We start from the raw sequence: 230686 nt of genomic DNA, 5'->3' as shown, positions 1-230686 counted from the left end.
AATCTGGGGATCATAGACCTTCGCAACCTGTCCGCCCAGTCCGAGACGACGCGCGCCAAGGGGCTGGGGCATTTCAATGTCGATGTCCTGCAGGATGGCGCCGATGCCTTTCTCGCGCAGGGGCTGATCTCGTCGGCGCTCGATATGCGCCGCGTGGTCGTCACGGACCTCATCCCGGAGTGATCGCATGGATTTTGCTGGCAAAACCGTCCTTGTCACCGGCGCCAGTCGCGGGATCGGAGCGGCAATCGCAAAGGCGTTTGCAGCCGAAAATGCCTCTGTTGTGGTCAATTATCTGCAGAATGCGCAAGCCGCCGATGCCACCGTCGCCGCCTGCAACGCTCTGGGCGGCGACGCTCTGGCGCTGCAGGCCGACGTGACCGATCAAACGGGCGCCCGCAGGCTGGTTGCGGACGCGCTCGACGCCTTCGGCAAGGTCGATATTCTGGTGCACAACGCTTTCGCGCCCTTCATGTTCTCTCCGGAAAAGCGCAAGCTTTTCTGGGAGTTGGACTGGAGCGATTTTCAGGCTCAGATCGATGGCTCGGTCAAGGCGGCCCATGGCATGATACAGGCGGTCCTGCCCGGCATGCTCGAGCGGGCCGATGGCACGATCATCACGATCGCCTCCAATCTGATCGCGCATCCCGTGGTGCCGTATCACGACTATACCACCGCGAAATCCGCTTTGGTCGGCTTTGGCCGCAACCTTGCGATGGAGCTGGGGCCTTTGGGTATCCGGGTCAACACCGTGTGCCCCGGGCTGGTCTATCCGACGGATGCAAGCCGCGCGGTCAAGGAAGACCTCAAACAGTCCCTTATCGCGCAGACACCGCTACGACGGATCGCAACCCCCGAGGATGTCGCCGGCCCGGTGCTTTTCCTCGCCTCCCCTTGGGCGCGTTTCATGACCGGTCAGACACTTTACGTGGATGGCGGCGCGATGATGCGCTGAGCACGATTGTCAGGCTCTGCCACTCGCGCGGCTGGCAGGCAGCCCAGCCGTTTGGCATCGCAAACCGTCATCCCATGCGTCCGGCACTGCCCAAGATCCCGATTGCGCCGCCGGTTTCAGGCCCTCATGGCACGTCATGCAGCGGCAGACTGCCGCCCAGTTCGTCCTCGATATGGGCGGCGATGATCTCGTCGAAACTTGTCTCGGCGGTGAAGCCCATCGACAGCGCGCGATCCGGCGCGAAGGCGCGCGGCCAGGCCGAGACGATGTCGCGCACCAGCGGGTCGGGTTCTGGCCGGATCAGCGCCACGGCACGGGGGCCGGCCACGCGTTCGAGGGCGGCGATCTGATCGGCGACCGTGGCCGAGATCCCCGGCAGGTTCAGCGCGCGCCGATGCCTGAGCGGGGCTGTGTCCACGACCGCAGCGTGCAGCAGAAGGCCCACCGCCCCGCGCGGACCGGCGAACCAGTGGCGCGTCTCGGGATCGACGGGCAGGGCGGCGGGCAGCCCCGCGAGCGGCTCGCGCAGAATGCCCGAGAAGAACCCCGACGCCGCGGCGTTCGGCGCCCCGGGCCTGATGCAGATCGTGGGCAGCCGTAGCGATATCCCGTCGAGCAGACCCCTGCGGGAAAAATCCGACACTAGTATCTCGCCGATGAGTTTCTGCGCGCCATAGCTGGTGCGCGGGTTGGGCGCGAAATCGTCGGGGATCACATCGGGCAGCGGCGTGCCGAACACCGCCAGCGACGAGGTAAAGACAAAGCGCGGACAATAGCCCTCACCCGTCAGGTGAATGGCGTCCAATATGTTGCGCGTGCCATCCAGATTGACGGTAAGCCCCAGGTCAAGATCGGTTTCGGCCTGTCCCGAGACCACGGCGGCAAGGTGAAAGATAACCTCCGGGCGCGACACGGTCAGGGCGCGCGCCGCGGCGGGATCTGTCAGATCGGTCGTGCTGGTGGTGATCGCGACGCTGTCAGACGCGGGCGGCACGGGGGCGATCACGTCAGCCAGATGCAGCGCCTCGACGCGGCGATCTCCGATGGCCTGATCCCGCAGGATCGCATCCGTCAGCTTGCGCCCGATCATGCCCGCCGCGCCGATGATCAATACCTTCATCTGTGGTCTCTCCGTTCAACTATCCAAAGGATCAACGCAGTGTGGTCAGCCAGCCCAGACTGTCGTCGGTGCCGGCAAGCGGCCGGTATTCGGCACCCAAGGGGCTGGTCCAGCCAAGACGCTCGATCGCGGCGAAGACATGCGCGAAATTCACCTCGCCTGTGTCGGGCGGTCCACGATCCGGCACCGAGGCGAACTGGATATGCCCGATCACGGGCCGCATCCGCTCCAGCCGCCGCGTCAGATCGCCCTCCATGATCTGCACATGGTAGCAGTCGAACATCAGCTTGAGATTTGGAGCGCCAAGACTGTCGATCAGCCGCGCGGCCTGTGTGGTGGTGGTCAGGAAATAGCCCGGCGCGTCATAGTGGTTCAGCGGCTCGATCAGGATCGTGATGCCGTACGACGCAGCTGCATCGGTCGCATAGCGGAGATTGGCCAGAAAGGCCGCCTCGGCCTCGGGTCCGGTTGCGAAACCGGCCATCACATGCACGCATCCGGCGCCGATCTGCGCGGCATAGGCCAGCGCCTCGTCGATGGCCGCGCGGGCCTCTTGGTCCCGTCCCGTGAGGGCCGAAAGCCCGTTTTCACCGGGCGCGCCTCGCCTTGTGTTCAGCCCCAGCATCGGCAAACCGGTTTCGGCCAGTGCCTCGGCCACGTCGGGCGCGGGCGTGTCATAGGGCCAATGGCATTCGACCGCGTCGAAGCTTGCGGCGGCGGCGGCGCGGATCGCATCGGGCAGGGGGCGATCTGTCCAAAGAAACCCCAGATTGGCGGAAAAGCGCATCAGTCCCAGTCCACGTTGAAGCGCGTGACGACGGCGCGCACCTGCTCGGGCGTCAACATGCGCGGGTTGCAGCCGCGCAGCAAAATGGCAAGCCGCGCGGTGTCCTCGAGTTCCTCGATCGCATTGCAGGCCGCCTCGACATCCTTGCCCGCGACGACCGGGCCGTGATTGGCCAGCATCACGGCGCTGCGCCGGCCCGCCAGCCCGCGCACCGCGTCGCCCATGGCCGGGTCGCCCGGCAAAAAGAACGGCAGAAGCTTCACCCGGCCCAGCTTCATGATCGCGTAAGGCGTGAGGGGCGGCAGGAAATCATCCTCGTTCGCATCGGGCATCATCGACAGCGCGACCGAATGGCAACTATGCAGGTGCACCACCGCGCCGGTCCCGGACCTTGTGTCGTAAAACGCGCTGTGCAGGGGCATTTCCTTGGTCGGCTGGTCGCCACCGATCAGCTGTCCCGCCGCATCGAACCGCGACAGGCGTTCAGGGTCGAGCCGCCCGAAACAGGTGCCTGTCGGCGTCACCAGTAAACCTCCATCCTCGGTCCGGGCCGAGATGTTGCCGGTCGAGCCGCCCGTCAAACCACGGTCGAACATCGACTTGGCCAGCGTGCAGATCTGATCGCGCAAGTGCGTTTCGGCAGTCATGTCCGCTCCAGTTGGTCGAGGGCATCGCGAAAGAATGTCTCGGCGCCGAAATTGCCCGATTTCAACGTCAGGGCGGCAGCATGTCCGCCGATATCGCAATGGCACCATGGCACGCCCGGCGCTATCTCGGGGCCGATATCAAGCCGTGTCACCCCAAGCGCCTGCGTCACGGCGCCGGATGTTTCGCCACCCGCCACGACGAAGCGCCGCGCGCCCATCTCGAACGCCTTGCGGGTGCAGGCGGCGAGCGTCTGCTCGACGATCTCACCGGCCTCAGCTGCGCCAAGCGCCGCTTGTGCGGCCCGCACGGCGTCCGGTTGGCTGGTGGCATAGATCAGCGGCGCTTGCGCAAGATCCTGGCTCTGGAGCCAGTCCAACGCCGATTGCGCCCCCTCCCGGGCCAGGATGAGCGGATCGAGGCGCAGACCGGGGCGGCCTTGGGCCAGATAGGCCGCGACCTGCCGGTTGCTCATCTCCGAACAACTGCCCGAAAGAACGATGGTTTCGGGGCGCAGATCGGGGGCTGGCAGGGCGCGGGCCGTGTCGCCCAGCCTCCCGTCCTTGCGCAACAGCGCGGGCACCGGCATGGCCAGCGCCGAGCCACCGGTCATCAGCGCATGCTCAGCACAGGCCGAGGCGATGGTGGTCAGATCGGCGTCGGCCACGGCATCGACGATCACATGCGCGACGCCATCCTCGGCGAGTTTGCGCAATTCTGCGCGTACCGCGTCACTCCCCTGTGCCACGCAAAGCCTGTCGATCAGCCCGACGGGGCCGGTCACCTGCGGTGCCAGCAGCCGGACCAGATTGCTGTCGCGCATCGGGGTCAGGGGATGGTCGCGCATCGGGCTTTCGGCCAGCAGCGTCCGGCCAACGAACAGATGCCCCATATAGACGCTGCGCCCGTTTTCGGGAAAGGCCGGGCAATACACCGTCTGTCTGGCGCCAAGCCTGTCCATCAGGGTTTCGGCCACCGGGCCGATATTGCCTTGCGGGGTGGAATCGAAGGTCGAACAGTATTTCCAGAAAAACCGCTGAGCCCCTGCGGCCTGCAACCAATCGAGCGCCGCAAGCGCCTCGGTCTTGGCGGTGGCGACAGGCGCGGTGCGTATTTTCAGCGCGATGACCTCGAAAGGGGCAGGGTCCTCCGGCGGTGCCTGCGGCACCCCGATGCGCAAAGAGACCCTCGCGCCCGACCGGGCCAGCAATCCGGCAAGGTCTGTGGCGCCGGTGAAGTCATCGGCGATGGCCCCAAGCAGGCAGGTCATGGCGTGTCATCGCCCGGCAGCGTCAGCCCGGCATTGCGGGCATAGACCTTGGCCACGGCGGCATCGTCTTCGGCGCCATATCCCATGCCTGAGGCGGCCAGAAATTGCTGCAATGCCGCCGCGGTCAGCGGGGCCGAGAACCGGGCGTCGCGCGCGATGTCCAGAGCGATCCCAAGGTCTTTTGGCCAGATCTCGACTGAACTTCGGGCGTCATAATCGCCTGCGACCACCCGAGGCAAGCGGCTTTCGAGCATCCAGCTGGTTCCGGCGCTGCGCGAGATCACCTCGAGAAACGTCTCCGGAGAGATCCCTTGGGTCATCCCGAAAGTCAGCGCCTCGCCCATCGCGGCGATATGAATGCCCGCCAGCATCTGATTGACGGATTTCATCGCCGAACCGGGGCCGGCCTGATCGCCAAGCGTAAAAACCTGACCGGCCATCGCGTCAAGCGCCGGGCGCGCGGCGTCAAAGGCCGTGGGACGCCCGGAGGCCATGATCGTCAATTGGCCGTCCGCGGCTTTCACTGTGCCACCCGAGATCGGCGCGTCGAGATAGAGCAGACCATGCTGTTCGGCCTCGGCCTCCATCTCTCGGGCAAAGGCGGGCGATACCGTCGCACAGGATATGATGACCGCGCCGGGCCGCATCCGCGCCATGAGACCATCCGGGCCGCAAAGCACCGTCCGGGTCTGGGCAGCGTTCAGCACCACGACAACAAGAACGTCCAGCGATGGGAGCGCATCATGCAACGTGCCGGGTTGGCCCCCTTCCGCTTGAAACCCCGCGATCGCATCCGGATTGACGTCATGGCCCCAGGTTTCAAGCCCGGCCCGCACGAGCGAACAGGCCATGCCAAACCCCATCGACCCCAAGCCCACAATGCCGATTTTCGTCACGCCGCGTCCTCCTCCGAAACTGCCAACCGAAACGTTGATTCTGGTGTCAGGTCAATAAGCCAGTATCCTCGCGCTTTCCAGCAGGATTGCCTTGCCGGTTGATGAGGAATGTCCCGAACGCTTCAAGGCGCGGACCCTCCCCGATCCAAATTAAAAGACCTGCCTTCCCCCCCCTCCACCCCTCGGGGCAATCCGGTCAGAACTGGTGGTGCCATCGACCCGGATTGTCACACGACCTATCGCAATCTCGATGGGTTTACAGGACAACCCGTCAGGCTTTGTGGGCTGCCCGGCGACAGCCGGCACATCCGCACCGCCGCCACCATCCGACACGACGATCGGTGCAAAACAGAAGCTGTCATCTTCAACCACAGGCAAAACCAACCGGCCATCACGTGCCCGACTACGCCATTCCGATAAATGGTTCGCCCGAAGACCATACCGCGCCGCAACTGCATTCACGCTCACACCTGGCTGCAAACTCTCAGCAACGATCCGAGCCTTTATCTCATCCGGCCAGCGTCGCTGTCCGTTGGTCCTTATGTCCACCCCGTAATCCCGGAGAAACTCCAACGTAGTCGCCATCGCGAAACTCCTGCACCGATCTCCATCGGACATGGCATCGCAGGTCAGACAAGCGGGTAAAAGGTGAGGGCCAGCGACCGCTTACGCTTGGGGCGGGCATCGATCCAACGCTTCCGCAATTTGAGGATGTTGCAGCGAGCGGCGATGATCTACCGGCATTTCTGAAAAACACTGTCTCGAATTTGGCGAAAATATGTCGAAATAAAGGCGAAGGATTGCTCCTGACATATTTCCCGGCAGTCTCATTGCCTTGCTTCAAAATTAAGTAAGATAATGAAAAAAAGTAATTTTTCGCTTTATTTCGAAAGTAAAAAACGTTTTCAAACCAGCCTGCCGGCTTAAAAAATTCAATGCCCAGAACTGTGCTAACGCCAGTAGCGCAAACTTTGCGAGGCTCTTATTTTCAAGTAGCCTAGACTTATTCATAGCAACAATGCGCCTCTAGCTAAAAAATTGTTTCGATTTATGACGTAATTTTAGGGATGCCGTAGACATGCATTTCTCAAAGTGTTGCGCCAATTAAGACGATGAACTCCTTACGGGATAAGATTCATCATCAGCGCACAGAACACTAAAAAAATCAGAAATAATTGGGTTTTTTTGTATGACTCCATCCTGCGAAAGTGTGCGGCCCTGAGGCGCTGAAAATCAAATGCGGGACTCAATGTTTCATGTGTGTGAATGCTCAAATCACAATTCGCTGTCATTGCATTGGTCGTCGCCTGACCTTGAATACGAGGCCGGTTGTAATCGACAACGCACGCAAGACGCGGCACGCGCCTATGAACTTTTTCTGCTTGTTCGACCGTGCGATTACTTCTTCTGGATCGCGACATGGGCGGCATGGTCCCGGCCGCATTGGCTCCTGACATACAAGAAAAGCTGACGGGGTTGGCTGCCTCTTCACGTTGACCGTTCATGCAATTGGTTTCAGCTATTTGATCAACGGATTGTTCAAAAATAGCCTTTATGGACGGTGTCAAATGCACCTTCTTATCGGCTATGTATGTGATGGCTGCCGTTCTTATCCTGTCTGCTTCCTCGTTGCTCTGCGCCCGAACTTGAACAATCGACAAGACATAAAGCGCAAAATCTTGGGGAGAGAACTCCCCCAATGATCGCACCATTTTCTGATAAGCCAACGCGAGTTGCAGGTCGGTTATAAGGCCGGCTGAACCAGTAACCTCGATGCCGCAATAATGCGAAAGCGCAATTATTGCCTCCGAAATGCATGCAGTTTCCTGCGTGTCTTTTTGAATTTGGCTTGGCAAAATTGCATGAAGCGAAATTGCAGCGTCTTCTGCCTTGGCTTTTTTTCTTGTCTGGAAAAAATCAAGCATAAATGAGCCTAAAAATATATAGCCATCTACATAGAGTAGCTCATCGGCAAGTTTGGCTCAATATATTGATGAATTGAAAAAGTCAGTGTTATTAAGTGGAGTTGGTTCATGTGACGCTCGATACGGCGTGTCGGAAGGCTAGCGGTTGTATGACCTTTGTTATTTTTAGGTCTTGATTGGCCATTTTGGCGACAAGGTCCTTGCGGGCAGTATTCGAGGCCAAGAAACCGTTTTGGGATCCAATCGACTACCATAAATAGAGGTGGTGAGTACGGGTAACGTTCAACGTCAAGATATTGTGCACAACACTATGTAGTGGTCGAAAAAGTATTATGTTGCCTTCCATTTTTCAAAGCTCTATCCTGAAGACGTGGTGAACAAGGCGCAATATTTAGTGATCCCTCATCGCATGTCAGTTCAGGCCGTTTAGTCGTGAGCAAACTGGCACAGACATTCAAATCGGCGCTGTAAATCCTTTCGGGGGAGGCCACTCGTTTTCCCCAGGGAGATACGCAGGCACGTTCATGCAGACCTGCATGATGCTCTGCGTTGCCATCGTCGACTTGATTTCCCCAAGTTCCAGAACACGGAAACATGCACGATGCCAAAAGATTCCACCTTAAGCACACTGAGCGCCTTCGGCTCGATTTCATGGGCAGCCGAACGCCTTGGCATGTCCAAGAACATGTTCATGAAAAAACGAGATACCTTGGAAGCCGAGGGTTTCCCGGAGCCCGATCCCCTGACCAAACTCTACCTCAAGGCCGATGTCGACGCCTGGATCGACCATAGACGGCGCGTGCCTGATGCGCCCGCCAACACTGGCACACTCAATCGGACCCGGAGCGAGGTGAATTTCGATGCCGTTTAAACCCGCCCTCTGGGATGGCTCTGACCCGCTCTACGCTCCCTGCCTGTCTTGGTCTGGCCGGGACAGTGTGACACGACAGGCCCGCTGGAAATGCCCCCAAAAATATCGCAAAGCCGGCTACAAGGTTCCGGCCATAAAGGTCGGTCCTCCGGGCCATCCGCGGGATGAACATCAACTGGATCGCGCCCTGCGCTGCCGGCAACTGACGCAAGAGATGATCCGCTGGTGGGACAGTCTGGATCAGCCGAAAATACGCTTCGGCACGTGGCATTATCTGATCGCCCGCTACAGGCACGATGAGTATTCGCCGATCCATGAGGTAAAGGCCAACACCAAGCACGGCTATATACAGCAACTGGCGAAACTCGAAGCCGTCATCGGTCACATGCCGATCCAGGATCTGACTTACGAACAGATCAAGCGCCTCCAGAAAGTGATGGAGCAAAAGGGCAGGTCGGTTTCCTATATCCACCGGTTTTTCAATACGCTCCGGCGGGTTGCGCGATATGGCAAAGCGTTGCAGATCCCCGAAGCCGCAGCCGTTGCCGGAACCCTAACTGAAATGCGCTTCCAGACGCCCGCCGCACGGCAAGTGGCACCCACTCGGGATCAGGTCTACCAGATCGTGGCGGCCGCCGATGCGGCGGGCCTGCCGGACTTTGCCGTTGGAATCCTGATCCAGTACGAATTCACCCTGCGCGCTGTCGATGTGCGGGGCCAGTGGCTGCCTGCGAACCCGCAGGAAGGGGGCATCATCCGGGAGGGTAAGCGGTGGCAGGACGGTTTGACATGGGACATGTTCGACGAGGACCTGACCTGTTTTTCCAAGGTGATTTCCAAGACCGCCAAAAGCCTGCCGGAGCCCTATCACTTCGATCTGACCCCCTTGCCGGAAATCCGCAGCCGGCTTCGTCTGCTGCGCCCGGCAGAGCCTGTCGGGCCTGTCCTGCTGTCCATGCGCTCAGGCGGTCTGCCCTATACCGCCAGCGGATGGGTGCAGGCTTGGCGTCGTCTTCGTGAGGCGGCGGGTTTGCCGCAAGAGCTCTGGATGATGGATGTCCGGGCCGGTGCCGTGACCGAAGCCAAGACCCTTGGGGTGGATCCCTACGCCCTCAGGGACGCAGCCCAACACGCCAGCATCTCGACGACCAATCGCTACTCGCGCAACCGCAGCGACGGCGCCAATCAGATCGTCAAGCTGCGCCGCCAACGGTGATCGCATGCAGCCCGGCGCGATCCAGACATCTTCCAGAGGCCAGGCATGGCCTCTGGAACGCGGAGAAAAGCCCGAATTCATTGTTCGCGATCGTTTCTCCAAGGACCATGACGCTCGGGAAGGAATCACAGGTTGGATCAAATCCGGAACATGCCCGATCCAACACGATCCAACATCACGGGCCTGCATCGTCCATGTCCTTGATTTACTGGCGATCCCGCGAGGACTCGAACCCCGAACCTGCTGATTAGAAGTTATCTGCTACATTGTAGAACTGCGTTGTATATCGGGTCACATTTCCCTATATTTTATTGTGTTATTAGCCGTCAAGCGTCGCATAGCGTTGCACTTGATATCACTCCATTGCCCCAGTTTTGGCACCCATATGGCACCCAAAAATGCCCAAGACATCCTCAGTTAGACTAACCGACACTTCTGTCAAAAACCTGAAACCGCAGAATAAAAGGTTCGAGGTTTTCGATGCCCAAGTTCCGGGGTTCGGGGTCCGCGTAGCGCCTAGTGGACGCAAAACGTGGATTGCCTTTGGGCGCCAGCATGGGCGGCGTGCTCGAGCGACGCTTGGTACATACCCAGCGATGTCTTTGGCAGAGGCCCGCGTGGCAGCTACCGAGGCCCTTAAAGCGATGCGTGACGGTGTGTTCTCGAGCGATAAGGCATCCCGACTTTTTGAGGACGTCCTCTCGGATTGGTACGACCGGGAACAGCGTAATCGCAAAAGCTTCAGGCAGGTTGAGAACGCTATGAAGCTTCACGCGTTGCCGCATCTTAAAGGCCGAGAAATTCAGGATATCCGCAAGGCGGATCTGGTCCGCATAATCGATCGTGTGGCGGACAGCGGTGCGCGGACACAGGCCAATCGAGTGCGGGCGTTTATTAAGCGCTATTTTGCTTGGGCGTGCGAAAGAGACTTGCTCGATTTTTCGCCAGCTGCGTCCTTACCCAAGGTCGGCGGAGAACAATCCCGCGACCGTGTGTTGACCGAGTCTGAGCTACGGTCGGTGTGGTATGCGGCTGACGCTATCGGCTACCCGTTCGGGCCGATCGTGAAGCTTCTGATCCTCACCGCGCAGAGGCGTGATGAGGTGGCTGGGATGACGTGGAGCGAGCTGGACTTGGATCGGGGAACTTGGACCATCGGAGCAGAACGCGCAAAGAACGGTCAGACGCACACCGTTCATCTATCACCTGCGGCGCAGGCCATCTTGGAACAGATACCGCAGCGTTCGGACAGCGATTTTGTTTTTACGACAACGGGAACGAGCGCTGTCTCAGGCTTTTCGAAGGCGAAAGCCCGGCTGGACCAACTCTCCGCTGTCAACGAATGGCGGCTGCACGATCTGCGGCGCACAGCGGCGACAATGATGGCAGAACGGCTCGAGGTTGGCCACGCGGTGGTCGATAAAGTTCTGAATCACCGCAGTGGTGCGATTCGTGGCGTTGCAGCAGTTTATTTACGTGGCCAATTTCTGAAAGAACGCCAGTCTGCTTTGTTTCGTTGGGGCACGTTTGTGCATGAGCTGGTTAATCTGGACAACTAGAAAACAATAATTATACAATAAAAGCAGATACTTGGTGCTTTATAGCCCCTTGTGACGGCACGCGCCTCTATGCTACGTTACGCATGGAAATAGCGCACCGCGCCCGGGACATGCCGCCGGCAATGGCATGCAGAGGTCTTAACGCCAGCCGCTCAATTGGCGTTCCGGGAACGTACCGCCGGCATTCGGGCACGCGGAGGTCTGACGCATACCCCTCCCCCCAATCTCAGCGTCTCCATGAAAACTGAATTCTGGAGGTGACAGATGTCCCCGTTTGTACCCCGGTACATTGGCCGTCCCGAGTTACTCAAACAGCTTGGTATTTCCAAGTACACGCTTCTGCGCTGGTGTAAGCAACGTGGCTTTCCTGCGGCGCTGCCTGCGTCGGGAAAGACGCCGATTTACGACCTTCAGGAAGTAGACGCGTGGCTGCGGAATTCTCCGAACACGTAAATCCCATTCGCCGGGCTGCGCGGACGGGTAAAACGTGAGTTCACCGAATGGCCGGTTTACAGAGACGTCGCTGCGCGCCTTGGGCAAACACCTGAGGAATGAAAATGGCTAACCTAACGATAGTAACCGCGACCAAGCCCACGCGTTTATCAAAAGGCTTTCAGCTTGATGACAATGGTCTTCTGAAAACGTTACCCGGAGGCAATCTTGTCACGGGTGCTGCCGAGGTGAAAGAAATCGCATCTCTGCAAGACTTGGCGGCGATACTAAAACAGCTGACGTCAGCAAATGCCCTGATTTATGGGGTGCCAATCAACGAGGCTGCGCGGGTTGTGACCCGCAAAATGTTTGCTGATGCTGGAAGTCCCGCTGGGGTGACTACACGGACGAACGATGCTTTTCGGTGGCCGGAGGGTCCCGGTGTGTTGATGTTGGATTATGATCCCCCTAACGGGGGTGACCCGCTGGCTTGTGATGAACTCGTTGGGGAAATAAGGGCTGCTGCACCCGGTTTGGCGGATGCTGCTATGCTGTGGTGGTCTTCCGCTTCGTCATGCATATGGGCTGGTGACAAAGAGTTGCGCGGCGTCCGGGGTCAGCGTCTCTACATACTGTCGAAAGATGCGAAGGATATCCCTCGCGCAGGCCAAGCGCTTTTTGACCGTCTTTGGTTGGCGGGTCGGGGATATATCAAGATTAGCAAATGCGGCTCGCTTTTGCCGCGGACGGACGTTGACTCAGCAGTGTGGCAGCCTTCCCGTTTCGATTTTGCGGGCGGTGCGGCATGTGCTGCAGGGCTTGATCAACGGCGAGGCGCCCCTGTCATCATTCCCGGCGCGGCGCAGATCATCGATACAGCAATCGCCTTGCCACCCCTGACACCAGATGAGCGGGAAAAGGTTTCGTCGCTCAAAGCAGCTGCGAAGAGTGAGGTAGAACAAGAGGCTGCTAGTGTGCGAGACGCGTGGGTCTTGGCGCGTGTGCACGAGATGCTCACAAGTGTGGACCGTGAAGACCCTGAAAAATTTGCAGAAGCCGAGCGCATCGCACGTCAAGCTCTTGAAGCAAGTGTGTTGGCGGGTGATTTCGTGGTACCGGTCGAAGTCAACTCAAAGATTGAAATGGTCTCGGTTGCCAAGCTGCTGAAGCATCGCGATCGCTATCACGGCGCTTTGACCTTGGATCCTTTGGAGCCTGCGTATGATGGCGGCCGGCTCGTAGGTCGGCTTTATCTGAAGCAAGCTCGCCCCGTTCTGCATTCGTTTGCGCGTGGGGGGAGGACCTTCAACCTTCAGCGCGCCCCCGTTCGGGTTCAACTGGTGAAGGGTCGTACTGCTGAGGCTGCAACAGAGACATTGGATCTTTTACGCAATGATCCCGTCGTCTTTGATTTCGGTGGCCAGCTCGTCTTGGTCGATAAAGGGCGTCCCCAACCCTTGTGTGAACACACGTTAGCTCACCATTTGGGTAGTGTAGCGCAGTACTGGCGCGCCACAAAAAAGGGTGATGTCGAGCGTCAGAATGATGAGGACCCACCTGCTACGCTATTGAAAATGATTATCTCTTTAGGCGAGCGCCGCGGCCTCAAACAGCTTGAGGGCGTGATTACTGCTCCAACGATCCGGCTGGACGGTAGCGTTTTGGATACACCCGGCTACGACAGCAAAACAAAGCTTCTCTACGATCCGGGAGAGGACGATGGGCCCAAGATTCCAGTAGCTCCCACCATCGCCGAGGCGCACGAGGCACTTGCCATACTGCTGGAGCCGTTCAAGGAATTTCCATTTGTAACGCCGCAGGCAAAAGGCGCGTTGCTCGGAGCGCTCCTAACCGCAGCGGTGCGGCCTGTGCTCCCGACTTCCCCGGCATTTGGGTTTGATGCGCCAATTCAAGGCAGTGGGAAGACTTTGCTTGCGTCTTGCATCGGTGCGCTGACCGAAGGCAGGAGCCCCGAAGTGTGGCCGCATACGCAGGGCCGTGACGACGAAGAAACCCGGAAACGTTTGTTCACAGCCCTGCGCGGTGGCAAACGAGTTCTTGTCTGGGACAATGTCGTGGGCACACTGGATAGTGCCAGCATGGCATCGTTCATTACCAGCGAAGCGATGGCGGATCGAGTGTTGGGGAAGTCGGAGAGTATTCGCATCCCGAACAGGGCTATGCTTATCCTCACTGGAAACAATTTATGTCTGGCTGGCGACCTGCCGCGCCGCGTCATCATTTCGCGGATTGACCCCGAGACAGATCAACCGTTCGCCCGTGAATTCGCGTGTGATCCATTGGAGTACGTCCTCCAAAACCGGGTGAAGATGTTGGCGGCGGCCTGTACCCTGATCCGGGCAAGATACGCAAACGCGAAAGAGCGCGCACCCGGACGGCTTGCATCCTTTGAAGGTTGGGATGATCTGGTTCGGCAGACCGTCGTTTGGGTGGATACTACGCTTGAGCCTATGGCTTTCGGAGATCCGATGGACCTGATCCGTGCTGCGCAGGCAGAAGATCCAGTAGCAGACGCTTTGTTCGCGTTACTGGACGCTTTGAAAGCCAAGTTTGATGACAGTGAATTCAACGCGAAGGACGTTCAGGCCGCATCGGAGTTTCTGGGTTTTGAGACTGACCTTGCTTCTGCGTTGCGAGATATTGGTGGTGATCGGGCGAGGGTGTCGGTTAAAAGTATTGGGAAAATTCTAAAATATCGCGAGGGCCGTATCATTCACGGTCTGCGTCTGACCGGACGCCACGATCCCCGTACCAACACCCGTGTTTATCGGGTCATCAGTGATCGCCCTGATTTGGATGCTGAGCGAGCGTGCAGGCATGATGATGATGGCTGTGAGATGGAGCAGCAGAACGAAAAAAAAGGCGTGCGGCCGTGGAATATGTTTGAAGGGCTCGAATGAGCGGGTGCTGGCATGTTCGGTGGATCGGAGATGTCCGGGCCGCGTGGCGCGACGCTGCCGGGAATACTGGGTTTACCGGGTTTATTTCCAGTCACACGGAGATCAATTTTAAACGGATGCGCATATAGCCACGGAAGCGCTGGATATAAACCCGACAAACCCGGCATTCCCGGCAAAACCATGCAGACGAGACCGTTGGAGCGGCGCCTTCACGTCTCCTCACCGAACCACTGCCGCCACCCCGGCCTCAGCCAACCGCGAGCCAAGGCCAGTCCTTCAATGTCGCGCAGCTCCGCCCTGATCTCCCGACCAATTTCGGCCCGCCGCTTGGCCTCCTCGCGCTTCTCTTTCGTCAGCCGCCCGTGCTTGAGCTGAGCCGCCGCGATCCTTGCGCGTCCGGCCTCGGTCCGTGGTCCGGTTGCGCACCCTCCGTGATTACGGCAGCGCGCCCGGCCTTTCAGGGCGGCTTTTTTGCACGGTGTGCCCGACCGGGTTGTGGCCCCGCAGCGCTGGCCGGGCCAGTCGGGGCCAAAGCGCGTGGGTTTGCCGATTTCTGCGATGTTCAAGTGCTGCTCCCAAGATGCCATTCTTGAAGTGTTATAATATCACACATCATAGCTCCATCACAGCGCTTTGATTTCCAAGATCCATGAACCGAGGGCCAAAGACCAAAGGGCACCCGTCGCCGTCAACGGACAAAGGTCCACGGATCAATGGGCATGAACACGGAACCGCGGGCCGCGGACCAAGTGCGGTGGGTGTGCGCCAAAATGCAAAGAATAAGGTACGGGGACCTGGGTTGTGGATAGTTAGGCCTTGATGTCCGCATTCGTGACTTTGGCAACAGAGCCTTGCCTGCAAGCTTGAGCATCACTACCAATTAATGTGTTAAAGTCAGACGTATCGCTATTGTCTGCAGACCACATTGTAACGCGCTATACGCGCTGGTCTGGCGCTCATTTTCATTACCAAAGCCAATTAAGGCAGATCACGGCCCTCTCAGTGCTTGACCTCAAGCTTGCGCTTTACCTTCCACTCAACGTCCTCATCCAAAAGCGCTTTGGCCTCGATCGGCCCCAGATCGGCCAGCGCAGTCCGCATCACAGGCTGCATTTCATCGGGCAGCAGTGCTTCCAGCTTGTTGGTGACTGCCATGTAGTTTTGCAAAAGCTCGCGCAGCATGATGGCAGGACGCACCTCTTCGCCATGCTCAAAGTCCACCAAATGCCATTTGTCATCGTCGACCTTTTCCAGAATGCCCAGCTCCTGCAGCTTGGCCATCTTGCGTCGCACTGTCGCACGGTTGATGTCGGTGTATTGGTGGATCTCATTCAGGGATGTGTAAAAACCGCGTTCGCTGGCGATTTCTGCAATGGTATCTTCGTTCATGCCATCACGCTCAACGAGCTGAAACAAGTCGCGCCGCGTGCGCATGACAACGGCAAAGCCAATCATTGCCAATTCCAAGTCATTGCCCAAGTGGCGCCTTAAAATCCTGAGTGCGCCATAGGTCACCTTGGCCATGCCAAGGGCCACGAGGTTCATAGTGCGGGGATCGGCTGTCAACATGCTGCTGGTCCTGCTGTGTGGTTTCTACTCATCGTTGGTCAAGAACATAGCGGGCATTCACTGCGCCGAACATGTTCACTTTGACCGTGCGCAAACCTGCCAATTTTTTTCGCCACAGAATCCCTGCAGAAAACTCCAGAAAAAACGGCACAGCTTCTTAGCAAATGGCCTCTCCTCCTTCTGCGCGCCGGTCTGCGGCGCGAAGTTGTGGTGACGGGTCTGCGCGCATGAAAGACAGGTAGGACTATGACAAACACCACAAGCCCCACGCAAGCACCTCTCACCGCGCCCTTGGCCCAGCCCAAGCGCCCGCGCAAAGCCAGCGCCCTTCTGCTCGGCACCGCCCTCGGGGCCATCGTCGGGCTGGGCTATGGGCGCGGGGCTTATGCGCAGACGATCCTGTCGGGGACCAACACGGTCACTCTCGACCTTGATGGTCCCGGCGAGTTCGTAACAGACGACACGTTTTCAGTGGATACGTCGGGAGATGGCAACGCTGACGGGATCTCCATCACGACGGAGTTTGGTGATACAGCTGAGACGGTTTTTACCGATAACAACGCCAGCCCCATTACAGGTGGCGAGGACGGTATCGACGCAAAGACCAACAATATTGGTCAAGGTGCTATTCGGATTACTACGTCAGGCGTTGTAATTGGTGACCAAAAGGGCATCTTAGCGGAGAGTGATGAGGCATCTTTGTATATCAGTGCCTCGAGAAGAGTGCAGGGGACCAATGATGATGGAATTGTCGCCTCTGTAGAGAGAGATGACGCGAGCGCTTCCTTGTACATTGAAGTCAGTGAAGTCTATGGCTTCCTTTATGGCATTGACGCACGCAACTACGCGAGCGGCGTTCTGCAAATAACAGCCAATGGCCACGTTGAGGGCAAAGATGACAGTGGTATTCTGGCTAAGAGCCAGAAAGAAACGGACGTAGTCATAGATGTCCAAAGCGTCACTGGGAAAAACGCTGGGATTTACGCCTACACAAGAGGTTCTGGCGATATCATCATCAAAGCGACTGGCGATGTCACGTCGTACGGGGGGAATTTTTCCAATAATGAAGGCATAAGAGCCGTAAGCGGTGGAGCGTTGAGTATTACCACCGATGGCACCGTCAAATCACAGGACGGCTATGCCGCGAGCGAGGGCATCTACGCCCGCGCCTCCGGCGTCGGCGCAGCCGGTGCCGAAGACCTCGCCGGCAACAGCCTCGATGGCTTGAGCCTCGCAATCACCACCAACAACGTCACAGGCGAGACGGATGGTATCTACGCTGTTAATGACGGCACCGGCGCGCTCAGCATCACCACCACGGGGGCTGTGACCGGTAATGGGGTATATGGCGCGGGAATACGTGCAGACAACAGCGGCACGAACCTCACTATTGAAGCCGCAAATGTCTATGGAAATTACGATGGTATAATCGCTGACAATTCTGGGTCTGGGGAATTGCAAATCGAAGTTACAGGGAAAGTTACGGCCACAAATAATTATGGGATTACCGCATTTAACCGAAGTACTGGAACCAACGCTACAATCGAGGTTAACGATATTACCAGCTTCGATTTCGGTATATATGCCAAAAACTATGGCAGCGGAGCCATAGACATCACAGCAACTGGCGATGTGGAGAATAGTGGAAGCACATCAGCTGTTTATGCCTACAATAGTGACAACGGCACTTCACTTGACGTAAAGGTCAATAATGTCCGGTCACCCGACAACGACGGTATACGGGCATACAATAAAGGCAGTGGCGACCTAGTAATTTCGGCAACGGGATCCGTGGAGGCTGGTGATACGCCAGGCGATGATGGTATTTTTGCCAACAATTACAACACGACAACTGGCGATATCGAAATTACCGCTAACAACGTGACGGCAACTTCCGAAGCCATAAAGGTTGAAAACAATGGCTCTGGATCGATCCGCGTCGAGACGACAGGGCGGATCGAGGGTGGATATCACAGCGCGATCAGTTTATTGAACTTTTCTAATACTTCGAAGGACCTCGTGGTTTCAGCGAATAACGTGTACCGGACTGGCAGAGATGGCAGCACGTCGGGATCGGGTGCTGCGATAGAAGCAAAGCAATATGGCTCAGGTGCTTTGAGCATCACCAGCACTGGCAACATTGTCGATGATTTCTACTCCGGCATCTACGCCCGCGCCTACGGCGTCGGCGCTGCAGACACCACCGACCTTGCAGGAAACAGCCTCGAGGGCGTGAGCCTCGCGATCGATGCGAACAACGTCACCGGCGGGACGGATGGTATCAATGCGTTGAACGAAGGCAGCGGCTCGCTGAGCATCACCACCACGGGGACCGTGACCGGGACGGCAAACGACGGCATCTATGCGAACAATTCCAGCAACTCGACCGGGGACCTGACGATCACGGCCAACGAGGTCGTGAGTGATAGCGTCGGCATTTACGCAGATAACGATGGTAGCGGTGCGCTTAAAATCGAGGTCAGTGGAACAATTAACACCAGCAGTGGAGGTGCTTCTAACGAAACCAACAGATCGGGCGCAAGAGCAGCCGCTGGTATCTATGCTAATAATGCCGCTATAGGCACAGATTTGATTATTGAAGCTGCCGACATATCAGGTGAAAGCTATGGGATATACGCAAGAAACTTTGGGACGGGTGATCTGCATGTCACGGCCACGGGAGTTGTGCAGAACGAGTCCACCTCATATGGGATATCGGCAACCATCGAAGCGGACACATCGACGTCAGATGTAATTCTGGATGTAAACAGCGTCATTGGCAATGAGGTGGGTAGCGGAGGTGGTGGTATCATCGCAACTAACGAAGGGGCCGGCGATATCCATATCACAACGTCTGGAATAGTAAGTAACGCGAATTATACCGGCATAATGATGGCACCCACATCTGGAAATGTATACGCAGAGATCAATGGGGATATCGAAGCTGGTTATAATGGTATTTGGACATGGGTCTACGGCGAAAAAACAGTTATCAATGTTTCCGGACATATAAGGCAGACAGGCGCCTCAACGTATCAGAATGGCTCCAGTTATTATGCGGTCGGCGGCATTTCCGTGTACGGTGGGAGCAACGAGAAAGGAGTGGCCGAGGAAATTACCATCACAACAAATGACATAACGGCCAACGGTCACGGCATAAGGCCACGCCACTACGGTAACGGACCTTTGACAGTCACGAGTAATGGCGATGTCAATAGTCAAGGCGGGAGAGGAATCACTGCCTATCATGGCGGTGCTGGCTCAGTAACTATCACGGCGAACGGTGCAGTGTCAGGCGGAAACGTAATTGAAAACGCTTTGTGCTGTTATAACGGCACTGGCATCTACGCCAAGCACACTGGCACCGGTACAATCGACATCACCGCCAACGGCGCTGTAACGGGAGGTACTGGCGATGGCATCTACGCCTCCAACGCCAGCGCAGACGACACGACCATCACCATCAACGAGACGGGCAGCGTCTCCACCTCCGGCACGGATGCGGACGACTGGGCCATTGAAGCCAACGCCCCCAACGGCGCAATCATCGTCAACAACTCCGGCACGGTGACGGGGCGCGTGAACCTGACGAACTCGAACAGCTTCACGAACAGCGGCACGTGGGATCTGGCCGGTACGACCAGCGACTTCAACGCGAACGGCAGCAGCCTTGTGGTTAACGAGGGCCTGATCATGGCGGCTTTGCCTAATCCTGCGGAAACCACAACGCGGAGCATCTTGAGTAACCTAGATAACTTCCGAAGTGACGTTGGTGGCATAATTCGGCTGTCGAACGGGGTTGCCGGTGACATCTTCGAAATAAGCGGTGGGACCGGTACAGGCAACTTCGTCGCAAACGGCGGCACTGTCGAACTTGACGTTGTTCTTGGTGGTGACAATTCGGCAGCGGACAAGTTGGTGGTGAGCGGTGACGTGATCTTGGACAGCGCGCCAACTGCACTGGACATTAAATCTGTCGGCGGCGGCACAGGCGCTGATACGACGAATGGCATTGAAGTGGTGAGTGTTGGTGGCACGTCAGATGAGGGCGCATTTGTCTTGGCAAGAATCGTGGAAATCGGTGCCTTTGCCTATGAATTGGCTAAAGGCACCTGTGGAGGCGAGGCGAATGAAAACTGGTACCTTTGCTCTGGGCCAAGGCGGGAGCCGCCAGCTGAACCGGAGCCGGAGACAGAAACTGACCCGACGCCGGAGCCGCCAGCTGAACCAGAGCCGGAGACCGAAACTGGGCCGACGCCAACGTCTCAAGGCACGATTGGGACGACCGGTGCAGTTTTTGAAGCGATGCCTGGTATTATCCTCGCGACGTTCGCTCGCTCTGATGCAATGCAACAGCGTCTCGGGGCGCGGGTCACAGGCGTGCGCGGTACGATCAGCACGCGAGGAGCCGGCGACTTGCCCGTCGATAAAGCGGTTGGTCCGTGGATGCGCGTATGGGGTGATTTTGCAGATATTACACCTGAAACGTCCACAGCGCGCTCGTCTTGGGAGGTTAATAGCTGGGGCCTGGAAGCAGGCATAGGGGCGAAACTTGGTGAACACGTCGGCGGTGATTTGGTCGGCGGCGTTAATCTGCGCTATGGAGCCAGCTCCGCGAATCTCCGCAATCCAGTGGGAACTGGCTCATTTGACTCCGAAGGTTTTGGTTTGGGAACGTCGCTGACTTGGTTCGGTAATAACGGTTTCTATTTGGACGCCGTCGGGTCTGTGGACTTTGTTTCAATCGACGCCACGTCTCAAGGCGGTGGTGAGCTGCTCAACGGCTACGATGACGTCGTCTACTCTGCAAGCGCCGAGATCGGAAAGCGCATAGAGCTGCAAGGCGGTACGGCGCTGATACCACAGGCTCAGCTATCCTGGGGCAAGATGCGTGACGGCCAGCTTACGGACAACCTGGGCAACGTGATCAGCTTCGCCGACCGCGAGACTGTGACCTCCCGCTTCGGCCTGACCGTCGAACAAGACGTAACCGACACGGCGTTTGGATCGGGTAAGATCTACGGCTTTGGCAATGTGCTGAATGATCTGTCGGGCAGCCGGACGCAGACCGTGGCTGGCACCAATGTGACCCAAAGCGGAACCGGGGACTGGGTTGAGCTGGGCGGTGGCTTTTCGCTGCGGCCGAGCGAGGGAACCAACCTCTTCGGGCAGGTCTCCTACCGTGAAGCCTTTGACGGAGTGAGCGGTGAGGCGATTGCGGTCTCAGCGGGCTGGAAGATGCAGTGGTAACGTACAAGCACCACGGATCATAGAAAGACGCTTCGCAAGGCGGCGGTCTTCGCCGTCTTGCGTTGTTAGGAGCCGCATTTATGACAGATCATGGGAGCATTTTGGTCGTTGATGACGATGAGACCAATAGAATGGTCGTCCGTGTGCTTCTGGAGCGTCGCGGATATCAAGTTCTTGAAGCTTCAAGCGGCAGCGAGGCGCTCGAGCTGTTCGCTGCACACTCTTTCAAATTGATCCTCATGGATCTCGCCATGCCCGGAATGGACGGGCTGGAAACAACCCAGTATATCAGACGTCACGACAAAGGCGCATACGTGTCAGTCGCCGCACTCACGGCCAACACGACCCTATCAGATCAAGAAAAGTGCCATGATGCAGGGATGAACGCTGTCTTATCAAAACCCTTTGATCCGCAGCAATTTGATCGTCTGATGTTCTTGCTGAACGGTGAAGAGGCCGGCAAGGACGATTAAGAAACAGACTGCGCCAACCGCCAGCCATGATGCACCGTAAGGCCTGACCGGCCCCACAGCCCGCCGCGAAGAAAGAATGACGATGAGCAAAAAGACGACACCGGCCAAGACGGCCAAAGGTAAAGCGAACGGCGCGGATAAAGCGCAGGCGCAAACTACAGCACCCACACAGCAGCCTGAAGCGGGACAAGCAGCTGTTTCGTACAGCATGTCGCCGGGGCTTGTGCCACGCATGGCCAAGGAACAGTTCTCGATTGCCTTTTCGTCCTATCAGTCGGGTCTGCTCTACATGCTGGGCGTCCAGCCGGGGGGCGGCGCGCACCTACACCAATCGGCCCAACCCAAGCCCATGGGGTTGAGCTTCAATACCAACGGTCAGCTGACCATGACCGGCGCATACCATGTGCTGCGCTTCGAGAACGTGCTGGCCCCGCATGAGCGGGCCAACAACATGTTCGACGCCTGCTTTGTCCCGCGCCGCACGCATTTTACCGGCGCGCTGGACGCCCATGACATCGGCCTTGATGCCGAAGGTGAGCCGGTCTTCGTAAACACGCGTTTTAACTGCTTGTCCCGCCCGCATCCCCGCCACAGCTTTGAGCCTGTGTGGCAGCCGCCCTTTATCTCGGCGCTGGTCAACGAGGACCGTTGCCACCTGAACGGGCTTGCCATGGACGGAAGCGATCCGGCCTACGCCACGGCGATCAGCCGGTCGGATACGATTGACGGCTGGCGCGACCGGCGTGCCGATGGTGGTGTGGTGATCGATATCCGCAAGAATGAGATCGTTTGTGAAGGGCTGTCGATGCCCCACTCCCCACGCCTGCACAATGGCGAGCTGTGGCTGCTGAACTCCGGCACGGGCGAGCTGGGGGTGGTCACGGGGCTGGACACGGGCAAGGGGACATTCGAGCCTCGCGCCTTCTGCCCGGGCTTCCTGCGGGGCCTGTCTTTCTTTGGCAACCTCGCCTTCGTGGGCCTGTCCAAGCCGCGCTACAAGCGGTTCGAAGGGCTTGAGCTGGACGAGCGGCTCAGGAAGGCCGACAGCGAGCCGTGGTGCGGGGTACAGATCATTGACCTCACAAACGGGAGCTGCGTGGACTGGTTCCGCATAGATGGGGCTGTGGCTGAGCTGTACGACGTGGAAGTGCTGCCCGGTGCCACCTGCCCAATGTCGCTCAGCCTGACCTCCCCGGAACTGGCCGACCTCATTACCTACGAGGGTATGAACCCCACGCCGGAGGCGTAAACGCCACCGATCAGCTCGACCAGTACCCAGAGATCACACCAACCCGACGAGAGAGCCAATGCCCCACAGACTGCCCGCCCTTGCCCTGACCGCCATACTGGCCTCCACCGGTACGCCGTCACTGACACAGGATGCGGGCGGCTTTGTGGTGCGCGGTATGGGGTCGCTTGGATGTGAACAGCTGGTCAGCGCGCTGCAAAGCGAGCAAAGCGATGATGCGGCTGCACGACTGGTGGCTTGGCTGTCGGGCTATGTCAGCCACGCGAACCGCGCAGACGCTGAGATTAACGACGTGCTGCCCTACGCCAATCTGAACGGGCTTGGGACGGTTGTGGCGCGGCTTTGCGCTGGTAACAGAGACGCACAGGTGGAGGCTGTCACGGCCTCTGCACTGGCCACGCTGGCCCCTCTGGCTGTCAGCGCACCGGAAGAGGCGGTCGAGCTGCGTAGAGCTGAGGCTGCTGTACGGATGCGCCCTTCGGTTTTGCAGGGCGTCCAAGAACGCTTGATCACGCGTGAGCTATTGCCAGAGGAAAGCGCCGACGGCGTTTACGGCGAGCAAACCGCCAAGGCTTTGGCCAGATTCCAAGAGGACACTGGCCTTGAACCAACAGGGCTGCCAGATGCGTGGACGGTGTTTGTGCTGCAGGTGAGCCAGCCAAGTGTCCAGTGAGGCGATTCGATAACGCTAACGCGTTGCCATTTCATGTTGACGAATGGCATTCGGTTTTGACCTCGCCCCGTAGCCCACCCACCAACATCCAAGCTCCCCGTCCCTCGATCCCCGCACCGCGGCCCACGCACATCGGTCCACGGACCGTGGACCTTGGATCGTAAGCACCCCAGACCCAAATGAAATTACTACCGATTTTTTCTGTGCTCCCATCAACCAAGGCCCATGCTCAGAGCGCAGGGGGCCGATTTAGGGGGAATGGGGGTCGCCCATTGGTCCGTGGCTCAAGGGAGAAAGGCTCAAGTAACCCCACAACCTGCGACTCATGCGACGGACACGACGGAAGAACCCAATTCCAAGGCCCAAGATCCGAGGGGCTCGCTGCATGCGCCTCGGGCCACGGATCGCAGTTCTTGGGCATTGGTGAATGACGTCAGGCGCTTGGACCACGGACCGTGGATCAGGGTATTTGTTACGCGGACCTTGGAACTTGGGCCGCAGGAGAAGCTCAGCATCCGCCACTCAAGACCCAAACAAAACTAGCCGTCGTAAAATCTGCCGTTCCATCAACCAAGGGCGTTCTCAGAGCGCAGTGGGCAGTTTTGGGGGGTATGGGGGGGGCTCTCGGTCCGTGGGCAAGGTGTCAAAAGGCTCGAGTAACCCCCGACAGGCTTTCGAGAGCAGCAAGCTGTACGGAGCCTAACCCGAGGGGACTAAACTGCGAGAGAAATACATAGATTCGCCCAATGCTTACTGAGCTTGGAAAAATAATTTTTGGCACCCATATGGCACCCATGTGGGGAGTCGCACAGACAAAATATCACCTAAGTCATTGATTTAATTGGCGATCCCGGAAGGACTCGAACCCTCAACCTGCTGATTAGAAGTCAGCTGCTCTATCCAGTTGAGCTACGGGACCGCGCGTTGTCCGTTTACCGTCGGTCTGCGCCAAGATCAAAGCCAAATGTGCCTGCCACCCTGTCAGGCGACATTCCCCAGCCCAAGCGCGTCTTGGCAGTCGCTCAGCGCTTTGCCGATTTTCTCACGCTGCCTGTTCAAAGCCTCCAAGTCGCCCCGGTCAGCAGCGCGTTCGGCCTCCAGAAGGTGACTCGACAATTCGTTCAGACCGACCACCGCGGTTGAACCTGCTGCCTTGTGCAGCGCATCGACCAACGCTTCGGTCACCTGGTGCAACGGGTCTGATTGGATGATCTCGGGTGGGATATCAGCCAGCGCCGCGGTCATGAGCTCTCGTGCTTTGGCTTCGCCAAACATCGGCTCCAGCGCATCCAGAACGCCGGCATAATGCGACGCCGACATGACCGGTTGATGATGGTCAGACGGTTGCTTGGTGGCCGTGGCGACCGCCAGAAGATTGGCGATATCGGCGCGCTTTGTGGGTTTGGTCAAAACCGCGTCCATTCCCGCCTCGTGCAGGTCCAGGGTGCGCTCCGGATCGGACACGGCCGTCACAGCCGCGATGAAGGCGCGGCGCGACAGGCCGGCTTTCCTGATCCTGCGGGTGGCTTCATCGCCCCGCATCACCGGCATGCTCACATCCATAAGGATCACATCGAACGCGGTCTGATTGGCAACGTCTATGGCTTCCTGTCCATTGCGGGCCATCGCGGGCCGGTGTCCCAGACGACGAACGATTTCGCACATCAACCCGAGGTTCACCTCGGAATCGTCCACCACGAGTACATCCAGGGCTGTTTGCGTGCTGGTGACATCATCGCTGAACAGCGGCTCGGCGGGACGGGTTTGGTCCGTGTGCTGTTCCTTTGGGGCAGGGCGCAGCGGGATCTTGAACGAAAACCGGCTGCCCTTGCCCGGCGCACTCTCCAGTCCAAGGGTGCCGCCAAGATGCTGTACGGCGATCCGCACGATCGGCAGGCCAAGTCCCGTGCCCTGTGGCCCGAACAATTCGCCCGGACGCCCTGTTTCGAATTCCCGGAAGATGCGTTCGTGATCCTCAGGCGCGATACCCGGCCCGTTGTCGATCACCTCGACGGTCAGTTTGCCATCGCCGCTGTGCCCATCGTCAAAGGTCAGGTGCAGATCGACCCGTCCCTCTCGGGTGAATTTCAGCGCATTGCCGACAAGGTTATAGAGCGCCCGGGAAAATGCGCCCGGTGACCCGATATAGCACTCTTCAACGCCAACGCCGGTGATCTGCAAATCAAGCAGGTTTCCGTTTTCCTTCGCCAGCGGTGACAACTCGCTGGCAATCTCGCGTGCAATCACGGCTGGTCTGAACGTTTCGCCATCATCGCGGCGCTCGCCGAGGCGGGTGATGTCCAGCACGTTGTTGATCTGCTCCAGCGCCCGGTCGCTGCAATCCTGTGCAGTGCGAAGCAATTGCCGATCTTCTTCAGTCAGACGATCCGCGTCGATCAAGTCCAACGAAGCGGTGACACCATGAAGTGGCGTGCGCATCTCGTGGCTCATCGTGGCGAGGAACATCGTCTTGGCATCGGCGTGCCGCTCTGCTTCGTCGCGTGCCTCACGCAGCTTGTTTTCGGCCGCCACAATATCCGAGATATCGCGGATAAATCCGATCAGGATGGGATTACCGTCAAGATCGGTGTCCGTGGCGATCGACAGTTCGGCCTGAAAATCCGAGCCGTCCGGACGCCGCGCATCCAGCCGCACAGGTCCTGCGCCGACAATCTTCTTCTTCCCCGTGGTCCTGAAGCGGTGCATCCCGGCTTCGTGCTTGGCACGCATATGATCGGGCACCATCAGGTCACCGATGTTCTCGCCAAGCATCGCTTCGGCGGGCACCCGGAAAATGTCGCTTGCCGCTGCGTTGGCCAGCAGAATGCGCCCATCGAGATCGGTCACGATCACCGCGTTCAGTGTTGCCTGTATCACCTTCGAAATCGTGCCCGATGCCCGGTGCATCCACGCGGTGTGCCTCTCAAGCTCACGCCACAACCGCGCCGCCAGCAGCGAGGCGCTGATCATCACGACCAACAGGAAAATGCTTTGCAACCAAAACCGCTGCAAATGCGCCTTCTCAAGCGTGCGTGCCGCTTTTGTCTGTCCCACCTGGTATTGCAGAGAGAAGACCGTGACATCCCTTATCAGCTCCGCGCTCTGTTGCAGCTCTGTGGTGAAGGCCAGAACCTTGTCCCGATCTGGTGTCGTGATCGCGTCGATCGTTGTGGTCAGGCTGGCCCGCGCCTCGCGCAGTTGATCCAGGGCCTTCGCCAGCTCGGCGGGCAGATCATAGCGCGTCATCGCTGCCAGCACCGTGTCCACGCGACTGTAGAAGATATCGAATTTGAACCTGACGTCGTCAAAGTCGTCAGCGCTGGTGATCTCATTCAGGGAAGGGTCACGCGTGGCGATCACATAGCCTTTTGCCGCCAGCAGAATGGCTTTGTAGTCCACGTCCAATTGCGAGATCAGCCAGCCCATGTTGTCGGAATCGGCGGCCCTTACGGCGTCGATCCGGCCGCGCAGCGACTGCGCGCTAACCACCAGCGCGATGCATGTCAGGACCAGAAACACCAGAAGCACGATCGCGACTGCGCGTTTGGGGCTGCGATAAGGAGTGGCAAGACCCTTTTGCATCAGTGCTGCTTCACTCCTCCATTACTTCGATTTGGGTCAACTGCCAGATGCTGTAGGAATATATCAGTTCGGACTGGAATCGCGGCTCCACATCGTAGGGAAACACCACCCAAAGCGGCCCCTTGTCCCGGATGCCGAAGGCTTTGCCGTCGATCCGGTTGGCGATAATCGGATAGTCATCCTCGATCACGTCCCTCGGCAGCGAAACCTTATAGTCATTCGCCGCCACCAGCAGAAGATCGCCGCGACCCGCACCCGCCGCTTCCAGTACGGATTTGAGCGAGGGACCACTGAACGTGCTGACCCCTTCGGTCCAGATCGTGCCGGTCACGAATTCCACCGACGGCAAAGCAGTCAGGTCCGCGTCTGAAAATGAAACAGGTGCAGTGCCGTCGATCGCGCCCGAAAGTCTCAGGAGCGTCTCTTGCGCTTGCGCCGCCGCACCCAAAGTCAGCAGGACGGCGAGGGCACTTCTAAAAAAAATATGTCTTACAGGCATAATGGAGTCCTTCCTAATCAATTGTTAATAATTTTCTCAAGTTGCGCCCCGATATAGCAGGCAGTCAAAAGATGTCACAATATTATCAAGTGATATCTATGCGTGTCTTTCGTTATAAGATAAGTTTGCTCTTGCGAAGGAACACCCGCAAACGGTTATTAGGCACGTACGATATCTACCGCGCGTTTTGCCGTTGGTCCGCCCATCGGGTGAGGTATCCAGTTTGTTCTGTAAAGGTATTTGGAGGTTTGAAAAAGCGTTATAGCCGAAGGAAATAGTGTGCATTATTCCCAAGCACTAGACCAAACGAATTCAGAGACGATCCGCATTCTGCTTGCAGACGATCATACCCTGATTGCGCAGGCAGTCGCCAGTGTTTTGATGGAAAATGGGCTGTTTACCGTCGATACTGTGGAAAACCTGCCCGATGCGATCTCCGCCATGACGGACGGCCCGCGTTATGACCTGGTGATGCTGGACCTTCGCATGCCCGGCGTCAAAGGGCTCGACAGCTTGAAGCGTGTCATCGACTTGGGCACGGTCGCGCGGATTACCCTGTTTACGGCAAATGCCGACCGCCATATCGTCAAGCGCGCAATAGAGTTGGGCGTGCATGGCGTCATCCAGAAGACGATGCCTCTCAACTCCCTTGAGAGTGTATTGCGCCTGATCCTGTCGGGTCAGACCTTCCTGCCGTCTTCGGTGATCGAAGCGCCCGTGAACGGCTCGGATGGCGATGAGCTCACGGAAATCGAGCTTCTGATCCTCAAATTCGCCGCCGAGGGCATGACCAACAAGAGCATCGCCAGTCAGGTTGGTCTGAACGAAACAACCGTAAAGATGCATATGCGGGCAATCTGCCGCAAGCTCAGGGCATCGAACCGGGTGCAGGCCGTCGTCATTGCTCGAAACAACGCCTTGATCGACTTCTGACAAGCGCGCTGCGGCGCCGTATGTCCGAAGGCCGGCCCAGACAGGGGCGATGCGCCTGCCGGTCAGTCCCTGTCGATGTCATTCCGCCGCTCTGTCATTCGATTTGGCGGGGGCGTTCCCTCAGGCGTCCGGCCCTTTGGCGCTATGGTCCAGAAGCCCCAAAAGCCTGTCCACCTGTTCAGAATCAAACGGTTTGCGCAACACGGCGTTCATGCCTGCTTCCAGACACATCTGCTGTTCCTTGTGGCTGGTATGCGCGGTCAGTGCCACCACAGGCAATTGGCTGCCTGCGGCATCGCTGCGGATGTGGCGCGTCGTCTCAAGACCGTCCATGCCCGGCATGCTCAGGTCCATCAGAACAACGTCGAAAGCTTCTTCCTTGACCAGATCCAGTGCCTCAGGCCCGCTTGCGGCCTCGACCACACGGTAGTTCCTGCGCTCCATGAGAACGCGAACAACCATACGGTTGATCTCGTCGTCATCGACAACAAGGATATTTCGCCGATCGCTCACGGGCGCCAGACGCCTTCCAGGCGTCTCACCCAGAGGATTATGCCAGCTCGATGGGTGTCCATATCTCAAACCGCGTTCCTTCGTGAACTTTGCTTGCGCAGGTGATGTGGCCTCCGAATTTAGTCGCAATGGCCTGCGCAACGGACAGTCCAATGCCCATTCCGCGATACGATCTCGTAAAGGATGATTCAACCTGTTCGAACGGCATGAAAATACGCTCCAGCTGCGTCTCATCGATCCCGATCCCGGTATCGCTGATCGTCACCTTAAGCCATTTGCGATCATCCTGCTGTAAAATTTCTGAATGCAGCGTGATGCTGCCTTCTTTTGTGAACTTGATCGCGTTCTCCATGACCTTCGAATCATCTGCGATATGCGCGCGGGGTCCGATACGATCTGCGTGCTGCCATCGCCAAGCCCGGCGCGTCGGAACTCCAGCCCTGCAGTTTGGGCAAGGTTTCCGTAAAGCGCCTCGATCTCACGGATCCGCGCTTCGATATCGAACGTCACCGGGTCAAGCCGGATCGACCCGGTTGTGCCCTCGGCGAAATCCACCATGTGATCGACAGCGCGTCACTCTTTTGCCGACGACACGCACATCAGAAATCGGTCGCGGTCCGCATCGTCCGTTGCTCGCGGCAGATCGTCAACATGCCCACACGCCGCTCAGCGTGTGCGCAGCTCATGGCCGGCGATCACCAGAAAGTCGCTCTGCGCTTGTTCTCTTCCTCTTCCAGCCTGAGCGCCTCGCGCAGCTTTTGTCCGAGCTGCGCACGTGACGGATCATCGTCTTGAGGGCCTCGTTGAGTTGCCACATCTCGGTAGATGAGCGTTCTTCGTCGGGCAGGGTGATGGTGTAATCCCCGTCGCTTATCTTGCTGCTGATCTCGGTGAAATGCCGAACCGGTCGCGCAAGGCGGCGTGACATGGCCCAGCCCGCAGCGCCCAGAAGGGCGGCCACCACCACCGCCAGAAGATAGGATTTCGACAGACTGCCGTTCACCGCGTCGGAAAGTTCATAGATCGGCTGTGGAACCATGACAGGCCAGCCCGTCTCGGGCACAAAGGTGATCCCCGCGATCATGTCCATTTGCATGGGCGGCGAAAAGAACATCTCGACCCCGGTCTCGCGGTTCAGCATCCGCCGCACCGCCGAGATGCCGGAAGCATCCACCATGTTTTCCTCGACCTTGGGCGACGGGTGCGCGATGGCGCGCCCGAACTGGTCGAAGATCGCCGAATGCCCGAACTCACCAAAGGCGATGGCACTCTGCACCGCCTTGATGTAGTCGGTCCTCATATAGCCGATCGCAAGCCTCTGATCGGGAAGCTCGTATCCCAGAACAAAATATTTGCCGTCCCCGATGCGTTGCAGACCTGAAATCTGAACGCCGCCGAGGGCCGCATTCGTGCCCGCGCGCAGATCATCCAATACCGCTTGCTCTGGTAGGGGCAAATTTTGGCCCAACCAATTGGGCGGGGGCTGGTCCGCTGAGAAGGTTGGCAACAAGGCCATGCTCTCCACGTTCAGCGATTCCAGCAATGACATATGGGCAACCCGCGTCTCTTGGCTATTGTTGTTGCTGACTTCGGTCGCCGCATGGGCAAACACACGCGCCACATCCGTGACATAGCGTGACAGCGACAACGACACGTTCTGTGCGATCACAAGATGCTTTTCCTGCGTTCGCTCGATCTCGGTGTTCATGAACGTGCGATAGTTCCATAGCTGGATCACCAACGCGAACACCAGGATCGCAGCCAGAACCATAAGGGCAATCTGTTGTTGCAGGGGCCAGACCCATCCCTTGATACGGGTCTGCTTTGCCGCGCTGCCAGACAGTCTTGGCAGCGTTCGCTCGGGTGTATTTGCGTGCGCGCTCACGACACCTCCTGAGGTTACCTGCGCCGACTATACACTCAAGGGTTTATCGAACCAGTCCCGTTGGTCTGATGCTGTATCAGACCAAAGTCCGATATGCCGGGTCGCATCGCCGCGCTGCGGTCGCTCGATGCTCGGGTGATGCGGGGTCGATGGTCCGGGTGCCGCCACGGACGAAGGTCTGATTTTTGATCCGACATAGCGTGGAGTGCCGATCTGCGGCTTTGCGTCATAAGCCTTGGGACACGTTTGACCCAAAGGAGCACATGACATGGCCCGATCCTCTTCAAGACAGTCTGATAAGGATGCACGCCTTGCCCGCCTGACTGCTGGGCTACGGCCGGTGTTCCTGTATATCTTCGGCTTGTCCGGGATCATCAACATCCTGGCACTGACCGGCGCGTTCTACATGATGCAGATCTACGACCGCGCCCTGATGAGTGGCAGCATCCCGACGCTCGCCCTGATCTCGGCGCTGGCTCTGGGTCTCTACATGTTTCAGGGCGGGCTTGATGTCATCCGCTCGCAGATCCTTCACCGGGTCGGCGCGCGCTTCGATGCCCGCGTTGCCCCCGATATCCATCGCATGAGCATCGACATGCCGCGCTATGGCTTTTCCGTTGCCGAAGCGATGGAGAGGGGCCGCACCGTCGACACCCTGCGCAACTTCTTCGGCGGACCGGCGCTTGTGTCGCTGTTCGATCTGCCCTGGATGCCGATCTTTCTGGCCTTCGTGTTCGTGCTGCATCCCTATCTGGGCGCTCTGGCCATCGGCGGTGCCGTGGTCCTGACGCTGATGACCGTTCTGACCGAGCTGATGACCCGCAAGGCGAACGCCCAGGTCAGCCGCGCCGCCGTTCAGCGCAGCTCGGTGGCCGAGGCCAATGCCCGCAACGCGGATGTCATCAAGGCGATGGGGTTCTCGTCGCAGGCTCTGGCCCAGTTCCAGCAGGCCAACGACGCGCACCTGACCCTGCAATCCGGGTCCAGCGACGTGACCCGCACCGTCGGCGCCTTGTCCAAGGTGCTGCGCATGATGCTGCAATCGGCGGTTCTGGGCCTTGGCGCCTATCTCACCATCATGGGCGAGATGACCGCTGGCGCGATCATCGCCGCCTCCGTGGCCTCGGCCCGTGCCCTTGCACCGATCGACTCGACCATCGCCAACTGGAAGAACCTGATCGCGGCCCGCAACGCCATGGCCACCATCCGTCAGACGATGGCCGCCCTGCCCGAACAGGCACGCCCCCTGCAGATGCCCGATCCCAAGCAGTCGTTCTCGGCCGAAGGGATCACCGTTGTGGCCCCCGGATCCGGTCGTGTGCTCCTGTCGGATGTGACCATTCAGCTCGAAGCCGGGCAGGCACTTGGCCTGATCGGTCCCAGTGGTGGCGGTAAATCCTCGCTGATGCGGGCGATGGCCGGGGTCTGGCCCGTGCTGCGCGGCCATGTCCGCCTGGATGGCGCCGATCTGGTGCAATGGGGCGAAGACACGATTTCGCGCAGCTTCGGCTATCTGCCGCAGGACTACACCCTGTTCGACACCACGATTGCCCGCAACATTTCGCGCCTTGCCGATCCTGATCCCGAAAAGGTCATCGCGGCGGCGCGTGCGGCGGGCGTTCATGAAATGATCCTCGCCATGCCCGACGGCTACGAGACCGAACTGGGCGCCAGCGCCACCAGCCTGTCGGGCGGTCAACGTCAGCGCATCGCTCTGGCACGGGCGCTCTATGGGGATCCGTTCGTTGTCCTGCTGGACGAGCCGAATTCGAACCTTGACGCAGAAGGCGAACGCGCCGTGAGCCATGCCATCCAGAGCATCCGTGATCGTGGCGGCATCGTGATCGTCGTTGCCCATCGCCCAAGCGCACTCGAGCATGTCGATCTGGTCGGTGTCGTCCAGGATGGTGCCCTCAGCCGCTTTGGTCCCAAATCCGAGATCATGCGCGTCAAGGCCGCACCGGTGTCGCCCGCCAAGCCCCTCCGCGAAGCAGGCGCCGCCACGCAGGCCGCCTCGGCACCAGAGGAAACAGGCACATGATCGAGGTAAAATCAGCCAAGAAGGTCCAGACACCCGGCAAGGAGCGTCTGGCCGCGATGGACGGCTTGCGCCAGACGGTGACAGCCATCCCCAAGCGCAAGATCGGTATGGCGATGATGGCCCTGTTCGGTCTGGTCGCCTATATCAAGACCCTGCTCGGCGGCTCCGAGGTTGCAGCGCAAGCCGCCCCTGACGCACCCATCGCGGGTGACGACGGTGCCGCGCCCATCTGCGAGACGGACAATTCGTCGGCAGACAACAGCGGTCGCATGTCCTACGGCAACGCCGCGCTGTTCCAGGCCTCCGCGCGCGACGATGAAAATGGGGCGACCCTGACGTCGCCGCAATCCTCTCCCTCTTCGGTGCTGTCGCCCGCCAATTCGGGTTTGCAGCCCGAGCGGTTCGATGCGTCCGGCCTTCAACCCGCGCCCCTTAACTTCCAGCCCTTGGCATTTGCAACAGGCACGGAGCCCGGGCTCGAGCCGGGCCCCGGGACCGATCCCGGCACCCCGCCGTCCGGTGGAGGAGGCCCCGGTACCGGTACGGGTGGTGGAGGCCCCGGTGGTGGCGACGGAACACCTCCGCCCGCCGGTCCTGATCCCGAAGATGAGATCGAGAACGAGGACGGTCCGCAAGACCCGCCCCCATCCGGCAATCCTCCAGTGGAAGACGGCCCGAACGATGAGGACGCTGGCGGGAATGACGACAAGGACGACGCGCCCTGCGAAGACGACGCACCCTGCGAGGACAAGGCGCCTGGCGATGACAATGCACCCTGCGATGACGACGCGCCCTGCGATGACGACTCTGCCGAAGGCGACTCCTGTGATGACGCCTCGTCCGACTGCGCCTCAGACCTCGATTGCGATACAGCTTCGGACTGCGACGCAACCACGGAGTGCGATGCCGATCACAGCTGCGATCCGATTGCGGGCACCGACGCGGACTGCTTTGAAGATCCGATGCAAGCCGCCCGTGACATCACCTTCGGCCTGTCCACTGACGACGACCTGTCGGGCACCGACGCCCACGATCTCATCCATGCGGGCGACGGGGCCGACACCGTTCTGGGCGGCGCAGGCGATGATCTGCTGATCGGAGCGGCAGGCGACGACATCCTGACCGGCGGCAGCGGCAACGACCGTCTTGCCGGCGAGCAGGGTAACGATACGCTCGATGGCGGCATGGGCGATGACATCCTGACCGGCGGCGCGGGCGATGACATCCTGTGGGACGGCACCGGCGCGGACCTTCTGTTTGGCGATGCCGGGAACGACACGATCCACCTCGCAGCCGACGACGCCGCCGATACGGTACATGGCGGCGACGGGATTGATACGCTGGACCTGTCCACCACCGGCCAACAGGCTCATATCGACATCGCCGCAGGCACGATCACCCGCCCCGGCGTTCCGCAGGACAGTTTCACTGGCATCGAAGTCTTCGCTGCAGGCGCCGGCAAGGAAGTGTTCGACCTGTCGGGCTTTTTCAGCCCCGGAGCTGGCGCAATCCCTCGAACCACGTTCCAGATCACGGATTTTGACTACGACGATACTCTGGTGTTGACCGACGATATCCATCTTGCGCTGTCCGATCTGCACGCGGTGACCGACACGCGCGACATCCGCAAGGACAGCTCGGATTTCGAGGCCCGGATCTCGGTCTTTGATCCCGAAACCGTGGCCGAAACCCATGGCCGCCCCGGGTTCCGTCAGGATGATGAAGACGCCCTGATGATCCGCCGCATCGAACTTCGCCAGGAAAACGAAACCGGCGAAATCGAATTCGACCTCTGGATCAGCGGTCCCGACCGCGAGTCCGATCCCTCTCAAGACTTCACTTCCTGAACAGGAGCCACACCATGATACGCAACAGCAAAACCCCCAACGCACCGCAGGATGCCGTCTATGCCATTCGCGGGCGGGTGATCGCCGGCCTGGTGATGGCAACCCTTCTGGTCGCTGCGATCTTTGGCTGGGCGGCGAATGCCAACCTTGCCAGCGCGGTCGTCGTCAGCGGCGAAGTGTCGGTCAACCGCGATCTGCGGGTCGTCCAGCACCGCGACGGCGGCATCGTCAAAGAGATCCCGGCAAGTGCTGGTGACTATGTGCGCGAGGGTGACATCCTGCTCCGGCTTGACGACACATCTGCCCGCACCGAACGCGCGATCCTGCACGGCAAAATCGCCGAGCTGGCCATTCGCAAAAGCCGTCTCGAAGCGCAGCGCGACCTGATGGCGGAATTCCCCATGCCCGCCGGTCTTGATGAATTGATCGTGACGCCCGCCGCACTGCAGGCCATCTATGTCGGCGAGCGCCGCATTTTCCAGGGCAACATCTCGTCCTTCGTCAGCCGCAAGGAACAGATCGATCTCGGAATCGAACAGGTCCGCACTGAAATCGATGGCCTCGAAGCCCGCCTTGACGCCAAGCAGGATGAAATCCTGCTGGTGCAGGCCGAAAGCGCCCGCGTCGAAGACCTCTCCGAGCGTCGCCTGACCGTGCGCAATGTCGCCTTCTCGATCGAGCGCGAGAATGTCCGCCTGCGCGGCGAACGCGGCGAGATCCTATCGGCACTGGGCCGCGCCCGCAGCCGCGTCAGCGAGCTGGAGCTGGAAATCCTCTCGATGCAGGAAACACTGCGCACCGATGCGCAGCGCGAACTGCGCGAGATCGAAACCCAGCTGTCGGAACTCACCGAAAAGCGTTTCGTCATCGAAGACACCCTGTCGCGCACCGAAATCCGCGCGCCGATCTCGGGGCTGATCAACGACCTGAATGTCAACTCTGTGGGCGGCGTCATCAGCCCGGCTGAAATTCTGGCGACGATTGTGCCTGAAGAGGCGGAGCTGGTCTTTACAGCCCGCGTTCCGGCGGTGTCGATCGAACAGGTCGACACAGGATATGCCGCCCGGATGCGCTTTGTCGCCTTTGACCAGAACGAAACCCCCGAGATCGAGGGCACCGTGTCCTACGTGGCCGCCGCCGCGACAAGCGATCCGCAAATGCCGGGTGATTTCTACTCCATCAAGGTGGATGTCTCCGGCGATCAGCTGGCCCGCCTCGGTGGCAAGGAACTGCGCCCCGGCATGCCGGTCGAAGTCTATGTCACCACGGCCGAACGCACGGCGCTCTCCTATCTCGTCAAGCCCTTCAGCGATCAGTTCGCGCGGGCCTTCAAGGAAAGGTAACACCATGCTGCGCACTGTTATTCCGACTCTGATGGTTCTGGCAGCCTCGTCTGCTACAGCTCAAGAGAAGAACATGACTTGGAAGGCGCTTGAAGGTGACAGGCTGAATTTGAACGGCAGGATCATGCAGGTCCATGGCATCTCTTGCCCGTCTCCCAGGATTGCCTCTGGCATGAGTGCCAAGCGACTCGCCAACACGTTCTTGCGCGGAGGTATCGTGGTCTGTGCCACATCATTGCTCGAGGATGGAAGCGAGCTCGTGGATTGCGCGAAACGGGGTAATAATGGGCTGACGCTTAGCCAGATGTTGGTGTTCAGCGACCTGTGCAGACCGCGGCGTGACCAAGAGTGCCTAGCGCCACGTTTCGATGCTATGCCGACTTATGCGACGCCACCACCAGGTCCGCGTGACGTTTGATCAGTATTTTGACAGGAAAACTGTCTCGCAATGTTTATAGCTAAGCTGTGCGTGCCGGACAAATGGCTGCAATGAGAAACGCGACAAGAGGGCTCCGGCTATGGGCTGTAAAAAACGAGACAGGGATATCGAGAGGGACAGCATGTCGGACGACAGGTTTCAGATCAGTTTCACCCAAGATGGTGAGACACGTGTGATCACGCTTGAAGGTCGTCGCGAGGACTACGACTTCGAGTATGAAGATGGCGAGCTTGAAATCGAAGCACGTGAGGGCGATTTCGAATGGGAATTCGAGGATGTGGAGAGCTTCGAATTCTTGTCTTTCGATTCTGAAAAAGATCCGGTGGATCAGGGTGAAAGCAGCCCCGAACCTGGTCGGGTCGCGACACTGTCCGGCCCCCTGCATGTCAGTTTCACCCAAGATGGTGAGACACGTGTGATTACGCTTGAAGGCCGTCGCGAGGACTACGACTTCGAGTATGAAGATGGCGAGCTTGAAATCGAAGCACGTGAGGGCGATTTCGAATGGGAATTCGAGGATGTGGAGAGCTTCGAATTCTTGTCTTTCGATTCTGAAAAAGATCCGGTGGATCCGGGTGAAAGCAGCCCCGAACCTGGTCGGGTCGCGACACTGTCTGGCCCTCTGCATGATTTCGATTTTCTGCTGCAGGATGGTGCGCTGGCGGTTCGTAATCGGTTTGATGGTGAGGTTGAATCGCTTTCGGAATTTGACAGCTTCATTGCCGGTGCGGAAACCTTCCGGACGGCCGACATCTTGGCACAACTTGAACAGCCTGGCCCCGACCTTTTGGCCGAAGGCGGTCCGCGTCTGATGATGGTCAATACGCCAGAGGCGACTCCGAGCGTCATCTGGGACCAGATCCTGCAATCGATTATTGTCGAAAGCGGCGGGGGACCGACCAACGCGGCGCGGTCCCTCTCAATCATGCATACAGCCATCTATGATGCGCAGGCCAGTTATGACCCGGTCGCGCAACGCGTATCGATCGATCTGGAAGGTGACAACCTCGATATCGCCAGCCTTTCTGATTCCTCCAGCGCCGAGATCGAGACCGCCATGCATGTTGCGGCCCACCATGTGCTGTCGGAACTTTACCCGCAATATCAGGAGAAATTCGATCAGGTGCTGTCACAGCGTCTTGGGCTAGATGTCTCTGATGACTCGCGGGCTTACGAGGTGGGGATTGATGCCGCCCAGGATGGTCTGACCCCGCGTCAGGCGGAAGCGGCACAACTTGCCGCGCAGTCTGACGGGCTCTATACGCCTGTCAATTCTGATCCTGCGCCAGAAACCCGTAAGGACATCGCGCGCTGGACACCCGAAAAACAGGGTATTTTGTCGCCTACACCAGAGGCGCTGCAGACCTTCCTGACCCCTGAGCTTAGCCTGGCTGAAGGGTTCGCGCTGCCTGAAACGCCCACCGGTGATACTGACACGGCGCTGACCCGTCCGGACGGCCCTGAGCCGTTTTTTACGCCGGAGCATGTGGATACGGTGCTTGATTTCCATGCCAGGACCATCACGCTTGCGGCTCCGGCAGAGATAAATGGCGTAGCGGTGGAGGCCGGTACTACGATATCTGTGGACAAGTCCCTGATCGGTCCGGTCATCAGCCCGGCCTTCATCGCTCAGGCCGAAGCCATCGTGCAGACCAGTGCGACGCTGACCGAGGATCAGAAGATGGTCGCTGAATTCTGGGAAGATGGGCCTGGCACTAGCTTCCCCCCTGGCGCTTGGATGACGCTAACGCAATATGTCTCTCAGCGTGATGAGCATGACGCAGCAACTGACGCGCTTTTGTTCATGACGATGGGCAATGCCATGTTTGATGCCGCGATTGCGACCTGGGATGCCAAGGTGTTTTTTGATTATGCACGCCCTGTCACAGCAATCCGTGACCTGGGTCATCTGGGCCTGATCGGCGAGCCCGGCGTGGACGATTTGACCGGCGAGCCCGGATATGTAATCCAGGCGTTCGGCGGCATCGACCCCAACACCGGCACTAGCCTTGGCACCCGCACGATCCCGGCCGAGAACTTCATCACCTACCAGCTGCCTGGCGGTGAACAGTCTCCCCCCTTCGCAGAATATACCTCGGGACACAGTACGTTTTCGGCGGCGGGTGCGGCCGTGCTTCAGGCGTTCACCGGGTCGGACAATCTGGATGCACATATCACCGTGCCTCCTCAGACCAGCGCCTTTGATGTAGCCCTGCCGGGCGATGTTTACCAGTTTCAATGGGATACGTTTTCCGAGGCAGCCATCGATGGTGGTGCGTCGCGGATCTATGGCGGGATTCACTTTAGCGACGGTAACGTTGATGGGCTCAGCGCCGGCGCCACCATCGGCGCGGATGCCTACGCACTTGCGGTAGACTTTGCCAATGGCACGGCACAGCCAGAACAACAGCCGTTCTTTGATGAGTTTTTCATCGCTTGAGTGTGGCGCATCGTTGTGCCGTGGCCCCAAGTGGATCTAAAGGTCTGATGGCTTGATCGTCATGATCAGGCTTTGCGAACAGTCGCTTTTGGCCTGGTAGTCGCAGCCGGCGCGCGACGCCATATGCTCGAGTATGTCACGGGCCAGCTTGATGCGTTCAAATGGCCCGAGGATAGCGCCGGTGCTTGTGTTGCAAGGCGCTGTCTTCCCCTCGTGCACGGCGCTGATATGGATCTTCCCCGCGTCTTCATCTGAGGTTCGAATGGTGATGTTGGTTGCGGCATCGCCTGCGGACATACGGGCGATTTCCAGCATCGAGAATATCAATTGCATGAGAATCTCGCTTTGTGCAGGTCCGATGGACAAAGGCGGTCCCTCGCAGCGAATATCCAACCTGTTTCCACTGGCTTTGAACATGAACTCGAAGCGCTTTTGCAGCTCTGCGGCCAATCCCTGCAGATCGGTGGGCAGGCCTGTTGGGAGCGAGGCCTCCGCTTCAAGGGCACTGAACGCGACCACGCGTTCGACGCGCAATTGCATCCATTGCAGGGCCTCCTGACGTGCGGGCTCCAATCCGGGGCTGAGAGATGGATCCTCGCGCGATGCCATGGCAATGCCCTGCAGGGCATTCAGCGGATTTCTCAGATCATCGCTCACCATGTCGAGAAAGCGCAGCTTTATGGCATTTGATCGCTGCAGTGGTCTTATCAAAAGCCAATAAAAGACTGGCGCCATAATGCAGAACAGCAATAGGGCATCCAAAATGGCTTCGCCCCAGACGTACTCTGTCAGCCAAGGCACCTGTTTTGCGACTTCGGCCAACGCAAGCATGATGCATAGCTCGGCCCCAACGAGCGTGACCAAAACAACAAAGACTTTGCTGAGCGAAATATCACGAGACATGGTCAGTCTGGATGTTCGGAAGGGACAGGACCGGTTGGCCAAGCGTTTTGCCCTGCGGGGAGCGTGCTTTGTGCTGTCGCGATGACCGTGGAGATGATCCCGAGAATTTGCGTTCATGGGCATCGCCCCGGTTCTTGAGGCGCATATGGAGCGCGGTTCTACGGCTTCATAATCGCTACCATGTTCCGAATCGCACATCCATGATTTTTGGCATGTCGGGAGCGGCAGAACAGCACATGGCTGCGGAGTCAGACTAAAGTCCAAGGTCTTGCCGGACCATGGGCTGCGAGCGTGTCACATGATTAAAGGCGCTTTGAACACAATTATAACGCGCCGCCGCAGCTGTGCCTTGATTTGGATCAATTTTGGACATGTGGCGCTACATTTAAAGTTGTTTAATATCAGAGGCATAGGTATATTTTTGCCATAAGAAATGTGATGGTCTCACGTGGTGTTCCTACTTACGGGTAAGACGAATCGCGACTTTCGCCTGGTCGCCTGCGCTACAAAAGTCTCCCAATTCTCCAAAGATAGCTCGGAATCAATGGGGTGGAATGGGACAAAGGCTGCGACGTTGTCGTTTTGGGAAAGACGGAAACCTTAACTGACTTGGGAAACAGTGCCGACACCGCTTCTGCTGCGGGCGCGCCGAACTTTGGGGAAGATTGATGTTTAAAACGATGGTGATTTGCGATCACGCATTCACGCGTGCCGGCTTCCAACACCTTATCGAGCCGTGTGCAGGTTTTGATTTGCAGGCGGCTGCTGCCTACAGCCCTGAACTCGTCGAGACGTGCGCCCGCGATGGATATGAGGTGGTGATCGTCGATCTTGGATCCCTTGACCAGCCGATGAAGGTGCTCCGCGCCGTTCGCAAGTCGTGCGACATGGTCCGTATTTTGGCCTTCTGTTCTGAGAAGGGTATAGACATGGCGGTTGACGCGTTGGATGCGGGAGCATCGGGTATCCTGACCTATAATAGTGAAATGTCTGATCTGCGTGTCGCGGCACGCCGTGTCATGAATGGCGACAACTATGTGCAGCCCGACATGGCAATGGATATCTTCGCCAAGCTGCGTCAGGCCGAAGCCAAGCGCAAAGAGGCCGAGCGCCTGCGCCTGACCGCCCGCGAAAGCCAGGTAGTCCGCCATCTGATGCAGGGCATGACCAACGGTCAGATCTCGGTCGAACTCAACATCAGCGAGAAAACCGTCAAGCACTATGTCGGCTCTCTCAAGGACAAGTTTGGTGCCGCCAACCGCCTCGAGGTGGTTCTGGAAGCACAGCGTCTCGGGGTCTGATCCCGGTTTTCGGGGGTGGCCGCCCGGCGCCCCCGTCTCTGAATGGTCTGGTCATGGTTCCCTAAAGCCCGACCATTTAGCGGCGCGTTTGTAATGGCGTCTCAGGCATTCGCGAACGCGCCGCACCCCTCTATCCCAAAGCCATATGCTCCGGCTCTCCGGTTTCCCGGCCCTGACGCTCCGCGGCTCAGGGTCGTTTGCCGTTGCGCGCCCCGATGGTCCGCATGGTCGTCAGTCATAGTGCGGACCTCGCCTTGGACCTTGGTATGAGTTTCGCTTGGACCTTCTCATCTGTGGTCCGGCCCGCATCGCCGTTAGCTTTCCTGCACATCAATGGATCAGTTTAAGTTTCGCAGGAAGGCCAGCATGTCACAGCAAAAGATCATATCCCGACCAAGCTGCTCAGGGTGCCTTGGCTGTCACCGCGGCCGCGACTTTCACCTCGATGCGGCCCTTGATCGTCTGCACCAGGAGGGCCGTTACCGGACCTTCATCGACATCGAACGCCGCAATGGCCAGTTTCCGCATGCCACATGGCGCCGCCCCGACGGCACCGAGCAGCCGATCACCGTCTGGTGCGGCAACGACTATCTGGGCATGGGCCAGCACCCCGAGGTCCTGTCGGCGATGCACGAGGCGCTGGATGCCACTGGCGCGGGCTCGGGCGGCACGCGCAACATTTCCGGCACCACGGTCTATCACAAGCGGCTCGAGGCAGAGCTGGCCGACCTGCACGGCAAGGAAGCGGCGCTGCTGTTCACCTCGGCCTATATCGCGAATGACGCGACATTGAGCACGCTGCCCAAATTGTTCCCGGGGCTCATCATCTATTCGGACGCGCTCAACCACGCCTCGATGATCGAGGGCGTGCGCCGCAATGGCGGGGCCAAGCGCATCTTCCGCCACAACGACATGGCGCATCTGCGCGAGCTGCTGGCGGCGGACGATCCCGCCGCGCCCAAGCTCATCGCCTTCGAATCGGTCTACTCGATGGATGGCGATTTCGGCCCGATCGAGGAGATCTGCGATCTGGCCGACGAGTTTGGCGCGCTGACCTATATCGACGAGGTGCACGCGGTGGGCATGTATGGCCCGCGCGGCGCCGGCGTGGCTGAGCGCGACCGCCTGATGCACCGCATCGACATCATCAACGGCACGCTGGCCAAGGCCTATGGCGTGATGGGCGGCTATATCGCGGCAAGTGCGAAAATGTGTGACGCCGTGCGCAGTTACGCGCCGGGCTTCATCTTCACCACCTCGCTGCCGCCCGCGGTGGCCGCGGGGGCTGCGGCCAGTGTTGCGCATCTCAAGCGCGACGGGTCGCTGCGCGAGGCGCACCAGACGCAGGCGAAGATCCTCAAGACCCGTCTCAAGGGCATGGGCCTGCCGCTGATCGATCACGGCAGCCATATCGTGCCGGTGATCGTGGGCGATCCGGTGCATACCAAGAAGCTGAGCGACATGCTGCTCGAGGGCTATGGCATCTATGTCCAGCCGATCAACTTCCCGACCGTGCCGCGGGGCACCGAGCGCCTGCGCTTCACCCCCTCGCCGGTCCACGGCCCGCGCGAAATGGATGCGCTGGTCAACGCCATGGACGCCCTCTGGAGCCATTGCGCGCTCAACCGCATCGACCTCGCCGGCTGATATCACCACCAGGAAGGAGCCTGACCGATGCGCTGGATCACGCGAGGCGCCGTTGTCGCCACCGTCGCCATTCTGTGCCCCTTGGGGATTTCGCGGCTGACCGCGACGGAAATGGCCGGGCCCATCGACGCGCCGGCCCCGGTCACGGCCTCGGTGCGGCGTGCGGATCCTCTTCGGGTCGAAGACGTGCTGCATGCCTTCGGTCATGTCGTCCCTGCGGATATCATCCGCGTGTCGATGCCGCGCCATGCGGCCCCGGTGACGGACATTCTGGTGAACGAAGGCGATTGGGTCGACGCCGGGCAGCTCCTCGTCCGCATCGACCGGACCGATATCCAGCGCGATCTTCTGCAGGCTCAGGCCACGCTCTCGGCCACCCGCGCCGATATCCGCATCGCCCGGTCCAGTCTGCAGGTCGCGGCCACCGACATCGCGCAGCGCCGCGCCGAACTCGACCGGCTCGAACGTCTGGCCAAAACCGGCGCCTCCTCCGAGGTGCAGCGGCAGGACGCCACCCGCGCGCTGCAACAGGCGATGTCCGAACACGAGGCCGCCAAGGCCCGTCTTGCCGGAGCGCAGACCAGTGAAACCCTCGCCCGGCTCGAGGTCGAGCGCGTCAGCACTCTGACCGATCAGATGGATATTCGCGCACCGGTCGCGGGCCGCGTGACAAAGATCATGGTCGATCCCGGTGACACCCCGGTCATGGGCGGCCCTGTCCTCGGTCTTGCCGCCGCCGACCGGATGGAGGCGGTGCTGGCCGTCCCCCCGCATGTCCTTGCCCGCGTCTCTGTCGGTGATCCGGTCCGCCTCTGGGCGCCGGATGGCGGGATGATCGCCGCCGATGTCACGCGGATCACCCCGTCTACCGGCCCCGATGCCGGTCTGGCGCGCGTCGCGGTGGACCTGCCCGATGGGCACTCCCATCTTGCCGGGGCCAGCCTGCGTGGCGAAATCATCGTGGATCAGCGCGTTGCGATCATCGTGCCCACATCCGCCCTCGTGGCGCTCGAGACCGGCCCCGGCGTCTTGCGCGTGGTCGATCGGCGCACGGTCGCGACACCGGTCGATCTGTCCATGCGTCCCGGCGGCGCCGACGCCGAGATCGTCTCGGGCCTGCCCCAAGGCGCGGTCTATGTCGCTGTCGCCTCGCTCCTCCTGCGGGATGGCGAGACGCTGATAGACATGGATGCGCTGACCGAAATCGGCGTGAAACAGACAGCGGCGCTGCATCTCGGGCTGGCCCGGCGATGACCTTCACGGACGGCATCCTGCGCCATGCGGTCTTGGCGGTCATCGTCATCACCGTTCTGGCGCTTCTGGGCTTGCGCGCGGGTCTGACCCTGCCGCTCACCCATCTGCCCGATATCGGTGACAACCGGATCGTGCTGCGCCTGACGGCGCCCGATGCCTCGCTCACCGCGACCGATCACGATCTGGCCCAGCCGGTCTATCGCGCGCTGTCGTCCTTGCCCGACGTCACCTCGATCCGCGCGCAGATCACGTCCGGACAACTGGTCATGACCCTCAGCCTGCGCAACTCCCGTACGGCCCAGGACAGTCTCGCCAAGGTGCAGGACCGGCTTCAGGCGCTCAGACCCGATCTTGATCTGGCGGTCTCCATCGACGAGATCCGCGCCACCTCCTCGCGCCGTCAGGCCGCGTTGGAGCTGGCCATTCTGCCCCGCGACGGCGACATCGTCACCGCCAGCGATGCGCTGCGCGATACCATCCTGCCCACCTTGCGCAAGATCGACGGCATCGCCGAGATCGAGGTTCAGGGCACCGCCCGCGCCGAACTGGTGATCCAGACAACCGACCCTCAGCTTGCCTCGGTCGGGCTGACCTTCGCCGCGCTGAACCGCCAGATCACGCAGGCGCTGTCGCAGCAGGTGGCGGCACAAGTGGCGGTGTCCTCTGTCCCGACCGCGGGCACCATCCTGTTCTCGCTGCCGCAGAACATGCTGGCCGCAGAGGCGGCGCAAACACTCTCCGCCCTGTCGCTGACCACCGCCTCGGGCCAGAAGATCCCGCTTGCGGCCGTGGCGCGTGTGTCGACTGCGCCCGCCCCGCGCGACTGGCTCACCCGGCACAATGGAACCCCCGCGATCCTGGCACAGATCCATGCCGCGACCGGCGCCGACCTCGTGACGCTCAGCCGGGATATGGACCGTGTTCTGACCGATCTCCGGCACAGCCGCCCCGATCTGGCGCTCGACGTTGTCGCGCGCCCGGCCAAGCAGGCGATCCGCTCGCTTGGCGCCACCCGGCAGGCGCTGCTGGAAGGCTGCCTGCTGGTCATCGCGGTGATCGCGCTTGCGCTGAAATCCTGGCGCGCGACGGCCCTTGCCGCGTTGGCCATTCCGCTCTCTGTTCTGCCCACGCTCTATGTGATGCAGGTGCTTGGCCTCAGCCTGAACATCGTCAGCTTGCTGGCCCTTACCCTTGCCTCGGGACTCGTCGTGGACGACGCGATCGTCGAAATCGAGAATATCCACACTCATCAGCACCACAGCCGCGACTCCCGCAAGGCCGTGGCGCGCGCGGTCGATGAAATGGCCCGCCCCGTGATTGCCACAAGCCTTGCCCTTCTGGCGGTGTTCCTGCCCGTCGCGACCATGCCGGGCGAGGCCGGTCTCTATTTTCAGGCGTTCGGCTACACGTTGTGCATCGCGACGGTGTTTTCCCTGCTGGTCTCGCGGCTCGTGATCCCGGGCCTTGCCCTGCGCTTCGCGGGCAGCCCCGTGGCCCGTCCCGCAGCTCCCTCGGCCCGGCGACTGGCCCGGCGCTACCGTGCGGTGGTCATCCGCGCGCTGCGCTTACGGTGGCTCTGTCAGGCAGGGGCCTGGGCTTGTGGCGTGGCTCTCTGTGGTCTCGGCGCTCAATCATCCCGGGGCGTTCATTCCTCTGGACCGCGACGCGCTGTTGCGCTTTGACATGGCGCTGCCACCCACAATGCCCCCCAAGGCGCGTCTGGACCATCTTGCCGCGCTCGAACGCGATCTTCTGGCGGACAAGGGCGTGCGCGGCCTGACGGTGATCGCCTCGGATCAACCCGACGATACACTCCGCCTGCTGATCCAAACCGACGGCACCGCCCCGATCGCGGCCCGGGTGCGCGACGCGCTCCGCCAGACTGCCGATGCGCGGGCCTTGCCGCTCACCAGTGCCGGGCGTCCGGCGCTGGTGCTCGATCTGGCGGCCCCGGACCGCCAGAGCCTTGAAATCGCGGCGCCTGCGATTCTGGCCGCCATCGCGCAACTCCCCGAGGATATTCCCATCCTGTCGCCAATGGCCGCCCGACAGGCGCAGGTGCGTTTCCTGCCCGATCAAGGGCTCTTGCGACAGCTTGACCTCAGCGCGGCGGATCTTGTCGCCGCCCTTCAGGGCCATGCACACCCCGACGATCACCTGATCGCGAGGATCGAGGGCGATGACCAACAGCCGCTCGGCCTGCGCAGTCGGCTGGTGGCATCCAGCCCCGACGCCCCCGCGCCGAATGACCTGAGCTTCGCACCCGTGGCCTTGCCGGGGGGCGGCACCATGCCGCTTGCCGCGCTTGGACGGTTCGATCTGGAGTTCGCGCATCTGCGGCTCGACCGCCGCGATGGTCTTTATGTGCTGCCTCTTCTGGCCGCGCCCCCTTCGGCGGCCAGTGCGCGCCGCGTCACCGAAATCGCCGAGGCCGAGGTTGCCCGCCTGTCCTCCGATCTGCCCGGTCTGGCCCTGCTGCCTGCAGGCGACACCGCCTCCCGGCGCGCGATGATGTCCGACCTTGGCCGCGCCTTGGGCAGCATGCTCTTGCTGCTTATCGCGGTGCTCTATGCGCTCTTCCGCTCGATGGCGCAGGTCGGGGTGATTCTCGTCTCGCTGGTCTTTGCGTTGAGTGGCGGAATGCTGGTCCTGTCGGTGACCGGCCTGCCGGTGTCCCTGCCGGTGCTGATCGGTCTGATCCTGCTGCTCGGCATCGTCGCCAAGAACGCGATTCTTCTGATCGACCGGGCGCAAACCCTGGTCGCGCGGCACGGCAACATGGCGCAGGCGGTGATCGCCGCCGCCTCGGACCGCGCGCGCCCGATCATCATGACCAGCGTTGCGATGATTGCCGGGATGCTGCCTGCGGCCCTTCCGTGGCTCGAGGGATCGGCCTTCCGTCAACCGCTGGCGCTGACCGTGATCGGCGGCGTCGCGGTCTCGACCCTGCTCAGCCTGGTGGTCACGCCGGTCCTGTGCCTCATGGCCCACGGCGCCGCGTGCCGGATCATGCGCATTGCTCCCAAATCCAAGGCCCTGCGTATCGCGCACGCCTGACGCAGTTTGTTAACGCCATTGAGCTAGCCTGACGAATCCGATTCGGCTATGGGCTATACGAAGGTCTTGCGCCAGCGTCGCATGTTCTGGTGCTTTGGACCCAAGGTTCGGGTTTTGCGCCAGCCCTGCCCGTTCCCTGTCGTTTTACAGCCTGTTTATGCGCTTTAGCGCCGCAAAAACGCCCCAAACTCCGACTTTGGTCTGACGACCATCCTACCTTCGTAGGGTTTTTGGCGCGACCTTGAGCGCCTCCGGCAAACGGTCCTCCTTGGTATCAATGCATCATGACACACCGCCCGAATTTTGTCGGGTGACCAGACCTTATAGCCAGGAGAGACCAAGATGGTTTTCGTGAACACAAACGACCTGAAGCACATCCTCGACCAGATCCGCATCGCAGAACAGCATGCGGCTGGCACGCCGCTGACTGATCTGGTTGCAAACCCCTTGCTGCCTTATGGCCTGCGTCTTGTTGACGGCACGTTGAACAATTTGACTCCTGGCCGTGAGGAGTGGGGTTCGGCGGATCAGGTCATGCCGCGCCTGCTTGAGTCGACCTTCCTGACGCAGCCTGATGCGGCACATCTGGCCGATCCGAGCCCGCGTGGTGCGCCGGGTGCCGAGCCCACGTCCTATTTGCAGACTTCCGGCTCGGTTTATGACGCCGAGCCTCGTGTGATCTCGAACCTGATCGCCGATCAGACCCTGTCCAACCCCGCCGTCATCGCGGCGGCGCTCAGCCATGCCGGCATGACTGGACAGGCGATGCTGACCACGGCCAATGAAATCGTTCAGGCCTATCAGCGCGTCATCGATGCGCAGGCTGCTGCCGGCAACGTCGATCAGGCGCTCGAGCTGCAGCGCCAGGAACTGCAGACAGCGCTGGACACTGCCACTGCTGAACTGACCGCCGCACAAGGCGATGTCGCGGCCAAGACAACTGCCAAGAATGAGGCCGATCAGGCCGTGACGCAGGCTCAGGACACGCTCGACAATGCAGCCGCCACGATGGTCACGCTGCAAGGTCAGGGCCAGGTTGCCGAAATGCAGGTTGCGTTGAATGCCGCTGTCGCGGCGCATACGCAGGCCGAAGCTGATCTCAAGGCGGCGCAGGATGAGCTGTTGCAAGCCGAAAGCGCGGCCGCATCCATGCTGACCATGCACAATGCGAAACAGACCACCGTCACCAACCTGCAGGGGCAAAAGGCAACGGCTGATCAGGAGCTGGCCACCGCCGAGGGTTTGCTGTCCGACGCCCGGGCCGCATTGGCGCTGGAGACCGACGCAGCTGGTGCGGTCACCGAGGCCCAGACGGCGGTTGAAAACGCCACCACCGCGGTTAGCAATGCGCAGACGCGGGTCAACGAGCTTGACGCACAGCTCACGCAGGCTGAGGCGGATCTCGCTGATCTGAACACGCAACTTCAGGCCGCAGAGCAGACCCGCGATGCGGCTCAGACACGTGTTACGGCCGCTCAGGAGGCCGCCGCGGCAACCCAGGCGGACCGCGAGGACGCTCAGGCTCTCTTTGACACAGAGGTGAGCGAGCTTGCCACCGCACAGGCCGAGATGCTCAGCGCCCTCACGAATTATATCACCGGTGGATCGCTGGCCGATTTCTCGGTTGCGTCCGCGGCCTATTCTGCTGCCCGCGAAGAAAAACTGGCCGCCGAAACGGCGCTGAATGATGCAATCGACGCGGATGACGAGGCCGATCAGGCGGTCATCGACGAAACCGCCGCTCTCACCACGGCGCAATCTCGGGTCAGCACCCTGACCACGCAGCGCGATAACGATATGACCACGCGTGACGGCTTGAGCACCCAGTTGGACGAGGCAAACGGCCTCTTGACCAGCGCGCAAAACACTCTGACAGCCGCCGAGCAGACACTCCAGACGGCCCAGGACGACAATCAGGCTATGTCGATGCGCAGAACGCCGTTGATCTGGCCCAGGCCGATGTCGATGCGGCTCAAGGGATCGTCGATGGCCTCGTGGCACAGTTGGGGGTTGCTGAAGGCGAACTTGCAACGCTGAACACCAATCTCGGCAACGCCGACGCCGAAGTCACCCGTCTCGAAGGCGTGGTTCAGACCGAAACCACCGATCTGGAAACGGCTGCAGGTGGTGTGACCACGGCTCAGCAGAATCTTGCGGCGGCGCAGATGGCCGATGCCGCCATCCTCGCGCAGCTCGACGTGATTGCAGATGCCACCGTTACGCTCACTGAGGCGACAGCGACGGCCGCTCAGGCAGCCCTGGATCTGACCGCGGCCGAAGGCGTGGAAGCCACAAAGCAGGTCGCGGTCGACACCGCCACAAGTGATCTCAATGCCCTGACGGCACCTGGTGCGGCTGAAGCCGCCCTGGCCGCCGCTCAGGCCACCGCCGCCGAGGCGCAGACCACGCTCGACACGCTGCTGACCACCCATAACATCACGATGGACGGCAACAACGTTCTGCTGCCCGACGTGACCCCCGATGAAGGTCTGTCCGCACCCTACAACTCGTGGATGACGCTGTTTGGTCAGTTCTTCGATCACGGCCTCGACCTGGTCGGCAAAGGGGGGAGCGGCACCGTCTACATTCCGCTGCAGCCCGATGATCCGCTTTACGATGCGAACTCGCCCACCAACTTCATGGTGCTGACCCGCGCCACCAACCAGCCTGGCCCGGATGGTATCCTGGGCACCGCGGACGACATCCGCGAGCATTTCAACAAGACCACGCCTTGGGTCGACCAGAACCAGACCTACACCTCGCACCCCTCGCATCAGGTGTTCCTGCGCGAATACGATATCGACGCCAACGGAAACCCTGTCTCCAACGGCTACCTGCTGCACGGCCAGACCGGCGGCATGGCCACCTGGGGCGATGTCAAGGCGCAGGCTGCGACCAAGCTGGGCATTCAGCTCAATGACAGCGACGTGCTCGATGGCCCGCTGCTGGCCACCGACCCCTACGGCAACTTCATCCCCGGCGCCAACGGCCTGCCGCAGCTTGTCGTGCCGAACCCTGCCTATGTCGAAGGCGGCACCGAGCCTTTGAATATCCTGATCGAAGGCGATCTGGCCAACCCCGTCGATGCCAGCCAGGCGCTTCGCAACGGCCATGCCTTCCTCGAGGATATTTCCCACACCGCGTTCCCCAAGGGCATGATCGACCACGATCGCAACCCGATGACGCCTGAAATCGAAGTGTTGCCCGATGCCGATACCGACACCGGCAACGCGATCATGCCGAACATCTTCGGCATGAACGAAACCTACGACAACGAACTGCTGGACCGCCACTTCATCGCCGGTGATGGCCGTGGCAACGAAAACTTCGGTCTGACGGCGGTGCACCATGTGTTCCACACCGAACACAACCGCCAGGCAGCCGAGATGAAGCAGACCATCCTGGACAGTGGCGAGTTGGCCTTCATCAACGAATGGCTGGCCACCCCGATCACCGAGGCTGACCTGGCCACCGCGACCGTCGACACCGTCGAATGGGATGGCGGGCGTCTGTTCCAGGCCGCCAAGTTCACCACCGAGATGCAGTATCAGCACCTCGCCTTCGAAGAGTTCGGCCGCACCGTGCAGCCCCAGATCGCGGCCTTCGGCGTCAATGGCAGTGCCGAGATCGACTGCGCAGTCATGGCCGATTCGCCCATGTGGTGTACCGCTTCGCCACTCGATGCTGACCGAGACGTTCACACGATGGACCCCAACGGCGTGAACACCTCGAACGGTCTGATCGAAGCCTTCCTGAACCCGGTCGCCTTCGACCTCGACCAGACCCTGACCTCGGATCAGGCGGCAGGTGCCGTGGCCCGTGGCATGTCCCGCGAAACCGGCGCCAATATCGACGAGTTCATCACCAGCGCCCTGCGCGACAACCTTGTGGGCCTGCCTCTGGACCTTGCCGCGCTGAACATCGCGCGGGGTCGGGAAACCGGTGTGCCCTCACTCAATGCCGCCCGCGAGCAGTTCTACTCCGCCACCGGCAGCGAGTTCCTCAAGCCCTATGAAGGCTGGTCGGAATTTGCCGCGAACCTCAAGAACCCGGCTTCCATCATCAACTTCATCGCGTCCTACGGCACCCACGAGACCATCGTGAACGCCACGACCGTGGTGGAAAAGCGCGCTGCGGCCACCGATCTGGTTCTGGGCGGTGATAACGCCCCGGCGGACCGTCTGGACTTCGTCAACGGCACCGGCGCTTGGGCCGACGCGGAAACCGGCATCAACGATGTGGAATTCTGGATCGGCGGTCTGGCCGAGGACATTATGCCCTTCGGCGGGATGCTCGGTTCCAGCTTCGGATTCGTGTTCCAGCAGCAGATGGAGGCGCTTCAGAACGGCGACCGTTTCTACTATCTGGCACGGACCGCCGGCATGAACATGATTGCCGAGTTGGAAAACAACTCCTTTGCGTCGATGATCGTGCGCAACACCGACATCAAGGACGGCGGCGCGCATATCCCGGCCAACATCTTCTCGTCGATGGATGTCATCCTCGAGGTGGATCAGGCCGTGCAGTCCATGCCCGACCCGGTGTCCACCGATGTCGATCCGTTCCTTGCCGCCATGGGCACCACCATGGTCGAGCGGGCTACGGCCACGGTGGATGCGCCACTGATCGACGGGGTGCGCGAATACGACAACTTCCTCAAGTTCAACGGCGGCGAACACGCGGTGCTCGGCGGCACGGATCAGCGCGATATCCTCAACGGCGGCCTCGGTGACGATGCGCTCTGGGGCGGCGCGGGCGATGACCTGCTGATCGGTGACGCGGGCGTGAACACCCTGCGCGGCGGGGCCGGCAACGACATCCTCAAGGATGGCGACGATGTCAGCTTCTTGCATGGCGAAGATGGCGATGACGTGATCTCGGCCGGCGGCGGTATCGGCGAACTGATGTTCGGTGGCAAGGGCAACGACGCCATCCTCATGGGGTCAGACGATGCGGCCACGGCGTTCGGCATGGACGGCAACGACTTCATCTATGGCGGTGCCGGTGGCGAGTTCATGTTCGGTGGCGAAGGCGATGACTGGATCGAAGGCGGCGACGGCTTCGACATGGTCATGGGTGACAACGGCGATCCCTTTGGTGGGTCGCGGGTTGTGGGCCATGACGTTCTGGATGGCGGCGCCAACGACAACGACCTGCTCGGGGAAGGTGGCGACGATATCCTGATCCAGCGCGAGGGCGTGCATGTCAACGAAGGCGATCTCGGCTTCGACTGGGTGGCGCATAAAGACGCCATGACCGGCGCCGATATCGACCTCAGCCGTCGTCTGGAAACCAACGAGACGCAGGCCGCACTCCGCGATCGCTACGACCTGGTCGAGGCGGCATCGGGCACGCAGTTCGACGATTTCCTCTACGGCGATGACCGCGAAGGCGCGGCGCTGCCGGACGGGATTGATCTGCTGGCCAATGACGCGACGCTCTTCGCCAACGAACTGACCCAGGCTGGTGTTGACCGGATTGCAGGTCTGCGCGAGTTGCTGGCCGACATGATGGGGGTCGATCCCGCTGATACCTTCACCGGCGGCAACATCCTGCTCGGTGGTGGCGGCAGCGACGTGATCCAGGGCCGCGGCGGCGATGACGTTATCGACGGCGACAAGGCGCTCAACGTGCGCATCTCGGTCCGCGATCCCCAGGATCCGACCGTGGAACTGCGCTCCATCAACAGCCTGTTCGAAATCTCGAACGAACTGCTTGATGGCTCGATCAGCCCCGGCCAGCTGCAGATCGTTCGGGAAATCCTCGATGCCGGTCAGGAAGGCGATGTGGACACGGCTGTCTACTTCGATGTGCGGGCCAACTACAACATCCGCACCAACGCCGATGGCAGCGTCACGGTCGATCATATCGCACCGCCCATCGAAGGCGCGTTCATTGACCCGATCAACGGTCAGCCCAACGTGGAAGGTGGTGACGGCACCGACCGCCTGACCAATGTCGAAATCCTGCGCTTCGCGGATATGGAGATTGATCTGCGCACTGATCCGGCCAGCAACGGGTTGATCCAGGGCACCGATGGCGATGATGTGCTCAATGGCAGCAACGGTCGCGACGCGATCTTCGCAGGCGCTGGAAATGACGTGATCAACGGCCTTGCCGGAAATGACGTGATCTTTGGCGAAGGTGGCTCCGACACCATCACATGGAACGCGCCCAACGGCGGCTACGACGTGGTCGTGGGTCATGGCATCGTCAATGACGGCGGCACCGACATGCTGGTGATCAACGGCGATGGCACTGAGGACGGCTTCACGATGTACACCGTGGCAGCTTGGACCGGTCAGGCCCCTGTCGATCCGTCTTCCGAGATCATCATCACCCGGACAGTGGCCGGTGTGGAGACCGCGATCATGGAAGTGCGCGGCATCGAAGAGGTCGCAATCAACGGGGTGCAGGGGATCGAAACGATCAACGCGGTTGGTGACTTCGCAGGCACCTCGCTGGCGCCCAACACGATCTACGTGAACGGCACGGCAGGCAGAGAAGTGATCGACTTCTCTGGCTTCACCTCGACCCAGCGTCTTGTGGTGGATGCAGGTGACGGTCGCGACGTCATCACCGGTGGCGCAGGCAATGATATCCTGAACGCTGGTGCGGGAGACGACGAAATCACCTGGAGTGTCGGCGGCGGCAGCGATGTGGTCGATGGCGGGGCAGGTGAAGACACCTACACCATCAACGGCGATGCGTCTGATGAAACCTTCCGCGTCTACGCGGCGGACTCCTGGACAGGGGCACCCCTGGCCACCGGAACCGACATCGTCATCACCCGCGACGCGGGTGCCGGCGAACAGGTGATCGGTCAGCTTCAGAACATCGAGGAAATCCAGATCAACACAGCCGGTGGTGTCGACAACGTCGAGGTGATCGGTGACTTCAACCCGACAGCTCTCAACTTCAACACCATCGCGGTGACGGGTGATGATGTCAGCGTCGATGTCACGCAGCGTCTGTCCACGCACCGCGTGTTCGTTGATGTGGGTGGCAACACACAGGATGTGCCCAAGTCGCTGAATGTGGCGGGTGTTGTAACCGAAGGCGATGTCTTCCTGATCCCGGTCGATCCGACAACCCTGACCCGGACGGTCGATGTCTCACGGTGACCCAGAAGTCGGACAACTTCGTCATGACTACACGGTCGATGACGTGGACACGATCCCGGTTCTGGTCCAGTCCGGCACGCTGATGGCGACGCTCTGCGGGGTGTGGCCACTGTCAACGAACAGACCGGCTTGCCGGAAGAAGGGTTCGGGTTCGGTGTGCTGACGCGCGGTGCCACCCTTGTGACGGCAGATGATATCGCCGCCCTCAAGTACATGGTCGGTGCATCCAACGTCGCGCCGATCTTGCCGCCCGAAGCGGGTGAGCCTGCCGACAACGAGCCAGCAGATCTCTTGCAAGAGGTGCGCGATCTTGAAGGTCTGACCAACAATCTCCAGAACGCGGAGATTTCGGGAGGCGCAACCTTGCCCTTCATGCGTGTCACTGAAGCCCGCTATGCTGGCATCGGCGAAGACGGTGCAGGCATCATCAACCCCGTCTTTGATAGGCTTGATACCCGGGATATCTCGAACACCTTGGGCGCTCAGGATCTTGACGCGGCCAAGGCGGCCTCGGCCAACATGTTCATGATGTCCTTTGGTCAGTACTTCGACCACGGCCTGACCTTCATTCCGAAGGGCAGCGGTCCGATGGGTCAAACGCTTGGTCAAATCGAAATCGGTGGGCCTAGCATGGATCGTGGGCCGATGGCCGACAACCCGGCCGACCTGACCCGCGGTAGCGTGATCGGTTATGATGAGGATGGCACGCCGCTGCAGGAAAACATCACCTCGCCGGTGGTTGACCAGAACCAGGTCTATGGCTCGTCCAGCCTGATCGGTCAGTTGCTGCGTGAAAGCGATGGCGAAATGGGTGTCGGCGCACGCATCTTGATGGGTGGCGATGATCCTTCGGCAGCACCGGGCTTCAAGATCTTGTCCACGCTGCGTGAAACGCTCGATCACCACATCGATGCGGGCACCGTGTTCAAGGGTGCGGGTCTTGGTGAAAACGGCATGACGCTGCTCGACTACTACCCGGGCTTGCGTGACGCCGATCGCAACTACGATGCCGCACTGGTGAAAGAGCTTTCTGGCGACTTCATGGATGAGGGCTGGCCGCTTCTGATCGACACCAACCCGTTCATGAACCTGCTCGACCACTTTGTGGGCGGCGATGGGCGCGCGAACGAGAACGTGGGCCTCACCTCGATGCACACGGTTTGGGCACGTAACCACAACTACCACGTGGACCAGATCAACAAACAGGCAGGCCCGGATTTCACCCCCGAACAGCTGTTCCAAGCTGCGCGGATCCTGAACATCGGTGAATATCAGCAGGTTGTGTTCAACGACTTTGCCGATGCCTTGATCGGTGGCTTGCAGGGCTCTGGCCGTCATGGGCACAACGAGTATAACCCGAACGCTGATGCCCGCATCAGCCACGAGTTTGCCGCCGCCGCCTACCGCTTCGGCCATTCCCAGATCGGCGAAACGATGCTGGTCGAAAAGGATGGACAGATGGTTGAGCTGCCCCTGATCGACCTGTTCCTGAACCCGACCAGTGATCCGAATGCCTTCCAGTATGTCGATCGCGAAACAGGTGAATTGGTGACCGGCGAGGCCGCCTTGGCTGCCTTGGCTCAAATGGACTACGTGCCGCAGGATGGGTACGCTCAATACGGCGTGAACAGCATCCTCGGCGGTTTGGTTGCACAGCCCTCGGAAGAGGTTGATCTGCAAGTGGTGGATGCGGTCCGCGACAATCTTGTCCGGGTCAGTGCCGACCTCTTTGCCTTCAACGCTGCACGGGGCCGCGATTTGGGTCTTGGAACCCTCAACCAGGTCAAGGCCGATCTGGCGGCGTCCACCGACCCCTACATCGTGGAAGCGATCGAACAGTCGAACATGAACATGGACCCCTATGCTTCGTGGGATGACTTCCAGTGGCGCAACAACCTGTCGGAAACAGAGATCACCAAGTTCAAGACAGCCTACCCGGATCTGGTTCTGGAAGGTGACGCGATCGCAGCATTCCAGCAGGTCAACCCCGATATCACGCTGATCCCGGGTGAAAACGGTGCGATGATCGTTCAGGGCATCGACCGGGTCGACATGTGGGTCGGCGGTTTGGCAGAACCCCATATCGAGGGTGGCGTCGTGGGTCATACCTTCTGGGTGCTGATCCATGAACAGCTGGACCGTCTGCAGGAAGGCGACCGGTTCTACTACATCGACCGGATCGGCGATCTGCCCGTCTACAACAACTTCATCTCCAACCTCACCTTCGGGGATATCGTGACCCGCAACACCGGGATGACCGATCTGCCGCTGGATGTGTTCAGCTATGTTCCAGAAGTGCCTGAGGGCGCAGCTGCAGATGCTGGAAATCAGCAGATCCAGACCGATCAGAACGCAAATCGGACAGATGATCCTGCGATCGACACAGCGGATACTGAAGGTGGTGGAACCACGACAGATACCGACGTCACAGGCGGCGCGGATGATGAGACCGAGGCCGCAGCTACAGAAGGCAACGCTGAGCCAGATCCCCTGGAGACTGAGGCGAACGCCCTGTCCGAAGGAGCTGTTGAAGGAGGAGTTGACGAAACTGAACAACCCGATGCCGATGTGACAGGTTCAACGCTAGAGCAGTCGGCCGAAGAGGAAGAAACCGAGGAGGATGACGCCACTCAAAACGCTACGGGTGCAGCATCCGGCGGAGAAGACCTGGAGGCCACGTCTTCTGAAACCAATGAGGAAATGCCTGAAGACAATACTTCCATGTCTCCTGACGATGCTGGAGGTGCCGATACAGGCGGCGCGGATGATGAGACCGAAGCCGCAGCTACAGAAGGCGATAATGAGCCAGATCCCCTGGAGACTGAGGTGAACGCCCTGTCCGAAGGAGCTGGCGAAGGTGAAGGCGGCGAGGCTGAACAACCTGATGCCGATGTGACAGGTTCAACGCTAGAGCAGTCGGCCGAAGAGGAAGAAACCGAGGAGGATGACGCCACTCAAAACGCTACGGGTGCAGCATCCGGTGGAGCAGCCCTGGAGGCCGAAGAGGAAGAAACCGAGGAGGATGACGCCACTCAAAACGCTATGGGTGCAGCATCCGGCGGAGCAGACCTGGAGGCCGAAGAGGAAGAAACCGAGGAGGAAATGCCTGAAGACAACACTTCCATGTCTCCTGACACAGACACCTCGGCCGAGGGGATAGTCGAAAGCGACACCGATATGGGCGCCCCCCTGGTCGGCGCGGCAGGCGACGACATCCTCAGCGGGATGGCTGGCGACGACATGCTGGTGGGCAATGCCGGTGACGACATGCTCTTCGGTGGCGAGGGCCGTGACGACATGCTCGGTGGCGATGGCGCCGACATGCTCTCGGGCGGTGCCGGCAGCGACCATATCCTCGGCGGCGACGGCGATGACATGATCATCGGCGGAACCGGCTCGGATATCCTGATGGGCAATGCAGGCGACGACACGTTCCTTGGAACGAATGGCGACTGCAACGACCTCATCTACGGTGGCGAAGGGACGGACACGATCGATATGGCGTCGGTCACCTCCGACCTCACGGTGCGCCTCGGCAATACCGGGACGGATCGTGGCTCGGTCACCACGGAAGAAGGCGGTCGCGACACGATCTGGAGCATCGAGAACTTCGTCGGTGGTGCGGGTGACGACACCATCTTCGCCAGCGACGCGGCCAACGTGCTCGATGGCGGGGATGGCAACGACACCTTTGTGTTCGAAACCGCGGCCAGCGCGCAGGGCGATCACATCAACGGCCTCAACGCCGGCGATGTCCTGCAGTTCGGCACAGGGGCCGACATGTTCGAGCTCACTTGGGGTGACACTGACATGCAGGACGGCTTGTCTTTCTCCGGAGGAGAAGAAGCCGGTACGACCAAGATCAGTGGAACCATCGAGGATGACCAATTCGAACTGACCGTCAGTGGCCGCTTCGACTACGATCAGATCACCTGATCCTCACTCGGATGAAAACACCATCGGCAGCCGGATACCCTCCGGCTGCCGATCTCGTTTTGCGGTTTGCCTTTTGAATGATCCGGGCGCCCCGCCACCTGCCACCCGGCGCGCGTCAGCCTTCAGCCCCCAAGCCCTCAGCTGAACGGATCTTGCGGATAGCCCACGCCCGCCAGATACAAGCCCTGCGGCGGACAGACCGGGCCACAGGCCGCGCGGTCCTTCGCCTCGAGCGCGGTTTTCACATCCTCGGGCGCCCAGCTTCCCGCGCCCACGCGCTCCAGCGTGCCCACGATGCTGCGCACCTGATTGTGCAGAAACGACCTCGCGCTCAGATGAAACCTCAGCTCCGGTCCCCCCAGCCCCTCGGCCTCCTCGATCTCCAGCGCATCCAGCGTCTTGACCGGGCTTTTCGCCTGACAGATCGACGATCGGAACGTGGTGAAATCATGCTTGCCCAGCAGATGCCGTGCCCCCTCTCGCATCGCTGCCACATCTAGGCTCTGGGGGACACGCCAGACGCGCCCCGCCTCCAGCGTCTCTGGCGGACGCCGCATCAGCAACCGGAACAGATAGCGCCGCTCCAGCGCTGAAAATCTGGCGTGCCAATCCTCTGCGACCTGGGCGCAGGCCACCACCGCCACCGGCGCGGGCTTGAGATGATAATTCACCGCCCCCATCAGCTTGAACGGCTCCCAGTCCTTGACCAGATCGCAATGCGCCACCTGCGCCAGCCCATGCACGCCCGCATCCGTGCGCCCGGCCGCCGCGATCTTGTGCGGGCCGGGTTCCAGACGCGCCAGCGCCGCCTCGATCGCGCCTTGCACCGAGGGCTGTTCCGCCTGTCGCTGCCACCCTGCAAAGGGGGCGCCGTCATATTCCACTTTCAACGCATATCTTGGCATGGCCGCCACTTACCCTGCAGATGCTTGCCGAACAATCCCCCCAAACCTGCCCTCTGGCAACCGTCGCGCCTCGCGCCTATCTTGGACGGGCCAGCGACAGGCCAGCGACGGGCCAGCGACGGGCCAGCGACGGGCCAGCAGGCAAGGGGGACCGGGCCTTTGATTATAAACGATATCGCCGAGGGGCTGACGCGCCGGGTCGAGACGGTGACCGACACGCTCTCGGAATCCCTGTTCGAGCCGGTGATCCGTCTTGGCGTCACGGGCCTGTCGCGGGCGGGCAAGACGGTGTTCATCACGTCGCTTGTGGCCAACCTGATGGACCGCGCGCGCATGCCGGGGCTGGTGGCCGCCGCCGATGGCCGGATCTCGGCGGCCTTCCTGCAGCCCCAGCCCGACGACACCGTGCCGCGCTTCGACTACGAGACGCATCTCGCCGCCCTCACCGGCCCCGAGCCGAGCTGGCCAGCCAGCACTCGGGCCGTCTCGGAACTGCGCCTGTCGCTCCGCGTGCGTCCCACCGGGCTTCTGGCCGGGCTGTCGGGGCCGCGCACCGTGCATCTCGACATCGTGGATTATCCCGGAGAATGGCTTCTGGACCTGGCGCTTCTGGACAAGACATATGCCCAATGGTCCGCCGATGTGCTGGACCGCATCGCACCGCGCGCGCAAGCCGCCGACTACCTGCCACTGGCCCAGGCCACCGATGCCGCCGCCCCTTTGGACGAGCCTGTGGCCCAAGCGCTGGCCCGCGCCTTCACCGCCTATCTGACCGCGGCCCGCGCCGCGGGAATCTCGGATTGCACGCCGGGCCGCTTTTTGCTGCCGGGCGATCTGGCCGGCTCTCCGGTGCTCACCTTCGCGCCGCTGCCCAAGCCGGCGGCGCCCGGTCGCAAATCCCTCTGGCACGAGATGGAGCGCCGCTTCGAGGCCTATAAATCCCGTGTCGTCAAACCCTTCTTCCGCGATCATTTCGCCCGGATCGACCGGCAGGTGGTGCTGGTGGATGCCCTCAGCGCGATCCATGATGGCCCCGCCGCCATCGACGACATGCGCCGCGCGATGTCCGACATCCTCTCGGCCTTCCGCCCCGGTCGCAACGCCTTTCTCACCCGCCTGCTGATGGGCCGCCGGGTCGAGCGTATCCTCTTCGCCGCCACCAAGGCCGATCACCTGCACCACTCCCAGCACAAGCGCCTGACCGGGATCATGTCGGCGCTGACCCGCGATGCCCGCGACCGCGCCGATTTCGCCGGCGCCGAGACGCAGTCCATGGCCCTCGCCGCCCTGCGCGCCACCACCGAAGAGACGATCTCGCATCAGGGCGCACCGCTCGATTGCGTGCGCGGCACCCTGCTGAACCCCGATGGCAGCCGCGGCCGACAGGCCGCCTTCCATGCCGGTGATCTGCCCGACGATCCCGCCCGCCTTCTGGCGCCCGCCCGCGAGGGCGCGCAGAAATGGCTCGATGCCGAGTACCGGATCATGCGCTTCGCGCCCGTGCCCCTGTCGCTCAAGCCCGGCGAAGGCCCGCCGCATATCCGGCTCGACCGTGCCGCCCAATTCCTGATCGGCGACCGGCTATGAGACAGGCCGCGCCTCTCGCCTCCCGCCCCGGCCCACCATCCGCCCCTAGCCCTGATCCGCAGGCCGACCCGGCGCCCAATCCGCCATCCGCCCCCCGCCCTGATCCGCAGGCCGACCTGGCGCCCAATCCACCATCCGCCCCCCGCCTTTGTCCGCAGGCCGACCCGACGCCCAGTCCGTCATCCGCCCCGGCGCCCAATCCGCGATCCGCACTGCACACCGGCCAGTCATCCGCGCCGCCGCCCGGTCCACGCGCCGACCCGCCATCTCCCCTGTCTCCCGCTGCCCGGATCAGCCCTCAAATTCAAACCAGCCACCCCCCGAAACCCGCCCATATCGGCCATGCCCCGCATCTTCTGGCGATCCTCTGGGCCTTCACCCGGCACACCCCTTGGCTTCCCCTTGTCCGCTCGCGGCTCACCGATCTGCGGATGATGCTGCAGGTGATCCGCCGGGGCTGGGTGCATGTGGCCTTCGATGAGCAGGGCCCCGCAGGCTTCATTGCCCGCGACGGGCAGTGCATCCATGCGCTCTACATCCATCCGCGCGCCCGTGGCACCGGGCTTGGCCGCACGCTTCTCGATCAGGCCAAGTGCGATCAGCCGCGCCTCATCCTCTGGGTGCTGGCCGCCAACCGCCCCGCGCGTGGCTTTTACGCGCGCCAGGGCTTTGTCGAGGCCGGGCAGGGCAGGGGGCAGGGCAATGACGAAAACCTGCCCGACATCCGCATGGTCTGGCACACCCGCGCCGACACCGGCCGTCAAGGAGACCCGGCATGACCAAACCCAAAGGCCCCATCCTGATCGAGCTCGAGCAGGCCGACACCGCCCCCGGCCCCGACACCGCGCCCCCCGTGCCCGATCCCGACACGCCCGCTCCCGACACGCCGCAGGGCCGCGCCATGCAGACCGCCGCCACCTTGGCCGCGCGCCGCCCCTCGCGCCTGTCGCGGCTCTTCTGGGGGCTGGTGCTGGCGCTCCTCGGGGCGGTCCTGTCGATCACCGCATGGGATTTCGCCACCGGCCTCGTCGCCCGCGCGCCGATCCTCGGCTACGGCGTCACCGCGCTCATCGCCGCTCTCCTTCTCGTGCTTCTCGTCATCGCCCTGCGCGAGCTGGCCGCCTTCTCCCGCCTTGCCCGCATCGACAGCCTGCACCGCGCCTCCCAATCCGCCCTGGCCGAGGATGACCTGACCGCCGCCCGCGCCGTCGTCGCCGATCTCACCCGGCTTTACGCTGCCCGCGATGACACCCGTTGGGGTCGCAACCGCCTGGCCGAGCGTCAGGCCGATCAATTCGACGCCGCAGGCCTTCTGGGCCTGGCCGAGATCGAGCTTCTGGTCCCCCTCGACCGCGCCGCCACCCGCGAGATCGAGGCCGCCGCCCGGCAGGTCGCCACCGTCACGGCACTGGTGCCGCTGGCGATGGCCGATGTGGTGGCGGCGCTCACTGCCAATATCCGCATGATCCGCCGGATCGCCGAGATTTACGGTGGCCGCTCGGGCGTTCTGGGGGGCTGGCGTCTGGCTCGGGCGGTGATGGCTCATCTGGTGGCAACCGGGGCTGTGGCGGTGGGCGACGATCTGATCGGCTCCGTGGCGGGAGGAGGACTGCTCTCCAAAGTATCACGCCGATTCGGTGAAGGTCTGGTTAACGGCGCGCTCACCGCCCGTGTCGGCGTCGCCGCGATGGAGGTCTGCCGCCCCCTCCCCTTCACCCGCGCCCGCCGCCCCTCGGTCTCGGGTCTCGTCAAACGCGCCCTCACGGGTCTCTTCGGCGGGCAGGCCCCCCTCTGACCCATCCCTCTCGTCTCAGGCGCGGCGGGGCGAGGATGGTGGCCGGTCCTGCCACGGCTCGCAAGATGGCCAGCCTTGCGGGCCGCGCCGTGACGCAGCGCACCCCGCCTCGTCGGGCCGCGCTGCGGCGACCCACGGGTTGGCCTATGGCCCTTTATCCCCGCCAAATCCGAATATTCGATTAACGGAGCACCCGGCCTCGCCAAATCGCCGTGCCGGGGGGCGGCCCGGCGATGCGCGGCGGCCTTCGGCCTTTATTCCGCGCTGGGGCCTCTCGACCACCTCTCCGCCACGGCCACTGACCTCGTCACGTTTTGCTCACCGGTGCGTTCGGCGGGCAGGCGGCACCCTGAGTCCTCACTGGCATTCCTTATGTGGAGCGGGGCGCGGTGGTGGGATCGGGTGGGAAGCAGGCTTTCGCTGCGTGATCCGCAAACGGCGACTATACGCAGAAAGCCAAAAGTGCGCATCACAATGGAGATGCATGGAAGGCCACCTCCGATGCAATTGCAGCACAGGTTTCGGCAGGATGTTGATGAAGTGCAAAGGTTGCGCTTAACTACCGTTGGATGATTTGTGGAGTGCCTACGTGTCAAGTAAGACGATACGACAAGCCTTGCTTTCAAAGGGATATTTCCCGAAAGAACTGCCTCCCGTTTTCACTACAGAAGATTTCGGCAGCCTGTCGGAAGATGTATTGACTAGATGGAAATCCGACGGCGTTTTTAAAATTGATGTAAAATCACTCGGCAAGACGCCATGCAAAAAGAAACGTCGAGACGCATACACCTATTTCCTCGAAAGCGCTGAGGCTGAAATTCTCTCAAAGCCCAAGAGGGGATACGAGCGCAGAAATTTGCATATAACGCATCCTATACCTCAAGCTCTCCTGGTTAAGGAAATTTCCGATAATTGGAAAGCAATTCAAAAATGGTTATCCAAACAGGCCTTTTCTTTAGATGAAATAAAGGCCTCCAAGGAATACGAGCGCGGAATAAAAGAGATAAACTTCGGTGCCCACCGGGAAAAATCGTTCTACCTCGAGGCAACAGCGGACTGGCTTGTAAAGACTGATATCACCAGATTTTACCCTTCAATATACACGCATTCCATCCCTTGGGCTGCCTACGGCAAGGAAAGAGTGAAAAGTCGACTGGGCTACTACAAGGGATCATTCGCCGATCGCATCGATGTGTTGGTTCGTGCATGCAACCGAAATCAAACTGTAGGCATACCGATTGGCCCTGAAACTTCCAGAATTATTGCGGAAGTTATCTCCTCTCGCATTGATGCAGATTTTCAAGATCACGAACTCGATCTCGCCGCTCATAGCGTCGATCGGCTGCAAGATGACTGGAGTGTTGGGGCGAAGACCCTTGAAGAAGCCGAAGATGTCATAACATGCATAAGCTCAATATACCGAAGCTACGGCCTTGAAATAAATGGCAGCAAGACCTCTGTTGATCATATTGTTGGATCGAGACGCAAGACATGGATTTCTGAGATAGGAGCCTTCCTCTCACATCGAAGCGGCTCTCTCCGCGGCGCAAGGCTGAGAGAATTCATTGTTCTATCACTCAGGCTACAGTCGGAGTTCCAATCCGAACCAGTCATAAGCTACGCACTTTCGGTGATTGAGCGGACTGGTCTTTTGAATCCGGATATTCGTGAAATCGAAAGCTTTCTCCTGAAAGCGGCGGTCGTCGCACCGAGTTCTATGGACAAAATCTGCAGGATTATTCTCAATCTTGATCACAATTCAGGTGTGTCAGCGGAAAGGATCGGGCAACGTTTCGTGCTGTTGGCTGAGCGAAACCTTGAAAAGGGTCATCACTTTGAGGCTATATGGCTTCTCTATACCTTGCGGGGTCTGAAAAGGCCGTTCAAGTCGGAAAGGCTCTGTGAGCTTTCAGAGACAGCATGTTCCAGCGCCTTGTCTTTGCTTTTACTTGATATGAAGCGAATGAGAATGGGGATCGGCACGCTGCCCAGAAATGAATGGGAATCGCAAATCTCTTCCGATAGTGTCCTTCGAGATTGGTCGTGGCTTCTTGCCTACGAGGCTTTCCGTAAAGGCTGGCTGAACGACAAACACGGGCTTCTGAAAGAGCCCTTCTTTGCCGCCATGGATGTCAATAATATCGTATTCTACGATCCAAAGCGGAATATTTCTACTTCTCGCAGCGCTGTTCGCAAAGCTATCAGCTTGAGGAAGAGACAGTCCTACGAAATGAGGGCCTTCTTCGCGGCAGTCAGAGGCGAAAACTTCGAAGAATATTGATTGAAATATCCCGACTGAGCGCGGCCATGCAGCTCTGTCACTGCGCTGTGTGGGGGGTGGATTTTCGGGCCGGGCTTGAGTGGTTCATCCTGACGATCAAAAGGGTAATTGCCTTGGAGAATGCTTTGCATCGCAAGATGTATTCCGGAGAAGCGGCAGAAAAGAGGTCGTTCAAGACGCACGGGTCGGATGGCATCTCTGGGCCGTAAGCCTATCCCACGAACGACCCCCCAACCCCATCCATCGGGGAAACAAGATCTCCAAAAATCCTGCCCACGCGATGTCTAAATCGCGCCGCCGGGTTGCGACCGTCTCACCTCCAACCCACCGATTTGCGTACGGGATGGACACAAATCCCGGGATCGGACCCGGGGTTCGTCCCAAACGCGCGTAGGGTTCGTACGGATTGTACTCACCTGAGCTTGGGGATTCCGCCGGACAGGGTCCCGCGTTCCACCACGCTCGCGCGCATCGAGCGGCCGATCCGGTGTGCCAGATGCGACCATGCGGCGGCCTTCTCGGGCGTCAATTCGGCCTTCAGGATCGTGTCGAACAGGTCCAGCCAGGTCGAGAACATCCCCGGCTTGACGTTCCCCGCCCGGACATGCACCGCCACCGGATTGCCTGTGTAGCTGCGCTCGTGCAGGATGGAATTTGCCCAGAAATCAACGACTTTCGCCTCATGCGCTGGCCAGTCATCGACATGCGCGGCGAACACCGGCCCCAGTCCGGGATGGGTCCGGGCGGCCGCGTAGAACGCTCTCACGACCCGGTCTATCTCGGGCCGCGTGATCTCGAAGCGCGGAGGCAGGGCGGTGTTCATCCCCCCTATGTGGCCCGCCTGTCGCCGTCGTGCAAGCACCCACTGGACCATTCCCGCCCCCATCCCTATAACCCCACCATGTTGAAAATACCGGCGATCATCTCCCGAATTACCGGCCCGGCGCTCTGACCGATCGGAGTTGCCGGGACTATTGGTGTAAGCCATTGCACCACATACGCTTTTCAGACATCGCTGTGACAGAGGACGCCCCCGATGAGCGCCGAAATGCCCGACTACAAAGACACTTTGAACCTGCCGCAGACCGACTTCCCGATGCGCGCCGGCCTGCCCAAACGCGAACCCGAATGGCTGGAGCGGTGGGAAACCCTCGCCATCTACGACCGCCTCCGCGACCGCGCCGAGGGCCGCGCGCCCTTCACCCTGCATGACGGCCCCCCCTATGCCAACGGCCACCTGCATATCGGCCACGCGCTGAACAAGATCCTCAAGGACATGGTCGTGCGCAGCCAGCAGATGATGGGTCGCGACGCGCGCTACATCCCCGGCTGGGACTGCCACGGCCTGCCGATCGAATGGAAGATCGAGGAGCAGTATCGCGCGAAGGGTAAGAACAAGGACGAGGTCGACGTGGTCGATTTCCGTCAGGAGTGCCGCAAGTTCGCAGAAGGCTGGATCGGTATCCAGCGCGACGAGTTCAAGCGCCTCGGGATCACGGGAAAGTGGGAAAAACCCTATCTTACCATGGACTTCCGTGCCGAACGGATCATCGCCGAGGAGTTCCAGAAATTCCTCATGACAGGGACGCTCTACCAAGGGTCCAAGCCGGTGATGTGGTCGCCCGTGGAAAAGACCGCGCTCGCCGAGGCCGAGGTCGAGTATCATGACAAGGAAAGCTTTACCATCTGGGTGAAGTTCAAGGTGCTGACCAAAGGTGATCTGCAAGGTGCCAATGTCGTCATCTGGACGACGACGCCCTGGACGATCCCGTCCAACAAGGCGGTCGTCTATGGCGACGGTTTTGCCTATGGTCTCTACGAGGTCACCGGCACGCCTGAGGAATGCTGGGCCAATGTGGGCGATCGTTTCATCCTGGCCGACAAGCTGGCCACCGACGTGATGGCCCGCGCCCGGCTGGAAGATGGTATGTGGACCCGTGTCCGTGACGTGACCGCCGATGAGCTGTCGACCCTGTCGCTCGCCCACCCCCTCGCGGGTGCCGATGGCGCCAACGGCGAATGGGACGATCCGCGCGATTTTCGCGCCGCTGATTTCGTGACCGACGAGGAAGGCACCGGCTTTGTCCATTGCGCCCCGTCCCACGGGATGGAGGAGTTTGAGCTTTATCGCGATCTGGGAATGCTGGAACAGGTCATCACCTATAACGTGATGGATGACGGCGGCTTCCGGGCTGACTTGCCGTTTTTCGGCGGCAAATTCATCCTTGACCGCAAGGGCAAGGAAGGAAACGCCAACAAGGCCATCATCGACAAGCTGATCGAGGTGGGAGGCCTTCTGGCACGCGGCAAGATCAAGCATTCCTACCCGCATTCATGGCGCTCCAAAGCGCCGGTGATTTATCGTAACACGCCACAATGGTTCGCCGCCATCGACCGCCCCGTGGGCGACGGGCAGGACACCTACGGCAAGACGATCCGCGAACGCGCGTTGACCTCTATCGACCAGCTGGTGACATGGACGCCGCGGACCGGGCGCAACCGGCTCTATTCGATGATCGAGGCGCGCCCTGACTGGGTTCTCAGCCGCCAGCGTGCCTGGGGTGTGCCGCTGACATGCTTCACCAAAACCGGCGCCATGCCCAATGACCCCGATTATCTGCTGCGTGACGAAAAGGTGAATGCCCGTATCCTCGAGGCGTTTGAGGCCGAAGGTGCGGACGCATGGTACAAGCCCGGCGCCAAGGAGCGGTTCCTAGGCAATGATTACGATCCTGCAGAATGGAGCAAGGTGGATGACATTCTGGATGTCTGGTTCGACAGCGGATCGACCCACGCCTTTGTTCTGCGCGACCGCGAGGACGGGTCCGAGGATGGTCTGGCCGATCTTTATCTTGAAGGCACCGACCAGCATCGCGGCTGGTTCCATTCCTCGATGCTGCAGGCCTGTGGCACCATCGGCCGGGCGCCCTATCGCGGTGTGCTGACCCACGGTTTCACGCTGGACGAGAAGGGCAACAAGATGTCCAAATCGCTCGGCAACACCGTCGCGCCTGAAGAGGTGGTCAAGCAATATGGCGCCGATATCCTTCGGCTTTGGGTGGCGCAGTCGGACTATACGGCAGATCTGCGCATCGGTCCCGAGATCCTCAAGGGGGTTGCCGACGGGTATCGCCGCCTGCGTAATACGATGCGGTTCATGCTGGGCGCCCTGGCGCATTTCGACGAGGCGGACCGCACGGATCTTCAGGACATGCCCGAGCTGGAACGGTGGGTGCTGCACCGCCTGGCCGAATTGGATGAGGTGGTGCGCAAGGGCTATGACGCCTATGATTTCCAGGGCGTGTTCCAGCAGCTTTTCAACTTCGCGACGGTCGAGCTGAGCGCCTTCTATTTCGACATCCGCAAGGACGCGCTCTATTGCGATGGCGACACCGCGCGCCGCCGCGCCGCGCGCACCGTGCTGGATATCCTGTTCCACCGGCTGACCACCTGGCTTGCGCCGGTGCTGGTCTTCACAATGGAAGAGGTCTGGCTGGAACGCTATCCGGGCAACGAGTCCTCGGTGCATTTGACCGATATTCCCGAAACCCCTTCCGAGTGGCGCGATGACGCGCTGGCTGCGAAATGGACCCGTGTCCGTCAGGCCCGCCGCGTGGTGACCGCCGCACTGGAAATCCAGCGGACCGACAAGGTGATCGGTGCCAGCCTGGAAGCGGCACCGGTGGTGCATGTGGACAACCCCGAGATGCTGGCCGCGCTGAAGGCGGTCAACTTCGAGGATGTCTGCATCACCTCGGATATCGTGCTGACCGGTGATCCCGCACCCAACGAGGCGTTCCGCATGCCCGAAGTGGCAGGGCTTGGCGTGGTCTTCGAGCGGGCAATGGGCGAAAAATGCCAGCGCTGCTGGAAAATACTGCCAGATGTGGGCACACACGCCCATACCGGCACCTGCAAGCGCTGCAACGAGGCCTTGGGCTGAGACAAACCGCGCTGCGGGCGTCATCCAAGGCGCCCGCAGCGTGCCTGAACCCGCGAAACGCAGCTTCGTACCGAGCGTCTTGGCGATGCTTTCGCGGTGTGAGAACGGTCAACATCGCGCTGCCGCACGCATCGCTCATTCCGTCGACATCGCGATGCAGTCGCGCCACCACCTCACAATAAACAGGATTGAACATATTCCGGCTCTGTCAGAGGGCATCCGCCTTCTGGCGACTACTGATCAATCGCTGGAATAAAGCGCGCTTGTCGGCGCGATGGCTCTGTCGCCTTCCAAGCGGCGGATCACGTTGGATGTTTCCATACTTGCGGATGGCCGCAATTTTACGTTAAAATTTGTATAATTTCCGGAAAAAGCGGATCGGGAGGTAAATTTGCAGGATTTCAGCGAGGCATTTCGACTGGCTTTGTCGCTTGTTTTCTCAGGCGATTCTGACCTTGTCGAAATCGTTGCGCTTTCCTTGCAGGTGAGCCTGACCGCCACGGCGCTGGCCTGCATCATCGGCCTGCCCCTTGGAGCGCTTGTCGCGATCACCCGGTTTCCGGGGCGCAATGCCGTATTGATCCTGTTCAACGCGCTGATGGGGCTGCCGCCTGTTGTCGTCGGTCTCTTCGTTTATCTGCACCTGTCACGCGCCGGACCTTTGGGCTTTCTTGGGCTGCTTTACACGCCGACGGCCATGATCATCGCGCAGACGATCCTGATCACGCCGATTGTCATGGCGCTGTCGCGGCAGGTGCTCGAAGATCTCAATGCCGAATATTCCGAGCAGTTCCGCTCGCTGGTTCTGTCGCGCTGGCAGCAGGTCAGGGCGCTGATCTGGGATGCGAGGTTTTCGCTCATGACCGTGGGGCTTGCAGGCTTTGGTCGCGCCGTGGCCGAAGTCGGCGCGGTCATGATCGTCGGAGGCAATATCGATCATCTGACCCGGGTCATGACCACGGCGATCGCGCTGGAGACATCCAAAGGTGATCTGGCCTTGGCACTGGCGCTTGGTCTGGTGCTTATGGTGATCGCGCTTGGCGTGAATGCAATGGTCCAATCCCTGCGCATGACGGCTGTGCGCCATGCCTATGCGTGATGTTGCTTTGCATACCGAGATGAGCCGCGAGGCATCCGATGCCGCTGCTTCGCAGATGGTGCCGGACATCCGCGCCTTGACCACGAGCGATCTGAGTTTGACGATCGACCAGAAGCCTTTGATCCGAGACGTGACCCTGTCCTTGTCGCCGGACGGGATCACCATGGTTATGGGGCCGAACGGGGCGGGGAAATCCCTGTTGCTCAGGCTGATCCATGGATTGATCCCGCCAAGTTCGGGGCGTGTTCACTGGGGCGGGCGGACCCTTTCGGATGATCTCAGGCGCGATCAGTCGATGGTGTTTCAGAAACCCGTTGTTCTGCGCAGGTCCGTTGCGGCCAACGTGGATTTTGCGCTGAAGGCACGCGGCGTCCGGGATCCGGCGCGCCGGGATGCGCTTTTGGAACATGTCGGTCTTCTGGATCATGCCCGTCAGCCCGCACGCCTGTTGTCGGGGGGCGAACAGCAAAGGCTTGCGCTGGCGCGTGCCCTGGCGACCGAGCCGAAGGTCATGCTGATGGATGAGCCCACGGCAAGCCTTGATCCTGCATCCGTTCTGAAGATCGAACAGATCGTTCAGGAGGCACGCGCCAAAGGCACCAAGATCATCTTCGTGACCCATGATCTTGGTCAGGCCGGGCGTCTGGCGGACGATGTCATCTTCATGAATCGGGGCCGACTGCACGAATATGGCCCCGCGGACCTGTTCCTGTCCCGACCCGTGACGCAGGAGGCGCGTGACTTCCTGCAGGGCCGGATTGTCGTCTGATCACCACTCAATACCAAAGGGAGACTTATCTCATGACGTTCAAGACACGTATCCTCGCAACCACGGCACTCGTGGCCGGTATCGCCGCTTCAGGCGTGGCGGCGCAGGAGCAGTCGATCATCGTGCAATCCACGACCTCGACGGCAAATTCCGGCCTTTATGATCACTTGCTTCCGGTCTTCACGCAAGAAACGGGCATTGCGGTCAATGTGGTCGCTGTCGGCACGGGACAAGCGATCAAGAACGCAGCAAATTGCGACGGGGATGTCTTGCTGGTCCACGCCAAGTCCGCCGAGGAGAAATTCGTCTCTGACGGTTTCGGGGTGGAACGCTTTGACCTGATGTACAACGATTTCGTCATTGTCGGCCCCGATGAGGATCCGGCCGGCGTGGGCGGGATGCAGGATGTTCAGGCAAGTCTCGAGAAGATCGCGTCCAGCGGTGCGGTCTTTGCCTCGCGCGGCGACGATTCAGGTACACACAAGAAGGAAATGAGCCTCTGGGCCTCTACAGGCGTCGATCCGACGTCGGGATCGGGTGCATGGTATCGGGAAACCGGATCGGGCATGGGGGCCACGCTCAACGTCGCTGTGGGCATGGATGCCTATGCGATGACGGATCGCGCCACCTGGATCAGTTTCGAGAACAAGTCCGACTTCGAGATCCAGGTCGAAGGCGATGAGGATCTCTTCAATCAGTACGGTGTGATCCTGGTCAATCCAGCGAAATGCGAGAACGTGAATGCCGAGGCTGGTCAGGCCTTTGTCGACTGGGTGATCTCGGATGCCGGTCAGACCGCAATCGCGTCGTATCAATTGAATGGTCAGCAGCTCTTTTTCCCCAACGCGGATTAACCGCGAAGACTGACCATTTGGTCTGCGCCGGCACTTGTCGGCGCGGCCATCCTGAGGGATGATCGCACCGGAGATGCCGATGAACGATCACCCCGAGCTGACACAACATGAATTTCTGACCGTGCGCGAACTCGCCGAGTTGCTGCGCATCAAGGAGCGCAAGGTCTATGATCTTGCGGCATCGGGCGATGTGCCGGTGTCGCGTGCGACGGGCAAGCTGCTGTTTCCCCGCCGAGAGATCGAAGCATGGATCGCAAATGCCAGCAGCGGCGGCGCGACCAAAGGCTCCGGACCCAGACCGGCGATCTGTCTTGGCAGTCACGACCCGCTGCTGGAATGGGCGATCCGACAATCGCGCTGTGGGCTGGCGTCCTTCTTCGAAGGAAGTCTGGACGGTCTGAACCGGTTCTGTGCCGACGAGGGTGTTATGGCAGGGCTTCACCTTCATGACGAAGCCAGCGGCGAATGGAACCTGCCACATGTCGCCAACCGCTGTTCGGGCGAGAACGCGGTGCTGGTGTCATGGGCGCGACGATCCAGAGGGCTGGTCCTGCGCCCCGATTTGGATGGGGACGTGACGGGGCTGTTCGATCTGGCGGGGCGTATTTTTATCCCGCGTCAGAAAGATACCGGCACGCAAAGGCTGTTCGAGGCACTTGCGGCAGACGCGGGATTGTCCTTGCAGGATTTGCGCGTCACCGACACGGCGCCAAGTGAAACCGATTCCGTGATCGCCGTGGCCGAAGGGCTTGCAGACGCGACCTTCGGGCTCGAGGCGCTGGCGCGGCAGTACAACCTGCCTTTCGTTCCGGTCATCGAGGAACGCTTTGATCTGCTGGTGGACCGTCGCTCGTGGTTCGAGCCGCAAATGCAACGGCTGCTTGCATTCTGCCGCAGTGACAGTTTCCAGTCCCACGCCGGTCATATGGCGGGATACCGGCTTGAGGATTTGGGTGCGGTGCTCTGGAACGCCTGACCGGGGTGCGCGGATCTGACTGCCGGATCAGCTTTTCACGCGTATCGATGTCAATTTCTGCAGAAGATGATCCCGCATCAACCGGCTGGTGGTTTCTGCGTCGCGGGCGGCGAGGGCCTTTGCGATGGCTTCATGCTCTTCGACCGCGGCGCGCCAGCGCTGTGGGGTGAGGTTCGCCTGGTACCGCGCCCGTTGAACCCGGTGGGCCAGAAGCTCGTGTGACTTGACCAGAGTTTCATTGCCTGAAGCGGCAAGAATTTCCTGATGTATGGCCTGATTGATACGGAAATACCTTGGCCGGTCGGTTTGAGTATAGGATTGGCGCAACTCTTCCGTCATCGCGGTGATCTGCGCCAGTTCGGCATCGCTGGCCACCTGTGCAGTCAGTTCTCCGGCCAAACCCTCAAGTGCCGCGAGAACATGGAAGACTTCGGCAATCTCGGCCTCGCTTTGACGGGTGATGACCGCTCCGCGATGCGGGATCAGTTCCAGCAAGCCTTCGGCGGCCAGCACCTTGAGCGCCTCGCGCAATGGCGTGCGAGAGACGCCAAACTGCGTGGTGAGAGCCTTTTCGTTGATCTTTTCGCCGGGCTGCATGACCCCTTCAAGGATCATCTGCCGCAGCCTGTTGGTGATTTCTACGGCCAGCGCGGTGCGCCCGATCGGATCTGGTTTCAACTGGCTCATTTCGGGCTCTTGCTGGTTGCTACTCACCTCATCCCCCATCTTTTACCGCATTTTGCGACGCCCTGTCGAAAACTTCCGCGATATGCAGGGGATGACGTCCCGTGCCATCGCAAATCTGGTGACGACACGAGGTGCCATTGGCCACGATCAGGTCATCTGCTGCCGCCTCGCGCACGGCGGGTAGCAATGACAGCTCCCCCATGCGGATCGAAACGTCATAGGTGTCCGCTCCATAGCCAAAGGCACCGGCCATGCCGCAGCAGCTGCTTTCGATCGTCTGCGAGTCGAGACCGGGAACAAGCGCAAGGGCCGCATCCATGTCCGACATCACGCCTGCGGCCTTCTGGTGGCAATGGCCATGCACGCGTGCGGATATGCCGGGAGATGTCATCGGCAGATCGAAACGGCCAGCCTTGGCCTCGCGGGCGATGAATTCCTCGAACAGAAAGGCGTTTTCGGACAGGGCCTTGGCCTCTTCACCCGGCAACAGGGTCAGGAACTCATCGCGAAGGGTCAGCAGGCAGGACGGCTCCAGCCCGACGATGGGCACACCTGCGTGGACATGCGGCATCAGCGCTTGAAGTGTCCTGCGCGCTTCGGCGCGGGCCTTGTCGATCATGCCAGCGGCAAGATAGGTGCGCCCGCAACACAAGGGACGGCCCGGCGCATCGGCGGCGATCACGTCGTATCCCGCGCGTGTCAGGACATTCAGGGCAGCGCGGGGAATTCCCGGCTCCATCCAGCGATTGAAGGTGTCCGTGAACAGAAGAACCTTCCCCTTGGAAGCTTGGCCGGCCGTTTTGCCGATCTCGGCGTCGCGAAAGAAATCGCCGCGAAATTCGGGCAGGCTCCGCTGGCGGGCCAACCCGAACAGCTTCTCCCCAAGGGCTGCCAATGCAGGCACTTTATTTCGCAGGCGGATGAACCCCCGCAGCGCTACGGCCAACCGCGCATATCGCGGCATCTCGGCGATCAGGCGCTCGCGGCGGCCATAGCCCAGTTTCTGCCCGCGCTGATACAGCACCTCAGTCTTCATCTTGGCCATGTCGACCCCGGTCGGGCATTCGCGTTTGCAAGCCTTGCAGCCGACACAAAGCTTCATCGTCTCGGCCATCTCGTCCGAGAAGAGCGCATCCTTGCCAAGCCGTCCAGACAGCGCCAGCCGCAGGGTATTGGCACGGCCACGTGTCACGTCGCGTTCATCGCGCGTCACTCTGTAGCTGGGGCACATTGCGCCACCCTTGAGCTTGCGGCATGCGCCATTGTTGTTGCACATCTCGACGGCGCCCTGAAATCCGCCGCCCTTCCCGGGCCATGCCGACCAGTCATGCCCGGTCTTGACGTCGTCAAAGCTGTAATCGGGCGGGTACCGCATCAGGCTGCGATCATCCATCTTGGGCGCATTCACGATCTTGCCGGGGTTCAGGCGGCTTTCCGGGTCGAAAGCGGCCTTGACCTCTTCGAAGGCAGAAAGAATGCGCGGTCCGAACATCTTGCCGTGAAACTCCGAGCGCACGATCCCGTCGCCATGTTCCCCCGAATGCGAGCCCTTGTAGGCGCTGACCATGTCGAATGCGGCTTCGGCGATCTCGCGCATGGCGCGAACGTCCTTTTCCAGCTTGAGGTTCAGCACGGGCCGCACATGCAGACAGCCTTCCGAGGCATGCGCATACCATGTGCCCTCGGTGCCGTGACTGTGGAACACCTCGGTCAGCCGGTCAGTGTAATCTGCCAGATGCTCAAGCGGGACGGCGCAATCCTCGACGAAGGAGACGGGTTTGCCCTCGTCCTTCATCGACATCATGATGTTGAGTCCCGCCTTGCGCAATTCGCCAATATCGGCGGCAAGGTTCATGTCCCAAACCTCGACCACGCCGCCTTCGCGCTCTGCGCCCTTGCCGAAGCCGTATCCCAGATCCGACATCGTATCCTGCAGGCGGCGCATGTTTTCTTCGTTCTCGGCCTGGCTGTCGGCAAACTCGACGAACAGCATTGCGGCAGGCGTGCCGCGAACGAATTCTTCCAGCGTCTTTGCGTAGATCGGGATCGACCGTGCCAGCCCGATCATCGTGCTGTCCACAAGTTCGACCGAGGTGGGCGCAAGCCCGACCAGAGGCTTGGCCGCCTCCATCGCGGCGCGGAACGTCGGGAAGTGGCAGACGCCGAGAACGCGTGTTTTGGAAGGCAGCGGCGAGAGTTTGATCTCGATTGCGGTGGACAGGGCGAGCGTCCCTTCCGACCCGATCAGCAGATGCGCAAGGTTGATCGGCCGTTCGCCGGGCACCAATGCGTCGATGTTGTAGCCACCGACACGGCGCTGCACCTTCGGGAAGCGTTCGGCGATTTCAAGCGCTTCCCTTGTGCCCAAATCCAGCATTTGCCGTAGCAGGATTTCGGGCACGCGGTTGCCGCTTCCGGGGCCGAAATCGAACGGTGTTCCGTCTGCCAGAAGCCCTTCGATCCGGTCGACATTGTCCCGCGTCGTACCATAGCGAAGCGAACGTGAGCCACAGGAGTTGTTGCCGACCATACCACCGATCGTCGCGCGCGACGCGGTCGAGACATCCACCGGAAACCAGAGTCCGTGGGATTTGAGCTGACGGTTGAGATCATCCAGAACGATCCCTGGCTCCACAACGGCGCGCCGTCCCTCGACATTGAGTTCGAGTATGCGGTTGAGGTGTTTCGAACAGTCGACAACCAGCCCGGCATTGACCGTCTGTCCGCATTGCGACGTGCCGCCGCCGCGCATGGTGATGGGAATGCCCGCGCCGCGTGCCGCATCAAGTGCGGCGGCCACATCATCCGCAGATTTGGGAATCACCACGCCGGCCGGCATGATCTGATAGATGGACGCGTCCGTGGCATAGCGCCCACGGGAAAAGGAATCGACCAAAACCTCGCCCTGAACTTCACGCGCCAAATGAGCCAAGGTCTTTTCTTTCAACATTCCATTCATTCCCGCAAAAATATTTCGTGACGTCTTGACATAATATTGAATTCATAATTCACTTCAACACAATTCACGAGCCTGCAATGCTAGGCTCTGACGTTATTCGGGAGAACGACCACATGACTGCCGGCCGCCATTTTCTTCAAATCCCTGGCCCATCCAATGTCCCTGACCGCATTTTGCGCGCCATGGATTATCCGACAATGGATCATCGTGGTCCTGCCTTTGCAGATGTAGGCCGCAAGGCCCTTGAAGGTATGAAGTCGATTTTCAAGACCGAGTCCCGCGTCGTGATTTACCCGTCCTCTGGAACCGGCGCTTGGGAGGCAGCCTTGGTGAACACGCTGTCGCCGGGCGATACCGTGCTGATGTATGAGACCGGTCATTTCGCGACCCTGTGGAAGAAGCTGGCGGAAAAGCTGGGTCTCAACCCGGTGTTCATCGAAGGCGACTGGCGCGGGGGCGCCGATGCCGATGCGATCGAAGCCCGCCTGCGGGATGACAAGACCCATGAGATCAAGGCGGTTTGCGTCGTGCACAATGAAACCTCGACCGGTGCGGTGACGCCGGTTGCAAGGGTGCGCAAGGCAATCGACGCTGCAGGACATCCCGCGCTGTTGATGGCGGACACGATTTCATCGCTGGCGTCGGTTGATTTCCGCCATGACGAATGGGGCGTGGACGTCACTGTGTCGGGCTCGCAAAAGGGTCTGATGTTGCCGCCGGGCCTGTCGTTCAACGCCATCAGCGAGAAGGCTCTGAAGGTGGCGGAAACAGCCGGTCTCAAGCATTCCTATTGGAGCTGGGATGAAATGGCCGGTCCAAACGAGACGGGCTACTTCCCGTATACCCCGGCGACCAACCTGCTCTATGGCTTAAATGAAGCCATCGACATGCTGCACGAAGAGGGGCTGGACAACGTCTTTGCCCGCCACAAGCGCCACGCCGAGGCGACACGCGCGGCTGTTGAGGCTTGGGGTCTTGAGGTGCTGTGCAAAGTGCCCGAGCATCGCTCGCCGGTTCTGACCGCTGTGATGGTGCCCGAAGGCCACTCTGCTGATCGGTTCCGTTCGGTGACCTTGCAGAATTACGACATGTCGCTCGGCAATGGTCTGTCCAAGGTCGCTGACCGGGTGTTCCGTATCGGTCATCTGGGTGATTTCAACGACCTGATGCTGTGCGGCACCCTTTCGGGTGTGGAAATGGGCCTGCGCGATGCTGGTGTCCCGCACAGGGCAGGGGGCGTTCAGGCGGCGCTTGATGTGCTCGGGCGTAAATTTGGCGCCGAACGCGCCGCGGCGTGATATAGACTGACGACGGTCGCGGGCGGAGGGAGGGCCGCCCGCGATAACCCCGCGACTAGTCAAGGGGATGAGCAAGAAAGAGAACCGCGCAAAACCGGGCGACGAAACAGCCCTCGGGCATCGCACCGGTCGCTGCGCAAAATCGAAACCTATGGGAGGATCAAATGAAAAAAACATTGCTTGCAACGGCACTTGCTTCGCTGATGGCCGTACCGGCCGCTGCGGCGGACCTGACATTAAAGTTCGGCCATGTCGGCGCGCCGGGCTCTTTGTTCGAAGCCACGGTAAATCATTACGCGGCCTGCGTCGGTGAAAAATCCAGCGGCTCCGTAGAGGTGCAGACCTTCGGCTCGTCCCAGCTGGGCAAGGACAAGGAACTGCTTCAGAAGCTGAAGCTGGGTCAGGTCGATTTCGCTCTGCCGTCTTCGATCATGTCGTCGGTTAGCGACGTCTTTGGCATCTTTGAAATGCCCTATATCATCAAGGACCGCGATCATATGCGCCGTGTCCAGGATGCCATGATGGGCAAGTTGCAGGGCGAGGCTCAGGCAAACGGCTACTACATCGTCGGTCTGGCAGAAAATGGCTTCCGCCACATCACCAACAACGTGCGCCCGATCACTGTTCCGGCTGATCTCGATGGGATCAAGCTGCGCACACCGAATGGCGCCTGGCGTGTGAAGATGTTCCAGCAGTATGGTGCAAACCCGACCCCGATGGCCTTCTCGGACGTGTTCACAGCGCTGCAGACGGGTGTGATCGACGGTCAGGAGAACCCCTATGCACAGATCGCTTCCGCCAAGTTTCAGGAAGTCCAGAAATACCTGTCGATCACCGGTCACGTCTATACGCCGGCTTACATCCTGGCGTCCGACAAGACATTCTCGGGCTACTCGGATGAGGTGAAGCAGGTCCTGACGGATTGCGCCGCTGACACCCAGACCTTCACCTATGAGAAGGCCGCTACGCTTGAGACCGAACTTCTTCAGGTTATCAAGGATGCAGGCGTCGAGGTGAACGAAGCCGACAAGGATGCCTTCATCGAAGCTTCCCAGCCGATCTACGAGGGCTTCGCAGCAGAAGTCGAAGGCGCTCAGGAAATGATCGACCAGGTTCTTGCCCTCGGTCAGTCAAGCTGATCCCTGAATAGATCGCCGGCGGCCTGAAAAGGCCGCCGGTATGGCCCTTACTCTCTCTGCCATTGTCCGACACGCATCTGCCCGTCAGCGGGTGGGATGGTTGAGGTCGGGACTTATGCGAAAAGAAAGCAAACATGACAGGTCTGAATCGCATCCACCAGTTTCTCAGCAGGATCCTGGAGGGCGTGACCATACTTCTGATGGTCATGCTCACAGTCATGGTCATCGTTGCGGTGATCGCACGCCTGATGGGACAAAGCTTTTCTTGGTATGACGAAGTTGCCGCGATCATGCTGGCATGGATCACCTATTACGGCTCGGCCCTTGCGGCATTGCATCGCCGCCATATCGGATTCGACTCGGTTTTGCTGGCTTTGCCGCCGCAGTATCGCATGGGCGCGGTTCTGCTGGGCGAGTTGCTTGTCCTGACATTCTTCGTCCTTATGGCGCGTGCCGGGTTCCAGGTCCTCGAGGTTCTGGCCGGAGACAGGCTTGTTTCGCTGACTTGGGTGCCTATCCAATTCACCCAATCGGTCATTCCGATCGGGGCGATCCTGTTCATCATCTGTCAGATCGTCAGCCTGCCCGATTACTGGATGAAGACCAAACGCGGGATCTCGTTTGAGCATGCAGAGATCGAGGAAGAGGTCGAAACCGAACTCCAAAAGAACAAGGATCGCGCCTGATGCTTATGCTTGCCATTTTCCTGGCCCTTGTGGCGATGATCTGCATCAACGTGCCGATCGCCGTGGCACTGGCGCTCGCCGGTGTCCTTGGGCTGCTGGTGTCCGAAGGGCCTTCGAGCCTCGTGACCATCGCTCTCGATATGTATGACGGATCGACCAAGTTTTCGCTGATTGCGATCCCGATGTTTGTGCTGGCGGGTGCCATTATGAACGCGGGTGGTATCACCGACCGTCTCATCAACTTCGTCTCCGCGCTGATCGGGTTCATCCGTGGCGGTCTGGCGATGGTCAACATCGGCGTGTCGCTGTTCTTCGCCGAAATCTCCGGCTCTGCTGTGGCCGACGTTGCTGCAATGGGCTCGATCCTGATCCCGCAGATGAAAAAGCGCGGCTATTCCAAGGAATTGTCGGCTGCGGTCACATCGTCATCGGCCTCGCTTGCGATCATCATTCCACCGTCCATCCCGATGATCCTCTATGCGGCCTCGGCAAACACCTCGGTTGAGCAGCTGTTCGTGGCGGGCATTGTCCCGGGGCTTCTGGGTGCGGGTGGTCTGATGCTGGTGGCCTATATCTTCGCGCGCCGCTACAACCTGCCCACCGAAGATGCGTTCAACATCCCCCGCCTTCGGGAAACCTTTGTCGATGCGCTGCCGGCCTTCACGCTGCCGATCATCATCCTCGGCGGCATCTTCGGCGGTTTCGTGACCGCCACGGAAGCGGCCGGTCTTGCCGTTCTCGGTGCGATTGTCGTGTCCGGCTGGTACAACCAGATCGATCTCAAGCACCTGCGCCGCGCTATGTTGGATGGTGGCATTCAAACCGCTGTCGTGATGCTTCTGGTGGCGGCGTCTGTCCTGATGGGCGGCTTCCTGACCCGGGCCCAGATTCCTCAGCAGCTTGCCGAAGGCATTCTTGCCATCACGTCCGAGCAGTGGATGATTCTGCTGATCCTGAACTTCTTCTTCCTGATCATCGGATTCTTCCTGCATTCGGCAGCGGCCATCATCCTGGTGGTTCCCATCGTCATTCCGCTGATTACCGCAGCTGGCATCGACCCCGTGCATTTCGGTCTGGTCGTGACCCTGAACCTAGCGATCGGACAGCAGACCCCGCCTGTGGCATCGGTACTTATCACCGCCTGCGCGGTGGCGCGTGCCAACATCTGGGAGGTGTCCAAGGTCAACATCTGGTTCATTCTGGTTCTGCTGGCTGTCCTCATGTTGTGCACCTATGTGCCGTCGGTTCCTCTGTTCCTTGTCGAATATTTCTACAGGTAAGGGATTGGCATGACCGAACTGACCCACGAGATCCGCGGGCATACCCTGTGGATCTCATTCAACCGACCCCAGGCGCGCAACGCCCTGACCTTCGAGATGTATGAGGGGCTTGCAGAGCTGTGCCGGTCTGTTCCGACAGATGGCAGCTTGCGGGCAGTGGTGCTTTCGGGTGCGGGTGGCAAGGCGTTTGCCGCCGGCACCGACATGACCCAGTTCCGCGCCTTCGACAAAGCGCAGGATGCCCTGTATTACGAGGCTCGGATCGATGCGGTGCTGGATGCCGTGGAGCGCTGTCCTCTGCCCACGGTCGCTGCCATCAATGGGGCTTGTACAGGAGGCGGAGCGGCCATCGCCGCGGCCTGCGACCTGCGGATCGCGGCGTCGAACCTCAAGTTCGGGTTCCCGATCGCACGCACGCTTGGAAATTGCCTCGCTGCGGCGAATCTGGCGCGGCTCTCGTCGTTGATGGGGGCGGGCCGCGTTCGCGAAATGATCTTCACGGCCCGGCTGATCGGGGCCGAGGAAGCCCATGGCTGTGGCCTGATCTCGGAGATCCTGCCGGATGAGTCCGCCTTGATGGAGCGCGCCGTCGCCTTGGCAGACCATCTTGCCGGCATGGCGCCCCTGACCCTGCGCGCCACCAAGGAGGCGATGCGCCGCACGCAGGCTGCCGCCCGCGCGGAGGATGCCGACCTGATTGAACTATGCTACATGAGCAACGATTTCCGGCACGGGCTCGAGGCCTTTCTTGCCAAGCAGAAACCGGAATGGACAGGGACATGACCAAAGGATCCGAAAACGGCCCTCTGGCTGGAATGAAAGTCGTCGAACTGGCTCATATCATGGCCGGCCCCGTTTGTGGGCTGATGCTTGCCGATATGGGGGCCGATGTCATCAAGGTGGAAAAACCGGATGGTGATGACAGCCGCAGATTTGTGCCGCCCGCGATCAACGGTGAATCCGCCGCCTACATGATGATGAACCGCAACAAGCGCGGCATCGCTCTGAACCTCAAAGAGCCCGAAGCGGTCACGGCGCTGCGGCGTCTGCTGGAAGAAGCCGATGTGGTGATCGAAAATTACCGCATGGGCACCATGGAACGTCTGGGTCTGGGATATGACGAGCTGCGCGCCCTCAATCCACGTTTGATCTACTGTGAAATCTCGGGTTTTGGCCGCACCGGTCCTTATGCGCAACGTGGGGGCTTTGATCTGATCGCGCAGGGCATGTCGGGGCTGATGTCGATCACCGGCGAAGGTCCGGGACGCCCGCCTGTCAAGCCCGGTGCCCCGATTTCCGACATCACCGCCGGTATCATCGCCGCCATGGGCGTCTCGGCGGCCTACGCCCGAATGCTGCAGACCGGCCAGGGGCAAAAGGTCGACACGTCGCTGTTCGAGGCGGCGATCACCCAGACCTATTGGCAATCCGCCATCGCCTTTGCCACCGGGTTAGCGCCCGGTCCGCTTGGGTCCGCCCATCCGCTCAACGCGCCTTACCAATCCTTCCGCACGGCGGATGGCTGGATCAACGTGGGTGCTGCCAATCAACGCAACTGGCTGCGCTTTCTCGAGGTGATCGGTGCGCCGGAATTGGGGGAAGACCCCAGATTCGCCAACAATCACGACCGCATGCAGCACCTTGCCGAGCTCGAGGGCATCCTGAACGAAAAGCTGGCCACCCAGACGACAGCCACCTGGCTTGACCGGATGGAACAAGCGGGGCTGCCTGCTGGTCCAGTACTCGACATTCTGGAAATGCAGGCCGATCCGCAGGCCTTGGCGCGCGACATGATCGTCGAGTTGGAACATCCGAGTGCGGGTCCGGTGAAAACACTCGGCCATCCGGTGAAATTCAGCGAGACACCTGCTTCGATCCGCAGTGCCGCACCTGTCCTGGGCCAGCACAGCCGTGAGGTTTTGTCCGAAGCCGGCTATGACGGCGAGACCATCGATGCGATGATCTCAGCCGGTGCCGTCATCGCGCCCTGAGTGCCGTGACCCGCCCGGAGCCCTCGAAAGTAGAGCAGCTGGCCGACTTGCTGGCCGTGGCACGGCGTGGTGGCCCAAAGGTCCCCTTGGCGGCGGGCACGGGCCTTGCGCGCGAGCAGGCCTTTGACGTCCAGTCGCGTCTGATCGCCGAGTTTGGGCCAGTGGGTGGGTTCAAAGTGGCCTGCCCACCGGATGCCCCGATCGTGATTGCCCCGATTTTTGCAAAGAATATCGTGCAAAGCCCGGGGCTGTTTGCGGTCCCGCCCGGTGAACGCGTGGGCATCGAGCTGGAATATGCCTATCGTCTGACGTCACCACTGCCGTCCGCGACAGCGCCTGATTTCAAGGACCATCTGCGCTCATCGGTCGAATTGCTTCCCGTGATCGAGCTGGTTCAGTCCCGGCTGGAAGACCCTGCAAGTGCGGATCCGACCTTGAAAATGGCGGATAATCAACTCAACGGCGCGCTTGTTCTTGGGACGCCTCTTCCAGCGGGGGCACCGTTCGATACATCCCGCGCCAGCGGCCATTTGAAAGCCGGTGACGAGGTGCTGTTGGATGGCGTCGCGAAAGTCCCCGGCGGAGATGCTTTTGAGACGCTTTACAAACTTGCCCTTGCCATAGGACAGCATTGCGGCGGCTTGCAGGTTGGACAGGTGGTCATCACAGGCTCGCTTAACGGCTTGCCGTGGGTCCTGGCTGAAAAACAGGTCCATGGCCACATAGACGGACTTGGTGACGTCAGCCTGCTGTTGACAGCGGAATAACGTCCCTGACCAGACAAACAGCCCTGCCAACGCCCGATCATTGCGGAGAACCACATGAATTATTTTTTGCGATAGTGGTGAGCCGTGCAGGATTCGAACCTGCGACCCACTGATTAAAAGTCAGTTGCTCTACCAACTGAGCTAACGGCCCACTAGGCGGCCTATCTAGAAAGAGCAGAGCAGGGGGTCAACCCCGAAATTGCGCGATTTGGATGCGGGTGCTGGATTCGTTTCGGCGCCGGGTTTATATGCCACGCATGAGCATGCAAAAAGACACCGGTTTGCCTTTCATGAAGATGCACGGGCTTGGCAACGATTTTGTCGTGCTGGATGCGCGTGCGCGCTCGCTCGAGGTCACGCCTGCCCTCGCGATTGCCCTTGCAGACAGGCATAAAGGCGTCGGGTTCGACCAGCTTGCCGTCATCAGCCAGGGCCAGCGAGACGCGCATCTTACATTTTATAATGCAGATGGGTCGACCTCGGCTGCTTGCGGGAATGCGACGCGCTGCATCGCGCGTTTTCTGATGGACGAATCAGGACAAGGCGAACTCTGCCTGACTACTGATCGCGGCGATCTGTATGCGCTGGATCGGGGAGAGGGTATGACTGCGGTCAATATGGGCCAGCCGCAGTTGGAATGGCAGGATATTCCCCTTGCCGAAGCCATGGATACTGTCGAACTTCCGATCGAAGGAGGGCCTTCAGCGACTGGGATGGGCAACCCGCATTGCACGTTCTTTGTCGAGGATGCCGAGGCGATTCCCCTTGAGCAGTTTGGCCCGCGATATGAGCATCACCCGCTTTATCCTGAACGCACGAATGTGCAGGTCGTCAGCGTGACTGGCCCCGATCACTTGCGGATGCGCGTGTGGGAGCGTGGGGTTGGGCATACGCTTGCGTCGGGGTCGTCTTCCTGTGCGGCGGCGGTCGCGGCGGCCCGCAGGGGGCTCACAGGCCGCAAGGTGCGGATAGATCTGGACGGCGGCACACTATATATAGACTGGCGCGAGGACGGTGTCTGGATGACGGGGCCGACGGCGCATGTGTTCGACGGGGTTTTGACGCAAGAGTTTCTGGAGGGGCTGGGATGACCGGCGCGCCTAAATTCACCACGCTTGGGTGCCGCCTGAATGCCTATGAAACCGAGGCGATGAAGGAACTGAGCCAGCAGGCGGGGCTGGAAAATGCAGTTATTGTAAACACTTGCGCGGTTACGGCTGAGGCGGTGCGCAAGGCACGACAGGAGATCAGAAGGCTGCGGCGGGAAAACCCGACCGCCCGGCTGATCGTCACCGGATGCGCAGCACAGACCGAGCCTGAAACCTTCACCGCCATGCCCGAAGTGGACGCCGTCATCGGCAATACCGAGAAGATGCAGCCTTCGACTTGGGCTGGGCTTGCCGCAGATTTCATAGGAGAAACAGAGGCTTGCCAGGTCGACGACATCATGTCGGTGACCGAAACGGCGGGTCATCTGATCGACGGGTTCGGGACGCGGAGCCGGGCGTATGTGCAGGTGCAGAACGGGTGCGATCATCGGTGCACGTTTTGCATCATTCCGTTCGGGCGCGGGAATTCGCGGTCGGTGCCGGCGGGGGTTGTGGTGGATCAGATCAAGCGATTGGTCGACCGGGGCTTTAACGAAGTGGTGCTCACGGGCGTGGATCTGACCAGCTGGGGGGCCGATCTGCCCGCCGAACCGAGGCTTGGAGATCTGGTCATGCGCATCCTGAAACTGGTTCCCGATCTTCCGCGCCTGCGGATTTCCTCTATTGATTCCATAGAGGTAGATGACAACCTGATGCAGGCGATCGCCACCGAGAAACGCCTCATGCCGCATCTGCATCTGAGCTTGCAGCATGGCGATGACCTGATTCTCAAAAGAATGAAGAGACGGCACCTCAGGGATGATGCGATCCGGTTCGTGGAGGAGGCGCGGGGGCTGCGGCCGGAGATGACATTCGGGGCGGATATCATTGCGGGCTTTCCCACCGAGACCGAGGCGGCTTTTGCCAACTCATTGAAATTAGTGGAAGAATGTGACCTGACATGGCTGCATGTCTTTCCCTATAGCCCAAGGCCGGGCACGCCGGCGGCACGGATGCCGCAAGTGAACGGGCGCGACATCAAGGAGCGCGCGGCGCGGCTGAGGGCGGCGGGTGAGCGGCAGGTGACACGACATCTGGCAGAGCAGCAGGGGCGCACCCACTATATATTGATGGAAAGCGCGCGCATGGGCCGGACGGAACAGTTCACCGAAGTGACCTTCGACGCCGATCAGAGCGAGGGACATATCGTGACCGCCACCATCGCAGGCACCCGCGGCCATCAGCTTGTCGCTGCCTGAAGATCGTACGATCCGTACGAAACCTACACGCGTTTGGGACCAAACGACGAGGCAACCCCCGGATTTGTGTCCATCCCGTACACAACGGCGTCTAAACCCGCGCTCCAGCCCCCGAAAGGACAGCCCGAAACAGGGCGCATCGAGAGGGCTGGCAAAGGCGGCGGAGCACCCCTAAGGTCAGGTGTCGGATCGTGCGATCATCCGACCCTCAGGAGGCTCCAATGAAACTCATGTCGTCCCCGACCTCGCCTTTCGTGCGCAAGGTGCATGTGCTGCTGCACGAAACCGGACAGTACGAAGCGATCGACATCTACGCCAAACCGACCAGCCCCTTCGACACCGCCCCCGAAGTGGCGACAGCCAACCCGTTGGGAAAGATCCCGGCGCTGATCCGCGAGGATGGGCCGACGCTTTATGACAGTCGGGTGATCTGCCGGTTTCTGGACGATCACGCCAAGGCGGGGCTTTATCCCGACGGGCGCATCTGGGAGACGCTGACGCTGGAGGCGACGGCGGACGGGATCATGGAGGCAGCGGTGCTGATGCTTTACGAGCACAAGCTGCGCCCGGCGGAAGCGGTTTTGGACAGCTGGGTGGATGCGCAATGGTCCAAGATCGAGCGCGCGGTCTCGGCGCTGAATGCGCGCTGGATAAGCCATCTGCGCGGGCCGCTGGACATGGGCCAGATCGCGGTCGGCTGTGCCTTGGGATATCTGGATTTCCGCCATGACGCGCGCGGCTGGCGCAAGGGCAATGACGCGCTGGACGATTGGTACGCGGTCTTTTCGCAGCGCGAGAGCATGAAGCTCACGGCGCCGGCGGATGCGGCCTAACCCCGCTTGCATCGGCTTGCCGGGCGGACCGGTCTTGGAAAAGACCGGTCCGGACTGTCAGGATTTGGCCTGTCAGAATCTGGCCTGTCAGAAATTGTAGCTGATACCGAAATTCACCGCATGGGTGACAAGCTCGACACTGGCCTTGCCGGCGAGCTGTCCGGGGGCCGGGTCGATGGTGATGTCGTTGTCGGACCACGTGACCTGGTATTCGCTGAACAGCGCCCAGTTTTCGTTGAGCTCGTATTTCAGACCCGCCAGACCGCGCAGCGCGAGGCCGGTGGTTTCGTAGCCGAAAGTACGCACCGGCGAGCCGATGACCTGCGCATCCACATGCGGGATCGCCACACCGACACCGCCGCCCACGTAAGGCGTGAAGCGCGGGGTCTTGGCGAAGGCGCCGGGCCAGCGCTTCATCACGTTGGCGGTGATGATGTTGTGACCGTCGGACAATTCGAACCGGCTGAGACCCAGGGCGGCAAGATCGCCGGACGAGGCATAGGCCTTGGCATGGGTGCCTTCGAGGCCGAAGCCGATATTGTTGTCCATCCACCAGATGGCGCGGCCGCCATAGTAGAAGGGGTTGTCCAGGGGCTTGCCGGCCCAGTCGACGGACTGGCTGATCGGGGCGCCGCCGGGCAGGGTGCCGCTGAGGGTGCTGTTATCGACGCTTTGGATGCCCACATAGAGGCTGAGTTCCATTTCGGCGGCGGCGGGCGTGGCCAGCGCTGCGGCGGCCACCAGGCCCAATGAGGTGAGACTGTTTTTCATGCTGAAGTCTTTCAAATCCGCAATATATGCCAGAAGGTCCTAAACCTTTAATGACAAGGTCTCAAGCGCGACACTTCCGCGCCCCGTTCAAATCGGCGGCATTGCGCACTGGACGACCCCCGCACACCCGGCTAAATAGCGTTCCAAACATGCCCCGGATCTCCGGCCGTGGATTCCGTGGATCGGGTCGGGGCACGTGTTCGGCTTTGAAAATGGAGTAGACCCTGTGTCCCACGTAGAAGACCACGAAGGCACCCGCAGAGACTTCCTCTACTACGCTACCGCAGGCGCGGGGGCAGTGACCGCCGGGGCCGCGATCTGGCCCCTGGTCGACCAGATGAATCCCTCGGCGGATGTGCAGGCCCTGAGCTCGATCCAAGTGGATGTCTCGGGCATTGCGGAAGGTTCGCAAATCACCGTCAAATGGCTTGGCAAACCGGTGTTCATCCGCCGCCGCACCCCGGCGGAAATCGAGGATGCGCGCTCGGTCGATGTGGCTGATCTGCCTGACGGGATCGCGCGCAACAACAATATCAGCGGCGACGTGCCGGCGACGGACGAGAACCGCGCGATGGATGAAAGCGGTGAATGGCTGGTGCAGATGGGTGTGTGCACGCATCTGGGCTGCGTGCCGATGGGCAATGCCGGCGACTTTGCGCTGGAAGGTGGCGTCGGCGGCTGGTTCTGTCCCTGCCACGGCTCACATTACGATACATCGGGCCGTATTCGCAAAGGCCCCGCGCCGGAAAACCTTCCGGTGCCCGTCGCAGAATTCGTCGACGAGTCGACGATCAAACTGGGATAAGGAAACGCGCTCATGTCCGGAATTCCGCACGATCATTACGAACCGCAATCAAATGGTGCCAAGTGGCTGCATCGGCGTCTGCCGATCGTCGGCCTCATGTATGACACCCTGATGCTGCCGACCCCCAAGAACCTCAACTGGATGTGGATCTGGGGTATCGTCCTTACCTTCTGTCTCGTGCTGCAGATCGTGACCGGCATCGTGCTGGTGATGCATTACACGCCGCATGTCGACATGGCCTTCGCGTCGGTCGAGCATATCATGCGCAACGTGAATGGCGGCCACATGATCCGCTATCTGCATATGAATGGCGCATCGCTGTTCTTCTTCGCGGTCTATCTGCATATCTTCCGCGGGCTTTACTACGGCTCGTACAAGGCGCCGCGCGAGGTGACGTGGATCATCGGCATGCTGATCTACCTGCTGATGATGGGCACGGCCTTCATGGGCTACGTTCTGCCCTGGGGTCAGATGTCGTTCTGGGGCGCCACGGTGATTACCGGCCTCTTCGGCGCGATTCCCTTCATCGGTGAGCCGATCCAGACCTGGCTTCTGGGCGGACCGGCGGTGGACAACGCGACGCTGACGCGCTTCTTCTCGCTGCATTACCTGCTGCCCTTCGTGATCGCGGCGCTGGTCGCGGTGCATATCTGGGCCTTCCACACCACGGGCAACAACAACCCGACCGGTGTCGAGGTGCGGCGCGGATCGAAGGCCGAGGCCGAGAAGGACACGGTGCCGTTCTGGCCCTATTTCGTGATCAAGGACCTGTTCGCGCTGGCCCTGATCATGGTGGTCTTCTTCGCTGTCGTCGGCTTCATGCCCAACTATCTCGGCCACCCCGACAACTATGTCGAGGCGAACCCGCTGGTCACCCCGTCGCATATCGTGCCCGAATGGTACTTCCTGCCGTTCTACGCGATCCTGCGCGCCTTCGACGACACGGTGTGGATCGTGCAGCTGGCGGGCTTCCTGACCGGTGGCATCATCGACGCGAAGTTCTTCGGTGTTCTGGCGATGTTCGGTGCAATCGTGGTGATGGCGCTGGCGCCGTGGCTCGATACGTCGAGCGTGCGCTCGGGCCGGTATCGTCCGATGTTCAAGTGGTGGTTCGCCCTGCTGATCGTCGACTTCATGGTGCTGATGTGGGTCGGTGCGATGCCTGCCGAAGGTATCTATCCGGTGATCGCGCTGATCGGCTCGGCCTATTGGTTCGCCTACTTCCTGATCATCCTGCCGCTGCTGGGCGTGATCGAGAAGCCGCTGGCGCAGCCTGACACGATCGAGGCCGATTTCGACGCCCATTACCCCAAGAAAGCGGGCGATGCGGGCCAAGCTGCCGCTGCGCCGGCTGAATAAGAAAGGATACGGGATCATGTTCAAGAAACTCGCGATTTCCGCAGTTGCCGCCCTGACCCTTTCCGCCGGGGGCGCAATGGCTGCCGGCGCTGCGGGCTATGTCGAGGATGTGGACTTTTCGTTCGAAGGACCGTTCGGCAAGTTCGATCAGAACCAGCTGCAGCGCGGACTGAAAGTCTATACCCAGGTCTGCGCGGCCTGCCACGGCATGCAGTACGTTCCGTTCCGCACGCTGGCGGATGAGGGTGGGCCGCAGCTTCCTGCGGACCAGATGCGTGCCTATGCCGAGCAGTTCGAGGTCTACGATGCGGAGATCGACGATTTCCGCGCCGCGCGCCCGACGGATCACTTTCCGATGTCGGCACTGGAAAATGCGCCTGACCTCAGCATGATGGCGAAGGCGCGCGCCGGTTTCCACGGGCCGTATGGCACCGGGATGGCGCAGCTGTTCAAAGGTATGGGCGGCCCGGAATACATCTATTCGCTGCTGGTCGGTTATACCGGTGAGACCAAAGAAGAAGCCGGGACGACCCTCTATGAGAACAAGGCGTTCCCCGGTGGCTGGATCGCCATGGCGCCGCCGCTTTACGGTGAGGATGTCGAGTTCGACGACGGGCATATCAATACCATCGAAAGCCAGTCCGAGGATGTGTCGGCCTTCCTGATGTGGGCCGCGGAGCCGAAGATGATGGCGCGCAAGCAGGCGGGCCTGACCGGTGTGATCTTCCTGACGGTGCTGACGGTGTTGCTGTATCTGACGAACAAGCGCATCTGGGCGCCGATCAAGCGCAAGGACGTTGCCTGATCCGGGCTATCCGACAGAATGAAACAGCGAAAAACCCCGTCCTCTGGACGGGGTTTTTTGTTGGGCTGGTCAGAGGGCACTACCGCTGGTCAGGGGGCAAGGCCGTTCGAACGGCCTTGGGCACGCAATGTCGAAATTGCATGCGTCCCGCCTTGTGACGAGGGGCCTGCGCCAAGGCGTTTCGAAACGCCTTGCGCTGACGGCCCGGTTGGTCAGTCGCGGCGCAGGGTGTCGCCTTCGGTGATCGTCGGTTCCAGCGCGACGCGCACCGGCGCGCTGTTGGTCGGGTCATCGACCCGCGCCGCGATGATCTGGGCGGCGCGGCGGCCGATGTCCTGACGGCAGGCATCCATCGTCGCCAGCTCGCGCGGCAATCCCTTGAGCAGGTTGAGCCCGTTGAACCCGGCCAGCCCGATCTGACCCGGGATATCGACGCCCTGTCCGATCAGGTGCATCAGCCCGCCCGCGCCGATCATGTCGTTCGAGTAATAGATGAAATCCAGATCGGGCGTCCGCGTAAGCAGTGCCTCGGTCAATTCGCGGCCTTTCACAAGCGCCGAGCCGCCGGAATAGAATTCCTGATCGGCCATCTCGATCCCGGCCTTGGCCAGAGCCTCGGTGAAGCCTTCGAAGCGTTTGCGGGCGCGATGATCGAGCGGCATCTTGGTGCCGACAAAGCCGATCCGCTTGTATCCGGCGCGGATGATTTCCTGCGCCATCTGCTGACCGGCGCGGCGATGCGAAATGCCGACCACCGAATCCACGGGCGTGCCGTCGACATCCATGATCTCGACCACCGGGATCCCCGAGGCGCGCAACATGGCGCGGCTTGCGTCGGAATGTTCCAGCCCGGCGATGATGACGCCCGAAGGCCGCCAGGACAGCATCTCGTAGAGGACTTTCTCTTCTTTCTCGGGAAGATAATCGGTCAGGCCCACGACGGGCTGCAGGTCGGTTTCCTCGAGGACCTTGCTGATGCCGGTCATCACTTCGGGAAACACCATGTTGGACATCGACGGGATGATGACCGCCACGAGGTTGACCCGCTGGCTGGCCAATGCGCCCGCGATCTTGTTGGGCACATACCCAAGCCGTTTGGCCGCTTCGAGCACACGTTGGCGGGTGGCATCGGACACGTCGCCGCGATTGCGCAACACGCGGCTCACGGTCATTTCCGACACGCCGGATGCTTCGGATACATCACGCAAGGTCAGGGGGCGATGATCGGGCTTGGTCACGTGTCTTTTCCTGAGGGTCTTTTACCTAGTGTTACCGCGAACACGGAGACGGGATCAAGCGCGACGCGTAGGCGCAATCTGACGATGACAAAGCTGCACAGGCGCGTTAAACGAGGCCCCGACGGCCCCGTGGCTCAACTGGATAGAGCAGCCCCCTCCTAAGGGGCAGGTTGCAGGTTCGAATCCTGCCGGGGTCACCAAGGGCCAAATCATCCTATCCAAAAGCATCGCGGGGGCGGGCGCGCTTTGATGGCGCGGGCGCCAGATTTATACCAGGTGATAAAAGGTGAGGTGGTTTGATCAAAAAAGCTTGCATCCGCAAGGCATTCAACTACGCCCGCGAAACCGCCCGTATCAGTGACATGTTGTAAGAGGATCGATCAGAGCCGCCTGAGGGGACATTACATGGCGCGACTGTTTCATGACCTGATTTGGGTCTTTCGTTGCGACCTGCAGTCAAGCGCAAATGATTTGCGTCTGACGCTGCTTCCAGCCTTGGTCGCCATGCTTGTTCTGGTCCTGGGCGGGGGCGCTTTGCTTCTGGCGTTTGAAGATGAATTCGTTCGAGGATACGCGTTTGTTCATGGACAGGACGACGACGAGGCCCTGGCAACCATCGAATTGAGATATTACAGGGCGTTGGTGGGCTTGGGCGCTCTTGCGGTCTGCCTTGTCGTGAACAGGTATTATTTCACGGTTCTCAGCCTGTTGGCCTTGCTCGTGACGATCAGTGTGATGTCGGATTATTTTTCTTCCGTTCAGGTTCAGTACAGCGAAAGTCGCTTTGAAGAATATCTCCAGCGATACGGTGTCGAGCTTTGGGCTATATCGGTTATTCTCCGACTGTCGTTTCTGGGGTTGTTGCTGTGGGCGGCCAAGGATGTGCGGGCCTATCACCTGTCCCGCCCTCGCTGGTGACTGCCTGCCCCCCGCAGTCGTGAGGCGGATGGCCGGTCAAGGTCACCGGGGCCGGGGTGGTCCGGGCGGGGAGATCGCCGGACGCGGGCGCGTCATCCCTTGCTGGCCATGGCTTCGGCGGTTTGTTCCGCAAGGTTGATCCCGGCCTGATTCATCGTGAGATAGGTGTAATCGGCACCGGCCTCGCGGATCTGCTCCAAATGGGCCTCGTGAAGGGCATGGGCCACGATCGGGCCGGTGAAGCCGCGTTGCCGCAGCGAGCGGGCGGCGATCAGTTTCGCCTCGAGATCGTCCATGGCAAGGATCGCGGCCTTGATCTGACCCAGAGAGCAGCTGCGCCAGAAATTGCTGTCTTCGGCATCGGCGAACATCACGTTGCGCCCGGCGTCGCGATGGGCCTGCGCCTTGTAGGTGTCGGCATCCAGCCCGAGCGGTTTGTAGCCCTGTTCCGTCATCTCACGGTAGGCGGCGCTGCCGGTGCGGCCCATTCCGAAGATCAGAACATCCGCGTCGCCCATGTTCTTGGGCTGCTCGTCGGGGTGGATCGTGTCCCGCTCATAGCGGCGCAGCCGGGTTTCGTAGCGTTCATAAAGCGGATGCGCATAGCGGTTGAGGGGGGCCGAGATCACGAAGGAGATCGACACGGCGATGGCCAGAGGCACGAGGTATTCGGGCAGCACGCCCGCCGCGACGATCAGGCCGAATTCGGAATAGGCGGTCAGGCTGAGGGCGCTAAGAAAGGCGCTGCGCGCCCGCAGCTTGAAGGCCACCAGCAGGGCGAAGAACAGCGCGCCCTTGAGCGCCAGCGCAATGCCGGCGGCAATGGCGAACACCATCGCGCCCCAGTCGGGCAGGCCGGTCAGGCCGATCTGCAGGAAGAAGCCGACGAGAAAGATCTCCTTGAGCGACCAGAGCGAGGCGCCCAATTCCTTGGCGCGGGGATGGGTGGACAAGAGCACGCCCATCACCAGAGCGCCGATTTCCGACGAGAGGCCCATCGCTTGAAAGCCCATGCCGCCGATCACCAGCGACAGCAGCATCCCCATCAGCACCAGCAATTCGTCATGCCCGGCGATGTCCAGAAGTCGGTGGAGAACGGGGCGCAACAGCGGCAGGCCGAACAGCATGAGCGCCCAGATATTGGGGGTCTGCCCCGACCAGATCGCCAGCACCGCTAGCGCGATGATGTCCTGCACGATCAGGATGCCGATGGCGGTGCGGCCATGAAACGCGCCCAGTTCCCGCTTGGTTTCAAGGAGTTTCGCGGCCAGCACGGTGGAGGAAAACGACAAGGCGATGGCCATGAGAAGGGCGGTATTCCAGTCCAGCCCCATGAGAAATTTCAGCCCCGGCATGAACAAAAGGACCGACAGGGCGAAATGGACCAGCGCGCCGCCCACGACCTGTGGTTGGGCGATCTGGCCGATCTTGAGCTTCAGGCCGACGGTGAAGAGCAGCATCAGCACGCCGAGATGGGCGACATGCTCGAGCGTCTTGCCGGTATAGGTCGGCACGCCCAGAAGTGGCGAGCACAGGTTGATGGCGAAACCCGCCGCCAGAAAGCCGACAAGCGGTGGCAAGCCGATCTGGCGCACGGCGAGACCGAACACGAATGCAAAGCTGATAGTAATGACTTCGAACATGACGCAGACACCCTTTGGGCCGATATGGCCTTGATCTTATCCATTTTTCCCATCGCCCGTCACTGGTTTTGGGACAGATGAGTCTGAGTGCTTAACGGAAAAATGGTGGGCGGTGTTAGAGGGGTGGCATCAGGTGAGCGCGCCGGATGTGGCGGGGTCAGGGCCGGGACAGAAGGCTGCGGGCGGTGGTCTGACCGGAGAGGATCGCGCCATGTGCCGTGCCGAAATAGGTGTCCGAGCACGCCTCGCCCGCAAACCACAGCTGCCCGTCCCAATCGGGGCCGGCAAGCGCACGGCGGGTCGAAGGACCGGTGCCCACGGCATTGAAGCTGTAGCTGCCGAGCGCATGGCGATCCTGTCCCCAGCGGGTGATCTGCGCGGCTTGCGGTGCGGGAAAGCGGTTGCCGAACATGGCGCGCAGCGCCTCATGCGCGGCGGCGATGGTGTCACGGTCGCTCAAGCGTTCCACCGTCTGTGCAGCGTCGGCGGCGTTGAAGCCCAGAAGAACGGGCGCACGAAGCGCACGCGCCAGAGAGACCCATTCGCCCCAATAGCCCGCGCGCGGACCAAGCCAGCCGATCCAGTCCACATCCTCGGGCCAGTGGATGCGGTCGAAGCGCAACCAGCATTTGTTCAACAGCCCCATGCGCAGCGTGTCGATCGCTTTTTGACGGCTCGAGGCGAGCGGAGTTGCAAAGCGCAGGCGGCCCGATTGCAGAACGCCAAGCGGCAGGGTGCAGATCACGTGATCGGCGGTGAGACTGTTGCCGTCGGCCAGCTCTACTGCGCCGGGCGCGATGCGGGTCACCTCGGCGGAGAGGCGGATATCGAGGCCCTGCGCCAGATGGGCGGTGATCTGGTCGAACCCGTCGGGAAAGAGCATGTCCGCGCCGCCGAATTCCTCGGCTTCTTGCCCATACCATGCCGAAAGCTGCTGCGCGGGGCTGCCGTATTCCTGTTCCAGCGTGCTGTTGACCAGATAGGTGACCAGCCGCCGCAGGCTGGCATCGGCGCGCTGCCAGTCGGGGGAGGCTTCGAGCGCCTGAGCCAACGAGAGATCGCGCGGCTGATTTTCGGCGGCGGCGAGGGCGCGGCGCAGAAGGGTTTCGGCGGGCCGCAGATCGTGGTCGATGGGCGCGCCATCGGGGCCGAGCAGGAGGCTGGCGTCGTAGCTGGTGGCGACAAGGCGCGCGCCCGCGTCACGGGCCAGTTGGGTCAGGGGATTTCCGCGTTGGCCGTGACTCCAGCTGGCGCCCAGATCCATCGGCAAATCGGGCCAGAGGCGGGAGGTATGGATGCGCCCGCCGATGCGGGAGCGGGCTTCGAGCACGGTCACGGACTGGCCTGCGTCGTGGAGGGCGCGGGCCGCCGACAGCCCCGACAGGCCCGCGCCGATCACGAGACTGCGGCGGGGTGTCCGCGCATGGGTGTGGCCAATGGCGCTGCCGCCGAGCACCATAGCCCCTATGCCGGTCAACAACTGCCGTCTGGTCGGGGGCGCGTCTGCAGCCTGCAACGCCTGCGCGTGTCGTTTGAGCCAGCCCGCCATGGCAATCACCCTTTTCACACTCGTCTGGAAGGCTAAAGAAATCGAAACGGGCGTGAATGCAACCGGATCTGTCAGGCTCAGGCGTCTTTCAGGGTCTCGACCATGAGGTTCTGGGTCTTGCCGTCCTTGGTTTCGGCAAAGAGGATCGTCTGATGCGGGAATGGGATCTCGATATTGCGGGCGTCGAACACCTGCTTGAGCAGGCCGTTATAGGCGCGACCCACGCCCCATTGCCGACCCGGCACGCATTTGATCCGGGCGCGCAGCATCACCGCGCTGTCGCCGAAGCTGTTGACGCCGAACCACTCGATATCGTCGAGGATGCCGCTGGCCTGTTCGGGATCGGAGCGCAATTCGTCGAAGGCGTCGAGCATGGCCTGTTTCACCTCGTCGACATTCTCGCGGTAGGCCACGCCCATGTCGCAGACGAAATAGCCGTAATCCTTGACGTAGTTCGACACCATGTCGACCGAGGAAAACGGGATGATGTGATAGACGCCCTGCACATCCCGCAGGCTGACCGAGCGGATGGTGAGCCGCTCCACCGTGCCGGTGGTGCCGCCGACGGTGACCACATCGCCCACGTTCATCGCATTCTCGAACTGAATGAAGATGCCGGTGATGATGTCCTGCACCATCTTCTGGGCGCCGAAACCGATGGCGAGGCCCAGCACCCCGGCGGAGGCCAGCAAGGGGGCAATATCAAGCCCGATCTCGGCCAGAACGAACATCAGGGTGATGATGACCAGCGCGATGGTCGCGGCATTGCGCAGAAGCGTGAGCAAGGTGCGTTCGCGCGCGGTGGGCACCGAGCCGAATTCGGGATTGAGCCGGTAATCCACCCAGGAGGTCAGCGCCAGCCAAAGGCCGAAGGACACCAGCAGCACCAGCGAGACCGACAGGACCATGCCCGTCAGGCGCAGGCCCAGTTGGCTGACCATCCAGCCACGCAGGTCGATGAGGCCGATGGCGTTGAGCGCCATCAGCACGACGATCGCGAAGATCAGCCCGCGAAGGACGAAAAGCGCCTTGGGCAAGAAGCTATTCAGGCGGGTTTGCAGCAGCGGCACACGGCCAGAAAGACCGGGCGGTAGCATCACCCCGCGCAGCATCAGGCGGCTGAGAAAGCCCGAGGCGACAAAGCCAAGAAGCCCGACCACCAGAACCTGCCCGGAGGCGAGGAAGGTTTGGAACATGGCGTTTCCGGGCCGGATGAGCACGATCACGAACATCGCCAGTAAATAGGCCAGAGCCGGCCAGTGCCAGTGCTGGGCAAGGTAAACCAGAGCGCCGCGCGGCCCCTGACGGGGCGTCTCGGGGGTGCTGGGGGCGGGGGCTTGGTCGGTATCCAGCATCCAGTCGGTCACGGGTTTGCGGTTGCGCAGCACGAGCCAGATCGCAAAGGCCAGAACGGCGAAGGCGATCAGCGCCGATACGGCGCGACCGGCCGCGAAGGACACGTTGCTGTTGATGATCGGCACCACCAGAAGCTGGCCGTATCCCACGACGCCGACAATCAGGTTGATCCGCGACGACAGGTAAGAGGCGGCCCGGTCCCCGATGGGCAGGGCGCGAAGCGAGGGGGCAGAGGGCGAGAGCACCAGACGCACCGCGACCTTGGCCATTTCGACCAGCAGGAAGGCGTTGAGATAGAGGGTCTGGCGGATGCCGATCTGACCGAAATCGCCCAAGGCGAGGATCGCCAGAACATAGCCCGCCGCCCATGCGAGGATCACGATCAGCGCGTCGATCCCGGCAGAGGCGCCGAAGAGCGTGATCGTGCGGGCGATCCCGCCATCCCGCGCCGAGGCGCTCATGCGGGCATAGAGCGATTTTCCGAACCAGCGCAGCAGCAGGAACACGAAGACGGTGCCGGCGATCACCACCGCCAGATCCTTGAGCGCGTCCAGCAGGACACCCGCCTCGCCGCCGCTGAGCCCGTCGAACACTTGCGGCGAACGGGAGAGTTGTGCCCAGAACCCCGTGGCCCAGTCGGCGATATTCTCGGCGGCTTCCTGTGTGACGAGTGCGATGCGGCGACCGAAGGACTGATCCGGCGAGGGGCCAGCAGTGGTGGTTGCGGCCTCGTCGGTCAGGGTCGCGGGATCGACAGCGCCTGAGGCGCGCAGTCGGTCGATCAGCTCGGTGCGGGCGGCGTCATCCTCGATCACATCGATCAGCAGATCCACGCTGGAGCGCGGGTCGCCGGAACTGGACGGCTCTGCCTGTGCCATGGCGAGCGTCGATGTCATCAAGAGAGAAACAAGCAAAGCCGATAGCAGCCGCAGCATACCCCGAAACCTCCATATTTGATTTTCAATCCGGGTGCAGCGGTGCACCGACCACAAGCCTGCAAGGCCGGACGGGCGAAGGTATGTCTGGCCCGTTCATTCGAGCCTTACGTATCTGGTTCACGACTGAGGTCAAGCAAGTGGCCTTTTGCTCGGGGTCAGGCCGGGGGCGCTGGGCCACATGTCGGGCGGTGGCATCAGGGCAGGAAAGGCCATGCAGCAAAGGGGGGGAAGGGCCGGGGAACCGGCAATTTTCGCCCAATGGAGGCTTGAAAGTGTTCACGGCTGTTGACGGGTCACAAATTCGTCAGGACTATCGTGATGTTGAAACTTGAAAGGATCTGTTCAATGAAAAGCAAATTTGTATTGGCTGCCGCCCTTGCTGCAATCGCCGGTCTGTCGGCCTGCGCGCAGCAGGAAGAACCCGCGGAACCGGTTGTGATTGCCGAACCTGTATATGACAAATACGGCAACGTGGTCGAATAAGGGACCGCGCTGCAGCGGCGGGGGCATGACGGCTTGACAGCGCCGTGTCGAGCGCAGGCCCGCCCGCCAGATACGCGACGGCCGCCGGTGCATGCAGATGCCCGGCGGCCGTTTCATGCCTGACAGGTGCACGAGGCGCGCGGTGCCGCACCAAAGCGCTTCGTGAAATGCAGTGCTCTGTTCACCGGTTGCACGCGGTCCGCCTTTAGTTGATGCCTCAGGGTGAAGGCGAAATGCCTCAGGGCGAACGCGCCGCGCGGGGACCGGCGAGCAGCCACATGATGAAGCCCAGCAAGGGCAGCAGCAGGACCAGCACGACCCAGATCACCTTGCGCCCGGTGGTGGCGCGCGAGCCGATGATCGACACGATCGCCCAGATATTCAGAATGAGCAGGATAAGGCCGCCCAGCCCTGAAATCTCCATCATGGGACATCTCCTTTCGCATGGCCGTTGGGCCGTGTGACCGGTGCCGTGGCGATGGATCAGACGCGACAGCGCCAGTCCTCGACCTCGGTTTCGGCGTCTTTCTTGGGCATGTTATAGGTACGCTCTACCAAGGCCACCAGCTTTTCGCGTTGGCCTTGGGTGGCAAGGGCGTCCTCTTCCGAGATATCGGGCCATCGGATTCGGGCGCTGCCCTTGATCTGGTCCCATTTTGCGGCGATCTGATCCCATTGCATTGTGGTTGTCCTTCGGTTTGCTGCGGTCCGGGCTGTGCCCTGCAGGCCGCGGTCAATTGGCCGAGTTGCTGCCCTCGTCATCTGTCCAGACCCCGGCAAAGGCATCCCATGCCCCGGCGAACCCGGCTTTGAGTTCATCCCATGCGCTGCTTGTCCCGGCCGTGAGCGCGCCATAGCGTTCGCTCAGGGCATTGCGGGCCTCGCGCAGATCGGCCATGCGGTTGCTGGCCTCTTCGCGGGCGGCCTCGGTCATGTTGGCCCAGTCGTTGCGCAGCGCCTGTTCGCGGCGTTCGATCTCGGCGTCGAGGCGGGTCATCGCCTCGCGGGCGGTGGTGAGCGCCTGATCGCGTTCCTGTTCGGAATAGTCGGCGACGGCGTCCATCGCTTCGGAAATTTCGGCCTTGAGTTCCTTGGTGGTCATCAGGCCATCATCGCTTTGCGCAAGGGCCGGGGTGCAGGCCAAGGCAAGGGCGGCGGCGGAAAGAATGCCGCGATATCCGGTGATTGGTGTCATGGTGTCCTCCTTTTTCTGCGGCGCCGGGACAAGGCGAAAGGGCCTTGGCTCCATGGTCCAGCGCCAAGGTCAGCGTGCCATTTGACTGCACCGCCTGCGTTGATGATTGTCAGTCGGGCGATATCCCGCCGAAAGGAAACGGCAGGGCCTACGCCTCGGAGTTGTCGCCGCTCATGTAGATCGACATGAAGGCCGGCTCGCCCATGCGGTCCAGCGTGCCAAGCTGCCGGTCAAGCCAGTCCCAATGGCCCTCTTCGTCCAGAACGATGGTCTCGAACAGGGTGCGGGTGCCGATATCGTTGCTGTCCGAGGCGTCGCGCGCGGCCTTGCTGTAGAAGTCGATCGCGCCTTTTTCCTCGGCTTTGTCGGCCTCGAACACCTCTTTGAGGTTGGTGGCCATCTTTGGGGTCTTGGTGGGCTTCAGTTCAGGCGTGCCGCCAAGAAACATGATGCGTTCGATGAACTGCCCGGCATGGCCCAGCTCTTCGTGCATTTCGTCGCGCATCCGGTGGGCCAGCTTGTCCAGCCCCCAGTCTTCCAGCGTATGCGCGTGCAGAAGATACTGGTTCACGGCGGTCAGCTCCATCGCGAGGGCGGTTTGCAGGTTCTCGATGCTTGTGCTGCGATCGGTCATCTTTTTCGCTCCTTTTTCATCGTCGCGCGTTGGCAAGGATGTATGCAGTCAGATGCCGAACGCACCCGCACCCCCCGTGTGACACTCTGTCCCACGGGGGGTGCGTGATGCGCGGATATGTTGGAATTGTGTTTTTTTGTCAGTGGTTTGAGGTAGCTGACGGGATCAGGGAGACAGGTCCAGAAAGCTGATCCCGGCCAGCACCAGCCCTGCCAAAAACAAGGTTTCGGCCACGATCAGGGCGATGGCCCCACCGCCCACCTTGATGATGTTGCGCAGGTCGGTCTTCATGCCGACCGCCGCGATGGCAGCGAGCAGCGCCCATGACGACAACTGGGCCAGAAGCGCGCCGATGGGTGCGGGAATGAGGCCGAGGGAATTGAGCGTGGCGAGGCACAAAAAGCCCAGCACGAAGGCCGGAACGATGGGTGGGCGCTTGCCTTCGGTCTGAGGTTCGGCGTGCTGCCACCAGATCGTGATGATAATCACGACAGGGGCCAGAAACGACACGCGGATCAGCTTGACCAGGGTGGAGGTTTCGCCCGCCGTGTCGGAGATCGAAAAGCCCGCGCCGACCACCTGTGCGACGTCATGCACGGTCGCGCCGATGAAGGCGCCTGCGGTCACGTCATCGAAGCCAAGCGCATCGGTCAGGATCGGATAGAGGATCATCGCCACGGTCGACAGAACGGTGACGCCCAGGACGGTGAACAGAAGGTTGCGTTCCGAGCGGTCGTCCTTGGGAAGCACCGCGGCGATGGCCATGGCGGCCGAGGCGCCGCAGATCGCCACCGATCCGGCGGTCAGGATCGCAAAGCGCGGCCCCTGTCCGATCAGCCGCGCAAGGCCCACGCCAAAGAGGATGGTGGCGACCACACCCGCGACCAGAAGCCCGATCATGCCCCAGCCGAGCGAGGTCAGCATCTCGACGCTGATCCGCGCGCCAAGGATCGCCACGCCGAAGCGCAGCACGCTGCGGGCGGTGAAGCCGATGCCGGCGGCGGTCGGTCCCGGCTCGCCCAGAAAGTTCAGCGCGATGCCGAAGAGAAGCGCCATGAGCATGGCGGGCGCGCCGTGATGTTCGGCCACGAATTGCGCGGCAAGCGCCACCAGCACGGCGACCATGACGCCGGGGAAATAGGATTTCGCGCGCCCGGCCATGTTCTGGCCGGACGCGAGGACGCGGGGAGGAAGGATCATGTCCCGGTCAGACCGTCTGCGGGATCAGGTCATCGCGGCTGATTCCTGCGACGGCGACGGGTTTTTTCATGGCGTCGCGGCGGAAGGGTTCGCCGAGTTCCTGGTTGATCATGGCTTCGATGAGGGTTGTGGTGCCGTTCTCCATCTGGTCCTTGATCGCCTGGTTCAGCGCGTCGGTGAGCTCGTCCATGGTGCGCGCGACGACGCCCTTGAGGCCGCAGGCCTTGGCGATGCCGGCGTAGCTCACGTCGTCGTCAAGCTCGGTGCCCACGAAATTGTCGTCGAACCACAGGGTCGAGTTGCGCTTTTCCGCGCCCCACTGGTAGTTGCGGAACACGATCTGGGTGATGCCGGGCCATTCGCTGCGCCCGATCGCCGTCAGTTCGTTGACCGCGATGCCGAAGGCGCCGTCGCCGGCAAAGCCCACCACCGGCACGTCGGGGCGGCCGATCTTGGCGCCGACGATCGCCGGAAGGCCATAGCCGCAGGGACCAAAGAGGCCCGGTGCGAGGTATTTGCGGCCCTCTTCGAAGGACGGATAAGCGTTGCCGATGGCGCAGTTGTTGCCGATATCCGAGCTGATGATCGCCTCGCGCGGCAGGGCGGACTGGATCGCGCGCCAGGCCATGCGCGGGCTCATCCAGTCGGGCTTGGCCTCACGGGCGCGCTCGTTCCAGCTGGTGCCGGGATCGTCGTCCTCGTGGTCCATGCTGCTGAGCTGCTGCGCCCATTTGCTCTTGGTTTCGGCGATCCGGGCGCGGCGTGCGTCACGGCCCTCGTCCCCGGCGCTGTCCGACAGCTGCCCCAGAATGCCGCGGGCCACCTTGGCGGCGTCGCCGATGATGCCGACGCTGACCTTCTTGGTCAGACCGATCCGGTCGGGGTTGATGTCGACCTGGATGATCTTGGCGTCCTTGGGCCAGTAATCCATGCCATAGCCCGGCAGGGTCGAGAACGGGTTGAGGCGCGTGCCGAGGCAGAGCACCACATCGGCGTCCTTGATCAGCTCCATCGCCGCCTTCGAGCCGTTATAGCCAAGCGGGCCGGCAAAGAGCGGATGCGAGCCGGGGAAGGCGTCATTGTGCTGGTAGCCGACGCAGACCGGCGCATCGAGCCGCTCGGCCAGCGCCTGGGAGGCGGCGATGCCGCCCTCCGAGAGCACCACGCCGGCGCCGTTGAGGATGACGGGGTTGCGCGCCTCGGAGATCAGGCGCGCGGCCTCGGCCACCGAGTTCTCGCCGCCCGGCGAGCGCTCGAACTCGATCGGGTCGGGCAGCTCGATATCGATCACCTGGGTCCAGTAGTCGCGCGGGATGTTGATCTGCGCGGGCCCCGAGAGGTTCTTGGCCTTCGAGATGACGCGGGCCAGCACTTCGGCCATGCGCGAGGGATCGCGGACCTCTTCCTGGTAGGCGACCATGTCCTCGAACAGCTTCATCTGCTCGACTTCCTGGAAGCCGCCCTGACCGATGGTCTTGTTGGCGGCCTGCGGTGTGACCAGCAGGAGCGGCGTGTGGTTCCAATAGGCGGTCTTGACGGCGGTGACGAAGTTGGTGATGCCCGGGCCGTTCTGGGCGATCATCATGCTCATCTTGCCGGTGGCGCGGGTGTAGCCATCCGACATCATCCCGGCGCTGCCTTCATGGGCGCAATCCCAGAACGTGATCCCGGCCTGCGGAAACAGATCCGATATCGGCATCATCGCCGACCCGATGATCCCGAACGCATGCTCGATCCCGTGGCGTTGAAGGGTTTTGACAAAGGCCTCTTCGGTCGTCATCTTCATGGTTTTCAGTCCTTTTGCGCGTTTTCTGAAATGGTCAGGCGGTGCCTTGCAGCGCGCCTTGCTTGCGATCTTCGAGGATCATGTCCGAGGCTTTCTCGCCGATCATGATCGCGGGGGCGTTGGTGTTGCCCGAGACGATCTCGGGCATGATGGAGCAATCGGCCACCCGCAGCCCGGCAATGCCGTGCACGCGCAGCCGCGCATCCACGACGGCATCCCCCGATGGACCCATCTTGCAGGTGCCGGTCGGGTGATAGATCGTGGTCGAGTAGTTGCGCGCCCAGTCCAGCATCCCGTCGTAATCGTCCAGATCCAGCGAGCTGTCGGGGCGGAACTCTTCGGAGATCTTGTGGCTGAGCGGTTCGTGCCGGGCGATCTTGCGGGCGATCCTCATGCCTTCGACGACGGTGCGGCAATCGGTTTCGGTGGACAGGTAGTTGGGGTGGATCCGGGGGTAGACGGCGGCATCCGACGAGGCCAGCCGGATTTCCCCACGGCTTTCGGGGCGCAGCTGACAGACCGACATGGTGAAGGCCGAGAACGGGTGGACGCCTTCGCCGGGGCTGTCGGCGGACCACGGCTGAACATGGAACTGGATGTCGGGGGTGTCCACATGGTCGCCAGTGCGCATGAACCCGGTGGCAAGGCTGGCGGCCATCGCCATGGGACCGGCGCGGAACATCGCGTATTTGAGGGCGATGCGCGCCTGATTGTAGAGGCTGCGCACCTCGTCGTTCAGCGTCGGTTCGTTGCATTTGAAGACCAGACGCGCCTGCAGGTGGTCCTGCATGTTCTTGCCCACGGCGGGCATGTCGCGCAGCACCTCGATGCCGTGCTCTTGCAGCTGCGCCGCTTCGCCCAGACCGGAGACCATCAGCAGTTGCGGAGAGCCGATCGCGCCGGAGGAGAGGATCACCTCGGCCCCCGCCTTGACGACATGCTCGGCGCCCGACCGGTCGCGATAGGCGACGCCGGTTGCGCGGCGCCCCTCGAAGGTGATGCGGCTGGCCTGCGCATGGGTCACAATCGTCAGGTTGGGCCGGGACCGCGCCGGATTGAGGAAGGCCACGGCGCTGGAGCAGCGCCGGCCGTTGCGCGCGGTTAGCTGGAAATACCCCACGCCTTCCTGGCTGGCGCCGTTGTAATCGGGGTTGAACGGGTAGCCTGCATCTTGTGCGGCGGCGACCCATGCATCGCAGATCGGACGTTGCAAGCGCATGTTGGAGACCGAAAGCGGGCCGTCTTCGCCATGGAACTCGTCGGCGCCGCGTTCCTGATTTTCGGAGCGTTTGAAGAGCGGGAGCACATCGTCCCAGCCCCAGCCGGGATTGCCCATCTGCTGCCAGCGGTCATAGTCCTGTGGCTGGCCGCGCACATAGAGCAGGCCATTGAGCGAGGACGAGCCACCCAGCACCTTGCCGCGCGGCCAATCGAGCTGTCGGCCATTGAGGCCGGGATCGGGTTCGGTGCGATAGCACCAGTCGACCGACGGGTTGTGCATGGTCTTGAAGTAGCCGACGGGGATGTGGATCCACGGGTTCCAGTCGCGGCCACCGGCCTCGAGAAGGACAACCTTGATCGAGGGGTCGGCCGACAAACGATTCGCCAGAACGCATCCGGCAGAGCCTGCTCCGACGATGACGTAATCCGCTGAAATCTCCGACATTTCCGCTCCCCCTCCTCCAAGTCGCGTACTGAGGAAAAATTTTCCTTGCCAGATCGAACATAAATCTATCAATATTGAGACTGCAAGTATCAAAATTGCAAAACTCTGGGAGGAGATCATGAAAGTATCCAAAGCCCTGAGCGGGATTTCCCGTCGGGATCTGTTTCGTCTGTCGGGTCAATTCGGCCTGTCATCCGTTCTTCTGGGCGCGGGCGCACTGACCGGCACGGTCAGCCTGACGTCGCTCGCCCGGGCGGCAGAAAGCTCGTATGAGAAGCGCTTCGCCAAAGAGCCCAAGCACACGCTGAAGCTGGGCGCGTCCGGCTTCAACGCACGCAACCTGTTGATCGAGCGCGCCGGCGTTCTGGAATTCGCCCGCGATCTGGAAGAGCGGACCGAAGGTGAGATCCGCGTCGAGTTCATCGGCGACAACCAGATCTGCGGTCAGTTGAACTGCGTCGAGAAAACCCAGCTGGGCGTGGTGGACATGTACTCCGCATCGACCCAGAACTCGGCCGGTGGCGCGCCTTATCTGAACGTGCTGGACTATGCCTATATGTTCCCGAGCCGGGCGGCGCAGTATTACTTCCTCTACAGCCCGGAATCGATGGCGCTGCTGCGCGAGCCGCTGGAAAAGCGGCACGGTCTGAAGTTCCTGTTCAGCCATTGCGAATTGCGCGGCATCCAGCTGGGCCAGTCCTTTGCCGACAAGCCCACGGTGACCAAGCTGGAAGAGCTGTTCGGCACCAAGAACCGGGTGACGGGCACGCAGCTTGGCCGGATCGCCATGCAGCTTCTGAACCTCAACCCGGTGCCGGTGGCATGGGAAGAGACGCTCGACGGTCTGAAGCAGGGTCTGATCGACGGGGCCGAGACATGGGCATCGGCGGTGGCCTATGCCAACATGGCGCCGGTCGTGAGCCAGTCGGTGGATCTGAAGTTCTTCTGCGGCACCGAGCACACGTCGATGTCGGCCAAGGTGTTCGACGCGATGGAGCCGCATCTGCAGGATGCGATCATGGAATCGGCCTATCTGGCGCAGGTGCATGTGCAGGCCGCCAACGAGGCCGCGCTGGTCAAGACCGTGGGCTTCAGCGATCCGCAGCTGCCCGGCACGATCTTTGCCGAGAACAACGTGCGTCCGGCCTTCCTTGCCGAGGATCAGATCCGCATGGCCGAGGAAATGTGCTCGCCCGAGTTCAACCCCGAGCCGTGGGCACAGTGGCGCGAGCGTCTGAACAACTGGTCGGGCGGTCTGGACACCTATCAGGGCATCTATGACGTCGCACGGCAGATCCCGGTCGACACGCTGCCGGAAAATGTCGAGCCGCGCCGCTGGTGGCGGTCGGCCTGATCCGGAGCTGACAAGACACCGGGCCGCGCAGGACGCGGCCCGGACACCCGACCGAGGCTGCAAGAGGCCACGGTCGGTCAAGATCAGATACGGGCGACCCAAAGGGAGGAATGGGGAATGACCGGTGTGTTCCAGGGCACGGGAGAGATCCTGAGTGCCGTTGCTTCAGGCGATTCATGGATGTTGAGCAGCGCGATGCAGCAACCTGCGGTCTGGCCGCTGGGGTTGATCGCGATGCTGGCCGTGTCGATCCTGTTCCTTGTGCTTTACAGGGTCAGCGACTGGTTCGAGCGCAATTTTGAAACCACGATCATGGTGGTCTCGTATCTGGCGATCGGGGGCATCATCTTTGTCGAGGTGTTCCGGCGCTTCGTGCTGTCCGAGCAGGCGCCGTGGTCGACGACGATCCCGCCTTTCCTTTTTCTCATCATGACGTGGTTCGGGTGCAGCTATAACGTCAAGCTGCGCACGCATCTGGCCTTTGCCGAGTTCCGAAACGCCATGCCGCGCGCGGGGCAAATGGCCTGTCTGGTCATGGATGCGCTGCTGTGGATCGGCTTTTCATGGGTGGTGGTGGTCACCTCGACCCGGGTGGTGGCCAATTCAGCGTCGAATTTCCAGATCATGCTGGGCACCGACAATGTGATGCAGTGGTGGTTCCTGATTTCGGTGCCGCTGGCCTTCACGGTGCTGGTGGCCCGTGTGCTTGAAAACCTGCTGACCGACATCGCCAATTTCCGGTCCGGCGAGACCCTGATCCAGCAAGCCGTCATCGGAGGCGACTGACATGACCGACGGAACCATCATCACGCTCATTTCAGTCGGTGTGACGCTTTTGTTCATGCTGGGCGTCCCGGTCTTTCTGGTGATCGGCTACTGGGTGCTGGGCATGTCCTTTCTTCTGGCGATGCCGCTGGACAATATCGGCGCCGCGCTGGCGGATGTGTTCACCGACGGCTTCGCGCTGCTGGCGATGCCGCTGTTCATTCTGACGGGCGATCTTATCAACCGGTCGGGGATTGCCCGACGGCTGAGCGATTTCGCGTATTCCTGCCTTGGCTGGATCCGGGGCGGTCTGGCGATGGCATCCTTGGGCGCATGTGGTCTCTTTGCCGCGATCTCGGGGTCGAATTCAGCGACCACGGCGACGATCGGCTCGATGCTGCATCCCGAAATGGTCAAGGGAGGCTATGACGAACGCTTCTCGGCCGCAACGGCCGCCGCCGGCGGCACGGTGGGCATCATCATCCCGCCTTCCATCATCTTCATCGTCTACGGGTTCCTGCTCAACCTCCCGATCTCGGACCTGTTCGTTGCGGGGATCATTCCCGGCGCCATGATGGTCGGCGGGATGATGTTTGCCTGTTTCCTCGTCTGCTGGAAGAACGGCTGGGGGTTCCTGATCAAGTTGAGCCCGATGCGGGTCATCAAGACGGCGGTGGGCGCATGGCTGGGCTTTTTCGCCATCGGCCTTGTGCTGTGGGGCATCTATACCGGCAAGTTTTCCCCGACCGAGGCCGCGGGCGTCACCGTGGGCTTTTGTGTGATCGTTGGCTTCCTGTGTCTTCCGTTGCACAAGGTGATGGGCGGGCGCAAGGACGCGGATATCTCGGAGAAATCCATCGGGTCCATGTTGGTGGTGCAGGGGTTCAGCCCGCTTGAATTGCCGTCGATCACCATGCGCTCGGCGCAGATCACCGGCATCCTTGCGCCGCTGATCGCGGTGTCGGTGGTGATGCAGCAGATGCTGTCGGTGCTGGGCGCACAGGAGATCATCGGCAATTTCGTCACCTCGATGGGGGGGTATTACGCGGTTCTCTTCACCTCGATGGCGATTGTCTTTGTCGCGGGGATGGTTCTGGAAAGCCTGCCGGTGACGATCATTCTGGCCCCCATTCTGGCGCCGATCGCGCATTCGGTGGGGATCGAGCCGGTGCAATTCGCGGTCGTCTTCCTTGTGGGCGCGTCCATCGGATTCATCACGCCGCCCTATGGTCTGAACCTCTATGTGGCGTCAGGTGTCACCGGCGTTCCCTATTTCCGGCTTTTGCGCTACACCCTGCTTTATCTGGTCGCTCTGATTGCGGTCTGGATGGTGGTGGCGATGGTGCCGGTTCTTTCGACGGCGCTGATCCCGCATAGATGAGGATGCTGCGTAGATGGATGGTGACGACGGCAAATCGGAGACGATCCCGACGAACCTGAGGTTGTTGATGGTGATCGAACAGATCGCGAAAGCCGGGGTTCCGGTGACACCGACGGATGTGAACCACGAGATCGGATTGCCGAAGCCGACCATCCATCGCCTGTTCCATACGCTGGAAGAGGAGGGGTTCCTGCAACGTGACATGGACGGGCGGACCTATTCGCCCGGACCAAGGCTGCGCATCATGGCGGGGGGCATCCTGTCCTCGCTGCGCATCCGGACGGCACGGCAGGCGATCCTGACCCGGCTGAGCCGGGAGATCGGCGAGACCTGCAACATCGCGCTGCCGGAGCGGGACGCGATGACCTATCTGGAGCGGATCGAGACCGAATGGCCGCTGCGCATCCAGTTACCCATCGGCACGAGGGTGCCGTTCTATTGCACGGCCAGCGGCAAGATGTATCTGAGCTCGCTGGCGGGCAACCATCTTAGGAAATACCTTGCTGCCACGGATCTGCTCGGGCGCACGCCGAACACCATGACCGATCCCGAGACGCTGATCGACGAGATCCGGCAGGTGCGCCGCAATGGCTATGCTCTCGACCGCGAGGAGTTCATGGAGGATATGATCGCGCTTGCGGTGCCGATCCTCGATGTGAATGGACGGCTGATGGCGACGCTGTCGTTTCACGCGCCGACGCAGCGCTTCGATATCGAGCGGGCGCTTGGCTTTCTGGAGCCGATGCGCGAGGCTGCGGCGGATCTGTCGCAGCTGGTGAGTGACAGCGACGGGGTCTGACGGGGCAGGTTGACGCCCGGTGCGAATGACGAGTTGACGGCCCTTGGTCAGGGCGATCTTCGGGCAGGTGGACGACACTCATGGAACTGATTGCGGCAAGCGCCATCGTGATGCTGGCGGCCATCCTTCACGCCTGCACGGGGTTCGGCTTTTCTGTCTTGGCGACGCCGTTCCTGTTGCTGGTCTATGACACGGCGGACGCGATCCAGATCAACATCGCGCTGTCGATCCTGATTTCGCTGGTGCTGATGCCCAAGCTGGTGGCCGATGTGGACCGGCCGCTGCTGGGGCGGTTGATACTGGGCAGCCTGATGGGGGCGCCTGTGGGCATCGCGATCTATGTCTATGCCAATCCCGATCAGTTGCGCGCAGCGATCGGGGTGCTGCTGCTGGTGTTCAGCGTGCTGGTGCTGCGAAAGCTGCGCTTTACCCGAACCCGCCGTCGCGACCTTATGACAGGTGGCTTTTCCGGAGCGCTGACCGCCGGGCTGGGAATGCCGGGGCCACCCTTGATGGTGTATTTCGCGGGCACCACCCTGACGCCGAGCGTTCTGCGCAGCACGACGCTTGTGTGTTTTCTGGTGACCTATTCGATCAGCCTGATCTTGCAGATCGTGGTGGGGTCTTCGTCGCTCGAGGTGCTCAAGGCGGCGCTGTTCCTGTCACCGGCAACGGGGGCGGGGGTGGTGATCGGACAGCTGCTGTTTCGCAGGCTCAATCCTGCGGGCTTCATGAAACTGATCCACGGATTGCTGATCGTGACGGGGGCGTATCTGGTGATCGGCGCGGTTTTGGCAGGCTGAAAGGTGGCTGGCTGTCAAAGCGTTCCGCCTTTACTCTGAGGCATCAGCGACAGGCGGACCGCGTACAACGCATGAACGGAGCACTGCATTTCGCGAAAATCTGTGAGTCAGGTTTTTCGCGAAACGCTTTAGAACTGGTCCCAGATCATCTGACCCATCTTGTCCAGTCGTTCGGGCGAGCAGAAGAGCGAAATGGTCATCGTCGCCGTCCAGTCGCGCCCGCCCATGCGGACCAGATCGCCACTGTCCAACTCGGAGCGGATCGAGAATTCGGGCAGCCAAGCGACACCGGCCCCGGCCAGGGTGCGGCGCTTGAGCGCCTCGGCCAGAGCATCCATGTAGCGCACATCGAGCGCAGTCTTGCGGTTGCCAATGGTCTGATCCACGACGGTGCCCAGAAAGGTGTTGGGATCATAGCTGAGATAGGGCACGGCGCGGCCCGGCGTGCCAGGCAAGGCCCAGCCGAACCGAGAGGCGGCGGCGTGCTGGGCCACGGGGATCAGGCGCTCGTCGCAGATGTCCTTGCGCACGAAGCGGGTCTCGTCGAGGATCGGTGAGACGTCCTGATGACGGTAATAGAGCAGAAACTCGCAGCCACCCTCGTTGAGAAGCTGGCAACAGGCGGTCAGGCTGTCGGAAATCACACGGGTCCGAAGCTCGGGATACTGGCGCTCGAATTCGGCCATGCGGGGTTGCAGGAAATTGACGGAAATGGCGTGCAGGGCCGCGAATCGCTGAAACGTGGCATTGCCGCGCGCCTGTTCGCGGATCGCCTGTCGGGCGTCGGTGATCTCGGCCACGGTGGCCTGCGCCACGGGCAGGAATTGCTGCCCGGCCTCGGACAGGCGCACGGGATAGGTGGCCCGGTCGATCAGCGGCACGCCGATCCAGTTTTCGAGCGATTTGATCCGGCGGCTGAACGCGGATTGGGTGATGTTGCGTTCCTCGGCGGCGCGGGTGAAGTTGAGCGTGCGGCCAAGACAGACGAAATCCCGCAACCAGTTGATATCCATGACACTTTCCCAGAAATTTCCGACAAGGATGCGCCATGGGGCCGAATTATGCAAGATTGGAATGGTTTGATGATATGTTTGAATTGGCCAATCCGTGCCACCCTGACCTAGCATTCAAGCCATAATTCCCTGCTGCCGAGGCATTGCACCAGCATGAGGATAAAACGACGAGGACCGCATGAACGGTTCCGCATCGCACACAACAAGGAGAACGACATGACACTTACCTGGAAATGCCTTGCATCGGCCACGGCCCTGAGCGTTGCGGCGACGGTGCCCGCACTGGCCGAGACAACGATACGCCTGTCCACCTATGTGAACGAGGCCGATATCCGCTATGACGGCTTTGTCCATTTCGCCAAGCTGGTCGAGGAAAAGACCGGCGGCAGCGTCGAGGTGCAGATTTTCCCGTCGGCCACCCTGCATGGCTGGTCCGAGGGCGTTGACGCCGTACAGGGCGGCGTGTCGGACATGAGCTGGATTCCGGCTGATGACCGTCTGCCCTGCTATCGCGTGACCTCGCTTTATCCGGTGGCTGTGGATCTGGAAAAGCAGATCGAGATGGATGCGGCCTATGCCGATCTGGTCCGTGACGAGGCGGCGAACGTCAATCTGGTGCCGGTGTTCAACTCGAATTATTCCTACGATCAGGAATGGTGGTTCGAAGAGGCGATCGCTGATCTGGGCGATCTGCAGGGCAAGCAGGTGCGCTCGATCGGACCGCTGGTCAGCCTGATGATCGAGAGCTGGGGCGGCGCGCCGGTTTTCGTGGCGCCCAAGGAAGTGTTCCAATCCGCCGAGCGCGGCGTCGTGGACGGGATCAACATGGGGGTTGCTACCTATTCCAGCTGGAAGCTGTGGGACGTGATGCCCTACATGGTCAACGCCAACCTGTTCTATGGCAATATCCAGTACATGATGAACAAGGAAAAGTTCGACTCGATGACCGCCGACGAGCAGGCCGCCGTCATGGCCGCCGCCAAGGAAACCGAGGAATGGCTGAAGCCGCGCTATGAGGACTGGGTTGACCAGCGCGTGGGCAATGCCGTGATGAAAGGCGGTGGTGCTGCCGTGTCCATCAGTCAGGACAAGCGGATGGAGCTGATCGCCAGCGTTCAGGGAAAATGGAACGAAACCGTGGACGAAGCCTGTGGCCCCGAGCTTGCCGGCCAGATCCGCGATCTGTTCGCCCAGCACGCCCCTTGAGTTGACGCGCTCATGCCGTCGGGCGGGCAGAGGTCCGGCCGACGGCGCTTGCGTCATCCCCCGGAAATATGGAGGTCGTCATGCAGACCGGACTGGATCGGTTGATCGCACGGTTCGAGCACGCTGTCGTCTGGCTGGCGGCTGGCGGCGCGATCGTGGTTCTCGTGCAGATGCTGTGGATCAGCTATGGTGTCTTTACCCGTTATGCGCTGAATGCTCCGGACCGGATGGTGACCGAAGCCACCGCGCTGTTGCTGTTTCCGGTGGCCTTTGCAGGTCTGGCCTATGCGATGCGCGAGGATGCCTATCCCAAGGTGACCATGCTGACCGACCGATTGCCCGCGGCGGGGCGCAAGGTGGTGGCGATCCTCAATCTTGCGATCATGCTGGGGGTGGGGCTGTTCTTTTCGCTGGCGGGCGTCAACGCGACGATCCGATCGTTCAATTCCGGCGCATCCTCCGAGATCCTGCTGTGGCCACGCTATGCCTTCTGGGCGCCGGGGGCGTTGGCGCTGGTGGTGTTCTCGATCTACGCGACATTGCGGCTCATCAAGCTGATCCGCACCCCGGCCGAGGAGGTCTGAGCGATGGAATGGTATGAAGTCGGACTTGGCCTTCTGGGGCTGTTGATGCTGCTGATCGGGCTTGGCCTGCCGATCCCGTTCGCACTGGCGGCCGCATCGCTGCCCTTCCTGTGGCAAATCCAGAGTTTCGACACCTCGATCGTGTCGGCGGAGCTGAAGCTGTGGGGGGTGTGGATCGATTATATCCTGCTTGCGGTGCCGCTTTTCGTGTTCCTGGGCGAGTTGATCGGCCGGTCGCGGATCGGGCCGAACCTCTATCAATTCCTGCATCAGGGAGTGCGGATCCGGGGATCGGCGGCCTATGGCTCAATCGGGGCCTGCGCAGGCTTCGGCGCGGTGTGCGGCTCATCGATGGTGGGGTCGTTGACCATCGGGGGCGTGGCGCTGCCCGAGATGCTGCGGCTTGGCTATGGAAAGCAACTGTCTTCCGGCGTTCTGGCGGCGGGTGGCACGCTGAGTGTGCTGCTGCCCCCAAGCCTGATCCTGCTGTTCTATGGCATTGTGACCGATCAGAGCATCGGTGATCTGTTCATTGCCGGCGTGATCCCCGGCCTGATCCTTGTCACGGCGTTCTGCGTGGTCGTGCTGATCTGGGGGATCGTGCGGCCCGAGGACATTCCGGGCAACGAAATTTCGGCCAAGATGAGCCTGATCCAGATCGCTGCCACGATCGGGCCGATCGCGGCCATCGGGCTGGTGATCACCGTTGCGATCTATGCCGGTATCGCCACCCCGACCGAAGCGGCGGCCGTTGCGGCCCTGCTGACGGTGATCCTTGCCTTCGGTGTCGGCGGTCTGACGTGGCAGGGCTTCAAGGATGCGCTGTTCGCGACGATGCGGACGATGGGCTATCTGGGGTTATTGCTGTCGGCGGGGGTGCTGTTTGGTTTCGTGCTGACCTATTACCGCGTACCGCACCAGTTCACCGAGCTGTTCATGAGCTTCGATCTGTCGCCTTACGTGGTGCTGATGATCGTGCTGGCCTTCTATATCCTGCTGGGCATGTTCCTCGAGCCGGTGTCGATGACCTTCATCACGCTGCCGACGATCTATCCGCTGATGGCGGCCGCCGGGTTCGACCTGATCTGGTTCGGGGTGGTCTATACGATCACCATGGAGATCGCGGTTCTGACGCCGCCTGTGGGGTTGAACCTCTATGTGATCCAGGGGATCGGGCGCGGCAAGGTGAGCATCGGGGACGTGATCTCGGGGTGTTTGCCGTTCATCGCGGCGCTGGTGCTGCTGATCGTGATCCTTATCCTATTTCCGGAGACTGCGCTGTGGCTGCCCGAACAGATGCGCTGACCAGCCGCCGGGGTCTGACCTATCGGCGGGCCGGGTCCGGCACGCCGCTGGTGCTGGTGCACGGTTATCTTGGCGGATCGCGCCAATGGCAGGCCGAGATCGCCCGGTTCTCGAAGCGCTTCGACGTGATCGCGCCCGATTTGCCGGGCTTCGCGGGTGCCGCCCATCTGCCGGCGGCGGACCGGATCGGCACCTTTGCCGAGGCGATCATCGATCTGATGGATGATCTGGGGCTTGGGCGGATCCTGCTGCTGGGACATTCCATGGGCGGCATGATCGTGCAGGAGCTGGCCGCGCGTCATCCGCAGCGGATCGAGAGGCTGGTGCTCTATGGAACCGGGCCCTTGGGTCTGATGCCGGACAGGTTCGAGCCGATCGAAACCTCGCGCGAGCGTATCCGCGCGGAGGGGGTGGGGCACACTGTCCGTCGGATCGGGGCGACATGGTTCCGCGAGGGCGAACATGCCCAGGGCTTCGAAGTGGTCTCGAGCCTCGGGGCGCAGGCCAGCGAAGCGGCGGCGCTTGCGGGGCTGGATGCGATGGCCCATTGGGACGGACGCCAGCAGATGCAGCGCCTGACCATGCCGACGCTGATCCTGTGGGGGGATGGCGACAGGTCCTATCGCTGGCCGCAGATCGAGACGCTGTGGAAGGGTCTGCCCGACGCGGCGCTGGCGGTGATCCCCGGCACGGCCCATGCGGTGCATCTGGAAAAACCGGGGCTGTTTCACGCAATGCTGGAGGATTTCCTGATGGCGGATCAGGCTGCAATGGCCTGAGCGGGATCAGCTGTGGATGAAGCGCACATAGCCCGGTTCGATGATCGCGGCGGTCAGGCGCCCGGTTTGAAAGGCGCCCGTATCGATGCCGATCCGGCCTGCTTTCATTACGGGGGCATCGAGGATGAAATGACCGTGCACCATCCATAGCCCGTCCTTGCGGGGTGTGTCGAACAGATGAGGATGCCCCCACAGAAGGCCATGGCCACGGCGCGGCTCAATGGGCAGGTTCGGATCGCCGCCCGCATGGCTGACCACGACATTGCCGCTTTGCCAGATCAACGGGCGCTGCGATAGCCAATCCAGCAGGGCGTCGCCCGCCGCGGCGCGGAGCCTGTCGCGCAGCGTCTCGAAGGGGTGATCCTCGGGGTCGGCGATGCCGAAGCTGCGAAGCGTTTCCGCGCCGCCATTGGCCATCCACAGGCGGCCGGCGCTGTCGGGCGTGTCGAGAAATTCGAGCATCATCGCTTCGTGATTGCCCAGAAGACAGCCGCCGCCGGTGGCATCGGGGTCCAGCTCCATCAGGCGGCGCAGCACGCCGGCGCTGTCGGGGCCGCGATCGACATAGTCGCCGACAAAGACCAGCGGCAGGTCCGGCGCCTCGGTCGCGAGCTTGGCGATGAGCGCGTCGAGCAGGTCGTGCATGCCATGGATATCGCCCACCGCCACGAAGGCGCGGTCAGGGGCAAGGGCCGCATCAAAGCCGGGTCGGCCAAGGCCAAGGCGGTGCAAAAGGCTGCTCAAACCAGTCATTCCCATCTGTCTCGGTCACATCGCGCGCAAAATCAAGCCATGCTCCGCCCAAAGGGCTGCGGCATATGGTTAATGGTGGCGCGCCGCGGCGTAATCGCGTAAATGAAAACAAACATAGCGTATATTTAGAAACTGTTTCCATTTTTCCGGCAAAGAATAGCATGACGATACTCATTCGACCCTGGAGCAGTGCAGGATCATGACAGGACAGGCCAAGCCCGGTTTTCCGGAAATGCGTGCTGCGCGCCGCAAGGGACTGGTTCTGTTTTTCTGGGCCTTCGTGTTTTCCATCTTCGTCAACCTCCTGATGCTGACCGGGCCTTTGTACATGCTGCAGGTCTATGACCGGGTGCTGGCGTCGCGGTCGGTCGAGACGCTTGTGGCGCTGTCGGTTCTGGTTCTGGGGCTGTACGCGCTGATGGCGGTTCTGGATTATGCAAGGGGCCGGGTGATGGCGCGGGTGGGCGCGCGGTTTCAGTCGGCGCTCGATGGGCGATTGTTCGAGGCGACGTTGTATCGGTCTTCGGACCCGCGCGAGCATGCGGCGTCGGGTGCGGCGCTGCGCGATCTGGATTCTGTGCAGGCGCTTTTCGTGTCGCCGGTTCTTCTGGCGCTGTTCGACATGCCGTGGACGCCGGTTTTCATCGCAGCGATCTTCATCTTTCACCCGGTTCTTGGCTGGATGGCCGTGGCGGGCGGGCTGATCATCGTGGTGGTGGCGCTGCTCAACCAGTATCTGACCGGATACCGGGTGCGCAAATCGCAGGCGGCCAGCCAGCAGGCGCATACATTCGCCGATCACGCCCGCGCAGGCAGCGAAGTGGTGCTGTCGCAGGGGCTTGCGGGCAATATGCGCAAACGGTTCATGCGGCTGCGCAACATCGCGCTGGATCAGACGGTGCATTCCAATGACTGGACGGGAAGCTTTACCGCCTTTACCAAATCGTTCCGGCTGTTGCTGCAATCGGCGATGCTTGGCGCCGGCGCCTATTTCGTGATCCAGGGCGAGCTGACGCCGGGCTCGATGATCGCGGGGTCGATCCTTCTGGGCCGGGCGCTGGCGCCGGTGGAGCAGGCGATGGGCAACTGGCCGATCTTGCAAAGGGCGCGTTCGGGCTGGCAATCGCTTGGCCGGTATCTGCAGACCGTGCCACCCCGGCCCAAGCTGATCGAACTACCCAAACCCGAAGCGCATCTGGTGGCCAAGGCGATGACGGTGGTGCCGCCGGGGCAGCGCAAGCCGACCCTGCGCAACATCACCTTCGAGATCAAGCCGGGGCAGGCGCTGGGCGTGATCGGGCGCAGCGGGTCTGGCAAATCCACGCTGGCGCGCGCGCTGGCGGGATACTGGCCGCTGGCCGCTGGTGAGGCGCGTCTTGGCGGGGCCACGCTGGACCAATACAATCCCGACCGGCTGGGGCAGCATATCGGTTATCTGCCGCAGACCGTGTCGCTGTTTCAGGGCACAGTCGCCGAGAATATCGCGCGCATGGAAAGCGATCCGTCATCGGAAGCCGTGGTCAAGGCGGCCAAACAGGCCAATGCGCATGACATGATCATGCAGCTGCCAAAGGGCTATGACACCTTCCTTGATGGCAACGAGAACCAGCTTTCGGGCGGTCAGCGCCAGCGCATCGCGCTGGCCAGGGCGCTTTATGGCGATCCGGTGCTGCTGATCCTGGATGAGCCGAATTCGATGCTGGATGCCGAAGGCTCGGAGGCGCTCAACAGGACGGTAAGCGGGTTCAAGCACTCGGGGCGGTCCGTCATCGTGATGACGCACAGGCCCGCGGCGATCGCGGAATGCGATCTGCTGATGGTGGTGGAAAAGGGCATGGCGACGGCCTTTGGTCCGCGCGACGAGGTCATGCAGAAAACGCTGAAAAATGTGGAGCCTGTGCGCACATCGCTGCAAGGCAAGAACAAGGTGGCGTTTTGACCGACGACAGGCAGGACAGCATCCCCAAATGGGGTGCGACCAAGCCGGTTCTGGCCGGCGTGCTGGCGTTGGTCGTGCTGGTCGGGGGGCTTGGCGTCTGGAGTGTGATGGCCCGGATCTCGGGTGCGGTCGTGACTTCGGGCACGGTAACCGTGGAATCCAACCGGCAGGTCGTGCAACATCCCGATGGCGGTGTGGTGGGCGAAATCCTTGTCGATGAAAGCGACACCGTGGCGAAGGGCGAGGTGCTGATCCGCCTCGATGGGCGCAAACAGCGCTCGGAACTGGCGATTGTCGAGGGACAGCTGCGCGAGATCGCGGCCCGCAAGGCGCGTCTTGTGGCCGAGCGCGACGGTGCGGACACCATAAATTACAGTGACCAGCTGCTGACCGATGCCGCCACCAGCCCCGAGGTCGCTGCGATGGTCAAGGGCGAACGGACCCTGTTCGAGGCCCGGCGCGACTCGCTTCGGCAGGAGGCCCGTTTGCTGCGCGAGCAGAACAAGCAGATCGATCAGCGGATCACCGGCATCGATGCGCAATTGCGGGCGCTGGAGACCCAGGCCGATCTGGTAGGAGAGGAATTGCGCGATCAGCAAAGACTGCTGGCCAACCAGTTGACGCAGGTGGCGCGCGTCAACGAACTCAAGCGCGAAGAGGCCAACCTGCTGGGGCAGATCGGGCGGCTTGAGGCACAGATGGCCGAGCTGCGCGGGCAGGCGGCGAGCAACGACATTTCCCTGCTGCAGCTTGAGACCCGTCGCAGGGAAGAGGCGGTCAGCACCCTGCGCGATCTGCAATTCCGGGAGATCGAACTGGCCGAGCGCAAGCTGGATCTGGAGGATACCTTGTCGCGGCTGGACATCCGGGCGCCGGTCAGCGGTCTGGTCTACAACCTGCAGGTATTCGCTGAACAATCCGTCGTGCGCCCCGCCGATCCGCTTCTTTATATCATTCCGCAGGATCAGGCGCTTGTCGTGGCGGCGCGTGTCGAGTCGCTGAATGTGAACGACATCTACGTCGGGCAGCAGGCTGCCTTGCGCTTTCCCGGCTTTGATCAGAAGAAAACGCCCGAACTTTTCGGTCAGGTGACCAAGGTTTCGGCCGATGTGGTGCAGGATGAAGCCACCGGCATGAACTATTACGCGGCCGAGATCATGCCCTATGAGACGGAACTGGCCAAGCTGGGCGATGAAAGGCTGCTGCCCGGCATGCCGGTCGAGGCGTTCATCCAGACCGGGGAACGCTCGCCCATCGCGTATCTGGCTGAGCCGATGCTGGGCTTTTTCAACCGCGCCTTCCGGGAATGACGTTGCTCTCACTTGGCAGAAAAGCCACATATCAGACAAGATTGCAACAAAGTGGCTGCAATATGGAAATGCGCGGCGATCCATGTTAGTTTGACTTAATAAGAACGGTCACAAGCCACCGTCAGATGTGGCAAGGCCGATCAAGAGGCAGTCGAGAGCAGTGCTCAACATGCGGATTATCATGATGATCCCGCTCGGGATCCTATTGGCAGGCTGTGCCGAGATCGGTATGGCGCATCGCCCGCTCGAGGCGGATTTGCCCGACAGGTATTCCGTGTTGGCCCCCGTCAAGGCACCGACCCGTGAAGACACGGAATGGTGGCGCAATTTCAACGACCCGGTTCTGGATCAGCTTGTCGTGCGCGGCATGAGCGACAATCTGAGCGTCGCGGAGGCCCGCGCCCGCTTGCGCGAGGCCGAGGCCAACGCACGCGGTGCGAATGTGCCGGTGAGCGGAAACGCGAATGCCAGCGTCAGGGCGCCGTCGAATGTCTCGGAAACCAGTGAATTCTCGATCAACGGCCAGATCAATCTTGCAGGCGAGACGGGCTTTCGGAGCCGTGCCGCGCAGGCCCGGCTCGAGGCGGCGGAGTTCAACACGATCGAGGCCCGCCGCACGGTGCTTTCGGAAGTGGCGCAAGCCTATGCCGATCTGCGGTTCTTCCAGAGCAGTCGCGCCTTCCGGGCGCGGGATCTGCGCTCGCGGCAGCGCACGCTGACGGATATCGAAACCCAGCTTGGGGCCGGGGCTGCAACGCGGCTTGATCTGTTGCGGGCGCAGTCCCTGCTGGCCGAGACGCGCGCCGAAATTCCCCAGCTCGATGCCCGGATCATCCAGATGCGGAACCGTCTGTCGACATTGCTGGGCGTGCCTGTGGGCAGCCTTGGCATAGATCTGGGATATCGCGGGCAGCAACCGATGCCGAAGGGCACGATCGATGCGGGCGTGCCTGCCGATCTTCTGCGTGCGCGCCCGGACATTCGGCGCGCCGAGCAATTATATGCGGCGGCGGTGTCAGATGTGGGCGCGGCAGACGCGGCCCGCTATCCCAGTCTGAACCTCTCGGGGCTGATATCGGCGCCCACGAATGGCGGATCGCGGACCGAAACGCTGCTGGCCGGGCTTGTTATGCCGGTGTTCAATCAGCCGGCCCTTTTGGCCGAAAAAGATGCCGCAGCGGCACGGGTCGAACAGACATATCTGCAGTGGCGGATCGCCGTTCTGGACGCGGTCGAGGAGGTCGAGAACGCCCAGACCCTTCTGACATCGGCCCGCAAGTCGGTTGCGGCGGCGCGCGAAGCGGTGACCCTGAACCGTCAGGCGCTTGATCTGTCGCGCGAGTTGCTGAGCAGCGGCGGGAACATCACCGTGCTGGATGTGCTGGACCGCGAACGCGCGCTGTCCTCGTCGCGCACGGCGCTGGCGCAGAACACCCGCGATGTCGCTTCGGCCTTCATTCAGCTTTATGTCGCACTTGGCCGGGGCCATCCGTTGACGGTTGACCGGATGCCGATCAACCAAGATGCCGCGACCGTGTCGAGCCGGGATGAACTGTCGGTGGACCTGCTGTCGTTCCAATAAGTGTTTTAGTGCGGCACGGTCAGTCGCGCGCGGCATGGAGCGCAAGCGTGTCGATCCGGGCTTCGATGGCGTCCAGAACGGCGGCATATTCGGCGCTGTCTACCGATCCGTAGCGGCTGTCGAATTCGGCTTGGGACATGATCTGCGGGATATCGTCAAAAGGCACGATCACGTCATTCTCACTCTGAAGGCGGGCCAGAAGAGCGGGCCAATCCTGCGGCGGCGCGGTCATCAGGCGGTTGGACATTCGTATGCCGGAATTGTTGGCGGCAAGATCGGTAAAGTCGAACCCGCCTGATTGCAGGGTGTCGTAAAGCTCCTTGAATTCACCGACCGACACCGCGAACCCGCGGTTCGAGGCCGCCTGCAACGCGGCGGCGGTTGTGAAGTGCCGGCGACTGTCGATCCGGCCATTCAGCGTGACCTCGTCGCAATCGCTGCGCCAGTCGCGGTCGGCCACCAGATCTCCACCGATCAGCCGTCCGACGATCAGCGGAAAGTCCCGCGCGCCGCAGACCCGGGTGAGCGCGAACATGGCGGCGGTATAGGCATTGGGCAGGGTTTCGGGCGTGCTGCCGTCAAGTGCGGCCTGCAGGGTGAAGTGCAGATAGGGCAGGTAGCTGCCGGTCGCGGGCAGGTCGCCCCGCTCCATTGCCTCACGGATCATCAGGTAATAGCGGTCGATTTGCGAGGCCATCGGCATGTCGGCGCCGCGCATCGTGCCGAACAGGCCGCGCATGATCCCGTTCTTGCCCATGTCGTCCATGGCAAGATCGAAAGAGAGGTTCTGGTCGTCAATCGTCATCCGGGTGACGGCGCCGAGCACTGTGTCGCCGACCCCGTTCCCGATGGCGGTATTCGCGCCGACACGTGCGATTTCAAGCGCAAGGCCGGGCGGGATCGGGACCGGCCCCACGCGGATATCGGTGGGCATGACCTGCCCTTCGAACTCGGGGATACGGGCCGAGATATTCAGGAATTTCACCGCAGGTGTGTAAGGCACGGGGATCGAGGCGCGCAGAACGGCGCTGTCCCCGGCAATGCGCAGATCGCTCCGGAAGCCCGGCACGAACCGCGCACCGAGGCGCAGCAGGCTGTTGAGCTCGGTGTCGGACATGACCAGCGGTTCGGTCGGTGTCGCGCCGTTTCCGGCGGCGCTGCGGATGCTGTGCACAAAGCTGCGGGCGACCACCACATCCTGCGGCTTGGGGGCGCTGCTTTCGGCGATCAGCGGACGATCGTCAAGCACCATGACATAGATCGCCGACCCAGCCAGAACGCCTGCAACCAGCACAAAGACAACAAGTCGACCGATCAGCCGGAGCATTGCGGGTGGCCTCTGGATCGGGGGGAAGGGAACGCGTGGGGCAATGAAATGTGCTTTTGGGTTATCTGCAAGCGATAGGGGCAAGCATAGCGCAAGCTGCACCCGCGTGCATTACCGATTATGCCGCGTGGCGGGTGGACGCCGGGTTCAGGCCTGATTTCGCCGACGGTCGAGAAACGGTGCGGCAAGCGCACCTGCGATGAACCCGCCCAGATGGGTTTCCCACGCAAGATGTCCCGAGGTGGCCCAGAACATCAGCAGGTTCAGAACGACCAGCAGCGTGACCGGCCACAGGATTGCATAGGCCAGCGACGTGATACCCGGCCGCGCGCGCAGCGTGTCGGAGATGTCCCAGATCACCCAGGCGCCAACCAGTCCGAAGAGCGCACCCGAGGCCCCGACCATGGGTTGCAGCTTGTCGCTGAGCAGGGCAAAGCCCGCGGCCCCGCCAAGAACCGACAGCGCATAGATCGTGGCAAAGCGCCAGGCGCCGACCCGGTCAAGCTCGGCATGGGCGACTGAGACAAGCGTGACCATGTTGACCAACAGATGCCCCGGCCCGGCATGAAGACCGGCATAGGTGACGAACATGAGCCAGGGCTGCAGCGGATAGTTCGGTGTCCAGCCCCGCAGAAGCCCCGTCCAGAAGGCGAAATGTTCATAGGTGAAACGGCGCCAGCGCGGGCTGCCCCAGATGCCCCAATCGGCACCAAGCAAGATTGCCTCGGGAAGCACCGAGACCGCAAGCAGCGCAAGGAGCACAAGGCGCGCCCGGCGCTCGGAGGGCAAGAACGCGTTCATCACATGCCCAAAAGCAGCTTCAACGCGGCTTGGCAAGATGCATGTATTTCGAATGTAATGTTGCGGTTTGAAATACGCGTTTGAACGCCGGAACATCTTTTCGAATCTTTTTCGTCTGCCATCAAGACTGCAGATGTGGTCCGCAATCGACTCACGATGGTCTTTTGAAAATCAGCCATCACTCAGTTGAGATAACCTGCCAATAGGAGCTACCCAAAAGGGGAATTGGCTTGTACGATATCGACGGATTTTCGGTCAACTCGCTGCGTTTTTAAAATGAATTCAAGGATTTAGTTCATTCTCTAGGTAAGGAAAAGGATTGCAAAAAGTTGAATTACATCAAATATTCTACGATGCAGAATCTGCTGCTCTTTTAGCGCCCGAAGCAAGGCCGTTGGACAACACGGATGGCCCGCCGGATTGGTTCGAATTCTGGCCAATCCTTTGTTATCTGCGTCAAAACGATCTGCGGGACGACACGCTTTACGGGTTCGTGTCGCCTCAGTTTGTGCGAAAAACCGGCGTCACGGTCCGCGAGGCTATAAGTTTTGCCCAGCAACAAGAAGATGCTCAGGTCCTTCTGTATTCTTCGCAGTGGATGATGCGGCATTTCTTTCTGAACCCGTGGCTCCAAGGCGAGTACCATCACCCGGGCCTGATCGAACGCGCCTCGGAGTTCTTTGATGCGATTGGTCAATCTGTTGATCTTTCGCATTATGTCAGTGACAACTCGACATCGGTTACTTCGAATTACATGATTGCAGACCGGTCATTCTGGCTTTCCTGGAGGGAATTGGCGGAAGAATATTTCGACTTTGTCCAAAATTCTTCCGCAGGTAAACGACATGAAGACGCCACGAGTTATCTGGATAAATCGGGCTATCCCTTCAAAGTTTTCATCCAAGAACGCCTTGCTTGTCATGTGCTGCGACAGGGCTTCAGGACCGTGGTCCCACCAATGCCTGTGCTTCCCGGATACCGGTCTCTAGATCAAGGGGATTTGAGTCGGCATCTAGCACGACTTGAAGAAACAAAGTTGGCGTACGGAGCGTCACGAAGCAGCATCGACTCCATAAGATACAGGGTCGCCCGCATCGCTTTTTCAAGCTTTTTGAGTTCCGAGCCACTGCTGAAAAGAGTCTTGAGAAGAATGATCTCCTCGAAACGATCCTTTTGAGGATTGGTCAGGGTTAGCTTGCAAGGTCGCAGTTATGCGTGAAGTGCCTTAAGGCAAGAGGTCGAAACTGCGGCTCAGGCTCACGAAAACCGAGGTCGAGTCAGCATTCCCGAGACGCTCTTCGTCGCGGATGCGGTGGCTGACGCCCGTGCTGAGCGTCCAGTCGCGGGTGAGCGACCGGTTGTAGCTGAGCGAGATGCCTGCGCGTTCGGTTTCATTGGTGGTGCCGGTGCCGTCGGTCAGACCGTAATCCATGCTGAGGCCAAGGCTGGACAGGGTGTTGATGTCGTAGCTGTAATTGACCACGGCGCTGGTTGCCAGACGCTCTTCGTCTTCGTCGTTGGTGCTGACGGTCCGGTTCAGGCGGACGCTGAGGGCGCTTCTGGCCAACTGGTATTGCCAGTTGAGCGACCCGACAAGATCGGGGCTGCCGCCTTCGAAGCTGGTGGCGCCAAGGCTGGCCGAGAGCGACCCGTTGGGCAATTGCAGGTTGCGGCCAAAGCGCAGGGTCACACGGTCCCCGGCCTGATCCACCGTTGTGGCAAGGCTTGCGGTGATCTCGCCGTTGGTCATCGGGCGTTGAAGCCCGATCTGACCGATCACACCCGATCTCGTTGTCGATCCGATGGTTTCGCGCGTGTCGATTTCGGTATAGCCGAGAGAGGCATCCACGACGGTGCCATCGAAGAGCTGGTTCTCGACGCCAAAATTCACCGAGTAGGTGTCGCGCTTGGTCTGGAGTGTGTCGTCGGAGTCGTACCGGTCGTAATTCAGGGCCACGCGACCGGTGGTCACCGGCGAAAACCGAAGCAGTGCGGTCACACCTACGCGGCTGCGCTCGGAGTCGGTCAGGCCGGCGCGGGCGTTGTCGGTGTAGTACAGTCCACTGACGCCCGCATCGAAGACAAAGCCGATCGGCGCGTTGCGCCCGGTTTGCAGCTGGGTGGACAGATTGTAATTGTTGCGCTTGCCGCGGCCATCGAGCTCGTCGAAATCGTCGGGCAGGACGATCTCGCCATCCTGATCGATGAAGTCCTCGATCGACCGCACAAAGCCCACATCCGACTGGCTGAAGCGCCCATCGATGCTGAACAATGCATTGGCGCCTCCCCGGCTGTAGGACAGGCGAATGTCGGGATCCGCGAACCCGGTCGAGATCTCGGAGCGGGATGGCACATTGCCTTCACGGAACACGCCGCCAAGCGACAGCGAAAGGCTTTGGGTGCGCGTTTCGGAATTCAGATTGAAGCGCAGCGATGTGGTCGCAAGCTGCGTGCTGCCGGAGGATGGGATGTCCAGCGCGATATTGTCGCCCGCCTCGAATCTCTGGCTGACCGAGAGTGATGCGTTGAGCGCACTCTCGTCCTGTTCCTGAGCAAACAGCGGATACACCGCAAGGGCCGAAGCCCCTGCCAAGGTGATCGGTATGAAATGCCTGCTTTTCAAAACTGCTCTCTCGCCTATCAATAGAGTTTTTTGTTATTCGAACAGGCGGCGCTCCGGAACAATGATGACGTCGCCGGGTGCCATGACTGTCATCCCGATGCCGGATTTGCCGGCAAGGATGTCTTTGTAATTGACGTTGTAGACACGCTCCTTGCCGTCCTTGCCGACACGCCGCAATTGAACCCGCTGCGTGGCCGCGAAGCGCGAGAATCCGCCGATTTCGGCAAGAAGCTGCAGCATCGTCGTGCCTTCCGCCACCTCGACCTTGCCGGGATTGGCAACTTCCCCCATCACGTAGATCGGCACCGTGTCTTCATCCGCCTGAGCGAGCATTTGCAGGTCATCCTGCGCCAGCCGCGCCATGGACATAAACACGGTCGGCCCGCTGGAGAAATTCGGCGCAAGCGCCTGTGTTACGTTCTCGCGAACCTGTGTCAAAGTACGTCCGGCTGCGGCCACTGTCCCTGCGAGAGGAACAGAGATCCGCCCGTCAGGCAGAACAAGCGTATCACGGTTGATGCTGCTGTCCTCGAGAACCTCGATGCGAAGAACGTCCCCGGGTTTGATCCGGTAGCTTTCCTGGGCCGAGGTCTGCACGGCCATGAACGGCACGATAACCAGGGCGGAAAGCAGTGCAATAATGCGTTTCATGTCAAATTCTCTTCCCGTTTCCGTCTTATTACCCCCAGTCCTCAAAATACCTGCGTGGACCGGACAACCCAAGACATATCACAATTTGGTAAAGGCTTGGAGCCACTGTTAAAACACGCGTGCCATTGATGCAACAATTTCGAGGGTTTTCACGCGAACGCGTAGGGGCAAGCCATCACGTCAAGCTTTTTGGCGAAAATGGGGCAATAATGAGGGACATTTAACATCTGTCGGCCTTACTGCTGCCTTAAAGGCCCGAAAAGATGACCATGACACAGGATACGCCAGCCGCTGCAGGCGGCCCGGCACAAGCCAGGAGGTAGCGCTCATGATGATCGGATTTGTCGTCCTCGCCGTTATGACGGGATTGGTGACCGGGGCCGGTGCAATGGTCATGGGCCATGGTGTGCTGGCGGCCATGGGCATTTACGCCGGAACGGGTGTTCTGGTCCTCATGGGGCTTATTGCGCAGGCGATGCTCGAAACCCTGCAAGACGGCCGCGAAACCGCTATGGAAGGCGGCGTGACCGCGTCCAGCCGCGCCGGCAGACGCCCCTGACATCTGGGTGCGTCCGGCCCTGACGCCGATTCGCGTCATTTCTGACAGATTTATATCCACGAATTGGAAACAATGAGACGATTTGGCCCGTATTTTATACGGCCTGACGTCTTATCCCGCGCGGCTTGCGGCGCCCATGGGCATGCGCTCCCGCTAATTTTCATGAAAAATGGCGTAATTAAGGCTTTTCTCGGCCAAAACGGCCCAATTCTTCTTTGAATAAGGCAATTCTGTGTGTACCCTTGGGTGTGAAATTTATTTTTGTTCGTATTGACCTTTGAAGGGGGAATTGAAATGGGAATTAAATCAACTTTGTTGGGTGCGGCTGTGGCAGCTTTTGCACTGACTGGCGCGGCGAGTGCTGCGACCTTTGTGGTGGTTGGAGCAAACGCACCTGAATCGTGGTCTGAAGTGGACCTCAACAACACGACAACGCTTAGCCCGGGTGCGGCTTGGATGGCGGCTCCGTCGACTGAGACTAACTCGTTCGGTGGGCAGTACAAGTCGCCTTTCGATCCGAGAAGCGCCGATAACGGGGTCGATGTGCCTGCAGCGGATCAAATTGCCAACTGGCAGCAGATCGAGTATTTCACCGTGGGTTCGCCAAATCTGGTTCAATCCCCGGCGGTGATGACCGTCGCGCCGAATTCGGCGTTTCTTTCGCTGCTCTGGGGGTCCGTCGACCTTTACAACGCTATCGAGTTCTACGCCGGTGGCAGCTTGGTAGAAACGGTGTCTGGTGCGGATATCTTTGCGTCTGGTGGAGAGCCGGCTGCAAGTGGCGCGGCCTTTGTGAAGATCTCGGGCTTTAACTTCGATGAGGTTAAGTTCTATTCGAACTTCGGACTGAGCGGCGGTACGGATCAACCCGCATTCGAGTTCTCGAATGTTGTTGCAGCGGTTCCGCTTCCTGCGGGAGGTCTGCTTCTGCTGACGGCTCTCGGCGGGTTGGGCGTTGCCTCGCGCAAGCGCAAGAAAGCAGCCTGACAGGCGCCGCACTTCACCGGCTGAAGCCCTGAATGAAGGCCCTTCCACTTGGAGTGGGAGGGCCTATTTCTTTGCAGCCGGAGGAGTGAATTTGGTGATTTTGGGTCTGCGGTCGTGAACCGTAAATGTGCGTTGGCGAAACATACCGCCAACGCTGCTGGTCGCCCGGGACTATATATCCCAGACATCCACAGTTATGGTCGCCGCTGACCTGTACCCGTATTCGTCGGTTGCCCAATATGTGAAGGTTTCATTGCCGGTAAAATCGTGGTCCGGCGTGTATTCGAGCAGTCCGTTGTCCAGAATGATCGCCCGCCCGTTTGCCGGATTTTCGAAGCTGTCGATCATCAGCATGTCGCCATCGAGATCCATGTCGTTTGCGAGCACATCGATGAGTACGCTGGTATTGGCAGAGGTCGAGGCCTGGTCATCACCGGACGTAGGCGCCTGATTGTCGGAAGGCAGAATGCCGTTGCTGAAAGAGGCGAGGTTGTTGTCCAGCACACTTCTGCTGTTGGAAATTTCAACCACATGCTGGATTTTCAGAATTTCGCCCGTGGCACGGTCTGTAATCGCATCAGGAACAAGCAGCACGGTGCGACCGTCTTCGGTCTCCCAGTAGCCGTTTTCCCGGACAAAGTTTTTCAGGTCCCAGAAAAACACGGTGTGCTTGTCAGCGCCCGTACCGCGTTCCGTCGTTCCAATCGAGTCCGTCTTCAAGCCCGCCAGTTGCAGATGGTCGGGATATATGCTGATCGGGCCCGAATGTGCGAGGTCGAAGGAAAGACGGCCTTCGACAAGGTCATCGGACGACATCAGGGTGTGCCGCGCGGGGTCGTAATGTGCGAAATCATTCGTGTTGTTTACAAGCGTCAGATCAATCAACACATGCCCCACATCTTTGTCTTCCACGGGCATTGTAAAATGATCCGAGAAGTTGATCGCTGTCTCAAATCCTTCAATGGATATTCTGTTCGCGACCAAATCGATCGTGTTCGTGCCCAATATGAACCCGGTCTGCGGACGCCCAAACCATTCATCGGTTTGGGTCGCAAGAATATCGATGTCTTTGAGCGTATAGTGACTGGTGTAGGTCAGGTTTATGCCATTGCGGGTTTCCCAGTTCACGAAATCCTCGAGAATTGTGCGGAAATCATGCCCCTGATTTGGAGAGGACTTGACGACGATCAACCCGTGCTCCGTCCCGAAGGCCTCATTCCCGGAAAATTCCTGAATTGGTGCAGCACTCGGCGATATGCTGTTCTCGCCAATGGCCATCTCACCATGCTCAAGGGTTTCGGCCTCGTTGTCGGTCCGGGGGCCACGGGTGAGCCAGACAAAGCCATGGGTGGTATTCGCCGCAACATTGTCCATGCTCTCTACAAGACGACCAGCAAAGAAAAAGCCATCACCAGTGCGCCCGTTGTCATCCATCTCTACATCTGGGCTTTGTTTGACCGCTGCATCGCCAGCCCCAATTCCCACCGACCGAATAGCCAAATTCTCGCGCCAGATGCCCGTCTCGTCGCCATCCTCGGCCGCAAAGGCGGCGCCGAAGACGTCGAAGGCGACGTTGCTAACGAAATCCGCATGGCTTGAATGGTGCACGAAGCCCCAGCCGGGCGAGCCGCTCACAGTGTTGCCAATGGCATAGGCCGGGTCGTTGTCGATTTCGGTGCCGGTCTTGTGGAAATGGAAGGAATACCGGCTCTTGATATTCGTATCCGCCTCGATCGTGTCGAAGAAGTCCAGATCCCCGGCGGGGCGCGACTTGTCTGTGCGTCCCAGATCGTCGAAGGCGGCATAGCGAACGTCGACATCGTCATTATGCATGAACATCACGTGACCGCGGTGATGCAGGGCCGAGGCCTCGCCATCTTCGCTGGTGAAGGTGATGTTGCGCGTCATGTTGGCGACATAAGCGGCCAGATCGGCGCGCGGTGTGTCGTGGTCGAATTGCAGAGGCTCGCCGATCGTGATCGTGTTGCCGTCGATCGCGGTGATCGTCACCTCTTCGTCCTGGCTTTCGAAATGCGCCATCTTCGCGCCGTCCCAACGCCAGCCTTCCTTGTGCGTGCCGGTGATGACGATGGTATCGCCGACGGACCAGTTTTCGGGGATCTCGGACAGGACGATCTGCGTATCGCCAGCCATCGGGGCATCGGCGACCTTGAGGAACTCGGTCTTTTCCTCGCCGTGGATGTCCACCTGACCATGCGAGATCAGGCCGCGCGACAGGAGTGTGGGATCCCAGCCGACATCGATATCGCCGTTATTGGCGAAAATGATCTTCGTGTCGAAACCGCTTTGAACGGGATTGTCCTTGGTGCCGATTTCCAGCCGCCCGCTGCTATCGACCACGAAGGTGTCGATCAGCATCTTGGTGTTCATATCGGTCGCAAAGCTCAGATCGCCATCGACGCGCAGGGTAAAGAGAGACGCGTCGCTTTCGCCATTGTAGCGGATGGAGATGTCCTTCGGGATCAGCACCTTGGCATCTTCGCCGGGGATCAGGCCATTGTGCCATGTGGCCGAATCGAACCAGTCGCCATTGCGGATCGCGATATGGGTCGCCTCGGCACGGGGCACGAGATCGAGCAATTCGCTATGCTCCATCATCTTGCCCATGTCATCCATATGCATGGAGTGATCCATATCCGGCGCCGTGATGACCGTTTGCACGAAGGCGTCTATCTCGGCCTGTGTCGCACCATGGGGCAGGCCGCCACCGGTCTGTGCCATGTCGCCGTGATCATGCTGGCCGTCCATGTCGTGGCCCGAATGATCGGTCATGTCGCCGCCCATGTCGGTGGAGGGTTGATCGGTTGTCCCATCTCCCATGTCATGACCGGAATGATCGGTGCCGTCACCGCTCATGTCATGGGATCCATGATCGGTCATGTCGCCGCCCATATCGGTGGAGGGTTGATCGGTTGTCCCGTCTCCCATGTCATGGTCAGAATGATCAGTGTAGTCATCGCTCATGTCGTGAGAGCCATGATCGGTTGTGTCGCCGCCCGACATATGGTCGCCCGTATCGTCGCCCATTGTCGGCATATCCGGAGAAGGATTGACATCCGTTTGCGTATCATCCTGCGCCGGGGCCTCGGGGGCGGGGGGCTCTTCCTCGGCTGCGGGCGGGGAGGAGGGCTGACTGACCGGGGTTTCCTTGGGCGTTGCGGGGCGTGCCGTATTCCCGAAGATCCCGTTCCAGAAATCAAAGGCGTAGAATGGCTGGTAAAGGCTTGCGAAAATCCCCTGATTTGCGCCGGTCTCAACCCCACCGCGTGTGCTCGTGTCCGAGGATGAGGTGGAAGCCCCGCTCCAGGAGCCTGACGAGGAGGTTCCGTAGAGGGCGCTTCCCGACATGTATGGATCGGTGGCAGAGGTATTGACGCTGGTCCAGGGGTTGCTCCAGGAATAGGCTGCGGGGCTGACACTGACATTGACAACCGGAACTGCGGCAGGGGCCATTACAGGCCACGAGAACCACGACATGCTGAAGACTGGCATTGTCCAGGCGACTGGAGCGATATCCTGAAACGGGCCGACCTCTTCATGAGTTTCGGTGACACTGGCGTCCCATGAGTTGCCATTGCTTGTCGTCAGCCGTGAAGAAGCCATTATTTGAAAAATCGACATCTCTGCAATCTCCAACAGTCTAAAATATGAACTGTCGGCATAGAATGCGTTCGTGGTGTCAGTTTGGCTTGATTGTGGCAGAATAACAGGGGCTTGCCCGGTTTTGGCCACAGATGGGAAAAACTCGCCGAGAGTGAATTGCGTGCCTGCGTTCATGCCTTTTTCCAATATTTTTTGGGTCATTGCGTGACCATTGGACGGCAGGGCAAACAACAATATCAAAACGAGCAAAACTTCAAAAAGAAGCCTCGGTCTCATGACGCGTTCGGCCTTTATTAATTGTGAGCCTGCACTCACCCTGCCTAGCTTCACATTATCAGAAGGCGCAGACCTGTAGAATCCCCGTCAGGCGGCATCGGCGACAATGTGCCAGTGTCTCACGCCCGCAGGCGTGCGCCGTGCGGATAGGGGCAACCGGGTCAGGGTGTCAGTACCCGTAATATCCATAGCTGTCGCTGCGATCCATGTAGCGGCATTTGTTCAAAACGACGCCAAGAACATTGGTCCGCGCGGCAAGCTCCTGCTCGCATTTGTCGACTTCTGCGGGGCGCGTGCGCTCGGCCTCGGCCACGAGAAGTGCGCAGTCGATCTGATCGAGAAACGCCAGCGTATCGTCGCTGACCAGCAGCGGTGGCGTGTCGAAGATCATCACATCGGGCGCATAAGCGGCTTCGAGCCGGTCCAGCACACCAGCCGCACTGCTGCCCTGCAGGAGTTCCGCCGAATGACGTTTCGAAGATTGGTTCACCGCGAAGATCAGGTTGGTGCCATAGCGCAAAAGGTGATCCTCGGGCGGCTCCTTTTCGGCGAGGGCTTCGGAGAATTGCACAGGCTCCTTCAGGCCCAGAACCCTGGCGATCGAGGGGCGGCGCATGTCGAGCTCGACCACCATGATCTTGAGATCGCTTTGCCGCGCAAGGCTGAAGGCCAGGTTGAGGCATGTCATCGTCTTGCCGCTGCCCGCGCCCGGTGAAGTGAACCCGACCCGCCGCCAGCCCTGCTTGCGCATCTTCTGCATCAGCTTGGTGCGCATCATGTCATAGGGCGCCGCCTCGGGGCAGGCCTGATAGGCCAGAATGCGGTTATGCGTCAGCTTTGCGGGTTTCGGCTGAAATGTCCGGACGGTTTTCCAAAGCGCATCACGCTTTGGGTCTGCTTCCTTTTCAACGACCGAGACTTGCGGCGCGGTCACGGTTGTGTCGCGCGGCGCTGCCGATGGTGCCTGCTGTGGCTCGGGGCGTGTGCCTTGCTGGCGGGCTTGACGTGCCTTTTCGATGGCGGATTGGATTCGTTCCATGATCAGCGTCCCTTCTTCACAAGGACAGGCCAAGCTGTTCGAGAAGGCCGGACAAGCCTGTTTTGTCCAGCGCACGTTCGATCAGCAGGTCCATCGGGAGGTAATAGGTGTGCAACAGATACAGAGTGAGCGGAATGCCTATGGCGACAAGCGCAATCGCAAGGCCAATCAGCGTTCGGCGCGCGACCCTCTGACGTTTCGTGCGGATATAGGGGATGGTCATGAACGGTGTGATACCGAGCCGGTTGGTCAGATCGGCGGGCCTGCGGATCGAGCTGTTCAACAGTTCCAGCAGTGCCACGAGCCCTGCGCCCATGATGATCCCGCCGCCGATGCCCATGATCGCGATCTTGCGGCGATCGGGGGCAGTAGGCTCGCGCGGGGCCACGGCTTGTTCGATCACCGTGATACGCTGTCCGCGCGATTGCGCCTCGATCTGATCGCCTGTGCGCGCGGTGGACAGATCGGCCGTGGCCTGATTGTACTGTATGCGCAGGTTCTCGTAGTCGCGTTCCAGCGTGCCAAGGGTGATGGCATTTGCCGGGGTCGCTTCGAGAGACGCGTTGAGTTCGGTCAGATCCTCTTCGATCGTGGTGCGCTGTTCGATCAGGAACTCCATCTGACCTTCGATATCGGCAATCTGGATTTCATAAGGCGACAGGTCTTCGCTGCCCTGGCCCTCGGCGGCGCGCTGTTCAGCGACCTTGTTCTCAAGCACTTCGACGCGCCGTTGCAGGTTCTGGATGCGGGGGTTTTGCTCGGAATAGACCGTCAGTGCCGTGGTCAGATCGTCCTGAAGCTGGATCAGCCGGCGTTCTTCCGGCGTCATCTCCTCTTCGGACATGGTGATGCTGCCCGTGCGCTCGTACATTTCCGTCAGCCGGTCGCGGCGGTCTCGCAAGCTGCTCAGATCGCGTTCGATCTGCAGGATGCGTTCCTGCAAGGAAGCCTGACGGTTGCGACGGAAATCGACGCTTTCGGGCAGGGCATTCTGGTTTCTGAGCTTGAATTCCAGAATGCGCTGGCCCTGATCGGCCAATTCCTGATCCAATCGCGCGACTTCCTGAACGAAGAATTCCAGCGTCTGGCCCGATGCGGCCTTGCGCATCGACACGTTCTCTTCGAGCACGCGGGTCACAAGCTCGTTGGTGACACGCGCCGAAAGCGCGCCGTTTGACGCTTTGAAGGACAGCGACACGAACGCAGCGGCGTCGCGGCTGCGCGGCAGGCCCATGGATATCCGTTTGCGCATGTCTTCCACGATGGCATCGGGCGACATGCCGGGCCGGTCCGCATGGACGCTGAATTCGCGCGAGATATCCAGAAGATTGGCGCGCGTCAGCAGGCGCTGGCGGATGATCTGCAGAATTTCGGGGGCCGAAACCTCGACCGTCGATGCCGCGAGATTTCCGGGAATCTGCGGCGATTCCACCAGCAATTGGGCCTCGGCCTCGTAAACCGGGGGCAGCGTATAGGCGGTGGTCAGGCCAACGCCCGCGACCGCGACGAACACCAGAAGAAAATAGTGAATACGTCTCATGAACAGAGACAGGAAGAACTTCATATCATCAAGCATCAATCAAAATCATCCGTTTGCTCGAAAGCGCCCGCACCGAAAAAGGTGCCATCATCCAGAACCTGTTGGACCGTTCGATCCGTGACGGTTCTTTGGTTGTTTGTAAAAGCATAGACCATGGAAAGGTCGGCCAACTGGTTGACCAGCCTTGGCACGCCGCCGGTCTGTTCGTGGACCAGCTCGCAGGCGCGGCGGGTGAACAGGTTCTTGCGCGCGCCGGCCTTGATTAGACGATGCCCGATATAGGCCTGAACGGTGTCCACATCCATCGGCCCCAGATGAAAGCTCGAGGCCACGCGCTGGGCGAATTGCCTCAGGTCCGGTTTGCGGATGATGTCGCGCAACTCGGGCTGACCGACAAGGACCAGCTGCAACAGCTCGTCCTTGTTGGAATTGATGTTGGTGAACATCCGCAATTCTTCAAGCGACTCGCGGCTGAGGTTCTGGGCCTCGTCGAAGATCACCACCACCCGGTTGCCGCGGGCATATTCGGTGATCAGGTATTTTTGGAACGCATCGAACAGATCCACATAGGTCGCGTTCGGGCCGGCCGGTTGATCGAGAGACATCAACACCCACCGCAGCAATTCGCCGCGCGTGCCATGGGCGTTGGAGACAAGGCCGACCTTGGTAAACCTGTCGAGCGACTTCAGAAGGTGGTGCAGAAGCGTGGTCTTGCCCGACCCCACCTCGCCGGTGATCAGCGTGATCGGGGCGCGGGTCAGCAGGCCGTATTCCAGCATCGTGTAGGCCCGCCGGTGAGCGGGGGACCAGAAAATGAAATCAGGGTCCGGCACAAGGGAAAACGGGCGCGAGTGCAGGCCGAAATGCTCGGTGTAAATATCGAACGTAGTATCGGAATTGCTCATATGAACATCGGCTCCACCTTCACCCTTGTCTCTAGAAGACGCCTCATGCTGTCCAACGTACCGATCAATGCGGCTCGAAATATGTCCGGCGTTTGCCGTTTTGCCTGTCTGCGCCGTGTCCGTGGCCTGGGTTTCGCTCTGCGCTTCAGGCGGAACAATCGGGTTGTCGAGAACCAGGACATTGCCTGTTGCCCCCGAGACATCGTCGGCGTCGCTGCGCGCACCGCGAGGGTCGGCCGGTGCTGACGCCGCGCCGAACAATCTGAATCGGGGTGATTGGTTCATCCTGTCGAAACTCATTCATTCGCCCCCCGGGTCCGTGCCGGGATATCCTCCCCACACACGATCACAAAGGCTCTGTTACTTTAACCAAACGTACCGGCACTAAAATTCAAACAATCTTGGCAAATGCGTACCCATTCATGGCAGGCCCGTTAATACTTTGTAAACATCCACCTCACGACATTAGACAATTCGATTATGGCGTCGATTCGCCCGGATTGCGCAACCTTAGTGGCCGCAAGTTGGTCCGATTTGGAAACAATCGGCAAAATGAGACAATATTCACCTCACAATGAAACACAATGTAGCAGCCTACGCTACGTTTTACAGCAGAGCTCTCTCCCGAGGGTTGTTAACGCTTTATTTACTGTTGTTGAAAAGCGGGCTTGGAGTTAAGCTTCCGATACAGGCACCAGTAATTTTGATAGCTGGACAATATAAAGTTTCGGAACGTTATTACCGGACAATAATCTCATCGGAGCAGTCTGTTATTCTGGCCCGTGTTTTTAAGGGTCGTGTTAAAGTTTTTAATTTGGAGATATTTAAAGTGACTGTTCAAAATGAGAATTTTCTCCGTCGTGAAAGCGCGCCAATTGATTTACTCCGCTCCAGAGTTGGCACTCGCAAACACGGTCTCTATCGCAAAATAGGCAAGCGCGTTCTGGACGTGGTTCTTGTCATGTTGGCCGCGCCGATCGTGCTGCCGACCGTTCTGATCCTCGCGGCTTTTGTGGCCAGCGATGGATGCAATCCGTTTTTCCGGCAAAAGCGCGTTGGCCGCAATGGCCGCATCTTCACCATGTGGAAGCTGCGGACAATGGTGCCGAACGCGGATCAAAAACTGCAAGATCACCTCGATGCCTGTGAAAAGGCCCGCGAGGAATGGGAGGTCAAGCAGAAGCTGACCGAAGACCCGCGCATCACCACCTTTGGCCATGCCATTCGGAAAACGTCGATGGACGAGCTTCCGCAGCTTTGGAATGTCCTGAAGGGCGACATGAGCCTTGTCGGCCCCCGGCCGATGATGCCGGAACAGGCGACGCTGTATCCCGGCCGCGCGTATTTCTATCTGCGTCCCGGCGTGTCGGGCTTCTGGCAGATCTCGGACCGTAACAACAGCTCCTTTGCGGCACGCGCCGATTACGACGAGATGTACAACAGACGGCTGTCTTTTTCGACGGATGCCTGGGTGATCCTCAAGACCCTGTCGGTCGTGATGCGAGGGACAGGTTGCTGATCGCAGCAGAAAACGAAGTTCCAAGGGATCAAAGTCCGGGACACAAGGACAAGTTATGATACGATGAAATCATGCGATGACATTGTTCGTAAAAATTTGCCGAAAATGGTTTTGAAGGAACTGAAATGAAGTTGTCCCAGAAGTCTGGCCGACTGGCCGCTTTGATGTTGTCTGCCACGCTTGTCCTTGCCGCCTGCCAAACCTCGGAAGAGAGGGCGCAGGAGCATTTCGAATCCGGTATGGCCCTTCTGGAACAGGGCGATGTGGCCCGCGCGCTGGTGGAATTCCGCAACGTCTTCAAGTTGGACCCGCTTCACAAGGAAGCGCGCCTGACCTATGCGCGCACCCAGCTTGAAAACGAGGCATATGGCGACGCCTATTCACAATATCTCAGGGTGGTCGAACAGTTCCCCGACACGTTCGAGGCCCGGATCGAGCTGGCCGAGATGGCCATCAACGCCCGCAATTGGGAAGAGGCCGAACGCCATGGCCGCGCCGCTGCCGAGCTGGATGCAGACAATCCTAGAACTCGGATCGTCATCACCGCTCTGGACTATGCCAAGGCGTTTCGGGACGACAACCCCGTGGCCGCCGCGGATGAGGCGCTCAAGGCGCGCGACCTTCTGGAGGAAAATCCCGAAAGCCTGATCGCGCGTCAGCTGGTCATCGATCAATACCTGCGCAGCGGAGATCTGGATGCGGCCATGGCGGCCGTGGAAACCGGGCTGGAGATGCACCCCGACGTGTTCGAGCTTCATTCCACCAAGCTTCAGATCCAGGCCAACCGCCAGGACATGGATGCCATCGGTGGCACGTTGCGGACGATGGTGGATCGCTTCCCGGCCAATGAAAATACCCGCCGGATGCTGATCACCTATTACATCGAGCGCGATGATCTGGACAGCGCCGAGGCGTATCTGCGCGAACTCGCCGCTGCGGAAAGTGCCGGCAAGGACGAAAAGCTGACCGTGGTGCGTTTCCTGCGTGAGACAAAGGGGCTTGTGGCCGCCCGGACGGAACTCGAGCGGCTTGTCGACACCGAAGAAGACGACATTGCCTATCGTGCCTTGCTGGCCTCGATCGCATTCGAAGAGGGTGACCGGGCAAAAGCGATTTCCGACATGGAAGCGTTGCTTGACGCGACAGCAGCCGCCGACGAGGCCGAGGCCGAAGACGCTGCCGAAAGCGAGACCAAACAGGATCGCCTCAGGGCGAGGGTGGTTCTTGCGCGTATGTTGCTGGAAACCGGCAACACGGTGGGCGCACGTGCTCAGGTCGAGGAAATTCTTCAGGATGACCCGACCAATGTCGATGCGCTCAAGATGCGTGCCGCGTGGCTGATCGATGAAGACAAGCCCGACGATGCGATCCTCGATCTGCGCGCCGCGCTGGCTGAACAGCCGCGCGATGCCGATATCATGACCCTGATGGCCAGCGCGCATGAGCGGGCGGGATCGCGTGATCTGGCGGGCGAGCGCTATGCCATGGCGGTCGAGGTGTCGATGCAGGCCCCCGCCGAGTCGCTGCGCTATGCCCAGTATCTCGTTCAGGAAGAGCGTGTCCCGGCAGCCAAGGCCGTGCTGACCGAGGCGTTGAACCGGGCGCCGAACAATATCGACCTTTTGCAGAACCTTGCCATCCTGCATGTCCAGACCGAGGACTGGAACGAGGTCACGCGCCTTGTCTGGCGACTGCGCGCCTTGGAAAACGAGCGCGCCACCGCCATCGCCAACGGGCTTGAAGCGGATGTGATGCTGCGACAGGAACGCGTGGATGACACGATTCAGTTCCTCGAAGGTCTGGCGCAGGAGGATGGCTCTTCCTCGGAAGCGGCCCTGGCGGCACTGGTTCAAACACGGGTTCGCGCAGGTCAGATCGATGACGCGCGTGGTCTCGTGGAACGGCGGTTGGCCGAAAATCCCGACAGCCGGATCCTGCGCTATCTGCGTGCCGGGCTGCACATGCTCGATGGGGATCGCGATGCGGCGGCCGAGATCTATTCGGCCCTGCTCGACGAGGTGCCGGGACATCCCCGCGTGATGCGCACGCTGTTCGCGATCCTGATGGCCGAGGGTCGTCAGGACGAGGCGCGCGCCATGGTCGACGCGCAGATCGAAGCCGCGCCCGAACCGATCGCCGCCTTGCTGCTCAAGGCCGAAATCCTTGAGCGTGACAGGGATTTCGAAGGCGCCATCGCGATCTATGAAGACCTTTATGCGCAAAACAGCAACAACCTGCTCGTTGCCAACAACCTCGCCAGCCTGATCACCACACATCGCGACAGCGCCGAGGATCTGGAACGCGCCTACAACATCGCCCGCCGCCTGAGCAGCGCCGACATCCCGGCCCTTCAGGACACCTATGGCTGGATCGCATATCGCCGCGGCAATTACGAAGAGGCGCTCGAACATCTCGAACCCGCAGCCGCGGGCCTGCCGGAACATGCGCTGGTGCAGTATCACCTTGGCATGACCTACCATGCACTCAACCGCACCTCCGAGGCCCGCGCAACCCTGACCCGTGCGCTGGAACTGGCAGGCGACGAACCCCTGCCGCAATTCGACCGGGCGCGGGAGGTTCTGGAGGGGATGGGGAATGCATCAGCAGATTGAACGTTTTTGGTTCAAACCGGGATACGGGCGCCCGGAGCAAGAACACTCCGTCTTTGCAGGTTATTGATGGCCCGGGGAATTGAAGATGACCAAGCTTACCATCGGCATCCTTGCCCATAACGAGGCGAACGTCATAGGCAACCTGCTGCAGGATGTGTCAAGACAGTCGATCCTTCAATCAGGGGCCGAGGGGGTGGAGGTGCAGATCTGCGTCGTGCCCAACGGGTGCACAGATGCGACCTCTGAAACCAGTCGGAGAGTCCTGACGGATTTGAACCTTCCCGAACATGTGACTTGGCAGGTTGTAGATGTGGAGCAGCCCAGCAAGACAAACGCCTGGAATGTCTTCGTGCATGAGATTGCGGCGGAAGATGCAGATTATCTGCTGTTTCTCGACGCCGATATCAGCCTCCCTCAAACCGACATCATGGAGCGCAGCATCGCGACGCTTGAGGCGCATCCTCACGCTTGGATCGCGTCCGACGAGTCGCGCAACGTCTTTCCAGAGAATTCGGGACCGAGCTTCATGAAAGTCGTGGCACCGATGGTCGCGGGCACGGTGAGCGGGGGCGGTCACTCGATCTGTGGGCAATTCTACTGCGCCCGTGCACAAAAGCTCAAACAGATCACGCTGCCGGTCGGGCTGCTGTCTCAGGATGGATTCATCCGTGCGATGGTGTTGACCTCCGCCCTGACAGAGCCTGAGCAGCTGGAAAGGGTGCGCTCGGTGCCTGATGCCTATCATCTGCACCCGGCCTATACGAAACTCTCCAGCCGTTTTCGATACGAGAAACGGCAAGCCATGAGCACGACAGTCTACACCTATGTGTATGATCTTCTGAACAAGCTGCCACCGTCCTTTGATGTCCGGATGGAAGAAATCAAACGGCTGAACGAAACGCGCCCGAATTGGGTGGCGGATATCGTGAAAAGCGGAACCGCCAAGAGCATGCTGCCGGTGCCGAGGCGATACGTCTTCAAGAGAGTAAGACAGCTCCAGGGCCCGCTCTGGAAGGCATTTCTGAAAAAACCCGTGCTGATTGCGGCGGTGGCGTTCGACATGTTGGTTTGCTGGCGCGCTTCGATCGAGCTGAAGACACAAGTGATCGGCACATTCGAGAACAACAAGGGACGCTTCAAGATCCGTGCTCAGTCGTGAGCGCGATGCGCGTTTTGTTATCTAAAGATTGAATTGGTGCCGACAATTTAGTTGTGGTGGGCCGATGAGGATAATTCACTTGATGGCTGGCGACCTTTCGGGTGGAGCCGCCCGCGGTGCATACTGGCTGCATCAGGGGTTGCGACAGCTTGGCGTTGACTCGGTTCTGCTGGGGCAAAGCTTTGATGAAGAAGCGGATCCCTCAGTTCGCTCGCTTGTTCGTTCAAAAGATCAGGAAGTAAAACTGAAAGTGTCCCGTAGACTTGGAGGAATTGGGAAGCTTTTTTATCCCCGCCGCACGGATCGGATTTTTAGCACGGGCTTCGGGGGAGTTGACTTTACCAATCACCCGTCCTTTCGGGCTGCAGATATTGTTCATCTGCATTGGATACGCGATGACGCGAGATTACGTTCAGCATACTCAGCGGCGGATGTGTTCGTTGCACCCTCTCGGATGGAAGCTTTTGGGAAGACTGTCGCTGAGTCGATGTCCTGCGGCACGCCTGTGGTTTGTTTCAATTCAACTGGCCCGGCTGATATCGTGAGTCACCTGATTACCGGATACAAGGCGAAAGCTTTCGATATTGAGGATCTTGCAAGGGGAATTTCCTGGGTGTTGAACCTTAGCCTACAGGACAAGCACTCTGTCCGAAAAATGGCTAGGGAACATGTGGTCGAACACTTTGCGACCAATGTCATCGCGGCAGAATACATAGCCCTTTACAAACAAATATTGGGTACCAGTGAGTCTCATGCTTTTTAGGTAAATAATTGCAGGTAATGAGTTTGATAGGAAATTCGTCAAATGAAAAAGTTGAGTTACTTGAAGAACAGAATTAAGTCGACGGTATCGCAATTAGGCTATGAGATCCGTCGGATACCGACGTCCCAAACCCGAATTGAATTGACGCACTTTCAATGTTGTTTGAATCTTCTAATGGGCACTTCTGATTATCTCAACATTGTTCAAATTGGTGCAAACGACGGGGCGATTAATGATCCACTATTCAGTTTTGTTTCACAGTATTCAAAGCGAACCAGAGTCGTTCTGGTTGAGCCTCAGAGCCAGTTGATCCCATACCTTGAAGAAAATTATAAGTTCCATGGCGCCAAATTCATTTTTAACGGCGCTCTTGGCAATCAATCTGAGCTGCGTTTGTTCAGAGTACGAGAAGAATATTGGAAGGATTTGGTCGTTCCTTATGCCGCGGACTGGCCGGTTTATCGAGCGCCGACAGGCGTCACATCAGCTGAATATCCACATGTATCTGCGTGGCTTTCCGAGCATTACAAGGGACAATTGCCAATTTCGGATTTGATTGAAGAAGTGACTGTTGAAGCCGTAGACATGGAACAGCTTCTGGCGCGCGCTCGCCTTTTTGACACAATCGATATTCTTCAAGTCGATACTGAAGGCTTTGATGATCAAGTTCTGTATGCGAGCGATATTCCAAAGTATCGTCCAAAGATAATCCATTTTGAGCTGACGCATTTGAGCGTGGAAAAAGCCCTACGTCTTAATGGTTTCTTGGTAGATCAAGGATATGTCGTCTCGAGTCATGGAATTGACGGGCTAGCCATTCGAACGTTGCCATAAAAAAGTATGCTCAACTCTATAGAGCATCGAACCTTTTCAACGACGCAACGGGTGTAATGATGACAAATGCATTTTGGACCTTTAACAGGATTCTTACAATTTAGACATTTTGGCGCGTTTATTTTTTCCCATGAAGTCATCATGGTTTTCAGGACTTTGCAGCGGGTTAGCCAAAGTGTATCCGGTTTTTCTGCCTTCGCGCCAAGACCATTCTAAGATAAGGGTCAACGCAATCGTCGCCATGGTCGCCATGAGAAAGCGGTTTGAAGAAATCTTGGGCTGGATTGCGACAGAATCTGTAAAAGCGCCAGCCATCGCATTTGCAACCCGATTGTGCGGCAGAGGAAAACTCTGAATAATATCCAATTGGGGAGGCGTTCGGATGCGACAGAGTTTTGGTGCCACGTTTCCGGAGAAATTTCTAATTTTGCACGAAGATTTTTTTCTAAAAGTGACTTGGTTTCTAGAGCTATTTTTGCGTGGTCTGAAGACACGCCGCCAGGTTCATATGAGGAAAAGCAGTAGTCTAGCCTTGCTTTCGAGGCCCCGTGGAGAAGCAACCGAAAAACCAAGTCAAAGTCTCCGGATATTTTAAGTTCTTCATCGAAAGCGCCCATGCGCTTGAGGGTATCGGTTCTGACTGCCATGCCGAGATGGCAACATGGCATGGAAACAAAGATCGATCTAAACAGAGATGATGCATGACGAATTCGGATCGGGTTTTCCATAACAAGAACTGGGCTGCAGATCATTTCAGGTAATCTTGGTGATGCACAGGCTGCTATCCGCTCCAAACCTTGTGGATCATGGTAAAAATCGTCGGACGGTAGAACCATGATATACTCTCCCGTGGCGAGTTCGATCCCACGATTCAGCGCCTGATAGATTCCACTATCCGGGCGGGAGATGTATTTTGTGATCTTACCTTTATTCTCTTCGGCCTTGATCAGATCGACCGTGCCATCGGTAGACCCTCCATCAACTACGATATGCTCGATATCTGCATAGGTCTGATCGACAACCGATTGCACCGCTCTCTTGAATTGTTCGGTGCGGTTGCTCGTCACAAGATTGTAGGTCGGCGTTATAACTGAAATGCGCACGAAAATACCTCGTCTGTTGGAATAGCACCAGAAATGTACAGACTTAATCCGGTCGGCGTCTCACCTGACTGGTGGCTGCGCTTCGCCTGGCTTGATGGGTCGGTATCCTGAAAATGTTCTGCAGAAGAACGTCCTTAACCTCGATTTTAAAATCCGCTTTAGTCGCTTGGGAGGCATTCGTTTCGTCTTGACGAACGCGCTTTTCCTTTGCCTGTCCAGTTCTCCGCGCTCCAAAGGGTGTTCGAAAAACGGGCGAAAATAGGGTTTGGTTTTGGATGTCTCGAAAAATTCACTCCAGTAGTCGGCTTTTCGGAGCGTCGCTTGATGAAAATCAAGCAATTCAAAGGCGACCGTCGGTGAGACATAATATGCAAACGCGCCGTAGAAATTTCTTGAGGGTTCGATCCGGAAAGCCTGTTTTCGTGTATCAAAGCGTCCGACGAAATAGACGTTATAACTGATTTGCGGATGCCATCCCAAATGCACGAAATCCAAATCGGTTCCGCTGCAAAATGCGATAGCATCCTCCAGGTGCATGCCATGAGGTGAGATATCGGCCTCTAGAATGATCGCGCATCGGTTTGCCTCGACAACTCTTTGATAGACAGAAATATGGCTGAGCGTGCAGCCGAGTTCCGAAGGGGATAACAATTCTCCAGTATCTCGATAGTTATCAAGTATCTTACCGAAATATGAATTTGCGTCGAGCTTGGCGCCTTCAATGGGCTGAATGCGATGCAGGCCGAACTCTGTTTCCACCTCGGACAAAGCATCAGAGGTGATCTTGTAGATGTCGATGGATCGCGCTTCGTTCATTGCGGTTTCCTCATGTCCATCGCTCGCTTACCCATCTGAAGCCTTGCTTCGCTTCTCAAAACGTGCCGGTTCCAAGCCTCGATCCGTTAAATTGTGCTAGCCATCTCTCGGAATGTCGCATTTGACTCCACGAGTTCGTTGAACTTTCCGCTTGCAACGGCCTTCCCGTGTTCCAGCAGGAAAATCCTGTCGCAATTCCGAACCGTGCTCAACCTGTGGGCGATCATGATGACGGTTTTTTGATGCGCAATGTTTTGAATTGCCTCGATTACGGCGCGTTCCGTCAGGTTGTCCAATGCCGATGTGGCCTCGTCAAAAATCAGCACTTTGGGATCGTGATAGAGAGCCCGCGCTATGCCAATCCGTTGACGCTGTCCACCCGATAGCCGAACCCCACGCTCACCTACCATGGTATTGTAGCCATTCTGGAGTTCCTCGGTGACAAACGTGTGCAGAGCCGCCGTTTTCGAGGCGCGTTCGACTGCAGCCATGTCGATCTTGTCAGGATCGATCCCGAAAGCGATGTTTTCAGCGAGCGTGCTGTCGGTCAAATAAATTGATTGGGGAACATAGCCAAGGGCGTTGCGCCAGGCTTGCATGTTGTCGCGATTTATGACCGTGCCATCCACGATGATCTCGCCGCGTTCCAGTGTCAGCAGGCCAAGGATGGCATCCACAAGCGTGGTCTTGCCCGCGCCAGTGCCACCGACGATGCCGATTGTCGTCTTGGCCGGGATGATCATGTCGAGACCGCGAAGCGCGGCCTTGTCGGTATTCGGATACGCGAATGTCGCGTTGCGAATTTGAAGCTTGTCAGAGAAAGAAATACGCCCACCATCGCAGCAGCCAAGCTTTGTATCCTTGATACGCATTTGGGCGTCGCGATAGTCTTTGAAAATCTCGTCCAAGAGCGGCTTGCCGTTTCTGATAGACGCTGCGCTGTGATAAATGCCTTGAGCTGCGGGCAAAAGCCGCATGACCGCAAATGCAAACGTCCCAAGGATCGGGATCGCCGCCGACAATTGCCCATCATTTTTCAGTTGAAGAAACAGTACGGCACCCAGCATCACGCCAAAGGTGACAGCTTCCAGCCCGAACCGCGGAAGTTCCCGTATCACATGAACGATCGCGTTCAGCGAAGCGATCCGGCGCGCTGGTTGCACGAAACGGTTTACATAGTGTTGTTCGATCCCCAACAGCTTCACTTCCTTGAAGCCGCCTGCTGCCTCTTGGGTCAACTTGAATCGCAAGGCGTTCGCCGTCACGAGATCTTGCCCATAGCGTGAAAGAAGTTGCCGCGTGAAAAAATATACAATCAGATAGCCGCCGCCGATGATCAAAGCCGCGACCGTCGCGATAATCGGCTCGAGGAATATGAGTAGGATGAACAGCGACAGTACCAGAACGGAGTTCGCAAGAATACTCAGAGACGGGATCAGAACGATGCTTACAAGGCGTCCAACTTCCTGCAGCACGGTCTTGCTGATTTCGGAACTGTTGCGTTCGAGAAACCAGACGTATGGCTGGTTCAGATATGTTTCCAGCAGCCGGGTTGATAGTGTGTATCCGCGCATTGCTGAATAGCGAACGATCGCATAGTTTCCCAGTGCCCTGATTGCTAGGCTGGACAAAACAGCACAAAAAACGCCCAAAGTCAGAAAGAACTGGAAATTCGCATCTGATGTGAAGCCAAAGAAATTATAGGCCCATTGCAGCTGGGTTTGCTCTTGGATCACGGCGGGGTTGGTGAGGACATTCAAAAGCACGAGCACGGTCGAGACGCCAAAGACATCGGCGCCACTCATGACAAGCATCACGCAGAAAAGCACATAGAAACGGCGCTTTTCCCGAACGCTGAGAAGCGCAAACAATTTATTGAAAACGTCTAGCATTTGACCAAATCCGCTTCGTGCCTGAAATTCTATGAGACCATGCTAAAAGCGCCTGGCAGGCACAAGGCGCCTTTGTGACAAGAAGGTGAATTGTGAAACCGGTCCATGCAATCGATTGCCACTTAGGAGTATATCCTATCGTAGATGGTCTGCCTTGAACGTGATATGAAAAAACGGACCTTGGCCAATTCCCAGCTGGCGGCAAACAAAAAACAAGGGCGCGATGTGCAAGTCAGCGGTATCAAATATTATTAAAGAATCAATTCCCTGGCTCATTTTTTGATCATGCATCTAATGAAAAGCATTTTGCCTGTGATACTCTGCCTCGTTCTGGTGATAAGCGGCCATCCGGGCCAAGCCAATGACGTATTGCTTGGACGCGAACAACTGCAATCCATCGGACCTCTTGGATGGATTGCGCCCCGACTTGAGCCTCCTGCCCCTGACAAGAATGCTCCTCTTGTTGACCCTAATGACAAAACTCCCGCCGCAAGTCTGTTGCGCCGGTATCAGGCGCGAGGACTTGCTGGTGGCTTCGAAGATGTGATTTACGATAATCGCGATCGAGACCATTCCAAGCTTCCACCGGTGCAGTTTCCAACTCTTACACATCTGATTTATGGCCCTGAACTGCGCAACGAAGGAATGGATTACGGATTGGCGGGCAGAATAATCCTGCCGGCGATTGTCATTGGAAACTCGTCTACAGCCCTGACCAGAAGACCCTCGCAAAGAAGTCAGGCCCGCTTTGCCATGACCGCCGCAGGAGGTCCCGAGCGTGCCTTCCTGACTTACAGCAACAACCATATTTACGTTTATCCTGAGCATCATGACCACGATGCGGCTGACGTATTTCCAGCCAACTGGCCTTACATGCTCGTCAGCCAAGGTTCGTCATATTCCGACATGCCTTTCGTCAAGGCGCTTCTAATGGCCATGGCTGCGTTTTCGGATGAGACGCGAGATTTTCTGAAAGATGAACGCCTCGTCGCACCGACATTGCAGATGGTTTTTCGTCGAACCCAAAAAAGTGTGTATACCCGCGACCAATATTTGTCGTCCTTGGCGCACCCCACGGTTTTTGCGGCGGCCGATCTTGCGCCTGAAAGAATGGTGGCACTGGCGGCTGCTTTGAAAGCTGATGAAATTCCGCCAATGGTTCGCCTCGATGTTGAGGCCGAGGATTTCAGCGATGCTGCCGGCCTTGCCGGTTTGTCCGAACGGCTCTTCAGCACGCCGTCCGCGATTGCCAGAATATGGCGTTCAGACGCTTTCAGCCGAACCATGACGGTGTCCGCTGCGAAAACAGAAGACCCCAACGGTCGCGCTCTTGTATTCGAATGGGTTCTTTTGCGCGGCGATCCTCAAAAGGTTCGTATCACCCCTTTGAACGAGCAAAGCTCAAAGGTTCGCATCAGCGTGGACTGGCATGATGACATGCGCATCACGCCAAATGCGGAACGAACGTCGAACCGCGTCGACATAGGTGTCTTCGCGTCGAACGGAGTGCATGACAGTGCTCCGGGATTTGTTTCGATCAGTTTTCCGCTGCATCAATCGAGAATGTATGAGTCCGTTGGTGACGGTTCGGTCATGCGATTGATGTCAGTGGACTATAGCGGAAAAGACCGCTTGAAATATTTTGACCCGCTGCTTCACTGGACTGCAGATTGGCAAGATGAGTTCGAGTATAACGTGAATGGAGAAATGACCGGATGGAACCGAGTTTTCCCGGAAGAGACATTGACGCTTCTTTCCGATGGCGTCACCGGAGCCAACAAGCCTGCACCCCAGCATGTGCTTGAGATGAACGGCGACCGCCCACAACTTTCCATGGCGAACTCAGAGCCCTTCCGTGACTAAGCAATTACGCGACAGGCCAGACACATTTGCGTCTTGTAAAGCCTTGGGCACTGCAAACTGAAGACTAAACGAATAGACCCTGCCGCGCACCTGATCATGACCGCCGTGGCTGTCTTGTGTGTAAAGGTCTTGCATAGCCTGTATCCGTTGGCAGCGTCTCAGGCCCCAAAGCGCCTTGCGCGCGATTTTGCGGCTTTCGGTCGGCTGCAATCTTGGCGGTAACCGCGCCGCGTACCGTTTGATATCGCCCCATGATCGCACCGGCGACCAGCCAAAGAACGGGGCTGATCGTTCCGTTTGGGATAAGATCGACAATGCCGACACTCATCGCCATTGCAAGGCCTGTGGTCGCATATGAGAATTCAAGTCTGCGCAGCATGAAGCCGATAATGATGAGCGGCAAGCATAGCAACCCGAACCGACCCAGATACCCAAACCAGCCATAGGTTCCCTTGATGATGATCCAGTAGCCGTCTGTTGTGCTGATGTCTTGCCCGCTCTCGTTGTAAACGCGCCCGCGACCCCATCCTCCCCAGCCGAAAAGCGGTTTTTGGCTGGCCTTGGCCAGCAAAATGTCCTCGTTGTTCAATCGATAATTCAGCGATTGCGCGCGTGCTGGATTGATGCTTTCCGCAAGATTTTGGATTGGTGTCAAAGGGACCAACCCTGACGTTCTGGCGAAGGGGAAAAGCAGAACAAAAAGTGCGAGGCATGCAACCATCAAGAGCTGTGTCTTGCGAGAAAGAAACAGCACCCCGGGAACGACCAGCAAGGTCAGCGCAAAGGCCCCAAGGGACTTCATCAAGAACAGCACCATGAAAAGCCAGAGCCCCGCCATGAACCAAAGCGGCTTGTTTCGTGTTTTCGTAGCTTTGAACAGTGCAAAGGCGCTGACGACTGATAGAGCAAAAAATATGGCGAGCCATAGACCATGGTTCAGGAATACAAGGGGTCTGAAACCGTCTCCGCGCATATGCTGAATGAAAGAATGCGGGAAAAAACCATAGAAGGTCCTGTTGAGCTGTGGGCTCATGCGGACTTCGTACAGCGCCAGTAAAGAGTATCCCAGGGCCGCAATGACAATGACTTTCAGCAAAACCCTGTGTGCCTCATCCGAGGCCAGAAATCGTCTGGCAAGAAAGAAGGGGATCAGGGAAAACAGGATCTCCGAATTCATCGAAAGCGCATCATAAAGCGACAGCCCGCTTATGAAGCGCGCGCCCTGAATGATCGGCTCCGCGTTCGTCAAGGCCGTGATAAATGGTGGCACGAAAAGCAGGATCACCAAGCCCCGGAACAGCCATTGCCCTCTGACAGGTTCGAAAGAGATCGGCGGAGCAACGGTCATCTTGCGCGCGACACCCTCTGACCCGGCACGCTGAGCAACCGCATGTGCGGTTTTCGCCTGTCGTGTCACCAGATAGCACATCAAGGCCGCCATAAGCGCCGGAATGAGGTTCTTGTCGACTGGCGGCAATGCCGGGAGGTCGAACCCGGTCCGTAGCGGCAGCAAAAGATATCCTGCCACGATCGACCAGACCAGTGCCTCACGCAAGGGCAAGCGCTGGAACAGGATGTAGACCACGATGGGCCATGAATAGAGGACTATGTCTGCAAAGGAATTTGACATGCTTCGAATAATGGCCGCCCGTTAAATCCACGGCATGTAAAACCACATACCTTGGCAGAAATATGGATCAAAATAGCACTCCGGCGCAGACTTCGAAAGTTCGAATACCCGAACGAAGCGTTTCCTGTCTGCATCACAGCCTTTATAATGGCCTGAAAATGGACGTAACTAAAGCGGTTGGCCTTTAACCTGAGGCATCAGCTATAGGCAGACCGCGTGCAACGATTGAACGGAGCACTGCATTTCGCGAAAATCTGTGATTAAGTTTGTTCGTGAAACGCTTTATTCCAAGAATTGAAAATACTGATGTGAATTTTACGGTCTGGACGCGCTGATGCCATGCCTGAACGGAGCAATTTGTGACCCCGCCTGATAACTCAACCAAACCCATTTCCCGTGCCCGGATCAACGTGTCGATCATCAACTACCGCACGGCGGAGCTGACGCTGCAATGCGTGCGCTCAGTTCTCGAGGATGGCTCGCAGGTACAATACATGGTCACGATCGTCGACAACGCCTCGGGCGACGGCTCGGTGGACAAACTGCGCGGCTTCATCGCCTCGCTCCCTGATCCGAAACGCGTTCAACTGGTCGCCTCAGAAACCAATTCCGGGTTTTCCGGCGGGCATAATCAGGGGATCGCGGCCTGCGAGGCGGCCTATCATCTTGTGCTGAACTCCGATGCGGTCCTCAAGCCCGGGTTCCTCGATGCGATCCTCGCCACAGCCGAGGCGCATCCCGAATGCGGTCTGATCGCGCCACGGATCGAGTATGATGATGGCACCCGCCAGATCAGCTGTTTTCGTTTTCCCACGCCCAAAAGCGAGCTGATCCGCGGGGCCGCGACCGGGCCGATCACCCGGCTGTTGCGGTCCCGCGACGTGCCGCTGGACAATCCCCCCGATCCCACGCAGGTCGAGTGGGCCAGTTTCGCCTGCATCCTTCTGCGCGATGACATGATCCGACAGATCGGCCCGATGGACGAAGGCTATTTTCTCTATTTCGAGGATGTCGAATATTCGTGGCGCGCGCGTCAGGCCGGTTGGCGCATCTGCCTGGCCCCCGAGGCTTGCGCGGTGCATTTCCGTGGCGGCAGCGGGCCGGTCAAGGCGTCGCAAGCCGCCCGCAAGCGCCTGCCGGCCTATTACTACGCCTCCCGAACCCGCGTGTTTTACAAGATGCATGGCCGTGCGGGCCTGCTGATGGCCAATCTCATGTGGCATCTGGGCCGTGGCATCGCGCACCTGCGGCGTTTGGTCGGCAAGCCCGTCCCGCCCGCCACCGCACAAGAGGCGCGCGATATCTGGATCAATGTCCTGACGCCGTTGGGGGATCGCCGTGACAGCTAGATCGCAGGACAATCTGCCCGATTTCATCATCCTCGGCGCGATGAAATGCGGCACCAGCACCATGGCTGCGCAATTGGGCACGCAGCCGGGCCTGTTCATGACCGACCCCAAAGAGCCGAATTTCTTTTCCGACGATCCCGTCTTTGCCAAGGGGATGGGCTGGTATCAAAGCCTTTTTGCCGATGCCGCCCCGGGAGACCTGAAGGGTGAGGCCAGCACGCATTACACCAAGTTGCCCACCTATCCCGAAACCCTTGCCCGCATGTCGCAGGCGCTTGAGGCGTCCAAGCTGATCTATATGATCCGCGATCCGCTGGCCCGCGCTGTGAGCCACTATATCCATGAATGGACCATGGGCGTCATCACCGACCCCTTGGATGCCGCGTTGGACAGCCACCCGGAACTGATCTCCTATGGCTGCTATGCGCGCCAGATCGCCCCTTATGTGGACCATTTCGGCGGGGACAACATCCTGATCCTCTCGCTCGAGGATATGCACCGCGCGCCACAGCACAGCTTGCAGCGCGTCTGCGACTTCATCGGCTACACCGCCCCGCCCGTCTGGATCGAGGAAAAGGCACGCACCAACGCCTCATCCGAGCGTATCCGCCGCTTCCCGCTGCATGGGCTTCTGATTGACAACGTGATCGCCCAAGCCCTGCGCCGGGCGCTGATCCCGCAAGCTCTGCGGGACCGGATCAGGAAAAGCCGCCAGATGGCTGAGCGGCCAAGCCTGTCGCCTGAAAACGTCGCACGGCTGCAACAGGTCTTCACCGAGGACTATGCACAGCTGCGCAGGCTTTTCCCCGACCGCCCCGATCTCGACATCTGCTACCCGTTCGTGGCCTCATGATCGCCGGGCTGACCATAGGGCTGGTCATCATCGGCAGGAACGAAGGCGCGCGCCTCATCCGTGCTCTGGCTTCGGTGCCTGACGGGGTGGACCGCATCGTCTATGTCGACTCCGGGTCGACCGATGGCAGCGTCGACGCGGCCCGTGCGGCGGGTGCCGAGGTGGTGACGCTCGACATGACACAGCCCTTCACCGCGGCTCGCGCCCGCAACTCAGGCGTCGACCGGCTGCTACAGGCGGGCTTGCCCGATGCGATCCAGTTCATGGATGGTGATTGCGAATTGCGCGACGGCTGGATCGCCCATGCTGCAGCCTTCCTTGTGGAAAATCCCAAGGCCGCCGTTGCCTGCGGCCGCAGACGCGAAAGGTTCCCCGAAGCATCCGTCTACAACCGCCTGTGTGACGCTGAATGGAACACGCCGGTGGGTCGCGCCAAGGCCTGCGGCGGGGACGCCCTGATGCGCGCCGAGGCGTTCGAGGCTGTGGGCGGCTTCAACCCAAGCCTCATCGCCGGCGAAGAGCCAGAGCTTTGCGTCCGCCTTCGCGCCGCCGGATGGGAGGTCTGGCGGCTGGATCACGAGATGACATGGCACGACGCCGCGATGATGCGGCTCTCGCAATGGTGGACCCGCACCCGCCGTGGCGGCTATGCCTTTGCCTTGGGCGCCTCGCTCCATGGCGCCCCTCCCGAACGCCACTGGGTCAGGGAAACCCGCCGCGCTCTGATCTGGGGGGCAGTGCTGCCATCGGTGCTGTTTCTGGCAGCGGTTTTGATCACCCCTTGGGCGCTTCTGGGGATGGTCCTATATCCGTTGCAAATCGTACGGATCGCCCTCAAATCCGGCCCGCCCTTTGATTGGCCACAGGCGTTTTTCATGGTGTTGGGGAAGTTTGCTGAGGCGTTGGGGGTCGTGCAGTGCTGGCTGGACTTGACAACAGGACGACGCAAGGCGCTTATTGAATACAAGTGATGTGCAAGACATCAGCTTGATCCCATGCGAACCTGTTTGCCGTCGTGGACTTTTGTGCCTTGGTTTTATCGGGTATGAAGCTGACAGATTTATATTTCAACAATCGATTTTTCGGGAAAAACATGTTTCGTAGCTTCGATGCGAAAGAAGAGTTGGGACAAAAACTGTTGGAGGTTTTCCAGCAAGTCTACATCATCAATCTTCCCGAGCGTGCAGACCGGCGCCGCGAAATAGAAGGCCAATTGGCGCGATTAGGCCTTAGCAGCGCGCATCCTTCGATATCGTTTTTCAAGGCTGTCAAACCATCCGAAGCCGGTGGCTGGCCTTCTGTCGGTGCCCATGGGTGTTTCATGAGCCATCTGGGTGTTCTCGAGGAGGCACTGGAAAGCCGCTTTGATAACGTTTTGATATTGGAAGACGATATGGATTGGTCACCCAGATTCATTGATGGCGGTATGCGCATATTGGATGAATTGGGCAGTAAAACGTGGCATTTTATCCATGGCGGTCTGAGGTCGCCGAAAGCCAAGAGCGCAGAGCCTGTCCTTCGGGCGCTCTCGCCGGAGGCTGCTTTGACGCAGACACATTTTATCGGCCTTTCTGCTCCCGCGATTGCGTCCGCCGCCGCATATTTAAAGACGATAGCATCTCGCCCACCTGGCCATCCGGAAGGCGGACCGATGCATGTCGATGGAGCATATTCCTGGTTCAGAAAAAGCAATCCGGCCTTGGACGCATACTACTTCGAGCCCGCGATCGCCGTACAACGCGCCTCAAGGACTGATATACACGGCAATAGGTGGTATGATGTCATGCCTGGATTTGCCCAAGCTGCGGGCCTTTTTCGTGGGTTAAGGAACCGGTTCAATTCTTAAATCGACACCGAGTCCCTTGGTCCGATATCGTTTTCACAGATCTTTAGGTGGTCGTCCTTATTCCAGCATTTCTGTGAGTGTGAAATAATCAAGCTCAGTCCGGATGAGCATTATGTTTACAGCGGATAATTTCAATTGGGAGCCTTTGAAAATGCCTGCACAGGATTGGCGGAGGCCCGGCATCCGATTGAAGAACAGACTGACCCGTCCGATCCGTAAAGCGATGGAAATCACAGGGCGCTCCAAGGATTACGCGGCCTGCGAAACGGTAAAGACAACCGGCGCGACCGTCTCATTCATCGGCGACGTGCCCAGTGTTGCCGGCCTGCAAAATTCGCAGAATGCCCTATCCTACGCCCAACCAAGGCCGATGGTCGAAACGCTCGACAAGATCCTCTACACGCCCTCAGGTAACGCGTGGCATAACGGCTGTCTGCTGCGCAAGGCCAGTTCACGGCGTCCCAGTATCCGTGAAATCCTTGACCGACCCAAAGTCAATCAGGCCCATATCGTCGAGCAGGCCTATATCATAGAAAGTGAAACTCCCTATACCTATGGTGATTGGGTCGGCGATCATATCAGGGCGCTTGTGGAGGCTCCGCTTGATATTCGGCATGTTGTCCTGCCTCTGGACCTTGCGCAGAAGTCCTATGTCCAACGGGATGTGGGGCGCCTGGGGTTCACCCTTGTCCCCGCCGACAAGCCCCTGATGATCCTGAAAGCGCATGTTCTGCGCAAACAGCTGCCCAGCTATTATTGGGGCAAAGCGCAGGTGAACGCTTATCGTGATCGTTTCCAGGTTCGTCTGATTGAACCCCAGCCGGGATCATTGATCTATCTGTCCCGCGAAGGCATCAAAAGCGAAGCGGTCGACCGGGTCTACCCGTCGGCCCAGATCGCTGGGATCGTTCGCAGGCTCGGTGGCGAGGTGTTCGATACGCGCTATGCGTCGCCCGAGGCTTTCGCGCGCATCGCCTTGCGCGCCGAAACCGTCATCGCCGACCAGGGGTCAGCAATTTTCGGAGTTCTGCAATGGCAAACCAAAAACCTGATCGAGATCACGACCGAGAATTGGTGGCATAACGCGAACCTGTTTTTCGCGCATGCGTCGGGTATCGAAAATTATGCGGTGCTGGTCAGTGACAGATATCAGGGCGCTGCTCTTGAAAACCGCCTTATGGAGCTTCTGTCGGACGTTGGTTTTTATTTCCCGGATATCAAGGAAGACTGATAAAACCGGTGCAAACCGGCAGAGGACTCATGACGTCGACACACCGACCAGCCATCTCCATCGTGATCCCCACCTACCGGCGCGCCGAAAGGATGTCACGCTTGCTGCCGCTGGTGCTAAGCCAGATATCGGGATTGCCCCAAGGCACGATGCTTGAACTCATTGTTGTCGACAACTGCCCCGATCTGTCGGCACGGGATGTCGTGACGGCTTTCGGCGATCCGGTTCGCTACTTTTCCGAATCCGCGCCCGGCGTGGCGAATGCGCGCAATCGCGGGGTTGCAGAGGCGCTTGGAGAGTATGTCTTGTTTCTGGACGATGATGAATTGCCGCGAGACAACTGGCTTTCGGCATTCATCCAGTCCGCGAATAAGGGTGCCGACGCCTGCTTTGGTCCGGTCGAACCACTTTTTGAGGGCAAACCGGCACCGGATCTTGCTCCAACCCTTGAACGATTGTTCAGCCGCAGATTGTCTGCACGGACAGGTCAGGACGTTTCCCATCTGCGCGCATGGCTGGGTACCGGCAATTCGATGTTTTGCAAGTCGACCTGTCTGGACAGCCCCCTGCCTTTCAATGTCGGATTCAACGACGGTGGAGAGGATGTGTGGTTCCTGAGAGAACTGGTGCAGGAAAAAGGCATCTCCTTGATCTGGTGCGCTGACGCGATCGTCGATGAAATCATCCCACAAGACAGGATGTCGAGGGAGTATCTGAAACGCAGGATATTCAAGAACGGGCAGTTGCGGTGCAAGATCGAAAGTGGCTCGCGGGATCTGCGCGGCACTGCGCGGGTCGCGTTCTGGATGTCCGTGGGCGCGGTGCAGGTACTGGGCTATGGCCTTGCATCGCGTGGCCTTCGCCCGTTCAGCCCGGCGAAGGCCACGGAATTTGATCTGCGTTGCGCGGGCGGTCTTGGCAAATTGCTCTGGTGGCGTTGACGCTTAGGCCGGTGTTTCATCCGGCCAGTGCTGCACGATGCCTGACCCATGGGGCGATGTCCCGCACCGAGGTGATCAGGGCATTGCAACGGCAGAGCTTTTGCGCCTAGCTTCTTGCAGTTTCATAAATCGGTTTCATGAAAAGGCTTTGTGCATTGCGGATCGGCTATTTGTTGAACACATATCCAGCGACCAGTTCCACCTTCATCCGCCGGGAAATCCGGGCGCTTGAAGGGCAGGGGGTGACGGTCATGCGCTATGCGGTCCGGCGTTGGGCGGATGCGCTTGTGGACCCGCTCGACCGCGAGGAACAGGCCAAGACCCGGTATCTTCTCTCCGGTCAGGTTCCGCGCCTGATCACCGGGGTCTTAGCCGAAGCCCTGACCAATCCGATTGGCCTTGTGCGCGCCATCGGCATCTGGGGCAGGCTCGTTCGCAATGCGGGCGGCGGGGTGGTGCGGCACGCGGCTTATCTGCTCGAGGCGGTGTCGCTCAGGCGGCAGGCCAAAGCAGACGGGATCGAGCATATCCATGCTCATTTCTCGACCAATGCCGCGGCGGTGGCGCTGCTTTGCTATCGCTTGGGCGGGCCGAGCTATAGCTTCACCGCGCATGGCCCCGATGAATTCATCGACTGGGGCCGCTCGTCCCTCGCGCTCAAGGTGGCCGAGGCCCGGTTCGTCGCCGCGATCTCGCATTATTGCCGGGTGCAGCTGACGCTTGCCGCCGGGATGGCGCATTGGGACAAGATCCATATTGTGCGCTGCGGGCTGGACCTGTCCGAGTTTCCGCCAAGCAAGGCGGGCTTTGACGCCTCGGCGCCGTTTGTCTGCGTGGGCCGGCTCTGTCCACAAAAGGCGCAGGTGCTCATCGTCGAGGCGACCGCTCGCGTCGTTCGCTCCCACCCCGAAGTGAAGATCCGTCTGATCGGCGATGGTGAAAGCCGTGCCGATGTAGAGGCGGCGATTGCCCAGCATGGGCTCGAGGGCAATATCGAGCTCATGGGCTGGCAGGCCAATGACGTGGTGCGTGCCGAACTGGGCCGCGCCCGCGCGCTTCTTCTGCCCAGCTTTGCCGAAGGTCTTCCGGTCGTCATCATGGAAGCCCTCGCGCTCGGTCGTCCCGCCATCTCGACCTATATCGCGGGCATCCCCGAACTTGTGGATGAAAGCTGTGGCTGGATCATACCGGCCGGGTCGGTCGACCATATAGCCGAGGCGATGGCCTACTGCCTTGCCACCCCGCCCCAGGCGCTTGCCGAAAAGGGCACCACTGGCCGCGCCCGCGTGCAGAGCGCGCATGACATCGACACCAACGCCCGAACTCTCGCCACCTGTTTCGCTGCCGCGAAACAGGTATCCGGTCAACCACGCGGAGCCAGTACGCGATGAAAATCACCTTCGTCAGCCCGGCGCCCAATCTTTCCGGGGGTATCCGCGTGATTGCGATCTACGCGGATCTTTTGACTGAGATGGGCCATGACGTGACCGTCGTGGCACCCGTGCCGCCAAGGCCGGGCGCGAAAGCTATCGCCAAAGGGTTGATCAAGGGACGCCTTCCCGGAAAACGGAGCCAAAGCCATTACGATGGCCTCAAGGCCCGGCTGCATCTGGTGGAAACGGACATGCCGTTGACCGACACGGACATTCCCGATGGCGACGCCGTCATCGCGACGCTATGGGATACAGCCTATGTGGTTGCGGGTCTGTCTGCTGCGAAAGGCCGGAAATTTTATTTCGTCCAGCATCACGAGGTACATTACCCACGGTACAATCACCTCATCGCCGGTTCATATTACCTACCATTGAAAAAGATCACCATATCGAACTGGCTCGTATCGGTGATGCGTGATGTTTACGGTGACGAAGATGTGGCATTGGTGCCGAACGCCGTGGACACGTCACTGTTTTTCGCCCGCCCGCGTGACAAGCAGCCAAGGCCCACCGTCAGCATGATGTATTCCGGCAAGGCGTTCAAAGGCACCGATGTCAGCCTCAAAGCCGTCGAACTGGCCCGAGAGACCCTGCCTGACCTGCAACTGGTGGCCTTCGGCACAGAGCGGCCCACCCGCGATCTTCCCCTGCCACCGGACACCACCTATCATCTGTCTCCGCCCCAAACGTCGCTGCGCGACATCTACGCCGCCTCGGATCTTTACCTCTTCGGCAGCCGGGTCGAGGGGTTCGGCCTTCCGGTGCTCGAGGCGATGGCCTGTCGCTGCCCCGTCGTTGCCACCCGTGCCGGCTGCGCCCCGGACTTCATAACGCCTGGAAAATCCGGTCACTTGGTTGATGTGGATGATGCCGGGACGATGGCCGAGGCGATCATAGATATTCTACGCCGCGACAACGATGCTTGGCAGGCGATGTCCTTGGCCGCGTTTCAGTCGGTAGAGCGCCGCGACTGGAAAGACGCGGCAGAGCGGTTTTTGGCGTGTTTGGATGGGAACGACTGAAACATGTCCAGTCACACTTCGACCTCGTTTCCCTCCCATGCCCTGTCTCTCGTAAACACGCGGGATAGAAAGGCCCTGTTCGAAAATGTGCACACGCATTTCCTGACCGGCAAAGGCTTCACCGTCGCCACTCTCAACCTCGACCATATCGTGAAGCTCCGTCAGCACCCCGCCTTTCGCGACGCTTATGTCCGGCATTCGCATGTTGTGGCCGATGGCAACCCGATCGTCTGGCTGCGACGTGTCATGGGGCAGCCGGTCGAGCTTGTGCCCGGCTCCGAACTGGTGATGCCGCTCGCCGATCTGGCGCGCGAGGCGGATGTTCCCGTGGCCCTTCTGGGGGCGACCGATGCCACTCTCGCGCTTGCCGCCGCGCGCATGCAGGCGGATCTCCCTGGCCTTCGGATCGTGGCGCGGATCGCACCACCCTTCGGCTTTGATCCTTCAGGCGCCGAGGCGGACCGCATCCTGTCCGAACTTGACGCAAGTGATGCGCGGCTGTGTTTTCTGGCGCTTGGCGCGCCGAAACAGGAAATCCTCGCCATAAGAGGCGCGGAGAAGCTGCCTCGCTGCGGGTTCGTGTCGATCGGCGCCGGGCTCGATTTCATCGCCGGCACGCAACGGCGCGCGCCCCTCTGGGTCCGCCGGATCGCGATGGAATGGTTCTGGCGCATGGCCACCAATCCGGTCCGGCTGACCAAACGCTACGCACAGTGCTTTGCGATCCTGCCGGGGCTCTTCTGGTCGGCCCGTCGCGCGCGCATGACCCGGCGGGATTAAAGCGTTTCGCGAAAAACCTGACTCACAGATTTTCGCGAAATGCAGTGCCCCGTTCCATCGTTGCACGCGTTCCGCCTTTAGCTGATGCCTCAGGTCAAAGGCGGAACGCTTTAGGCCAAAACCCGCATAGCTCTGCATCTTCGCCTTCTTTTCAACAATTTTCCGCGTAATGTAATCAAAACGGGAAATCACTCGACTTGATGTCAGAGGATCGGATGCAAAAAGAGCAGTTTCTGAAAGCGGCACAACCTGTCCCCGAGCACCTTCGCGGCACGCGCCAGGGCCTTTTCCATATGCTGAACGCCGCGGTCGACACACCCTCGCACCCCGCGCCCTCAGCGCGGCCCGAGCCAATGCGTCTGGTCAACACACCCAAACTCGCGGCACCGGAAAATGGTGTCCAGACCATTCTGCAAAGCGACGATTTCATTTTTTCGGATTAATTTCCCCGGAACTGGGACTATCCAGTTTACCAAGTGCTATCTAAATAATGCTGCTGCAGAGTCCTAATTTGCGATTTAGAAATTGCGGCGATTTAACTTTCTAAAATCTACGCGTCATAAGCGACTGACGTGCCGTTGAATCGCAGCAAGATGTCTTCAGAGTAGAACGGAACGGGATAATTTCATGATTATCTCAGCGTTGGCTATCCCATCAAATTAAAGAGACTCAAATGCAATGCATTAGCAGCCGGTTACGAGCAACCCAGCTTTTGCGGTCTTCAGGATCGTCTAGAAAAGCTGCAACCAATTCGGTCCACTCCATCCCAATATAAAGCCTTTGATGAGCAGCTGCGCCATTTTGCGAGAGTCTTTGATAAAGAGTCGGATCAGTAATTGCGCGTGACAGACAATCAGCAAGTCGCTCAGGCTGTTCGGTAGGGTATTCCAAGACCTCTTCATTCGGAGCAAAACGGCCTTGGAAAGCTGGGTGATCTGAAAGGACCAGAACTGACCGCGAGGCTAGAGCCTCATAAATCGTATTCGGTAACCCCTCGGCATAATCATGCCTAGATGGGACGATTACGAAATCATGTTCACGCATCAGTTTTCGCACGCGATCATTGGGCAACAGACCCAGAAAATCAACTCTGTCCGCGATCCCCAAACGTTCTGCCTCTTTGCGCCAATGCTCTAGATCACCCCCTCCTGCAAAGCGCATCGTTATCCACTGTCCACGCCGCTTAAGTATCTCTACCATTTGCAAGCAGTCGCCGACGCCCTTGGCCTCCGTCAAAATACCGGCAAAGAACGCGCTGGGTCTGGTCGTGTCAGTTACGCTAGGCTTGACGTCACCGCCCGAAGGCACCCGCGACCAGTCCCAAGCGACAACACGTTCTTCAGGCAGCTTCAACTCGGTAATAAGAGAACGTGTGGCGTTAAGGCTGTGATTGGCAATGCAGGGCGCACGACATTTCAGCAGAGACCTGCGAAGGTACCAATAACGCAGCCTTGTCTTTAAGCCCTTGGCAGAGAAGATATCCGCAAACACTGGTAGAAGCGGGATCTGCCGGCGCCGAACTTCAGCGATGAGACGGGAATGTGGTGTGCGCAGAATTACACGGGTCGGGTTCAGGTGATCGAAGATAGTCTTGATGGCTTGGGGTTTCATCGCACCAATCGGAGCACCCGTGGCCCAAAGATTTGGAGCAAGCTCTTCTTCATAACGTTCTCGCGAGAAGGCCAAGGTTGTGACCACAGAGTCCGGCGCCAAGCCTGCAACGAAATCTACTGAACGCTTCTGGTCGCGATAAGTCTCCTTTCCGCCATCAGAAAAGCGACGATAGGCCTCGCGAAAATCACCATGTTGGATAACAAGGATACGGTCCATTTACGCTGTGCTCCGAAAAGAAATATCCGCGCCGGAGTCGGCAAAGTCTGTGTCGCTGACAGTCGACCCGCTCACCCTCCCGGCACGAACCGGGGCAGGGGCGTCAGAAGGGCGTTCATGCTGTCCACCAGACGCGCTTCGGCGACGGCGATTTCCTCTTTCGGGCCGATCGGGGTGATCAGGCGCACGATGGCGCTGTCGTCTCGACCGTTCACAAGGCGCCCGAGCATCAGCTGCAGCTTGGCCTGATACATCGACGCGGTCCTGACGCCGCGCTGATCGTACCAGTAATAGACCAGCATCCGGTCCACGCCCTTCTGGATGATCGCGCGGTTCAGTGTGAACGTCTCGCCCGCAAGGCCCTGCGCCTCGATCTGGTCCAGCTTGGCGATCTCCCAACCCGCTCCCGGAAGGCAGACTTCGGGCGAATGCACGCCGCCGCCGGATTGATCCTTGTACCAGGCCATGAACACATCCACCGGTGCCGCGCTGGCGGCGTTCACCAAAGACACCGACAGGTAATCGTCGGCGGCCAGAATGCGTTCCACCTGCTGTTCCAGCGGCTGGTGCGGACCTGCGCGCCACTCGCCGACTTGGGAGGGGAACAAAAGGAAAGGCTCGCGGTTGATCTGTGCCGCCTCACGTGTCGGAATGGCCTGCCAGCTGGCGGCAAGCCCCCCCACCAGAAGGGCCGCGAAGATCATCGCCACCGACGGCTGCACCAGCCCGATGCGCTTGGCCTGTGTGCCGAGGCCCTCGGTGTCCAGATCCAGTGCCTCGATCAGGCCGATCCGGTCACGGCGCAGCTTGACCAGCACCCAGGCAAAGGCGAACAGGATCAGCACGCAGGAAATGAAGATCACCCAGCCTTCGAAGAAATGGGTGAATCCGTCCACCCATTCCAGCCCGTAATTGTTCACGATATAACCCGCGATCGCGATCCGGACCGAGTTCATGAAAACCGTGATCGGTGCGGCCGAAATCAGCAGCAAGGTCTTGTGCCACATCGGCCCCTGATAGAGCACTGCGAAGATGTAGGAAAAGCTGAGGATCGGGAACAGATACCGCAGCCCTGAACAGGCCTCGGCCACCTGCAGCTTGAAGACGCCCAGATCGATGATGTTCCCTTCGAGGTACACCGGCACCCGCAGCATCTGCAGGAAATACACCCCCAGCTCCGACGAAATCCCCTGCAGATAGGTCGACAACCCGTAATAGAGCGCCCCCGGCAGCGGCAGCATGAAGACCAGATGCACCACAGGCGGCCAGAAATGCTTGCCCGTGTTCCAGCCGAAACTGATCAGCAGCACCGCGCCTACCCACAGGATCAGCGCATAAGCCACGATGTCGCGGATCTCGATCATCTTGCCGGCGGCCCCCATCAGCACTGCCACGATCAAGAGCGCGACACCGGGCCAGCGGTCGGTCACCGGGCCGTCATTGACCGGCACGGTTTTCAATTGACGCAGGAACAACAGCCCCGACAACACCGGGATCAACGGGCCGTGGCTGTATTCGGGCATCTTCCATGCCTTTAGCAGCTCGGCGATCCCTTCCCAGAAGAACAGCCCGGCGGCGACGGTGGCGACAATCAGCCAGAAGGTGCCCCAATGGAAGAAATGTCCGAAGATATCGGTGCGGCGAGAAACAGAAGGAATATCGGTCATGGGTCGAAAAAGGCCCTGTAATGCGAGGCGCGGAAATGCGCAAAAAAACCATGGATTAATCTGCCATAGTGTTACCGGATTCTTGACCGAAAACCAAATAAATCCCGTGGTTTGACGCGTCTGTGATGATCTTCGGGCGAACCCGTCCAGCGGCGGTAACGCCTGTCAGGGGCTCAGGGTGTCGGCAGGCCTATGATTTTCAACGTTTTATCAGGCGCTTGACGCATCCGCCGCGCAAGCGCGTCCACGTCCGCCGCCATTGTTCGGTCTAGGGAAACTCTTTGGTTCTTGACCTGTCTTGCCAACGCTCAGGGCCGGATGTCGATCCGCAACAGGCAAGTGCTAGTCTCTGCCGGGGAGCAAGCTGACCTCGTCGGGAACACCCCCGACGGCAAAGGGGCGCCCGACAAGGGCGCCCCAGCCAATCGGTTCATGGGTTTCGGGTCAGACCGTTTTCCGCTTTCGCCAGCTCATGAAGCCACCCAGACCCATCGCCGTCAGCAGCAGCGGCAAACCTGCGGGAACTGGGATTTGACCGTTCACACTCTTGCCACCGGCCCAAACGGTGATGTTGCTCACGTCTCCAGGATTATTGGTCCACCATGCGGTATACCATTCGCCCGAGGTCGGAAGCGGGGCGCCATCGAAAAGATATGCGGCAAAGAAGCTGCCCTGCTTTAACATCACGGCCGAATAGCCATAGGCGCTCAATGCCGTGGCATCGATCAGCGACCATGTTCCTGGCTCGGAGCCGGTTGTGGGAGTAGTGCCTTCTGTGCCGTTCAACCCGTCTATCTGGACCGGGTCAAAGTCTTTCTTCGCGATCAGGTTCCAATCGGTCTTGCCGAATAATCCTGTCGTAGACAGAGAATTATCGGAAAAATAACCTACAAAAGTAGCTGTTTCGAATGCGCTTTCGCCGATCTGCGAAGGATTGCCACTAACCGTTCCAAAGCAATCGCTGGAATTGCTTCCACCGCCGGTCACATCCACAACGTCGCAAGAAAGGTTGGACGTGTAATTCGCAGTAACTGCTTCTGCGTGGGTGCTGAATGAGATCACTCCAGACATGGCCATGATCGCAAGTGGCATCGCGTTTTTGAAATTCAGGCTGAACATCGTTCACCCCCTTTTGAAATCGTTGTGCCAGAGATGTCTGGCTCAAGCGGACAGGGCTATGTTCTGGTAAATGGCAGAACGCCCAAGGCCACGTGCAATGTCGGGATAACAATGGGAATCTTTACTTTAAATGGGGCCGGGTAAAGCAAACTCGCCACGGACTCCATCCCTCGGTTGTCGAAATTGCCACATTTTCGCCTTAGTTTGGAGTCCTTTTTGCCAAAGGCCCAAAAACCTCCTCCCTGCGCCCGCTTGGGTAGAAATTCACGCCCATAGGGTGAACCGCTTAATCGGCATCAATCTATATTCCCCCGTCTCGACGCGTATTGTCTCCATATTGGAAACGCGCCTCCGCTCCGGCCCCTTCATCCTGATTCGCGGGCTTGCCCCCGAGCGCGCCCGCCAAGCCAATCGCGACAGGTCATGAAAATTCTTTTCGGTATACCCGCGTATACCGTTGCCGTTTCGCCCGTCTTGCCGTATGACGCGCGGGACAGAACAAAGGTGGCTGACCCATGCGAGACAACAACACTCCCGATATCATCTACACCAAAGTCGACGAAGCGCCCGAGCTGGCCTCGGCCTCGCTGCTTCCGATTATCCGGACCTTTGCGCAGGCCGCAGGCGTGTCCATCGGCACCAAGGACATATCGCTGGCCGGTCGCATCATCGCGGCCTTTCCCGATCATCTGACCGATGCGCAACGCCAGCCCGATGATCTGGCCGAACTGGGCCAGCTGGTCAAAACCCCCGAAGCCAACGTGATCAAGCTGCCGAACATCTCGGCCTCTGTCCCGCAGCTTGTCGCGGCCGTCAAGGAACTGCAATCGCAGGGCTATGCGCTGCCCGACTATCCCGAAGCGCCGCAGACCGACGCCGAAAAAGACGCGCGCGCCCGCTATGACGCGATCAAGGGCTCGGCGGTCAATCCGGTCCTTCGCGAAGGCAACTCGGATCGCCGCGCCGCTGTCGCCGTCAAGAAATTCGCTCAGGCCAATCCCCATTCGATGGGCACATGGTCCGCAGACAGCAAGACCCGCGTCGCCACCATGCAGGCCGGCGACTTCTATTCCAATGAACGTGCCACCACCCTGACCGAGGCACAGGCCGGCCCCGCCAAGATCGTGCTGACACAGCAGGACGGCACCGAAATCGTGCTCAAGGACGGTGTCGAATATCACCCCGGCACCGTGGTCGATGCCACCTTCATGAGCGCGAAGGCCCTCGATGCCTTCCTCGCCGAACAGATCGAGGCGACCGCCCGTGAAGGCACGCTTTTCTCGCTGCACATGAAGGCCACGATGATGAAGGTCTCGGACCCGATCATCTTCGGCCATGCAGTGCGTGAATTCCTCAAGCCGGTGTTCGACACCTATGGCGACAAGCTCACGGCGCTTGGCGTGAACCCCAATTCCGGCATCGGCGACATGATGCAGCGCGTCAAGGACACCCCCGAGATCGTTGCCGCCATCGAAAAGGTGATGGCCGCCCGCCCGCCGATGTACATGGTCGACAGCGACCGTGGCATCACCAACCTGCACGTGCCCTCTGACGTCATCATCGACGCCTCGATGCCCGCTCTGATCCGGGCCGGCGGCAAGGGCTGGGGACCGGACAACAAGCAGCACGACACCAATTGCGTGATCCCCGACAGCTCCTACGCGCCCGTCTATGACGAGACGATCGAATATTTCAAACAGACCGGCGCTCTGGACCCCACCACATCGGGCGCTGTGCAGAATATCGGCCTGATGGCCCAGAAGGCCGAAGAATACGGCAGCCACCCCACCACCTTCGAAATCCCCGCCGATGGCACCGTGCGCCTGATCGCCGCCAATGGCGACGTCCTGCACGAGCACAATGTCGAAGCGGGTGACATCTGGCGTGCGGCCTCGGCCCGCAAGGCCCCGATCGAGGATTGGGTCAAGCTGGCCATCGAACGTCAGAAGGCCGAAGGCTGCGAGGCGATCTTCTGGCTGGACGAAAACCGCGCTCATGACGCTGAGCTCATCGCCTATGTCAAACCGATCCTCGAGGCGCATGGCGTGGCTGACACGTTCCAGATCCTCGCCCCGCGTGCCGCCACGCGCAAGACGCTGGAAACCATCCGCGAGGGCAAGGATTCCATCGCCATCACCGGCAACGTGCTGCGCGACTACCTGACCGATCTCTTCCCGATCCTCGAACTGGGCACCTCGGCCAAGATGCTGTCGATCGTCAAGCTGATGCAGGGCGGCGGTCTCTTCGAGACGGGCGCTGGCGGCTCGGCGCCCAAGCACGTCCAGCAGCTGGTCGAGGAAAACCACCTGCGGTGGGACAGTCTCGGGGAATTCTGCGCCCTTGGCGAAAGCCTCAAGTTCCTCGCCGATGTGCGCAGCAACGAAAAGGCCCGCATCCTGGGCAAGGCGGTCGAAGACGCAACCCAAGGCGTGCTCGATCATGGCCGCTCGCCCTCGCGCAAGGTCGGCCAGCCCGACAACCGCGACAGCCATTACTGGTTCGCCCGCTACTGGGCCGAGGCTCTGGCCGCGCAAACCGAAGATGCCGACATCGCCGCGCATTTCGCGCCCATCGCATCGGCCCTGGCCGAAAACGAGTCCGCGATCCTCGCCGAATTGCTGGCGGTTCAGGGCGCGCCTGCCGATCTGGGTGGCTACTACCACACCGACGCCGACAAGACCGCGGCGGTGATGCGCCCCTCGGCGACGCTGAACGGGATCATCGGCTGATCGTCACCGCGATCCGTCACGAAAACCCGAAGGGCCGGCGCTGTCATGCGCCGGCCCTTTTGCATGGGGGACACCCTCGGGCATAAAGAAAAAGGGCGGCGCATCGCGGCGCCGCCCCCTTGATCATCCAAACGTGGCGATCAGGCGATGTCGAACCGGTCCGCGTTCATCACCTTGGTCCAGGCTGCGACGAAGTCCTTGACGAACTTCTCCTTGTTGTCGTCCTGCGCATAGACCTCGGCATAGGCCCGCAGGATCGAGTTGGAGCCGAACACCAGATCGACCCGCGTCGCCGTCCACTTGACCTGATCGGTCTTGCGGTCGCGGATTTCATAGAGGTTCTCGGCAACCGGCTGCCAGCGATAGGACATGTCGGTCAGGTTCACGAAGAAATCCGTGCTCAGCGCGCCGGGCGTGTCGGTGAAGACGCCATGCGCCGTGCCACCGTGATTGGTGCCGATCACCCGCATCCCGCCGATCAGGGCGGTCATCTCGGGTGCGGTCAGCCCCAACAGCTGCGCGCGGTCCAGCATCATCTCTTCCGGCGTGACGATGTAATCCTTCTTCAGCCAGTTGCGGAACCCGTCCGCCAGCGGCTCCAGCACGTCGAAGGACGCGGCATCGGTCATCTCGTCGGTCGCGTCGCCACGGCCCGGCGTGAACGGCACCTCGATATCGACGCCCGCGGCCTTGGCCGCATGCTCCACGCCGACATTGCCCGCCAGAACGATCACGTCAGCCACGCTCGCGCCGGTCTCGGCGGCGATGCCTTCCAGCACACCCAGCACACGTGCCAGACGCTCGGGCTCGTTGCCGTCCCAGTCCTTTTGCGGGGCCAGACGGAGGCGGGCACCATTGGCACCGCCGCGCAGGTCCGAGCCGCGGAAGGTGCGTGCGCTGTCCCATGCGGTGGCAACCATATCGCCCATCGACAGCCCGCTCTCGGCGATCTTCGCCTTGACCGCGGCCACATCGTAATCGGTCGAACCGGCGGGGATCGGATCCTGCCAGATCAGATCCTCTTGCGGTGCGTCCGGCCCGATATAGCGCGTGCGCGGGCCCATGTCGCGATGGGTCAGCTTGAACCACGCGCGGGCAAAGGCATCGGCGAAATACTCGGGATCGGCCATGAACTTCTGGCAGATCTCGTTATAGACCGGGTCCATCTTCATCGCCATGTCGGCATCGGTCATCATCGGCATGACACGCTTGGTCGGATCGGTCGTGTCGACCGGCATGTCCTCTTCCTTGATGTCGATCGGGCGCCACTGCTGTGCGCCTGCGGGCGATTTGGTCAGCTCCCACTCATAGCCGAACAGCAGGTCGAAATAGCCCATGTCCCACTGGGTCGGGTGCGTGGTCCACGCGCCCTCGATCCCCGAGGTGACGGCATTGGTCGCCTTGCCGCCCAGGTTGGCGTTCATCCAGCCAAGCCCCTGGTTCTCGATGTCGGACGCTTCGGGCTCCGCCCCAAGCGTTGCCGCATCGCCATTGCCATGCGCCTTGCCCACGGTGTGACCGCCACAGGTCAGCGCGGCGGTTTCCACGTCGTCCATCGCCATCCGGGCGAATGTCTCGCGCACCTGACCTGCGGTCTTGAGCGGATCGGGCTGGCCATTGACGCCTTCGGGGTTCACATAGATCAGACCCATCTGCACGGCGGCCAGCGGGTTTTCCATCGTGTCGGGCTTTTCGACATCGCCATAGCGGCTGTCGGACGGCGCAAGCCATTCTTTCTCGGCGCCCCAATAGGTGTCCTTCTCGGGATGCCAGATATCCTCGCGTCCGAACGAGAAACCATATGTCTTCAGGCCCATCGCCTCATAAGACACGGTGCCCGCCAGCAGGATCAGGTCCGCCCAGGACAGCTTGTTGCCGTATTTCTTCTTCAGCGGCCAAAGGATGCGGCGCGCCTTGTCGAGGTTGCCGTTATCCGGCCACGAGTTCAGCGGCGCGAAACGGATATTGCCTGCAGCCCCGCCGCCCCGGCCATCGGCCAGACGGTAGGACCCCGCCGAGTGCCATGCCAGACGGATCATCAGGCCGCCGTAATGACCCCAGTCAGCCGGCCACCACTCCTGACTGTCGGTCAGCAGCGCCTTCATGTCTTCCTTCAGCGCGTCGAAATCCAGCTCCTTGACCGCCTCGCGATAGTTCACCTCGGCCAGCGGATTGGTCTTGGTATCGTGCTGGTGCAGGATGTCGAGGTTCAGGGATTTGGGCCACCATTCCATGTTCGAAGTGCCGGTAGCGGTCAGGCCACCGTGCATGACCGGGCATTTGCCCGAGGTGTTCACATCGTTTCCGTCCATTTTCTCTCTCCATCTTGCTTGGCTTCGGTCAGGGACCGGGCTTGTGTCCCCGAGGAGTATGATTCGCCTCCGATCCCCTTGCACTGATGGTGCGCAGCGATCCGGTAGGCGATTTCCTCAAAGGCTATGAACGAGCTTCTATCAAATCGCGGCCATTGGTTTAAGTTGCATTTAGTGATTGTTACGATAATTTTAGATTATGAAAAATCTGACCCTCAAACAGCTCCGCTATTTCGAGGCGCTCGCCCGGCATGGCCATTTCGGCCGCGCCGCCGAGGCCTGTGCCATCTCGCAACCCGCCCTGTCGGTGCAGATCCGCGATCTCGAAGAGTCGCTTGGCACCACCCTTTTCGAACGCGGCGCGCGGCAGGTGCGGCTGACCGCCTTCGGCGATCAGATCGCGCGCCATGTGCGCGGCATCCTTCGCTCGGTCGATGAACTGGGCGATCTGGCCCGCGCCTCTCGGGACGGCATGATCGGCCGTTTGCGCATCGGCGTCATCCCGACCATCGCACCCTATCTTCTGCCCACGATCCTGCGCGATCTCACGACGGCCCATGCCGGGCTCGATGTGCATGTCCGCGAAACCCTGACCCCCCGGCTTATCCGCGAGTTGTCCGAGGGCCGTATCGACTGCGCCATCGTCGCCTTGCCCGTGTCCGAGCCATCCTTCACCGAGGTGACGCTGTTCACCGAGACGATGATGCTGGTGCGCCCCGGATCGGACGCGGGCAAGCCCGTGCCCTGCCGCGACGCCCTGCGTGAAATGCGCCTTCTTCTGCTCGAAGAGGGGCATTGCTTCCGCGATCAGGCGCTGTCTTTCTGCAGCCTGCAATCGGCGGTGCCCCGCGACGGTCTGGATGGCAGTTCCTTGTCCACCCTGGTGCAGATGGTCGGCGCCGGTATGGGCGTCACGCTGGTTCCGGAAATGGCGGTGCCTGTCGAAACCCGCTCTGCGGATGTGTCGGTGGCCGATCTGGGTGATCCGCGCCCCACCCGCACCGTCGGCATGATCTGGCGCAAGACCAGCCCCCTGGCCGGTCAGTTGATGGACATCGCCGAAATCGTCCGCCGGTCCGCCGACACCATGCGCCAGCGCCACGCCGCTGCCACCGCGCCGGCCTGAGCCTCGCTCGCCGCCGTTCAGGCGGGCGGCGGCCCAAGCGTGCCGCGCAGCCGCAGATCGGTCTGCAACTCGACGCTTTCGGCCACGGGCGCCCCACTGCGCAGCGCCTCGATCAGCATTTGCGCCGCCTGCCGCCCCATCGCCCGATGCGGCACATGCACCGTGGTCAGCGGCGGCTCTACCAGCGTCGCGATCTCGATATCGTCGAAGCCGGTGATCGACACGTCCCCCGGCACATGCAGCCCCATCTCGCGCGCCATCTGAAGCGCGCCTACTGCCAACACGTCATTGCCGCAGACAACCGCCGTAGGGCGCGGCACCCGTCGCATCAGCTTGGCAAAGGCCTGCCGCCCATGCTCGATCGAATAGCGCGTCTGAATCAGCGGCAGCGCCCCGGCCTCCAGACCATGCGCCGCCATCGCCTCGCGCAGCCCCGCCACCCGCTCTCGGGCGCGGTCATTGCCATGTATGTCCGCGCTGATCATCGCCAGATGCCGGTGCCCCGCACGGATCACCTCTTCGGCCAGCACGCGCATCGCCTTGCGATTGTCGAAACCGATCGACGGGCGCGGATTGTCCGCATCATGCACCCAGGCCGCCAGAACCGGCACGCCCCGTCGCTCCAGAAACTGATACAGCGCCTCGCTCCGGTCATGTCCGATCAGCAATAGCGCATCCGCCCCCCGTGCCACCAGCGCGTGGATCTGCTCTTCCTCCACCTGCGGTCTGTAGGCCGAGGACGCCACCAGAAGCGTCAGCCCATTGTCGCGCAACTCTTCCTGAAAGGCCTGCATCGCGCGGGCGAAAATCGCGTTCTCCATTGTCGGAATGATCGCGCCTACGGTGCCGGTGCGCCGCGCCGCCAGCGCGCGCGCGCCGAAATTCGGCGAATAGCCCAATTCCTGCACCGCCTTGAGAACGCGTTCGCGCGTCGCCTCCACCACCCTGTCGGGCGAATTCAGGCAGCGCGACACCGTTGCGGTCGACACATTCGCCCGCTCGGCCACATCGGCCAGAGTCGGCAGGTCGGGGGGCATATCGCTTTTGTCGTCGTTCATTCGTGGCCTTTGGTTCTGGGCGGCTCCGGTGTCAAAGCTGTCTTTGCAAAAGGGCGTGGGCGCTGAGTGATAGCACAAAGTGTAAGCGCTTGCATGAGAATTTGTAAGCGCTTACATTATTCTCGAATCATCGGTCCTGACCGGTGAGAGGGAGGTACTTCATGTTTTTGCTGCTGGCGGCCGTCTTCTTCGGCGTCTTCGCGACCAATGTGGCGATCGGCTCGGCCCGCGGCGTGGTTTTCCTGAACGATGTGGGGGAAATGCTCATGCTGTTCGCAGCAGTGGCATCCTTCGTTGTGGCCGTCCTGCGCAGCGAAGCCGCCCGCAACCGCAAAAGACACGCACAGGACATCCAAGGGAGGAACGACAATGAATAAAGAACAAAAGGAACTTGCCTCGCAAGAGCGCCGCAATTTCATGAAGCTCGCCGCCACCGGCAGCTTCACGGCGGCTCTGGTGGCAGGTGCAAGCGGTGTGCTGTGGTCATCCGCGGCCACGGCCCAGACCGCCAACGAAGAGCGCGAGCGTGAACAGGCCGCCGATCACGTCATGACGCTGGCCACCGAATATGTCGTCGGCACCACGCGCAGCTACCCAATGATGCAGCTGGACTTCAAAGAGAACATCCAGAACGCCACCAACGGCAAAGTCTATGTGAAACTGGCCCCCGGTGGTCAGCTGGGCGTCGGCTCGGCCCTGGCCCAGAAGGTGCAGGGCGGCACGGTCAATGCCGGTCAGTTCTCGCTGTCCAACTTCGCCCCCTTCGCCCCGGCGGTCGACCTTATCAACATGCCGTATTTCTGTGGCGCCAATCAGCGCTTCGTGAACCTCGTGACCTCCGATATCTGGAACGCCGAGGTCAACGCGATGGTCGAGCAGCGTGGCTTCAAGCCGCTCTTCTACTTCTGCATCGACCCGCGTGTGATGGCCGTGCGCAAGGGCGGCGGCGGCCCGATCATGACACCGGGCGACCTTGCCGGCGTCAAGTTCCGCGTGCCCGGCTCGCAGATGCTCCAGCAGTTCTACCGCATGGCGGGCGCCAACCCCACGCCGGTCGCATGGGGTGAAACCCCCTCGGCGATCAAGCAGGGCGTGGCCGATGCCCTCGATCCGTCGGTGGGCGCGCTCTATGCCTTCGGCTTCAAGGACATCCTCAGCCACGTGACCTTCACGCAGGCCGTGCCCGACAGCCAGTGCTACGCCTGCAACCTCGAATGGTTCAACTCCCTGCCCGGCGACGTGCAGGACGGGCTGGCATGGGCATCCGAGATGACCTTCCACCAGAACCTCGCCAAGGTGCCGTCCTCGCGTGCCTTCGCGATGGCCGAAATGGCCAAGTCCGGGGTCGAATTCCACTCGCTCAGTGCCGACCAGCTGACCGAATGGAAGGAAACCGCAGGCTTCCAGCGCTCCGAATGGGATCCCTTCAAGACCGAGCTTGCCGGCTCGATGGAGACCTTCGACAAGCTGGCTGAAGCCGCGGGCACGCAAGGCAAGTACTACGTGCACGACGCCTGATCCTCACCGCCGCCGGGCGCGTTCTGCGCCCGGCGTTGCCCTAACAGTCGATCAATGCACCGGGTCCGCGTCACGGCGTCCGGACGGGAAAGGACGACATGCTTCAGGCACTGGACAAAAACGCGGAACGATGGGCGCTTCTGGTGTTCTACGTGATGCTCGTCGTGACCATGGCGGTCGAGGTGCTGCGCCGCGAACTCTTCTCCTATTCCTCGATCTGGGGCGAAGAGATCGTGCGCTATTCCTTCATCTATCTCGCGTGGATCGGCGCTGCCGCCGCTGTCAAGGAACGCGGCCATATCCGCATCGACGTGATCATGCATTACCTGTCGCCGCGCGCCAAGGCGCTGCTCTATATCTTCGGGGACATGGTGATGGCCGCCGTGGCCGTGATCGCGGTCTACTGGTCCTGGGAAACCGTCATGGTCTCGGCCAAGTTCGGATCGGTCAGCCACGGTCTGCGCGTGTCGATGATCTGGTTCCTGCTGGCGGTGCCCGTCGGGTTCAGCCTGATGCTGCTGCGCCTCGCCCAATCCTTCCTGCGCGATCTGCGCGCCCTTCGTGACGGCACGCCCGTTTACGAAGGCGACAAGCTGTTCGACTGAGGGGGCGCGCAACATGTGGCAGACCCTCAACACATCGGTCGAACTGGGCTGGGATTTCTACGTTCCGGTGATCCTTTTCGTCGTGCTCTGCGCGCTGGCCATCCCCGTCTGGGCGGCCATCGGCGCCTCGGCCATCGTCATGCTCCTGATGTCCGGCGCCTTGCCGCTCTCGCTGGTGGGCGAAAGCCTGTTCGACGGCATCGACGCCTTCGCGCTGACCGCCGTGCCGCTGTTCATCCTCACCGGTGACGTGCTGGTGCGCACCGGTCTGTCTCGCAAGTTCCTCGACGTGGCCGAGGCGCTGACCTGCTTTGCCAAGGGCGGGTTCGGCTCGGCCACGGTGCTGGTCTGCGGGATGTTCTCGGCGATCTCCGGCTCGGATGCCGCAGGGGCCGCCGCCGTGGGCCGCATGACCATCGACCGGCTGGTGGAATCCGGCTATCCGCGCCCCTATGCCTGTGCGCTGGTGGCTGCGGGCGCCTGTACCGGCATCCTCATTCCGCCCTCCATCGCCTATATCATCATCGGCCTCGTTCTGGGCATTTCCGCCTCGACCCTCTTTCTGGCCGCCGTGATCCCCGGCATCGCGATCCTCGTGTCGATCCTCATCACCAATATCGTCGTTAACCGCATCTACAATTACGAAGGCGGCGGCGGCATCGGCTTCGGTGAATGGCTGCGCAATCTGGGCGGTGCGCTGGCGCGGGGCTGGTATGCCTTCATCGTGCCCGTCATCATCTTTGGCGGGATCTTTTCGGGCAAGTTCACCCCGACCGAGGCGGGCGCCACCGCCGTGATCGTCACGATCTTCCTGGGCTTCGTTCTGGGCACGCTCAAGTTGGCGGATTTCCCGGCGATGCTGGTCAGTTCGGCCAAGGTCAACGGGGTGATCCTGCCGATCATCGCCTTTTCGCTGCCGCTCGCGCAGGCACTGGCGATCCTTGGTGTGCCGCAGGGCTTCGTTCAGGGCGTGACCTCGATCACCGATGAACCGGCCATCCTGATCCTGCTGATGATCTTCATCCTGATCGCCGCCGGCTGCGTGATGGAGACGACGCCCAACATCGTGATCCTCGCCCCGATCCTCAAGCCGCTGGCCGACAATATCGGGATGAACGAGATCCAGTTCTGCGTGATGATGATCACCGCGCTTGGCGTGGGCTTCATCACCCCGCCGCTTGGTCTCAACCTCTTCGTTGTGTCCGGTCTCACCGGCGAATCCATCCTTCGGATCGCCGTGCGGGCCGTGCCGTTCGTGTTCTTCATGCTGATCGTGGTTCTGCTGATCGCCTATGTGCCCGCATTGTCCACGTCGCTCCTGCCTGACATCTACAAATAGGACTCACATTCAATGGCCCGAGAGTATCTCAAGAAAGCTGCCCTGACCGCGCAATCCGGCGCTTCCGACGTGCACCAGACGGTGCAGACCATCCTCGATGATATCGAAAAGGGCGGCGACCAGGCGGCGCTCGATTATGCTGCCAAGTTCGATCAGTACGACGGCAACGTGGTCCTCACCCGCGACGAGATCGAGGCCGCCAAGGCGCTCGTGCCTGAAAAACTGCGGCAGGACATCCAGTTCGCCCATGCCAATGTCCGCGCCTTCGCCGAGGCCCAGAAGGAAACCCTCCGCGACATCGAGATCGAGGTGGTGCCCGGCCTGATCGCAGGACAGAAAAGCATCCCCGTCCACGGCGCCGGCTGCTACGTGCCGGGCGGGCGCTACAGCCACATCGCCTCGGCGATCATGACCGTGACCACCGCCAAGGTCGCGGGTTGCCAGCATATCGTCGCCTGCTCTCCGCCGCGCCCCGGTGTGGGCATCAACCCTGCCATCATCTACGCCGCCGATCTGTGCGGCGCCGACACGATCCTCGCCATGGGCGGCGTGCAGGGCGTCGCCGCGATGACCTTCGGTCTCTTCGGCCTGCCGCGCGCCAACATCCTCGTCGGCCCCGGCAACCAGTTTGTCGCCGAAGCCAAACGCATCCTCTTCGGCCGTGTGGGCATCGACATGATCGCCGGACCCACCGACAGCCTGATCCTCGCCGACGCCACCGCCGATGCCGAAGTGGTCGCCACCGATCTCGTGGGGCAGGCCGAGCATGGCTACAACTCGCCCGTCTGGCTGGTCACCGACGATCGCGCCCTCGCCGAGCAGGTGATGGAGCTTGTCCCCCGCCTGATCGACGATCTGCCCGAGGTGAACCGCGACAACGCCGCCGCCGCATGGCGCGACTACGCCGAAGTGATCCTCTGCGCCGACCGCGAGGAAATGGCCGCCACCTCCGATGATTACGCCCCCGAACACCTCACCGTGCAGGCCGAAGATCTGGATTGGTGGCTGTCACGCCTCAGCTGCTATGGCTCTTTGTTCCTGGGCGAGGAAACCACCGTGGCCTTCGGCGATAAGGCGTCGGGCACCAACCACGTTCTGCCCACCTCGGGCGCTGCGCGCTATACCGGCGGGCTCAGCGTGCACAAATACATGAAGATCGTCACATGGCAGCGCGCCACCCGTGAAGGCTGCAAACCCGTGGCCGAAGCCACCGCGCGCATCTCGCGGCTCGAAGGCATGGAGGGCCACGCCCGCACCGCCGACATCCGGCTGCGCAAATACTTCCCCGGCCAGAACTTCGACCTCTCCGCCAATGGCTGACCTCTCTGCGCTGTTCGATCTGACCGGCAAGGTGGCCTGCGTCACCGGCGCCAGCTCCGGCCTTGGCCGTCACGCCGCCAGCCTGCTCGCCCGTGCCGGCGCGCAGGTGGTGGGCGTGGCGCGCCGCGCCGAGGCTCTGGCCGAGTGGCAGGCCGAAACCGGCCCGCGCGCCGCTTGCGTCGCGCATGACGTGGCCGACCGCGACAGCCTGCCCGATCTCGTCCGCGCCGTGGCAGCACCTTTTGGTGCCCCCGATATCGTGGTCCATGCCGCGGGCATCAACACCCGCCAGCGGGCCGACGATGTCACCCCCGAAGGCTGGGACACCACCCTCGCGCTCAACCTGTCGGCGCCGTTTTTCCTGTCACAGCAACTGGTCCCGGCGATGAAGGCCAAGGGCTGGGGCCGGATCGTCAATTTCGCCTCGCTCCAGACCTTCCGCGCCTTTCCCGGCGGCATCGCCTATGGCGCCAGCAAGGCCGGCGTGGCGCAACTGACCCGCGCCATGGCCGAAGCATGGTCGCCCCACGGCATCACCGCCAACGCCATTGGCCCGGGCTTTTTCCCCACCGAACTCACCGCGCCGGTCTTTGCCGATCCCGAGCTTGCCGCGCGCAACGCCGCCACCACTTGCATCGGGCGCAATGGCACGATGGCGGACATGGACGGCCCGCTTCTGTTTCTCTGCGCCCCGGCCTCGGATTACGTGACCGGACAGGTGCTCATGGTTGACGGGGGGTTCACCGCGAAATGAAGGCCCTGATCTACACCGGACCCGAGGCGATGGCCTATCGCGACGCCCCCGATCCCACGCCGCATGATGGCGAGGTGCTGATCCGCGTTGAAAGCGTCGGCATCTGCGGCTCGGACATGCACGCCTATCTTGGCCATGACGAGCGGCGCCCCGCGCCTCTCATCCTCGGTCACGAGGCGGCGGGCGTGATCGAAACCGGCCCCCGCGCTGGCACCCGCGTCACCGTCAACCCGCTGGTCACCTGTGGCACATGCCCGGCCTGCCTTGCCGGGCGCGACAACCTGTGTCCCGACCGTCAGATCATCTCGATGCCGCCGCGCGAAGGCGCCTTCGCGCAGCATCTCACCATGCCCGAAGCCAATCTCGTGGTGCTGCCCGATCATGTCACCACCGATCAGGCGGCGCTGGCCGAACCCATCGCCTGCGGCTGGCATGCCGTGCGGCTTGGGCTGGCCTCGCTCGATACCGGCCACACACCCCGCGCTCTGGTGATCGGCGGTGGCGCCATCGGTCTGGGCGCGGCCCTCAGCCTTACGGCGCAGGGGATCACGGATGTGACCGTGGTGGAACCCAACGTGGTGCGGCGGCGCTACCTGTCGCTCAATTGCGGCCAGCACGCGCTGGACCCTGCCGCGCTTGACGGGCAGCTCTTCGATATCGTGATCGACGGCGTCGGCTATGAAGCGACCCGCGCGCAGGCGTCGGCCGCGGCCCGCCCCGGTGGCGTCATCCTGCATATCGGGCTGGGGCAGGCGACAGGCGGGCTGGACATCCGGCGTATGACCCTGCAGGAAATCACCTTCATCGGCACCTACACCTATACGGCGCAGGATTTCCGCCAGACGGCCCAAGCCATGTTCGATGGCCGCTTGGGTGCGCTCGACTGGGTCGAAACACGTGGTCTCTCCGAAGGGCAGGGGGCGTTTTCGGATATCCGCAAGGGTGTGACCGACGCGCCCAAGATCATCCTTCGACCCGACAGCTAGACCCACATCGCAGAGCGCCGGCACGTCCGGCGCTCACAACACCTGGATCACGTCCTTGTCGATGGCCAGCATATAGCCGCGCCGCGCGATATTCTTGACCAGCAATTCGCTCACCATCTGGTTGCCAAGTGTGTCGCGCAGCCGCTTGATGCGCGTGGCCCCCGCCGCCTCGTCGCAATCCGCCGCCTGCCGCCCCGAGATCACCGCCTCGATCTCGGCCCCGGTCAGCACGTCGTCATCCATCCGCGCCTCGGCCAGCACCGCCAGCGTCTCCATCGCCGCATCGGTCAGCTTGAACCCCATGTTGTTCAGATAGACGGTGTTTTCCTCGCGGCTGATAAGCAACGAACTCACCTGAATGCCCGAGCGTTCGATCTGCGCCATGCGCCGGTTCATCGCCACCAGCATCACCAAAAACACCAGCGACGCCACCAGCAGCGCCGCGGCAAAGACCAGCAGCACGAACATCACCATGCGATAGGATTTCAGCGTCTCGGAAAATGCCGTGCCCGACAGCGCAAGGATTTCCAGCAGCTTGATATCCGCATCCGCCGTCAGCGCGTCGTTCTCCACGAAAATCCGCTCGACCCGCGCGTTGAAGGCATTGGCGTCCGGCAGGTTCAGGAACAGAAAAAGCGCCGCCAGCGACAGGATAGCCACGATGGCGATGATCCCGAATACCACGACCCGGTTGCCCGAGCGTCGCGCCTCCGCGGCGGTGCCGTTGCTGGTCCTCACACTGCGTTCCCTTTCACTCGTCCCTTACCGACATCACCTTCAACAATGTGATGCCTTGCTGCGCAAGCCGCTGTTGCAATTGTGCGCGGGCATTGGCCTGCGTGCACGGACCTTGGATCTGCACCACCTCGTGAAAGAGTTGCAGCGGGTTGTCCTTCTTGGCCTTGAACTCGACATAGCAGGCCGCCTGCGCGCCCGTGGCAAGGCTCGCAAGGATCAGGCCGGTGGCGGCGCCAAGAAGGGGCAAGGGGATGCGCTTTTGCGGTGTCATGGCGTCACGATGCGCCAAGCCCCCCGGCTATTCAATATCCAACGCGCCAACGCCGCGCCGTGCAGGGCGGTTATCCGATAACAGGCCGCTGTTATTGCCTGTGCGCGGCAGGTTGGCCCAGCTTTGGGTCATGAACGGATCGGCGCTCTTGCCGACCGCAAGACGCCTTCTGCATCCCGAAAGGAACCCACCATGCTGCACCGTCATTTCATCGCCACCATCCTCGCCGCCTCTCTGGCGGTGACCAGCTTCACCGCCGCGCCCGCCCGCGCCGACAATGATGCCGCCAAGATCATCGCCGGTGTCGCGGCGCTGGCCATCATCGGCGCCGCCGTGGCCGATTCCCGCAACAACGACCGTGGCAAGGTATACGGCTACGGCCACGCCAAGCCGCACCACAAGGGCTACAAACCCCATGTCGCGCAGAACCGCTACAACCATGCCGGCGTCATTCCCTTCCGCAATGCCCACCAACCACAGCGCCACGGCTATTACGGTCACGGCAAGCACCAGCGTGCGGGGAACCGTGTTGTCCTGCCCCAAGCCTGCCTGATCCGCGATGGCGGCGGGCGTGCGGTCTATAGCGCCCGCTGCCTCAAGCGCATGGGCTACTGAGGCAGACCCGACCCGAGCAGTCAAAAGCCGAAGCAGTCGGAAGGGAAGGGCGCCTCTGCCCTTCCCTTTTGCATTTTCCGTGGCGCGGTGGCATGGAAGGCCATGAGCACCCTTCCCGATTTCACCCTCGAAACCGCCGCCCATGCCGCAGGCCATCTGCGCGTCGCCGGCGTGGACGAGGTGGGCCGCGGCCCGCTGGCCGGGCCTGTCACGGCGGCGGCGGTGGTGCTGGACATCTTGCGCATCCCCGAGGGTCTCAACGATTCCAAACGCCTGACCGCCAAACGCCGCGCTGTGCTGCATGACGCGATCCTCGGCATGGCCGAGGTCTCCATCGCCCATGCCTCGGTCGAAGAGATCGACAAGCTCAACATCCTGCGCGCCTCGCATCTGGCGATGGAACGGGCGATTGCGGGGCTGGCCACACCGCCCGACATGGCGCTGATCGACGGCAACCTGATCCCCCGTGGCCTGCAGATCCCGGCCCAGGCCGTGGTCAAGGGCGACGGCAAATCCCTGTCCATTGCGGCGGCCTCGATCGTGGCCAAAATCACCCGCGATCGGATCATGTGGGATTTGGCGCAACAGTTCCCCGGCTATGGCTGGGAGACGAACGCCGGATACCCGTCCAAAAGCCACATCGCGGCGCTTCAAAATATTGGGCTGACCCCTCACCATAGACGTTCGTTCAAACCCGTCCACAATATCTTGTATCAAGACAAAACTGTAAGTACCTGATTCAAAAAAGAATTTGACGGCGATTCGGCTTTGACTCATCTTGGTCCCAACGAACCAGAGCGCATAAGCGCCGGGGACCAGAGGCAGAACATGAAAACGAAGACCAAGTCGACAGGCGCAGCCGCGCTTCCGCTCAACACGATTCTCGACGGCGATTGCATCGAGGTGATGAACAGCCTTCCCGAAGGCTCCATTGACCTGATCTTTGCCGATCCCCCCTATAACCTGCAATTGCGTGGCGATCTTCACCGCCCCGACAACAGCGCCGTCGACGCGGTCGATGACGCCTGGGACCAATTCGCCAGTTTCGAGGTCTATGACTGCTTCACCAATGACTGGCTCAATGCCGCGCGCCGTCTGCTCAAGCCGAACGGTGCGATCTGGGTGATCGGGTCCTATCACAACATCTTCCGGGTGGGCGCCGCTCTGCAGAATGCCGGGTTCTGGATCCTCAATGACGTGGTCTGGCGCAAATCCAACCCGATGCCCAATTTCCGGGGCAAGCGGCTGACCAACGCGCATGAGACGATGATCTGGGCCAGCAAGCAGGAAGGCGCGAAATACACCTTCAATTACGAGGCGCTCAAATCGCTCAACGACGGCGTGCAGATGCGCTCGGACTGGGTGCTGCCGATCTGCACGGGTCACGAGCGGCTCAAGGACGAACACGGCGACAAGGCCCACCCCACCCAGAAACCCGAAAGCCTGCTGCACCGCGTGCTGGTCGGCTCGACCAATCCCGGCGATGTGGTGCTCGATCCGTTCTTCGGCACCGGCACCACGGGCGCTGTCGCCAAGATGCTGGGCCGCGACTATATCGGCATCGAACGCGAGGCCGCCTATCGCAAGGTGGCCGAAAAGCGCCTCGCCGGCATCCGCAAATTCGACCGCGCGGCACTTGAGGTGTCGACCTCGAAACGCGCCGAGCCGCGCGTTCCCTTCGGCCAGCTGGTCGAGCGCGGCATGCTGCGCCCGGGCGAGGAATTGCTGAGCATGAACGGGCGTCACAAGGCCAAGGTGCGCGCCGACGGCACGCTGATCGGCGATGACGTCAAGGGTTCGATCCATCAGGTCGGCGCCGCCCTCGAAGGCGCGCCAAGCTGCAACGGCTGGACCTACTGGTGCTTCAAGCGCGACGGCAAGACCGTGCCGATCGACATCCTGCGCCAGCAGATCCGCGCCGAAATGGCCGATCGCCCCAACTGATTTTTCCAACACCGCCGGTGCCTGTGGCCTGACATCACGGGCATCTACCTCGTGCCCCGCCCTTGTGGCGGGGCTTTTTTCGTGAGCGCCCGGATGGGCCGGCGTGGGGCGCGCGATGTCAGCCCGGGGCGAGGGGCCAGCCCCTCGCGCTCCCCGGGATATTTTTGGCCAGAAGAAACAGACAGCCCCGCCACGGGACATCGCGTCATCCTGCCCTATGTGTCCCACAGGCGCATCCTTCAGGAGGGCATCACATGGCGCATATTCTGGTGATCGGGGCAAGCCGTGGGATCGGGCTCGAGGTGGTTCGGCAGGGGCTCGCGCGTGGCCACCGCATCCGTGCGATGGCGCGCGGGGCCGAGGCCATCGCCATCGACGATCCGGGCCTTGAGAAGATGCCGGGCGACGCAACCGATGCGCGCGATCTTGAAGCTGCGCTCGACGGGGTCGAGGCGGTGGTGCTGGCCCTTGGCGTGGCCAAGGATTTCCGGTTCGTACTCAAGCCCGTGAACCTCTTTTCCACTGCGACCGAGGCGCTCTTGCCGCTGATGCAGGCGCGCGGGCCGCGCCGTCTTGTGGCGGTGACGGGGTTTGGCGCGGGGCGCAGCCGCACGGCCCTGAGCGCGCTGGAAAAGCTGCCCTTCAAGGCGATCATGGGGCGGGCCTATGACGACAAGTCCCGGCAGGAGGCGATGATCGAGGCGAGCGATCTGGACTGGACCATCGTGCGTCCGGGTATCCTGACCTCGAACCGCGGCACCGGGCGCTACCGCGTGCTGAGCGCGCCGGAAGAGTGGCGCAACGGCATCATCCCGCGCGCCGATGTGGCGGATTTCATCCTGACCGCGATCGAACAGGGCAGCCATCAGCGCGCCGCACCGGTACTGGTGCGCTGATCAGCGTGGCGCGGGGTTGAGCGCCTTGTTGTAGGGCGCCCAGTCGGTGATCTCGGGGTAATAGGTCTTGCGCCACCGGCGCACCCGTGGGTTCATCACCCGCCGCCAGATCGCCGGCACCATCGCGGCCATGGTCATGATCGGATAGCCATAGGGCAGTTGCGGTGCCTCGTCCTCGGCATAAGTCTGGAGCAGCGGAAAGCGGCGGTCGGGCTTGTAATGATGGTCCGAATGGCGCTGCAGGTTGATGAGCAGCCAGTTCGACGCCTTGTGGGACGCGTTCCAGCTGTGATGCGGTTTCACATGCTCGTATTTGCCGCCTCCCAGATGCCGCCGCGTCAGCCCGTAATGCTCGATGTAATTGACCAGTTCCAGCTGCCAGATCGCGACGACGGCCTGCCACAGGAACAGCCCCAGCCCGACCCATCCGCCAAGCAGCGCGGCCAGCGTCAGCATCACCCCCTGCAGCGCCCAGTAGCGCCAGAACGGGTTGCGCCGATCATGCCAGGGCAGCCCCTTGCGCGCCAGAAACGCCCGCTCGGCCCGGAAGGCCGACAGCAGCGATTGCCGCAGAACCCTTGGAAAGAAGCGATAGAACCCCTCGTTGTAGCGCGCGGTTACCGGGTCGCTTGGTGTGCCCACATGAATGTGATGCACCCGCAGATGCTCGGACCGGAAGTGGGAATAAAGCACCATGGACAGCAGCAGATCGCCCAGCAACCGTTCGCGGCGGTCTTTCTGATGCATGAGCTCATGGGAATAATTGATGCCGACCGTGCCGGAAATCACCCCCATGCCGAAGAACAGCAGCAGGGTTTCCACCACCGACAGATGCGCGTCGCCCGGCCCGGCCACATACCAGATCATCCAGAACAACAGACCGAATTGCAGCGGCGCCCAGATCAGGGTGATCGCCCTGTACCATGTCAGCTTGCCTTCGTCGGTTGAAGGATCGGCATTGTCGAGGTTGAGGCCCAGGATCGCATCTAGGATCGAAAAGAAATACCAGGTCACGAGCGGCAGCAAAAGCACCGTCCAGCCGCCATGCAGCGCGCCGATAATGGCCAGCGGCACCAGCACCAGCGACAGCCAGAACGGCAGGGCGCGCCGGACCTGTGCCACCTTGTCGGCTGGAAGGGTTCGCAACGTGGTCATGCATAGGCTCCCGTCATGGCATGAGATACTCGAACGGCACGGGGATCAATTAGTGTTTCAGACTTGACCGGGCAAGATCAAACACCTTGCGCATCACGGTGGGCAGATCCGAAGGGCGGAACGCGGTGGCGGGGGTGAAGGCGCCCCTCAGCGGGGCGGCGTTCTGCGGGACATGCGCCACCTTGATCGCCAGCCGCAGATGGAAATGCGTGAAGGTATGGCGCGCCTCTTCGCCGAGCTCGGTCCAATCCGCCTCGATCGGTGGGGCGGGGATCGGCGCGCTTTCGGTCCAGTCGCTCCCGGGCCAGCCCAGCATCCCGCCCAGAAGCCCCTTGTCGGGGCGGGTTTCCAGCAGCCAGGCGCCATCGGCACGCCGTGCCACATAGGCGATGCCGAAGCGCAGGGGTTTGGGCTTTTTCGGGGTCTTGTGCGGCAACTCGGCCTGCACCCCGGCCTTGCGCGCCGCACAGGCCCCCCACCAGGGGCAGATCCCGCAGGCCGGCGCGCGCGGCGTGCAGACCGTGGCACCGAGGTCCATCACCGCCTGCGCATGACATCCCGGCCGACGTTTGGGCGTCAGCGCAGCGGCGGCGCGGACCAGTTCGGGCTTGGCGGCAGGCAGCGGCGTGCGGATGTCGTGCACCCGCGCCATCACCCGCTCGACATTGCCGTCCACCACCACCTCGGGCGCGTCAAAGGCGATGGCCGCGATCGCGGCCCCGGTATAGGGGCCGATCCCGGGCAGCGCCATCAGCGCCTCGCGCGTTTCGGGAAAGCGCCCGCCATGATCCTCGGCCACCACACGCGCGCATTTCAGAAGGTTGCGCGCCCGCGCGTAATAGCCAAGCCCCGCCCATTCGCCCATTACCTGCGCATCGGGCGCGGCCGCCAGCGCCTCGACTGTGGGCCAGAGCGCCGTGAACCGCTCGAAATAGGCGCGCACCGCCGCCACCGTCGTTTGTTGCAGCATCACCTCGGACAGCCACACCCGATAGGGATCAGGCCGCGTGCCCGCCAACCGCGCCGCCGGCGCCACCCGCCACGGGAGATCGCGCGCATGCGCGTCATACCACGCCAGAAGATCGGCGGGATCCGGCCCGTCACCCATCGCTGTCACGCATTCTTTATCTCCACCTTCGGCTTTCCGGCTGGCAAGAGCCGACACATGCCTTAAGATAGCGGGCAAGTCGAGGAAGCCAGCATGACAAGGCGCGAAAGCACGACACGGGGTTTCAAGCGCACCGCACAGCTTGTGCAGGGGCGCATCCGCCATGCCTCGGAAACCCGTGGCTTCGCACAGACCCGGCTGCTCACCCATTGGCCCGAAATCGTGGGCGAGGATATCGCCGCCATCGCCCGGCCCGTCAACATCTCCTACACCCGGCAGGGGTTGGGGGCGACCCTGACGGTGCTGACCACCGGCGCGCAGGCCCCCATGCTCGAGATGCAGAAGGAAACCCTGCGCGACAAGGTCAACGCTGTGTATGGCTATAACGCCATCGCCCGCATCCGGGTGACCCAGACCGCGCCCACCGGCTTCGCCGAAGGGCAGGCCAGCTTTCAACACCGCCCCGCCAAGCCGGAAAAACCCGCCCCCGATCCGCAAACGCAGGCCCGCGCCGCCGATCTGGCCGCCCCGATCGGCGATGCCGGTCTCAGATCGGCGCTTGAAGCCCTGGGGCGGAACGTTCTATCCAGATCCAAACGCTGACAAAACCGAAAGGGATCACGCATGACCCGACTGACCGCAATCGCGGCCCTCTGTCTCGCCCTCGTCGCCGGTGCCGGCTGGTGGCTGACCTCCGGCAGCACCACTCCGCCCGATCTCACCTTCGCCGCCAATGCGCAGGAAGCCTCCGAGATCGACACCTCCACGATCACCGAAATGTCGATCGGCAATCCCGATGCAGCGGTCACCGTGATCGAATACGCCTCGTTCACCTGCCCGCATTGCGCCGATTTTCACGGCGGTCAGTTCAAGCAGCTCAAGTCCGACTATATCGACACCGGCAAGATCAACTTCATCTACCGCGATGTTTTTTTCGACCGCTTCGGCCTCTGGGCCTCGATGCTGGCGCGCTGCGATGGGCAGGATCGGTTCTTTGGCCTGACCGCAATGCTTTATGAAAAGCAGAAGGACTGGGTCGGCAAGGGTGATCCGGTGGGCATCGCCAATGAATTGCGCCGCATCGGCAAGGTCGCCGGTCTGGACGAGGACCGCATCGAGGAATGTCTCGCCGATCAGGACAAGGCCAAGACACTGGTGGCATGGTACCAGAAGAATGCCGAAGCCGATGACGTCACCTCGACGCCGACGCTTGTCATCAATGGCCAGAAATACTCCAACATTGCCTATGCCGACCTGAAGGCGATCATCGACGAGAAGCTGGGCAACTGATGAGCGCACCACTCGCCGGCCTCAAGGTTGTCGAACTCGCCCGTATCCTGGCCGGTCCCTGGGCCGGCCAGACCCTTGCCGATCTGGGTGCCGAGGTAATCAAGATCGAAAGCCCCGCTGGCGATGACACCCGCCAATGGGGCCCGCCCTTCATCGAGCGCGACGGTGATCGCTCCGCCGCCTATTTCCATTCCACCAATCGCGGCAAGGCCAGTGTCGCGGTGGATTTCCGCACGCCCGAAGGGCAGGCGCATCTGCGCGACATCATCCGCGACGCCGATATCGTGATCGAGAATTTCAAGGTCGGCGGTCTTGCGAAATATGGCCTTGATTACGACAGCCTCGCCGCGATCAATCCCGGCCTGATCTATTGCTCGATCACCGGCTTCGGTCAGGACGGGCCCTACGCGCATCGCGCGGGATACGATTACATCATTCAGGGCATGTCGGGCCTCATGTCGATCACCGGCGATCCGGATGGCCAGCCCACCAAGGTGGGCGTCGCCGTCACCGATGTCTTCACCGGGGTCTATGCCACCACCGCGATCCTTGCTGCGCTGCACCAGCGCGGCGCCACCGGCAAGGGGCAGCATATCGACATGGCGTTGCTGGACGTGGCGGTATCGATCACCGCCAATCAGGCGATGAACTACCTGTCCACCGGCACGCCGCCGGGCCGTCTTGGAAATTTTCATCCCAATCTCTCTCCCTATCAGGTCTTCGACTGCGCCGATGGGTTCATCATCATCGCCGTGGGCAACGACGCGCAATTCACCCGGTTCTGTGCGCTTTTGGGCTGTCCCGATCTGGCCGATGATCCGGACTACGCGACCAATCCCGCCCGTGTATCCAACCGCAAAAAGCTTGATGATTTGCTAACGGAACGCACGAAACACTTTTCCAAGGCAGATCTTCTGGCCGCCTGCGAGGAACAGGGCGTGCCCGCTGGTCCGATCAACGATCTGGCCGAGGTCTTCGAAGACCCGCAGATCAAGGCCCGCGGCATGAAGGTCGAGCTTGACGGCGTGCCCGGTGTGCGCTCGCCGTTCCGGTTTTCCGGCGCCGAGCTGGCGCTTGTCCGCCCCTCGCCGCGACTGAACGAAGACGGCTGACACCGCTGCACTGCCGACGCCACATTGACTCAGATCAAAAGCACCGGCGCCGATTCGGTTTACCTTGGGTTATTGCGCCTGTTTCGGATAACGTCCCGTCTCCTCCCCGCGTGCAACCTGATCCGGTTCCGGCGTCCGTCCTGATATGAGGGCACCATGCTGCGTACCGACGATCACACACCCGAAGATCACATATCCCCCGATCCCATTCCGACTGCCCGTCGCCGTCCGCCGCGCCCTCCCGGTGCGCGTTCCGAAGACGGCCTTGCAGCGCGCTGCACCGGATGCGGTGATTGCGTCTCGGTGTGCCCGGCCTCGACCCTGTCGCTCGATCCGGATGGCTACCCGGTTCTGCGGGGGGCTGATCGCTGTGGGCATTGCGGTCTGTGCGCCGATGTCTGCATGTTCGGTGCGATCGAACTCACGGCCCGCACCCGCACCGGTCTGGCCCTCGTGATGGCGATCGAACGCGGCATGTCGCGCCACCCCGGCGAGGGCTGAGCCGGGTGATTTGTGTACGGGATGGACACAAATTCCGGAAATCCCTCCGCAGGTCGTCCTGAACGCGTGTAGGTTTCGTACCAAACATACACATCTATGCCTGCCGCAGCCCGACCCGCGCCAGTACCTCCTCCAGCGGGGTCCAATCCTCCAGCTCCAGCCGCACGGGAAGCGTCAGAACCTTCTTGCGAAACTCCGCCGGAAGCCGCACCGCATCCTTCTCGGTGGTGACCAGTTGGGCATGGATCAGCTTGGCTTCGGCCTCCAGCCGCATCATCAGCGCCTGGGTCAGCGGCTGATGGTCCTCCAGCGCCTCCGCGCGGGCGACCTCCCCTCCAAGCCCTTGTAAAGTCGCAAAGAATTTCGCGGGATTGCCGATGCCCGCAAAGGCCAGAAAGCGCGTCCCGGTCCAGTCCATTCCGGTTTGCAGCGGTGCCAGACGGCCTTTGACATGCGGCACAGCGATCGCCTTGCCCCATCTGTCGACAAAGCTCTCCTGCGCCGCCTTCGGCCCGATCGACAAGACGGCATCCGCCCGCGCCAGCCCCTTGGCCACCGGTTCGCGCAATGGCCCTGCCGGAATGCAGCGCCCATTGCCAAAACCCTGCACCGCATCCACCACGATGATAGATATATCCTTTTTTATCAACGGGTTCTGGTGTCCGTCATCCATCACGATCACATCCGCCCCGGCCAGTTCCGCCGCCTTCGCAGCCGCCGCCCGGTCCTTCCCGACCCATATTCTCGTGAAGGCCGAAATCAGCAGGGGTTCATCCCCAACCTCTTGGGATGTATGGGTTTTTTCGTCCACCTCCACGGGTCCATCCAGCGTTCCGCCATGCCCGCGCGAGATCACATGCACCGTTTTGCCCATCGCCTGCAACTGTTGGACAAGCGCTATGACCGTCGGGGTCTTTCCCGTGCCGCCCGCATTGATATTGCCCACGCAAATAACTGGAATTGCAGGAAAATATTTCGGTTTCGCGGCAACTCTCCGGGCCGTTGCGGTGGCGTAAAGCGCGCCCAGGGGCGCCAGGACCCGCGCTTTCAGCGCCGGTGTGTCGGGGTCCGTGAACCAGAAATCCGGCGCGCGCATCACCTTGCCCCCATCACATCAAGCGTATCCTGCACGAGATCCATGATTTTGTCAGTGACTTCAGAGCCTTGCGAGGCCACGTCCCATGCCGCATGCGCCATCGCCGCCGATTGGTCCGGCGCGATCAACCTCTGCACCGCCGCCGCCAACGTCTCAGAATCCTTGACGATTCTCGCCGCTCCGGCCTCCGCGAACCGCGAGTAGCTCGACAGGTACCGCCGCACGTTCGGCCCATACAGGATCGCCGATCCATGCGCCGCCGGCTCATTCGGATCGCGCCCCCATTGCCCGCTTTCCAGCGAGCTGCCCATAAAGGTGATCGGCGCAAGCCGATACCACAACCCCATTTCACCAAAGGTATCCGCCAGCAAAATCTGTGTCGTTTCCTCGGGCATGGCCCCTTCCGACCACACCGCAACCCGCCAGCCCTTCTCTTGCAGGCGGGTCTTGAAACGCGGCCCGTCAGCCGGATCATCCGGCACGACCACCAGCAAAGCCCGGTGCGCCAGGCGGCTGACCACCCGGTGCGTTTCCATGATCGCGTCCAATTCGCTTGGCTGGATCATTGCGCCCAGCCATACAGGCCGACCGCGCAGCAGCGACGCCATCTCTTCGCGGTCGGACTCGTTGTAATTCAGGGCGATGGCGCCTTCCTGAAACGGGCCGGTGACCAAAACCTCGGTGTCCTTCACGCCAATACGATTGAGAAAGCGGACAGTCGTGGCCGATCGCGCCATGATCAGCGCGAACCGTTCCAGCAGTGCGCGCGGCAGGTCGGGAAACCAGCGCCAAGCCGAGTGGTCAAGCAAGGCTTCGGTCGCGTCCACCAAATAGAGCGGCACCTCGTTTTCATCCGCCACGCTGATGAAAGCGGGGTGCAGGTTGCCCCCGGCCCAAAGGCATATATCCGGCTTCCAATGGTCGAGAAACGCCCTTGCATTTGCGGTCGTATCCGCCGGAAGCCTTTGTCTCAGAACGTTTTTCGAGCGCGTTTGCTCGATCGGTTCGTCCGGGGTTGTCAGCAGCATGACCAGCCCCGGTCGCTGTGCTGCCAGTCGTCCGGCAAGTTGTTGAAGCGCGTCGACATGCTGCGGCTCGACAGCATAGGCCCAGATCAGCTCTCCTTGGGGGCGCTCGATCTCGGGGCGAGTGATATCCTGAGAAGACCCACGGGAATAGGCCAGATACGCCGCAAGGCTGAGCGATCTCCGCATGGGGTCTACCCGCGCTCCGCGCGCGCCGGTGGGGCCGTTTTCCCCCTGCCGGGGACACGGTCGCGGGCGCGATATCTGCAAGTAAAATCAAGTCTTTCCAAAGGCCTGAACGCATCGCATCCTTGGTCCAGCAGCGCTCTGCCGCAGGCCGGATCAAAGCTATGGGCCATCGGGATTGTCCTTGTCGATTTTGTGTTCAGACGCAGGGTATTCTATTGCCGCGCAGCGTCAAGCGCATGGCCCTCCCCGCCCCCGCAGTCTTGACGCAGGCGGTAAAACGGGCCACCAGACAGGCTCCTTATGCGGACAAACCCATGCTGAAACCCTTTCTTATCCTGCAGTTGCGCCCCGAGGCCGAGGCAGCCGACGACGAATTCGCGGCAATCCTGCACAAGGCGGGACTGACCCCTGACGAGGCGCATCGCATCCGCCTTGATCAGCAGCGGCTGCCGAATGATCTGTCGCTCGACGATCATGCCGGTGTCATCGTGGGGGGCGGGCCGGGCTGCGTCAGCGATGCGCCCGAGGAAAAATCTCCGATCGAAGCGCGGATCGAAGCCGATGTGCTGTCCCTGATGCCGCAGATCACCGAGCGGGATTTTCCTTTTCTGGGTTGCTGTTACGGGATCGGGATCCTTGGCAAGCATCTTGAGGCTGCGGTCGGCAAGGGCCGCTATGGGGAGCCTGTGGGCACATCGGATTGCAGCCTTACGGACGCGGGGCGCGCCGATCCCCTGTTGGCGGATATGCCCGATCGGTTTCAGGCGTTCGTCGGCCACAAGGAGGCGCTTGAAGAGCTGCCCGAGGGCTGCGCGCATCTGGTGCACTCCGCGGCCTGTCCGTTCCAGATGGTGCGCTATGGACGGCATGTCTATGCCACGCAGTTTCATCCCGAGGCGGATGCGCAAGGCTTTGAAACAAGGATAAAAATCTACCGGCACAGGGGATATTTTCCGCCCGAGACCGCCGAGGATCTGATCGCCATGTGCCGCGCCGCCGAGGTGCATGCCCCCGAGCGGATCTTGAGGAATTTCGTGAAACGCTACCGCGCTGATGCGTGAAAGCGGTTGGCGTCGTAGGGGGCCAGGTCGATGTTGGGGCGCTGCCCGTCGATCAGCCCGGCGATGATCCGGCCTGTCTTGGGGCCGGCAGTCAGGCCGACATGCTGATGACCGAAGGCGGCAAAGACACCCGTTCCGCCCAATTCTCCGACCAAAGGAAGGCTGTCCGGCGTCGAGGGGCGAAAGCCCATCCACTCCTCGACATGATCGGCGCGAAGGTCCGGAAACACCTTGTTTACATGGCTCCGGATCAGTTTGAGAGGGGCGGCGGAGGGGCCTTTTTCGATCCCCCCAAGCTCGACCGTGCCGGCGCAGCGCAGGCCGGTGGCCATGGGGTTCACGGCGAACTTGCCGGCCGAGATCATCAGCGGGTGCCGGGGCATCTGCGAGGGGTTGACGAAATGCAGGTGATAGCCGCGCTCGGCCTCGAGATGAACCTTGATCCCCAGTTTGCGCATCAGCGGTTTCGACCAGATGCCAGCGGCAAGAACCGCATGGTCGCAAGGCATTGGTCCCTGATCGGTCTCGACCCCGGTGATGCGCCCGTCGGTCAGGGTTATGTCTATGATCTCGCGCTGTAAATACTGGCCGCCTTCATCGCGCAGAACCTCGGCCAGATCGGCCATGTAGGCGCCGGGATCGGCGATATGGCCATGCCCCTCGAGCACCGCCAGACAGCCGACGGAGGGGCCGAGCATCGGCTCGATCTCCTGCACCTGTGGTCCTTCATGGAGCGTGGGGACCATGCCCACTTCGCGCTTGATGCCCCATGCAAAGGCATCTGCGTCAAACGCCTTGCGTGAGGGGTAGGCATAGCCAAAATCACTGGTAATCACCCATTTCGCAGCGCGGGTGCCGCGTGTCAGGGCGATATGCTGGTCGACGCTGTCGGTGACCATGGGGATCAGCGCGTCGATCATGCGGCGGCAATCGCGGGGGTTCGCATTGCCCACGAAGCGCGCGAGCCAAGGCGCAAGCCGGGGCAGATAGCCCCATTGCATGAACAGCGGTGAGTTGGGATTTACAAGGTATTTCAAGCCTGTAGTCAGAAGATCCGGGGTGTTCACCGGCACCATGGCCCATTGCGCCAGCAAGCCCGCGTTCCCATAGGACGCCCCCGCGCCCGGTCCGTCCCGGTCGACCAGCGTGACGTCATGGCCGGCGCGGCGGAGCCAGATCGCGGAGCTGAGGCCGCAGATGCCGGCGCCGATCACGATGATCTTTCTGGGTGTGGTCATGGTGGGGTCCGAATGTTGTGCTGAAGGCACCTAATCCGAGGTTTTGGACCGGGGCAAGCGGGTGTTTTCACGCGAGAGGCGCGAATCACCGCCAAAGCCCTTGGTTAACAGGCCAAACCGGCCTCGGTATCGCGGCGGTATCACGTCGGTATCGCGTCGGTATCGAGGGCGGTGCAGGCGAGGGTTAACGCGCCGTGCGGTCAGGCACGGGAAACGAGTGCGTCGGGATTTGCGAAATAGGACTGACAGCGGGTGACGAATTCGCTGACGGCCCGGCGCGGCGCCTGCTTGTTGTAGCCGACCGACAGGGTGAGGGTGGGCAGAGGATCGAGGATCGGACGCGCGACAACGCGATTGCCTGCATAGCTGATATCGGTCAGCGGCAGCATGTTGAGGATCGCGCAGCCCGCGCCGCTGCCCACAAGGCTGCGGACCATTTCGGTGGAATTGGCATGGGCGACAATGCTGGGGCGCTGTCCTGCCATGTCGAAGAGCCGGCTGTAATAGTCGGTGACCACAGGCCGGTCCAGGGTGATGATCGGTTCCTCCAGCAGATCGGCAAGATGGATCGCAGGCTGCGCGGCCAGAGGGTGATCCGCCGCCAGAAGGCAATAGGCGGGCGCCTCGATCAACGGGTCATGGTCGATCCACGGCGCTGCCGCGTCGGAGACGAAGAGGATCGCATCATATTCGCCGCGGTGCAGGCCAAGCTGCACCGCGTCGTTGTCGCCTTCGTGCAGGTGCAGGGTCAGGTCGTGGCGGGGCTGCATCAGGTTGGACAGAATCCCCGGCAGAAACGCCGGAGCGACGGGTGAATAATACCCGACACGCAAAGCCCCGGTGAAGGACCGTTTCAATTCCGCGCCATCCTTGAGAACCGTATCGAACTCTTCCAGCAGCGTCGCGAACTTGCGCAGCATCACCTGACCGTCGGCGGTGGGTGTGATCCCGCGCGAGCGCTGGCGGGTCACCAGCTTGAGCTGGAAATGCGCCTCGATCTGGTCGATGGCGGCGGACACCGCCGAGGCGGCGATCCGAAGCTCGGTTGCGGCGCGCGAAATGTTGCCGTGCCGCAGGGCGACGGTGAAATAGCGCATGGCTTTCAAGCTGACGGTCATGCTGGCCCTCCGGTCTGGGAGTATCCTCGGATTTATAGGGGAAATTAGAAAGTTTTTTCTGTTTTTCACATAAATGACGCCGGGCGATACTTGGCCGCAACCCATCGACCCGCATGCGAAGGAGGCCAGGATGTCGGACGACCCCGTGAAAGGCTGGAACCACCAGCCAGCCCTGCCATTGACCGTATCCCCGTTTTTCACATGGCCCCTGCGCCCGCTCGAGATGCTGCGGTGGGTGTGGAATTCGTGGTTCCTGATCTCGGAAAAGCTGATCCTTGTGGGGATTGCCTTGGCGTCATTCTACTGGTTTCAGCCACCGCTCGAGGAGACCCGGACGCTGGCGGTGGGCTGGATCGCCGAGCTCTATATCCGCAACCTGTGTCTGATGACGTTGGTTGCGGGCGGGCTGCACCTTTATTTTTACACGTTCACCGCGCAGGGCCAGAGGCTGAAATACGATCCGCGCCCTTTGATGGTGAACGGCAAGCAGTTCACGCTTGGTGGCCAGATTCGCGACAACATGTTCTGGACCCTGGGCAGCGGCGTCTTTTTCTGGACGGCCTATGAGGTGTTGATGTTCTGGGCGATGGCCAACGGGTATGCGCCGGTTCTGACATGGGCCGCGCATCCGGTGTGGTTCGTGGCGCTGTTCTTTCTGATCCCGGTCTGGGAGAGTTTCTATTTCTACTGGATTCATCGCCTGTTGCATGTGCCGGTGCTCTATCGGCATGTGCATGCGCTGCATCATCGCAACATCAATGTCGGGCCATGGTCGGGGCTGTCGATGCATCCGGTGGAGCACGCGATCTTCCTTGGATCGGTGCTGATTCACTGGGTCGTTGCCGCGCATCCGGTGCATATCCTCTATCACATGCAATATCTGACGCTGACGGCGGCCACCACGCATTGCGGGTTCGAGGGGGTGGCGATCAAGGATGAGAACCGCCTGAAGCTGGGCACGTTCCATCACCAGATGCATCACCGCTATTTCGAATGCAATTACGGCTCGCTCGAGGTGCCGTGGGACAAGCTGTTCGGGTCGTTCCACGATGGCACCGCGCGGGCGGATGCGCGCATGAAGGAACGGCGCAAGCGGATCATGGGCGGCTGAGCGGCTGCGCGCGGAGGGCTAAAAAGAAAAGGCCCCGCCGATTGGCGGGGCCTTGTCACGTTCGAACCCTGTGACGCGGTTCAGCCCTGACGGGCCTTGAAACGGCGCTGTGTCTTGTTGATGACGTAGACGCGGCCTTTGCGGCGCACGACACGGCAATCACGGTGCCGGTTCTTGAGCGAACGAAGCGAGTTGCGAACCTTCATGGTCGTCTCCTGTCTCTGTCGCGGCGCGGGCCAGCGCCTGGGGTTGCGGGTGCCTAGCGCCGAGGCGCGGGGCGAGGAATTCATGGTGGGCGATACAAGGTTCGAACTTGTGACCCCTTCGATGTCAACGAAGTGCTCTACCGCTGAGCTAATCGCCCATGAATACCGAAACGGACCCTGCCCCAAACAATAGGGGCGCGGAAAGCCGCGCCGGTGAGAGCGGTCTATAAAAGGAGTCGGAATAGGGATCAAGGGCTTTTAGAACGCTAATTTCGGTCTATGATGGCGACAACAGGAGAGACGATGCCGAAAGCCGCCTATTATCTGACACATCCACAGCGGCGCACCACCTCGGTGGTGTTCGCATCGCCTCATTCGGGGCGGGATTATCCGTGGTCCTTCTTGCGGCGCACCGCGCTGAACGAGCATTCGGTGCGCAGTTCGGAAGATGCCTTTGTCGATCAGCTGTTCGAAAGCGCACCGCGCCATGGCGCGCCGTTGATCCGCGCCGGGGCGCCGCGCGCGTTTGTCGATCTCAACCGCAGCGAAGACGAGCTTGACCCCGCGCTGATCGAAGGGGTGCGGCGGTCGGGGCACAATCCGCGGATCGCCTCGGGGTTGGGGGTGGTTCCGCGCGTGGTGGCCAATGGGCAGGCGATCTATTCCGGCAAGATCCCACTGGCCGAGGCGCAGCGGCGGATCGAGACCTATTGGCGGCCCTATCACGAGGCTCTGGAAACGCAGCTGTCGCAGGCGCATGTGATGTTTGGTCAGGCGATTCTGATCGATTGCCACTCGATGCCGCATGAGGCGATGGATGCGGTGGCACGCACCGGTGTGCGCCGTCCCGAGGTGGTGCTGGGGGATCGGTTCGGCGCGGCGTCGGCGCCCGAGATCGTGGACCGCATCGAAGAGGCGTTTACGGCGGCGGGGCTTGTGGTGACACGCAACACGCCGTTCGCTGGGGCGTATGTGACGCAGCATTACGGGCGACCATCACGGGGGCGTCACGCGGTGCAGATCGAGATCGACCGCGCGCTTTACATGAACGAACAGCTTATTCGCCCCAATGGGCATTTCGAGGCGTTCCAGCAGCTTCTGGACGGGGTGATTGCGGATATCGCCCGGATCGGACGCGCCGCTGAACAGCCGCTTGCGGCCGAGTGACCGGGGCCTGATTTACCGCAGTGAGCGACCTTTGAGGATCGCACCGGGGCCGAAGCGGGCGCGGATGAGATCGGTTGCGCGTTCGGCCCCGCTGCGGCGGGCGGCATTCGGATCGAGAAGATCGCCCGAGAGATCCGCGCCTTCCTCGGGCAGCAGTTCGGACAGGCCCACACCGATCAGCCGGTACGGGGCCTGACCTTCGACCTGATCCAGAAGCGCGCGCGCGGTGCGGTAGATCGTGTCAGCCAGTTGTGTGGCGTCACGCAGGGCGATGCGCCGGGTCAGCCCGGCATGATCGGCACGCTTGAGCTTGAGGGTGACGACCCGGCCCGCGAGCCGCTTGGCTTTGGCACGATCCGAGACTTTTTCGGCCAGCCGCCACAGATGGCCATCCAGAATGTCGGTGGCGCCGGTGTCTTCGGAAAAGGTGGTTTCGTTCGAGATCGATTTGACCGGCGCATTGGCCGAGACGCGGCGCGCGTCCTGACCACGGGCCAGATGCCAAAGCCGGTTGCCCATCGAGCCGAAGCGCGCGATCAGATCCTGACGCTCCCATCTGAGAAGATCGGCGAACGTGCGGATGCCCGCCGCATCGAGCGCTGTGCGCGTGGCCTGTCCCACACCCCAGATCAGGCCAACGGGGTTGTCGCGCAGGAAATCGTCGGTTTCGGCGGCGCCGATCACCGCAAAGCCATGCGGCTTGTCCAGATCGGAGGCGACCTTGGCCAGAAATTTGTTGTGCGACAAGCCGATAGAGCCGGTGACGCCCAGTTCGCTGCGCATCCTGCGGACCAGACGGGCCAGCATCACCGCAGGCGGCGCGCCATGCAGGCGGGCGGTGCCGGTGAGGTCGAGAAACGCCTCGTCCAGCGACAGGGGTTCCACTGCGGGGGTGAGGTCTTCCATCATCGCGCGGATCTGGCGGGAGACCTGAACGTATAGCTCCATCCGGGGTTTCAGGACCACCGCATCAGGGCAGAGCGCCAACGCCTTGAACATCGGCATCGCCGAGCGGACGCCGCGAATTCGCGCGATATAACAAGCAGTTGAGACCACACCGCGCCGCCCGCCGCCGATGATCACGGGTTTGTCGGCAAGGCTTGGGTCTTCGCGTTTTTCGACGCTGGCATAGAAGGCGTCGCAATCCATATGCGCGATCGACAGGTCGAACAGCTCCGGGTGGGAGGTCACACGGGGGCTGCGACAGGCGGGGCAGCGCGGTCCGGCGTCGAACCGGGTCAGGCAATCGCGGCAGAGGGCTGGCATCCGGGCCTCGGGGTTGCGTACGACATGAACGGTTTGTACCGCAGTTTCGTACGAAAATCAGCCGGCGAGTTCCGTCAGGATGGATCGTGCGGCAGCCACCGGATCGGACGCGGCCCAGATCGGGCGGCCTACGACGATATGATCGGCACCGTCGGCGATGGCCTGAGCGGGGGTGGCCACGCGTTTCTGATCGCCGAGATCCGAGCCGGCGGGACGCACCCCCGGCGTGACAATGAGCCGACCCTCCGCTTCGGGCAGGGCGCGGATCATCGAGGCTTCCTGTGGCGAGGCGATCACGCCATGGGCGCCGGCGTCGAAGGCGCGGGCGGCGCGCTCGGCCACCAGATCGGGCACCGCGCCGGGACGGATCAGGCTGGCATCCAGATCGGCCCGGTCCAGAGAGGTCAGGATCGTGACGGCAAGGATCTTGGTGGCGCTGCCGGATGCGCCTTCGCAGGCAGCGCGCACGACATGTGGATCGCCATGCACGGTCAGGAAATCCAGATCGTATTGCACCAGCCCGCGCACGGCCTTTTCCACGGTGGCGCCGATGTCGAAGAGCTTGAGGTCGAGAAAGATGCGTTTGCCGTGCTCTTGCTTGAGCTCGTTGGCCACCGCCAGCCCGCCGCCGGTCAACATGCCAAGGCCGATCTTGTAGAACGAGACGGCATCGCCCAGACGGGCCGTCAACGACAGCGCATCGAGCGCGTTGGGAACATCGAGGGCGACGATCAGGCGGTCATCGGACATGGGGTGCTGCCTTTGGTGATTGGCTGGGTCAGGATCGGTTGTCCTTGTCGCGGCAGCGGGCGGCGGCGTCAAGCCTGCAGGGCGCGGCACCGAGAGCGCGTCGGAGTGACAAGGATAGCTTGCGTTCTGTCTTTGGATGGGCACGTCAACTCTGAGTTGACCGGGGCGGGGCGGTTCGGCATTGTCGCCCTTGGTAGAGAGTGTGAGCGGTTTATGCAGATCAATATCACCTTGGATCATCAGGGAAGCGGCCCCGAACGTGGCCCCGTGCAGGTCGGTTGGTTTCTGACATCCAACAAAGCTGGCGTGCTGTTCGATCCGCCCGAGCGTCTGACCTCGCGGCAGACCAATACCGGACACGCGAAGTCGGCATCGCGCTGTCCGAGCGTAATCCAGATGGAAAGCCGGTATTTCGTGGTCAAATGCCCTTACGACCTGCATATCGGGTTCAACCGCAAGGAAGATGGCTGTGCCGTATTGGTCAACCGCGCGGGGGCCTCGGGGGCGGTGCGACGCGCCAAGCTGTCCAATTTGATCACGTTGGTGAACGAGGAGGAATGGCGCTATCCGGACCGGCCGACGGTTCAGATCGTGCTTCCGTATTGCTTTATCGCGGATGAGACGCTGTACATGACGCAGCTTGGGCCATTTGCGCATTACCGCCCCGATCCGCTGCCCGGAACGATCTTTGGCGGGCGTTTTCCGATCAACATCTGGCCGCGCCCGTTGATGTGGGCCTTTGAATGGCACGACCCCAAGAAGGATATCGTGCTGCGTCGTGGGGAGCCGTTGTTCTACTGCCAGTTCGAGGCCTCTGGTCCCGAGCGCCCGATCCAGATGATCGAGGCGGATCGCACGCCCGAATTGCAGGAGTATATGGACAGCCTGTCTGGTGTGGTGAATTACGTGAACCAGACATTCGGTCTGTTCAAGGCCGCCGAGGCGATCCGCCCCAAGAATTTGCTCAAGGCGAAAAAGCGCGACTGATCCCAGGCTGGTCCGGGTGTCTGTCGGGTGGGCGGATAATCCGCAGGGTTTTGCGCGGCCCGTCTTGAACATCACGGGCGTGTTACCCATTTTCATAAATGAGGTTCCCGACCGCCGCATGCCTCGTGCAGGGTGCGCGACCGGGGTAACGCTTGTGACAAAGGAGACAGACCATGGACTTGAACAAGTTCACGGAGAGGTCGCGCGGATTCATCCAGGCGGCACAGACGATTGCGATGCGGGAAAGCCATCAGAAACTGGCGCCCGAGCACCTTCTCAAGGCGTTGATGGACGACAGCGAGGGGCTTGCCTCGAACCTGATCCGACGCGCGGGCGGGACGCCCGAACGCGTGGTGCAGGCGCTCGATCTGGCGCTGGGCAAGATCCCGCAGGTGAGCGGCGATGCCGGGCAGACCTATATGGATCAGCAGACCGGAAAGGTTCTGGCCGAGGCCGAAAAGCTGGCGGGCAAGGCCGGGGACAGTTTCGTGCCCGTGGAACGGATGCTGACCGCGCTGGCCATTGTGAAATCCCCCGCCAAGGATGCGCTGGATCAGGGTGGCGTGAGTGCGCAGAGCCTGAACGAGGCGATCAACGACCTGCGCAAGGGGCGCAAGGCCGACAGCGCCTCGGCGGAAGATACCTATGAGGCGCTTGAAAAATACGCCCATGACCTGACACGCGCAGCGAGCGAGGGCAAGATCGACCCGATCATCGGCCGCGATGACGAGATCCGCCGCGCGATGCAGGTTCTGAGCCGCCGGACCAAGAACAACCCGGTTCTGATCGGTGAGCCGGGTGTCGGCAAGACCGCCATCGCCGAAGGGCTGGCGCTGCGCATCGTCAATGGCGACGTGCCCGAAAGCCTACAGAACAAGCGGCTTCTGGCGCTGGATATGGGCGCGCTGATCGCCGGTGCGAAATACCGCGGCGAGTTCGAGGAGCGTCTGAAGGCGATCCTGAACGAGGTGACGGCGGCGGCCGGTGAGATCATCCTGTTCATCGACGAGATGCACACGCTGGTGGGCGCGGGCAAGGCCGATGGTGCGATGGATGCGGCCAACCTCATCAAGCCCGCGCTGGCGCGCGGTGAGCTGCACTGCATCGGGGCCACCACGCTTGATGAATACCGCAAGCATGTGGAAAAGGACGCGGCATTGGCGCGGCGCTTCCAGCCCTTGGTTGTAGAGGAGCCGACGGTTGAGGACACGATTTCGATCCTGCGGGGCATCAAGGAGAAATACGAGCTGCACCACGGTGTGCGCATCTCGGATGCGGCGCTTGTGGCGGCGGCGACGCTGAGCCATCGGTATATCACCGACCGGTTCCTGCCGGACAAGGCGATCGACCTGATGGACGAGGCCGCGAGCCGGCTGCGGATGGAAGTGGACAGCAAGCCCGAGGAACTGGACGCGCTGGACCGCGAGATCCTGCAAAAGCAGATCGAGGCCGAGGCGCTCAAGAAAGAGGATGACGCCGCCAGCAAGGACCGTCTGGAAAAGCTGGAAAAGGAGCTGTCCGAGCTGCAGGAGAAATCCGCCGAGATGACCGCGCAATGGCAGGCGGAGCGTGACAAGCTGGCCGGTGCCCGCGATCTCAAGGAGCAGTTGGACCGCGCCCGTATCGAGCTGGACCATGCCAAGCGCGAGGGCAATCTGGCCCGTGCGGGGGAGCTGTCCTATGGCGTGATCCCACAGCTTGAAAAGCAGCTGGCCGAGGCCGAGCAGGCCGAAGAGGACGGTGTCATGGTCGAAGAGGCGGTGCGCCCCGAACAGATCGCCCAGGTGGTCGAACGCTGGACGGGTATCCCCACCGCCAAGATGCTGGAAGGCGAGCGCGAGAAGCTGTTGTCGATGGAAGACAACCTGCATCGCCGGGTGATCGGGCAGGATCAGGCCGTCAAGGCCGTGGCCAATGCCGTGCGCCGGGCGCGCGCCGGGCTGAACGACGAGAACCGCCCGCTTGGGTCGTTCCTGTTCCTTGGTCCGACGGGGGTGGGCAAGACCGAGCTGACCAAGGCGGTCGCCGAATTCCTGTTCGACGACGATCAGGCGATGGTGCGGATCGACATGAGCGAGTTCATGGAGAAACACTCGGTCTCGCGTCTGATCGGCGCGCCTCCGGGCTATGTCGGTTATGACGAGGGCGGGGTGTTGACCGAAGCGGTGCGGCGCCGGCCCTATCAGGTGGTGCTGTTCGACGAGGTCGAAAAGGCGCATCCCGAAGTGTTCAACGTGCTCTTGCAGGTGCTCGATGATGGTGTGCTGACCGACGGGCAGGGCCGGACGGTGGATTTCAAGCAGACGCTGATCATCCTGACCTCGAACCTTGGCAGTCAGGCGCTGAGCCAGATGCCCGAGGGCGCGGATGCCGCCGACGCCAAGCGCGACGTGATGGATGCGGTCCGGTCGCATTTCCGGCCTGAATTCCTGAACCGTCTCGATGAGATCGTGATCTTCGACCGCCTGACGCGCGACCAGATGGGGGGCATCGTGGATATCCAGATGCGCCGGTTGCTCAAGCGTCTGGCAAGCCGCAAGATCGCTCTGGACCTGGACGAGGCCGCGCATAAGTGGCTGGCCGATCAGGGCTATGATCCGGTCTATGGCGCGCGCCCACTCAAGCGGGTGATCCAGAAGGCGTTGCAGGACCCGCTGGCCGAGGCGATCCTCGGCGGTGAGATCAAGGATGGCGCCACGGTGCCGGTCAGTGTCGGCGCAGAGGGGCTGATTATCGGTGATCGGGTCGGCACATCGGACCGCCAGCCGCCGCAGGATGCGGTGGTTCACTGACGGGTTTCACTCGCACCTCAAACGGCCCTCGGACCATCCGGGGGCCGTTTTGTTTTGCGGCAGGGCGTACTCATCGGTTGATTTTACGCCCGATCCGGTAACAATGCCCCAAACGCAAAGATCGAGTGCCCATGTCGAATACGAGTTCCGCCGCCCGAACGATCCATACGCTTGATGGCGTCGAGGTCATCGACCGCTTTCTGCGGCCGCAAGCCGTCGATACGCCGCTGATCCGGTTGGGCGAGTTCGGGGACGGGGGCTATCTGGTGCCGGACGATCTGCGCGGGATCGCGGCCTGTTACTCGCCGGGGGTGTCCGAGCAGGCGACGTTCGAGATGGATCTGGCCAAGCGCGGGATCATGTCCTTCATGGCCGATGCCTCGGTCGAAAAGCCGCCGCTGGATGTGCCCGGCGCGCAGTTCGTGCCGAAGTTTCTGGGCAACAGGGACAAAGGCAACACCATGACGCTGGAAACCTGGGTGCGCGATACGGACCCCGCGCCGGGCGAAGACCTGCTGCTGCAGATGGATATCGAGGGGGCGGAATACAGCACGCTGGCGGCGGCGCCGCGCGATCTGCTCCGGCGGTTCCGGATGATCGTGATCGAGTTGCATCACCTGCCCTCGGTTCTGAGCAAGCCGCGGTTTCTGGGGCCTGCTCTGGAGGTGGTGGAGAAGCTTCGGGACGATTTCGTGACCGTCCATCTGCATCCCAACAACGTTTCGGGCAGTGTCGAGATCGATGGCCAAGCGATCCCAAGGGTGGTGGAGGCGACGCTGTTGCGCCGTGACCGGGCAAGCGGCCTGCGCCCGATCATGGCACAGGATTTGCCCCATTCGCTGGATCGCAAGCACAACCCGCGACGGCCCGCGCTTCCGGTGCCGGGGCGGTGGCTTGGAGAGGCGGGATAGGCGGAGGGCGCATCACTCGCGGGCCGTATTGCAAGGGTTTGCTGCAATGATGAATTGATTTTCCGGCCGATCCGGTGAAAATAGCGCGCAAATAATAGTGCGTAATGGCAATGAGTGAGGTGGCAGCGGTGACCAACGCAAAAGGTGATGAGCAGGCCAATCTGCTTGCGGGCAAGCGCGCCAAGGGGCAGGCATATCTTGAGTTTCTCGCCGATATGCATGGCGCCATTGGCCTGGGCCAACCTGCCCGAACACTACGAGCATTGCCATGTTCGTAACCATTGCTCCCTCAGTTCCGCGATGGTCCCGTACGTCGGTTGGCGCGGGCCTACGCAGTGCACCTGTAAACCGCATCGAAAATTGAGGGCGGCATGTTCAGAAAATTAACCGGACGCCACTATGTCAATTTTCTTCGAGATTTCCACCATAAGCACGCGCTTGACTGGTATCTCGAGATTGGCTGCCGGACCGGCCGCACCCTCGCCGAGGTAAGCGGACCAGCTATCGGGGTGGACCCGTATTTCCGGCTAGAGGGCGATATTCTGCGCGGCAAGCCCCGGCTGATGCTGTTTCAGCAAGAGAGCGATGCGTTCTTTGCCGACGATTTTCTCGCGACCAACGGGATTCGGCTCGGCATGACCTTTATCGACGGCATGCACCTGTTCGAATTCGCGCTGCGCGACTTCATGAATGCCGAGCGCAACAGCCAGCCCGGCGGGGTCGCGCTTATCCACGATTGCTACCCATTCCGGCGGGGCCACCTGACGCGCGATCTGGACAACCTTCCGGCGGTCTGGACGGGCGATGTCTGGAAGCTCGTCCCGATCCTGAGGGAATACCGGCCAGATCTTGACATCATCACCGTCGATGCGCGGCCCACGGGACTCCTGATCGTCTCGGGCCTCGATCCCGAGAGCCGCGTCCTGCATGACCACTACGAGGACATCCTGGCGCGCTTCACGGAGATGCAACTTGACGAGTACGGTTTTGACGCGTTCTACGACCTCGTCCCAATCCGGTCCGCCCGCGAGGTGGCTGATGAAGGCTTCATCTTTGCACGGGCCGTGGTTCAAGATATCCGCGAGCGCGCGCGGCCCGACGTCATTACCCCCTGATAGGGCCGCTATCCATGCCGGCACAGCCCGTCATCTTCGCCTACCGAAAGGCTGACCGCACGATGGGGTCCAAGATCATGCGCTGCGACCAGCTGTGCGGGATGGCGACGCGTCTCGGTGGCGGCGGCCATGGTTTCTCGGTGCTCGAAGTGCCGCCGCCCGGCGCGGCGCGCCGCCTCCGGCACTTTGCCAGACAAACAAGGGGCGCGGTGGTGATCGGCCTGAAACATGCGTTCAGCGCGCTCCCGCCCGAGACCTTCGAAGACCTGCGCAAAGGTTTCGCCGCCTATTGTATCGATCATGTCGATTCGGTGCCCGACGATGCAATGCTTCTCGCGGCCGATGCACATATCCTCGCCTCGTTCGAAGGGATGCGCCGAGTGCGGGCACGGCTGCGAGCGCTCGGCGCGGAAGACCGGCTGGTGCGGCACGTCACCCACCATGCCGACCCGCGTCTACCTGCGCCTGCGCCTCCCCAACAAGCCGCCCCCGGCAGGCTTTGCGCGGTCTACCTCGGCAATCCCGCCAACACTGTTTTGCCGCGCGATCCGGGTCTTGGTGGGCGCATCACGATCCTCGACCATCTCAAAATCGGCTTCGAGGCAACGCTTGCGGAATTGCCGGACTACAACCTTCACTATGCCGTGCGGCGCACCACTCGCAACCGGCACGCCTCCAAGCCCTTCACCAAGGGGTTCACCGCTGCTGCGCTGCGGGCCAATATCCTCGTTGATGCCGGGACCGACGATGCCTTGCATTATCTTGGGGCGGATTATCCCTTTCTCATCCCGTCCAACTCGGTGGATGACATTGCCGCGGGCGTCGTGCATGTCACCGATGCCTTCGGCACAGCAGAATGGCAGCGCGGGCTTGAGGTGATGGATTATGTCCGCCACGTCAGTTCGCCGCGCCACGTGGTGGGGGAACTCACACAGGTGCTGCGCGATGTGGTCTGATGCCAGCACGGCTCAGAGACCGGTTTCCGCGATAATGATACGTGCCGCGCGGCGGGCATAGGTCTTGCCGTTGAACATCGCGGCTACGGGATGCTCGTCCTTGATCGGCATCATCTGCCAGCGGTAGCGGCCATCGTAGAACTTGAGGTTCGTCTCGCACAGCAGCAGCTTTCCGGTTGCGGCGCAGGGTAGCAGGTCATGGGCGTAAAAGTTGCAGCCCAGTGCCTCGGACACGCCGCGCGCGATGCGTGCGATCTGCCGTTTGTTGGGCACCACGAGCCGCGCATGAAGGTCCGAGATCACGGCAAGATCAGCAGGCGTGTCGCCTGTATGCACGCTCGGGTCGCCCTCAGCCACATCGCGGCAGCGCGGCCAAGCATAAAGCACCCGCGCCCCGAAACAGATCGCGCGCAGACTGACGTGAAAGGCGCGGCCCTGCACTTCGTGGACGGTATCGACCAGCGTGGTATTGTAGCGTGCATCGTCCAGCGCGCTGCCCGGCGGCAGGACATCCACTTTGACATGGGCGTTGACCGCTTCGTTGGAGAACACCGTCTCGTCGCCTGCCTGCCCCTGCAGCAGGCGGGGCATCGGCACCCCAGCGGCGGTCAGCACGGCATTCTGCCGTCGCTTGTCGCCGACCACCCGCGCCGCCGCCCCGCGATGGTGGAGCGTATAGCCTAGCGTCTCGAGTTCTGACTCGATTGCGGCGAGTTCGGGCGGCTCGCCCGCCGAGACATAGTTCAATTCGTTGAAATGCAGCAGCGCATGGGCGCGCTCGTGGGGCGCCGGGCCGCGCGCGATCAACTCATCGGAGGTCAGCGTCTCGCTGCGCACGCCATGCTTCTCAAGCATCTGGCACAGCCTCGTTATTACATTGGGTGAGCCTTTGCCTTTGGCTGACAGGCTGGGGCCGATGGGCGTGACGAAATGGAATATGCCGCGCGTCTCCATCAGCCTACCAGCCTTTCCAGCAACGCGTCGAAATCCGCCTCTGCCTTCAACTCGGTGATCATCTCGCGGTGCCTCTCGCAGCAGGCGTCATGCAGGCGGCGCAGTTCGGGGTCGGACAGAAGCTCGTCGTAGATGGCGGATTTGGCCGGGCGGATCGCGTCGATGCTACGGTCTTCGACATCGTTGTGGTTCATCGTGGTCCAGTATTCCAGCCCGAGCGCCTCGCCGTCGTGATGCGCCCGGCCGCGAGCCTTTTTGACAAGGTAGGATTCGCAGGATTTCAGGGCGTAATGGTTGATCTGCACCAGATCGTAGCCCAGTGAATCCGGTCCCGACCGCCAGCTGCCTTTGAGGTAGCGCTCCGGCATCAAGTCACCCGAGCCGTTATACCAGTGCAGATCGGCAAACGCCTCGACCGTGGGGCGTTTGGGCCGGTGTACGCCGATATGTCCCCACAGACCCCGGTGGAACATCGTCTTGAGACCCCAGGCCTGTGGCGGGCGGCGCGTATCTTCCGGGGCCGCCATGCGGAACTGATCGGTCAGGAATCCGTCGGCATAGTCCTGCACGCCGGCATTGCCGAAGAGCCGCCATGTCATCGAGATGGTGCGGGCTTGCGGAATCGCATCGCACAGGGCGCGCAGGGTGTTGTCGCCGGTCTTGATGTTGATGAACTCGTCTGCGTCGATCGGAATGACCCAATCGTCGTCTGCTGCCAGCTTCATCTTGAGAAACCGCCGATAGGCGCGGCGCTGCGGGGCGGCGTTGCGGGCGGTGTTGTCGAAATGGCGGACCTTGCCCATCGCATCCAGCCGATCAAGCAAGGCATCCGATCCGTCCGTGCAGTCATTCGAGAAGATCGTGATCTCGTCCACGCCGATTGCCAGATTGTGGGCGACCCATTCGACGATGAAGGGGCCTTCGTTTTTCATCGGGGTAACAGAGACGAACTTTGACATGACGACATTCCGGTCCTTGTTGGAAAGCGGCGATGCGGGACGCGCGCTCAGTAATCTTTTTGCATGATCTGGCTTTTGGTCTCGAGTTTGTTGTCGTGTAGCCAGTGGCGGAAATCGGTCCAGTCGGGGCGCGATTTCAGCTCGGCTATCTTGGCGCGGTGCCAGTCGCAGGCGCGGGTATGGAGCATCTTGAGCACCGGATCGGCGAGCAGCGCATCGAGCATCGGGCGGGCGCGTTCGGCATGGGGCAGGATGCTGTTATCCTGTGTGCGATTGACGTTCATGTCGGACCAGTAATGCTCGGACTGTTCGCGTGCCACGTGATTGGTGCGACCGCGATCGCGCTTGACCAGAAAACTGTCGAGCGAGCGGACCGAATAGTGATGCAGCCGCGCATAGCGGTGGCTGAAGCCGGGCCAGGCCCGCCAGCTGACCTGTTGCATCGGGCGAAGGTTGCCGCCGCAATCGGACCAGCGGACATCGTCCTCGAGCCCGTCGGGCACGGCTTTGGGGCGGTGGGGGTTGTACTTGCGGAACAGCCCGTTGTTGCGAAACAGCGTCTTGAACCCGGTGGCGCGGCCATTGGCGGGATCGTCCTCGGCATCGGCCAGAAGGAACTGGCGGGTCACGGGCGCGTCGCTATAGGCTTCGATGCCGCCGCAACCGAAGAGTTTCCAGGTGAACGACACCGCGTCGCAATCGCCGATCTGGTCGTGAAACTCGTCCAGCGAGGTCAGTCCGGCGCGCAGGTTGATGAATTCGTCCACATCGAGGCACATCAGCCAGTCTGACTGCCTGACCCAAGGATGCGCCGCCGACCGGCGCAGTGCCTTGTGCTGAGGCGGGGAGCCGTCGCCCACGGGGTTGGGGCGGTGGCTGCAATATCCCAGCTCGTCCAGTCTTTGAGCGAGCAGGTCGGTGCCGTCTTCGCAATCATTGGTGAAGATCACGAACCCGGTGAAGCCGAGGGTGAGATTATGCGCGATCCATTCCAGAAGAAACGGTCCCTCGTTCTTCATGGTGGTCATGATGATGCGCGGTCCGCCGCTGGCCGGTGCGATGGGAAAGTCCGGGGTGCGGGTCATCATTCGGCGGCCTGCTTTCTGAGTTTCCGGAAGGCTGACCTTGCCCGTAGGGCCAGTTCGGGGCGTCCACGATCCTGAAGGTAGGACTCGAGCGATTTGCGATACCAGGGCAATCCGCGACGCGCGCGGTAAAGGCTGTAGAACAAGTCCGGTGTCAATGTGTCGTCGATGGCGTGCTGCATGATCGGCTTGAGAAGCTTGGCGCGGCGCAGGAACACCGGTGTGAAATGTCCGGTGCACCAGCTTTTGAGGAAATGTACGTTGTCGCCTTCGAGCCGTTCCACATGGCGGCGGTCGGGTTCGAAAAACGGGTCATAGAGCACGAAGGCCTTTTCGATGTCGTCGATTTCGTAGGCGCCGTCGCTGAAGGGGAGCGACCAGTCGCGCTGGCGGCCCATGCGAAAGCGTTTTTCCCAAGGAACAAGGGTTTCGTCCAGCGTGGTCTGGGGGTTGAAGCTGATGATGGTGGCGCCGGGGGCCAGGGATGCGAAAGCGAGGGCGGCAAAGCCTCCCATGGAGGTGCCGGTCATGAAGACCTTGCCGAATTGTTTGAAGAATCCACTGGCGGCGAGGGTCTGCAGATGCTCGATCAGTTGCGGATCGCGGAACCAGTCCTTGCGCCGGGCCATGACGGACAGGTGCGAACAGTTGTTGTCGCGCACGAATTTGTAGGCCCAGGGTTCGCGGGTGAAGGACAGGTCATTGACGTTCGAGAGATTGTCGAAGGTCACGACAAGCCGGGCATCGTCGCGGCGGATGCAGACAAGCGCGTGATTGGCCAGCCGTGTATAGAACCCTTGCTGGTCGCCGCTGGTGTGGATTTCCGCGAACCATGCGGGAAGGCCCGGGCCTTGGGCGGGCGTGCCGTCGGGCGTGTCTCCCAGACCGTCATCAGCCTCTGTATCATCGGGCATGGACTCGGGCGGGCTGTTGGTCTCTTTGGCCGGTGATGGCACGAGGATGACGGGCTCCGACATGCGCATGTCGTCCAGCGCGGCGCGTTCGCGGGCGCAAACCGCCTCTTGTGCGGCGGCGATGCCGGGCAGGGCAAGAAGAGCGGCGATCTGCGTGTCGATGGCGGCGCTGTGGCTGGCAAGACCGGGGTCAGGCTCGGTCATGGCGGCGAAGCGCTGCAGGTGGGCTGCGAGGGTTGCGGCATCCGGTCTGTTTTTCTCGGGCAGGGCGTTCATGCGCAGCAGGTAGGTTTCGACCGAGGCCGCGGACAATTTCAGGATCGTGGCCTTGTCGGTGCCGATCACGCCTTTTGCGTCGCTCCATGCCGTGCGGCTATAGGGGCGCGGCATGGCCTTGCCGCTGCCGTTGACCCATTTCGGGTCGGGCTTCTGGGCGGAACCTGTGGGCATGTCCGGGGTGCGGGAGGGGTAAAGGCCAAGGCGCACGATGCTGCGAAAGCTGCACTCGGGCACGGCGTCGGGCAGGGGCGCGCGGTGCGTGGCGGCGCTCAGAACCGGGCCGGGCATATGTTTCTGCCGCCCGCCGGTGCCGAACTCCAACACCGGGGCGCAGAGCACATCGGCATCCTTGCACGCTTTCATCAGCGCCTGAACTGTGCCGCCCTTGGCGGTGATGCGCAGATATTCATCGGGGGCAAGGAACAGGCCGTAACCGCCGCTTTGCCGGGCTTCGAGCGTGGCGGCGCGCAGGGCCGAATTGCGCATTTCCTCGGAGGTTTCCGGATCGACGGGCACGGGTTGCAGCGTGACCACCCCGGCATCTGCCAAGGCGTCGAGAAGGGGCCTTTGGCCATCCGACTTGCTGCCGACGAAAATATGAATGTCAGTGGCGCCAATGGATTTGTGATAGGAAATCCATTCCAGCAAATCCGAGCTTTCATTAAGAACAAAGGAACTGAGAAACAGTTTCGGATTGGCTGCCATCTACTCGACTATTCCTGAACGTCTGCCTTGCGGCGGGGACGCTTGCGACAACTTTTTGTCAGTGTATAAGTTTTTGGGCAGTCGGGAAAGGCGGATTTATGTCGGTAGGTGGTGGCCACGGTCGTGGATGCTTCATCGGATTGCGGAAAGACCAGTTGGGCGCGCGTCTGCTGATGATGTTGAACGCGATCCGTCTGGCCGAGGATTACGACACGGATTTCCGCATCAACTGGTTCCCGCGCGGAGCGATGGCGCCGAAACTGGATACGCCGACGGATCTGTTCATTCCGGCGTTCATTGACCGGCATTTCATGGACAACGACACGTTCGAGGCGCTGACCCCGGCGCCGACGCCGATCTGGGTTTTTCTGAAGGACGACGCGCCGGACCGGTTGCAGGCGCATCTGGCGAGTGGCGGGCATGTGGTGCTGGACGAGGGGTTCGAGATCGTCGAATTCGCCTGGGAGGATGGCGAGGATCTGCGCGGGCGGTTCCGGGGGTTCATCTCGAGGATCGGGTTCAACCCGGTGGTCAAAGGGCATATCGCGGAGATCGAAAAGGCCATGTCCAGGAATGGCGGCCGGACGATCGCCTATCACATTCGAAGGGGCGATATCCTGAACGAGGATCCGTGGAAGCACAAGGAATGGCCCGCCAAGATCGAACCGGACGAGCTTTATTCTGCTTACCTGGAAAAGAACAAGGGCGCGGGGGCGCTGGTGTTCTCGGACCAGCCGGAAAGTATCGCGCGGTTCACGAAGGCGCATCCGCAAGTGGGCAGTATCGACGATCTGGTGGATCTGTCGGGCTGCAAGCCGGTGCAGCGCGACTTTCTGGAACTGTTCGCGATGTCACGCGCCTCGGAAATCGTGGCGCCGCCGATCAGCGCCTTCAGCCGTGCCGCCGCCCGGTTGAGCGGGCAGGAGCGCAAATGTTTCCACGAGGTGATGACCGTTGCCGAACGCGATCTGGCTTATGAGCGGGTGTATGATCGGTTCGTGAAGGGGCCGGGCGAGTTCATCACGCCAAGCGAGGCGGCGCATGTCTTTGTCAAGCTGGCGCGACGCCTGCAGGAGGCGGGGCGCGAGCAGGAGGCATGGAGCATCGGGCAGGCCATTCTGGATGCCGGCGCGGACAATGCCTTTATGCCGCTGTTTCACGCAATCAACGGCATGTATCTGAGCAAATGGGACGAGGCGCTGCGCTATATCGATATCGCGCTGTCCGATCCGCATCAGTGGCAGGAGAATTATATTACCGGCCTGGCGGTGCGCGCGCATGTGCTTGGCGCGCTCGGGCGGCGCAAAGGCGCGCGGCAATCGTTCCTGCAGGCGTTCTGGCAAAAGCCGATGCTCCCCGATATCACGGTGATCGGTACCTTCATGATCAAACGCGGGCGGCTGCGCCCCGGTGCCACGCTGCCCTTTGACCGTGACACGTTGCTGGTCTTGCCCGTGCGCTATCTGCAGACCAATATCGTGGTGCAGCAAAGCCGGATCCTGCGGCGTCGGGCCTCGGATCTGTCGAGCATCGCGATCGAATGGCCATGGTTCGCGATGGATGGCAAGACCGACCGGCTGCTCAACGCGCCCCGAGAGTTGGAGCGGATGCGCGACAGGCTGGCAGCACATCATGGCGGCACGCCGGGGGCCGGCCCCTATAGTTACTGCGCGCTGCTCGAGGCGCGCATGGGGCGGCTGAAAGAGGCGCTGGAGATGAATTCCAAGGCAGTCGAGGCGGCGCCCGAGGATGCCATGGTGCGCAAGCGGCAGGCCGAGATCCTTTTGATGACGGGCGATCATGCCGCCGCACTGGCCGAGGCCGAGATCTGCCGCGCTATCGCGCCCGATCATGCCTTCTGGCATTTTCTGACTGGTCTGATCCATCGTGCCGTGGGTGATACTGCGACGGCGCGGGCCTGGTTCGAGGCGGCTTGCGCGATGGATGACAGCACCGCCGAGCTGCACGCGCAGCTGGCCGATCTGTGCCGAGAGATGGGCGATGAAGAGGGGGCCGTGGCCGCGCTGGACCGGGCCGCCGAGATCGCGCCCAATCAACAACGCTATCGCAACCGGCGCGAACGGCTGCTCAAGAAGCAGGCCTGACGCAAGAGACGCTTCAGCGACCCTCGGAGATGACGCGCAGGGCGGCTTGCATCACGTATTGGAATTCCGCCAGTTCATCGGGATGGCCGCGTTCGGGTCCGGTGGGCTTGCGGCCGCTTGTGGGAAAAAGCTTGCGGCGGCCAGGGAAGAACATCTTGCGCATATCAGCGTTGCGCTTTTCCAGAAGGTCGCAGATGGACTTGCGTTCGGATGCGGTCAGTACGTCGTTGCGGCGAAAAAGCCGGGGGTCTTCCATGGCCTGCAGGGCGCGGGCCAGTCGGCGGCGGCGTTTCTTGTCAAAGCCGAGTGTCGGGTCGAAGAGACCGATCGCTTCGCTGGCCAAGCGCGAGAGGGAGCGGTTTGCATTGGTTTCGGGCAAGGGGACGGTGTCGGGTGGCACTCCCAGAACCGACATCACATCGGTGATGACATTGCCGCCGGTCATCTCTTCTTGCAGGTAGAGCCGGGGCAGGATGCGGACATCGGGGATCGTGTCCCGGATGCGGTCGAACAGCGTCCCGAAGTTCAGGTACTCGGGGTCTGTCTCGATCCGCTCGATCCGTTCGCGAACGAATGCATCGACCTGACCGCCGATCAGCCTGCCATTCTTGGCGCGTTGCTTGTAATCGGCTTCGATGAAATCGTCGAAGCGGCGCAGATAGACGAGGATCGTGACCTCGGTCTGCATCGGCGCGATGACCCGTTCGTAGAGCGACGAGAGATCGCGGCCAAAGAACATCTCGCTTGAAATGATGCAGTGCTCGTCGCGATGCCGGTCATATTCGGCGCGAAACGCCTGCGGCTGACTTTCCGGGGTATGGCTCCAGTTGCGGGACATATCCACGGCCATGGCGTTGTGGCAGATCAGTCGCCCCACGCCGGTGCCACGGTCGCGACCGCTTGCCAGGTAACGGATGCCGTGAGAGGCCAGGAAATCCGGATTGGAATGCAAAAACCCCTGAAGCGCCGTGGTGCCCGTCTTGGGCATTCCGATGTGAATCCAGAGCATCTTGGCCCCACCTGCAAACCCAAACCTTGGACCGCGTGTACGATCCGAGATATTTATGCAGGGTTTGCGGCGGCAAGGCCAGTTTCAATTCCTGCGCGCCGGGGAAATGACGCCCGGGGCGCGTAGAATGTGCGCCCCGGGGTATCGACCGCAAGTCGGATTACTTGGGCATGATCACGCCGTCGATGACGTGGATCACCCCGTTCGAGGTTTCGATATCGGGCTGCACCACATTGGCGCCATCCACGGTCACACCGCCTTCGGTCATGATGGTGACTTCGCCACCCTGAACGGTGGCGGCCATCATGTTGTTGCTCAGATCGCCCGACATCACCTTGCCGGGGACCACGTGGTAGGTGAGGATCGCGGTCAGCTGGTCCTTGTTCTCGGGCTTGAGCAGGTCTTCGACCGTGCCTTCGGGCAGGGCGGCAAAAGCCTCGTCGGTGGGGGCGAAGACGGTGAAAGGGCCATCGCCCTTGAGCGTCTCGACCAGCCCTGCGGCCTGAACGGCGGCGACCAGCGTCGCGAAGCTGCCAGCCTCGACGGCGGTGTCGACGATATCTTTTTTCATGCCGCTGCTGCCGGCAAATGCGGGGCCGGTCATCAGGGCGGCGGCGGTCAGTGCCAGATAGGTTCTGCGAAACATGGTCGTTCCTCCTATGCATGTCATGCAGGTGCAATGCCGTTCTCGGCATCGGTGACCACTACGCAGCAAGAACGCATCTGGTTCAGCGGGGGAATCCGCCGATGCCGGTTGACGAAAAAACCGCGCGGACTAAGCCACGCGGTTCTGTCGGTTCCATTCAATATCTTGTGAAATCGCGCGAGTGTGGTGTGATTTATTCCATGCCGACAGCGGCCCGCGCGATCCCGTCCAGAAGCGCCTGAACCTTCTGCATCTCACCTTCGGGGAAGGCGCGGTAGCCGACCATGACCTTGCCCGGATCATTGGCCATTTCGGCAACGAAGATGTCATAGGGGCAATAGGCGATGTTCATCGGATTGGCCTCCATCACCTCGCGCGACACGGTGGCCGAGCAAAAGCTGTAGGCGTCGGCTTCGACGAACAACTCAACGTCCGAGCCGACATCCTGCCGGGTTCGGGCTAGCATTTCACCAACATGGCTGACACTGTCGATCACAAGCCCTTCGTTCAGGATGGCGGTCTCGAGGCCGAAAGAGACATCCTCGAAGGATTGATCGGTGGTGTAGGTCACGATGTCCTGTGCGCTCGCGGTGTGCGCGGCAAGGATGAGGGCGGCGGCGAGAGTCGAGCGTTTCATGGCGGCGTCCTTTTGTTGTCGTTTGCAAGCGTGCGGCTTGTCATTCTGCCGCTCATCTTAGGGCAGGACCGTGCCTTGCCCGTTGATTCAAATCAACAGAGGGCTGTTCCTGTGCCCTTGCTGCCGCACGGCTTTCCGAGGCTGCGCTTGCATAGCCCCTGCAGACACTGCATAAAAACCGTGATTTTCCTTTCATTACCCCGTTTTCACGAGTGGTTCTGCAAAGGGCGGTAAATGGGCAGGCGGTCTATGGCGCAAGCGCGAAGAGGCGTCGGCCTGACATAACGATCGGGGTAAGGGGAGACTTGGGTTTCATGACCAAACGGGCGCTGATTACGGGAATTACGGGGCAGGACGGGTCGTATCTGGCGGAGTTCCTGCTGGCGAAGGGCTATGAGGTGCACGGGATCAAGCGGCGGGCGTCGTCGTTCAACACGCAGCGCATCGAAGCGATCTATCAGGACCCGCACGAGCCGAACCCGCAGATGGTGCTGCATTACGGCGATCTGACAGACACCTCGAACCTGACGCGGATCCTGCGTGCGGTGGAGCCGGACGAGGTCTATAACCTTGGCGCGCAATCCCATGTGGCGGTCAGTTTCGAGGCGCCGGAATACACCGCGGATGTGGATGCGATCGGCACGCTGAGAATGCTGGAGGCGATCCGCTTTCTGGGGCTCGAGACGAAGACCCGGTTCTATCAGGCCTCGACCTCGGAGCTCTATGGCAAGGTGGCCGAAACCCCGCAAAGCGAGACGACGCCGTTTCACCCGCGCAGTCCTTATGGTGTGGCCAAGCTTTATGCCTATTGGATCACGGTCAATTACCGCGAGGCTTATGGGCTTTATGCCTGCAACGGGATCCTGTTCAACCACGAGAGCCCGCGCCGCGGCGAGACCTTCGTGACCCGCAAGATCACCCGGGGTCTGGCCAATATCGCGCAGGGGCTGGAGCAGTGCCTTTACATGGGTAATATCGATGCGCTGCGCGACTGGGGCCATGCCAAGGATTACGTGCGGATGCAGTGGATGATGCTGCAGCAAGACGCGCCCGAGGATTTCGTGATCGCCACGGGCAAGCAATATTCGGTGCGCGAGTTCATCCGCTGGTCGGCCGAGGATCTGGGCCTGACGGTGGCGTTTTCAGGCGAGGGCGTTGAGGAGATCGCAACAGTGACTGCCGTCGAGGGCGACCGCGCACCGGCGGTCAAACCCGGTGATGTCATCATGCGGATCGACCCCAAGTATTTCCGCCCCGCCGAGGTGGAGACCCTGCTGGGCGATCCGAGCCGGGCCAAGGCCAAGCTGGGCTGGGAGCCCGAGATCACCGCGCGCGAGATGTGCGCCGAGATGGTGGCCGAGGATCTGGCCACGGCCCGGCGGCACGCCTTCCTCAAGGCGAACGGCTATGACCTGCCGGTGAGCCTGGAAAACTGAAGCGCGGGGGTATGGCATGAAATATTACGTCGCAGGCCACCGGGGCATGGTGGGCGGCGCGATCCTGCGCCGGCTGAAGGCGCGGGCGGCGCAGGGTGAGGCGCTCGAGATCGTGACCCGCACCCATGCCGAGCTTGACCTGACCGATCAGGCGGCGGTGCGGGCCTTCATGCAGGCGGAACGGCCCGATGTGGTGATCCTTGCGGCGGCAAAGGTGGGCGGCATCCATGCCAACAACACCTATCCGGCCGAGTTCATCCATGACAACCTGATGATCGAATGCAACGTGATCCATCAGGCCCATGCGGCTGGGGTCAAGCGGTTGCTGCAGCTTGGGTCGTCCTGCATCTATCCGCGAGAGGCCGCGCAGCCGATGGCCGAGGCGGCGCTTCTGACCGGTCCGCTGGAGCCGACGAACGAGCCTTATGCCATCGCCAAGATCGCCGGGATCAAGCTGTGCGAAAGCTACAACCGGCAATATGGCGTGGATTATCGCAGCGTGATGCCGACGAACCTGTACGGCCCCGGCGACAATTTTCATCCCGAGAACTCGCATGTGCTCCCGGCGCTGATGCGCCGCTTCCATGAGGCGGCGCAAGAGGGGCGCGACGAGGTGGTGATCTGGGGGACGGGCACACCGCGCCGCGAATTCCTGCATGTGGACGACATGGCCGAGGCATCGCTTTTCGTGCTCGATCTGGATCAGGCGATCTATCAGGCGAATACCGAGCCGATGCTCAGTCATATCAACGTGGGCTGCGGTGAGGATGTCAGCATCCGGGAGCTGGCCGGCATGATCGCCGAGGTGACGGGTTTTGGCGGGCAGATCAGGTGTGATGCGTCAAAGCCCGATGGCATGCTGCGCAAGCTGATGGATGTCAGCCGTTTGTCGGACATGGGCTGGCGGGCGCAGATCCCCCTGGAGCGGGGGCTGGAGGAGATGTACCAGTGGTTTCTGGACAGCCAGAATTCCGGGGATCTGCGGACCTGATTTCTGCATACCCAAGTATTCTCTATTTTCGGTTGTGAACCTGTTAAATAAGGCGCATTTTCCCGTCAAATTATGCCCTTGATCGGGGCGCAGTCCTTTGACGGAGTGTCGGTGAAATGAGTTTTGCGATGAACGCCCTGCAGATCGTGGCTCTGCTGTTCGTTCTTGTCCTTGGTGTGCTGGTGGCCTTGGCGCTGGCCTTCTATATTCTGGACCGCACACAAACCGGAGATGCCATTCGCCGGAATTATCCGGTGATCGGGCGGTTCAGGGGGCTGTTCACCAAGCTGGGCGAATTCTTCCGTCAGTACTTCTTTGCGATGGACCGCGAAGAGATGCCGTTCAATCGGGCGCAGCGCGACTGGGTCTATCACGCCGGCAAGGGCAAGGGGAACACGGTCGCCTTCGGATCGACCCGCAACCTGTCGATCGCGGGCACGCCGATTTTCGTCAATGCCTGTTTCCCGCCGCTGGACGATCAGTTCGCCGCCACTGCCCCGATGGAAATCGGGCCGACGGCGGCAGTGCCCTTCAGGGCAAAGTCGATCTTCAACATCTCGGGCATGAGCTATGGCGCGATCTCGCGTCCGGCGGTCGAGGCGCTGAGCCGGGGCGCGGCCAAGGCGGGCATCTGGCTGAACACCGGTGAGGGCGGGCTGTCGCCGTTTCACCTCAAGGGCGGGTGTGACATCGTCTATCAGATCGGTACCGCGAAATATGGCGTGCGCGATGCGCATGGCAATCTGGACGATGACAAGCTGCGCGAGGTCGGCGCCAACCCGCATGTGAGGATGTTCGAGCTGAAGCTGGCGCAGGGCGCCAAGCCCGGCAAGGGCGGGATCCTGCCCGCTGAAAAGATCAATGCCGAGATCGCCGCGATCCGGGGCATTCCCGAAGGACAGGACAGTGTCTCGCCCAACCGCCACCGCGAGATCGGCGGGTTCGGCGATCTGTTGGATGTTGTGGATCATATCCGCAAGGTCACGGGCAAGCCCTGCGGCTTCAAGACGGTGATCGGCTCGTCCGACGCATGGATCGAGATGTTCGAGCTGATCCTCGAGCGTGGGCCTGACAGCGCACCGGATTTCATTGCGATCGATGGCGGCGAGGGGGGCACGGGCGCGGCGCCGATGCCGCTGATTGACCTTGTGGGGATGCCGATCCGCGAGGCGTTGCCCCGGATCGTGGATCTGCGCGACAAGCATGGTCTCAAGGATCGGATCCGCATCATCGCCAGTGGCAAGCTGGTCAACCCGTCTGATGTGGCCTGGGCGATTTGCGCGGGCGCGGATTTCGTCACCTCGGCGCGGGGGTTCATGTTCTCGCTTGGCTGCATTCAGGCGCTCAAATGCAATCGGAACACCTGTCCGACGGGGATCACCACCCATGATCCGCGCTTGCAGGCGGGGCTGGTGGTGGAGGACAAATATCTCAAGGTGGCCAATTACGCCAAGTCCGTCATCAGCGAGGTAGAGACCATCGCCCATTCCGTCGGAGTGGCCGAACCGCGCCTGATGCGGCGGCGTCATGTCAGGATCGTTCAGGCCGACGGCACCTCGATCCCATTCAACAAGATAAGGCCAAGTTACAATCCGCCCACGCCCTCGTGACGACGGCGATAGGTGATCTTCGGTTATTTTGACTTATATACGGTATCAGACGCGTTCTCAGGAGAGTAGCATGGCCCACCGCTGGAAAAACGATCTGACTGACAATGACGTGACGCCGGAACATGTTTTCCTGAACCGGCGGCAGCTTGTGGCGGGGGCCGCGGTGGGCGTCGCACTGGCCGGGATTGGGATCGGCACGCAGGCGAAAGCCGCGGGGCTGGAGCCCAACAGCTGGGACGATATCACCACCTACAACAATTTTTACGAGTTCGGCACGGGCAAGGATGATCCGGTCAAATATGCCGACCGGCTGACGACCTCACCCTGGAGCGTCACCATCGACGGTCTGGTGGATCGACCGGGGGCTTATCCTTTCCAACAGATCATGGAGAAGATGACGATCGAGGAACGCATCTACCGCTTCCGCTGCGTCGAGGCGTGGTCGATGGTGGTGCCGTGGAACGGATTCGAGCTTGCCGATCTGCTGGAGCTGGCCGGTGTGCAGTCGCGCGCGAAATACGTGGCCTTCGAGACGGTTTTGCGCCGGGACGAGATGCCGGGAACGCGCTTTCCGGTGCTGGACTGGCCCTATGTCGAAGGTCTGCGAATGGATGAGGCGATGCATCCGCTGACCATGATGGCGACAGGCATTTACGGTCGCGACATCCCCAACCAGAACGGCGCGCCACTGCGCCTTGTGGTGCCGTGGAAATACGGGTTCAAATCCATCAAGTCGGTCGTGCGCATCACCCTGATGGAGGATGAGCCGCCAACCAGCTGGAACAAGGCCAACCCGCGCGAATACGGCTTTTACAGCAACGTGAATCCGAATGTGGATCATCCGCGCTGGTCTCAGGCGACGGAGCGCCGGATCGGAGGCGGGCTGTTCGCGCCCAAGATCGATACTCTGATGTTCAATGGTTACGAGGAAGAGGTGTCCGGGATGTATGACGGTATGGATTTGACCAAGTTCATCTGATGATCGTCGATCGGATCAATGCGCTGGCCCGGCGTGTCCCCACATGGGCCGCATATATACTGTATGCGCTGCCTGCGCCCGTGCTGTTCTACATGGGGGCGACAGGCGGGCTTGGTGCCGAGCCGATCAAGGCGCTGGAGCGTGAACTGGGCGAGATCGCGTTGCAGCTGCTGATCATCGGATTGTGCATCACGCCGCTGCGCCGGTATCTCGGGGTGAACCTTATCAGGTTTCGCCGGGCATTCGGTCTGCTGGCCTTTTTTTATGTCACGCTGCATCTGCTGGTCTGGCTGGTGCTGGACGTGCAGGTGCTCTCGCAGATCTGGGCCGACATCGTGAAGCGCCCCTATGTCACGATCGGCATGGCGGCGTTCTTGCTGATGATCCCCTTGGCCGCGACCTCGAACAATCGCGCGGTGCGCTGGCTGGGGCCGCGCTGGCGTCTGCTGCACCGGCTGACATATGGCGTGGCGATCCTGGGGGCGGTGCATTTCATCTGGCTGTCCAAGGGATTCCAGTTCGAGCCGATGGCCTATCTGGCGGTGATCCTTGCGCTGCTGGCGCTGCGTTTTTCAAAGCGCGCTGTCGCGATGGGGCGTTGAGACGGGACTCGTTGTCGAGCTGCGGCCCAAAAAGGCGGAAATGACGGGCCTCTGCCGAATATATGGGCAGTTGAGGATTCGCATTTTTGCTGGATTTCGCGGATCAGGCCGTCAAACGGTGAAATTTCGGCGTCTCTTGATCGGCAGGCTTCGCCGGTGTCCGAGTCGCGAAGCCCGATCCCATGGCCGAGTCGGGTCGCTCGAGAGCGATTTCAGGCCATGATTTGACCGGGCTTGGGGATAAGCTTGCGGATAACGCAACATGTAGACCGAGGGCACCCGACGGCCCCGCAAGATAATTGCGCAAGAGGCGGTCCAGGCAGTCATCCTATTTCCCAACCCAATGATTTTTCTTCAAAAATCGCCTTTATGAAAAAAAGATGACGTTTCCGGAAAAAAGGGGTTGCAGGGTTTGGTTGTTGGCCGTAAATACGCCTTCACCAGCGGCGCTGAGGCGGTGCTGGGCAGCTGGACGGTCTGACGGGGCGAAGCTTCTGAGGGTCGCGAGGTGGAAAAAACTTGAGGTACGAGAGGCAGGTTGCGCCGATAAGTTAGGGCGCCGCTTGTTGATTTTGTCTCTACGCTCTTTGAAATTGCAGGTATCTGAAGAGATATGTGGGCGGTTTGGTTCATTCGATGGATCAAGTCCTGCATATCAACTACCTAGGGTTTGGCGCGCGAGCGTTAGATCCGATGATGGATAGTCAGCTTCACTGTTTGAGTGGCTTCGTTTCTTTGGAGACGTTGTACATCAAACAGAGACTTCATCGACCCTGCCGGGTCGATGAGATGTGCAGGGTTCGAACGTCAAGGACAAGCTGGCAACAGCTTTTCAACTTGAGAGTTTGATCCTGGCTCAGAACGAACGCTGGCGGCAGGCCTAACACATGCAAGTCGAACGAGACCTTCGGGTCTAGTGGCGGACGGGTTAGTAACGCGTGGGAACGTGCCTTTCACTACGGAATAGTCCCGGGAAACTGGGTTTAATACCGTATACGCCCTTCGGGGGAAAGAATTTCGGTGAAAGATCGGCCCGCGTTAGATTAGGTAGTTGGTGGGGTAATGGCCTACCAAGCCTACGATCTATAGCTGGTTTTAGAGGATGATCAGCAACACTGGGACTGAGACACGGCCCAGACTCCTACGGGAGGCAGCAGTGGGGAATCTTGGACAATGGGCGCAAGCCTGATCCAGCCATGCCGCGTGAGTGATGAAGGCCTTAGGGTCGTAAAGCTCTTTCGCCAGAGATGATAATGACAGTACCTGGTAAAGAAACCCCGGCTAACTCCGTGCCAGCAGCCGCGGTAATACGGAGGGGGTTAGCGTTGTTCGGAATTACTGGGCGTAAAGCGCGCGTAGGCGGATTGGAAAGTTGGGGGTGAAATCCCAGGGCTCAACCCTGGAACGGCCTCCAAAACTCCCAGTCTTGAGTTCGAGAGAGGTGAGTGGAATTCCGAGTGTAGAGGTGAAATTCGTAGATATTCGGAGGAACACCAGTGGCGAAGGCGGCTCACTGGCTCGATACTGACGCTGAGGTGCGAAAGTGTGGGGAGCAAACAGGATTAGATACCCTGGTAGTCCACACCGTAAACGATGAATGCCAGTCGTCGGATAGCATGCTATTCGGTGACACACCTAACGGATTAAGCATTCCGCCTGGGGAGTACGGTCGCAAGATTAAAACTCAAAGGAATTGACGGGGGCCCGCACAAGCGGTGGAGCATGTGGTTTAATTCGAAGCAACGCGCAGAACCTTACCAACCCTTGACATCCCTGTCGCGGGAGCCGGAGACGGTTCCTTTCAGTTCGGCTGGACAGGTGACAGGTGCTGCATGGCTGTCGTCAGCTCGTGTCGTGAGATGTTCGGTTAAGTCCGGCAACGAGCGCAACCCACATCCCTAGTTGCCAGCAGTTCGGCTGGGCACTCTATGGAAACTGCCCGTGATAAGCGGGAGGAAGGTGTGGATGACGTCAAGTCCTCATGGCCCTTACGGGTTGGGCTACACACGTGCTACAATGGCAGTGACAATGGGTTAATCCCAAAAAGCTGTCTCAGTTCGGATTGGGGTCTGCAACTCGACCCCATGAAGTCGGAATCGCTAGTAATCGCGTAACAGCATGACGCGGTGAATACGTTCCCGGGCCTTGTACACACCGCCCGTCACACCATGGGAGTTGGGTTTACCCGAAGGCGGTGCGCCAACCTTTCGAGGAGGCAGCCGACCACGGTAAGCTCAGCGACTGGGGTGAAGTCGTAACAAGGTAGCCGTAGGGGAACCTGCGGCTGGATCACCTCCTTTCTAAGGATGTTCCTAGCTCTTGAGCGTCGCTTGCGGCGCCGGGACGTGGAACACTTAGCAAGATCGGTCAGTCAAGACCGGTCAAACATCACGGGCCAGGCCGTCCTCATATCTCTTCAGACCAAGGATTTCAGGCCTGCCGGCCTGTTTGGGTCGGTAGCTCAGGTGGTTAGAGCGCACGCCTGATAAGCGTGAGGTCGGAGGTTCAAGTCCTCCTCGACCCACCAATCTGCCTTCGCGCAGCGAAGGTGAAAGGCGTCAGGGTATCCGCGCAGCGGATGTCCCAAGAGCCGATTGCAGGTGCGTCTCGTGGATTGCCTTTGGCAATACACTGACCGCACGACGCGTGTTTTTCTTCGCAAAACACTCTGGGGCCTTAGCTCAGCTGGGAGAGCGCCTGATTTGCATTCAGGAGGTCAGGAGTTCGATCCTCCTAGGCTCCACCATACCTTGGACCGGGTTCATTGATTTGACCGCAAAGCACTGTCGAGTGCTTTGCCGTCCAATCGGACGCACTTTGATATCGTTTAGAGAGATACAATACGACACTGTTTGATGTCTGCGAGTGTGCAGGGATCTCGGTTCGGTTCCACCTTCGGGTGGAAGGCATCACGTCAGGCTGCTTCCTCAACCTGTCTGGTGTATCCCGGTCGAAACGAGCAGTGTTGTCCAAGTCAAGTACACTAACCCGAGCGGCCGCAAGGTCGCTCATAGTCTGGTCCTTAAGGGCCAGGCGGGAAAAGTACGACTTTTGGTTCGGAATAAAGGGATGCCGACTGACCAGCCGGTGTTCCGCGACGGGCGCAAGCCAGTCTTTTTCTGGATCAAATCAAGCGCGAGAAGGGCGTTTGGTGGATGCCTTGGCAGTAAGAGGCGATGAAGGACGTGATACTCTGCGATAAGCCATGAGGAGCTGAGAATAAGCTTTGATCCATGGATTTCCGAATGGGGCAACCCATCTGACAGTTGATTATAATTGCCTCTGGCGATTTATAATTGGCTGAACCAGATACTTAAAACCTGAATACATAGGGTTTTAAGAGCAAACCCGGAGAACTGAAACATCTAAGTACCCGGAGGAAAGGACAGCAATAGCTACTCCCCTAGTAGCGGCGAGCGAACGGGGACCAGCCGAGCCTTGAGAGTGACCAGAACATGTTGGGAAGCATGGCCATAGCGGGTGACAGCCCCGTATGGGAAGCTCGATGGGACGTATTAAGTAGGGCGGGACACGTGAAATCCTGTCTGAAGATCGGAGGACCACCTTCGAAGGCTAAGTACTCCTTACTGACCGATAGCGAACCAGTACCGTGAGGGAAAGGTGAAAAGCACCCCGACGAGGGGAGTGAAACAGTACCTGAAACCGGACGCCTACAATCAGTCGGAGCTTGACTGGACTCTAATGACAATCTGCTGCATCACCGTGGTCAAACGGACCATGAGAGTTGCGGCATGTCGGATCTAGCATTCATAACGGACGGCACCATTGCGGTGGTCGGGCTTATTGCCGGACTGATCGACATGGGGGTCAATCATTGTCCCAATAATGGATGCTTGGCGCAGCGTGAGGTTCAATCCTACACGAGTATCTCGGTCGGCGACACGGTGTTCCAGGAACGCACGGTCGGCGAAGAGATCTATCTGCGCCGCGAGACGCGCCATGCGAATGGGCCGTTTCAACTTGTCTACGGATTGTCCGCCACGTCGGATGGTGAGCTTTGGGCCGGGATCGGCCATGCTTACACGCTGACGAACCGGCGCGAAAATCTGTTTCTGCAATTCCACGCGATGGCGGGCCTTTACGAAGAGGGCAGCGGCGTCGATCTTGGTGGCCCGATCCAGTTCCGATCGGGGCTCGAGGTTGGATATCAGAACAAGACGGGCGTGCGCATGAGCGTCGGCGTCGACCACCGGTCGAACGCGGGGCTTTACAGCAACAACCCCGGTCTTGAGACGGTGCACTTCCGGGTCTCGATCCCGACGAAGTGAGCAGATCCGCGATATGATGATTGTCATTAGTGTCCAGTCTTGTGACGGCGTACCTTTTGTATAATGGGTCATCGACTTGGTCTATCTAGCAAGCTTAAGCCGTTAGGTGTAGGCGCAGCGAAAGCGAGTCTGAATAGGGCGAATGAGTTAGATGGATCAGACCCGAAACCGAGTGATCTAGGCATGACCAGGCTGAAGGTAAGGTAACACTTACTGGAGGGCCGAACCCACACCTGTTGAAAAAGGTCGGGATGAGTTGTGCCTAGGGGTGAAAGGCCAATCAAACTCGGAGATAGCTGGTTCTCTGCGAAATCTATTTAGGTAGAGCGTCATCCGAATACCCTCGGGGGTAGAGCACTGGATGGGTAATGGGGCCCCACAGGCTTACTGATCCTAACCAAACTCCGAATACCGAGGAGTACTAGATGGCAGACACACTGCGGATGCTAACGTCCGTAGTGAAGAGGGAAACAACCCTGACCTACAGCTAAGGCCCCTAATTCGTGGCTAAGTGGGAAAGCAGGTGGGACGACCAAAACAACCAGGAGGTTGGCTTAGAAGCAGCCATCCTTTAAAGATAGCGTAACAGCTCACTGGTCTAAACAAGTTGTCCTGCGGCGAAGATGTAACGGGGCTCAAGCCACGAGCCGAAGCTTAGGATGCCGTAAGGCATGGTAGCAGAGCGTAGTGTGACATAGGTCCATTCCTCCTTAGCGCCTTCGGGCGTGTTGGAGGAGAGGAGCTTTCGATGAAGCGGGCGCGTGAGCGATCCCGTGGAGAGATCACTAGCGAGAATGATGACATGAGTAGCGACAAACAGGGTGAGAGACCCTGTCGCCGAAAGTCCAAGGGTTCCTGCTTAAAGCTAATCTGAGCAGGGTAAGCCGACCCCTAAGGCGAGGCCGAAAGGCGTAGTCGATGGGAACCAGGTTAATATTCCTGGGCCAGATGGAAGTGACGGATCTCGAAGGTTGTTCGTTCTTATCGGATTGAACGGGCCGCTCAGAGGTTCCTGGAAATAGCTCCATCGCTAGATCGTACCCTAAACCGACACAGGTGGACTGGTAGAGAATACCAAGGCGCTTGAGAGAACGATGTTGAAGGAACTCGGCAAAATACCTCCGTAAGTTCGCGAGAAGGAGGCCCAGTTTCTACGCAAGTATTGGCTGGGGGCACAAACCAGGGGGTGGCGACTGTTTACTAAAAACACAGGGCTCTGCGAAGTCGCAAGACGACGTATAGGGTCTGACGCCTGCCCGGTGCCTGAAGGTTAAAAGGAGGGGTGAGAGCTCTGAATTGAAGCCCAGGTAAACGGCGGCCGTAACTATAACGGTCCTAAGGTAGCGAAATTCCTTGTCGGGTAAGTTCCGACCTGCACGAATGGCGTAACGACTTCCCCGCTGTCTCCAACATCGACTCAGCGAAATTGAATTGCCTGTCAAGATGCAGGCTTCCCGCGGTTAGACGGAAAGACCCCGTGCACCTTTACTACAGCTTCGCACTGGCATCAGGATTGTGATGTGCAGGATAGGTGGTAGGCTTTGAACCCGTGACGCTAGTCGCGGTGGAGCCTCCCTTGAGATACCACCCTTCGCACTCTTGATGTCTAACCGCGGTCCGTTATCCGGATCCGGGACCCTGCGTGGCGGGTAGTTTGACTGGGGCGGTCGCCTCCTAAAGCGTAACGGAGGCGCGCGAAGGTTGGCTCAGAGCGGTCGGAAATCGCTCGTTGAGTGCAATGGCAGAAGCCAGCCTGACTGCAAGACTGACAAGTCGAGCAGAGTCGAAAGACGGCCATAGTGATCCGGTGGTCCCGAGTGGAAGGGCCATCGCTCAACGGATAAAAGGTACGCCGGGGATAACAGGCTGATACTGCCCAAGAGTCCATATCGACGGCAGTGTTTGGCACCTCGATGTCGGCTCATCTCATCCTGGGGCTGGAGCAGGTCCCAAGGGTATGGCTGTTCGCCATTTAAAGAGGTACGTGAGCTGGGTTTAGAACGTCGTGAGACAGTTCGGTCCCTATCTGCCGTGGGTGTAGGATACTTGAGAGGAGTTGCCCCTAGTACGAGAGGACCGGGGTGAACGATCCACTGGTGGACCTGTTGTCGTGCCAACGGCAGTGCAGGGTAGCTATGATCGGACAGGATAACCGCTGAAGGCATCTAAGCGGGAAGCCCCCCTCAAAACAAGGTATCCCCGAGGGCCGTGGTAGACCACCACGTCGATAGGCCGGAGATGTAAGCGCAGCAATGCGTTCAGTTGACCGGTACTAATTGCCCGATAGGCTTGATTTGATCCAGTAGAAGACTGACTTCGCTGGCCAAAAGTCAAAACTTGGACACGTATTGTATCAGAGGATTTTCCTCGGTTTGGTGGTCATAGCAAGAGCAAAACACCCGGTCCCATCCCGAACCCGGCCGTTAAGTGCCTTAGCGCCAATGGTACTGCGTCTCAAGACGTGGGAGAGTAGGTCACCGCCAAACCTAGAAAAATCCTCGCCTCTAAACAAATACTCACAACCGCGGGATGGAGCAGTCCGGTAGCTCGTCAGGCTCATAACCTGAAGGTCGTAGGTTCAAATCCTACTCCCGCAACCAGATATCCTCATACTTATTAGTTAGTTAGCGGCTCTATTTATTAGAGCCGCTTTTTTGCTCTGAGTTATTGCCGCGTTCATTGTCGCATTGATGCTTTCCTTTGTAATCGCGTGTGGGCGATACGGGTGTTACTGTGGGCCGATTTTCTCGAGCAACACATCAAGCTCCGGTCCCGATATCCCCGCCAAAACAGACCTCTGCGCCCTGAGAACGCCCTTGGTTGATGCAACGGCGGAATTTGCCACTGCTAATTTCGTTTGGGTCTTGAGTGGCGGAGGCTGCGCTTCCCGTCCGGCCCAAGTTCCAAGGTCCGCGTAACAAATACCGTGATCCACGGTCCGTGGCCCAAGGACCGGACGCCAAGTGTCAGCGCCCAAGGCCTTCGATGCGGGGCTTGTGGAGCAAGAACAAAGCTCCATGGACCGATATCTAAGCCGCCAGCACAGAGAGTACGGTTAGGGGTTTGGCGCGCGCGTGACGTTTTGCGAACGACACGCGAATACCGGGATGAAACTATCATTGACCGGAACGTCATTTGCACTGCTAGCAGGCCAATTTCACTCAGGGTGTATTCTAGAGAACTTCATGCCTTCCAGCGTAACACCGGCACCCAAGCCACTCTGGTTGAAGCTGATGGCAATGATCGGAGATCGAGATGTCGCAATATCGGCACCCCAGCCGTCGCCACGGTCGGAAATAACATATTGAACGGAGCCGCCTGCTGTCCAACCTGATGAACCGAAGAAATCCTCTAGCGCGCTCTCTGTCATGAAGAACAATACATAAGAGAATTGCTGTGATCCCGCCTGAAGGCCGAAACTGCCCTTCGCAGCAGAATAATAGGCTTGTGTCTCGTTATCGATGCGCAAAGCGCCTCGGCCATACCCTCCTCCAACAATGAAGCCGCCTTGAGACATTCGGGGAATGACGAGAAGCCCTTCTGCGTTTTCTGCAAGCTCTTGGGCCGCAGGATAATTCGTGAGCAGCTGATACAACGCGGCGGTTACAGCAGTGTCTATACGCTGTGCATCATTGGCTGAGTTGTAGGAAGTACAGGACACCATCAGCATCAAACAAAAACCTGTGGTTAAAAGCGCGTGCCGCATGTGCCCTCTCCGATGTGACATTTTGGCCCAAACTGGCAAACTCTCACAGAAAGGCAATGCCGAAGACAAAAAGATCTCTTCGACAGAATTGACTCTTTTGGAGAATGCAAAGACTTTACGCTTATCCTACGTTAACCAAGGAAAAGAAGATGAAAACCAAACTCGCACTCGTTTTGGCTGTTACCGCAACACTTGGCGTTAGCGCGTGCAGTCAGCCCGAGCCGCAGCCTGAGCCCGTCATGGCTGAGCCGGTAATGGAAAAGATGTAACTATATCCCACTTCTTGGGATTGGCAGGGTGGCCTGACTTACCTCAACTCCAGACCCACCCTGCCGCTCCCCCGTCGCCTCACGTCATGCATTAAGTACGATGATCCATGGCCCGAGGCGCATGCAGCAAGGTCCTTGGACCTTGGAACTGGGTTGTTCCATAGCATGAGTTGCCTGTTGTGGGGTTACTTGGGCCGTTTGCCACCCAGCCTCGGACTAATGGCCGACCCCCATTCCCCCTAAATCGCCCCCTGCGCTCCGAGCATGGGCCTTGGTTGATGGGAGCGCAGAAAAAATCGGTGGTAATTTCATTTGGGATTCGGAAGACACACGGACCAAGGTCCGCGGCCCAAGCGCCTGACTTCATGCGCCAATGCCGCGATATTTCATTGCACGTCGCACGTCTTTTCATGCAAGAAAGTTGAATGTCCACATTTGTAACGCGTTATTTTTGGCAGGCTTTTGAAGCGCCCTGCTTCACATTCTTTTGCGAACGCGCGTCCCTACTGCTTAGCTGCTGAGACTGTCGATTGAGGAGGCTATGTCTTAAGATTCTCCGTGGACGCAAGTGCGCAGGACCGGATGACCCAAAATTATGATGGAATATCGGGGTGGTTGTTCACTGACCACACCCTGCAAACCTTCACGCCCTCTGTCGTTAGTTCGATGGAGGGTCTTTTTATTCCAATCGATCTCGCCCAGCCTCCCTTGCAACACTTCAAATGGCTATATGCTGTCAGCGTATGGGCCAAAGCTCGCGGGCCTGCCGCAGGCGAGCTCGAGGTTTGTAGACCTTGTACCATGTCGCTTGGGCTTTGCGTCTCGTTATCGATGCGCAGAGCGCCGCGGCAATACCCTGCACCAACATTGAAGCCGCCTTCACGCAACCCCAACCATATCAGCTGCCTAGAGCGTTCGACCCAAAACCTGAATCATTGGGATTCCTTTGATCGCTGATCTGTGATTCATCCTGTTTGGGAGGATGGATCATGTCAGCACCTTTGCCGGATGCGCTCCGGGCGCGGTTTCAGCAGTTGATTGAGGAAGGGTTAAGCGGTCGTGCGGCAGCGTTGCGCCTGAAACTTTCGCCAGCCACCGGGGCGCGTTGGGGGCTCGCGATCCGGCGGACGGGTCAGGCAAGGGCTGCGCCTCAGGGTCGGCCTCGGGGAAGGGGCAAGCTTGATCCGCATCGCTCCTTTTTGATTGAGCTGATTGATCAGGACGGCGACATGACCATGCCCGAACTGGCGGGAGCTTTGGTTGATGCAACCGGTGTGCAGGCGCACCCCGATGCGATTGGCCGGTTCCTCCGCAAACTTGGCTACACGTATAAAAAAAGACACTGGTCGCCACCGAACGGCGCCACGCACGGGTAAGAAAGCTGCGTGACGAGTGGTGCAGGCACCGCCTTCCAGCCGTCACAGCCCAGCCAGAGCGCGTTGTCTTTATTGATGAAACCTCCGTCAAAACCAACCTGACCCGCCAACGAGGTTGGTCACAGCGCGGTGAGCGGTTGGTGATGGAGGCTCCGTTCGGATCATGGGGGACGCAAACCTTCATCGCAGGCCTCAGTGCCAATGGCTTGATCGCACCGTGGGTCATCAAGGGGGCGATGGACGGCGAAGCATTTGCAGCATACGTCACGCAAGTCCTGCTTCCCGAACTGGAGCCAGGCACCGTCGTCATCTTGGACAACCTAGCCACACACAGGAATACTGCCGCTGCCAAAGCCATGCGCGAAGCCGGATGCTGGTTCCTGTTCTTGCCACCATACAGCCCAGACTTGAACCCGATCGAGATGGCCTTCTCGAAGCTCAAGGCGCACCTGCGCAGGATAGGGGCGAGAACATTTACTGACATGTTCAGCGCTCTCGCCGAAATATGTGACCTCTTCTCCCCAGACGAGTGCTGGAATTACTTCAAGGCTGCCGGATATGTCTCAGGTTAAAAGTCGGATGCTTTATGCCTATCTTATCAGCAGAGCATCCCGCCGTGAAGACAATACGAATCGGCAACATTATCAGGACAACAGAGCTACTTCTCGTGAAGTTCTGGGTTCACTTAATAATCCAACTTGTAGAGGCCACTATATATTATCGGGTTGAAAATTATTACTTTGGAAATCTGCACAATCCATCACATAGCTTAAAAAGATTCTTGCTGATGTGACCCTCTATCTGTGCTGCGTCAACTTGGCTCCAGAACATCCATAAGCTCATCGGCTGCCATCAATACAGCAAGGATCTTCTCATCCTCACCGTCTGACAGCGCATTCGCTCCGTCTGGGAAAAGGTCTATTGCTGCCTTCAAGAGAGCTTGTGCACGAAGGATTAGTTTGAAGTTTTCTCTGGATACATGAACGTAGGTTTCATCACCGAGCGGGCTTAACTGAGGCCCACCTGAGGATGCTTCCGGGCCACTCTGACGAACTGTTTCGCAATTCGAAATTGAAATGTTTTCGTCAAATGTGTTGTTATGATGGATGCGTCTATCACTAGTCATTTCAAATCCTCAAATATTATCAATATGATAATACATTGCCGAAGATTTGTCTATAGTTGATGAAATTGAAACTTTAGTGTAGGTGAGTGCTCCGCAACAATCACGTCTGCCGCGAAAAATTTGGATAGCAACTCAAGGTTGGAGTGTGTCGTGGCCTTAGGTAAACGGATATCGGCCTTTTCTAGATTACGCCTTGCATTGAGAGACATTGAATCTGAACTAAACTTCGGCCATTTGACTGATGCGGAACTGGACCTTCTAGCGTTAGCGATTGAGGTCTCGAGAAGTTCGCCTAGCTTTCGACGATCAGCTGTCGTGTCTGGTCAGGCTTCAATAGCAACGGCCTATCGAGCCTTTAAGAGCCTCGAATTTAAGGGGTACGTTCAGCCTAATAGGGTCGCCAACCACACGGAATATCGGTTAGCAAAATCTTTTTCCGTTTTATAATCTGATCTTAAAACATCTCGCCTTTAGCCTACGACATATCCAGCAGCCGTGAAGTAGTTCCAGCATTCCTCAGGTGAGTAGAGATCGCAGATCTCGGCAATTGTGTTGAACATGTCGGTGAAGGTGCTTGCGCCGTTGAGGCGCAGGGGTGCTTGTGGGAGTGTCCTGAACTTTGTGTATCTGCCCCGGTCCACGCGGTTTCAGATACTCAAGCGTCGAAGCGCTCGCCGAACATTATGGCGAACTGGTTACGGGCTGCAAACCATTCCCTGACATTTCTGCCATCCTTTTCAAAGTTGCGGATGGCGAGATAGATCAGCTTGGTCGCCGCCTCGTCGGTCGGGAAGGAGCCGCGCGTCTTGATTGATTTGCGGATCACACGGTTCAGACTTTCTATGGCATTCGTCGTGTAGATGATCTTGCGGATCGCTGGATCGAAGCCGAAGAACGGGATCACCTCTTGCCATGCCCTACGCCAGGCCGGGGCGATGGAGGCGTATTTTCCAGCCCATTTTTCTTCAAAAGCATCAAGTTCGGTCTCAGCCATATCGGCGGTTGGAGCGCTGTAAATCCGGCGCAGGTCGACGGCCACCACCTTGCGGTCCTTCCAGGAGCAGAAGTTCAGAGAATGGCGCACCAGATGCACGATGCAGGTCTGGACCATCGTGTCAGGGAAGGCCGCTGTGATCGCCTCGGGGAAGCCTTTCAGCCCATCCACGACGGCGATCAGGATGTCCTGGACGCCTCGGTTTTTCAGCTCGTTCATCACCAAGAGCCAGAACTTTGCCCCCTCGTTCTCGGCAATCCACAGGCCCAGAACCTCACGCTGGCCATCACGGGTGACGCCAAGAGCGACGTAGACGGCCTTGTTCTTGACCGTTCGGCTGTCTGCATCGCGGATCTTCACCCGTAGCGCGTCGAAAAGCACGATGG

183 protein-coding genes, 7 tRNA genes and 3 rRNA genes (1 of these 193 cut by a window edge) are annotated in these 230686 nt (G+C 60.4%); 119 read left to right on the top strand and 74 right to left on the bottom strand.

Features of this window, described 5'->3' with window-relative positions; genetic code table 11:
- Together RAZWK3B_RS00960 and RAZWK3B_RS00955 are read left to right on the top strand one after the other, a co-directional pair.
- A protein-coding gene (locus RAZWK3B_RS00960) for an ABC transporter substrate-binding protein (protein ID WP_007811363.1) crosses the window boundary here: on the top strand, positions 1-183 show its 3' end. 792 nt of this gene lie to the left of the window's left edge; the window shows 183 of its 975 coding nt (coding positions 793-975); the start codon falls outside the window, past its left edge; its stop codon occupies positions 181-183.
- 4 nt (positions 184-187) lie between these two features.
- The gene (locus tag RAZWK3B_RS00955; protein WP_007811361.1) at positions 188-955 is read left to right on the top strand and encodes an SDR family oxidoreductase; all 768 of its coding nucleotides are present in this window, start codon (positions 188-190) and stop codon (positions 953-955) included.
- A gap of 124 nt (positions 956-1079) precedes the next feature.
- On the opposite strand, the gene denD is transcribed toward RAZWK3B_RS00955, so the two are convergent.
- From denD to RAZWK3B_RS00920, 7 genes are all read right to left on the bottom strand, one after another.
- Complete coding sequence (gene denD, locus RAZWK3B_RS00950) at positions 1080-2075, bottom strand: D-erythronate dehydrogenase (RefSeq protein ID WP_007811359.1); 996 nt, start codon at positions 2073-2075, stop codon at positions 1080-1082.
- A gap of 31 nt (positions 2076-2106) precedes the next feature.
- On the bottom strand, positions 2107-2862 hold the full coding sequence (locus RAZWK3B_RS00945; protein ID WP_007811357.1) for a hydroxypyruvate isomerase family protein: 756 nt from the start codon (positions 2860-2862) through the stop codon (positions 2107-2109).
- The gene (otnC, locus tag RAZWK3B_RS00940; protein ID WP_007811355.1) at positions 2862-3509 is read right to left on the bottom strand and encodes a 3-oxo-tetronate 4-phosphate decarboxylase; all 648 of its coding nucleotides are present in this window, start codon (positions 3507-3509) and stop codon (positions 2862-2864) included. Before otnC ends, RAZWK3B_RS00945 begins: the two co-directional genes overlap by 1 nt.
- The gene (gene otnK / locus RAZWK3B_RS00935) at positions 3506-4777 is read right to left on the bottom strand and encodes a 3-oxo-tetronate kinase (protein WP_007811353.1); all 1272 of its coding nucleotides are present in this window, start codon (positions 4775-4777) and stop codon (positions 3506-3508) included. The genes otnC and otnK overlap by 4 nt, the downstream gene beginning before the upstream one ends.
- The gene (gene ltnD / locus RAZWK3B_RS00930; protein WP_007811351.1) at positions 4774-5673 is read right to left on the bottom strand and encodes an L-threonate dehydrogenase; all 900 of its coding nucleotides are present in this window, start codon (positions 5671-5673) and stop codon (positions 4774-4776) included. The genes otnK and ltnD overlap by 4 nt, the downstream gene beginning before the upstream one ends.
- A gap of 150 nt (positions 5674-5823) precedes the next feature.
- Positions 5824-6258, bottom strand: coding sequence for an IS66-like element accessory protein TnpA (gene tnpA / locus RAZWK3B_RS00925; protein WP_007811349.1), 435 nt, complete (start codon positions 6256-6258; stop codon positions 5824-5826).
- A 536-nt stretch (positions 6259-6794) separates the two neighbouring features.
- Complete coding sequence (locus tag RAZWK3B_RS00920) at positions 6795-7598, bottom strand: hypothetical protein (protein ID WP_007811347.1); 804 nt, start codon at positions 7596-7598, stop codon at positions 6795-6797.
- Between the two features lie 601 nt (positions 7599-8199).
- On the opposite strand from RAZWK3B_RS00920, the gene RAZWK3B_RS00915 reads away from it, so the two are divergent.
- The 5 genes from RAZWK3B_RS00915 (at position 8200) to RAZWK3B_RS00900 (ending at position 14597) form a co-directional block, all read left to right on the top strand.
- Positions 8200-8469: a hypothetical protein gene (locus tag RAZWK3B_RS00915; RefSeq protein ID WP_007811346.1), complete on the top strand. Its 270-nt coding sequence runs from the start codon at positions 8200-8202 to the stop codon at positions 8467-8469.
- Positions 8459-9685, top strand: coding sequence for a tyrosine-type recombinase/integrase (locus tag RAZWK3B_RS00910; RefSeq protein ID WP_037294764.1), 1227 nt, complete (start codon positions 8459-8461; stop codon positions 9683-9685). Before RAZWK3B_RS00915 ends, RAZWK3B_RS00910 begins: the two co-directional genes overlap by 11 nt.
- Before the next feature lie 398 nt (positions 9686-10083).
- Positions 10084-11244: a tyrosine-type recombinase/integrase gene (locus RAZWK3B_RS00905; RefSeq protein WP_037294763.1), complete on the top strand. Its 1161-nt coding sequence runs from the start codon at positions 10084-10086 to the stop codon at positions 11242-11244.
- A gap of 264 nt (positions 11245-11508) precedes the next feature.
- Positions 11509-11697, top strand: a complete 189-nt coding sequence (locus RAZWK3B_RS21900) for a helix-turn-helix transcriptional regulator (protein WP_157132098.1) — start codon at positions 11509-11511, stop codon at positions 11695-11697.
- Positions 11698-11801: 104 nt separating this feature from the next.
- A complete protein-coding gene (locus RAZWK3B_RS00900; protein ID WP_007811341.1) occupies positions 11802-14597 on the top strand; it encodes a hypothetical protein in 2796 nt (931 codons plus the stop codon).
- A gap of 209 nt (positions 14598-14806) precedes the next feature.
- Here RAZWK3B_RS00900 and RAZWK3B_RS00895 read toward each other — a convergent pair whose 3' ends face one another.
- Both RAZWK3B_RS00895 and RAZWK3B_RS00890 read right to left on the bottom strand, forming a co-directional pair.
- Positions 14807-15163: an HGGxSTG domain-containing protein gene (locus RAZWK3B_RS00895; RefSeq protein WP_232279464.1), complete on the bottom strand. Its 357-nt coding sequence runs from the start codon at positions 15161-15163 to the stop codon at positions 14807-14809.
- A 433-nt stretch (positions 15164-15596) separates the two neighbouring features.
- Complete coding sequence (locus RAZWK3B_RS00890) at positions 15597-16166, bottom strand: helix-turn-helix domain-containing protein (RefSeq protein ID WP_007811339.1); 570 nt, start codon at positions 16164-16166, stop codon at positions 15597-15599.
- 246 nt (positions 16167-16412) lie between these two features.
- Here RAZWK3B_RS00890 and RAZWK3B_RS00885 point away from each other — a divergent pair, with 246 nt between their 5' ends.
- The 4 genes from RAZWK3B_RS00885 (at position 16413) to RAZWK3B_RS00870 (ending at position 23811) form a co-directional block, all read left to right on the top strand.
- Complete coding sequence (locus RAZWK3B_RS00885; protein WP_007811338.1) at positions 16413-21416, top strand: autotransporter outer membrane beta-barrel domain-containing protein; 5004 nt, start codon at positions 16413-16415, stop codon at positions 21414-21416.
- Between the two features lie 80 nt (positions 21417-21496).
- On the top strand, positions 21497-21889 hold the full coding sequence (locus tag RAZWK3B_RS00880) for a response regulator (protein WP_007811337.1): 393 nt from the start codon (positions 21497-21499) through the stop codon (positions 21887-21889).
- A gap of 82 nt (positions 21890-21971) precedes the next feature.
- On the top strand, positions 21972-23138 hold the full coding sequence (locus RAZWK3B_RS00875) for a TIGR03032 family protein (RefSeq protein WP_157132132.1): 1167 nt from the start codon (positions 21972-21974) through the stop codon (positions 23136-23138).
- A gap of 58 nt (positions 23139-23196) precedes the next feature.
- A complete protein-coding gene (locus tag RAZWK3B_RS00870) occupies positions 23197-23811 on the top strand; it encodes a peptidoglycan-binding domain-containing protein (RefSeq protein WP_007811335.1) in 615 nt (204 codons plus the stop codon).
- Between the two features lie 842 nt (positions 23812-24653).
- Here the strand turns inward: RAZWK3B_RS00870 and RAZWK3B_RS00865 are convergent.
- The 3 genes from RAZWK3B_RS00865 to RAZWK3B_RS00855 form a co-directional block, all read right to left on the bottom strand.
- Positions 24654-24730: transfer RNA gene (locus tag RAZWK3B_RS00865), tRNA-Arg, on the bottom strand.
- A gap of 62 nt (positions 24731-24792) precedes the next feature.
- Positions 24793-27393: an ATP-binding protein gene (locus tag RAZWK3B_RS00860; RefSeq protein WP_007811334.1), complete on the bottom strand. Its 2601-nt coding sequence runs from the start codon at positions 27391-27393 to the stop codon at positions 24793-24795.
- A 10-nt stretch (positions 27394-27403) separates the two neighbouring features.
- A complete protein-coding gene (locus tag RAZWK3B_RS00855) occupies positions 27404-27892 on the bottom strand; it encodes a putative pterin-binding protein (RefSeq protein ID WP_037294760.1) in 489 nt (162 codons plus the stop codon).
- 279 nt (positions 27893-28171) lie between these two features.
- On the opposite strand from RAZWK3B_RS00855, the gene RAZWK3B_RS00850 reads away from it, so the two are divergent.
- Positions 28172-28825: a response regulator gene (locus RAZWK3B_RS00850; RefSeq protein WP_007811331.1), complete on the top strand. Its 654-nt coding sequence runs from the start codon at positions 28172-28174 to the stop codon at positions 28823-28825.
- Positions 28826-28945: 120 nt separating this feature from the next.
- Here the strand turns inward: RAZWK3B_RS00850 and RAZWK3B_RS00845 are convergent, their stop codons facing one another.
- The 3 genes from RAZWK3B_RS00845 to RAZWK3B_RS20380 all read right to left on the bottom strand — a co-directional run bounded on the left by RAZWK3B_RS00845 (position 28946) and on the right by RAZWK3B_RS20380 (position 31223).
- Positions 28946-29338 (bottom strand): response regulator, encoded by a 393-nt coding sequence (locus tag RAZWK3B_RS00845; RefSeq protein WP_007811329.1) that lies wholly within the window; start codon positions 29336-29338, stop codon positions 28946-28948.
- 37 nt (positions 29339-29375) lie between these two features.
- Positions 29376-29690 carry an ATP-binding protein gene (locus tag RAZWK3B_RS21530; protein WP_007811327.1) on the bottom strand — a complete coding sequence of 105 codons (315 nt, stop codon included), beginning with the start codon at positions 29688-29690 and terminating at the stop codon, positions 29376-29378.
- Between the two features lie 330 nt (positions 29691-30020).
- Entirely contained in the window at positions 30021-31223 is a 1203-nt protein-coding gene (locus tag RAZWK3B_RS20380) for a hypothetical protein (protein ID WP_232279462.1), read from the bottom strand.
- Positions 31224-31491: 268 nt separating this feature from the next.
- Here RAZWK3B_RS20380 and RAZWK3B_RS00830 point away from each other — a divergent pair, with 268 nt between their 5' ends.
- The 4 genes from RAZWK3B_RS00830 (at position 31492) to RAZWK3B_RS00810 (ending at position 39333) form a co-directional block, all read left to right on the top strand.
- A complete protein-coding gene (locus RAZWK3B_RS00830; RefSeq protein WP_037294759.1) occupies positions 31492-33264 on the top strand; it encodes a type I secretion system permease/ATPase in 1773 nt (590 codons plus the stop codon).
- Positions 33261-35111: a calcium-binding protein gene (locus RAZWK3B_RS00825; RefSeq protein ID WP_007811322.1), complete on the top strand. Its 1851-nt coding sequence runs from the start codon at positions 33261-33263 to the stop codon at positions 35109-35111. Before RAZWK3B_RS00830 ends, RAZWK3B_RS00825 begins: the two co-directional genes overlap by 4 nt.
- A gap of 14 nt (positions 35112-35125) precedes the next feature.
- Positions 35126-36454: an HlyD family type I secretion periplasmic adaptor subunit gene (locus RAZWK3B_RS00820; RefSeq protein WP_007811320.1), complete on the top strand. Its 1329-nt coding sequence runs from the start codon at positions 35126-35128 to the stop codon at positions 36452-36454.
- Between the two features lie 560 nt (positions 36455-37014).
- Positions 37015-39333: a vanadium-dependent haloperoxidase gene (locus RAZWK3B_RS00810; RefSeq protein WP_007811317.1), complete on the top strand. Its 2319-nt coding sequence runs from the start codon at positions 37015-37017 to the stop codon at positions 39331-39333.
- Between the two features lie 36 nt (positions 39334-39369).
- On the opposite strand, the gene RAZWK3B_RS00805 is transcribed toward RAZWK3B_RS00810, so the two are convergent.
- On the bottom strand, positions 39370-40236 hold the full coding sequence (locus RAZWK3B_RS00805; protein ID WP_232279461.1) for a sensor histidine kinase: 867 nt from the start codon (positions 40234-40236) through the stop codon (positions 39370-39372).
- 668 nt (positions 40237-40904) lie between these two features.
- Between RAZWK3B_RS00805 and RAZWK3B_RS00800 the strand changes: the two genes are divergently transcribed.
- From RAZWK3B_RS00800 to RAZWK3B_RS00765, 8 genes are all read left to right on the top strand, one after another.
- Entirely contained in the window at positions 40905-41537 is a 633-nt protein-coding gene (locus tag RAZWK3B_RS00800; protein WP_037294758.1) for a response regulator transcription factor, read from the top strand.
- Between the two features lie 366 nt (positions 41538-41903).
- Positions 41904-43184 carry a 5-aminolevulinate synthase gene (gene hemA, locus RAZWK3B_RS00795; RefSeq protein WP_007811312.1) on the top strand — a complete coding sequence of 427 codons (1281 nt, stop codon included), beginning with the start codon at positions 41904-41906 and terminating at the stop codon, positions 43182-43184.
- A gap of 27 nt (positions 43185-43211) precedes the next feature.
- Positions 43212-44438, top strand: a complete 1227-nt coding sequence (locus tag RAZWK3B_RS00790) for an efflux RND transporter periplasmic adaptor subunit (RefSeq protein ID WP_007811310.1) — start codon at positions 43212-43214, stop codon at positions 44436-44438.
- A complete protein-coding gene (locus tag RAZWK3B_RS00785) occupies positions 44435-46120 on the top strand; it encodes an efflux RND transporter permease subunit (protein WP_007811308.1) in 1686 nt (561 codons plus the stop codon). Before RAZWK3B_RS00790 ends, RAZWK3B_RS00785 begins: the two co-directional genes overlap by 4 nt.
- Complete coding sequence (locus RAZWK3B_RS00780; protein ID WP_007811306.1) at positions 46038-47495, top strand: efflux RND transporter permease subunit; 1458 nt, start codon at positions 46038-46040, stop codon at positions 47493-47495. Before RAZWK3B_RS00785 ends, RAZWK3B_RS00780 begins: the two co-directional genes overlap by 83 nt.
- Before the next feature lie 342 nt (positions 47496-47837).
- Complete coding sequence (locus RAZWK3B_RS00775) at positions 47838-49532, top strand: coiled-coil domain-containing protein (protein WP_007811304.1); 1695 nt, start codon at positions 47838-47840, stop codon at positions 49530-49532.
- On the top strand, positions 49490-54619 hold the full coding sequence (locus tag RAZWK3B_RS00770; protein ID WP_157132097.1) for a peroxidase family protein: 5130 nt from the start codon (positions 49490-49492) through the stop codon (positions 54617-54619). The genes RAZWK3B_RS00775 and RAZWK3B_RS00770 overlap by 43 nt, the downstream gene beginning before the upstream one ends.
- Before the next feature lie 102 nt (positions 54620-54721).
- Positions 54722-58555, top strand: a complete 3834-nt coding sequence (locus RAZWK3B_RS00765) for a peroxidase family protein (protein ID WP_007811300.1) — start codon at positions 54722-54724, stop codon at positions 58553-58555.
- A 137-nt stretch (positions 58556-58692) separates the two neighbouring features.
- Here the strand turns inward: RAZWK3B_RS00765 and truA are convergent, their stop codons facing one another.
- Positions 58693-59460 carry a tRNA pseudouridine(38-40) synthase TruA gene (gene truA, locus RAZWK3B_RS00760; protein WP_007811298.1) on the bottom strand — a complete coding sequence of 256 codons (768 nt, stop codon included), beginning with the start codon at positions 59458-59460 and terminating at the stop codon, positions 58693-58695.
- Positions 59461-59619: 159 nt separating this feature from the next.
- Between truA and RAZWK3B_RS00755 the strand changes: the two genes are divergently transcribed.
- The 4 genes from RAZWK3B_RS00755 (at position 59620) to RAZWK3B_RS00740 (ending at position 65123) form a co-directional block, all read left to right on the top strand.
- Positions 59620-61047 carry a YcjX family GTP-binding protein gene (locus tag RAZWK3B_RS00755; protein ID WP_007811294.1) on the top strand — a complete coding sequence of 476 codons (1428 nt, stop codon included), beginning with the start codon at positions 59620-59622 and terminating at the stop codon, positions 61045-61047.
- Positions 61044-61826, top strand: a complete 783-nt coding sequence (locus RAZWK3B_RS21525) for a GNAT family N-acetyltransferase (RefSeq protein WP_232279460.1) — start codon at positions 61044-61046, stop codon at positions 61824-61826. Before RAZWK3B_RS00755 ends, RAZWK3B_RS21525 begins: the two co-directional genes overlap by 4 nt.
- Positions 61823-62842, top strand: a complete 1020-nt coding sequence (locus tag RAZWK3B_RS00745; RefSeq protein ID WP_007811286.1) for a YcjF family protein — start codon at positions 61823-61825, stop codon at positions 62840-62842. The genes RAZWK3B_RS21525 and RAZWK3B_RS00745 overlap by 4 nt, the downstream gene beginning before the upstream one ends.
- Before the next feature lie 589 nt (positions 62843-63431).
- Positions 63432-65123: an RNA-directed DNA polymerase gene (locus tag RAZWK3B_RS00740; RefSeq protein WP_037294912.1), complete on the top strand. Its 1692-nt coding sequence runs from the start codon at positions 63432-63434 to the stop codon at positions 65121-65123.
- Between the two features lie 412 nt (positions 65124-65535).
- On the opposite strand, the gene RAZWK3B_RS00730 is transcribed toward RAZWK3B_RS00740, so the two are convergent.
- Entirely contained in the window at positions 65536-65946 is a 411-nt protein-coding gene (locus RAZWK3B_RS00730; RefSeq protein WP_007811283.1) for a group III truncated hemoglobin, read from the bottom strand.
- Positions 65947-66159: 213 nt separating this feature from the next.
- On the opposite strand from RAZWK3B_RS00730, the gene ileS reads away from it, so the two are divergent.
- The 5 genes from ileS (at position 66160) to RAZWK3B_RS00705 (ending at position 72764) form a co-directional block, all read left to right on the top strand.
- Positions 66160-69066, top strand: a complete 2907-nt coding sequence (ileS, locus tag RAZWK3B_RS00725; protein ID WP_007811282.1) for an isoleucine--tRNA ligase — start codon at positions 66160-66162, stop codon at positions 69064-69066.
- Between the two features lie 391 nt (positions 69067-69457).
- On the top strand, positions 69458-70165 hold the full coding sequence (locus RAZWK3B_RS00720; RefSeq protein ID WP_007811280.1) for an ABC transporter permease: 708 nt from the start codon (positions 69458-69460) through the stop codon (positions 70163-70165).
- A complete protein-coding gene (locus tag RAZWK3B_RS00715; RefSeq protein WP_007811279.1) occupies positions 70158-70934 on the top strand; it encodes an ABC transporter ATP-binding protein in 777 nt (258 codons plus the stop codon). Before RAZWK3B_RS00720 ends, RAZWK3B_RS00715 begins: the two co-directional genes overlap by 8 nt.
- Positions 70935-70966: 32 nt before the next feature.
- Positions 70967-71788: an ABC transporter substrate-binding protein gene (locus RAZWK3B_RS00710; protein WP_007811278.1), complete on the top strand. Its 822-nt coding sequence runs from the start codon at positions 70967-70969 to the stop codon at positions 71786-71788.
- Positions 71789-71867: 79 nt separating this feature from the next.
- The gene (locus RAZWK3B_RS00705) at positions 71868-72764 is read left to right on the top strand and encodes a substrate-binding domain-containing protein (protein ID WP_157132096.1); all 897 of its coding nucleotides are present in this window, start codon (positions 71868-71870) and stop codon (positions 72762-72764) included.
- 27 nt (positions 72765-72791) lie between these two features.
- Here RAZWK3B_RS00705 and RAZWK3B_RS00700 read toward each other — a convergent pair whose 3' ends face one another.
- Together RAZWK3B_RS00700 and RAZWK3B_RS00695 are read right to left on the bottom strand one after the other, a co-directional pair.
- Positions 72792-73451, bottom strand: a complete 660-nt coding sequence (locus RAZWK3B_RS00700) for a GntR family transcriptional regulator (protein ID WP_007811276.1) — start codon at positions 73449-73451, stop codon at positions 72792-72794.
- Positions 73452-73479: 28 nt separating this feature from the next.
- Positions 73480-76401, bottom strand: coding sequence for an FAD-binding and (Fe-S)-binding domain-containing protein (locus tag RAZWK3B_RS00695; protein WP_007811275.1), 2922 nt, complete (start codon positions 76399-76401; stop codon positions 73480-73482).
- 122 nt (positions 76402-76523) lie between these two features.
- Between RAZWK3B_RS00695 and RAZWK3B_RS00690 the strand changes: the two genes are divergently transcribed.
- The 7 genes from RAZWK3B_RS00690 (at position 76524) to RAZWK3B_RS00660 (ending at position 83571) form a co-directional block, all read left to right on the top strand.
- Complete coding sequence (locus tag RAZWK3B_RS00690; protein ID WP_007811273.1) at positions 76524-77708, top strand: pyridoxal-phosphate-dependent aminotransferase family protein; 1185 nt, start codon at positions 76524-76526, stop codon at positions 77706-77708.
- 164 nt (positions 77709-77872) lie between these two features.
- A complete protein-coding gene (locus RAZWK3B_RS00685) occupies positions 77873-78847 on the top strand; it encodes a TRAP transporter substrate-binding protein (protein ID WP_007811271.1) in 975 nt (324 codons plus the stop codon).
- Between the two features lie 134 nt (positions 78848-78981).
- A complete protein-coding gene (locus RAZWK3B_RS00680) occupies positions 78982-79533 on the top strand; it encodes a TRAP transporter small permease (protein ID WP_007811269.1) in 552 nt (183 codons plus the stop codon).
- Positions 79533-80813 (top strand): TRAP transporter large permease, encoded by a 1281-nt coding sequence (locus tag RAZWK3B_RS00675; protein ID WP_007811267.1) that lies wholly within the window; start codon positions 79533-79535, stop codon positions 80811-80813. The genes RAZWK3B_RS00680 and RAZWK3B_RS00675 overlap by 1 nt, the downstream gene beginning before the upstream one ends.
- Positions 80814-80822: 9 nt before the next feature.
- Positions 80823-81596, top strand: coding sequence for an enoyl-CoA hydratase (locus RAZWK3B_RS00670; RefSeq protein ID WP_007811265.1), 774 nt, complete (start codon positions 80823-80825; stop codon positions 81594-81596).
- Entirely contained in the window at positions 81593-82804 is a 1212-nt protein-coding gene (locus RAZWK3B_RS00665) for a CaiB/BaiF CoA transferase family protein (RefSeq protein ID WP_157132093.1), read from the top strand. The genes RAZWK3B_RS00670 and RAZWK3B_RS00665 overlap by 4 nt, the downstream gene beginning before the upstream one ends.
- 86 nt (positions 82805-82890) lie before the next feature.
- Complete coding sequence (locus tag RAZWK3B_RS00660; RefSeq protein WP_232279458.1) at positions 82891-83571, top strand: 2-keto-4-pentenoate hydratase; 681 nt, start codon at positions 82891-82893, stop codon at positions 83569-83571.
- Positions 83572-83646: 75 nt separating this feature from the next.
- Here RAZWK3B_RS00660 and RAZWK3B_RS00655 read toward each other — a convergent pair.
- A tRNA-Lys gene (locus tag RAZWK3B_RS00655) sits at positions 83647-83722 on the bottom strand.
- Between the two features lie 97 nt (positions 83723-83819).
- Here RAZWK3B_RS00655 and dapF point away from each other — a divergent pair.
- The 3 genes from dapF (at position 83820) to RAZWK3B_RS00640 (ending at position 86751) form a co-directional block, all read left to right on the top strand.
- Positions 83820-84662 (top strand): diaminopimelate epimerase, encoded by an 843-nt coding sequence (dapF, locus tag RAZWK3B_RS00650; protein WP_037294905.1) that lies wholly within the window; start codon positions 83820-83822, stop codon positions 84660-84662.
- On the top strand, positions 84659-85918 hold the full coding sequence (gene mtaB, locus RAZWK3B_RS00645; protein ID WP_007811257.1) for a tRNA (N(6)-L-threonylcarbamoyladenosine(37)-C(2))-methylthiotransferase MtaB: 1260 nt from the start codon (positions 84659-84661) through the stop codon (positions 85916-85918). The genes dapF and mtaB overlap by 4 nt, the downstream gene beginning before the upstream one ends.
- Positions 85919-86139: 221 nt before the next feature.
- On the top strand, positions 86140-86751 hold the full coding sequence (locus tag RAZWK3B_RS00640; protein WP_007811254.1) for a glutathione S-transferase: 612 nt from the start codon (positions 86140-86142) through the stop codon (positions 86749-86751).
- Between the two features lie 87 nt (positions 86752-86838).
- On the opposite strand, the gene RAZWK3B_RS00635 is transcribed toward RAZWK3B_RS00640, so the two are convergent.
- The gene (locus RAZWK3B_RS00635) at positions 86839-87522 is read right to left on the bottom strand and encodes an outer membrane protein (RefSeq protein WP_007811253.1); all 684 of its coding nucleotides are present in this window, start codon (positions 87520-87522) and stop codon (positions 86839-86841) included.
- Positions 87523-87748: 226 nt separating this feature from the next.
- On the opposite strand from RAZWK3B_RS00635, the gene petA reads away from it, so the two are divergent.
- The 3 genes from petA to RAZWK3B_RS00620 are packed head-to-tail and all read left to right on the top strand — an operon-like array spanning position 87749 to position 90491.
- A complete protein-coding gene (gene petA / locus RAZWK3B_RS00630; RefSeq protein WP_037294753.1) occupies positions 87749-88327 on the top strand; it encodes a ubiquinol-cytochrome c reductase iron-sulfur subunit in 579 nt (192 codons plus the stop codon).
- Between the two features lie 12 nt (positions 88328-88339).
- A complete protein-coding gene (petB, locus tag RAZWK3B_RS00625) occupies positions 88340-89686 on the top strand; it encodes a cytochrome b (protein ID WP_007811250.1) in 1347 nt (448 codons plus the stop codon).
- 16 nt (positions 89687-89702) lie between these two features.
- Positions 89703-90491: a cytochrome c1 gene (locus tag RAZWK3B_RS00620; protein WP_037294904.1), complete on the top strand. Its 789-nt coding sequence runs from the start codon at positions 89703-89705 to the stop codon at positions 90489-90491.
- A gap of 212 nt (positions 90492-90703) precedes the next feature.
- Here RAZWK3B_RS00620 and RAZWK3B_RS00615 read toward each other — a convergent pair whose 3' ends face one another.
- Positions 90704-91729: a LacI family DNA-binding transcriptional regulator gene (locus RAZWK3B_RS00615; protein ID WP_007811246.1), complete on the bottom strand. Its 1026-nt coding sequence runs from the start codon at positions 91727-91729 to the stop codon at positions 90704-90706.
- A gap of 123 nt (positions 91730-91852) precedes the next feature.
- On the opposite strand from RAZWK3B_RS00615, the gene RAZWK3B_RS00610 reads away from it, so the two are divergent.
- Both RAZWK3B_RS00610 and RAZWK3B_RS00605 read left to right on the top strand, forming a co-directional pair.
- Positions 91853-91929, top strand: a tRNA-Arg gene (locus RAZWK3B_RS00610).
- Between the two features lie 205 nt (positions 91930-92134).
- Positions 92135-92647, top strand: coding sequence for a hypothetical protein (locus RAZWK3B_RS00605; RefSeq protein ID WP_007811244.1), 513 nt, complete (start codon positions 92135-92137; stop codon positions 92645-92647).
- A gap of 92 nt (positions 92648-92739) precedes the next feature.
- On the opposite strand, the gene RAZWK3B_RS00600 is transcribed toward RAZWK3B_RS00605, so the two are convergent.
- The 3 genes from RAZWK3B_RS00600 to RAZWK3B_RS00590 form a co-directional block, all read right to left on the bottom strand.
- Complete coding sequence (locus RAZWK3B_RS00600) at positions 92740-94290, bottom strand: cation:proton antiporter domain-containing protein (protein WP_007811242.1); 1551 nt, start codon at positions 94288-94290, stop codon at positions 92740-92742.
- Positions 94291-94447: 157 nt separating this feature from the next.
- Positions 94448-95839 (bottom strand): flavin monoamine oxidase family protein, encoded by a 1392-nt coding sequence (locus RAZWK3B_RS00595; protein ID WP_232279457.1) that lies wholly within the window; start codon positions 95837-95839, stop codon positions 94448-94450.
- A gap of 77 nt (positions 95840-95916) precedes the next feature.
- On the bottom strand, positions 95917-98130 hold the full coding sequence (locus tag RAZWK3B_RS00590) for a mechanosensitive ion channel domain-containing protein (protein WP_007811238.1): 2214 nt from the start codon (positions 98128-98130) through the stop codon (positions 95917-95919).
- 321 nt (positions 98131-98451) lie between these two features.
- Between RAZWK3B_RS00590 and RAZWK3B_RS20940 the strand changes: the two genes are divergently transcribed.
- Positions 98452-98616: a hypothetical protein gene (locus RAZWK3B_RS20940; protein ID WP_157132092.1), complete on the top strand. Its 165-nt coding sequence runs from the start codon at positions 98452-98454 to the stop codon at positions 98614-98616.
- 238 nt (positions 98617-98854) lie between these two features.
- Here RAZWK3B_RS20940 and RAZWK3B_RS00585 read toward each other — a convergent pair whose 3' ends face one another.
- The 7 genes from RAZWK3B_RS00585 to RAZWK3B_RS00555 all read right to left on the bottom strand — a co-directional run bounded on the left by RAZWK3B_RS00585 (position 98855) and on the right by RAZWK3B_RS00555 (position 105097).
- A complete protein-coding gene (locus RAZWK3B_RS00585) occupies positions 98855-99043 on the bottom strand; it encodes a PLDc N-terminal domain-containing protein (protein ID WP_007811234.1) in 189 nt (62 codons plus the stop codon).
- Between the two features lie 56 nt (positions 99044-99099).
- Positions 99100-99297 (bottom strand): CsbD family protein, encoded by a 198-nt coding sequence (locus RAZWK3B_RS00580; RefSeq protein WP_007811231.1) that lies wholly within the window; start codon positions 99295-99297, stop codon positions 99100-99102.
- A gap of 52 nt (positions 99298-99349) precedes the next feature.
- Complete coding sequence (locus RAZWK3B_RS00575) at positions 99350-99811, bottom strand: hypothetical protein (protein ID WP_007811230.1); 462 nt, start codon at positions 99809-99811, stop codon at positions 99350-99352.
- A gap of 148 nt (positions 99812-99959) precedes the next feature.
- Entirely contained in the window at positions 99960-100445 is a 486-nt protein-coding gene (locus RAZWK3B_RS00570; protein ID WP_007811228.1) for a bacterioferritin, read from the bottom strand.
- Positions 100446-100610: 165 nt separating this feature from the next.
- Positions 100611-101645 (bottom strand): YeiH family protein, encoded by a 1035-nt coding sequence (locus RAZWK3B_RS00565; protein WP_007811226.1) that lies wholly within the window; start codon positions 101643-101645, stop codon positions 100611-100613.
- Between the two features lie 7 nt (positions 101646-101652).
- Positions 101653-103431, bottom strand: coding sequence for a sulfoacetaldehyde acetyltransferase (gene xsc, locus RAZWK3B_RS00560; protein ID WP_007811224.1), 1779 nt, complete (start codon positions 103429-103431; stop codon positions 101653-101655).
- 34 nt (positions 103432-103465) lie between these two features.
- Positions 103466-105097: a GMC family oxidoreductase gene (locus RAZWK3B_RS00555; protein ID WP_007811222.1), complete on the bottom strand. Its 1632-nt coding sequence runs from the start codon at positions 105095-105097 to the stop codon at positions 103466-103468.
- Between the two features lie 118 nt (positions 105098-105215).
- Here RAZWK3B_RS00555 and RAZWK3B_RS00550 point away from each other — a divergent pair, with 118 nt between their 5' ends.
- The 5 genes from RAZWK3B_RS00550 to RAZWK3B_RS00530 all read left to right on the top strand — a co-directional run bounded on the left by RAZWK3B_RS00550 (position 105216) and on the right by RAZWK3B_RS00530 (position 110199).
- Positions 105216-106451 carry a TRAP transporter substrate-binding protein gene (locus RAZWK3B_RS00550; protein ID WP_007811220.1) on the top strand — a complete coding sequence of 412 codons (1236 nt, stop codon included), beginning with the start codon at positions 105216-105218 and terminating at the stop codon, positions 106449-106451.
- 117 nt (positions 106452-106568) lie between these two features.
- Positions 106569-107237 (top strand): TRAP transporter small permease, encoded by a 669-nt coding sequence (locus tag RAZWK3B_RS00545; RefSeq protein ID WP_007811218.1) that lies wholly within the window; start codon positions 106569-106571, stop codon positions 107235-107237.
- Position 107238: 1 nt separating this feature from the next.
- The gene (locus tag RAZWK3B_RS00540) at positions 107239-108597 is read left to right on the top strand and encodes a TRAP transporter large permease (protein ID WP_007811216.1); all 1359 of its coding nucleotides are present in this window, start codon (positions 107239-107241) and stop codon (positions 108595-108597) included.
- A 13-nt stretch (positions 108598-108610) separates the two neighbouring features.
- Complete coding sequence (locus RAZWK3B_RS00535; protein WP_007811214.1) at positions 108611-109396, top strand: IclR family transcriptional regulator; 786 nt, start codon at positions 108611-108613, stop codon at positions 109394-109396.
- Between the two features lie 80 nt (positions 109397-109476).
- Positions 109477-110199, top strand: coding sequence for a sulfite exporter TauE/SafE family protein (locus RAZWK3B_RS00530; RefSeq protein WP_007811212.1), 723 nt, complete (start codon positions 109477-109479; stop codon positions 110197-110199).
- Between the two features lie 128 nt (positions 110200-110327).
- On the opposite strand, the gene RAZWK3B_RS00525 is transcribed toward RAZWK3B_RS00530, so the two are convergent.
- A complete protein-coding gene (locus RAZWK3B_RS00525) occupies positions 110328-111212 on the bottom strand; it encodes a LysR family transcriptional regulator (protein ID WP_007811210.1) in 885 nt (294 codons plus the stop codon).
- A gap of 216 nt (positions 111213-111428) precedes the next feature.
- On the opposite strand from RAZWK3B_RS00525, the gene dctP reads away from it, so the two are divergent.
- The 4 genes from dctP (at position 111429) to RAZWK3B_RS00505 (ending at position 115086) form a co-directional block, all read left to right on the top strand.
- Positions 111429-112418, top strand: coding sequence for a TRAP transporter substrate-binding protein DctP (gene dctP / locus RAZWK3B_RS00520; protein WP_007811209.1), 990 nt, complete (start codon positions 111429-111431; stop codon positions 112416-112418).
- 80 nt (positions 112419-112498) lie between these two features.
- A complete protein-coding gene (locus tag RAZWK3B_RS00515) occupies positions 112499-113002 on the top strand; it encodes a TRAP transporter small permease (RefSeq protein ID WP_037294902.1) in 504 nt (167 codons plus the stop codon).
- Positions 113003-113005: 3 nt separating this feature from the next.
- On the top strand, positions 113006-114307 hold the full coding sequence (locus RAZWK3B_RS00510) for a TRAP transporter large permease (protein WP_007811205.1): 1302 nt from the start codon (positions 113006-113008) through the stop codon (positions 114305-114307).
- Positions 114283-115086 carry an alpha/beta fold hydrolase gene (locus RAZWK3B_RS00505; protein WP_007811204.1) on the top strand — a complete coding sequence of 268 codons (804 nt, stop codon included), beginning with the start codon at positions 114283-114285 and terminating at the stop codon, positions 115084-115086. Before RAZWK3B_RS00510 ends, RAZWK3B_RS00505 begins: the two co-directional genes overlap by 25 nt.
- A gap of 6 nt (positions 115087-115092) precedes the next feature.
- On the opposite strand, the gene RAZWK3B_RS00500 is transcribed toward RAZWK3B_RS00505, so the two are convergent.
- On the bottom strand, positions 115093-115839 hold the full coding sequence (locus RAZWK3B_RS00500) for a metallophosphoesterase (RefSeq protein WP_007811202.1): 747 nt from the start codon (positions 115837-115839) through the stop codon (positions 115093-115095).
- 199 nt (positions 115840-116038) lie between these two features.
- On the opposite strand from RAZWK3B_RS00500, the gene RAZWK3B_RS00495 reads away from it, so the two are divergent.
- The 3 genes from RAZWK3B_RS00495 to RAZWK3B_RS00485 all read left to right on the top strand — a co-directional run bounded on the left by RAZWK3B_RS00495 (position 116039) and on the right by RAZWK3B_RS00485 (position 120670).
- On the top strand, positions 116039-117778 hold the full coding sequence (locus RAZWK3B_RS00495; protein WP_007811200.1) for a type I secretion system permease/ATPase: 1740 nt from the start codon (positions 116039-116041) through the stop codon (positions 117776-117778).
- A complete protein-coding gene (locus tag RAZWK3B_RS00490; protein ID WP_007811198.1) occupies positions 117775-119088 on the top strand; it encodes an HlyD family type I secretion periplasmic adaptor subunit in 1314 nt (437 codons plus the stop codon). The genes RAZWK3B_RS00495 and RAZWK3B_RS00490 overlap by 4 nt, the downstream gene beginning before the upstream one ends.
- Before the next feature lie 181 nt (positions 119089-119269).
- Complete coding sequence (locus RAZWK3B_RS00485) at positions 119270-120670, top strand: efflux transporter outer membrane subunit (protein ID WP_037294750.1); 1401 nt, start codon at positions 119270-119272, stop codon at positions 120668-120670.
- A gap of 19 nt (positions 120671-120689) precedes the next feature.
- Here the strand turns inward: RAZWK3B_RS00485 and RAZWK3B_RS00480 are convergent, their stop codons facing one another.
- Together RAZWK3B_RS00480 and RAZWK3B_RS00475 are read right to left on the bottom strand one after the other, a co-directional pair.
- On the bottom strand, positions 120690-121997 hold the full coding sequence (locus RAZWK3B_RS00480; protein WP_007811194.1) for a YfiM family lipoprotein: 1308 nt from the start codon (positions 121995-121997) through the stop codon (positions 120690-120692).
- A 147-nt stretch (positions 121998-122144) separates the two neighbouring features.
- Complete coding sequence (locus RAZWK3B_RS00475) at positions 122145-122798, bottom strand: rhomboid family intramembrane serine protease (protein ID WP_007811192.1); 654 nt, start codon at positions 122796-122798, stop codon at positions 122145-122147.
- 319 nt (positions 122799-123117) lie between these two features.
- Between RAZWK3B_RS00475 and RAZWK3B_RS20935 the strand changes: the two genes are divergently transcribed.
- A complete protein-coding gene (locus tag RAZWK3B_RS20935; protein ID WP_157132090.1) occupies positions 123118-123975 on the top strand; it encodes a hypothetical protein in 858 nt (285 codons plus the stop codon).
- Between the two features lie 48 nt (positions 123976-124023).
- Here RAZWK3B_RS20935 and RAZWK3B_RS20055 read toward each other — a convergent pair whose 3' ends face one another.
- Both RAZWK3B_RS20055 and RAZWK3B_RS00455 read right to left on the bottom strand, forming a co-directional pair.
- Complete coding sequence (locus RAZWK3B_RS20055; RefSeq protein WP_007811188.1) at positions 124024-125421, bottom strand: hypothetical protein; 1398 nt, start codon at positions 125419-125421, stop codon at positions 124024-124026.
- A 33-nt stretch (positions 125422-125454) separates the two neighbouring features.
- A complete protein-coding gene (locus RAZWK3B_RS00455; protein ID WP_007811186.1) occupies positions 125455-126072 on the bottom strand; it encodes a polysaccharide biosynthesis/export family protein in 618 nt (205 codons plus the stop codon).
- 328 nt (positions 126073-126400) lie between these two features.
- Here RAZWK3B_RS00455 and RAZWK3B_RS00450 point away from each other — a divergent pair, with 328 nt between their 5' ends.
- Positions 126401-126631, top strand: a complete 231-nt coding sequence (locus RAZWK3B_RS00450) for a hypothetical protein (RefSeq protein ID WP_007811184.1) — start codon at positions 126401-126403, stop codon at positions 126629-126631.
- Positions 126632-126892: 261 nt separating this feature from the next.
- A complete protein-coding gene (locus tag RAZWK3B_RS20375) occupies positions 126893-127618 on the top strand; it encodes an Npun_F0296 family exosortase-dependent surface protein (RefSeq protein WP_198133227.1) in 726 nt (241 codons plus the stop codon).
- 171 nt (positions 127619-127789) lie between these two features.
- On the opposite strand, the gene RAZWK3B_RS00440 is transcribed toward RAZWK3B_RS20375, so the two are convergent.
- The 4 genes from RAZWK3B_RS00440 to RAZWK3B_RS00425 form a co-directional block, all read right to left on the bottom strand.
- Entirely contained in the window at positions 127790-131260 is a 3471-nt protein-coding gene (locus RAZWK3B_RS00440; RefSeq protein ID WP_198133226.1) for an Ig-like domain-containing protein, read from the bottom strand.
- A gap of 427 nt (positions 131261-131687) precedes the next feature.
- A complete protein-coding gene (locus RAZWK3B_RS00435; RefSeq protein WP_007811179.1) occupies positions 131688-132557 on the bottom strand; it encodes a CpsD/CapB family tyrosine-protein kinase in 870 nt (289 codons plus the stop codon).
- Positions 132558-132573: 16 nt separating this feature from the next.
- On the bottom strand, positions 132574-134133 hold the full coding sequence (locus RAZWK3B_RS00430; RefSeq protein ID WP_007811177.1) for a GumC family protein: 1560 nt from the start codon (positions 134131-134133) through the stop codon (positions 132574-132576).
- Positions 134133-135002 carry an ExeA family protein gene (locus tag RAZWK3B_RS00425; protein ID WP_037294894.1) on the bottom strand — a complete coding sequence of 290 codons (870 nt, stop codon included), beginning with the start codon at positions 135000-135002 and terminating at the stop codon, positions 134133-134135. The genes RAZWK3B_RS00430 and RAZWK3B_RS00425 overlap by 1 nt, the downstream gene beginning before the upstream one ends.
- Before the next feature lie 574 nt (positions 135003-135576).
- Between RAZWK3B_RS00425 and RAZWK3B_RS00420 the strand changes: the two genes are divergently transcribed.
- The 5 genes from RAZWK3B_RS00420 (at position 135577) to RAZWK3B_RS20370 (ending at position 141889) form a co-directional block, all read left to right on the top strand.
- Entirely contained in the window at positions 135577-136521 is a 945-nt protein-coding gene (locus tag RAZWK3B_RS00420) for a sugar transferase (RefSeq protein ID WP_083798930.1), read from the top strand.
- A 125-nt stretch (positions 136522-136646) separates the two neighbouring features.
- Positions 136647-139133: a tetratricopeptide repeat protein gene (locus tag RAZWK3B_RS00415; protein WP_007811172.1), complete on the top strand. Its 2487-nt coding sequence runs from the start codon at positions 136647-136649 to the stop codon at positions 139131-139133.
- A gap of 85 nt (positions 139134-139218) precedes the next feature.
- Positions 139219-140292, top strand: coding sequence for a glycosyltransferase family 2 protein (locus RAZWK3B_RS00410; protein WP_007811169.1), 1074 nt, complete (start codon positions 139219-139221; stop codon positions 140290-140292).
- An 82-nt stretch (positions 140293-140374) separates the two neighbouring features.
- Positions 140375-141055 (top strand): glycosyltransferase, encoded by a 681-nt coding sequence (locus RAZWK3B_RS00405; RefSeq protein WP_198133225.1) that lies wholly within the window; start codon positions 140375-140377, stop codon positions 141053-141055.
- Between the two features lie 42 nt (positions 141056-141097).
- Positions 141098-141889, top strand: a complete 792-nt coding sequence (locus tag RAZWK3B_RS20370) for an FkbM family methyltransferase (RefSeq protein WP_083798927.1) — start codon at positions 141098-141100, stop codon at positions 141887-141889.
- Positions 141890-142113: 224 nt separating this feature from the next.
- On the opposite strand, the gene RAZWK3B_RS20365 is transcribed toward RAZWK3B_RS20370, so the two are convergent.
- The 3 genes from RAZWK3B_RS20365 to RAZWK3B_RS00385 all read right to left on the bottom strand — a co-directional run bounded on the left by RAZWK3B_RS20365 (position 142114) and on the right by RAZWK3B_RS00385 (position 145700).
- Positions 142114-142992 carry a glycosyltransferase family 2 protein gene (locus RAZWK3B_RS20365; protein WP_007811164.1) on the bottom strand — a complete coding sequence of 293 codons (879 nt, stop codon included), beginning with the start codon at positions 142990-142992 and terminating at the stop codon, positions 142114-142116.
- Positions 142993-143052: 60 nt separating this feature from the next.
- The gene (locus RAZWK3B_RS00390) at positions 143053-143808 is read right to left on the bottom strand and encodes a glycosyltransferase family 25 protein (RefSeq protein WP_007811162.1); all 756 of its coding nucleotides are present in this window, start codon (positions 143806-143808) and stop codon (positions 143053-143055) included.
- Between the two features lie 86 nt (positions 143809-143894).
- On the bottom strand, positions 143895-145700 hold the full coding sequence (locus RAZWK3B_RS00385) for an ABC transporter ATP-binding protein (RefSeq protein ID WP_007811160.1): 1806 nt from the start codon (positions 145698-145700) through the stop codon (positions 143895-143897).
- Between the two features lie 294 nt (positions 145701-145994).
- On the opposite strand from RAZWK3B_RS00385, the gene RAZWK3B_RS00380 reads away from it, so the two are divergent.
- Entirely contained in the window at positions 145995-147563 is a 1569-nt protein-coding gene (locus tag RAZWK3B_RS00380) for a hypothetical protein (RefSeq protein WP_157132085.1), read from the top strand.
- Between the two features lie 94 nt (positions 147564-147657).
- Here RAZWK3B_RS00380 and RAZWK3B_RS00375 read toward each other — a convergent pair whose 3' ends face one another.
- Complete coding sequence (locus RAZWK3B_RS00375; protein ID WP_157132084.1) at positions 147658-149148, bottom strand: hypothetical protein; 1491 nt, start codon at positions 149146-149148, stop codon at positions 147658-147660.
- Between the two features lie 404 nt (positions 149149-149552).
- On the opposite strand from RAZWK3B_RS00375, the gene RAZWK3B_RS00370 reads away from it, so the two are divergent.
- From RAZWK3B_RS00370 to RAZWK3B_RS00325, 10 genes are all read left to right on the top strand, one after another.
- Positions 149553-150542 carry a glycosyltransferase family 2 protein gene (locus RAZWK3B_RS00370; protein ID WP_007811149.1) on the top strand — a complete coding sequence of 330 codons (990 nt, stop codon included), beginning with the start codon at positions 149553-149555 and terminating at the stop codon, positions 150540-150542.
- A complete protein-coding gene (locus tag RAZWK3B_RS00365; RefSeq protein ID WP_007811147.1) occupies positions 150532-151395 on the top strand; it encodes a sulfotransferase domain-containing protein in 864 nt (287 codons plus the stop codon). The genes RAZWK3B_RS00370 and RAZWK3B_RS00365 overlap by 11 nt, the downstream gene beginning before the upstream one ends.
- Positions 151392-152366 carry a glycosyltransferase family 2 protein gene (locus RAZWK3B_RS00360; protein WP_007811145.1) on the top strand — a complete coding sequence of 325 codons (975 nt, stop codon included), beginning with the start codon at positions 151392-151394 and terminating at the stop codon, positions 152364-152366. Before RAZWK3B_RS00365 ends, RAZWK3B_RS00360 begins: the two co-directional genes overlap by 4 nt.
- Before the next feature lie 74 nt (positions 152367-152440).
- Positions 152441-153241: a glycosyltransferase family 25 protein gene (locus tag RAZWK3B_RS00355; protein ID WP_050774139.1), complete on the top strand. Its 801-nt coding sequence runs from the start codon at positions 152441-152443 to the stop codon at positions 153239-153241.
- Between the two features lie 151 nt (positions 153242-153392).
- A complete protein-coding gene (locus tag RAZWK3B_RS00350) occupies positions 153393-154472 on the top strand; it encodes a glycosyltransferase 61 family protein (protein WP_198133224.1) in 1080 nt (359 codons plus the stop codon).
- Between the two features lie 29 nt (positions 154473-154501).
- Positions 154502-155413, top strand: a complete 912-nt coding sequence (locus RAZWK3B_RS00345) for a glycosyltransferase (protein ID WP_007811139.1) — start codon at positions 154502-154504, stop codon at positions 155411-155413.
- 173 nt (positions 155414-155586) lie between these two features.
- Entirely contained in the window at positions 155587-156804 is a 1218-nt protein-coding gene (locus RAZWK3B_RS00340) for a glycosyltransferase (protein ID WP_198133223.1), read from the top strand.
- The gene (locus RAZWK3B_RS00335) at positions 156801-157868 is read left to right on the top strand and encodes a glycosyltransferase family 4 protein (protein WP_007811135.1); all 1068 of its coding nucleotides are present in this window, start codon (positions 156801-156803) and stop codon (positions 157866-157868) included. Before RAZWK3B_RS00340 ends, RAZWK3B_RS00335 begins: the two co-directional genes overlap by 4 nt.
- Before the next feature lie 3 nt (positions 157869-157871).
- Complete coding sequence (locus tag RAZWK3B_RS00330; protein ID WP_007811133.1) at positions 157872-158648, top strand: WecB/TagA/CpsF family glycosyltransferase; 777 nt, start codon at positions 157872-157874, stop codon at positions 158646-158648.
- A 215-nt stretch (positions 158649-158863) separates the two neighbouring features.
- Positions 158864-159091, top strand: coding sequence for a hypothetical protein (locus tag RAZWK3B_RS00325; RefSeq protein WP_037294742.1), 228 nt, complete (start codon positions 158864-158866; stop codon positions 159089-159091).
- 226 nt (positions 159092-159317) lie between these two features.
- On the opposite strand, the gene RAZWK3B_RS20360 is transcribed toward RAZWK3B_RS00325, so the two are convergent.
- From RAZWK3B_RS20360 to RAZWK3B_RS00315, 3 genes are all read right to left on the bottom strand, one after another.
- Positions 159318-160478 (bottom strand): glycosyltransferase family 4 protein, encoded by a 1161-nt coding sequence (locus RAZWK3B_RS20360; RefSeq protein WP_007811128.1) that lies wholly within the window; start codon positions 160476-160478, stop codon positions 159318-159320.
- Positions 160479-160549: 71 nt separating this feature from the next.
- A complete protein-coding gene (gene xrtD, locus RAZWK3B_RS00320) occupies positions 160550-162145 on the bottom strand; it encodes a VPLPA-CTERM-specific exosortase XrtD (protein WP_007811127.1) in 1596 nt (531 codons plus the stop codon).
- Between the two features lie 444 nt (positions 162146-162589).
- A complete protein-coding gene (locus tag RAZWK3B_RS00315; protein WP_007811125.1) occupies positions 162590-163264 on the bottom strand; it encodes a hypothetical protein in 675 nt (224 codons plus the stop codon).
- Positions 163265-163779: 515 nt separating this feature from the next.
- Between RAZWK3B_RS00315 and RAZWK3B_RS00310 the strand changes: the two genes are divergently transcribed.
- Entirely contained in the window at positions 163780-165993 is a 2214-nt protein-coding gene (locus RAZWK3B_RS00310; RefSeq protein WP_007811123.1) for an NADP-dependent isocitrate dehydrogenase, read from the top strand.
- A 140-nt stretch (positions 165994-166133) separates the two neighbouring features.
- On the opposite strand, the gene katG is transcribed toward RAZWK3B_RS00310, so the two are convergent.
- Positions 166134-168305: a catalase/peroxidase HPI gene (gene katG / locus RAZWK3B_RS00305; RefSeq protein WP_007811118.1), complete on the bottom strand. Its 2172-nt coding sequence runs from the start codon at positions 168303-168305 to the stop codon at positions 166134-166136.
- Positions 168306-168504: 199 nt separating this feature from the next.
- Here katG and RAZWK3B_RS00300 point away from each other — a divergent pair, with 199 nt between their 5' ends.
- Positions 168505-169431 (top strand): LysR substrate-binding domain-containing protein, encoded by a 927-nt coding sequence (locus RAZWK3B_RS00300; protein ID WP_007811116.1) that lies wholly within the window; start codon positions 168505-168507, stop codon positions 169429-169431.
- Between the two features lie 17 nt (positions 169432-169448).
- Here RAZWK3B_RS00300 and RAZWK3B_RS00295 read toward each other — a convergent pair whose 3' ends face one another.
- Positions 169449-170489, bottom strand: coding sequence for a LacI family DNA-binding transcriptional regulator (locus tag RAZWK3B_RS00295; RefSeq protein WP_007811114.1), 1041 nt, complete (start codon positions 170487-170489; stop codon positions 169449-169451).
- Between the two features lie 161 nt (positions 170490-170650).
- Between RAZWK3B_RS00295 and RAZWK3B_RS00290 the strand changes: the two genes are divergently transcribed.
- The 7 genes from RAZWK3B_RS00290 to RAZWK3B_RS00260 all read left to right on the top strand — a co-directional run bounded on the left by RAZWK3B_RS00290 (position 170651) and on the right by RAZWK3B_RS00260 (position 177011).
- Positions 170651-170866 (top strand): hypothetical protein, encoded by a 216-nt coding sequence (locus RAZWK3B_RS00290; protein WP_007811112.1) that lies wholly within the window; start codon positions 170651-170653, stop codon positions 170864-170866.
- Entirely contained in the window at positions 170859-172007 is a 1149-nt protein-coding gene (locus tag RAZWK3B_RS00285) for a TRAP transporter substrate-binding protein (protein WP_007811109.1), read from the top strand. The genes RAZWK3B_RS00290 and RAZWK3B_RS00285 overlap by 8 nt, the downstream gene beginning before the upstream one ends.
- A gap of 98 nt (positions 172008-172105) precedes the next feature.
- The gene (locus RAZWK3B_RS00280; protein ID WP_007811108.1) at positions 172106-172612 is read left to right on the top strand and encodes a TRAP transporter small permease; all 507 of its coding nucleotides are present in this window, start codon (positions 172106-172108) and stop codon (positions 172610-172612) included.
- Positions 172613-172625: 13 nt separating this feature from the next.
- Positions 172626-173951 (top strand): TRAP transporter large permease, encoded by a 1326-nt coding sequence (locus RAZWK3B_RS00275; RefSeq protein ID WP_007811105.1) that lies wholly within the window; start codon positions 172626-172628, stop codon positions 173949-173951.
- Between the two features lie 12 nt (positions 173952-173963).
- On the top strand, positions 173964-175271 hold the full coding sequence (gene hisD, locus RAZWK3B_RS00270; protein ID WP_007811104.1) for a histidinol dehydrogenase: 1308 nt from the start codon (positions 173964-173966) through the stop codon (positions 175269-175271).
- A complete protein-coding gene (locus tag RAZWK3B_RS00265; protein ID WP_007811102.1) occupies positions 175264-176025 on the top strand; it encodes an SDR family NAD(P)-dependent oxidoreductase in 762 nt (253 codons plus the stop codon). Before hisD ends, RAZWK3B_RS00265 begins: the two co-directional genes overlap by 8 nt.
- Positions 176022-177011, top strand: a complete 990-nt coding sequence (locus tag RAZWK3B_RS00260) for a zinc-dependent alcohol dehydrogenase (protein ID WP_007811101.1) — start codon at positions 176022-176024, stop codon at positions 177009-177011. The genes RAZWK3B_RS00265 and RAZWK3B_RS00260 overlap by 4 nt, the downstream gene beginning before the upstream one ends.
- A 33-nt stretch (positions 177012-177044) precedes the next feature.
- Here the strand turns inward: RAZWK3B_RS00260 and RAZWK3B_RS00255 are convergent, their stop codons facing one another.
- Together RAZWK3B_RS00255 and RAZWK3B_RS00250 are read right to left on the bottom strand one after the other, a co-directional pair.
- Positions 177045-177749, bottom strand: coding sequence for a winged helix-turn-helix domain-containing protein (locus tag RAZWK3B_RS00255; protein ID WP_007811098.1), 705 nt, complete (start codon positions 177747-177749; stop codon positions 177045-177047).
- Positions 177750-177762: 13 nt separating this feature from the next.
- The gene (locus RAZWK3B_RS00250) at positions 177763-178020 is read right to left on the bottom strand and encodes a hypothetical protein (RefSeq protein ID WP_007811096.1); all 258 of its coding nucleotides are present in this window, start codon (positions 178018-178020) and stop codon (positions 177763-177765) included.
- A gap of 192 nt (positions 178021-178212) precedes the next feature.
- Between RAZWK3B_RS00250 and RAZWK3B_RS20035 the strand changes: the two genes are divergently transcribed.
- The 4 genes from RAZWK3B_RS20035 (at position 178213) to RAZWK3B_RS00230 (ending at position 181475) form a co-directional block, all read left to right on the top strand.
- Positions 178213-178635: a hypothetical protein gene (locus RAZWK3B_RS20035; RefSeq protein ID WP_007811092.1), complete on the top strand. Its 423-nt coding sequence runs from the start codon at positions 178213-178215 to the stop codon at positions 178633-178635.
- Positions 178636-178737: 102 nt separating this feature from the next.
- Positions 178738-179373 (top strand): ribonuclease HII, encoded by a 636-nt coding sequence (rnhB, locus tag RAZWK3B_RS00240; protein ID WP_007811090.1) that lies wholly within the window; start codon positions 178738-178740, stop codon positions 179371-179373.
- 90 nt (positions 179374-179463) lie between these two features.
- The gene (locus RAZWK3B_RS00235; protein ID WP_007811089.1) at positions 179464-180579 is read left to right on the top strand and encodes a site-specific DNA-methyltransferase; all 1116 of its coding nucleotides are present in this window, start codon (positions 179464-179466) and stop codon (positions 180577-180579) included.
- A 254-nt stretch (positions 180580-180833) separates the two neighbouring features.
- Entirely contained in the window at positions 180834-181475 is a 642-nt protein-coding gene (locus tag RAZWK3B_RS00230) for an NAD(P)-dependent oxidoreductase (protein ID WP_007811087.1), read from the top strand.
- On the opposite strand, the gene RAZWK3B_RS00225 is transcribed toward RAZWK3B_RS00230, so the two are convergent.
- Positions 181476-182630: an alkane 1-monooxygenase gene (locus tag RAZWK3B_RS00225; RefSeq protein WP_007811085.1), complete on the bottom strand. Its 1155-nt coding sequence runs from the start codon at positions 182628-182630 to the stop codon at positions 181476-181478.
- A 49-nt stretch (positions 182631-182679) separates the two neighbouring features.
- Positions 182680-183738, bottom strand: a complete 1059-nt coding sequence (locus RAZWK3B_RS00220) for an A/G-specific adenine glycosylase (protein WP_007811084.1) — start codon at positions 183736-183738, stop codon at positions 182680-182682.
- A 93-nt stretch (positions 183739-183831) separates the two neighbouring features.
- Between RAZWK3B_RS00220 and RAZWK3B_RS00215 the strand changes: the two genes are divergently transcribed.
- The 4 genes from RAZWK3B_RS00215 (at position 183832) to RAZWK3B_RS00200 (ending at position 186641) form a co-directional block, all read left to right on the top strand.
- Positions 183832-184341: a DUF721 domain-containing protein gene (locus tag RAZWK3B_RS00215; protein ID WP_007811083.1), complete on the top strand. Its 510-nt coding sequence runs from the start codon at positions 183832-183834 to the stop codon at positions 184339-184341.
- A gap of 21 nt (positions 184342-184362) precedes the next feature.
- Positions 184363-185028, top strand: a complete 666-nt coding sequence (locus tag RAZWK3B_RS00210; protein WP_007811082.1) for a DsbA family protein — start codon at positions 184363-184365, stop codon at positions 185026-185028.
- Positions 185028-186140, top strand: coding sequence for a CaiB/BaiF CoA transferase family protein (locus RAZWK3B_RS00205; protein ID WP_007811081.1), 1113 nt, complete (start codon positions 185028-185030; stop codon positions 186138-186140). The genes RAZWK3B_RS00210 and RAZWK3B_RS00205 overlap by 1 nt, the downstream gene beginning before the upstream one ends.
- 156 nt (positions 186141-186296) lie before the next feature.
- The gene (locus tag RAZWK3B_RS00200; RefSeq protein WP_007811080.1) at positions 186297-186641 is read left to right on the top strand and encodes an ATP-binding protein; all 345 of its coding nucleotides are present in this window, start codon (positions 186297-186299) and stop codon (positions 186639-186641) included.
- A 94-nt stretch (positions 186642-186735) separates the two neighbouring features.
- On the opposite strand, the gene lpxK is transcribed toward RAZWK3B_RS00200, so the two are convergent.
- Together lpxK and RAZWK3B_RS00190 are read right to left on the bottom strand one after the other, a co-directional pair.
- Positions 186736-187737, bottom strand: a complete 1002-nt coding sequence (gene lpxK, locus RAZWK3B_RS00195) for a tetraacyldisaccharide 4'-kinase (protein ID WP_007811079.1) — start codon at positions 187735-187737, stop codon at positions 186736-186738.
- Positions 187737-188951 carry a 3-deoxy-D-manno-octulosonic acid transferase gene (locus RAZWK3B_RS00190; protein ID WP_007811078.1) on the bottom strand — a complete coding sequence of 405 codons (1215 nt, stop codon included), beginning with the start codon at positions 188949-188951 and terminating at the stop codon, positions 187737-187739. Before RAZWK3B_RS00190 ends, lpxK begins: the two co-directional genes overlap by 1 nt.
- 317 nt (positions 188952-189268) lie before the next feature.
- On the opposite strand from RAZWK3B_RS00190, the gene RAZWK3B_RS00185 reads away from it, so the two are divergent.
- On the top strand, positions 189269-190012 hold the full coding sequence (locus RAZWK3B_RS00185) for a glutamine amidotransferase (RefSeq protein ID WP_157132127.1): 744 nt from the start codon (positions 189269-189271) through the stop codon (positions 190010-190012).
- On the opposite strand, the gene RAZWK3B_RS00180 is transcribed toward RAZWK3B_RS00185, so the two are convergent.
- Together RAZWK3B_RS00180 and RAZWK3B_RS00175 are read right to left on the bottom strand one after the other, a co-directional pair.
- A complete protein-coding gene (locus RAZWK3B_RS00180; protein ID WP_007811076.1) occupies positions 189994-191250 on the bottom strand; it encodes an NAD(P)/FAD-dependent oxidoreductase in 1257 nt (418 codons plus the stop codon). The genes RAZWK3B_RS00185 and RAZWK3B_RS00180 overlap by 19 nt on opposite strands.
- Positions 191251-191450: 200 nt before the next feature.
- A complete protein-coding gene (locus tag RAZWK3B_RS00175; protein WP_007811075.1) occupies positions 191451-192368 on the bottom strand; it encodes a LysR family transcriptional regulator in 918 nt (305 codons plus the stop codon).
- A 130-nt stretch (positions 192369-192498) separates the two neighbouring features.
- Between RAZWK3B_RS00175 and RAZWK3B_RS00170 the strand changes: the two genes are divergently transcribed.
- Positions 192499-193479 (top strand): sterol desaturase family protein, encoded by a 981-nt coding sequence (locus tag RAZWK3B_RS00170; RefSeq protein WP_037294871.1) that lies wholly within the window; start codon positions 192499-192501, stop codon positions 193477-193479.
- 80 nt (positions 193480-193559) lie between these two features.
- Here the strand turns inward: RAZWK3B_RS00170 and ykgO are convergent, their stop codons facing one another.
- Complete coding sequence (gene ykgO / locus RAZWK3B_RS00165; RefSeq protein WP_005850168.1) at positions 193560-193685, bottom strand: type B 50S ribosomal protein L36; 126 nt, start codon at positions 193683-193685, stop codon at positions 193560-193562.
- Positions 193686-193768: 83 nt separating this feature from the next.
- Positions 193769-193843: transfer RNA gene (locus RAZWK3B_RS00160), tRNA-Val, on the bottom strand.
- 145 nt (positions 193844-193988) lie between these two features.
- Here RAZWK3B_RS00160 and RAZWK3B_RS00155 point away from each other — a divergent pair.
- Positions 193989-194852 (top strand): N-formylglutamate amidohydrolase, encoded by an 864-nt coding sequence (locus RAZWK3B_RS00155; RefSeq protein ID WP_007811055.1) that lies wholly within the window; start codon positions 193989-193991, stop codon positions 194850-194852.
- 12 nt (positions 194853-194864) lie between these two features.
- Here the strand turns inward: RAZWK3B_RS00155 and RAZWK3B_RS00150 are convergent, their stop codons facing one another.
- Positions 194865-196118 carry a DNA polymerase IV gene (locus RAZWK3B_RS00150; RefSeq protein WP_007811053.1) on the bottom strand — a complete coding sequence of 418 codons (1254 nt, stop codon included), beginning with the start codon at positions 196116-196118 and terminating at the stop codon, positions 194865-194867.
- Between the two features lie 57 nt (positions 196119-196175).
- Positions 196176-196868: an orotidine-5'-phosphate decarboxylase gene (pyrF, locus tag RAZWK3B_RS00145; RefSeq protein ID WP_007811051.1), complete on the bottom strand. Its 693-nt coding sequence runs from the start codon at positions 196866-196868 to the stop codon at positions 196176-196178.
- 213 nt (positions 196869-197081) lie between these two features.
- On the opposite strand from pyrF, the gene RAZWK3B_RS00140 reads away from it, so the two are divergent.
- From RAZWK3B_RS00140 to RAZWK3B_RS00120, 6 genes are all read left to right on the top strand, one after another.
- Complete coding sequence (locus RAZWK3B_RS00140) at positions 197082-197855, top strand: hypothetical protein (RefSeq protein WP_007811049.1); 774 nt, start codon at positions 197082-197084, stop codon at positions 197853-197855.
- A gap of 173 nt (positions 197856-198028) precedes the next feature.
- On the top strand, positions 198029-200647 hold the full coding sequence (clpB, locus tag RAZWK3B_RS00135) for an ATP-dependent chaperone ClpB (protein ID WP_007811047.1): 2619 nt from the start codon (positions 198029-198031) through the stop codon (positions 200645-200647).
- A 131-nt stretch (positions 200648-200778) separates the two neighbouring features.
- A complete protein-coding gene (locus tag RAZWK3B_RS00130) occupies positions 200779-201558 on the top strand; it encodes an FkbM family methyltransferase (protein ID WP_007811045.1) in 780 nt (259 codons plus the stop codon).
- Between the two features lie 110 nt (positions 201559-201668).
- Positions 201669-201836, top strand: coding sequence for a hypothetical protein (locus RAZWK3B_RS20925; protein WP_007811043.1), 168 nt, complete (start codon positions 201669-201671; stop codon positions 201834-201836).
- A gap of 93 nt (positions 201837-201929) precedes the next feature.
- Entirely contained in the window at positions 201930-202673 is a 744-nt protein-coding gene (locus tag RAZWK3B_RS00125) for a class I SAM-dependent methyltransferase (protein WP_157132083.1), read from the top strand.
- A 14-nt stretch (positions 202674-202687) separates the two neighbouring features.
- Positions 202688-203629, top strand: coding sequence for a hypothetical protein (locus RAZWK3B_RS00120; protein WP_007811040.1), 942 nt, complete (start codon positions 202688-202690; stop codon positions 203627-203629).
- Positions 203630-203641: 12 nt separating this feature from the next.
- Here the strand turns inward: RAZWK3B_RS00120 and RAZWK3B_RS00115 are convergent, their stop codons facing one another.
- The 4 genes from RAZWK3B_RS00115 to RAZWK3B_RS00100 all read right to left on the bottom strand — a co-directional run bounded on the left by RAZWK3B_RS00115 (position 203642) and on the right by RAZWK3B_RS00100 (position 208525).
- Entirely contained in the window at positions 203642-204484 is an 843-nt protein-coding gene (locus RAZWK3B_RS00115; protein ID WP_157132082.1) for a hypothetical protein, read from the bottom strand.
- Positions 204485-204582: 98 nt separating this feature from the next.
- Positions 204583-205542: a glycosyltransferase family 2 protein gene (locus tag RAZWK3B_RS00110; protein ID WP_037294734.1), complete on the bottom strand. Its 960-nt coding sequence runs from the start codon at positions 205540-205542 to the stop codon at positions 204583-204585.
- Positions 205543-205589: 47 nt separating this feature from the next.
- On the bottom strand, positions 205590-206630 hold the full coding sequence (locus RAZWK3B_RS00105) for a glycosyltransferase family 2 protein (protein WP_007811034.1): 1041 nt from the start codon (positions 206628-206630) through the stop codon (positions 205590-205592).
- Positions 206627-208525, bottom strand: coding sequence for a glycosyltransferase family 92 protein (locus RAZWK3B_RS00100; protein WP_007811032.1), 1899 nt, complete (start codon positions 208523-208525; stop codon positions 206627-206629). The genes RAZWK3B_RS00105 and RAZWK3B_RS00100 overlap by 4 nt, the downstream gene beginning before the upstream one ends.
- Before the next feature lie 155 nt (positions 208526-208680).
- On the opposite strand from RAZWK3B_RS00100, the gene RAZWK3B_RS00095 reads away from it, so the two are divergent.
- Positions 208681-210630, top strand: a complete 1950-nt coding sequence (locus RAZWK3B_RS00095; protein WP_007811030.1) for a tetratricopeptide repeat protein — start codon at positions 208681-208683, stop codon at positions 210628-210630.
- Positions 210631-210643: 13 nt separating this feature from the next.
- On the opposite strand, the gene RAZWK3B_RS00090 is transcribed toward RAZWK3B_RS00095, so the two are convergent.
- The 3 genes from RAZWK3B_RS00090 to RAZWK3B_RS00080 form a co-directional block, all read right to left on the bottom strand.
- Positions 210644-211639 carry a hypothetical protein gene (locus RAZWK3B_RS00090; protein ID WP_007811029.1) on the bottom strand — a complete coding sequence of 332 codons (996 nt, stop codon included), beginning with the start codon at positions 211637-211639 and terminating at the stop codon, positions 210644-210646.
- A gap of 160 nt (positions 211640-211799) precedes the next feature.
- Positions 211800-212285: a fasciclin domain-containing protein gene (locus RAZWK3B_RS00085; protein WP_007811027.1), complete on the bottom strand. Its 486-nt coding sequence runs from the start codon at positions 212283-212285 to the stop codon at positions 211800-211802.
- A gap of 193 nt (positions 212286-212478) precedes the next feature.
- Positions 212479-212922 (bottom strand): DUF302 domain-containing protein, encoded by a 444-nt coding sequence (locus RAZWK3B_RS00080; RefSeq protein ID WP_007811025.1) that lies wholly within the window; start codon positions 212920-212922, stop codon positions 212479-212481.
- 314 nt (positions 212923-213236) lie between these two features.
- On the opposite strand from RAZWK3B_RS00080, the gene gmd reads away from it, so the two are divergent.
- The 11 genes from gmd to RAZWK3B_RS00025 all read left to right on the top strand — a co-directional run bounded on the left by gmd (position 213237) and on the right by RAZWK3B_RS00025 (position 225429).
- Positions 213237-214358 carry a GDP-mannose 4,6-dehydratase gene (gene gmd, locus RAZWK3B_RS00075; protein WP_007811023.1) on the top strand — a complete coding sequence of 374 codons (1122 nt, stop codon included), beginning with the start codon at positions 213237-213239 and terminating at the stop codon, positions 214356-214358.
- Between the two features lie 16 nt (positions 214359-214374).
- Entirely contained in the window at positions 214375-215349 is a 975-nt protein-coding gene (gene fcl, locus RAZWK3B_RS00070; RefSeq protein ID WP_007811022.1) for a GDP-L-fucose synthase, read from the top strand.
- Between the two features lie 116 nt (positions 215350-215465).
- The gene (locus tag RAZWK3B_RS00065) at positions 215466-216959 is read left to right on the top strand and encodes an FMN-binding glutamate synthase family protein (protein WP_037294730.1); all 1494 of its coding nucleotides are present in this window, start codon (positions 215466-215468) and stop codon (positions 216957-216959) included.
- 70 nt (positions 216960-217029) lie between these two features.
- Positions 217030-217938 (top strand): protein-methionine-sulfoxide reductase catalytic subunit MsrP, encoded by a 909-nt coding sequence (msrP, locus tag RAZWK3B_RS00060; protein ID WP_007811018.1) that lies wholly within the window; start codon positions 217030-217032, stop codon positions 217936-217938.
- Positions 217938-218540: a protein-methionine-sulfoxide reductase heme-binding subunit MsrQ gene (gene msrQ / locus RAZWK3B_RS00055; protein WP_007811017.1), complete on the top strand. Its 603-nt coding sequence runs from the start codon at positions 217938-217940 to the stop codon at positions 218538-218540. The genes msrP and msrQ overlap by 1 nt, the downstream gene beginning before the upstream one ends.
- Positions 218541-219373: 833 nt before the next feature.
- Positions 219374-220840: ribosomal RNA gene (locus tag RAZWK3B_RS00050) — 16S ribosomal RNA — on the top strand.
- A 150-nt stretch (positions 220841-220990) separates the two neighbouring features.
- A tRNA-Ile gene (locus RAZWK3B_RS00045) sits at positions 220991-221067 on the top strand.
- A gap of 143 nt (positions 221068-221210) precedes the next feature.
- Positions 221211-221286 (top strand) — tRNA-Ala (locus RAZWK3B_RS00040).
- Positions 221287-221667: 381 nt separating this feature from the next.
- Positions 221668-225126: ribosomal RNA gene (locus RAZWK3B_RS00035) — 23S ribosomal RNA — on the top strand.
- Positions 225127-225200: 74 nt separating this feature from the next.
- Positions 225201-225315, top strand: a 5S ribosomal RNA gene (gene rrf, locus RAZWK3B_RS00030).
- The 16S, 23S and 5S rRNA genes sit together here with 3 tRNA genes alongside, the layout of an rRNA operon.
- A gap of 37 nt (positions 225316-225352) precedes the next feature.
- Positions 225353-225429, top strand: a tRNA-Met gene (locus RAZWK3B_RS00025).
- A gap of 557 nt (positions 225430-225986) precedes the next feature.
- Here the strand turns inward: RAZWK3B_RS00025 and RAZWK3B_RS00020 are convergent.
- Complete coding sequence (locus RAZWK3B_RS00020) at positions 225987-226535, bottom strand: lipid-binding SYLF domain-containing protein (protein ID WP_007811011.1); 549 nt, start codon at positions 226533-226535, stop codon at positions 225987-225989.
- 1258 nt (positions 226536-227793) lie between these two features.
- Between RAZWK3B_RS00020 and RAZWK3B_RS20350 the strand changes: the two genes are divergently transcribed.
- A protein-coding gene (locus RAZWK3B_RS20350) for an IS630 family transposase (protein WP_085977124.1) occupies positions 227794-228752 on the top strand; the annotation gives its coding sequence in 2 pieces (ribosomal slippage) (positions 227794-228135 and positions 228138-228752; 957 coding nt in all).
- A gap of 239 nt (positions 228753-228991) precedes the next feature.
- On the opposite strand, the gene RAZWK3B_RS20920 is transcribed toward RAZWK3B_RS20350, so the two are convergent.
- On the bottom strand, positions 228992-229306 hold the full coding sequence (locus RAZWK3B_RS20920; protein WP_157132081.1) for a hypothetical protein: 315 nt from the start codon (positions 229304-229306) through the stop codon (positions 228992-228994).
- Between the two features lie 655 nt (positions 229307-229961).
- On the bottom strand, positions 229962-230686 hold a 725-nt coding region (locus RAZWK3B_RS00005), incomplete at its 5' end, for an IS256 family transposase (RefSeq protein WP_007811006.1).

The organism is Roseobacter sp. AzwK-3b (assembly GCF_000170875.1).
GTDB lineage: Bacteria > Pseudomonadota > Alphaproteobacteria > Rhodobacterales > Rhodobacteraceae > Roseovarius > Roseovarius litoreus.
Note: the sequence above shows the minus strand (reverse complement) of the source record. Positions and strands in the feature narration are given on the sequence as shown.

Excerpts from the sequence above, each read along its gene's own strand:
- RAZWK3B_RS00730 (WP_007811283.1), bottom strand. The coding sequence starts at position 65,946 with ATGAACACCGCCCTGCCTCCGCGCTTCGAGATCACGCGGCCCGAGATA.
- RAZWK3B_RS00155 (WP_007811055.1), top strand. The coding sequence starts at position 193,989 with ATGCCGAAAGCCGCCTATTATCTGACACATCCACAGCGGCGCACCACC.
- RAZWK3B_RS00830 (WP_037294759.1), top strand. The coding sequence starts at position 31,492 with ATGGCCCGATCCTCTTCAAGACAGTCTGATAAGGATGCACGCCTTGCC.
- RAZWK3B_RS00230 (WP_007811087.1), top strand. The coding sequence starts at position 180,834 with ATGGCGCATATTCTGGTGATCGGGGCAAGCCGTGGGATCGGGCTCGAG.
- RAZWK3B_RS00210 (WP_007811082.1), top strand. The coding sequence starts at position 184,363 with ATGACCCGACTGACCGCAATCGCGGCCCTCTGTCTCGCCCTCGTCGCC.
- RAZWK3B_RS00310 (WP_007811123.1), top strand. The coding sequence starts at position 163,780 with ATGCGAGACAACAACACTCCCGATATCATCTACACCAAAGTCGACGAA.
- hisD (WP_007811104.1), top strand. The coding sequence starts at position 173,964 with ATGGCCCGAGAGTATCTCAAGAAAGCTGCCCTGACCGCGCAATCCGGC.
- msrQ (WP_007811017.1), top strand. The coding sequence starts at position 217,938 with ATGATCGTCGATCGGATCAATGCGCTGGCCCGGCGTGTCCCCACATGG.
- RAZWK3B_RS00120 (WP_007811040.1), top strand. The coding sequence starts at position 202,688 with ATGCCGGCACAGCCCGTCATCTTCGCCTACCGAAAGGCTGACCGCACG.
- RAZWK3B_RS00180 (WP_007811076.1), bottom strand. The coding sequence starts at position 191,250 with ATGACCACACCCAGAAAGATCATCGTGATCGGCGCCGGCATCTGCGGC.
- RAZWK3B_RS00205 (WP_007811081.1), top strand. The coding sequence starts at position 185,028 with ATGAGCGCACCACTCGCCGGCCTCAAGGTTGTCGAACTCGCCCGTATC.
- RAZWK3B_RS00600 (WP_007811242.1), bottom strand. The coding sequence starts at position 94,290 with ATGTTCGAAGTCATTACTATCAGCTTTGCATTCGTGTTCGGTCTCGCC.
- RAZWK3B_RS00860 (WP_007811334.1), bottom strand. The coding sequence starts at position 27,393 with ATGCAAAAGGGTCTTGCCACTCCTTATCGCAGCCCCAAACGCGCAGTC.
- RAZWK3B_RS20360 (WP_007811128.1), bottom strand. The coding sequence starts at position 160,478 with ATGGACCGTATCCTTGTTATCCAACATGGTGATTTTCGCGAGGCCTAT.
- RAZWK3B_RS00685 (WP_007811271.1), top strand. The coding sequence starts at position 77,873 with ATGAAAAAAACATTGCTTGCAACGGCACTTGCTTCGCTGATGGCCGTA.
- RAZWK3B_RS00710 (WP_007811278.1), top strand. The coding sequence starts at position 70,967 with ATGACGTTCAAGACACGTATCCTCGCAACCACGGCACTCGTGGCCGGT.
- RAZWK3B_RS00140 (WP_007811049.1), top strand. The coding sequence starts at position 197,082 with ATGCAGATCAATATCACCTTGGATCATCAGGGAAGCGGCCCCGAACGT.
- RAZWK3B_RS00495 (WP_007811200.1), top strand. The coding sequence starts at position 116,039 with ATGACAGGACAGGCCAAGCCCGGTTTTCCGGAAATGCGTGCTGCGCGC.
- lpxK (WP_007811079.1), bottom strand. The coding sequence starts at position 187,737 with ATGCGCGCGCCGGATTTCTGGTTCACGGACCCCGACACACCGGCGCTG.
- RAZWK3B_RS00125 (WP_157132083.1), top strand. The coding sequence starts at position 201,930 with ATGTTCAGAAAATTAACCGGACGCCACTATGTCAATTTTCTTCGAGAT.
- RAZWK3B_RS00080 (WP_007811025.1), bottom strand. The coding sequence starts at position 212,922 with ATGAAACGCTCGACTCTCGCCGCCGCCCTCATCCTTGCCGCGCACACC.
- RAZWK3B_RS00955 (WP_007811361.1), top strand. The coding sequence starts at position 188 with ATGGATTTTGCTGGCAAAACCGTCCTTGTCACCGGCGCCAGTCGCGGG.
- RAZWK3B_RS00440 (WP_198133226.1), bottom strand. The coding sequence starts at position 131,260 with ATGTCGATTTTTCAAATAATGGCTTCTTCACGGCTGACGACAAGCAAT.
- RAZWK3B_RS00450 (WP_007811184.1), top strand. The coding sequence starts at position 126,401 with ATGATGATCGGATTTGTCGTCCTCGCCGTTATGACGGGATTGGTGACC.
- RAZWK3B_RS00260 (WP_007811101.1), top strand. The coding sequence starts at position 176,022 with ATGAAGGCCCTGATCTACACCGGACCCGAGGCGATGGCCTATCGCGAC.
- RAZWK3B_RS00235 (WP_007811089.1), top strand. The coding sequence starts at position 179,464 with ATGAAAACGAAGACCAAGTCGACAGGCGCAGCCGCGCTTCCGCTCAAC.
- fcl (WP_007811022.1), top strand. The coding sequence starts at position 214,375 with ATGAAATATTACGTCGCAGGCCACCGGGGCATGGTGGGCGGCGCGATC.
- RAZWK3B_RS00410 (WP_007811169.1), top strand. The coding sequence starts at position 139,219 with ATGACCAAGCTTACCATCGGCATCCTTGCCCATAACGAGGCGAACGTC.
- RAZWK3B_RS00635 (WP_007811253.1), bottom strand. The coding sequence starts at position 87,522 with ATGAAAAACAGTCTCACCTCATTGGGCCTGGTGGCCGCCGCAGCGCTG.
- RAZWK3B_RS00690 (WP_007811273.1), top strand. The coding sequence starts at position 76,524 with ATGACTGCCGGCCGCCATTTTCTTCAAATCCCTGGCCCATCCAATGTC.
- hemA (WP_007811312.1), top strand. The coding sequence starts at position 41,904 with ATGTCACAGCAAAAGATCATATCCCGACCAAGCTGCTCAGGGTGCCTT.
- RAZWK3B_RS00535 (WP_007811214.1), top strand. The coding sequence starts at position 108,611 with ATGGATGGTGACGACGGCAAATCGGAGACGATCCCGACGAACCTGAGG.
- RAZWK3B_RS00090 (WP_007811029.1), bottom strand. The coding sequence starts at position 211,639 with ATGCTCTGGATTCACATCGGAATGCCCAAGACGGGCACCACGGCGCTT.
- RAZWK3B_RS00670 (WP_007811265.1), top strand. The coding sequence starts at position 80,823 with ATGACCGAACTGACCCACGAGATCCGCGGGCATACCCTGTGGATCTCA.
- RAZWK3B_RS00805 (WP_232279461.1), bottom strand. The coding sequence starts at position 40,236 with ATGTCTCGTGATATTTCGCTCAGCAAAGTCTTTGTTGTTTTGGTCACG.
- RAZWK3B_RS00200 (WP_007811080.1), top strand. The coding sequence starts at position 186,297 with ATGCTGCGTACCGACGATCACACACCCGAAGATCACATATCCCCCGAT.
- RAZWK3B_RS00875 (WP_157132132.1), top strand. The coding sequence starts at position 21,972 with ATGAGCAAAAAGACGACACCGGCCAAGACGGCCAAAGGTAAAGCGAAC.
- RAZWK3B_RS00900 (WP_007811341.1), top strand. The coding sequence starts at position 11,802 with ATGGCTAACCTAACGATAGTAACCGCGACCAAGCCCACGCGTTTATCA.
- RAZWK3B_RS00545 (WP_007811218.1), top strand. The coding sequence starts at position 106,569 with ATGACCGGTGTGTTCCAGGGCACGGGAGAGATCCTGAGTGCCGTTGCT.
- RAZWK3B_RS00555 (WP_007811222.1), bottom strand. The coding sequence starts at position 105,097 with ATGTCGGAGATTTCAGCGGATTACGTCATCGTCGGAGCAGGCTCTGCC.
- RAZWK3B_RS00110 (WP_037294734.1), bottom strand. The coding sequence starts at position 205,542 with ATGTCAAAGTTCGTCTCTGTTACCCCGATGAAAAACGAAGGCCCCTTC.
- RAZWK3B_RS00175 (WP_007811075.1), bottom strand. The coding sequence starts at position 192,368 with ATGACCGTCAGCTTGAAAGCCATGCGCTATTTCACCGTCGCCCTGCGG.
- RAZWK3B_RS00020 (WP_007811011.1), bottom strand. The coding sequence starts at position 226,535 with ATGCGGCACGCGCTTTTAACCACAGGTTTTTGTTTGATGCTGATGGTG.
- RAZWK3B_RS00345 (WP_007811139.1), top strand. The coding sequence starts at position 154,502 with ATGACGTCGACACACCGACCAGCCATCTCCATCGTGATCCCCACCTAC.
- RAZWK3B_RS20370 (WP_083798927.1), top strand. The coding sequence starts at position 141,098 with ATGAAAAAGTTGAGTTACTTGAAGAACAGAATTAAGTCGACGGTATCG.
- RAZWK3B_RS00475 (WP_007811192.1), bottom strand. The coding sequence starts at position 122,798 with ATGAACGCGTTCTTGCCCTCCGAGCGCCGGGCGCGCCTTGTGCTCCTT.
- pyrF (WP_007811051.1), bottom strand. The coding sequence starts at position 196,868 with ATGTCCGATGACCGCCTGATCGTCGCCCTCGATGTTCCCAACGCGCTC.
- rnhB (WP_007811090.1), top strand. The coding sequence starts at position 178,738 with ATGAGCACCCTTCCCGATTTCACCCTCGAAACCGCCGCCCATGCCGCA.
- RAZWK3B_RS00085 (WP_007811027.1), bottom strand. The coding sequence starts at position 212,285 with ATGTTTCGCAGAACCTATCTGGCACTGACCGCCGCCGCCCTGATGACC.
- RAZWK3B_RS00500 (WP_007811202.1), bottom strand. The coding sequence starts at position 115,839 with ATGACTGGTTTGAGCAGCCTTTTGCACCGCCTTGGCCTTGGCCGACCC.
- RAZWK3B_RS00825 (WP_007811322.1), top strand. The coding sequence starts at position 33,261 with ATGATCGAGGTAAAATCAGCCAAGAAGGTCCAGACACCCGGCAAGGAG.
- otnC (WP_007811355.1), bottom strand. The coding sequence starts at position 3,509 with ATGACTGCCGAAACGCACTTGCGCGATCAGATCTGCACGCTGGCCAAG.
- RAZWK3B_RS00390 (WP_007811162.1), bottom strand. The coding sequence starts at position 143,808 with ATGAACGAAGCGCGATCCATCGACATCTACAAGATCACCTCTGATGCT.
- RAZWK3B_RS00945 (WP_007811357.1), bottom strand. The coding sequence starts at position 2,862 with ATGCGCTTTTCCGCCAATCTGGGGTTTCTTTGGACAGATCGCCCCCTG.
- RAZWK3B_RS00565 (WP_007811226.1), bottom strand. The coding sequence starts at position 101,645 with ATGATCCTTCCTCCCCGCGTCCTCGCGTCCGGCCAGAACATGGCCGGG.
- RAZWK3B_RS21900 (WP_157132098.1), top strand. The coding sequence starts at position 11,509 with ATGTCCCCGTTTGTACCCCGGTACATTGGCCGTCCCGAGTTACTCAAA.
- RAZWK3B_RS00620 (WP_037294904.1), top strand. The coding sequence starts at position 89,703 with ATGTTCAAGAAACTCGCGATTTCCGCAGTTGCCGCCCTGACCCTTTCC.
- RAZWK3B_RS00105 (WP_007811034.1), bottom strand. The coding sequence starts at position 206,630 with ATGATGACCCGCACCCCGGACTTTCCCATCGCACCGGCCAGCGGCGGA.
- RAZWK3B_RS00290 (WP_007811112.1), top strand. The coding sequence starts at position 170,651 with ATGTTTTTGCTGCTGGCGGCCGTCTTCTTCGGCGTCTTCGCGACCAAT.
- RAZWK3B_RS00350 (WP_198133224.1), top strand. The coding sequence starts at position 153,393 with ATGCCTGCACAGGATTGGCGGAGGCCCGGCATCCGATTGAAGAACAGA.
- RAZWK3B_RS00170 (WP_037294871.1), top strand. The coding sequence starts at position 192,499 with ATGTCGGACGACCCCGTGAAAGGCTGGAACCACCAGCCAGCCCTGCCA.
- RAZWK3B_RS00820 (WP_007811320.1), top strand. The coding sequence starts at position 35,126 with ATGATACGCAACAGCAAAACCCCCAACGCACCGCAGGATGCCGTCTAT.
- RAZWK3B_RS00485 (WP_037294750.1), top strand. The coding sequence starts at position 119,270 with ATGATGATCCCGCTCGGGATCCTATTGGCAGGCTGTGCCGAGATCGGT.
- RAZWK3B_RS00225 (WP_007811085.1), bottom strand. The coding sequence starts at position 182,630 with ATGACCACGTTGCGAACCCTTCCAGCCGACAAGGTGGCACAGGTCCGG.
- RAZWK3B_RS00915 (WP_007811346.1), top strand. The coding sequence starts at position 8,200 with ATGCCAAAAGATTCCACCTTAAGCACACTGAGCGCCTTCGGCTCGATT.
- RAZWK3B_RS00065 (WP_037294730.1), top strand. The coding sequence starts at position 215,466 with ATGAGTTTTGCGATGAACGCCCTGCAGATCGTGGCTCTGCTGTTCGTT.
- RAZWK3B_RS00530 (WP_007811212.1), top strand. The coding sequence starts at position 109,477 with ATGGAACTGATTGCGGCAAGCGCCATCGTGATGCTGGCGGCCATCCTT.
- RAZWK3B_RS00665 (WP_157132093.1), top strand. The coding sequence starts at position 81,593 with ATGACCAAAGGATCCGAAAACGGCCCTCTGGCTGGAATGAAAGTCGTC.
- RAZWK3B_RS20920 (WP_157132081.1), bottom strand. The coding sequence starts at position 229,306 with ATGACTAGTGATAGACGCATCCATCATAACAACACATTTGACGAAAAC.
- truA (WP_007811298.1), bottom strand. The coding sequence starts at position 59,460 with ATGCCAAGATATGCGTTGAAAGTGGAATATGACGGCGCCCCCTTTGCA.
- gmd (WP_007811023.1), top strand. The coding sequence starts at position 213,237 with ATGACCAAACGGGCGCTGATTACGGGAATTACGGGGCAGGACGGGTCG.
- msrP (WP_007811018.1), top strand. The coding sequence starts at position 217,030 with ATGGCCCACCGCTGGAAAAACGATCTGACTGACAATGACGTGACGCCG.
- RAZWK3B_RS00355 (WP_050774139.1), top strand. The coding sequence starts at position 152,441 with ATGAAGCTGACAGATTTATATTTCAACAATCGATTTTTCGGGAAAAAC.
- RAZWK3B_RS00885 (WP_007811338.1), top strand. The coding sequence starts at position 16,413 with ATGACAAACACCACAAGCCCCACGCAAGCACCTCTCACCGCGCCCTTG.
- denD (WP_007811359.1), bottom strand. The coding sequence starts at position 2,075 with ATGAAGGTATTGATCATCGGCGCGGCGGGCATGATCGGGCGCAAGCTG.
- katG (WP_007811118.1), bottom strand. The coding sequence starts at position 168,305 with ATGGACGGAAACGATGTGAACACCTCGGGCAAATGCCCGGTCATGCAC.
- RAZWK3B_RS00550 (WP_007811220.1), top strand. The coding sequence starts at position 105,216 with ATGAAAGTATCCAAAGCCCTGAGCGGGATTTCCCGTCGGGATCTGTTT.
- RAZWK3B_RS00700 (WP_007811276.1), bottom strand. The coding sequence starts at position 73,451 with ATGAGCCAGTTGAAACCAGATCCGATCGGGCGCACCGCGCTGGCCGTA.
- ileS (WP_007811282.1), top strand. The coding sequence starts at position 66,160 with ATGAGCGCCGAAATGCCCGACTACAAAGACACTTTGAACCTGCCGCAG.
- RAZWK3B_RS00510 (WP_007811205.1), top strand. The coding sequence starts at position 113,006 with ATGGAATGGTATGAAGTCGGACTTGGCCTTCTGGGGCTGTTGATGCTG.
- RAZWK3B_RS00150 (WP_007811053.1), bottom strand. The coding sequence starts at position 196,118 with ATGCCAGCCCTCTGCCGCGATTGCCTGACCCGGTTCGACGCCGGACCG.
- RAZWK3B_RS00325 (WP_037294742.1), top strand. The coding sequence starts at position 158,864 with ATGCAAAAAGAGCAGTTTCTGAAAGCGGCACAACCTGTCCCCGAGCAC.
- RAZWK3B_RS00715 (WP_007811279.1), top strand. The coding sequence starts at position 70,158 with ATGCGTGATGTTGCTTTGCATACCGAGATGAGCCGCGAGGCATCCGAT.
- RAZWK3B_RS00590 (WP_007811238.1), bottom strand. The coding sequence starts at position 98,130 with ATGCTGCGGCTGCTATCGGCTTTGCTTGTTTCTCTCTTGATGACATCG.
- tnpA (WP_007811349.1), bottom strand. The coding sequence starts at position 6,258 with ATGGCGACTACGTTGGAGTTTCTCCGGGATTACGGGGTGGACATAAGG.
- RAZWK3B_RS00810 (WP_007811317.1), top strand. The coding sequence starts at position 37,015 with ATGTCGGACGACAGGTTTCAGATCAGTTTCACCCAAGATGGTGAGACA.
- RAZWK3B_RS00570 (WP_007811228.1), bottom strand. The coding sequence starts at position 100,445 with ATGACCGATCGCAGCACAAGCATCGAGAACCTGCAAACCGCCCTCGCG.
- RAZWK3B_RS00420 (WP_083798930.1), top strand. The coding sequence starts at position 135,577 with ATGAAACACAATGTAGCAGCCTACGCTACGTTTTACAGCAGAGCTCTC.
- RAZWK3B_RS00190 (WP_007811078.1), bottom strand. The coding sequence starts at position 188,951 with ATGCGGAGATCGCTCAGCCTTGCGGCGTATCTGGCCTATTCCCGTGGG.
- RAZWK3B_RS20925 (WP_007811043.1), top strand. The coding sequence starts at position 201,669 with ATGAGTGAGGTGGCAGCGGTGACCAACGCAAAAGGTGATGAGCAGGCC.
- RAZWK3B_RS00100 (WP_007811032.1), bottom strand. The coding sequence starts at position 208,525 with ATGGCAGCCAATCCGAAACTGTTTCTCAGTTCCTTTGTTCTTAATGAA.
- ykgO (WP_005850168.1), bottom strand. The coding sequence starts at position 193,685 with ATGAAGGTTCGCAACTCGCTTCGTTCGCTCAAGAACCGGCACCGTGAT.
- RAZWK3B_RS00905 (WP_037294763.1), top strand. The coding sequence starts at position 10,084 with ATGCCCAAGACATCCTCAGTTAGACTAACCGACACTTCTGTCAAAAAC.
- RAZWK3B_RS00275 (WP_007811105.1), top strand. The coding sequence starts at position 172,626 with ATGTGGCAGACCCTCAACACATCGGTCGAACTGGGCTGGGATTTCTAC.
- RAZWK3B_RS00790 (WP_007811310.1), top strand. The coding sequence starts at position 43,212 with ATGCGCTGGATCACGCGAGGCGCCGTTGTCGCCACCGTCGCCATTCTG.
- RAZWK3B_RS00335 (WP_007811135.1), top strand. The coding sequence starts at position 156,801 with ATGAAAATCACCTTCGTCAGCCCGGCGCCCAATCTTTCCGGGGGTATC.
- RAZWK3B_RS00380 (WP_157132085.1), top strand. The coding sequence starts at position 145,995 with ATGAAAAGCATTTTGCCTGTGATACTCTGCCTCGTTCTGGTGATAAGC.
- RAZWK3B_RS00295 (WP_007811114.1), bottom strand. The coding sequence starts at position 170,489 with ATGAACGACGACAAAAGCGATATGCCCCCCGACCTGCCGACTCTGGCC.
- RAZWK3B_RS00330 (WP_007811133.1), top strand. The coding sequence starts at position 157,872 with ATGTCCAGTCACACTTCGACCTCGTTTCCCTCCCATGCCCTGTCTCTC.
- RAZWK3B_RS00280 (WP_007811108.1), top strand. The coding sequence starts at position 172,106 with ATGCTTCAGGCACTGGACAAAAACGCGGAACGATGGGCGCTTCTGGTG.
- mtaB (WP_007811257.1), top strand. The coding sequence starts at position 84,659 with ATGACCGGCGCGCCTAAATTCACCACGCTTGGGTGCCGCCTGAATGCC.
- RAZWK3B_RS00480 (WP_007811194.1), bottom strand. The coding sequence starts at position 121,997 with ATGCTCCGGCTGATCGGTCGACTTGTTGTCTTTGTGCTGGTTGCAGGC.
- RAZWK3B_RS21525 (WP_232279460.1), top strand. The coding sequence starts at position 61,044 with ATGAGACAGGCCGCGCCTCTCGCCTCCCGCCCCGGCCCACCATCCGCC.
- RAZWK3B_RS00595 (WP_232279457.1), bottom strand. The coding sequence starts at position 95,839 with ATGGCGGGCTGGCTCAAACGACACGCGCAGGCGTTGCAGGCTGCAGAC.
- RAZWK3B_RS00800 (WP_037294758.1), top strand. The coding sequence starts at position 40,905 with ATGTTTAAAACGATGGTGATTTGCGATCACGCATTCACGCGTGCCGGC.
- RAZWK3B_RS00870 (WP_007811335.1), top strand. The coding sequence starts at position 23,197 with ATGCCCCACAGACTGCCCGCCCTTGCCCTGACCGCCATACTGGCCTCC.
- xrtD (WP_007811127.1), bottom strand. The coding sequence starts at position 162,145 with ATGACCGATATTCCTTCTGTTTCTCGCCGCACCGATATCTTCGGACAT.
- RAZWK3B_RS00215 (WP_007811083.1), top strand. The coding sequence starts at position 183,832 with ATGACAAGGCGCGAAAGCACGACACGGGGTTTCAAGCGCACCGCACAG.
- RAZWK3B_RS00425 (WP_037294894.1), bottom strand. The coding sequence starts at position 135,002 with ATGAGCAATTCCGATACTACGTTCGATATTTACACCGAGCATTTCGGC.
- otnK (WP_007811353.1), bottom strand. The coding sequence starts at position 4,777 with ATGACCTGCCTGCTTGGGGCCATCGCCGATGACTTCACCGGCGCCACA.
- RAZWK3B_RS00705 (WP_157132096.1), top strand. The coding sequence starts at position 71,868 with ATGAACGATCACCCCGAGCTGACACAACATGAATTTCTGACCGTGCGC.
- RAZWK3B_RS00775 (WP_007811304.1), top strand. The coding sequence starts at position 47,838 with ATGGTTTTCGTGAACACAAACGACCTGAAGCACATCCTCGACCAGATC.
- RAZWK3B_RS00855 (WP_037294760.1), bottom strand. The coding sequence starts at position 27,892 with ATGCCTGTAAGACATATTTTTTTTAGAAGTGCCCTCGCCGTCCTGCTG.
- RAZWK3B_RS00220 (WP_007811084.1), bottom strand. The coding sequence starts at position 183,738 with ATGGGTGACGGGCCGGATCCCGCCGATCTTCTGGCGTGGTATGACGCG.
- RAZWK3B_RS00785 (WP_007811308.1), top strand. The coding sequence starts at position 44,435 with ATGACCTTCACGGACGGCATCCTGCGCCATGCGGTCTTGGCGGTCATC.
- RAZWK3B_RS00910 (WP_037294764.1), top strand. The coding sequence starts at position 8,459 with ATGCCGTTTAAACCCGCCCTCTGGGATGGCTCTGACCCGCTCTACGCT.
- RAZWK3B_RS00890 (WP_007811339.1), bottom strand. The coding sequence starts at position 16,166 with ATGTTGACAGCCGATCCCCGCACTATGAACCTCGTGGCCCTTGGCATG.
- clpB (WP_007811047.1), top strand. The coding sequence starts at position 198,029 with ATGGACTTGAACAAGTTCACGGAGAGGTCGCGCGGATTCATCCAGGCG.
- RAZWK3B_RS00430 (WP_007811177.1), bottom strand. The coding sequence starts at position 134,133 with ATGCTTGATGATATGAAGTTCTTCCTGTCTCTGTTCATGAGACGTATT.
- dctP (WP_007811209.1), top strand. The coding sequence starts at position 111,429 with ATGACACTTACCTGGAAATGCCTTGCATCGGCCACGGCCCTGAGCGTT.
- RAZWK3B_RS00540 (WP_007811216.1), top strand. The coding sequence starts at position 107,239 with ATGACCGACGGAACCATCATCACGCTCATTTCAGTCGGTGTGACGCTT.
- RAZWK3B_RS00920 (WP_007811347.1), bottom strand. The coding sequence starts at position 7,598 with ATGCTTGATTTTTTCCAGACAAGAAAAAAAGCCAAGGCAGAAGACGCT.
- RAZWK3B_RS00130 (WP_007811045.1), top strand. The coding sequence starts at position 200,779 with ATGTCGAATACGAGTTCCGCCGCCCGAACGATCCATACGCTTGATGGC.
- RAZWK3B_RS00880 (WP_007811337.1), top strand. The coding sequence starts at position 21,497 with ATGACAGATCATGGGAGCATTTTGGTCGTTGATGACGATGAGACCAAT.
- RAZWK3B_RS00695 (WP_007811275.1), bottom strand. The coding sequence starts at position 76,401 with ATGTTGAAAGAAAAGACCTTGGCTCATTTGGCGCGTGAAGTTCAGGGC.
- RAZWK3B_RS00315 (WP_007811125.1), bottom strand. The coding sequence starts at position 163,264 with ATGTTCAGCCTGAATTTCAAAAACGCGATGCCACTTGCGATCATGGCC.
- RAZWK3B_RS00285 (WP_007811109.1), top strand. The coding sequence starts at position 170,859 with ATGAATAAAGAACAAAAGGAACTTGCCTCGCAAGAGCGCCGCAATTTC.
- RAZWK3B_RS00640 (WP_007811254.1), top strand. The coding sequence starts at position 86,140 with ATGAAACTCATGTCGTCCCCGACCTCGCCTTTCGTGCGCAAGGTGCAT.
- RAZWK3B_RS00435 (WP_007811179.1), bottom strand. The coding sequence starts at position 132,557 with ATGGAACGAATCCAATCCGCCATCGAAAAGGCACGTCAAGCCCGCCAG.
- RAZWK3B_RS20035 (WP_007811092.1), top strand. The coding sequence starts at position 178,213 with ATGCTGCACCGTCATTTCATCGCCACCATCCTCGCCGCCTCTCTGGCG.
- RAZWK3B_RS00575 (WP_007811230.1), bottom strand. The coding sequence starts at position 99,811 with ATGACACCAATCACCGGATATCGCGGCATTCTTTCCGCCGCCGCCCTT.
- RAZWK3B_RS00585 (WP_007811234.1), bottom strand. The coding sequence starts at position 99,043 with ATGATGGAGATTTCAGGGCTGGGCGGCCTTATCCTGCTCATTCTGAAT.
- RAZWK3B_RS00405 (WP_198133225.1), top strand. The coding sequence starts at position 140,375 with ATGGCTGGCGACCTTTCGGGTGGAGCCGCCCGCGGTGCATACTGGCTG.
- RAZWK3B_RS00265 (WP_007811102.1), top strand. The coding sequence starts at position 175,264 with ATGGCTGACCTCTCTGCGCTGTTCGATCTGACCGGCAAGGTGGCCTGC.
- RAZWK3B_RS00415 (WP_007811172.1), top strand. The coding sequence starts at position 136,647 with ATGAAGTTGTCCCAGAAGTCTGGCCGACTGGCCGCTTTGATGTTGTCT.
- petB (WP_007811250.1), top strand. The coding sequence starts at position 88,340 with ATGTCCGGAATTCCGCACGATCATTACGAACCGCAATCAAATGGTGCC.
- RAZWK3B_RS00580 (WP_007811231.1), bottom strand. The coding sequence starts at position 99,297 with ATGCAATGGGATCAGATCGCCGCAAAATGGGACCAGATCAAGGGCAGC.
- xsc (WP_007811224.1), bottom strand. The coding sequence starts at position 103,431 with ATGAAGATGACGACCGAAGAGGCCTTTGTCAAAACCCTTCAACGCCAC.
- RAZWK3B_RS00385 (WP_007811160.1), bottom strand. The coding sequence starts at position 145,700 with ATGCTAGACGTTTTCAATAAATTGTTTGCGCTTCTCAGCGTTCGGGAA.
- RAZWK3B_RS00680 (WP_007811269.1), top strand. The coding sequence starts at position 78,982 with ATGACAGGTCTGAATCGCATCCACCAGTTTCTCAGCAGGATCCTGGAG.
- RAZWK3B_RS21530 (WP_007811327.1), bottom strand. The coding sequence starts at position 29,690 with ATGGAGAACGCGATCAAGTTCACAAAAGAAGGCAGCATCACGCTGCAT.
- RAZWK3B_RS00675 (WP_007811267.1), top strand. The coding sequence starts at position 79,533 with ATGCTTATGCTTGCCATTTTCCTGGCCCTTGTGGCGATGATCTGCATC.
- RAZWK3B_RS00250 (WP_007811096.1), bottom strand. The coding sequence starts at position 178,020 with ATGACACCGCAAAAGCGCATCCCCTTGCCCCTTCTTGGCGCCGCCACC.
- RAZWK3B_RS20940 (WP_157132092.1), top strand. The coding sequence starts at position 98,452 with ATGTTGAAACTTGAAAGGATCTGTTCAATGAAAAGCAAATTTGTATTG.
- dapF (WP_037294905.1), top strand. The coding sequence starts at position 83,820 with ATGCCACGCATGAGCATGCAAAAAGACACCGGTTTGCCTTTCATGAAG.
- RAZWK3B_RS00115 (WP_157132082.1), bottom strand. The coding sequence starts at position 204,484 with ATGCTTGAGAAGCATGGCGTGCGCAGCGAGACGCTGACCTCCGATGAG.
- RAZWK3B_RS00360 (WP_007811145.1), top strand. The coding sequence starts at position 151,392 with ATGATCGCCGGGCTGACCATAGGGCTGGTCATCATCGGCAGGAACGAA.
- RAZWK3B_RS00455 (WP_007811186.1), bottom strand. The coding sequence starts at position 126,072 with ATGAAACGCATTATTGCACTGCTTTCCGCCCTGGTTATCGTGCCGTTC.
- RAZWK3B_RS00515 (WP_037294902.1), top strand. The coding sequence starts at position 112,499 with ATGCAGACCGGACTGGATCGGTTGATCGCACGGTTCGAGCACGCTGTC.
- RAZWK3B_RS00525 (WP_007811210.1), bottom strand. The coding sequence starts at position 111,212 with ATGGATATCAACTGGTTGCGGGATTTCGTCTGTCTTGGCCGCACGCTC.
- RAZWK3B_RS00300 (WP_007811116.1), top strand. The coding sequence starts at position 168,505 with ATGAAAAATCTGACCCTCAAACAGCTCCGCTATTTCGAGGCGCTCGCC.
- RAZWK3B_RS00745 (WP_007811286.1), top strand. The coding sequence starts at position 61,823 with ATGACCAAACCCAAAGGCCCCATCCTGATCGAGCTCGAGCAGGCCGAC.
- RAZWK3B_RS00605 (WP_007811244.1), top strand. The coding sequence starts at position 92,135 with ATGGCGCGACTGTTTCATGACCTGATTTGGGTCTTTCGTTGCGACCTG.